159 protein-coding genes, 4 tRNA genes and 7 pseudogenes (1 of these 170 cut by a window edge) are annotated in these 193,131 nt (G+C 69.3%); 96 read left to right on the top strand and 74 right to left on the bottom strand.

The window, feature by feature from the left end:
• Positions 1-300 precede the first annotated feature (300 nt).
• The 3 genes from ACFY12_RS15330 to ACFY12_RS15320 all read right to left on the bottom strand — a co-directional run bounded on the left by ACFY12_RS15330 (position 301) and on the right by ACFY12_RS15320 (position 3,793).
• Positions 301-1,533 (bottom strand): MFS transporter, encoded by a 1,233-nt coding sequence (locus tag ACFY12_RS15330; RefSeq protein ID WP_390716251.1) that lies wholly within the window; start codon positions 1,531-1,533, stop codon positions 301-303.
• A 215-nt stretch (positions 1,534-1,748) separates the two neighbouring features.
• Positions 1,749-2,717 (bottom strand): dTDP-glucose 4,6-dehydratase, encoded by a 969-nt coding sequence (gene rfbB / locus ACFY12_RS15325; RefSeq protein WP_390716250.1) that lies wholly within the window; start codon positions 2,715-2,717, stop codon positions 1,749-1,751.
• On the bottom strand, positions 2,714-3,793 hold the full coding sequence (locus ACFY12_RS15320) for a glucose-1-phosphate thymidylyltransferase (protein ID WP_390716249.1): 1,080 nt from the start codon (positions 3,791-3,793) through the stop codon (positions 2,714-2,716). Before ACFY12_RS15320 ends, rfbB begins: the two co-directional genes overlap by 4 nt.
• Before the next feature lie 159 nt (positions 3,794-3,952).
• Between ACFY12_RS15320 and ACFY12_RS15315 the strand changes: the two genes are divergently transcribed.
• The 8 genes from ACFY12_RS15315 (at position 3,953) to ACFY12_RS15280 (ending at position 13,465) form a co-directional block, all read left to right on the top strand.
• Positions 3,953-4,813, top strand: coding sequence for an SAM-dependent methyltransferase (locus ACFY12_RS15315; RefSeq protein WP_390716248.1), 861 nt, complete (start codon positions 3,953-3,955; stop codon positions 4,811-4,813).
• Positions 4,814-4,902: 89 nt separating this feature from the next.
• Positions 4,903-6,042 (top strand): nucleotide disphospho-sugar-binding domain-containing protein, encoded by a 1,140-nt coding sequence (locus tag ACFY12_RS15310; RefSeq protein WP_390716247.1) that lies wholly within the window; start codon positions 4,903-4,905, stop codon positions 6,040-6,042.
• 34 nt (positions 6,043-6,076) lie between these two features.
• Positions 6,077-7,237 (top strand): DegT/DnrJ/EryC1/StrS family aminotransferase, encoded by a 1,161-nt coding sequence (locus tag ACFY12_RS15305; protein WP_390716246.1) that lies wholly within the window; start codon positions 6,077-6,079, stop codon positions 7,235-7,237.
• Positions 7,238-7,255: 18 nt separating this feature from the next.
• Positions 7,256-8,521: a DUF6365 family protein gene (locus tag ACFY12_RS15300; protein ID WP_390716245.1), complete on the top strand. Its 1,266-nt coding sequence runs from the start codon at positions 7,256-7,258 to the stop codon at positions 8,519-8,521.
• 101 nt (positions 8,522-8,622) lie between these two features.
• On the top strand, positions 8,623-9,933 hold the full coding sequence (locus ACFY12_RS15295) for an NDP-hexose 2,3-dehydratase family protein (protein WP_390716244.1): 1,311 nt from the start codon (positions 8,623-8,625) through the stop codon (positions 9,931-9,933).
• Complete coding sequence (locus tag ACFY12_RS15290; protein ID WP_390716243.1) at positions 9,930-10,970, top strand: Gfo/Idh/MocA family protein; 1,041 nt, start codon at positions 9,930-9,932, stop codon at positions 10,968-10,970. The genes ACFY12_RS15295 and ACFY12_RS15290 overlap by 4 nt, the downstream gene beginning before the upstream one ends.
• Before the next feature lie 10 nt (positions 10,971-10,980).
• Complete coding sequence (rfbH, locus tag ACFY12_RS15285; RefSeq protein ID WP_390716242.1) at positions 10,981-12,279, top strand: lipopolysaccharide biosynthesis protein RfbH; 1,299 nt, start codon at positions 10,981-10,983, stop codon at positions 12,277-12,279.
• A gap of 43 nt (positions 12,280-12,322) precedes the next feature.
• On the top strand, positions 12,323-13,465 hold the full coding sequence (locus ACFY12_RS15280) for an acyl-CoA dehydrogenase family protein (protein ID WP_390716241.1): 1,143 nt from the start codon (positions 12,323-12,325) through the stop codon (positions 13,463-13,465).
• A gap of 111 nt (positions 13,466-13,576) precedes the next feature.
• Here the strand turns inward: ACFY12_RS15280 and ACFY12_RS15275 are convergent, their stop codons facing one another.
• From ACFY12_RS15275 to ACFY12_RS15230, 10 genes are all read right to left on the bottom strand, one after another.
• Positions 13,577-14,413, bottom strand: a complete 837-nt coding sequence (locus ACFY12_RS15275) for a BTAD domain-containing putative transcriptional regulator (protein WP_390716240.1) — start codon at positions 14,411-14,413, stop codon at positions 13,577-13,579.
• Between the two features lie 166 nt (positions 14,414-14,579).
• On the bottom strand, positions 14,580-15,491 hold the full coding sequence (locus tag ACFY12_RS15270; RefSeq protein WP_390716239.1) for an MBL fold metallo-hydrolase: 912 nt from the start codon (positions 15,489-15,491) through the stop codon (positions 14,580-14,582).
• The gene (locus ACFY12_RS15265; protein WP_390716238.1) at positions 15,488-16,456 is read right to left on the bottom strand and encodes a 4'-phosphopantetheinyl transferase family protein; all 969 of its coding nucleotides are present in this window, start codon (positions 16,454-16,456) and stop codon (positions 15,488-15,490) included. The genes ACFY12_RS15270 and ACFY12_RS15265 overlap by 4 nt, the downstream gene beginning before the upstream one ends.
• Positions 16,453-18,246: an acyl-CoA dehydrogenase gene (locus ACFY12_RS15260; protein ID WP_390716237.1), complete on the bottom strand. Its 1,794-nt coding sequence runs from the start codon at positions 18,244-18,246 to the stop codon at positions 16,453-16,455. Before ACFY12_RS15260 ends, ACFY12_RS15265 begins: the two co-directional genes overlap by 4 nt.
• Positions 18,230-18,658 (bottom strand): nuclear transport factor 2 family protein, encoded by a 429-nt coding sequence (locus ACFY12_RS15255; RefSeq protein WP_390716236.1) that lies wholly within the window; start codon positions 18,656-18,658, stop codon positions 18,230-18,232. The genes ACFY12_RS15260 and ACFY12_RS15255 overlap by 17 nt, the downstream gene beginning before the upstream one ends.
• 40 nt (positions 18,659-18,698) lie before the next feature.
• Complete coding sequence (locus tag ACFY12_RS15250; RefSeq protein WP_390716235.1) at positions 18,699-19,667, bottom strand: aromatase/cyclase; 969 nt, start codon at positions 19,665-19,667, stop codon at positions 18,699-18,701.
• 99 nt (positions 19,668-19,766) lie between these two features.
• Complete coding sequence (locus ACFY12_RS15245; RefSeq protein WP_390716234.1) at positions 19,767-20,033, bottom strand: acyl carrier protein; 267 nt, start codon at positions 20,031-20,033, stop codon at positions 19,767-19,769.
• Positions 20,034-20,150: 117 nt separating this feature from the next.
• Complete coding sequence (locus ACFY12_RS15240) at positions 20,151-21,377, bottom strand: ketosynthase chain-length factor (RefSeq protein ID WP_390716233.1); 1,227 nt, start codon at positions 21,375-21,377, stop codon at positions 20,151-20,153.
• Positions 21,374-22,642 carry a beta-ketoacyl-[acyl-carrier-protein] synthase family protein gene (locus tag ACFY12_RS15235; protein WP_390716232.1) on the bottom strand — a complete coding sequence of 423 codons (1,269 nt, stop codon included), beginning with the start codon at positions 22,640-22,642 and terminating at the stop codon, positions 21,374-21,376. Before ACFY12_RS15235 ends, ACFY12_RS15240 begins: the two co-directional genes overlap by 4 nt.
• Positions 22,643-22,820: 178 nt before the next feature.
• Positions 22,821-23,309 (bottom strand): flavin reductase family protein, encoded by a 489-nt coding sequence (locus tag ACFY12_RS15230; RefSeq protein ID WP_390716231.1) that lies wholly within the window; start codon positions 23,307-23,309, stop codon positions 22,821-22,823.
• Between the two features lie 185 nt (positions 23,310-23,494).
• Between ACFY12_RS15230 and fabG the strand changes: the two genes are divergently transcribed.
• The 8 genes from fabG (at position 23,495) to ACFY12_RS15190 (ending at position 31,431) form a co-directional block, all read left to right on the top strand.
• Positions 23,495-24,280, top strand: a complete 786-nt coding sequence (gene fabG, locus ACFY12_RS15225) for a 3-oxoacyl-ACP reductase FabG (protein ID WP_390716230.1) — start codon at positions 23,495-23,497, stop codon at positions 24,278-24,280.
• 17 nt (positions 24,281-24,297) lie between these two features.
• A complete protein-coding gene (locus ACFY12_RS15220) occupies positions 24,298-25,305 on the top strand; it encodes a 3-hydroxyacyl-CoA dehydrogenase NAD-binding domain-containing protein (protein WP_390716229.1) in 1,008 nt (335 codons plus the stop codon).
• 165 nt (positions 25,306-25,470) lie between these two features.
• Positions 25,471-26,379 carry an NADP-dependent oxidoreductase gene (locus ACFY12_RS15215; protein WP_390716228.1) on the top strand — a complete coding sequence of 303 codons (909 nt, stop codon included), beginning with the start codon at positions 25,471-25,473 and terminating at the stop codon, positions 26,377-26,379.
• Between the two features lie 16 nt (positions 26,380-26,395).
• Positions 26,396-27,055, top strand: a complete 660-nt coding sequence (locus ACFY12_RS15210; RefSeq protein ID WP_390716227.1) for a DsbA family oxidoreductase — start codon at positions 26,396-26,398, stop codon at positions 27,053-27,055.
• Positions 27,056-27,219: 164 nt separating this feature from the next.
• The gene (locus tag ACFY12_RS15205) at positions 27,220-27,861 is read left to right on the top strand and encodes a hypothetical protein (RefSeq protein ID WP_390716226.1); all 642 of its coding nucleotides are present in this window, start codon (positions 27,220-27,222) and stop codon (positions 27,859-27,861) included.
• 123 nt (positions 27,862-27,984) lie between these two features.
• Positions 27,985-29,727, top strand: a complete 1,743-nt coding sequence (locus tag ACFY12_RS15200) for a 3-hydroxyacyl-CoA dehydrogenase NAD-binding domain-containing protein (protein WP_390716225.1) — start codon at positions 27,985-27,987, stop codon at positions 29,725-29,727.
• A 45-nt stretch (positions 29,728-29,772) separates the two neighbouring features.
• Positions 29,773-30,765: a zinc-binding alcohol dehydrogenase family protein gene (locus ACFY12_RS15195; protein WP_390716224.1), complete on the top strand. Its 993-nt coding sequence runs from the start codon at positions 29,773-29,775 to the stop codon at positions 30,763-30,765.
• A 57-nt stretch (positions 30,766-30,822) separates the two neighbouring features.
• Entirely contained in the window at positions 30,823-31,431 is a 609-nt protein-coding gene (locus ACFY12_RS15190) for an NADPH-dependent FMN reductase (RefSeq protein ID WP_390716223.1), read from the top strand.
• A gap of 195 nt (positions 31,432-31,626) precedes the next feature.
• Here ACFY12_RS15190 and ACFY12_RS15185 read toward each other — a convergent pair whose 3' ends face one another.
• On the bottom strand, positions 31,627-32,529 hold the full coding sequence (locus tag ACFY12_RS15185; protein ID WP_390716222.1) for an alpha/beta hydrolase: 903 nt from the start codon (positions 32,527-32,529) through the stop codon (positions 31,627-31,629).
• 810 nt (positions 32,530-33,339) lie between these two features.
• On the opposite strand from ACFY12_RS15185, the gene ACFY12_RS15180 reads away from it, so the two are divergent.
• A complete protein-coding gene (locus ACFY12_RS15180) occupies positions 33,340-33,729 on the top strand; it encodes a hypothetical protein (RefSeq protein ID WP_390716221.1) in 390 nt (129 codons plus the stop codon).
• A 231-nt stretch (positions 33,730-33,960) separates the two neighbouring features.
• A pseudogene (locus ACFY12_RS15175) lies at positions 33,961-34,548 on the top strand (transaldolase family protein); the annotation flags it as partial.
• A gap of 218 nt (positions 34,549-34,766) precedes the next feature.
• On the opposite strand, the gene pabB reads toward ACFY12_RS15175, so the two are convergent.
• Positions 34,767-36,971 carry an aminodeoxychorismate synthase component I gene (pabB, locus tag ACFY12_RS15170; protein ID WP_390716220.1) on the bottom strand — a complete coding sequence of 735 codons (2,205 nt, stop codon included), beginning with the start codon at positions 36,969-36,971 and terminating at the stop codon, positions 34,767-34,769.
• Between the two features lie 2 nt (positions 36,972-36,973).
• The gene (locus ACFY12_RS15165; RefSeq protein ID WP_390716219.1) at positions 36,974-37,717 is read right to left on the bottom strand and encodes a methyltransferase domain-containing protein; all 744 of its coding nucleotides are present in this window, start codon (positions 37,715-37,717) and stop codon (positions 36,974-36,976) included.
• A gap of 293 nt (positions 37,718-38,010) precedes the next feature.
• Here ACFY12_RS15165 and ACFY12_RS15160 point away from each other — a divergent pair, with 293 nt between their 5' ends.
• Positions 38,011-40,086, top strand: coding sequence for a helix-turn-helix domain-containing protein (locus ACFY12_RS15160; RefSeq protein WP_390716218.1), 2,076 nt, complete (start codon positions 38,011-38,013; stop codon positions 40,084-40,086).
• 130 nt (positions 40,087-40,216) lie between these two features.
• Here the strand turns inward: ACFY12_RS15160 and ACFY12_RS15155 are convergent, their stop codons facing one another.
• Both ACFY12_RS15155 and ACFY12_RS15150 read right to left on the bottom strand, forming a co-directional pair.
• Positions 40,217-41,437, bottom strand: coding sequence for an IS701 family transposase (locus ACFY12_RS15155; RefSeq protein ID WP_390716288.1), 1,221 nt, complete (start codon positions 41,435-41,437; stop codon positions 40,217-40,219).
• 680 nt (positions 41,438-42,117) lie between these two features.
• Entirely contained in the window at positions 42,118-42,594 is a 477-nt protein-coding gene (locus tag ACFY12_RS15150; protein ID WP_390716217.1) for a hypothetical protein, read from the bottom strand.
• Between the two features lie 577 nt (positions 42,595-43,171).
• On the opposite strand from ACFY12_RS15150, the gene ACFY12_RS15145 reads away from it, so the two are divergent.
• From ACFY12_RS15145 to ACFY12_RS15120, 6 genes are all read left to right on the top strand, one after another.
• Positions 43,172-43,336 (top strand): hypothetical protein, encoded by a 165-nt coding sequence (locus tag ACFY12_RS15145; RefSeq protein WP_390716216.1) that lies wholly within the window; start codon positions 43,172-43,174, stop codon positions 43,334-43,336.
• A 71-nt stretch (positions 43,337-43,407) separates the two neighbouring features.
• On the top strand, positions 43,408-43,701 hold the full coding sequence (locus ACFY12_RS15140) for a Dabb family protein (protein WP_390716215.1): 294 nt from the start codon (positions 43,408-43,410) through the stop codon (positions 43,699-43,701).
• A 447-nt stretch (positions 43,702-44,148) separates the two neighbouring features.
• Entirely contained in the window at positions 44,149-44,958 is an 810-nt protein-coding gene (locus ACFY12_RS15135; protein ID WP_066929614.1) for an RNA polymerase sigma factor SigF, read from the top strand.
• Between the two features lie 198 nt (positions 44,959-45,156).
• On the top strand, positions 45,157-46,005 hold the full coding sequence (locus ACFY12_RS15130; RefSeq protein ID WP_066929435.1) for an RNA polymerase sigma factor SigF: 849 nt from the start codon (positions 45,157-45,159) through the stop codon (positions 46,003-46,005).
• Positions 46,006-46,330: 325 nt separating this feature from the next.
• The gene (locus tag ACFY12_RS15125; RefSeq protein WP_390716214.1) at positions 46,331-47,206 is read left to right on the top strand and encodes a hypothetical protein; all 876 of its coding nucleotides are present in this window, start codon (positions 46,331-46,333) and stop codon (positions 47,204-47,206) included.
• Positions 47,207-47,372: 166 nt separating this feature from the next.
• Positions 47,373-47,846, top strand: coding sequence for a VOC family protein (locus ACFY12_RS15120; RefSeq protein WP_390716213.1), 474 nt, complete (start codon positions 47,373-47,375; stop codon positions 47,844-47,846).
• 603 nt (positions 47,847-48,449) lie between these two features.
• Here ACFY12_RS15120 and ACFY12_RS15115 read toward each other — a convergent pair.
• Positions 48,450-49,355: a LysR family transcriptional regulator gene (locus ACFY12_RS15115; protein WP_390716212.1), complete on the bottom strand. Its 906-nt coding sequence runs from the start codon at positions 49,353-49,355 to the stop codon at positions 48,450-48,452.
• Between the two features lie 244 nt (positions 49,356-49,599).
• Between ACFY12_RS15115 and ACFY12_RS15110 the strand changes: the two genes are divergently transcribed.
• On the top strand, positions 49,600-50,037 hold the full coding sequence (locus tag ACFY12_RS15110; RefSeq protein ID WP_390716211.1) for a 4-oxalocrotonate tautomerase family protein: 438 nt from the start codon (positions 49,600-49,602) through the stop codon (positions 50,035-50,037).
• Positions 50,038-50,070: 33 nt separating this feature from the next.
• Here ACFY12_RS15110 and ACFY12_RS15105 read toward each other — a convergent pair whose 3' ends face one another.
• Complete coding sequence (locus ACFY12_RS15105; RefSeq protein ID WP_390716210.1) at positions 50,071-50,931, bottom strand: NAD(P)H-binding protein; 861 nt, start codon at positions 50,929-50,931, stop codon at positions 50,071-50,073.
• A gap of 220 nt (positions 50,932-51,151) precedes the next feature.
• Complete coding sequence (locus ACFY12_RS15100) at positions 51,152-51,376, bottom strand: hypothetical protein (RefSeq protein WP_390716209.1); 225 nt, start codon at positions 51,374-51,376, stop codon at positions 51,152-51,154.
• Between the two features lie 278 nt (positions 51,377-51,654).
• On the opposite strand from ACFY12_RS15100, the pseudogene ACFY12_RS15095 reads away from it, so the two are divergent.
• The 3 genes and pseudogenes from ACFY12_RS15095 to ACFY12_RS15085 form a co-directional block, all read left to right on the top strand.
• Positions 51,655-52,101, top strand: a pseudogene (locus ACFY12_RS15095) (MarR family winged helix-turn-helix transcriptional regulator); the annotation flags it as partial.
• Between the two features lie 225 nt (positions 52,102-52,326).
• A complete protein-coding gene (locus ACFY12_RS15090; protein ID WP_390716208.1) occupies positions 52,327-55,020 on the top strand; it encodes an MFS transporter in 2,694 nt (897 codons plus the stop codon).
• Between the two features lie 176 nt (positions 55,021-55,196).
• Entirely contained in the window at positions 55,197-56,039 is an 843-nt protein-coding gene (locus ACFY12_RS15085; protein WP_390716207.1) for a YceI family protein, read from the top strand.
• Between the two features lie 28 nt (positions 56,040-56,067).
• On the opposite strand, the gene ACFY12_RS15080 is transcribed toward ACFY12_RS15085, so the two are convergent.
• Both ACFY12_RS15080 and ACFY12_RS15075 read right to left on the bottom strand, forming a co-directional pair.
• Positions 56,068-56,280, bottom strand: coding sequence for a DUF397 domain-containing protein (locus tag ACFY12_RS15080; RefSeq protein ID WP_390716206.1), 213 nt, complete (start codon positions 56,278-56,280; stop codon positions 56,068-56,070).
• Positions 56,277-57,092, bottom strand: a complete 816-nt coding sequence (locus ACFY12_RS15075; protein ID WP_390716205.1) for a Scr1 family TA system antitoxin-like transcriptional regulator — start codon at positions 57,090-57,092, stop codon at positions 56,277-56,279. Before ACFY12_RS15075 ends, ACFY12_RS15080 begins: the two co-directional genes overlap by 4 nt.
• Before the next feature lie 174 nt (positions 57,093-57,266).
• Between ACFY12_RS15075 and ACFY12_RS15070 the strand changes: the two genes are divergently transcribed.
• Together ACFY12_RS15070 and ACFY12_RS15065 are read left to right on the top strand one after the other, a co-directional pair.
• Positions 57,267-57,572 (top strand): hypothetical protein, encoded by a 306-nt coding sequence (locus ACFY12_RS15070; RefSeq protein WP_390716204.1) that lies wholly within the window; start codon positions 57,267-57,269, stop codon positions 57,570-57,572.
• 569 nt (positions 57,573-58,141) lie between these two features.
• Entirely contained in the window at positions 58,142-58,522 is a 381-nt protein-coding gene (locus tag ACFY12_RS15065) for a hypothetical protein (RefSeq protein ID WP_390716203.1), read from the top strand.
• A gap of 361 nt (positions 58,523-58,883) precedes the next feature.
• Here the strand turns inward: ACFY12_RS15065 and ACFY12_RS15060 are convergent, their stop codons facing one another.
• Entirely contained in the window at positions 58,884-59,723 is an 840-nt protein-coding gene (locus tag ACFY12_RS15060) for a TetR/AcrR family transcriptional regulator (protein ID WP_390716202.1), read from the bottom strand.
• Between the two features lie 103 nt (positions 59,724-59,826).
• The gene (locus ACFY12_RS15055; protein ID WP_390716201.1) at positions 59,827-61,434 is read right to left on the bottom strand and encodes an MFS transporter; all 1,608 of its coding nucleotides are present in this window, start codon (positions 61,432-61,434) and stop codon (positions 59,827-59,829) included.
• A gap of 256 nt (positions 61,435-61,690) precedes the next feature.
• Here ACFY12_RS15055 and ACFY12_RS15050 point away from each other — a divergent pair, with 256 nt between their 5' ends.
• From ACFY12_RS15050 to ACFY12_RS15040, 3 genes are all read left to right on the top strand, one after another.
• Positions 61,691-63,841, top strand: coding sequence for a LamG-like jellyroll fold domain-containing protein (locus ACFY12_RS15050; protein WP_390716200.1), 2,151 nt, complete (start codon positions 61,691-61,693; stop codon positions 63,839-63,841).
• A 1,300-nt stretch (positions 63,842-65,141) separates the two neighbouring features.
• Positions 65,142-65,384, top strand: a complete 243-nt coding sequence (locus tag ACFY12_RS15045) for a hypothetical protein (protein ID WP_390716199.1) — start codon at positions 65,142-65,144, stop codon at positions 65,382-65,384.
• A gap of 11 nt (positions 65,385-65,395) precedes the next feature.
• Complete coding sequence (locus tag ACFY12_RS15040; RefSeq protein WP_390716198.1) at positions 65,396-66,325, top strand: hypothetical protein; 930 nt, start codon at positions 65,396-65,398, stop codon at positions 66,323-66,325.
• 62 nt (positions 66,326-66,387) lie between these two features.
• Here ACFY12_RS15040 and ACFY12_RS15035 read toward each other — a convergent pair.
• From ACFY12_RS15035 to ACFY12_RS15025, 3 genes and pseudogenes are all read right to left on the bottom strand, one after another.
• A pseudogene (locus ACFY12_RS15035) lies at positions 66,388-66,717 on the bottom strand (winged helix-turn-helix domain-containing protein); the annotation flags it as partial.
• Positions 66,718-67,451: 734 nt separating this feature from the next.
• Positions 67,452-68,345: a DUF2797 domain-containing protein gene (locus ACFY12_RS15030; protein WP_390716287.1), complete on the bottom strand. Its 894-nt coding sequence runs from the start codon at positions 68,343-68,345 to the stop codon at positions 67,452-67,454.
• Positions 68,346-68,756: 411 nt separating this feature from the next.
• Positions 68,757-68,830, bottom strand: a tRNA-Met gene (locus tag ACFY12_RS15025).
• A gap of 251 nt (positions 68,831-69,081) precedes the next feature.
• Here ACFY12_RS15025 and ACFY12_RS15020 point away from each other — a divergent pair.
• Positions 69,082-69,759, top strand: a complete 678-nt coding sequence (locus ACFY12_RS15020) for a GNAT family N-acetyltransferase (protein ID WP_390716197.1) — start codon at positions 69,082-69,084, stop codon at positions 69,757-69,759.
• Positions 69,760-70,207: 448 nt separating this feature from the next.
• Here the strand turns inward: ACFY12_RS15020 and ACFY12_RS15015 are convergent, their stop codons facing one another.
• Complete coding sequence (locus ACFY12_RS15015) at positions 70,208-70,384, bottom strand: hypothetical protein (RefSeq protein ID WP_390716196.1); 177 nt, start codon at positions 70,382-70,384, stop codon at positions 70,208-70,210.
• Between the two features lie 561 nt (positions 70,385-70,945).
• Here ACFY12_RS15015 and ACFY12_RS15010 point away from each other — a divergent pair.
• Positions 70,946-71,569 carry a DUF4145 domain-containing protein gene (locus ACFY12_RS15010; protein ID WP_390716195.1) on the top strand — a complete coding sequence of 208 codons (624 nt, stop codon included), beginning with the start codon at positions 70,946-70,948 and terminating at the stop codon, positions 71,567-71,569.
• Positions 71,570-74,101: 2,532 nt separating this feature from the next.
• Here the strand turns inward: ACFY12_RS15010 and ACFY12_RS15005 are convergent.
• The 7 genes from ACFY12_RS15005 to ACFY12_RS14975 all read right to left on the bottom strand — a co-directional run bounded on the left by ACFY12_RS15005 (position 74,102) and on the right by ACFY12_RS14975 (position 79,483).
• A complete protein-coding gene (locus ACFY12_RS15005) occupies positions 74,102-74,296 on the bottom strand; it encodes a hypothetical protein (protein ID WP_390716194.1) in 195 nt (64 codons plus the stop codon).
• Positions 74,297-74,346: 50 nt separating this feature from the next.
• The gene (locus ACFY12_RS15000) at positions 74,347-74,631 is read right to left on the bottom strand and encodes a hypothetical protein (protein WP_390716193.1); all 285 of its coding nucleotides are present in this window, start codon (positions 74,629-74,631) and stop codon (positions 74,347-74,349) included.
• 245 nt (positions 74,632-74,876) lie between these two features.
• Positions 74,877-75,353: a hypothetical protein gene (locus ACFY12_RS14995; protein ID WP_390716192.1), complete on the bottom strand. Its 477-nt coding sequence runs from the start codon at positions 75,351-75,353 to the stop codon at positions 74,877-74,879.
• A gap of 83 nt (positions 75,354-75,436) precedes the next feature.
• Entirely contained in the window at positions 75,437-76,333 is an 897-nt protein-coding gene (locus tag ACFY12_RS14990; protein WP_390716191.1) for a hypothetical protein, read from the bottom strand.
• A complete protein-coding gene (locus ACFY12_RS14985; RefSeq protein WP_390716190.1) occupies positions 76,330-77,247 on the bottom strand; it encodes an ABC transporter ATP-binding protein in 918 nt (305 codons plus the stop codon). The genes ACFY12_RS14990 and ACFY12_RS14985 overlap by 4 nt, the downstream gene beginning before the upstream one ends.
• A gap of 400 nt (positions 77,248-77,647) precedes the next feature.
• Positions 77,648-78,127, bottom strand: a complete 480-nt coding sequence (locus ACFY12_RS14980; protein ID WP_390716189.1) for a hypothetical protein — start codon at positions 78,125-78,127, stop codon at positions 77,648-77,650.
• A 468-nt stretch (positions 78,128-78,595) separates the two neighbouring features.
• Positions 78,596-79,483, bottom strand: coding sequence for an NAD-dependent epimerase/dehydratase family protein (locus ACFY12_RS14975; RefSeq protein WP_390716188.1), 888 nt, complete (start codon positions 79,481-79,483; stop codon positions 78,596-78,598).
• 434 nt (positions 79,484-79,917) lie between these two features.
• Between ACFY12_RS14975 and ACFY12_RS14970 the strand changes: the two genes are divergently transcribed.
• From ACFY12_RS14970 to ACFY12_RS14950, 5 genes and pseudogenes are all read left to right on the top strand, one after another.
• Entirely contained in the window at positions 79,918-80,685 is a 768-nt protein-coding gene (locus ACFY12_RS14970; RefSeq protein WP_390716187.1) for a class I SAM-dependent methyltransferase, read from the top strand.
• Positions 80,686-81,137: 452 nt separating this feature from the next.
• Positions 81,138-81,446 carry a hypothetical protein gene (locus ACFY12_RS14965; protein ID WP_390716186.1) on the top strand — a complete coding sequence of 103 codons (309 nt, stop codon included), beginning with the start codon at positions 81,138-81,140 and terminating at the stop codon, positions 81,444-81,446.
• A 229-nt stretch (positions 81,447-81,675) separates the two neighbouring features.
• Positions 81,676-82,662, top strand: a pseudogene (locus ACFY12_RS14960) (bifunctional MaoC family dehydratase N-terminal/OB-fold nucleic acid binding domain-containing protein); the annotation flags it as partial.
• 581 nt (positions 82,663-83,243) lie between these two features.
• Positions 83,244-84,410: a lipid-transfer protein gene (locus ACFY12_RS14955; protein WP_390716185.1), complete on the top strand. Its 1,167-nt coding sequence runs from the start codon at positions 83,244-83,246 to the stop codon at positions 84,408-84,410.
• 308 nt (positions 84,411-84,718) lie between these two features.
• On the top strand, positions 84,719-85,252 hold the full coding sequence (locus ACFY12_RS14950; RefSeq protein WP_390716184.1) for a SigE family RNA polymerase sigma factor: 534 nt from the start codon (positions 84,719-84,721) through the stop codon (positions 85,250-85,252).
• A 43-nt stretch (positions 85,253-85,295) separates the two neighbouring features.
• Here ACFY12_RS14950 and ACFY12_RS14945 read toward each other — a convergent pair.
• Positions 85,296-86,338, bottom strand: a pseudogene (locus ACFY12_RS14945) (aldo/keto reductase).
• 141 nt (positions 86,339-86,479) lie between these two features.
• On the opposite strand from ACFY12_RS14945, the gene ACFY12_RS14940 reads away from it, so the two are divergent.
• Positions 86,480-87,109, top strand: a complete 630-nt coding sequence (locus ACFY12_RS14940) for a TetR/AcrR family transcriptional regulator C-terminal ligand-binding domain-containing protein (protein WP_390716183.1) — start codon at positions 86,480-86,482, stop codon at positions 87,107-87,109.
• A gap of 310 nt (positions 87,110-87,419) precedes the next feature.
• Positions 87,420-88,556: a methyltransferase domain-containing protein gene (locus ACFY12_RS14935; protein WP_390716182.1), complete on the top strand. Its 1,137-nt coding sequence runs from the start codon at positions 87,420-87,422 to the stop codon at positions 88,554-88,556.
• On the opposite strand, the gene ACFY12_RS14930 is transcribed toward ACFY12_RS14935, so the two are convergent.
• Together ACFY12_RS14930 and ACFY12_RS14925 are read right to left on the bottom strand one after the other, a co-directional pair.
• Positions 88,531-88,731, bottom strand: a complete 201-nt coding sequence (locus ACFY12_RS14930; protein ID WP_390716181.1) for a DUF397 domain-containing protein — start codon at positions 88,729-88,731, stop codon at positions 88,531-88,533. The genes ACFY12_RS14935 and ACFY12_RS14930 overlap by 26 nt on opposite strands.
• Positions 88,728-88,874, bottom strand: a pseudogene (locus ACFY12_RS14925) (transcriptional regulator); the annotation flags it as partial. The gene ACFY12_RS14930 and the pseudogene ACFY12_RS14925, both read right to left, overlap by 4 nt.
• Positions 88,875-89,433: 559 nt before the next feature.
• On the opposite strand from ACFY12_RS14925, the gene ACFY12_RS14920 reads away from it, so the two are divergent.
• Positions 89,434-90,264, top strand: coding sequence for a helix-turn-helix domain-containing protein (locus ACFY12_RS14920; RefSeq protein ID WP_390716180.1), 831 nt, complete (start codon positions 89,434-89,436; stop codon positions 90,262-90,264).
• Here the strand turns inward: ACFY12_RS14920 and ACFY12_RS14915 are convergent.
• Positions 90,261-90,704: an RICIN domain-containing protein gene (locus tag ACFY12_RS14915; RefSeq protein ID WP_390716179.1), complete on the bottom strand. Its 444-nt coding sequence runs from the start codon at positions 90,702-90,704 to the stop codon at positions 90,261-90,263. The genes ACFY12_RS14920 and ACFY12_RS14915 overlap by 4 nt on opposite strands.
• Before the next feature lie 285 nt (positions 90,705-90,989).
• On the opposite strand from ACFY12_RS14915, the gene ACFY12_RS14910 reads away from it, so the two are divergent.
• From ACFY12_RS14910 to ACFY12_RS14900, 3 genes are all read left to right on the top strand, one after another.
• On the top strand, positions 90,990-91,190 hold the full coding sequence (locus ACFY12_RS14910; RefSeq protein WP_390716178.1) for a YegP family protein: 201 nt from the start codon (positions 90,990-90,992) through the stop codon (positions 91,188-91,190).
• A gap of 58 nt (positions 91,191-91,248) precedes the next feature.
• The gene (locus tag ACFY12_RS14905; protein ID WP_390716177.1) at positions 91,249-91,377 is read left to right on the top strand and encodes a hypothetical protein; all 129 of its coding nucleotides are present in this window, start codon (positions 91,249-91,251) and stop codon (positions 91,375-91,377) included.
• Positions 91,378-91,489: 112 nt separating this feature from the next.
• Positions 91,490-93,148: a long-chain fatty acid--CoA ligase gene (locus tag ACFY12_RS14900; RefSeq protein WP_390716176.1), complete on the top strand. Its 1,659-nt coding sequence runs from the start codon at positions 91,490-91,492 to the stop codon at positions 93,146-93,148.
• Between the two features lie 194 nt (positions 93,149-93,342).
• Here ACFY12_RS14900 and ACFY12_RS14895 read toward each other — a convergent pair whose 3' ends face one another.
• Positions 93,343-98,322, bottom strand: coding sequence for a PAS domain-containing protein (locus ACFY12_RS14895; protein ID WP_390716175.1), 4,980 nt, complete (start codon positions 98,320-98,322; stop codon positions 93,343-93,345).
• A 327-nt stretch (positions 98,323-98,649) separates the two neighbouring features.
• Positions 98,650-99,666, bottom strand: a complete 1,017-nt coding sequence (locus ACFY12_RS14890; protein ID WP_390716174.1) for an SSI family serine proteinase inhibitor — start codon at positions 99,664-99,666, stop codon at positions 98,650-98,652.
• Positions 99,667-99,983: 317 nt separating this feature from the next.
• Between ACFY12_RS14890 and ACFY12_RS14885 the strand changes: the two genes are divergently transcribed.
• A tRNA-Ser gene (locus ACFY12_RS14885) sits at positions 99,984-100,074 on the top strand.
• A gap of 433 nt (positions 100,075-100,507) precedes the next feature.
• Positions 100,508-100,580: transfer RNA gene (locus tag ACFY12_RS14880), tRNA-Arg, on the top strand.
• Between the two features lie 459 nt (positions 100,581-101,039).
• Here ACFY12_RS14880 and ACFY12_RS14875 read toward each other — a convergent pair.
• The 3 genes from ACFY12_RS14875 to ACFY12_RS14865 form a co-directional block, all read right to left on the bottom strand.
• The gene (locus ACFY12_RS14875; protein WP_390716173.1) at positions 101,040-101,258 is read right to left on the bottom strand and encodes a helix-turn-helix domain-containing protein; all 219 of its coding nucleotides are present in this window, start codon (positions 101,256-101,258) and stop codon (positions 101,040-101,042) included.
• A 1,764-nt stretch (positions 101,259-103,022) separates the two neighbouring features.
• Positions 103,023-103,109: transfer RNA gene (locus ACFY12_RS14870), tRNA-Ser, on the bottom strand.
• A gap of 52 nt (positions 103,110-103,161) precedes the next feature.
• Positions 103,162-104,802, bottom strand: coding sequence for a S1C family serine protease (locus tag ACFY12_RS14865; protein WP_390716172.1), 1,641 nt, complete (start codon positions 104,800-104,802; stop codon positions 103,162-103,164).
• A 412-nt stretch (positions 104,803-105,214) separates the two neighbouring features.
• Between ACFY12_RS14865 and ACFY12_RS14860 the strand changes: the two genes are divergently transcribed.
• A complete protein-coding gene (locus ACFY12_RS14860; protein ID WP_390716171.1) occupies positions 105,215-106,087 on the top strand; it encodes a glycerophosphodiester phosphodiesterase in 873 nt (290 codons plus the stop codon).
• Positions 106,088-106,145: 58 nt separating this feature from the next.
• On the opposite strand, the gene ACFY12_RS14855 is transcribed toward ACFY12_RS14860, so the two are convergent.
• Positions 106,146-106,271, bottom strand: a complete 126-nt coding sequence (locus ACFY12_RS14855; protein ID WP_390716289.1) for a hypothetical protein — start codon at positions 106,269-106,271, stop codon at positions 106,146-106,148.
• 46 nt (positions 106,272-106,317) lie between these two features.
• Between ACFY12_RS14855 and ACFY12_RS14850 the strand changes: the two genes are divergently transcribed.
• Both ACFY12_RS14850 and ACFY12_RS14845 read left to right on the top strand, forming a co-directional pair.
• On the top strand, positions 106,318-107,073 hold the full coding sequence (locus tag ACFY12_RS14850) for an ATP-binding protein (protein WP_390716286.1): 756 nt from the start codon (positions 106,318-106,320) through the stop codon (positions 107,071-107,073).
• 357 nt (positions 107,074-107,430) lie between these two features.
• On the top strand, positions 107,431-108,399 hold the full coding sequence (locus ACFY12_RS14845) for a DUF5926 family protein (protein WP_390716170.1): 969 nt from the start codon (positions 107,431-107,433) through the stop codon (positions 108,397-108,399).
• Positions 108,400-108,838: 439 nt separating this feature from the next.
• Here the strand turns inward: ACFY12_RS14845 and ACFY12_RS14840 are convergent, their stop codons facing one another.
• Both ACFY12_RS14840 and ACFY12_RS14835 read right to left on the bottom strand, forming a co-directional pair.
• Positions 108,839-109,513: a hypothetical protein gene (locus ACFY12_RS14840; RefSeq protein WP_390716169.1), complete on the bottom strand. Its 675-nt coding sequence runs from the start codon at positions 109,511-109,513 to the stop codon at positions 108,839-108,841.
• A gap of 379 nt (positions 109,514-109,892) precedes the next feature.
• Positions 109,893-110,642: a bifunctional DNA primase/polymerase gene (locus ACFY12_RS14835; RefSeq protein WP_390716168.1), complete on the bottom strand. Its 750-nt coding sequence runs from the start codon at positions 110,640-110,642 to the stop codon at positions 109,893-109,895.
• Between the two features lie 894 nt (positions 110,643-111,536).
• Here ACFY12_RS14835 and ACFY12_RS14830 point away from each other — a divergent pair.
• Complete coding sequence (locus ACFY12_RS14830; RefSeq protein WP_390716167.1) at positions 111,537-113,357, top strand: PP2C family protein-serine/threonine phosphatase; 1,821 nt, start codon at positions 111,537-111,539, stop codon at positions 113,355-113,357.
• Positions 113,358-113,712: 355 nt separating this feature from the next.
• Positions 113,713-115,203: an aminopeptidase P family protein gene (locus ACFY12_RS14825; protein ID WP_390716285.1), complete on the top strand. Its 1,491-nt coding sequence runs from the start codon at positions 113,713-113,715 to the stop codon at positions 115,201-115,203.
• 90 nt (positions 115,204-115,293) lie between these two features.
• Here the strand turns inward: ACFY12_RS14825 and ACFY12_RS14820 are convergent, their stop codons facing one another.
• Both ACFY12_RS14820 and ACFY12_RS14815 read right to left on the bottom strand, forming a co-directional pair.
• Positions 115,294-116,037: a TetR/AcrR family transcriptional regulator C-terminal ligand-binding domain-containing protein gene (locus ACFY12_RS14820; protein ID WP_390716166.1), complete on the bottom strand. Its 744-nt coding sequence runs from the start codon at positions 116,035-116,037 to the stop codon at positions 115,294-115,296.
• Positions 116,038-116,392: 355 nt separating this feature from the next.
• A complete protein-coding gene (locus ACFY12_RS14815; RefSeq protein ID WP_390716165.1) occupies positions 116,393-117,586 on the bottom strand; it encodes an alpha/beta fold hydrolase in 1,194 nt (397 codons plus the stop codon).
• Between ACFY12_RS14815 and ACFY12_RS14810 the strand changes: the two are divergent.
• From ACFY12_RS14810 to ACFY12_RS14790, 5 genes and pseudogenes are all read left to right on the top strand, one after another.
• A pseudogene (locus tag ACFY12_RS14810) lies at positions 117,551-117,963 on the top strand (ATP-binding cassette domain-containing protein); the annotation flags it as partial. The gene ACFY12_RS14815 and the pseudogene ACFY12_RS14810 overlap by 36 nt on opposite strands.
• A gap of 61 nt (positions 117,964-118,024) precedes the next feature.
• The gene (locus ACFY12_RS14805) at positions 118,025-118,669 is read left to right on the top strand and encodes a TetR/AcrR family transcriptional regulator (RefSeq protein WP_390716164.1); all 645 of its coding nucleotides are present in this window, start codon (positions 118,025-118,027) and stop codon (positions 118,667-118,669) included.
• 120 nt (positions 118,670-118,789) lie between these two features.
• Positions 118,790-119,497 carry a VC0807 family protein gene (locus ACFY12_RS14800; RefSeq protein WP_390716163.1) on the top strand — a complete coding sequence of 236 codons (708 nt, stop codon included), beginning with the start codon at positions 118,790-118,792 and terminating at the stop codon, positions 119,495-119,497.
• Entirely contained in the window at positions 119,494-120,240 is a 747-nt protein-coding gene (locus ACFY12_RS14795) for an SDR family NAD(P)-dependent oxidoreductase (protein ID WP_390716162.1), read from the top strand. Before ACFY12_RS14800 ends, ACFY12_RS14795 begins: the two co-directional genes overlap by 4 nt.
• Before the next feature lie 38 nt (positions 120,241-120,278).
• Positions 120,279-120,818 (top strand): DinB family protein, encoded by a 540-nt coding sequence (locus ACFY12_RS14790; protein ID WP_390716161.1) that lies wholly within the window; start codon positions 120,279-120,281, stop codon positions 120,816-120,818.
• A gap of 198 nt (positions 120,819-121,016) precedes the next feature.
• On the opposite strand, the gene ACFY12_RS14785 is transcribed toward ACFY12_RS14790, so the two are convergent.
• On the bottom strand, positions 121,017-121,640 hold the full coding sequence (locus ACFY12_RS14785) for a TIGR03086 family metal-binding protein (protein ID WP_390716160.1): 624 nt from the start codon (positions 121,638-121,640) through the stop codon (positions 121,017-121,019).
• A 287-nt stretch (positions 121,641-121,927) separates the two neighbouring features.
• On the opposite strand from ACFY12_RS14785, the gene ACFY12_RS14780 reads away from it, so the two are divergent.
• From ACFY12_RS14780 to ACFY12_RS14765, 4 genes are all read left to right on the top strand, one after another.
• On the top strand, positions 121,928-123,112 hold the full coding sequence (locus ACFY12_RS14780; RefSeq protein ID WP_390716159.1) for a helix-turn-helix domain-containing protein: 1,185 nt from the start codon (positions 121,928-121,930) through the stop codon (positions 123,110-123,112).
• A 146-nt stretch (positions 123,113-123,258) separates the two neighbouring features.
• Positions 123,259-123,579 (top strand): hypothetical protein, encoded by a 321-nt coding sequence (locus ACFY12_RS14775; protein ID WP_390716158.1) that lies wholly within the window; start codon positions 123,259-123,261, stop codon positions 123,577-123,579.
• Positions 123,580-123,807: 228 nt separating this feature from the next.
• A complete protein-coding gene (locus ACFY12_RS14770; RefSeq protein ID WP_390716157.1) occupies positions 123,808-124,704 on the top strand; it encodes a radical SAM protein in 897 nt (298 codons plus the stop codon).
• A 161-nt stretch (positions 124,705-124,865) separates the two neighbouring features.
• The gene (locus ACFY12_RS14765) at positions 124,866-125,861 is read left to right on the top strand and encodes a methyltransferase domain-containing protein (RefSeq protein WP_390716156.1); all 996 of its coding nucleotides are present in this window, start codon (positions 124,866-124,868) and stop codon (positions 125,859-125,861) included.
• A gap of 45 nt (positions 125,862-125,906) precedes the next feature.
• Here the strand turns inward: ACFY12_RS14765 and ACFY12_RS14760 are convergent, their stop codons facing one another.
• Both ACFY12_RS14760 and ACFY12_RS14755 read right to left on the bottom strand, forming a co-directional pair.
• Positions 125,907-127,124 (bottom strand): serine hydrolase domain-containing protein, encoded by a 1,218-nt coding sequence (locus ACFY12_RS14760; RefSeq protein WP_390716155.1) that lies wholly within the window; start codon positions 127,122-127,124, stop codon positions 125,907-125,909.
• 180 nt (positions 127,125-127,304) lie between these two features.
• Positions 127,305-129,095, bottom strand: coding sequence for a serine/threonine-protein kinase (locus ACFY12_RS14755; RefSeq protein ID WP_390716154.1), 1,791 nt, complete (start codon positions 129,093-129,095; stop codon positions 127,305-127,307).
• 414 nt (positions 129,096-129,509) lie between these two features.
• On the opposite strand from ACFY12_RS14755, the gene ACFY12_RS14750 reads away from it, so the two are divergent.
• From ACFY12_RS14750 to ACFY12_RS14740, 3 genes are all read left to right on the top strand, one after another.
• The gene (locus tag ACFY12_RS14750) at positions 129,510-131,294 is read left to right on the top strand and encodes a sensor histidine kinase (RefSeq protein ID WP_390716153.1); all 1,785 of its coding nucleotides are present in this window, start codon (positions 129,510-129,512) and stop codon (positions 131,292-131,294) included.
• A 254-nt stretch (positions 131,295-131,548) separates the two neighbouring features.
• Positions 131,549-132,205 (top strand): response regulator, encoded by a 657-nt coding sequence (locus ACFY12_RS14745; protein ID WP_390716152.1) that lies wholly within the window; start codon positions 131,549-131,551, stop codon positions 132,203-132,205.
• Positions 132,206-132,307: 102 nt separating this feature from the next.
• Positions 132,308-133,906 carry an alpha/beta hydrolase gene (locus tag ACFY12_RS14740; protein ID WP_390716151.1) on the top strand — a complete coding sequence of 533 codons (1,599 nt, stop codon included), beginning with the start codon at positions 132,308-132,310 and terminating at the stop codon, positions 133,904-133,906.
• Positions 133,907-133,941: 35 nt separating this feature from the next.
• On the opposite strand, the gene ACFY12_RS14735 is transcribed toward ACFY12_RS14740, so the two are convergent.
• Positions 133,942-134,643, bottom strand: a complete 702-nt coding sequence (locus ACFY12_RS14735) for a hypothetical protein (RefSeq protein ID WP_390716150.1) — start codon at positions 134,641-134,643, stop codon at positions 133,942-133,944.
• 325 nt (positions 134,644-134,968) lie between these two features.
• On the opposite strand from ACFY12_RS14735, the gene ACFY12_RS14730 reads away from it, so the two are divergent.
• From ACFY12_RS14730 to ACFY12_RS14705, 6 genes are all read left to right on the top strand, one after another.
• Positions 134,969-136,429: a phytoene desaturase family protein gene (locus ACFY12_RS14730; RefSeq protein ID WP_390716149.1), complete on the top strand. Its 1,461-nt coding sequence runs from the start codon at positions 134,969-134,971 to the stop codon at positions 136,427-136,429.
• 370 nt (positions 136,430-136,799) lie between these two features.
• Positions 136,800-137,177: a hypothetical protein gene (locus ACFY12_RS14725; protein ID WP_390716148.1), complete on the top strand. Its 378-nt coding sequence runs from the start codon at positions 136,800-136,802 to the stop codon at positions 137,175-137,177.
• Positions 137,178-137,203: 26 nt separating this feature from the next.
• Positions 137,204-137,818, top strand: coding sequence for a DUF5819 family protein (locus ACFY12_RS14720; RefSeq protein WP_390716147.1), 615 nt, complete (start codon positions 137,204-137,206; stop codon positions 137,816-137,818).
• A complete protein-coding gene (locus ACFY12_RS14715) occupies positions 137,815-138,912 on the top strand; it encodes a hypothetical protein (RefSeq protein ID WP_390716146.1) in 1,098 nt (365 codons plus the stop codon). The genes ACFY12_RS14720 and ACFY12_RS14715 overlap by 4 nt, the downstream gene beginning before the upstream one ends.
• Before the next feature lie 22 nt (positions 138,913-138,934).
• The gene (locus tag ACFY12_RS14710; RefSeq protein ID WP_390716145.1) at positions 138,935-139,561 is read left to right on the top strand and encodes a hypothetical protein; all 627 of its coding nucleotides are present in this window, start codon (positions 138,935-138,937) and stop codon (positions 139,559-139,561) included.
• Positions 139,558-140,427: a serine hydrolase domain-containing protein gene (locus ACFY12_RS14705; RefSeq protein WP_390716144.1), complete on the top strand. Its 870-nt coding sequence runs from the start codon at positions 139,558-139,560 to the stop codon at positions 140,425-140,427. The genes ACFY12_RS14710 and ACFY12_RS14705 overlap by 4 nt, the downstream gene beginning before the upstream one ends.
• A 59-nt stretch (positions 140,428-140,486) precedes the next feature.
• On the opposite strand, the gene ACFY12_RS14700 is transcribed toward ACFY12_RS14705, so the two are convergent.
• Positions 140,487-141,473: a TrmB family transcriptional regulator gene (locus ACFY12_RS14700; RefSeq protein WP_390716143.1), complete on the bottom strand. Its 987-nt coding sequence runs from the start codon at positions 141,471-141,473 to the stop codon at positions 140,487-140,489.
• 373 nt (positions 141,474-141,846) lie between these two features.
• On the opposite strand from ACFY12_RS14700, the gene ACFY12_RS14695 reads away from it, so the two are divergent.
• Genes ACFY12_RS14695 through ACFY12_RS14685 form a run of 3 tightly spaced genes read left to right on the top strand, consistent with a single transcriptional unit; the run spans position 141,847 to position 143,832 of the window.
• On the top strand, positions 141,847-142,266 hold the full coding sequence (locus ACFY12_RS14695; protein WP_390716142.1) for an ArsR/SmtB family transcription factor: 420 nt from the start codon (positions 141,847-141,849) through the stop codon (positions 142,264-142,266).
• Entirely contained in the window at positions 142,263-143,432 is a 1,170-nt protein-coding gene (arsB, locus tag ACFY12_RS14690; RefSeq protein WP_390716141.1) for an ACR3 family arsenite efflux transporter, read from the top strand. Before ACFY12_RS14695 ends, arsB begins: the two co-directional genes overlap by 4 nt.
• Positions 143,425-143,832 (top strand): arsenate reductase ArsC, encoded by a 408-nt coding sequence (locus ACFY12_RS14685; protein ID WP_390716140.1) that lies wholly within the window; start codon positions 143,425-143,427, stop codon positions 143,830-143,832. The genes arsB and ACFY12_RS14685 overlap by 8 nt, the downstream gene beginning before the upstream one ends.
• A gap of 159 nt (positions 143,833-143,991) precedes the next feature.
• Here the strand turns inward: ACFY12_RS14685 and ACFY12_RS14680 are convergent, their stop codons facing one another.
• From ACFY12_RS14680 to ACFY12_RS14665, 4 genes are all read right to left on the bottom strand, one after another.
• Entirely contained in the window at positions 143,992-144,615 is a 624-nt protein-coding gene (locus ACFY12_RS14680; protein ID WP_390716284.1) for a DUF4291 domain-containing protein, read from the bottom strand.
• Between the two features lie 2 nt (positions 144,616-144,617).
• Positions 144,618-145,175, bottom strand: a complete 558-nt coding sequence (locus ACFY12_RS14675; RefSeq protein WP_390716139.1) for a hypothetical protein — start codon at positions 145,173-145,175, stop codon at positions 144,618-144,620.
• Positions 145,176-145,187: 12 nt separating this feature from the next.
• The gene (locus tag ACFY12_RS14670) at positions 145,188-149,909 is read right to left on the bottom strand and encodes an RHS repeat-associated core domain-containing protein (RefSeq protein WP_390716138.1); all 4,722 of its coding nucleotides are present in this window, start codon (positions 149,907-149,909) and stop codon (positions 145,188-145,190) included.
• 282 nt (positions 149,910-150,191) lie between these two features.
• Positions 150,192-150,404 (bottom strand): peptide deformylase, encoded by a 213-nt coding sequence (locus ACFY12_RS14665; protein ID WP_390716283.1) that lies wholly within the window; start codon positions 150,402-150,404, stop codon positions 150,192-150,194.
• Between the two features lie 116 nt (positions 150,405-150,520).
• Here ACFY12_RS14665 and ACFY12_RS14660 point away from each other — a divergent pair, with 116 nt between their 5' ends.
• Both ACFY12_RS14660 and ACFY12_RS14655 read left to right on the top strand, forming a co-directional pair.
• Positions 150,521-150,700, top strand: a complete 180-nt coding sequence (locus ACFY12_RS14660; protein WP_390716137.1) for a hypothetical protein — start codon at positions 150,521-150,523, stop codon at positions 150,698-150,700.
• Positions 150,701-151,105: 405 nt separating this feature from the next.
• Positions 151,106-151,516 (top strand): hypothetical protein, encoded by a 411-nt coding sequence (locus ACFY12_RS14655; protein ID WP_390716136.1) that lies wholly within the window; start codon positions 151,106-151,108, stop codon positions 151,514-151,516.
• Between the two features lie 257 nt (positions 151,517-151,773).
• Here the strand turns inward: ACFY12_RS14655 and ACFY12_RS14650 are convergent, their stop codons facing one another.
• Positions 151,774-152,268 (bottom strand): ATP-binding protein, encoded by a 495-nt coding sequence (locus ACFY12_RS14650; protein WP_390716135.1) that lies wholly within the window; start codon positions 152,266-152,268, stop codon positions 151,774-151,776.
• 267 nt (positions 152,269-152,535) lie between these two features.
• Here ACFY12_RS14650 and ACFY12_RS14645 point away from each other — a divergent pair, with 267 nt between their 5' ends.
• The 12 genes from ACFY12_RS14645 (at position 152,536) to mltG (ending at position 166,763) form a co-directional block, all read left to right on the top strand.
• Positions 152,536-153,462, top strand: coding sequence for a hypothetical protein (locus ACFY12_RS14645; RefSeq protein WP_390716134.1), 927 nt, complete (start codon positions 152,536-152,538; stop codon positions 153,460-153,462).
• Between the two features lie 225 nt (positions 153,463-153,687).
• On the top strand, positions 153,688-154,470 hold the full coding sequence (locus ACFY12_RS14640) for a YcnI family protein (protein WP_390716282.1): 783 nt from the start codon (positions 153,688-153,690) through the stop codon (positions 154,468-154,470).
• A 270-nt stretch (positions 154,471-154,740) separates the two neighbouring features.
• Complete coding sequence (locus ACFY12_RS14635) at positions 154,741-155,385, top strand: SCO family protein (RefSeq protein WP_390716133.1); 645 nt, start codon at positions 154,741-154,743, stop codon at positions 155,383-155,385.
• An 89-nt stretch (positions 155,386-155,474) separates the two neighbouring features.
• Positions 155,475-155,936, top strand: coding sequence for a copper chaperone PCu(A)C (locus ACFY12_RS14630; protein ID WP_390716281.1), 462 nt, complete (start codon positions 155,475-155,477; stop codon positions 155,934-155,936).
• 113 nt (positions 155,937-156,049) lie between these two features.
• A complete protein-coding gene (locus ACFY12_RS14625; RefSeq protein ID WP_390716132.1) occupies positions 156,050-158,104 on the top strand; it encodes a copper resistance CopC/CopD family protein in 2,055 nt (684 codons plus the stop codon).
• A complete protein-coding gene (gene efeB / locus ACFY12_RS14620) occupies positions 158,104-159,465 on the top strand; it encodes an iron uptake transporter deferrochelatase/peroxidase subunit (protein ID WP_390716131.1) in 1,362 nt (453 codons plus the stop codon). Before ACFY12_RS14625 ends, efeB begins: the two co-directional genes overlap by 1 nt.
• Before the next feature lie 257 nt (positions 159,466-159,722).
• Entirely contained in the window at positions 159,723-160,649 is a 927-nt protein-coding gene (gene pheA / locus ACFY12_RS14615; protein WP_390716130.1) for a prephenate dehydratase, read from the top strand.
• A 730-nt stretch (positions 160,650-161,379) separates the two neighbouring features.
• Entirely contained in the window at positions 161,380-162,669 is a 1,290-nt protein-coding gene (gene serS, locus ACFY12_RS14610; RefSeq protein ID WP_390716129.1) for a serine--tRNA ligase, read from the top strand.
• Entirely contained in the window at positions 162,666-163,508 is an 843-nt protein-coding gene (locus ACFY12_RS14605; protein WP_390716128.1) for an HAD family hydrolase, read from the top strand. The genes serS and ACFY12_RS14605 overlap by 4 nt, the downstream gene beginning before the upstream one ends.
• Positions 163,509-163,777: 269 nt before the next feature.
• A complete protein-coding gene (locus tag ACFY12_RS14600) occupies positions 163,778-164,110 on the top strand; it encodes an SAV_915 family protein (protein WP_390716127.1) in 333 nt (110 codons plus the stop codon).
• 16 nt (positions 164,111-164,126) lie between these two features.
• Positions 164,127-165,515, top strand: a complete 1,389-nt coding sequence (gene lysA / locus ACFY12_RS14595; protein WP_390716126.1) for a diaminopimelate decarboxylase — start codon at positions 164,127-164,129, stop codon at positions 165,513-165,515.
• A gap of 438 nt (positions 165,516-165,953) precedes the next feature.
• Positions 165,954-166,763, top strand: a complete 810-nt coding sequence (gene mltG, locus ACFY12_RS14590; protein ID WP_390716125.1) for an endolytic transglycosylase MltG — start codon at positions 165,954-165,956, stop codon at positions 166,761-166,763.
• Positions 166,764-166,799: 36 nt separating this feature from the next.
• Here the strand turns inward: mltG and ACFY12_RS14585 are convergent, their stop codons facing one another.
• The 4 genes from ACFY12_RS14585 to ACFY12_RS14570 form a co-directional block, all read right to left on the bottom strand.
• On the bottom strand, positions 166,800-167,519 hold the full coding sequence (locus tag ACFY12_RS14585) for an ABC transporter permease subunit (protein WP_390716280.1): 720 nt from the start codon (positions 167,517-167,519) through the stop codon (positions 166,800-166,802).
• 79 nt (positions 167,520-167,598) lie between these two features.
• Positions 167,599-168,510 (bottom strand): ABC transporter ATP-binding protein, encoded by a 912-nt coding sequence (locus ACFY12_RS14580; RefSeq protein WP_390716124.1) that lies wholly within the window; start codon positions 168,508-168,510, stop codon positions 167,599-167,601.
• On the bottom strand, positions 168,507-169,451 hold the full coding sequence (locus ACFY12_RS14575) for an ABC transporter permease subunit (RefSeq protein WP_390716123.1): 945 nt from the start codon (positions 169,449-169,451) through the stop codon (positions 168,507-168,509). Before ACFY12_RS14575 ends, ACFY12_RS14580 begins: the two co-directional genes overlap by 4 nt.
• The gene (locus ACFY12_RS14570; protein ID WP_390716122.1) at positions 169,441-170,517 is read right to left on the bottom strand and encodes an ABC transporter ATP-binding protein; all 1,077 of its coding nucleotides are present in this window, start codon (positions 170,515-170,517) and stop codon (positions 169,441-169,443) included. Before ACFY12_RS14570 ends, ACFY12_RS14575 begins: the two co-directional genes overlap by 11 nt.
• A 313-nt stretch (positions 170,518-170,830) precedes the next feature.
• Here ACFY12_RS14570 and ACFY12_RS14565 point away from each other — a divergent pair, with 313 nt between their 5' ends.
• The 4 genes from ACFY12_RS14565 (at position 170,831) to ACFY12_RS14550 (ending at position 175,975) form a co-directional block, all read left to right on the top strand.
• Positions 170,831-171,697: a M24 family metallopeptidase gene (locus ACFY12_RS14565; protein ID WP_390716121.1), complete on the top strand. Its 867-nt coding sequence runs from the start codon at positions 170,831-170,833 to the stop codon at positions 171,695-171,697.
• Positions 171,698-171,804: 107 nt separating this feature from the next.
• Entirely contained in the window at positions 171,805-173,535 is a 1,731-nt protein-coding gene (locus ACFY12_RS14560) for an SDR family oxidoreductase (RefSeq protein ID WP_390716279.1), read from the top strand.
• 135 nt (positions 173,536-173,670) lie between these two features.
• On the top strand, positions 173,671-174,627 hold the full coding sequence (locus ACFY12_RS14555) for a metal-dependent hydrolase (protein WP_390716120.1): 957 nt from the start codon (positions 173,671-173,673) through the stop codon (positions 174,625-174,627).
• Between the two features lie 229 nt (positions 174,628-174,856).
• Positions 174,857-175,975 carry a MerR family transcriptional regulator gene (locus ACFY12_RS14550; RefSeq protein ID WP_390716278.1) on the top strand — a complete coding sequence of 373 codons (1,119 nt, stop codon included), beginning with the start codon at positions 174,857-174,859 and terminating at the stop codon, positions 175,973-175,975.
• Here ACFY12_RS14550 and ACFY12_RS14545 read toward each other — a convergent pair whose 3' ends face one another.
• Entirely contained in the window at positions 175,976-177,367 is a 1,392-nt protein-coding gene (locus tag ACFY12_RS14545; RefSeq protein WP_390716119.1) for a carotenoid oxygenase family protein, read from the bottom strand.
• The gene (locus tag ACFY12_RS14540; protein WP_390716118.1) at positions 177,364-177,954 is read right to left on the bottom strand and encodes a hypothetical protein; all 591 of its coding nucleotides are present in this window, start codon (positions 177,952-177,954) and stop codon (positions 177,364-177,366) included. The genes ACFY12_RS14545 and ACFY12_RS14540 overlap by 4 nt, the downstream gene beginning before the upstream one ends.
• A 179-nt stretch (positions 177,955-178,133) precedes the next feature.
• On the opposite strand from ACFY12_RS14540, the gene ACFY12_RS14535 reads away from it, so the two are divergent.
• Positions 178,134-178,730 carry a PadR family transcriptional regulator gene (locus ACFY12_RS14535; RefSeq protein WP_390716117.1) on the top strand — a complete coding sequence of 199 codons (597 nt, stop codon included), beginning with the start codon at positions 178,134-178,136 and terminating at the stop codon, positions 178,728-178,730.
• A gap of 85 nt (positions 178,731-178,815) precedes the next feature.
• Here ACFY12_RS14535 and ACFY12_RS14530 read toward each other — a convergent pair whose 3' ends face one another.
• From ACFY12_RS14530 to ACFY12_RS14520, 3 genes are all read right to left on the bottom strand, one after another.
• On the bottom strand, positions 178,816-179,379 hold the full coding sequence (locus tag ACFY12_RS14530) for a hypothetical protein (RefSeq protein ID WP_390716116.1): 564 nt from the start codon (positions 179,377-179,379) through the stop codon (positions 178,816-178,818).
• Positions 179,380-179,495: 116 nt separating this feature from the next.
• Positions 179,496-180,395, bottom strand: coding sequence for a zinc metalloprotease HtpX (gene htpX / locus ACFY12_RS14525; protein ID WP_390716115.1), 900 nt, complete (start codon positions 180,393-180,395; stop codon positions 179,496-179,498).
• A gap of 314 nt (positions 180,396-180,709) precedes the next feature.
• Positions 180,710-181,609 carry an LLM class flavin-dependent oxidoreductase gene (locus ACFY12_RS14520; protein ID WP_390716114.1) on the bottom strand — a complete coding sequence of 300 codons (900 nt, stop codon included), beginning with the start codon at positions 181,607-181,609 and terminating at the stop codon, positions 180,710-180,712.
• 179 nt (positions 181,610-181,788) lie between these two features.
• Between ACFY12_RS14520 and ACFY12_RS14515 the strand changes: the two genes are divergently transcribed.
• Positions 181,789-182,721 (top strand): Cof-type HAD-IIB family hydrolase, encoded by a 933-nt coding sequence (locus ACFY12_RS14515; RefSeq protein ID WP_390716113.1) that lies wholly within the window; start codon positions 181,789-181,791, stop codon positions 182,719-182,721.
• A 237-nt stretch (positions 182,722-182,958) separates the two neighbouring features.
• Positions 182,959-184,143 (top strand): winged helix-turn-helix domain-containing protein, encoded by a 1,185-nt coding sequence (locus tag ACFY12_RS14510; RefSeq protein ID WP_390716112.1) that lies wholly within the window; start codon positions 182,959-182,961, stop codon positions 184,141-184,143.
• Between the two features lie 69 nt (positions 184,144-184,212).
• Here ACFY12_RS14510 and ACFY12_RS14505 read toward each other — a convergent pair whose 3' ends face one another.
• From ACFY12_RS14505 to hisC, 5 genes are all read right to left on the bottom strand, one after another.
• Positions 184,213-185,913, bottom strand: coding sequence for a GAF domain-containing sensor histidine kinase (locus ACFY12_RS14505; RefSeq protein ID WP_390716111.1), 1,701 nt, complete (start codon positions 185,911-185,913; stop codon positions 184,213-184,215).
• Between the two features lie 157 nt (positions 185,914-186,070).
• Positions 186,071-189,775 carry a thiol reductant ABC exporter subunit CydD gene (cydD, locus tag ACFY12_RS14500; RefSeq protein ID WP_390716110.1) on the bottom strand — a complete coding sequence of 1,235 codons (3,705 nt, stop codon included), beginning with the start codon at positions 189,773-189,775 and terminating at the stop codon, positions 186,071-186,073.
• 72 nt (positions 189,776-189,847) lie between these two features.
• Positions 189,848-190,849 (bottom strand): cytochrome d ubiquinol oxidase subunit II, encoded by a 1,002-nt coding sequence (cydB, locus tag ACFY12_RS14495; RefSeq protein ID WP_390716109.1) that lies wholly within the window; start codon positions 190,847-190,849, stop codon positions 189,848-189,850.
• Between the two features lie 9 nt (positions 190,850-190,858).
• Positions 190,859-192,367 (bottom strand): cytochrome ubiquinol oxidase subunit I, encoded by a 1,509-nt coding sequence (locus tag ACFY12_RS14490; RefSeq protein ID WP_390716108.1) that lies wholly within the window; start codon positions 192,365-192,367, stop codon positions 190,859-190,861.
• A 315-nt stretch (positions 192,368-192,682) separates the two neighbouring features.
• Positions 192,683-193,131 carry the 3' end of a histidinol-phosphate transaminase gene (gene hisC / locus ACFY12_RS14485; protein WP_390716107.1) on the bottom strand. It continues 631 nt past the right edge of the window, so the window shows 449 of its 1,080 coding nt (coding positions 632-1,080); the start codon falls outside the window, past its right edge; it ends in the stop codon at positions 192,683-192,685.

Genomic DNA, 193,131 nt, shown 5'->3' with positions numbered 1-193,131 from the left:
TCCCAACCCCTTGTCAATCAGCAGACCGCAGCCCACTCCCCTGGGACGCGTCCGCATAATGACACAAAGTGCCGACAACGCCGCAGGCCGGGCGGCCGATGTGAGTGCGTCACCCCATCTCAACCAGCCGGCTGAAGCGCTCGGTCACCACGTGTTCACCGCCGGCGGGACTGAGTAGCCAATGTGGCCCTTTGGCACGTGAGTTGCCCCAGTGATGTGGTGCTCGGTTCCCCCTCGTTCCAGCCCTGTGAAACCACGGCGGCGGACCCCGGGAGGCAGGATTCCGGGATCCGCCGGGGATCAGCGGGAGGCGGCTTCCTTCTCATCCGGGGACTGCGCCGGCCCGCGGGTAGCGGGTGCGGGAGCGGACGGCGAGCGCATGCAGAACAGGGCCAGAAGTGACACCAGGGCGATACCGCCGGCGACGCGGAAGCCGACCACGATCGAGGTCGCGCCGATCACCGGGCCGATGACCAGGGGCGCGGCGAACTGCCCGGCGAAGTTGGCCGTTCCCGACAGCGACGTGGCCTGGCCGCGCAGCGAGGGCGGCGCGGCCTCGCCGATCATCACCGCGAGCGCGGGTACGGACATCCCCATGCCGATGCCGAACAGCGCCGGCGCCAGGAACAGCAGTATGGACCCGGTCACGGTCCCGGCCACGACGAACGCCGCCAGCCACAGGATGACCGAGACCCGCAGTAGCCGGACATAGCCGAGGGCCGCCTTGATCTTCGCGTAGGCCAGGCCGACCAGGGTGCCGGCGACCGAGGTGATCGTGGTGTAAAGGGAGACGAGGAACGGCTGCTCGATGCCCAGTTGGCCCAGTCGCTGGGGCAGGAACACGGCCAGCACGTACAGCAGGAACGAACTCGTCAGCGACAGCGCGTAGAGACCGAGGAGCTTGGGCCGGGAACGCAGCAGGGTGAACGTTCCGCCGCCGCCGGGCCGTTTGGCGCTGAGACTCTTCGGCAGGATGAACATCATCGCGATGCCGACGGGCACACCGAGCAGGTAGATCGCAAACGGCCCGTGCCAGGAGATGCCGCCGAGCGCGCCGCCGAGCAGGGGCCAGATGACGCCGCCAACGCTGATGGCGGTCGCGCGCCAGCCCGCCACACGGTCGCGCTCCGGGCCCTCATAGAGCGCCAGCAGGGCCACCGTCGTCCCGGTGAACACTGCGGCGGCGCCGATACCGAACACGAACCGGCTGGCGATCAGCCCCGCGTACGAAGTGGTGACAAGGCCGGCGCCGCCCGCGACGCCGTACAGCAGCAGACCGGCGATGAGAGGCGTCTTCAGCCCCCACCGGTCCATCGTCCAGCCGACGAGCGGGCTGGCGACGGCCAGGGACAGACCATGTGCGGTGAGGATCAGGCCGGCACTCGTACCGCTGACGCCGAGCTCGCCACGGATGACTCCCACGACGGGCGTGAGGATCGTGCCCGCCATGACAGTGAGGGTCGACGCAAGAAGGAGTACGGCCAGTGCGGTCCTGCCACGGGATGCGGGGCGGGGTGGAGTGGGTGGTGTCATCGGCAGAACCTCGGATTAGGGGATCAATGCGGGAGGGGTGGATGACGATCGGACGGGGCTTCCCCGGCACGAACCGCACCACTCCTTCAGATGCTGCTCGAATCCCGCTCGAATCCGACTCGGGACCTCCCCGGACCGACGCCGGGAGTGGTGTGGGTGCCACGTGGCGGGGATGTTGCCACCGTGCTCGGCCGGGGTCGGTTCGTGACCGGTGGTCAGCGGTCAAGGAGCGGTTTCCACCACTCCGGATGCTCGACGTACCAGTCGACGACGTGCTTGAGGCCGTCGTCGAGGGACCAGCGAGGCGCGTAGCCGAGCTCAGTGCGGATCTTGCCGTCGTCGATGGCGTAGCGGAAGTCGTGGCCCTTGCGGTCCGGAACGTGCTCGACCATCGACCAGTCGTGGCCGGTGAGGGCGAGCAGCCGCTCGGTCATCAGGCGGTTGGTGAGGGGCGTGGCACCGCCGATGTTGTACGTCTCGCCCGCGTGACCGCCGGTGAGGACGAGCTGAATAGCCCGGCAGTGGTCGTCGACGTGCAGCCACTCGCGGACGTTGTCGCCGGTGCCGTAGAGCGGCACCTTACGGCCCTGGAGGAGCCGGGTGACGAACTGCGGGATCAGCTTCTCGACGTGCTGGTGGGTGCCGTAGTTGTTGGAGCACCGGGTGATGCGCACGTTGAGCCCGTGCGTGCGGTGGTAGGCACGGGCGAGCAGATCGCTGCCGGCTTTGGAAGCGGAGTACGGGGAGTTGGGCAGGAGCGGCGACTCCTCCGTCCAGGAGCCCGTCACGATGGAGCCGTAGACCTCGTCGGTCGACACGTGCACGACGTTGTCCACACCGGTGTACAGACAGGCGTCGAGGACGCTCTGCGTGCCGAGTACGTTGCTGTGGACGAAGGCGACCGCGCCGTCGACGGACCGGTCGACGTGGGACTCGGCCGCGAAGTGAACGACGGCGTCGTGACCGGGGAGCAGCTGGCGTAGCAGGTCCTGATTGCAGACGTCGCCGCCGACGAAAGTGAGTCGCGGGTCGCTCATCGGGAGGTTGTCGGTGTTACCGGCGTAGGTGAGCTTGTCGACGACAGTGAGCTGCGCGTTCTCGTAGCCCGCGTACTCGCCGGCGAGCATGCTGCGGACGTAGTGCGAGCCGATGAAGCCGGCGCCACCGGTGACCAGAACCTTCATGCCATGACCTCCGCGCGGGTGTGATCTCCGATGATGAGTTGTCGGCCGGTGTCGGGTGTGCCGGGGGTGCGGACCTCCGCCCAGCGGCCGATCACGCAGCCCCGCAGGTCACGGACGTTCTGGAGAGCTGCTCCCTCAAGGATGATCGAGTCCCGGACACCGGTGTCCTCCAGAACGCAATCGCGGCCGATGGCGGTGTACGGGCCGACGGTGCTGCCCATGAGGACACTGCCCGGGCCGATGACGAGCGGCCCGGTAAGTGTGGAGCGGACCACGCGGGCGCCCGGGCCGAGGACGACGGGGCCCACGATGACGCTCTCGGCGTCGATCTCGGCGCCGGCGCGCTGAGCTGGGCGGCCATCGATCCGGCTGAGGATCTCCCGGTTGCACTCCAGCAGATCGTCGATCTTGCCGGTGTCCTTCCAGTAGCCGTCATACTCGCGGGCCGTGACCCGCCGGCCCTGGTCGACCAAGTACTGGATGGCGTCGGTGATCTCCAGTTCGCCACGGGCGCTGGGCCGGATCGCGCGGGCGGCCGCGTGGACGGCAGAGGTGAAGAAGTACACACCGATGACCGCGAGGTCGCTGCGCGGCGTGCTGGGCTTCTCCACGAGGCGGAGCACGGACCCGTCTTGGTCGACCTCGGCGACCCCGTACTGGCGGGGATCGCTGACCTTGGTCACCAGGACCTGGGCGTCGGGGCGTGTGGCGCGGAAGACTTCGGCGGCCTCCGTAATGCCATCGGCCAGGATGTTGTCCCCCAGGTACATCACGAAGTCGTCGTCGCCGAGGAAGTCGGCGGCGAGAGCCACGCAGTGCGCAAGCCCGAGTGGGGCCTCCTGTCGGATATAGGTGAGGCGGAGCCCCATCTGGGATCCGTCCCCCACCGTGGCCTCGATCTGCGCGGCATGGCCGCCGACGATGACGCCCACGTCCTCGACGCCGATGTCCCGCAGGTTCTCCAGGCAATGCACCAGGACGGGCTTGTTGGCCACCGGGACAAGTTGTTTGGCCATCGAGTAGGTGAAGGGCCGCAGCCGCGTTCCTTCACCACCGGACAGGACCAGTGCTTTCATGGGTTCCCCAGAAACTCTCGCAAGGAGACAGGATCGGGGACAACGTGCTCGACCACGCTCGACTCCGATTCGAGCCGCCGTCGAACCGGAGTTGACACCTTCCTCCCATCGCCACCGCCGATGACGCGGGTGCGCACATGGACGAGGAGCTGAGGCGAGATGACGGAGCAACAGCAGACCCAGAGCCCGGTGACCCCGGACCTGACCCAGGCCCTGTCGCCGGACGAGGTGGGCGAGGTCTACGACGAGAAGGGCTGGCTCTGGGAGATTTTCATGGGCCAGAACCTCCACATCGGCTGGTGGGATGACGAGGCTCCAGATGTGGACCCCAAGGACCGGTTGACGGACGTCCTCATCGAGCAGGTCGGCCTGCGGCCCGGGCAGCGGCTGTTGGACGCCGGCTGTGGACAGGGGCGTCCGGCGCTGCGGTTGGCCAGGGCCAGTGGTGGCGACGTCACCGGCATCACGGTGAGCGCCGAGCAGGTCACCGCGGCCACGGCGGCGGCGCACGAGGCCGGACTGGTGGACCGGGTCCGGTTCGAACTCGGCGACGTCACGGAACTCCCCTATGGAGACGGGGAGTTCGACGCGGTATGGATGATGGAGTCGCTGATGTACCTGGGCGACCGGCAGGCGGCGCTGCGGGAGATCGCGCGGGTGCTGAAGCCGGGCGGGGTGTTCGTCCTGTCGGACTACGTCGAGTCCGCAGAGCTGACCGAGGAGTGGCGGAAGGTCCTGCTGGAGGGCTTCACCGTGGGCTCGCTGCCGACCGCGGATCAGTACGTGGAGATGATCGGCGCGGCGGGGCTGACGATCGAGCGCAACCATGATGCGACCAGGCATCTGCGCAGGTCGGCCGCGCGGATCGACCAGCTCGTCATGGACAACTACGACCGGGTCGTGGAGAAGGGCGGCCGGCAGTTCGCCGAGGAGTTCAAGGAGATGATCGGCAGGGTCTCCCGGCTGGAGCGGGACATGCTCGGCTACGCGGTCATCACCGTCCGCAAACCGGCCGCCTGACCCCCTTCGTGACCACGGGTCGCCATGCCTGACGAGGTCGTCAAGCCGCCGTCGAGCAGTGTTCGAGAGCCTCTCCTCATGATGGCCGCATGAAGATTCTCTTTGTTGCGGGAGGCACTTCCGGAGTGATCTTCGGCATCGTCCCGCTGGCCCAGGCCGCCCGCAACGCCGGGCACGAGGTGTTCATGGCCGCCCCCAGCACCATGATGGGGACGATTACCGGAGCCGGTATCCCCGGTGTTGCCGTGTCCGACCGCGCCATGCAGGAGCACCTCGTCGACCGGCGTGGCATCCGGGTGCCCATCCCTGAGGATCTCCACGAGCGGTACATCTTCAACGGGCGTACCTTCGGCCGTTACGCGGCGGCCTGCCTCGACGGGCTGCTGTCCCTGGTGGCGGACTGGCGCCCGGATGTCGTCGTCGGCGGGACGCTGGCCTTCGCCGCGCCGCTGATCGCCGGTCACCTCGGGGTGCCGTATGTGAAGCAGGCCATCGACATGGGTGAGCCACGCACGATCGACCTGGCGGCCGCCGCCGAACTCGGCCCGGAGCTGGAGCGGCTCGGCTTGTACGAGATGCCGCGAACGGATCTCTTCATCGACATCTGCCCGCCCAGCCTGCGGCCGTCCGACGCGCTCCCCGCGCACATGATGCGCTACGTGCCGTTCGCCACCCAGATGCCGGTCGAGCCCTGGATGTACACCAAGGGCGACCGGCCACGGGTGCTGGTATCGGCCGGCAGCCGGGTCACCCCCGAGTCCGACTTCGACATCCTCAGCGGCCTCGTCGACAAGGTTGGCGGACTGGACGTCGAGCTGCTCGTCGCGGCTCCCGAGGCAGTCGCGGAGAAGCTGCGCCCACTGCCGGACCACGTGCGGGCCGGCTGGATCCCGCTCCACCTGGTGGCACCCACCTGCGATCTCGTCGTCCACCACGCGGGCGGTAACACAACGATGGGCTACCTCGCCTACGGCGTCCCGCAGGTGCTGGTGCCGTATCTGCCGTACTGCGTCGACTATTCGGAGCGACTCAGCGCGTACGGCGCCGCAAAGATGATCGACCCCGCGGACGACAGCGCCGAGAACATCGCGCGCGTCTGCGCCGAGATGCTGTCCACTCCCTCCTACCGCGAGCGCGCCGCAGAGCTGGCCGCCGAAGTCGCGGCGCTGCCCACGCCCGCCGACGCGGTCGGGGCGATCGAGCGGCTGGTGGCCGCGGCAGCGGTCTGACAACTCCTCCGCCTTCGACTCTCAGGGTTCCCCAATGATCAATCTGTTCCAACCGCAGGTCGGTGATGCCGAGCTGGCCGCCGTGGCCGAGGTGTTCGCCGACAAGTGGCTCGGTCACGGGCCGCGGACCAAGGACTTCGAGGCGGCATTCGCCAAGCATCTCGGGGTCGAGCCCGAGCACGTCATCTTCATCAACTCGGGTACGGCAGGGCTGTTTCTGGCCATCGAGGCGCTCGGTCTGGGCGAGGGCGACGAGGTCGTCCTGCCGTCCATGAGCTTCCTCGCGGCGGCCAACGCCGTCGTCGCCTCCGGTGCGGCCCCGGCCTTCTGCGACGTGGACCCGCGCACCATGAACCCGACATGGGAACATGTGGCGGCCGCGCTCACGCCGCGAACCAGGGCGGTCGTGCTCCTCCACTACGGGGGCTGCCCCGGCGACGTCGTGGAGATCGCCGAGCGGTGCCGCGAACGGGGCATCGCGCTGATCGAGGACTCGGCCTGCTCGGTGGACTCGCGGGTCGACGGCAGGTCCGTAGGTACCTTCGGCGACCTGGCAATGTGGAGCTTCGACGCCGCGAAGGTGCTGGTCACGGGCGACGGCGGGATGCTCTATGTGCGGGATGCCGAGCGTGCACTGAGGGCCCGTCGGCTCGCGTACCACGGTCTGGTGCAGGCTACCGGCCTCGCCCATGCGAAAGTCTCGCACCGCTGGTGGGAGCTGGAGGTGCCGGAAGTGGGCCGACGGGTCATCGGTAACGACCTCACGGCCGCGATCGGCCTGGTCCAGCTGGGCCGGCTGCCGGAGTTCACCGGTCGCCGGCGGGAGATCGTCGCCCTCTATGACCGGGAACTGTCCGGGGCCGAAGGACTGAGAACGCCCCCGCCGCTGCCCGCCGGGCACGAGTCGACGCACTACTTCTACTGGGTGCAGATGGATGAGCTGATCCGTGACCAGGTCGCCTCCGACCTGCTGGCAGCCGACATCTACACCACCTTCCGGTACGCCCCTCTGCACAAGGTGCCCACGTACCGCTCCGATGCCCAACTGGCCGGCACGGAGCGGGCATCCGGCGAGACCCTGTGTCTGCCCATACACCCGGGCCTGAGCGACGACGATGTGCTCACTGTGGCCACCGAGCTGCGCAGGGCTGTCACCAAGCGCAGCCGGGAGCTTGCCCCGGCCGCCGCGCACTGAACGGGCGGAGATCCAGAGATGCGCCTCTTGTTCATGTCCCCGCTCGCCAAGACGCTCCATGAGACGACCATCGGCCTTGACCTCGTGGAGCAGCTCCGGGGCTCGGGTGTGGTCGCCCACTTCGTGATCGACGAGGACAACGAGGACCAGCTCAAAGCAGCCGGTCACCCGTACACCGTGATCAGGCCGGCCATGGGCGGCCGGGTACGTGAGGAGGTCGGCCGGGTCGTCCGGGAGTACCGCCCGGACGCCGTCGTCCTGAGCGACTACATGGCGCACTGGCTGACCCACCTCGTCAGCTATGACACCGACCCCTGGTACGTGCAGGACTTCGGGGTGCCGGTCATCCCCCTCGATCTGCACGACCTGACGAACACCACCCGTGAACTGGAGGTGCTCGGCCGGACGACCATCGTCGACGGGAACATCCTGGACATGCCGGCCCATCTGCATCCGGTGCCGGTGGGCCGCCCGGAGGCCCACCCGGACGGGCCGGGCCTTCCGTACCGCGTCACCACTTCCGTCCATCCGCTGTCGGACACGGAGCGGGCCGAGGTCCGTCGGTCGCTCGGGCTCGGACAGGCGGAACGGCTCCTGATGTTCCCGACGCTGCCGTGGCAGAAGACCATGCAGACCCGGGCCGGGCCTCGCACGCAGGAGCTCGCCGTCCGGGTGCCCCGTCTGATCGGGCACTGTCTGCGGCAGCTACCGGACGACACGCACTTCCTCGTCGTCGGCCCGTATCTCGGCGGGCTGGATCTGCCGCCGGAGCGTCTGCATGTCGAGTCGTCGTACACCGCACAGCGCTACCACGACCTCATCGGTGCCTCCGACGGCGTGATGTCCTCATTCCTGCCGTCCTACGCCCTCGAACGGGCCGTCCTGGCCGATGTGCCGGGGCTGTTCCTCATCAACACGCACGACTTCGGTGAGGCGACGAGCGGGGGGAAACGGCCCGGTGCTCCCGAGGGTCTCTCGTCGACCGTCCGGTCATGGCTGGCGGACTTCCCCGGCCCGGTCCCGCCGTTCCACATGTGGCCGCTGCAGTGGAACAAGATCCTCGGCCCACTGATGGCGGACAACCCGTTCGCAGGCACCGCCGTACGGAGCGAGCTGTTCGACGAGCGTGCGGTCGTCGACGGCCTGACGGGTGTGCTCCACGACCCACTGGTCCGGGGCCGGCTGGCAGAGGAACGGGCGGCCTACCGGGACACCATCGACCGGCTTCCCGACACCACCGAGGTCTTCGCGGAGGCGGCACGGCGCGTCGGACTCCCGTTCTGAGCACCGGACGCGGTGATGCGCCCGCGTTTCCGATCCCGCGCATCGAGTGGGGCTCTAACCGGACGTCGGATGCTGAAACCGGAGAAGTGAGGAGGGATGCCGTGTTCCGGCAGACAAGCGAATTCCACCAGTGGTTCGCCGAACAGCGCAGGGTGCAGCGGCACCGAGTGACGCCCACCGGCCTGGACCGGCTCGACGGCTGGTCGTTCGAGCCGGAGACCGGCAACATCCGCCACCGCAGCGGCCGGTTCTTCAGCATCGAAGGCGTCGAGGTCGAAACGGACAACCGGGAGACCCCGTCCTGGGCACAGCCGATCATCGTGCAGCCGGAGAACGGGATTCTGGGCCTCCTGGTCAAGGAGTTCGCAGGCGTCCCGCACATCCTGCTCCAGGCGAAGATGGAGCCGGGGAACGTCAACCTCCTGCAAATGTCGCCAACGGTCCAGGCGACGCGCAGCAACTTCACCCGGGTACACCAAGGTGGCGCCGTCCCCTACCTGGAGCACTTTGTCGCGCCGCGTACCGGGCGTGTCCTCTTCGACACGCTGCAGTCGGAGCAGGGCTCGTGGTTCCTCGGCAAGCGCAACCGCAACATGATCATCGAGGTGGACGGGGACGTCCCGGTCCGCGACGGCTTCTGCTGGCTCACCCTCGACCAGATCGGGGAGCTGCTGAACGTCGAGAACCTCATCAACATGGATACCCGCACCGTGCTGTCCGGGCTCCCCGACGGCTGGGCCGTGCAGGGTCGCGGCACCCAGGCCGAGGGCCGCACCCTGCACAGCGGTGCGGAAGTGCTCAGCTGGTTCACCGAGGCGAAGGCCACCCACCGGCTTGAACGCCGGCAGATCCCGCTGTCCCAGGTCAAGGGCTGGGCGGAGGGCGGCGGTGAGGTGGCCCACGAGAGCGGCCGCTACTTCCGGATCACCGGCGTGGACGTGGCGGCCGAGGGGCGGGAGGTCGCACGCTGGTCGCAGCCCGTGTTGGCGCCGGTCGGCCGGGGAGTGATCGCATTCCTCACCCGACGGATCGGGGGTACCCGGCACCTGCTCGTGCGGACCCGCACGGAAGCAGGCAGCTTCGATCTCCTCGAAATGGGCCCGACCGTGCAGGCCAACCCCGCCAACTACGAGGAGCTACCGGTCGGCAGCCGCCCTCGCTTCCTCGACGAGGTGCTGGCGGCCGCCCCTGCACGAGTGTTGCTGGACGTCGTCCACTCCGAGGAGGGCGGCCGCTTCTACCACGCGGAGAACCGCTACCTCGTGGTGGAGGCCGACGAGGATGTCCCCCTGGACGCCGGACCGGACTTCCTCTGGGTGACTCCCCATCAACTCGGCGTCCTGATACGTCACTCGAACCACGTCAACGTCGAGGCCCGCAACCTCCTCACCTGTGTGCGGTTCCTCCGGTGAGCGCCGCCGCCCGCGCCACGGCGCCCGCCGTCCGCCTCGGGTTGCTCGGCTGCGCCGACATTGCCCTGCGCAAGGTCCTGCCCGCCGTCGCCCGCACCCCCGGGATCACGCTCACCGCCGTGGCCAGCCGCAGCGCCGCCAAGGCCGCGCGCGTCGCAGCGGACACCGGTGCGGAACCGGTCCGCGACTACCCGGCATTGCTGGCGCGTCCCGACATCGACGCCGTCTACGTCCCGCTCCCGGCGGCCCTGCACACCGAGTGGACCGAGCGGGCGCTGCGGGCCGGGAAGCACGTCTTGGCGGAGAAGCCCCTCACCCCGGATGCCACGGAGACGGCCCGGCTCGTGGAGCTCGCCCGCTCCCGGGGCCTGGTGCTCGCCGAGAACTTCATGTTTGTCCACCACCCGCAGCACCGCTGCGTACAGGTCCTGCTGGCGGGCGGGGCGGTCGGCGAACCCCGGGTTCTGAACGCGACGTTCACCATCCCACCCCGGCCGGAGGGCGATATCCGCTACCGCCCGGACCTGGGGGGCGGTGCCCTCCTCGACGTCGGTGTCTACCCCCTCCGCGCGGCTCAGCTGCTGCTCGGCCCCGGCCTCGACGTGCTCGGCGCGGACCTGCGCACCGATCCGGAGCGGGGCGTGGACGTCGCGGGCAGCGCGCTGCTACGGGGGCCCGGCGGGGCAACCGCCCACCTGACGTTCGGCATGGATCACTACTACACCTCACGTTACGAAGTGCTCGGCAGCGCGGGCCGGCTCCGCCTTGACCACGCTTTCACACCCCCGGCCGATCACCGTCCGGTGATCACCATCGAGCGACAGGGCGGCGTCGAACGGCTGGAGTTGGAGCCCTTCGACCAGGTCACTGCCGCCGTACGAGCCTTCGTCACGAGCATCGGGTCCGGTGCCGGCCCCGATGCCGGTGCGGCGATCACCCGCCAGGCGGAGCTCGTCGCCGACGTCCGCCGGGCGGCGCGCGCTCCGCTGCCGCCGCACCGGGGCGATCCGACGACTCAACTGCTCAGTACGCCGTAGGAGACGAAGAATGAACGAAGCCAAAGCCCACATTCTGGAGCAGGTCCGCGCCTACCACGGCTCGGAAGAGAAGGAGTTTGTGCCCGGAGAGACCGGCGTCTGGCCGGCCGGCGCCGTGTTCGATGCCGACGACCGGGTAGCACTCGTGGAGGCCGCACTGGACATGCGCATCGCCGCCGGCGTCAGCTCCCGGCGCTTCGAGCGGCAGTTCGCGAAGTTCTTCCGGCTGCGCAAGGCCCACCTGACCAACTCGGGTTCGTCGGCCAACCTGCTCGCGCTGTCCGCGTTCACGTCACCCCAGCTGGAAGACCGTCGGCTGCAGCCCGGCGACGAAGTGATCACCGTTGCGGCCGGGTTCCCGACGACGGTCAACCCGATCATCCAGAACGGTCTGGTGCCCGTCTTCGTCGATGTGGAGCTGGGCACCTACAACACGACGCCGGAGCGGATCGCCGAAGCCATCGGCCCCCGGACCCGCGCCATCCTGATCGCTCACTCGCTGGGCAACCCGTTCGCCGTCGAGGAGGTCGCCCAACTCGCGGAAGAACATGATCTGTTCCTGATCGAGGACAACTGCGACGCCGTCGGCTCCCTTTACCACGGCAAGCTAACCGGCACCTTCGGTGACATCGCCACGGTCAGCTTCTACCCGGCTCACCATCTGGCAATGGGCGAGGGGGGCTGTGTGCTCACCGACAATCTCGTGCTCGCCCGCATCGTCGAGTCGATGCGGGACTGGGGCCGCGACTGCTGGTGCGAGCCCGGCGAAGACAACCGCTGCTTCAAGCGTTTCGACTACCAGCTCGGTGACCTGCCGCACGGCTACGACCACAAGTACATCTTCTCCCACGTGGGCTACAACCTGAAGGCGACCGACCTCCAGGCCGCCCTCGGTCTCAGTCAGCTCAGCAAGGTCGATGCATTCGGTGCGGCCCGCCGCGCCAACTGGAAGCGGCTGCGGGAAGGCCTCGACGGGGTAGCGGGGTTGCTCCTCCCGGAGGCCACGCCCGGCAGCGACCCCAGTTGGTTCGGCTTCGCCATCACCGTCCGGCCCGAGGCGGGCTACACCCGTAAGGAACTGGTGGACTTCCTGGAGAGCCGCAAGATCGGCACCCGCCGCTTCTTCGCCGGCAATCTCACCCGCCACCCGGCCTACCTCGACCGGCCCCGTCGTATCAGCGGCTCGCTCGCCAACAGCGACCTCGTGGCCGAGCACACCTTCTGGATCGGCGTCTACCCCGGTCTGCGCCCGGAGATGGTCGACTACGCCGTCGAATCCATCCGCGAGTTCGCCACGAAGCACGCGTGACCCCGCGCCCGAACGCCCCAGCACTTCACAGGAGCCCCTCTCGATGACCAGGGACGCAGACGCAGCAACACCGGCCATGCGGAATGCAGCGGCCGCGGCCGCCCCGCTCGCTGCCGCACACGCGGCCGCCGCGGAGGCGAACCGCCGGCTCTCCCAGCCCGTGGTGGACGCGATCGTGGCCGCCGGGTTCCCCGCCCACTTCGCCCCCGCGGACCTGGGCGGCGCGGCCGGCACCTTCGTGGAACTGCTCGCCGCCTCGGCAGCGCTCGGCGAGGGCTGCGCGTCGGCCGCCTGGTTCGCCTCGGTGACCGCCAGCGCGGGGCGGCTGACCGCCTATCTGCCCCGAGAAGGACGCGAGGGTGTGTGGGCCAAGGGCCCGCAGACCATCGTCGCTGCGGGTCTCGTCCCCTCGGGCACCGCCCAGCGTGTCTCCGGCGGCTGGCGGGTGACCGGGAGCTGGAACTATGTCAGCGCCGTCGACTTCTCCGACTGGACGCTCCTCGCCGCACGGGTGCCCGGCGAGGAGGGTACCGGGGTACGCGTCCTCGCCATCCCGCGCAGCGACTACGCAGTCAGCGATACATGGCAGGTGATCGGACTGCGCGGGACCGGGAGCAACACGGTGAAACTCGATGAGGCCCTGGTCCCGGACGCGTACTCGCTCCCGCTCGACGTCCTGCTCAAGGGTCTCGCCCCCGACGCAGCCGCCCCCTGCCACAACGTGCCGATGAAGGCCGCCAACGGTGTCACCCTCGCCGGCCCGCTGTTGGGCGCCACCCGCGGTGCGCTCCGGCGCTGGCGCGAGCTCATCGCGGCCAAGCTCACCGGCCCCGTCGGCGCCATCTCCGGCGGCTCCGACCACGGCACGTTCGAACAGCTGCTGGCCCGCGCGGAAGGCGAGACGGACGCCGCACAGCTGCTGCTGGAACGCGTCGCCCGGACCACGGACACGGGCGCCGTCGACACGCTCGGGATCGCCCGGCACGGGCGGGACTGCGCCCTCGCCGCGGACATGCTCGCCACGGTCTCCGACCGGTTGCTGCGCTCCGCCGGCACCCGTGCCCAGGCGGAGGGCGAGGAACTCCAGCGACGCTGGCGGGACGTGAACTGCGGCGCCGGCCACAGCGGTCTGCAGTTCCCCGCGGCCGCGGGAGCGTACGCGCGGCTGCTGAATGCCTCCGCCTGAACCCCTCCGATCACCGAATCCGGCGGATCCGGAGGGCGGTTCGGAACGCCGCTGCGGCCCGCACGCGCAAGGGGTGCGGGCCGCGGGTGTCTCGCGAGGCGGAACGGCGGTTCACACCGCGGCGGGGACCAGGCCGGCGTCCGCCGGGCGCCGGCCGGCGGACAAGCGCCGAGGTGCGGGCACACGGCCTGGCTCCGGGTTGAGGACGTCCAGCTGGAGACGCTGGAGCTCCGGCGACGGCTCCAGGCCCAGTTCCTCGTCGAGGATCCGGCGCAGGTCCTGGTATGCCTGAAGGGCCTCCGCGCGCCGCCCCGAGTGGTGCAGGGCCGAGATCAGCTGACCGTGGAACCACTCGTTGAGCGGGTAGTCGTTGACCAGTGCCCGCAGCAGCGGAAGGGACTCGCGCTGGCGGCCCAACTCCAGCTCCGCCTCGATCCGCAGCTCCAGGGCACGGATGCGCAGCTCCTCCAGGTGGACGATGCGACCGGTGAGCACGTCGCCCGCCGGGATATTGGACAGGGCGGGCCCCCGCCAGAGGGCCAGCGCCTCCTCCAGGTGCCGGCGGGCGGCCTCCGGCCGGCCGTTCTCCAGCTCCGTCTTCGCCTGCTGTACGAGGCATTCGAAAATCTTGATGTCGACCTCATGGTCCGCCACACGCATCAGATAGCCGGGCGGCTGGGTGATCAGCAGGGCCCGGTCCGGGGGCACCAGCCGCTCGGCCACGAACATCTTCCGCGAGTGGTAGACGTACGTCTGCAAGGTGGTCAGCGCGCTGCGCGGCGGCGAGTCACCCCACAGCTCCTGGATCAGCGACTCCGAGGTGACGATCTCGTTGGGCCGGGTCAGGAGCAGGGCCAATGTCTGGCACACCTTCGGGGTGCTGGGCAGGTGTGGTGATCGACCGTCCTCGGCAACTATCTCAAACGGGCCGATGAGATTGAAACGCACTGGACACTCCTATGCGGGGCGTGAGGCTCTATGTGTCGCATTGATCAAGATGCTGACAACCTAGGACTCTCCCGCACAGAACCCCATTCCCAGACGCTGAGTGTGTCAGGTTACGAGGGGTAATTCCTTTTCGTGAGGACGCAGGGGGACGTCGTGTGGACGGAGGTCAGGCATGGCACGTGGGCAGCCCCCCGTGGAACTCCACCATCTCGGAGAACAGCAGTCCCACATCGAGCGGTTGACCGGGCACCGCACCCTTCTCCTCGGCGTAAGCGCGGTGCAGATTCGGCACCAGGCGCTCCGCGTCGAGCAGCTCCGCGTACTCCCCGATATCCGCCTCGCGCGCCGCCTCCAAGGGGGAGAGCCCAGCTGCCAGGCCCGCTCGCGCTATCTCCTGCAGCCGCAGCAGATAGCCCTCCGTCGCCTCCAGCAACTCCGGTCCACCGACCGGGCCGTGACCCGGAACCACCGTCTCGGCGTCGAGCGCACGCAGCTGCGCCGTCACGGCCAGGGAGCCCGCGACCGAACCCATCAGGCAGAAAGGTGTGGTCCCCGACATCACAAGGTCGCCCGTGAACAGCACCCGCTGCTCCGGCAGCCAGACGACCGCGTCGTTGGTCGTATGTCCGACGCCCAGATGCCGCACCTCGGCCGTGGTGTCACCGAGGTGCAGAGTGAGCCGCTCCCGGAACGTGAGCGCGGGCAGCTCGACCCGCACGTCGCCCCAGTGCACGGCCGGCCACAAACCCGTGAGGTGCAGGCCCACCTCGGCCATCTCGGTGCGGGTGCGCTCATGGGAGACGATCAACGCGTCGTCGGCGAACAGGTAGTTGCCGAAGGTGTGGTCACCATGGGAGTGCGTGTTGACGACGAACTGCGGTGGCCGCCGGGTGACCGAGGAGACCGCCTCTTTGAGGGCACCGGCGCGCTGCTCGGTGGCGGCGGTGTCGACGAGGGCGGCACGCGAGCCGCCCAGGATGAGCCCGGCGTTGTTCAGGCACCAGCCGCCGTCGGGCTGGACGTAGGCGTGGACGTTCTCTGCCACCTCGCGGAGGTGGGGGGTGTCGAGGGCCGTCACGGGTTCCTCCTGGTGTCTCGGGGAGGGGAAACCCGTTCACTGTGCCGGCTGCCCATCGAGTGACGGTCGAGGGGACGACGGAGGCTTTCCTGGTCTCTCTCCTCGGACGGACGCGGCGTGTGGGCACCCTGCGCTTCGAGGACCGCCGCTGCCAGGCTCGCGTCCAGGGCCACCCTTGCCGTCGGCCGCTGCGTCGCGTCGAACACCGCCGGGGCCACCGCGGCGCTGACCGTGTAGCCCGCGTCCATGGTGTGGGACTCCAGGTGCCAGTCAACGCCGTCCGCCGGGGCGCCGTCTGCGCGGAGGAGGCGGGACGTGGCGCCGGAGACGGCCGGGATGGTGACGCCGAAGGAAGAGAAGGGCAGCCGCAGGCCCAGGCCGAGTGCCTTGCTGTAGGCCTCCTTGAGGGTCCACAACCGGATCACGGCCGCAGTGCGGTCCCGTTCCGGCAGCCAGCCGAGCGCGGCGCGCTCATAGGCAGTGAAGGACACCTCCGCGAGGCCCGTGCTCTCAACAGGCCGGGAGGAAGGCTCGGCGTCGACACCGATCGGGCCGACGTGGCTGAGGCCTACTGCCAGGAACGTCCCGGTGTGGCTGAGGCTGACCTCCAGCTGGTCACAGCCGCGCAGGTAGAGCCGCCCGTTGGGACTTCTGGTGAGTTCCAGGTCGGTGGGGTCGGCATCGAGGACCGCGCCCGCGGCATGCTTGAGGAGGAGCCGGGACGCGGCGAACCGGCGGCGCGTCTCCGCCCGCCGGATGCCCAGGTAGCGGCCGGCCTCCGGCCCGAGGACCCGGACCAGCCGGTCCTCGGGCAGACCGTGGTCGCCCCAGTCCTCCATCAGGCCGTACACGAGGGCGAAGCCGCGGTCGCCCATGGCAGTGTCCACCCTGGTCCAGGGGCCTTCAGGGCTCGTCGTCCGGATCGGTGCCGAGCCGGCCAGGCCCCGTGGGTCGGGAGTGTTCATGCTGTTTTCCCGTCGTCCCTTCCGTCACCCATCAGTGCGTGCGGGGCCCCCAGGACGACGTCGTACAGGTCGAGGCTGCGCCCTTGGACACAGCGCTCCACCACCTCCGCGAGCAGGGCCTCGCCGAGTCGTTCGCCGATGGTCGGCTCCGGCAGGCCGAGCCGGAGCTGAATCCTGCCGAGACAGGAGATCAGCCATGCGCGATCCGACCAGAACCCGGTGCCGTCGCCGAAGAGCCAGACGCCCAGGGCCGCAGCGGCCGCCGCGAGCAGGGTGTAGCGCTCGACGAGCGCGTAGCTGTGCGGAGTGGCTAGTGCGGTCAGGTCGCGTGCAGGCAGGGCACGGCAGCTCTCGCCGAAGGAGCGAAGCTCCGCCACCAGGGACCGCACCTGAGCACGGAGCACCTCCGCGTCCGGATCGCCGGCCGGCAGGGAGCCGAGCGCCTCCTCGGCGTGTGGGAGCACCGCCATCAAGGTGTCCCCGCCGGCCGCCAGGTCCAGGCGACCGGGATCGAGCGGGGGCAGGGACGCGGAGGCGGAGAACAGCCCTGGGGGTGGTGGGGAAGCGGTCCACGACGTCCGGGCCAGGAAGGGCAGTTGTGGAGCGAGGGTGGCGAGTGCGGCCGCGGCGCCGACCGGACCGGGCGGGAGCTCCGACAGGTCGCGCAGGTGTTTGCGGAATGTTCCGAAGGCGCCCTCTTCCTGTAGGGCGCCCGGGCCCAGGACCGGCGCGAGGTCACCGGTGCTCTGCCGCAGCAGACGCGGCACCAGGTACATGGCTGCAGCCGTCCACACGCTGGACTCCTCCGGCAGGAGATGCAGCGACCGGATGCTCGCCAGCAGGAGGCAGTCGCAGACCAGGGTGTCGGCGAACGCGGAGGTGATGGCGCGCCGCGCGTACCGGGAGGTCAGCGTGCGCACGCCCGGCGATCGGGCCTGGATCGCCGTGATCACCGCCCGCAACGCGGTGTCGGCGCATCCCACGGCCATGGACGGCACCAGGGGCCTGCTGACTTGCAGGGCTCGCAGTGCCACCGCGGTGCCGTCGCCCGCCGCGCCGAGCACGCTGCCGTCGGGCACGGGCCAGTCCGCGAACTCCAGCTGCCCCGCCGGCAGTCGGCGCACCGCGGTGGCCTCGTACGGAGAGAGCAGCCGGATTGCGCCGGGGGAGAGGGCGGCGCGTTCCAGGAGCAGCGCCGAGTGCGTGCCGTCGGCGTCCGCATGGCGGGCGAGAACGACGAACCCCGCGGCCCGCGGCGCGTTGGCCATGAGCGGGCTGCGGCCGTGGAGCCGGCCACCCTCGTGCGGCGGGCGGGTGAGAGTGAGGTCGCCGTCCGCGAACGCGGTGCCGTACGACATGTTCTGGAAGGCGACCGCGAGCCGGCCTCCGCTCAGCACCAGCCGTGCGGCGCGGGCCCGCTGCTCCGGGGTGCCGTCGCACCAGACGAAGAGCGCGGAGATGAGAGAAGCCGAGCCGTGGCCGCGGCCGAGGGCGAAGTCCCGCCGGAACACCGCGCGCAGGAGCTGGGCGGCCGTGTCCAGGCCGGTCAGCCGGCCGCCCAGGGCCAGCGGGACGATCTCCTCATGCAGGCCGAAGGCGTCGAGGAGGCGCTCGCCGCCCAGGGGCAGCTCGCCGCGCCGGTCGGCGGCCAGCACGGCCGCGTACCCCAGCGGATTGCCGGGGTCGCGGGGGTCGCCGAGATGACGCTCCAGCGCCGCCACACGGTCGGCGGTGCGGGGGACCGGAGAAGGGGCCGGCGGGACCTCGGATATCTCAGAAGACCTGGTCATGCGTGATCAGGCGGGACTTGAGCCGCAGCTCGTCCCCGTTCACCACCAGGGTGTCGTGCACGGTGCAGCTGGGGTTGATCTCGGGCTTCCCGCCGGGGCGGACGGTCACCACGAGCGCGTAGACGGTGGACGTGACGGTGCCGTCCTCCTTCGGCTCCAGGGCGATCTGGTTGAACCAGTGGCGGCGTCGCACCGGATCGCCGTCGAACTTCTTGTGGAAGTTCACGAGTTCCTCGACGATGGCGGCCGGGCCGACGGCGGGCTCGGCGCCCGGCGAGTGCTGGAAGACACCGTCCTCGGTGAACGTCGCCGCGTATTCCTCGAAGCGGCGGGCGTCGAGGTGGTGCATCTGGTGGGCGTAGAAGTGCTGGACCCGGGCGTGAAGTTCCGTCAGGGACTGGGTGGCTGTCATGGTGCCTCTCCGGCAAGGGGTGTGGGACGAGGGAGGGGGGTCAGTCGGCCTTCGGGCTCGCGGAGCGGCGTTCCTCGGAGTATGTGGCGGCGTGCGACATCGTGGCGAGGCTGTTGCGACCGAGAGCCTCGCGGAGGTACGCGCGAGCGTCGGCGAGCGTGGCGTCCGCGCCCAGGACCTCGGTGACCGCCTCGGGGTTCAGCGCAACGGTGTGGCGTGCGGTGGCCACGGCCGTGCCGTCAGGCTGCTCGGAGAACTCCCACAGGCCGCTGTGGCCGAGCAGCAGCTTCGGCATGGCGTGCTGCTTGTAGGCGATCCACTCGGGGCTCCGGCAAATGCGTGTGGAGCGCGTGGTGTGGGCGGAACCATCGGCGGTGACGGTGTCCATCTCCAGGGTCTGGACGCCGGGCACATCCTCCGTGAGCAACACTCGCTTGACATGCGGGAGGCGCTCTGCCCACTGGTCCGCACGGTCGACGAAGGCGAACGCGTCGGCGGCGGATCCGGGCAACTCGACGGTGTCGGTGAAGGAGAACACCACGTCAGAGGCGGTACCGCCGTACTCGGCGAGGCGAGCGAGGGCGGCGAGCTCCGCCGCGCTGTTGCGGTCGAGGGCCGCGTTGACGGCCGCCACGGTCTCCGGCGCATCGCCAACGGCCGTGAAGTCGTGCCGCAGGACGATGCGGGTGCCGCCGTCCGGCAGCTCCTCGAAGATCCACTCACCCCCCATGGAGGCGATAGGGGCCTGGCTGCGTTCCTGCCGGAAGGTGATACGCAGCGCGTCGCGGTCGAGCGTGCGGCGGGAGGTCCAGCTGCTGACCTTCCCGTTGACGGCGGCCCAGATCTCGAAGCGTTCCTCGCGGTCGCCGCGTTCCAGGTGCCGGACGTGGACGCTCGGCCCGAAGATCGCGGGCCAGGTCGTGACATCCTCGACCAGGCCGTAGAGCACCTCAGGGGGCGCGGAGCTCTCCAGGGTGTGCTCGGTGTGGCGCCGACGCGGTTCCGTCATGGTTCCTCTCCTCAGGGCGTATGGGCCGGGGCCGGGCGCGGTGATCCCGTGCCCGGCCCCACATTCGGTGTGCCTGACCAGCGTTGGGTGCCTGTCGGGTCAGGCGGCGGTGGCTCCGGCGGTGAGGAAGCCGTTGACGAGGTCGATGAGCGACTTCGGCGTCGCGGCTTCGACCAGTTCGTCGTCCGGGACAGCGACGCCGAACTCCTGGCTGATCTGAGCGGCGGACTCCATGAGGGCGAGCGAGTCGTAGCCGAGCTCCTCGAAGGGGACATCGGCGATGTCGCCGCTGATGTCGATGCTGTCGTCGGCGCCGGCGCACTCGACGAGGATGCGGCGGACGTCGTCAACGGTCATGAGAGGCATGTGAAGTACTCCAGAGACGTAGCGGTTCCGATGGAAGGGTTTCTCCCCGCCGCCGTGACGGGCGTCATGGCGGCGGGCGGCGGACGCCGGCGGGTCCGGGGAGTCCGCCGTCGGGCGTCACACGGCGCGGACGACCACGGCCGCGTTGAACCCGTGCCGCCCGCGTGCGAGCACAAGGGCGGTCCGTACCCGCTGGTCGCGTGGCGCGCCGGTGACCAGGTCGATGCCGTAGCCCTCCGGCACCGGAGAACCGGAGGGAGTCGGGGGGATGACACCGTCGCGGAAGGACAGCAGGGCGGCGGCGACATCGAGAGGTCCGCCGCCCGAGTACAGCCGCCCGGTGAGGGCCTTCGGCGCGGTGACGGGCACCGCGCCGGCACCGAACAGGCCGCTGAGGGCAGCGGCCTCGGCGGCGTCGAGCTCGGGCACGCCCGCGCCGTCGGCGAACACCACGTCGATATCGCCAGGGGCCACATCGGCGTCGGCCAGGGCGAGTTCGGCGGCCCGGCGCAGAGCCGGGGGCCGACCGGTGCCCGGTGCGGGGTCGAAGGTCGCGGCATGACCGGCGAGTTCGCCGTAGATCTGTTGCACACCGCGGTCGCGAGCGCTCTGCTCCCCCTCCAGAACGAGGATCGCGCCGCCCTCACCGGGCACGTAGCCGGAGGCGTCGGCGCTGAAGGGCAGGTAGGCCCGGCGCGGGTCGGTGGCAGTGGTGACGCGGCCGCCGGCCAGCTGGGAGACATAGCCCCACGGGTCGAGAGCGGAGTCAACGCCGCCGGCGACAACCAGCGGGGTGCCGCGGCGGACGGTGCGCCGGGCGTGGCCCAGCGCGTCGAGGCCACCGGCCTGCTCGCCGACGAGAGCGGCGCTGGGGCCGCGGAGCTTGTGGCGGATGGAGATCTGTCCCGTGTTCACCGCGTAGAACCACGCGAAGGACTCGTAGACGCTGACGAATTCGGGACCCTTGCTCCACAGCTTGTCGAACTCCCGGTGGGTGAAGTCGAATCCACCGAGAGCGTTGGAAGTGACCGTGCCCATGTCGTAGTCGGGAAGGGTGTCGGCGGAGACACCGGCGTCCGCGAGCGCCCAGTCGGCGGCGACGAGCGCGAGCCGGGTGGACAGGTCGGTCTGGGGCAGCAGCCGGCTGTTGAGGTGCTCAGCCGGGTCGAAGTCGTCGATCTGGCCGGCCAGGGAGGAGGCGTAGCGGGAGGGGTCGAACCGGGTGACGGGGCCGATGCCGGTGTGGCCGGCGAGCACTGCCTTCCAGAACGCCTCGGTGCCGAGACCGTTGGGGGCGGTGACGCCGATGCCGGTGATCACGGTCCTGTCGGCAGTACCGGTCATGCTTGAGCTCCTTCCGGGGCACGGAGGATCATCGCGCTCTGGAATCCACCGAAACCGCTGCCCACGGTGAGGGCGGTGTTCACGCGCTGCTCACGCGCGGTCAGCGGGACGTAGTCCAGGTCGCACTCGGGGTCGGGGGTGTGCAAGTTGGCCGTCGGCGGGACGACGTTGTGCCGGATGGCCAGGGCGCAGGCGGCGATCTCGATGGAGCCGATGGCGCCCAGGGAGTGGCCGACCATCGACTTGATGGAGCTGACCGGAACGTCGTACGCGTGCTGTCCGAGAGCCACCTTGAACGCGGCGGTCTCGTGACGGTCGTTCTGCTTGGTACCGGAGCCATGCGCATTGACGTAGTCCACGACGGCGGGGTCGATCCGGGACTCGTCGAGTGCCGCGCGGATGGCCTCGGCCATCTCCCGGCCGTCCTTCTTGAGACCGGTCATGTGGTACGCATTGCACCGGGTCGCATAGCCGGTGACCTCGGCGTAGATCTGGGCGCCGCGGGTGCGGGCCGCCTCGTACTCCTCAAGAACGAACATGGCGCTGCCCTCGGCGAGTACGAAGCCGTTGCGGGTGGCGTCGAACGGCCGGGAGGCGTGCTCGGGATCGTCGTTACGTGTGGTGGTGGCCTTGATCGCGTCGAAGCAGGCCATGACGATCGGGGAGATCGGGGTGTCCGACGCACCGGCGAGCATGACGTCGGCAGAGCCCTCGCGGATCAGCTGGACGGCGTATCCCACGGCATCGAGGCCGGATGTGCAGCCGTCGGAGAGCATCGTTACGGGACCCTCCGCGCCGGCGGCCCAGGCGACCTCGGCGGGCATGACCCCCGGGCTGAGGTAGTCGAACATGTGCGGCGACAGGTAGTCCGGGTCGACGACCCACTCCCGGCCCTTGTCAGCCATGACGAGGTACTCGTTCTCCAGGCTGGTGGCGGAGGCTACGGCGCTGCCCAGGCTCACCCCGATGCGGTGGGGAGCTATGCCGACGAACTCCAGGCCGCTGTCCGCCACGGCATCGCGGGTGCAGGCGACGGCGAACTGGGTAGCCCGGTCCATCCGCCGGATCTCCCGGGGGGAGAACCCCTCGGCCTCGGGGAAGAAGTCGGCCTCGGCTGCCACCTGGGACCGGAAGGCAGCCGCGTCGAAGAACGAGATCCTTCGGGTGGCCGTGCGGCCGGCGGTGAGCAGGTCCCAGAACTCCTTGGTGTCGGACCCGCCCGGGGCCCGGACCCCGATGCCGGTGATCACTACTCGTCGGGTCATCGCGTCGAGTCACGTTCCTTTCGGCTACACCCTGCGACGTCCGCCGTTGCCTGCGGGACGGCGCCATTGGCAGGAAGAACGGTGCAGCTCAGGGCTCGAACAGCGCTCGAAGACGAGTGAAAGGGCCGAGTGGCGCCGCTGTACGCCTGAGCCGCGAGGAAGGGGCGGCGGTCCGGCGTCAGGCGTCCGCGAGGCGGCGGAAGCCCTTCCGGTAGTAGAGGAGGGGCTCACCCTGCCTGGCCTCGGCGCGCTCCACCTCGCCGAACAGCACCAGATGGTCGCCGGCCGGTACACGCCGCTCGGTGCGGCACTCCAGCCGGGCCAGCGCACCCGGGAGCAGGGGGACCCCGCGCCGTGACCGGAGTGTGCCCGGCCGGGGGAACTTCTCCGCGCCTTTGAGTGCGAAGAGCGCGGCCAGCTCCTGCTGCTCGCGACCGAGCACATGCACGGCGAATCCATCCGCCCCGCCGAACGCGTCGAGGCAGTTCGCCCGTAGGTCCAGGCAGACGAGGACCAGCGGCGGTTGGAGGGAGACGGCCGTGAAGGAGCTGGCAGTGAAGCCGTGATCACGGCCCTCGGCATCCACGGTGGTCACGACCGTGACACCGCTCGCCCACCGGGCCAGTGTTGTCCGGAAGAGATCGGCGGTGATCGTCTCTGCGAGCATGCTCGCACTCTGCGCACCCCCGCTTGAGCCGGCGTCGAGGTACGGCGGAACTCCAGGGGACGAGACGCCTGAACGGGGTGCTCGACCCTTCCTCCACCGCCGGTCGAGGAAGCGGCGGCACCCTTCGCACGACCACGCCATTGTGCGCACAGCGCGTCATCACGTCACGGAGTCATGGAGGAACGATGGGCACGCAGCACCCCAAGGTCGCACTGGTAACCGGCGCAACCAGCGGTATCGGCCTGGCGATTGCCACGCATCTCGCCCGCAACGGCGCCCGGGTCTACCTGTGCGGCCGGGACGCCGATCGGCTCGCTCAGACGGTCAAGTCCCTCAAGGACCAAGGCCTCGAGGCCGACGGAACCACCTGTGACGTCACCGACCGCGAGGACGTCAAACGCTTCGTGGCCTCCGCCATCGACCGCTTCGGCACCGTCGACATCCTCGTCAACAACGCCGGCCGCAACGGCGGTGGTGCCGTCGCCGAGATGACCGACGAGCTCTGGTACGACGTCATCGACACCAACCTCAACAGCGTCTTCCTCATGACGCGCGAGGTGCTCAGCACCGGCGGCCTGCTCACCAACGGCTGGGGTCGCGTCATCAACATCGCCTCCACGGCAGGCAAGCAGGGCGCGGTTACCGCCGCCCCGTACTCCGCCTCCAAGCATGGTGTGGTCGGCTTCACCAAGGCCCTCGGCCTGGACCTCGCGAAGACCGGCATCACCGTCAACGCCGTCTGCCCGGGCTTCGTCGAGACACCCATGGCCGAGCGGGTGCGCGGCCACTACGCGGAGATGTACGGCATCTCCCTGGAGGAGGCGGCTGAGAAGGTCACCACGCGGGTGCCGATCGGTCGGTACGTGGATGTCGAGGAGGTCGCGGCCATGGTCGACTACCTGGTCAGCGACGGCGCCCAGTCCGTTACTGCGCAGGCGTTCAACGTCTGCGGCGGCCTCGGCAACTACTGAACGACAGGAGTACGCGGATGGCAACGGTGGCAGCGGCCGCGCGGGCGGCACAGAGCGCGGCAGCGGAGGCGCACAACAAGCCCAGGGGGCCGGGCGTCCGAACGGCCGCCGTGATCGGCGCGGGCACCATCGGGCTCGGCTGGACCGCGCTCTTCGCCTCCGCCGGCCTCACGGTCCGGGTCAACAGCCGCCGCGCGGACGCAGAGGCCCACGTCAGGAGGGCGTTCGAGCTGTACGCCGGGTCCCTGCCCGGCGGCCCCGCCGACCCGGAAGCGCTCTTCGCCCGGCTGGAGTTCGAACCCGACGTCGCCCGCGCCGTCGAGGGCGCGGACGTCGTTCAGGAGAACGCCCCCGAGAACCTCGCCCTGAAGCAGGAGCTCTTCGCCACCATTGGTGCCGCCGCACCCAGCCACGCCCTCCTGCTGTCGTCGACGTCCACCCTCCTCCCCGACGACCTCGGCGCGCGCATGACCGATCCCGGCCGACTGCTCGTCGCCCATCCGTTCAATCCGCCGCATATCGTGCCGCTGGTCGAGATCGTCACGGGCAGGCGAACCGGCCCGCGGGTGGTCGAGGAGGCCATGGCCTTCTACCGCGGCCTCGGCAAGACCCCGGTGGTGCTGCGCCGGGCGGTGCCCGGCTTCGTCGCCAACCGGCTCCAGTCCGCACTGCTCCGCGAGAGCATCCACCTCGTGCGCGAAGGCGTCGTCTCCGTCGCCGAGCTCGACGAGATCGTCATCTCCTCCATCGGCGGCCGCTGGGCGGCGGTCGGTCCCTTCCGGGCCTTCCACCTCGGCGGTGGCCCGGGCGGCCTACGCCACTGGTTCGAGCATCTCGGGGCTGGTCTGGAGAAGAGCTGGGAGGGGCTCGGTAATCCGCCGGTCGACGAGGAGACCGTCGCCACGATCCTCTCCCAGGCCGAGGAGGCGTTCGGCAACCGCGCGTATGAGGAGTTGGCGGCCGAGCGTGACGCGAAGCAGACCAGGGTCATCGGAGCGGTGAGCGGCCCGAAGGCAGAGGCTTGAGTTCCGCTCGGTCGAGGACTGATCGAAACCCCCTTGAGGCCCACTCGAAGCGCACTCGAAATCCACTCGAAACAGCGGGAATTTCCCGGAACCGCCGTTGACCTCAACCACAGTTGAGGTTGAACAGTAGTCGGCAGCAGCCCATCACAACGCAAGGGACGGACAATGAAGGCAGCAGTCATCCAGGAGTTCGGCGGCCCCGAAACCCTCAAGGTCGAGGAAATCGGGACCCCGGTTCCCGGTGCCGGTGAGATCCGTGTCAGGGTCAAGGCCGCCGGTGTCCAGGCGTACGACACCGCCGTCCGCAGCGGCTGGACCCCGCCGGGGATGACGATCTCCTTCCCGCAGGTCCTGGGCAACGACTTCGCAGGCATCGTCGACGCGGTCGGCGAAGGCGTCACCGAGTTCGCCGTGGGCGACGAGGTCCTGGGCTGGGCGCTCCTCTCCTGCTACGCCGAGTTCCTGGTTGTCTCCACCGAGCAGGTCGTGCCCAAGCCGGCCGCCATGCCGTGGGAGGTCGCCGGCGCGTTCTCCGCCTCGGCGCAGACCGCCCACACCGCGCTCAAGGCGCTGGAGGTCGGAGAGGGGGACACTCTGCTGGTGCACGCGGCGGCGGGCGGCGTCGGCACGATCGCCGTCCAGCTGGCTGCGATCTGGGGCGCTACGGCCATCGGCACCGCCAGTGAGCGGAACCACGAGTACCTGAAGTCCCTCGGCGCCACCCCCGTCACCTACGGGGAGGGCCTGGCCGACCGGGTCCGTGCACTCGCCCCCGGTGGCGTCACCGCGGCTCTGGACGGCATCGGCGGTCACGCCCTCGATGTGTCCGTCGAGTTGGTGAAGGACAAGAACCGCATCGCCACCCTCGTCGACTTCGGCCGCGTCGAGGAGCTCGGGGTCCGCGCCGTCTTCAGCCAGCGCGCCAAGGAACGCCTCGCCGAGCTCACCGCCCTGTATGCGGAGGGCAGGCTGCGCGTCGAGGTCTCCAAGACCTACCCGCTGGAGCGGGCCGCCGATGCGCACCGCGAGATGGAGACCGGCCATGCACGCGGAAAGATCGCCGTCACCGTCTGACCGAGGAGACTCCCCCATGAAGATCGAGATCTACTCCGATGTGCTGTGCCCCTGGTGCTACATAGGCCAGCGCCGGCTCGCCGCAGCCCTGGACGGCTTCGAGCACCGCGACGAGCTGGAGATCGTCTGGCGCAGCTTTGAGCTGGCTCCGGGCCAGGGCAGTGAGCCGGGCCCCACGGCCGCCGAGGCCATGGCCGAGTGGACGGACCCGGCCGCGTTGCCGGGCCGGATAGAGATGATCACGTCCCTGGGGCGGGAGGAGGGGCTGGAGATCAACCTGCACAAGTCCCGCCCGGTCGGGACGTTCGACGCGCACCGGCTGACCCACTTCGCGGCCGAGCGCGGCCGGCTGGAGGAGGTCATGGAGCGGCTCTTCCACGCGTACCACACGGAGGCCCGCAATATCGCCGACCGCACGGTGCTGGTCCGGCTGGCCGGCGCGGCCGGGCTGGACGAAGACGAGGTCCGCACGGTCCTGGAGGGCGACCGGTACGGGGACGCCGTGCGCGCCGACGAGAGCCGCGCACGCGAGTTCAACGTGACGAGCGTCCCCTCGCTCGTGATCGACGGACGCCCGCCGGTCTCCGGTGTACAGGACCCCGAGAAGCTCCTGACCTTCATCCGGCGTTCCTGGGACCGCGCGCAGAACCGGCAGACCACGGCGACCACCGGGTAGGACGCGGGCGCGGACGAGTGCGCGGGTACACGCCGGTTCCCCCCAGGCCGAAACCCCGCCGTCGCGGCTGGAATTCGACCCGCTCTCCATCGGGCCTCCAGCCGCGACGGCGACTCTTTTCCCGGCGCTGGAAGCCCTCCGCGCAGACTGAGAAAGGAAACACAGTGCAGCACAGGTGGAAGCTGACGGGTGGACTTGCTGCCTCGCTCGGGCTGGCTCTGACGGGGGTCATGTGCTCGGCCGGGCCGGCGAGCGCCGACACCGCGACGAAGACGCTCGACTACATCTGCCGGACCCGCGTGGACGGCAACTGGATTCCGGTCCCGTACTCGCGTGACTTCACCACCACGGCCCCGGCCAAGGTCACCCCGGGCCAGACCTTCAAGGTCACCTTCGACTCGGCCCCGATCAATGCCGTGGCGGACTTCAACAAGCTCCTCAACAACGTGAGCTTTGCGTACCGCACCCCGGCCAACGCCGAGGTCGTGGGTTACCGGCTTGTCGGTGGCAGCAACCTGGGCTCCGCCCGCCAGTGGGTCGAGCGCGACGGCGACACCTTCAAGGTCAAGTCCGACGGCGAGTGGGCGGGCGGTGTCGAGTTCGACTTCCCGAACCTGGAGGTCACCCTGAAGGCCCCGAGCACGAACGGTGCCACTCTCACCACCGGCGCCGGCGGCACCAGCTTCGAGGACACGTCCTTCGGCTGGACCCGGCTGCAGACCCAGCTGAACACCTGGGACCCGTTCCAGTGCTACGCCGACCCGGCCAAGCCGGTGGCGTTCTCGACCACCCAGGTCGGTTCCTGACCGATCAAGTGACCGTCCTCGGGCACGGCCGCCGGAGCACCTTCCCGCGGCCGTGCCCGAGCACCGACCACGTCCACGGGGGGCATTCGCCACGACGGGCCCCGCCGCACCAGAACGGGCACGATGAGCAGCGCAGCACAGCATCCGGAGAGAGCCCCGTGGGTTCCCTCCGCCTCCGGCCGGCCCACCGCGGCCGTCATCGGCACCGGCACGATCGGCCTGGGCTGGATCGCCCTTTTCCTGGACCAGGGCCTCAGGGTCCGGGTCGGCAGCCGGCGTCCTGACGCCGAGCTCGCGGTCCGCGAGGGCCTGAAGCTCTTCGCTCCCACTCTGCCGGGCGGGCCCGCTGACGTGGACGCACTCATGGAGCACGTGACGTTCGAGCCCGACACGGCCCGCGCCGTCGAGTGCGCGGATGTGGTCCAGGAGAACATCCCGGACGACCTCGCCCTCAAACAGGAGCTCTTCCATGCGGCCGAGCGCGCCGCTCCCCCACAGGCCCTACTGCTGTCTTCCACCTCCAAGCTGCTGCCCGACGCCATGGGGGCGCTGATGGCCGAGCCCGGCCGCGTCGTCGTCGGGCACCCCTTCAACCCGCCGCACCTCGTCCCTCTGGTCGAGGTCGTCGGCGGTCAGCACACGCCTCGTGCCCTGGTCGAGGCGGCCGCCGGCTTCTACCGGTCCGTGGGCAAGGTGCCCGTCGTCGTTCGCAAGCCCGTACCGCGCTTCGTCGCCAATCGGCTGCAGTCGGCGCTGCTGAGGGAGAGCATCCACCTGGTGCAGGAGGGGGTCGTGACGATGGCCGAGCTCGACACCGTCGTCACGCACTCGATCGGCCTGCGCTGGGCCGCAGTCGGACCGTTCGAGGCATTCCACCTCGGGGGTGGCGACGGCGGACTACGCCGCTGGCTCGGCGGTGTCGCGCCCGCCCTGGAGCGCAGTTGGCAGGCCCCCGCCACCCCGCGCCTGACCGAGGACGCCGTCGAGGCGCTCGGTGCCGAGGCCGACCACACCTTCGGCACCGACTACGCCGCCCTGTCGCGGGCCCGTGACGACAAGCAGAACGCCGTGCTCGACGCGCTGGCACACACCGCAGCCCTGGGGACCGGGAACAGCCGGGCCCCCGAGACAACAGACAGGAGAGACGAGATCATGCAGAGCCCCGCCGCCCAGGAGGTTCGCCCGGCCGGCGAGTCCACCGTCGACTTCTGGTTCGACCCGCTGTGCCCCTTCGCCTGGATCACCTCCCGGTGGATACGCGAAGTCTCCGAGCGCGCGCCGGTGACCGTCCGCTGGCACGTGATGAGCCTTGCCCTGCTCAACCACGGCACGGACATGCCCGAGGCACGGCGCACGATGTTCGACCTCTACTGGGGCCCCAGCCGGGTGCTGGCCGCCGCCCGCGCGGCCCATGGCGACGCCGTCACCGGCCCGCTCTACACGGCGATGGGCGAGCGCTTCCACGCACCGGGTGGCATCTTCGAGCCCGTCCACGCCGCCCCTGCCGAGGGGTTCCGCGCTGCCATGACCGAGGGGCTCAGCAAGATGCGCCCCGGCATCGAGGCAGCCCTCGCCGGGACCGGGCTCCCGGCGGAACTGATCGATGCGATGGACGACGCCGGCTGGGACGACGAACTGCGCGCCTCCCACGCCCGTGTGCCCTCCGGCAGCCTCGACCGGGAGCTGATCGGCGTACCGACCCTCTCGATCGACGGCGGCCCTGGCCAGTTCGGCCCCGTTCTGAGCGCGATACCGCGCGGCGAACGGGCGGTGCGGCTCTGGGAGGCCTTCCGGACGCTGGCCGGGGACCCGGCGTTCTTCGAACTGAAGCAGAGCACGAGCCGGGCCGAGCCCCTCACCCGCTGAACTCCCCGAGCAGTCCGAGCTTTGAGAGCACTGGAGGAATATCAGATGCGTGTGATCCGTATCCGCGAGTTCGGGGGTCCGGAGGTCATGCGGGTCGAGGAAGCCCCCGTACCGCGGCCAGGCCCGGGACAGGTACTGATCGCTGCCGAGGCGATCAGCGTGGGATTCGCGCAGACGCAGATGCGGCGCAACATCTTCCCAGCGCCCATGTGGCAGCCCGAGTTCCCCGTCGTGCTCGGCGGTGACGTCATCGGCCGCATCGCGGGCGTGGGCCCCGGAGTAACCGGCTTCCGCGAGGGCGACCGGGTCGGCGCGTACACCCTCCACGGGGCGTACGCGGACTACGTGGTCGTGGACGTGGCGACGGTGCTCTCCATACCGGAGGGCCTGGACGCCGCCCAGGCCACCGCCCTCCCCTCGTCCGGTCCCATCGCCACCGGCACTCTCGGCACGGCCGGCCTGCGCCCCGGCGAGAGCGTCCTGGTGCACGCCGCGTCCGGGGGCATCGGCCACCTGAGCGTCCAGTGGGCCAAGGCGCACGGTGCCGGCCCGGTTATCGCCACCGCGAGCTCGCCTGAGAAGCTCCACTTCGCCCGCGCCCTCGGTGCCGACGTCGTCGTCGACTACAGCCGCGACACCTGGGTGGACGAGGTCCGCGAGGCCACCGGCGGCACCGGTGTCGACATCATCCTCGACAGCGTCGGCGGTGACGTGCTTCGGCAGGGCGTAGACCTGCTGGCGTCCTTCGGCCGGCTCGTCTTCTACGGCTCGGCCGAGGGTGGCTTGCAGATCCCCCGGATCTCCCCCATGGAACTCATCAGAATGAAGTTCATCACCGGCTTCGCTCTGTCCACTTGGCGCACCGCCCGCCCGAAGGAGTACCTCGCTCACCACGAGGAACTTGCCGCAGGGCTCTTGGACGGCACCATCCGGCACGCCATTCACGCCACTTACCCACTTGAGGAGGTGAGCCGTGCCCACGCGGAGATCGAATCGCGGACTCACATCGGCCGCATCGTGCTCCTTCCGGGTGGCTAAGCCTGAGTCCCCTCAGCCCTGTCCCCGACCACATACGCACAGCGATTGGAACCCGTCTTGTCACCGAACACGAGCTCCCAGAACTCCGTCCGCCTGGCTGTCATAGTCGGCAGCACCCGCAAGGACCGCATCGCGCCGGTCGTCTCCGACTGGTTCACCGCACGAGCCCGTGAGCGCGCCGATTTCGACGTCGACGTGATCGACCTTGCCGACGCCGACCTGCCTCACATCCTGGAGAGCCCGGACGAGAACGGTGTCCACCCGTCGCAGGCGGTCCGCGACTTCGCGCAACGCGTCGACCGGGCCGACGTGTTCGCAGTGATCACGCCCGAGTACAACCGCGGCTACCCGGCCTCCCTCAAGCAGGCCATCGACTCCGTGTACACGGAGTTCCACGCCAAGCCGGTCGGCTTCATCAGCTACTCCGGAGGCGCTACCGGTGGCGTCCGCGCCGTCGAGCAGCTCCGCACGGTCTTCGCTGAACTGCACACCGTTACTCTGCGAGACGGCGTCATCCTCCCGTCCGTCTACGAGGCGTTCGACGAAGAGGGACAGCCGCGTGACGCGGAGGCCGTCAACGGCGCCGCGAAGCAGCTGCTCGACCAGATGCTGTGGTGGGCCGACGCGATGCGTGCCGCCCGGGCGAAGTCGCCGTACACCGCCTGACGTTCCGCAGCACTCCTCCGAGCCGGCGAGTGCCGGTGAGGTAGCCGGGCTCGGGCGGCGAGGCGCCGCCCGAGCCCGGCCGAGCGGGTGATGAGGGCCCGTTCCGGCCGGACATGAGTGACCGGCCGGAACGGGCGACGGGCTCAGCAGGGGCGTAGGGGGCAAGGGCCACGGCAAGGGCGTGGAGCCCGCAGGTCACGCAGCCCCAGGCGACAAGCTCTTCTGCCTCCACTCGTGCGCGAGAAGGCACTCCTCCAGGAATCCCAGAGCGCGGAGGTGGTAGGAGCGTGCCGCCCACCCCAGGCTGACGTTGTGCCCGGCGTGCGGAAGGCGGTCCACCACGGTCATCGGCGCGGCCAGCAGCCGTCTCATCGCCGAGACAGTCGCGTCGTCGTGGCGCCACCACCGCTCGTACTCGGCGAAGGTGAAGCGCATCGGCACGCGTGCGCGCGCGGCGACACCGGGGAAGACCGCAGGCCAACGTGGCGCTTCGTGTACCTCCCGTTCGGGCATGGGGGTCACCAGTGGCGCAGCGAGCCGGAAGGTTCCGGGCGGGTACAGCCGCAACGGCCCCCAGTGCAGGTGCCGGCTGCGGCGTGCGTCGAAGCCGGCGAACTCCTCGACGTCCACGGCGTAACGGTGTCCCAGTCCGGAAACGTCCAGGCCGATCAGACCGCTGCCGTACTCGTCCGCGGCCATGGTCAGCGCGAGCTTGCCGCCGTAGGAGTGGGCGAGCAGGAAGAAGCCCGCACCGATGGGGTGCTGCGCGGCGAAGCACGTCAGTGCGGTGTGCAGGCGCTGGGACTGGTCGGTGAGCACCATGCCCTTGGGCAGGCGGTGCTCCGACGCTCCGTAGCCGGGGCGGTCGAGGGCGAGCACGGTATATCCGAGCTGGGCCCCGAGGGTGAGCAGTGACAGGCTCGGGTGGGCCTGTCCGTGGAAGTAGCCCGCGCGCATGCCGCCTCCGTGGAGGGCCACGACCACGGCCCGGGGCAGCGCGTGGCGGGGTTCGGCGAGCAAGCCGGACAAGGGGAGGCCGTCGGCGTCGAGCACCACGTCCCGGACGCGGGGGGTGCCGTCATGGGGTGGTTGCGTCATGGCAGGAACAACTCCGGAGAAATGGCGGGGAGTCGTCGGCCCCCTCTTTCTGCTGCACCGTGCTGCTGGGGCGCATTGCGCTTGAGCAGCACCGTGGGGTGGTGCTGCATCGAGACGTCCCTTCGGTCGTGCCGATACAAACCGTGATCGACTTCAATCGCGACCAGAAGCTATGAACCGATGCTCAGGCATGTCAAACGCCAGCGGCCAACTATGTCAATCGCCAACGGAACCGCACACGGAATCCTCTCCGGGACATGGGGAGGACCTCCTCTCGAAGTCCTCGCCGCATCCCACAGTTCAGCACGGAAGAATGCAGCCCTGGTCCCTCGCCGGCCTATCGGTCTCAGCTCCTGTCCCTGACGGAATTCTGCTGCTTCTCCGTCAAGTCCTCCCGGAATCAGCACCATCAGCATTCAGACGTGGTTAAAATCTGGGACCTGTGTCACATATTCATTGACAAGCAATTTGCTCCGCTTGCTATTTTTCAGCTATTGCGGCGCGATCAGCTGCTTGCGGTGCGGGAAAAGCGACACCATTCGCCGCACCGTCTGTTCTCGGAGTCACCGGGTGACACTCGCGTGGCAGGGGAGGGACACATTGTTCAACTCGGCTACATGCGTGGGAAAGCCGTCCCTGGCGGTGCTGGAGGTCGCCATCGGGGCGGGGTTCACCGAAGCCCTGCAAGACGGACTACGCCGCTCGGCAGGGGGCGTTGACCGCACCCACCGTGGAGAACGCGGAGTCCGCTCCGCCGTCCGCCCTGCAGCGGCTCCCGACCATCCCGCGGACCCGTTGCGGGCCGGCGATGTGGCAGCCATCCTCGGCCGTTTCGAAGGGGCGTCGCGGCAGCATACGGATGCCGGTGACGGCCCCGCCGAACGTTCCGCGATGACCTGCTTCGCCCAGCGTGTTCTGGCGCGTGTCGACCGAAGCCGGTCTGCCGATCCGGCGGCGACGGCGAGCGGGCCTCCGCCGCCGGGCGTCACCCCACTCTCCGCCCGCCAGGCCACCGGTGCCTCGGTGTTGCTGCTGGAGTGCGCGTTCCTGCACATCCTGGAGAACGGCACCACTGACCAGAGAAGTGCAGGAAGCCCGGCGTCGCACGGTGCGGCGGTGATACATGCCTTGGGACAGGCCATCCTCCAGGAGGTGTCGCACGGTGGGCTCGTCACGCCGGCCGGCAATCCGCCGAGGTGACGAAGTAGCCGGCGCCGCCTCGTCGCCGCACGGGAACATCTGGCATCGTGGGGCCATGTCTGCCACCGCCCCGGGGGACGCCTCGGCAGCACTGTGACGGCCGGCAGGTGCAGTGACGGTCGGAGGTACCGGTATGAGCCATGCGGGAGGCGGTAGTTGGGGACGATCCCGCCCCCTGGCGAGGGTATCGACAGTGCCGGTGGCGTACTGCGGCAGCTGACCGCGGAGGGTATGTCCCTCTGGGTGGACGGCCTCACTCCGCGGCTCCTGGTCGACGGTGGGCTGGCGCGTTTGGTCTCCGAGCGGATGGTCAGGGGGGCGCTGGTGCCTCCTGACGGGCTGACTGCCGGCGAACTGCGCCGGGCCTGTGACACGTTGCACGAGGTGTTCGTCTCCGGGCATGGCAGGGACGGTCGGGTGGCGACCGACCTGGGCCGCTGCCTGGCGGATGACCGCCCGGCGCTGGTTGCAGCGGCCAGGGCGCTGGTCGGGGCGGTGGACCGGCCGAATGTGCTGGTGGGTATCGCGGCCACGGACGCGGGCCTGGCCGCCGTTGCGGACTGCCTCGCCCGGGGGATCGACGTCAGCGTGGGTCCGGTCCACTCCCCCCAGTGGTACGTGGAGGTGCTGCACACGTGCTTCGACGGTTATGAGCGGGCCGCGGCGCGGGGGCACGATCTGACCGCCCTGGCTCCGGTGATCTCCGTGGACCTCACCCGCCTCGGTGACCGTATCGACAACCGGCTGGCGGCGTCGGCCGACCCGGCGGCCGGCGCGCTGCGCGGCGCAGCGGCCCTGGCAGTGGCCCGGCTCGTGCACCGGGCCCATGACGAACTGCTCGGCACCGCCCGCTGGCGCGCCCTGGTGGACCGGGGCGCCCGCCCGCCCCGCCCGTTGTGGCTGGTCGACGCGGCTCGGGCGACGCGGTACGTGGCCTGGGAGACGGTCGCCGCCCTGTCCCCCGGCGCACTGGTGGAGCTGGACCGGTACGGCAGGTCGTACGGCGACACCCTCACCTGCCGGCACCGGGAGGCCGATCAGGTCATGGCCGAGCTGGCGCGGCTGGGCATCGGTGCGGACGAGAGCGTGGGCGCCGGGGCGTCCCGCCCGGGGAAGTCACCCCGCACGAGGGCCAGCAGGGGAGCCGCTTTCACTGCCGTCTCTTCGTACTCCTCCGCCGGGTCGGAGAGCGCGACGACGGCCCCGCCGATGCCGTAGCGCACCCGGCCCGGTGTCACTATGGCCGTGCGGATGACGATGCTCAGATCGACCGCGCCGGACAGGGAGAAGTAGCCGATGGCGCCGGAGTAGACGCCGCGGGGCCCTGCTTCGAGGCGGTCGATGATCTCCATCGTGCGGATCTTGGGGGCGCCGGTCATCGAGCCTCCGGGGAAGGCGGCGCGTACGCACTCCACGGCGCTCCGGCCGGCCGCCAGTCGCGCCCGGACCGTGCTGACGAGTTGGTGAACGGTCGCGTAGCTCTCGACGTCGAAGAGCTTGGTCACCTCCACCGAGCCGACCTCGGCGCATTGGCCCAGGTCGTTGCGTACGAGGTCGACGATCATCAGGTTCTCGGCGCGGTCTTTCTCGCTGGTGCGCAGTTCCGCCACGAGCGCGGCGTCGTGCCGCGGCCCGGTGCCACGCGGACGCGTGCCCTTGATCGGTTTGGACTCGACCGTACCGTCCCGCGAAATGCGGAGAAAGCGCTCGGGCGAGGCGCTCAGGACCGACAGGTCTCCGAAGTGGAGCAGCGCCCCGAACGGTGCGGGGCTGTTGCGGCGCAGGAACCGGTAGCCCTGCCAGGGATCGAGCTCTCCCTCTGCCTCGGCCATGTTTGTCAGACAGACCTCGTACGTCTCGCCCGCCGCGATCTCCTCCTGGCACCTGTCAATCAGGTCCAGATATGCCTCGCGGTCGTGGCGCAGCCGGAGGGGAGAGAGCGGGGCGGGTGGGGCCGGACAGGATGACTCGAGGCCGGCGATCGCGTTCAGGGTCGCGCCGGCGGCGTCGAGCCAGGACCGTGCGGCGGTGTCCGTCGCTTCGGCGCCCTCACGCTCACCGCTCCCCTCGCCGTCGTACTCGGCCTCCGCCAGCGTGAGCAGGTAGGTCGTCTCCGTCAGGTGGTCGAGGACCAGGGCCCGGTCGGTGAAGATCATTGCCGCGTCGGGTTCCTCGAAGCGGTACGCGCGGGCCCCGCCGCACTCGGCCTTCAGCTCGTAACCGAGGTAGCCGACCCAGCCCAGCGCGAACTCGAAGGGCAGGTCGGGGATGTCGGTACGAGTGCGGCGCAGATCCGCATCCAGCCAGTCCAGGAACTCACCGGATATGACCTGCGTTCCGGCCGCGGACCGTACGGTCACCGTGCGCCGATGTACATCGGCCGTGGCCACCCGGGCGAGCGGCCCCGCCGCGTCCCCCATGACGGAGAAGCGCCCCAGGGACGGGTCGCGGCGGCTGCTGTCGAGCCAGAAAGCGTGCTCACCGCCGCGGAACAGCGCGTCGAAGGCAGTCTCCTCGTCCCAGCGGGTGGGGAGTTCCTCGACCAGCACCCGCAGCCGCCGAGCCGGTACGGGCGGTACGGACGGTACGGACGGGGACGGCTCGGCGGGCACCGCTACCGCGCCGTCGCCCCCGAGCACCGGTAGCGGCCGATCCTGCGCCGCCCTCCGCATCAGACTCAGGTCCCGGAAGTTCGCCAGCAGTTCCTGCCCGTACTGGGTGGACACCGACTCGGGGTGGAACTGCACGCCCCACACAGGGCGCTCACGGTGCCGCAGCCCCATCAGGATCCCGTCGTGTGTCCAGGCCGTGGCCTCCAGCTCTGCCGGCAGTGCGGTGACCGCGAGCGAGTGGTAGCGCACCGCTTCGAACGGCATGGGCAGGCCCGCGAACAGTCCGGTCCCGTCGTGCAGCACCGGTGAGGTACGGCCATGCCGGGGCTCCGGGGCACGCCCCACGGTGGCACCGTGCTGGAGCGCGATGCCCTGGTAGCCGAGGCAGACCCCGAGCAGCGGCAGGTCACACCGGTCCACCAGTTCCCGGCAGATGCCGAAGTCGGCCGCGCGGGCGGGGGTACCCGGACCGGGAGAGAGCACAACGTTGTCGAATTCCGCGAGCCGGCCGAGCCGCCAGGTCGGGTCGTCGTTGCGGACCACCACCGGCTCCCGCCCATTCACCCGGGCAAGGAAGTGGAAGAGGTTGTAGGTGAAGGAGTCGTAGTTGTCGACGATCAGCGTGCGCACGGCTACTCCACAGCTCCCCGTGCCACGCCGCCGGACGTCCGGCCGTCGGACACCTCCCACAACATGTGCTCGACCAGGTCCCCGGCGTCGGGCACGGTTACGCTCCGCAGCAGCCGCAGCTCCCGTCCGGTCTCCCGTGCGAGGGACCGCAGCGCGGTGGAGTCACCACGGCTGGAGAAGTGCAGCAGAGCCCGGCCACCCTCGGCGAGCCGGTCCGGCGCCTGTGCCAGGTAGCGGCGGTGGGCCGCGTAGCCGGGGTCGACGTAGGCCCGTTCGTGGACCGAGCGGTAGCGGTAGTCCTGCGGGGCGAGCACGAAGTTGGAGTGCCAGTAGACCGTGTCGAAGCGCTCGTCCGCCGGAAGGCCGGCGAAGAGGTCGCTGTGGACGGCGCGGACGCGGTCGGTGACGCCGTGCCGGGCTGCGTTGAGCGCGGCATTCCGCACCGCGTACGGGTTGACGTCCGAGGCGACGACCCGTTCGCAGCCGGCCAGTGCGGCAGTGACCGCGATGATGCCCGTGCCGCACCCGATCTCCAGCATCGAGCCTGTCCATGGCCGCGACCGGGCCTCGGACAGCCCCAGCAGGTCCATGGCGACGCCGGTCGACGCGGTGTGCGGCGGGGCGAAGACCTGGTCCAGCAGGTCCCATTCGCGGCCGTTCATGGTGAAGACGCTCGGGCGGTCCTCCCGGGTGAGGGAATCCCAGCTGCGCTGGAGCGAACTTCGGTAACTGCGGACTGCCGACATCAGGTCCCCTGAGTCCCGGAGACATCAGGTCGTGTGCCCCGGGTCATCACATCGCTGGCCGGGCACCACCTCGGCGCCCGCTGTTGATCGTGACGGAAGGTAATGAGTTAGTAAAGGTGACCCCGTCACACATTCCCTCACTCGGTCCGGTGGTCCGGTCACCATCACCGCGCCGCTACCCCCGGTACACCACGCTCCCGTCGCCGCATGATGATGCGAAGGACTCGCCAATTTGTCCACTTCTAGTAGCCTGAGCCAACGATTCGAAGCCAATACGGGGGGTGAGCCTTTGCATGGGGAGTTTTCGTGACGACGGCCACGAGCGAAACCGTCCGGATGCCCTGGCAGTGCTCGAACTCCTGGCCCGGCGTGAGCCGCCACGGCGCTTTGAGGAACTGCTCCAGCGCACCCATCGGCACGCCACTTCCGTACACGAGAAGGACAAGCTCGACCGAGCCGTCCGCCTCGGCCTGAACATCCATGAGCTTTTCGGTCGGGCGCAGCAGCGGGAGGCCGGCCTCACCGCACTGGTGGACACCGCCCGCGAATTGACCCACTCACGCGACCCGGACGACCTGCTCAAGGAGGTGGCCCGGCGAGCCCAGCGACTGCTGCACGTCGACATGGCGTACATCGGCCTCCATGAGACCGACGACGGCACGATGACCATCCGCGCCTCGGAAGGCGACACCACCGCGCTCAACGTCGGACTCACGGTGCGCCGCAGCACCGGCCTGGGCACGGCGGTCCTGGCCGAACGCGCCCCGTTCTGGACCCCCGACTACCTCGCCGACGAGCGCATCGAGCACTCCGAGGAGATCGACGACGTGGTCGAGGCGGAGGGCATCCGCGCCATCGTGGCGGTCCCGCTGCACTGCTGCGGGACCGCCATCGGCACGCTCTACGGCGCCGACCGCGAGGTGCGGCGCTTCCGTCCGGACGAGATCAGTCTGATGTGCTCGCTGGCCGACCTCGCGACCGTCGCCTTCGAGCAGACCACGGAGCTGACCAAGGCCCGGGCCGAGGTCCGGGACCTGGAGCGGGATATCTCCCGGGCCCGGACCACCCTCGCCACCGAGCAACAGTTCGAATCCGTCCACAGCCGGCTGATCGGCCTCGTCCTGCGGGGCCATGCGCTGCAGACCATCGTCGAGGAGGCGGCCGGGGCGATGCGCGGCACCGTGGCGGTCCGCGACTCCGGCGGTCAGCTGCTGGCTGCCACTGGTGAACTGCCTTGTTTCGATCAGGCGGAGCTGGCCAAGTGCCGGTTGGACGCGCACGCCGGTGGTGAGCCGGTGCCGCTCGGCGAGGGGGTCTGGATCGCGCCGGTCGCCGCCGGCGGGGAGAGTCTCGGCACCATGATGCTGGTCTCCGAGGGGCCGTCGGCCGATCCGTTCGGCTCGTCTGATGCCCGGCTGCTCTCCCGGGCGGCTCAGGCGGTGGCACTTACCTTGCTGTTGGAGCGGAGTACGGCGGTTGCTGCTGGTCACATGCGGGACGAGTTCCTCGACGAACTGCTGGCCGGGCCACAGCGGCCGTGGCGGCAGGTCGAGGAGCGGGCCCGTCGGCTGAGCATCGACGTCGACGACCCGCATGTCGTCGTGGTGGCCCGTCCGGAAGGCGGATCCCAAGGCAGGGCGGTCGTCTGGGCCTCCTCGTACGCGCACCGCATGGAGGGTCTCAAGAGCGTCCACGACGGGTGCATCACTCTGCTGCTGCCGGGGGATGACGCGAACGCCGCCGCGCGTGCCGTCTGCGATGAACTCACGCCACTGCTCGGTCACCCTGTCACGGTCGGCGCGGCCGGCCCGACCTCCGGCCTCGACACCGTCCGTCAGATTCACCGCGAAGCCCAGCACTGCCTGCAGGCTCTCACCGACCTCGGTAGCACCGGCTGCACTGCGACGCCGCAGCAGATGGGCTTCCTCGGCGTTCTGCTCTCCGACACTTTCGACATCGCCGACTACGTCCGCTCCGTCGTCGGTGCCGTGCTCGACTACGACGCCCAGCGCTTCACCGATCTCACCCACACGCTGGATGCCTACTTCGCCGCCGGCAGCAGCCCTCGCTATGCGGCCAAGTCCTTGCACGTTCACCCCAATACTGTCTCTCGTCGGCTGGAGCGGATCACCGAACTGCTGGGGCCCGACTGGCAGCGGCCTGACCGTGCGCTGGAGATTCAGTTGGCTCTTCGCCTCCATCGCACGCGCCGGCTGCTCCGCGAGCGTCGCCGGACGATCCGTCGGACCGACGGGCCGGACAGTCTCCCCGGCGATACGTCCGGCACCGTGCCCGACCCCGCAACTCCTTCCTTTGGAGGATCGGATCAGCCGGCGATCAAGTGCGAGTCGAAGGTCACGCGTGGGTGAGCGGCCGCCGCGCCGGCACCAGCTGCATTCCCGTACGCGTCGGCGTCACCCGGCCATGGCCTCAGCGGGCAGTGGACCACAGTCGGCCTCCCGGCCTCATGGCCGCCCGTAGAAGCCCGCTTGGCGGGCGTCAGTGACCCTGGCAGGATCCCGCCAAAGCTCCGTTATTCGGCCTCCGCCGGTCGCGGCCACACGGCTTCCCCCGGGGCGGAACCCCGCCGCATACCTTCTCGGTGCCCTTCTCCAGCGTCGCCACCGTATGCGCCACCGAGGCGAGCGTCATATGCCGGTGCCAGCCGGGAAACGACCGCCCCTCGAAGTCCCGCAGCCCCACCCGGTCGCCCACCTGCTCCGCATCGTGTCCGACCCGCGCAGCCAGCTTCGTCAGCCGCAACAGGGACCCCGTCGAACTCGTCGAGACGCCACCCGTGGCCTCGTCCTCCGGCAGATCGGCCAGCCAGATCCGTGACGGCCCGCGGCGCAGATCGTGCCATTCGCCCAGCAGCAGCCCGCGCCGGCCGCGCCAGGGCAGCTGAGTGCCCGACCCGGACTCTGCGAGGCGTACCGGAACCGCCGCGGCGAGCGAGACCCGCCGCGCCCCTCCTGTGCTCGGATGCGTCCACTCCACCGGACGCGCCAGTCCCTTCACCGAGTCCAGGATGCGGCGCGCGGTGAGGCTCCCCCGCCCGGAACCGGGCAGCGCCGGATCGGCGAGTACCAACCGAGTCCGCTCCCCGACCCGCATCAGCACCGGCACCCCGGCCGGCGCGAACGACCGCACGACCACCGCTGGTTCACTCACTTCGGTGTCCAGCACCACTGGTCGTACCGGCACCCCCCACTCCTGCGCAGGTTCCAGCCCCGCCGCGATCGCACACTGCAGCGGTGTGGCTTCTCCCGTCCCCTCGGGAATCTCCGCCCGCGCCCGCTGCTTGGCGTCGTCGAGCCAGCTGCCCGGCAGGAACATTCGCCAGCCGACCGGAGCGGTGACGGTCTCGGAGGCGAACCATGCCCCGAACGTCAGCTGGCTGTTCATCACCTTCCCCAGATCGGGCACGAACTGCCGTGCCACTCCCACCGATTGCGTCCCCGCCTTGGTGATGGCCAGCGACTGCACCACCCAGGCATGCTGCGGAACCGCCTGTTCCATGAACCGTGCGAGTGCCTTCCGCATTGGTTGCCAGTCCCATGTGGAGCTCCCGATGAAGTGGTGCAGACTCTGTTCCGCCGCAGCATCCCCATGGAGCGTGGCGATGTTCCGTATCGACTTCCGCCCCTCCGTCGCCAGCAGCCCCCGCACATACGTTTCCGCCTTCTTCCGCTGATCACTGCGCCGCAACACGGAGAACAACGCGGCCCGCAACTCCGCTCCCGCACTTCCCTCGACCGGGCTCGGCCCTCGCCGCCCCTTCGGAAGTTTCCACGCACTCACCGCAGCTGCTTGATCCACAACACTCCCCCGTGGTCCAGACGCCCGACAACCGACCCCTCCACCGTCTCCGCACCGCACCCCCGGAGACGAGGTGCGGCGAGCACACAACGGCGGGACGGGAAGTGAGCGGGAGCACCAGGGAGGGGCGGAGACGATGACGCGGCGGATCAGACTCTGTTGATCACGAGCCGGTCTGGCGGTCGCCGGGTCAACGGCCGGGCGTCCAAGCCGGGCGAGCTGTTTCGCTCAGGCGTTAAGCAGGGGCCTTCTGGTCTCCCGGTGATGTCTACTGGCCAGGACCGACACTGCGGCCGGCCGGGAGCGACCCGAAGCTGCATCAGGTGGCTCGCCGAGCCGTCCCAGGACCACTCCTGCGCGACCCAGCGGGACGGCGCGTAGTTAAGGGCCGCCGCGCAGTTCAGGGCCGGTGAACGGTCCGGCGTCAGTGGGCAGTTCAGGGCCGCTGGTCAGCCCAGGGCCGGTAGTCAGTCCGCGGCCAGTAGTCAGTCCGGGGGCCGGTGGGTGTCGCAGTTCTCCGCGGAGCTGCGACACCCCCACCGGATGGCCGGGCACTGGCCAGAGGCTTGACCAGATGTCGGTCAGCTGTTGCGCCGGCCCCGCAGTGCGCGGCGGATGAAGTGGACGATCAGCCAGATCACCAGGATCACGACGACCAGGAAGACGACCAACAGCACGATCAGGAAGATGCCGAGCTTCTTGAAGAAGCCGCCCTTCTTTTTCTTCTTCGACGAGTCGTCCTTCGACTTCCACTTGGCCTGCTTGACCTTGTGCGCCCCATGGGCCGCGATGGTCACGTCGCCCGCGTTGGCCGCATTGGCGGCGTTGGCCGTGTTCGCCTTCGCGGACGTGACGGCGGTCTTGAGATGCGACGTGGCATGGTGCGAGCCGTGGTTGCCGTACACGGCGGCGGCCTGTGCAGGGGCGACGGCCGCGGCCAGCAGACCGGCCAGCAGCGCCAGGACAACGGCCGGCCGACGCGGCTTCCGGGGCCGCCGGGCGGGCGTGACACCGGACGGATCGGACTCGGGCCGTGTGGAGTTCGCGTTCATGGGCATGTCTTGGGTCCCCCCTCTGGTCATATGTCCAGTCCATTATGGGCCGCGGCGTTCCCCTCGGCTGAGTTCTTGACGCCCAGGACGACCGGGAACGTCGGACTTCCGCGACAACCCGGGGCGCCGAGGTGCGGGTGAACGACAAAGCCCCGCCTCCGGGCCTGGTCGGGGCGGCTCGGAGGCGGGGCTCGAAGTCGGTCGGGGGAAGCGGTCTCAGGGGGGCGTCAACCGCTCCCCCCGATGAGGACCGAACCCCAAAGTCCACGCCGCAGTCAGGGGGAAGCACGCGGCATGGACCCCGCAGAGGGGCCCTGGTCCCGGGGCCCGTGGATTCCTGCCAGATCCCCCGGGCCTCCTCCTCATGGTGCCTCCAGGGCCCGCCCCGGCAGGCCGCCGAAGGGCCTCCCTTGGCGGGTCTTTGGTCCATAAAGTCCGGATCAATGTCGGATCAACGCTCCGGCATTCTGCTCCCGTGATCGAACACGTGTGGTTACACTCGCCCGACTGCATCCAGCCGCCCGCACGCGGACGGGCGGTGCAGAGACTGCCGCAAGGTCTGCCACAGGGGAGAGACGGGACGATGGCGCAGGCGAAGAAGATCGCGTTGTACCTACTCATCGTCTTCGTGCTGTACACGATCATCACCTCCCCGCAGCGCGCCGCCCAGCTGGTCCAAGTAGGCTTCGAGGGCATCTCGTCCGCCGCTCAGGGCGTTGGCGAGTTCATGACCCAGCTGATCAGCTAGGGACGCCCGGAGCGTCGGCGGGCGCCGGCGGCCGACCGCCCCGATGATCGTCCGCCGCATGGGAGGCCCCAGTGATCCGCCACCTGGTCCTGTTCAAGCTCAACGACGGTGTCTCCCGTGACGAGGAGCGCGTCCAGGCCGCCGTCCGCGCCTTCGAAGCGCTCAAGGGCGACATCGCCGAGCTGGCGTTCTGGGAGTGCGCCTGGAACATCACCGAGCGCCCGATCGCGTACGACTTCGCGATCAACTCGGCCGTCGCCGACAAGGACGCCCTCCAGCGCTACCTGGAGCACCCGGCCCACCAAGCGGCCGCCGCCCAATGGCGCGAATTCGCCACCTGGGTGATCGCCGACTACGAGTTCTGAGCGGCAGTACGCCCGCGCCCTCAGCCTCTCGTCAGCCCCTCGCCCCACGGGCGGGGGGCTGAGCCATACCCCGGGCCGGTACGACCGTCCGGCCGCCCCGCGCGCCTCCGCCACAACACCCCTCCCGCAACCCAACTCTCTCTATCAACACGGCGTTATGGGTGCTTGCGCACAGTGCACATTAATTGTGATGCTATGACCGCTTTTGCCAGACCATTTACCGGTTCCGGCTCCTTTGCTGGTGCCGGTTCCCCCACCGGTCCCGTCGCCGGTGCCGGTCCCCTTGCCGGCACCGGCCCGGTCCCGTTGTCGGTGCCGGTTCCGGCGCCGGTCCCCTTACCGGTGCCGGTTCCGCTGTCGGCGCCGGCGCCGGTTCCGCTGTCGGATCCATGCACTGCGAGTCCATACCCCGCGAGTCCATGCACTGCGAGCACTGTGAAGGGTGGCGTGACCGTGACGGCCCGTACTGCGCCGAAGGCTCCGTCTCGCGAGAGCCGGAGCGCGGACACACGGGCGCTGACACAGGTGCTGTTCGCGGAGCTGGCGGATCTGGAGCCCGGCACCCCGGAGCACACCCGAGTCCGTGCCGCACTGATCGAAGCCAACCTGCCGCTGGTCCGCTACGCCGCGGCGCGCTTCCGCAGCCGCAACGAACCGATGGAGGACGTCATCCAGGTCGGCACCATCGGCCTGATCAACGCCATCGACCGGTTCGACCCCGACCGTGGCGTCCAGTTCCCCACCTTCGCCATGCCCACCGTTGTCGGTGAGATCAAACGCTACTTTCGAGACAATGTCCGCACGGTCCATGTGCCGCGCCGCCTCCACGAGCTGTGGGTGCAGGTCAACGGCGCGACCGAAGACCTGACGGTGCTGCACGGACGCACCCCCACCACCGCCGAGATCGCCGAACGCCTGAAGATCGGCGAGGACGAGGTGCTGGCCTGCCTGGAGGCCGGCCGCTCGTATCACGCCACATCCCTGGAGGCCGCCCAGGAGGGCGACGGCCTGCCGGGTCTGCTCGACCGCCTCGGTTACGAGGACCCCGAACTGGCCGGCGTCGAGCACCGTGACCTCGTACGGCACCTCCTCGTCCAGCTGCCCGAGCGCGAGCAACGGATCCTTCTGCTGCGTTACTACAGCAATCTGACGCAGTCACAGATCAGTGCCGAACTGGGGGTGTCGCAGATGCATGTGTCGCGGCTACTGTCGCGGAGCTTCGCCCGTCTGCGATCCGCAAACAGGATCGACGCCTAACCGGGACGGGCGACCGGCACCCGGCGCACCTGCGCAGATATGTCGACAAGGCGCTACAGCGTGTTGCCGACATGTGACATTCTGCAGGAACCGCGTTTGCCGTAGCGCTGCCTCCGGTATTCAGGTGGAGGTATACGTTCCCGGTCCGCCTCGGGCCGGGACGCCGCAGCGACCCGTCCGCGACCTCAAGGGGGTGGCATGTCCGTAGAACTGGGCAGCTCGAAGGTGCTTTCCGCGATTCCCGCGCCCGCACCGCACGTGCATGACAACATGCATGACGACGACGCCATCAACACCCGCACGCTCTCCCGCTCCCTGTTCCTGCGGCTGGCCTCGCTCGACAAGGACTGCGCGGAGCGGACATACGTCCGTGACACACTCATCGAACTCAACCTCCCCCTCGTGCGGTACGCGGCGGCCCGCTTCCGCAGCCGCAACGAACCGATGGAGGACATCGTCCAGGTCGGAACGATCGGCCTGATCAAGGCGATCGACCGTTTCGATTGCGAACGCGGGGTGGAATTCCCGACGTTCGCCATGCCGACCGTCGTCGGCGAGATCAAGCGCTTCTTCCGTGACACCTCGTGGTCGGTACGGGTCCCGCGCCGGCTCCAGGAGCTCCGGCTCGCCCTCACCAAGGCCAGCGACGAGCTCTCCCAGAAGCTGGACCGCTCCCCCACCGTCCCCGAACTCGCACTCTGCCTCGGGGTGTCGGAGGAGGACGTCGTCGACGGCCTGGCCGTCGGCAATGCGTACACAGCCTCCTCGCTCGACTCCCCCTCCCCCGAGGACGACGGCGGCGAGGGCTCCCTCGCGGACCGCCTCGGCTACGAGGACAGCGCCCTGGAGGGCGTGGAGTACCGCGAGTCCCTCAAGCCGCTGCTGGCCAAACTCCCGGCCCGTGAGCGCCAGATCATCATGCTGCGCTTCTTCGCCAACATGACCCAGTCGCAGATCGGCGAGGAGGTCGGCATCTCCCAGATGCACGTCTCCCGCCTGCTCACCCGCACCCTGGCGCAGCTGCGCGAGGGCCTGATCTCCGACTGAGGAACGGTCCGCCGAGGGGCGAGGCGACGGCCTGGGACCACGGAAGCCCGGAAACCCGGAATACCGGAACCCGGAATACCGGAACCCTGAGTACCGGAACCCTGAGTACCGGCATACCGCCGGAATCCCGTATTCACCGGATCCCACGGGTGCCACCTTCGCGCCGCTCGGCGGACAGTCGCGAAATCCCCGCGCTGCTGCGGAGTGCGCTGTCGCGGAGTGGACTTCTACGGAGCCCGCGTGCTCCCGGGCTCCCGTGCCTCCGTGCTCGCGTGCTCCCGCCCAATCCCTGTACGCCTGACGGGCCGTCAGCAACACTGTGCCGATGCGACGACGACCGACGACAACGACTCTCGGCGCCGCCTCGGCGGCCTTACTGTGTCTGGGTGTCCTGCTCACCGGCTGCGGCAGCGCGGCCGAAAAGGGCTATGTCGCGCTGGGCGCTGCGGGCCCCGGTGACGAGGACGCGCCGACGCGGCCCGTACCACCACGGGACGGTGTGCAGCTGACGCCTCTGGAGGACCAAGGCCGGAGTGACCAGGACGGCCGGGATGGCCAGGACGACGGCCGGGATGGCCAGAACGGTCAGAGCGGTCAGAGCAGTCAGGGCCAACGGAGTGCGCCTGGTGAGCATGGCGGAGGTGTAACGAGCCAAGGCCAAGGTGGCCGACCCGGTCCCTCCGCACCCCCAACCGGGGCCGACGGTGACGGCCATGCCCCACCGACGCCCTCCCCCTCACCCCCGGGCGCCTCACCCCCCGCACGCCCGTCCCCCACCCCCTCGCACCCCTCAACTCCCTCCAGCCCCTCAGATCCCTCTGCCCCCTCGGACCCCTCTGGTTCCCCCACCACCCCCGAGCCGCCCTTCCCCACCATCCCTGCCGGCCCGGACGCCCCCGACGGCCTCCTCATCAGCAAGCCCCGCCTCGCCGACACCGACGTCCGCTGGTGCGAGCGAGTCACCCTTGACCTCCTCAACACCGGCGACACGCCCGTCACGGCCGGTACGGTCACCTTCGGCACGCACATCATCGGCCCCCTCGGCATCGACTGGGCCACCACCACCTCCCGCCACAAGCTCCCGCTGCCCCTCACCCCCGGCGAGCGGAAAACCGGCACCTGGCGGGTGTGCGCAGCCGCCTGGCGAGTCCCTCTGGGCATGCACATCGACACCCAGGACGTGACCTTCACCTGGCAATAGGGCAGGCCCGACGCGGCAGGTCTTGCAGCAGGTCTTGCGGCAGGTCTTCTGGCTGGACTTCTGGCTGGACTTCCGAATGACGTTCCGCTCTTCCGGATGGCCTTCTGAATGAGCGATGCCTTCCGGCCGGTGTCACCGTCTAAAGAGAGACAGCAGGGAGAAGAACATGCCCAAGATCACCCCCAACCTCTGGTTCGACACCCAGGGCAAGGAAGCCGCCGAGTTCTACTGCTCGGTATTCCCGAACTCGAAGATCACGAATGTCACCTACTACAACGAGGCGGGCCCGCGCCCGTCCGGCACCGTACTGACCGTGGAGTTCGAGCTCGACGGCCAGCCGTACACCGCGATCAACGGCGGCCCCGAGTTCACCTTCAACGAAGCGCTCTCGCTGCTGATCAACTGCGCCGGCCAGGAGGAGATCGACTACTACTGGACCAAGCTCTCCGAAGGCGGCGAGGAGGGCCCCTGCGGCTGGCTCAAGGACAAGTACGGCCTGTCCTGGCAGGTCGCACCGGGCGATATGGCAGGCCTGCTGAACGACCCGGACCAGGAGCGGGCGGCCCGCGCCATGAAGGCCATGTTCGGAATGAAGAAGATCGACATCGCAGCCCTACAGGCCGCCGCGGACGCGGCATAGGCACTGGGCGCTGGTCACTCGTCACTGGGCACTGGGCACGCTGCCCACTGGCGGATCCGGGAAAGAACCTGATCACTGGGATGGGACCCACGGGGATAGGCTGACGCGCGGGACGGGCGTGCTCAACGGCCCGCCCCGCCGCGTACGTACTCGGGGTGCTGAGCTTCGGCCAGCTCGTCGCCGTATCGGTGGTCCTGGCGGCCGCGAACATCGTGTTCCGAGCGGCGAGCGGTCCTCGCCACGTACCGGCTCGAACACACCGCCCCCGACCGTGTCACCCGCACCCTCTCCGCCTGGACCATCACGAGCACCACCACCGCCGCCCTCACCGCCTGCGGGGGCCTCCTCGCCGACCTCACGACCCCCCGCGCCGCCGTCGCCCTCGCCGGTGCGCTCATGTGGTGCACCCCGCTGCTTCTCCTGCGGCTCCGTAACGACACCACGGGCACCACCAGCACCAGCACCAGCACCAGCACCAGCACCACTGAAGCCGCCGACACCACTGAAGCCGGCGGCCCCGCTCCCTCTGGTGCTCCTCAGGCCCCCTGCCCACCGGTCCTCCTCCTGAGGTTCTGCTGAGATCCCTCCTGAGGCCCCTGCTGCTCAACAGCCCAGCGCGGGCGGCGAATTCGGCCTTGGCGACGTCCGGGCCAGATGGCCGACGGCCGACTCGGCCAAAGTGCGGATCGCGGGATGCCAGGGGCGGGCCGGCGGCCCGGTGAGTACGAGGCGACGGGAGGTCCGAGGCTCCAGCGGCAGCAGGACCAGGTCGTCGGAGATCAGGGAGTGCGAGACCTCGGACAGGATCGTCACACCGAGGCCGGCCTGGACCATGCTGATCAGGGTCGCCAGGTCCCGTACCCGGTGCGTCGGCGTGAAGCGCAGCCCGGCCAGGTCATGGATCGCACGGATACGGGCTTCACAGCCGTTGGGCGAGATCAGGAACTGGTCGTCCTCCAAGTCGCGGATGTCGACGGACGGCTCACCCGCCAGGGGATGGTCCCGGGGCAGCAGGGCCCGGTAGTGGTCCAGGGCGAGCTGGATGCCGGGGCCGGGCGGCGGGTCGATGAGGATCGCGGCGTCGGCGGTCCCGTCCTCCAGCCACGACGAGACCTCCGCGCTGTCACCCTCGAAGACCCGCAAGGTGATCCGCGGTTGGTCCTCACACCAGTGCCGGAGCAGAACCGGGACCAGTCCCTGACAGACCGTTGGCGTGGCGGCCAGCCGCACGGTGCCGGTCAGGGTCTCGGTGGCCTCGGCCGCGATCTGCTCCACGGCCTGGGCCCCCGCGAGCGCGATGCGGGCGTGGGGCAGGACCTGTTCCCCGAGTGCCGTGGTCCGGGCCGGTGTGGTGCGTACCAGCAGTGGGGCGGCCAACTCCCTTTCCAGGGAGGCGACGGCGTGCGACACCGCCGACTGGCTCATGCCCAGCTCCACGGCGGCCGCGCTGAAGCCGCCCGCGTCAACGACGGCGAGAAAGGCCCTCAGCTGGGGCAGATTCACGGTCATGAGGCCGCCTCATATGCGTATGACAGCTATGCGTTGGATCTATGGTCGCAGCTCGGCGACGCTTTCTCCGTACCCGCCGGCCCCGGTGCTCCGTACCACCGGCCACACACACCCCGGTGCTCCGTATCACCAGCCGCGCACACCCCGGTACTCCGTACCGCCGGCCGCACGAGCAGGCCAAGCACACGCAGGCCGAACACACGCAGGCCGAACACGCGCAGATCAAGCCACGCAGAGGAGAGACATGCCGTACTTCCGCGTCACCGTCACCGACCCCGACCTGCCGGCCGACGCCCAGCGCGCCCTCGCCGAGGGCCTGACCCAGCTGGCCGTCTCGGTCCTCCGCAAGTCCGGCGCGCGCACCATCGTCCACCTCAACCTCGTCCCGGCCGACCGCTACTTCATCGACGGAAAACCCCTGACCGGCGACCGCGAACACGACCACGATCGCGACCGCGACGCGCACGTGGAGGCCAGCATCACCGCGGGGACGAACAGCGCGGCGGAGAAGGCCGACTTCATCGCCGCAGCCGGTGAACTGCTGACGAACGTCCTCGGCCCGCTCCCCCGGTCCGGCGTCGCACTGCACGAACTGCACCCCGAGAGCTACGGCTACAACGGGGTGACCCAGTTCGACTTCTACCGCCGGGCCGAGGACGCCCCCGAACCCACTGCCCGTTGACCACTGCCCGTTGACCCCTGCCCGCTGAACGACTCAGGAAGCGAAGTCCGTCCGGAAGTCCGTCCGGAAGTCCGCCCGATGGTCCCCGGCCCATGCAGCGAACGTACGCGCCGGGCGCCCGGTGATCTCCTCGACCGTGGACGTGATCTCGGGTTCGGTACCGACCATCTCCGCGAAGGACTTCAGCAAGGCCCGCACGAAGTCCCGCGGCACGTCCGGGAAGAACGTGGATTCCCCCTCCTCCGCCGGAACCTCGACGTAGGTCAGGTCCCGGCCGAGCGCCCGCCCGATGGCCGCGACCTGCCCCGCGTGGGTCACCGCCTCGGGCCCGGTGAGCCGGTGCGCCGCGCCGACGTGTCCGTCGTCGAGCAAGGCACGCTCGGCCACGGCGGCGATGTCGTCCTCGTGGATCGGCGCGCTGACGGCGCCCGCGACGGGGCCGCGTACGGTGTCACCCTCGCGGATCTGCGCGGCCCACTGGAGGGCGTTGGTGGAGAACGAGCCGGGGCGCAGGAAGGTCCACTCCAGACCGCTGTCCCGGACCAACTGCTCGGCCCGCGCATGCATGACGTAGATGGGGTGGGTCTCGTCGGCACCTTCGTCGGCACCTTCCCCGATGATTGACGAGGAGAGCATGACGACGTGTCGTACGCCGGCGGCGCGGGCCGCGTCGAGGACGGTGCCGATGCGCCCCTCGGTCCCCTGCACATGGAGGAAGAGCTTGGACGCCCCCTCGAAGAGCCCGGCCGATTCGAGAGGCGTCACCTCCACTCCCGGGGGCAGGGCGGCCCGCTCCGGATTGCGGCTCACCGCCCGCACGGGCCGCCCCGCGGCGGCGAGACGCCCGACAAGGGCACGGCCGACGTTGCCGGTGGCACCGGTCACTACGATCACTGGATCTCCTCCTGGGCTCGCGCTCGGGCCTCGGGCTGGTCGCCCCGGCTGTTCCCGAGCCTAGGAAGGTTGGTCGGCCCGCCACATCGGCGGAGAGGACCAGCCGCCCCTACATCCCCCGTCCTACGCCCTCAGCGCGGCGATGGCGACGATGGGGCAGCGATGTGGCGATGTGGCGACATGCCGACGACGGCGACGGCGACGGCGACTACGACGGCGACTACGACACCGCCAGCCACACCGCGCCCGCGACGGCCAGGACGGCGACGATGACGCCCAGGATGATGCCCACGCGCGGGCCGGCCGACTGCTGAGGGGCCGGTGCGCGGCGGCCGCCGGCGGCGGCCTGCGGGGTGCCGCCCTCGTCGACGAAGGCTCGGAACATCTGCGTGCTGCCCGCCGGGTCGTAGTTGCCCTCGGCCTGGTTCTGCGGGTTGGTCGCCATGGGGGAGGACCCTAGCGAACTGGGGGGCTGGGGGCACCCCTGGGGCCCTCGGGAGCTTCACGGGAGCGCCACGGGAGCACTCACGGGAGCGCCACGGGAGCACTCACGGGAGCTTCACGGGAGCGCCCTGTGAGCACCGCCGGGAGAGCACCCGGGCCCTTTGTCGGGTTTTTACCTGCACACCACACCAAATCGTTTGCCTTCAGCAACCAATCTTGCCTATAGTTGCTTCAAGCAACAAAGATCAAAGGCAGGGATGCCTGGACCTGGAGGACCCCGTGGCCGCCCACAGTCAGTACGAGGAGCTGGCCCGGCAACTCAGCGCCATCGGAGCCGTCAAGCGCGAGATGGGGCGGATCCTGCCGCAGGACTGCCCGCCCGCCTCGGCCGGCGTACTGACGCTCCTCGACCGGCACGGCGAGATGCGGATGAGTCAGCTGGCCGAGCTGCTGGCGATCGACATGTCCGTGACCAGCCGGCACGTCGCGCACGTATGTGAGCGCGGGTGGGTCGAGCGGAAAGCCGATCCCGAGGACCGGCGGTCGCGGCTGCTGCGGCTGACCCCGAGCGGACAGGAGCTCCTCGGCGAGCTCGCCGAGCGCTACACGGCCGCGCTGGCGCGGTACTTGAGGGACTGGACCGACGACGACATCGGGCGCCTCAACGAGCTGCTGGCACGGCTCCGTACGAGCTTCGGCGACTGCCGGACCCGAGGAGCGCACCACGGAGCCCACCACGGAGCGCACCACCACGGCTCCGACACCCGGCCGACGCACGACGCCCCGCCGACGCACGAAACCCGGGAGACGCACAACACCCGGGCGACGCACAACACCCGGGCGACGCACGACCCCCGGGCGACGCACGACCCCCGAACCGTCCTCGCTCCGACGGACTGAACCACCGAACCACCGAACCACCCGCACACCCGCGAAACGAAAAGGAACGACATGGCTACGACCACACCAGCCGGTGTGCGGGGCGGCCACGCCAAGCATGGAGGCGGCCACAGTGCCTCCAACGGGGCGCCCATGACGCATCGTCAGATCATGGAGGCGCTGTCCGGGCTGTTGCTCGGTATGTTCGTCGCCATCCTCTCGTCGACGATCGTGTCGAACGCGCTGCCGGAGATCATCCACGATCTGGAGGGCGGGCAGAGCGCGTACACATGGGTGGTCACGGCGTCGCTGCTGGCGATGACGGCTTCCACACCGCTGTGGGGCAAGCTCTCCGACCTCTTCAGCAAGAAGCTGCTGGTACAGGTCGCACTGATCATTTACGTCGCGGGCTCGGTGGTCGCCGGGCTGTCGCAGAACACCGGCATGCTGATCGCCTGCCGTGTGGTGCAGGGCATAGGCGTGGGCGGTCTGTCCGCCCTGGCCCAGATCGTCATGGCCGCGATGATCTCGCCGCGGGAGCGCGGCCGGTACAGCGGCTACCTCGGCGCGGTGTTCGCCGTCGCCACCGTCGGCGGTCCGCTGCTCGGCGGCGTGATCACCGACACCAGCTGGCTCGGCTGGCGCTGGTGCTTCTACGTCGGCGTACCGTTCGCCGTCATCGCGCTCATCGTGCTGCAGAAGACCCTGAAGCTGCCCGTCGTCAAGCGCGCGGGCGTCAAGGTCGACTGGGCGGGCGCGTTCTTCATCTCCGCGGCGGTCTCGCTGCTGCTGGTGTGGGTGACGCTGGCCGGCGACAAGTACGACTGGCTGTCCTGGCAGACGGCGGCGATGGTCGGCGGCGCGGTCGTCCTCGGCGCGGTCTTCGTCCTCGTCGAGGCCAGGGCCAAGGAGCCGATCATCCCGCTGCGGCTGTTCCGCAACCCGACGATCACCCTCGCCTCGGCTGCCTCACTCTTCGTCGGTATCGCGATGTTCACCGGCACCGTGTTCTTCAGCCAGTACTTCCAGCTGGCGCGCGACAAGTCGCCGACGATGTCCGGGATCATGACCATCCCGATGATCGGCGGACTGTTCATCTCCTCGACCGTCTCGGGCCAGATCATCACCAAGACCGGACGCTGGAAGGCGTGGCTGGTCTCCGGCGGCGCGCTGCTGACCGCCGGTCTGGGCCTGCTGGGCACCATCCGTTACGACACCGAGTACTGGCACATCGCGATCTTCATGGCGCTGATGGGCCTCGGCATCGGCATGATGATGCAGAACCTGGTCCTGGCCACCCAGAACCAGGTGGCCCCCGAGGACCTCGGCTCCGCCTCCTCCGTCGTGACCTTCTTCCGCTCCCTCGGTGGTGCGGTGGGCGTCTCGGCGCTCGGTGCGGTGCTCGCCAACCGCGTCACCCACTACGTCAAGGACGGGCTGGCCGAGCTCGGCCCCAAGGCCGCCCAGGCCGCCGCGCACGGCGGGGGCTCCAGCGGCGGCGGCATCCCGGACCTGGACGCCCTCCCGGCGCCGCTGCGCACCGTCATGGAGAGCGCCTACGGGCACGGCGTCGGCGATGTGTTCCTGTACGCGGCGCCCTGCGCGCTGCTCGCCTTCCTCCTCACCCTTTTCATCAAGGAGGTGGCGCTGAAGACGCGTGGCGGACTGGCGCAGAGCGGTGCCGCGCAGGGCAGTGCGGAGAGCGCGGGGGCCGGGGCTCCTGCCCGTGCCGCTGCCAGTGCCGCTGCCGCTACCAGTGCCAGTGCTTCTGCCGCTCATGCCGAGCCGGAGCCCGAGCCCGCCCTGGTGGGTGTCGGGGCCGGGGCCGGGACCGGCTCGGACGGCCCGGATCCGGAGCCGTACGGCGACGGGACGGGGACGAAGACACCGCCCTCCTGGGCACAGCCGGCCCGGCTCCCGTCCCAGTCGCTCAAGGCCTACGCCTCGACCGACACCGGAAACGGCACCCCGTCCGACCCTTCCGCCCCCTCCGGCCCATCGGTCCACGGCTTCGTCCGCAACGCGGACGGCAACCCCGTCCCGCGCTCCGCCGTCACACTGATCTCGCTCAACGGGCGTCAGCTGGCCCGCGTGACCGCCCAGGCCAACGGCTCGTACGCGCTCACCGCCCCCGGCGCCGGCTCGTACGTCCTGATCGCCGCGGCCGACGGGCACCAGCCGCAGGCCGCCACGGTCGTCGTCGGCGACCAGCCGCACAGCTACGACATCCTGCTCAGCGGCACCAGCGGCCTCGCCGGACAGGTCCGCAGCGCGGCCACCAGCGAGCCCGTCGACGGCGCGATGGTCGTGGTGACCGATGTCCGCGGAGAGGTACTGGCCACCGGGAAGACCAGCGCCGAGGGCTACTTCGCCTTCGACGAGCTGGCGCCCGGCACCTTCACCCTCGCGGTGAACGCCGCCGACCACCGCCCGGCGGCGCTGCCGATCGAGGTCGGCGGCCAGGGCACGACCCATATCGAGGTCGAGCTGCTGTCCGGCGCGCGGGTGCAGGGCACCGTACGGGCGGGCGGCCGCGACGGGGACCGGCAGCCGCTGGCCGATGCGCGGGTGACGCTGGTGGACGCGGCAGGCAATGTCGTGGCCACCTCCACGACCGGTGAGGACGGCGCGTACGCCTTCACCGACCTGGACGCGGGCGACTACACGGTCATCGCGAGCGGCTACCCGCCGGTCGCCACCGGCCTGGCGGTCGACGCGAGCGGGGTCGACGCCCACGACATCGACCTCACCCACCCCGGGGACTGACCCGGGAGGCTCCCCCTCAGGGAGCACCACAGCCCCGGGCCGGGGCGCGCGTCGAGCGGAGACGCGCCCCGGCCCGGCACCAGGGCTCCGGCGGCGGCGCGGCGCACAGGCAGGGGACGGCCTGCCCGCCGCCGCCCGGAGCCCGACATCTACCAAGCATCGAAACAGGAGACGGAATGCATTCGACGGGCGCGGGAACTGCGGGCGTAAGGGCGCAGGTCCGCACGCGGGACGGCTGGGCCGTACAGCACGCCGTACTGACCGTCACCGACATGACGGGCACGCAGGTGCTGCGCGCGACGGCGGACGAGGAGGGCACTCTCCGCACCGCGCAGCCGCTGCCCGCCGGCCCGTACACGGTCATCGTGACGGCCGTGGGCTATGCGCCGGCCGCGTCCAGCGCGATCGTGACGGCGAGCGGCCGAATGGACGTGGGCACCGTCGTACTGGCCCGCCAGGGCGGAGCCGAACTGCCGCCGCCCGGCACGTGGACGATCGACCCGATGCACTCGACGGTGGCCGCCGTCGCCCAGCACCTGGGCATCTCCAGCGTGCACGGCCGCTTCGCCGACTTCAGCGGCCGGATCGAGATCGCCGAGGACCTGTCGCAGTCGCGGGTCGACGCGACCATCGCCGCCGCCTCCATCGACACCGGCAACGGAATGCGCGATGCCCACCTCCGCAACGAGGACTTCCTCAACATCGAGGCGTACCCACACATCACCTACCGCAGCACGGGCATCTCCCCCGCCGGCCCGGACCGCTGGACGGTACACGGCGAACTGTCCCTGCGCGGCATCAGCCGCCCGGTGGACCTGAACCTGAGCTACCTCGGCACCGGCCCGGACCCCTGGGGCGGCGTCCGCGCCGCCTTCCGCGCCACGGCCGAACTGCGCCGCGAGGACTTCAAGATGAACTACAACCAGGTCGTAGCGGCCGGTATCGCCGCCATCGGCACGACCCTGAAGGTCGAACTGGACATACAGGCGGTACAGGGCGACAGCTTGCCGATGGGCTGAGCCACCCACCCCTGGGCTCGGGGCCGGGTCACGCGGCGGGGAACCCACCCCGCCGCACCCGACGGACGAAGTCCGCCCAGGCATCCGCCGAGAAGTAGATCTCCGGCCCGGGGTTCTTGGAGTCCCGTACGGGAACGGAACCGGCGGGGAGGGCGCCGGGGGCCCATTCGAGACAGTTGCCACCTTCTGGGTTGCTGTAGCTGGACTTGACCCATTGGTGAGAAGCAGGATTCACAGTCACGTCAGTTTCTCCATCTGATCTTTGATCAGGTACGCACTCTCCCGGGCCATAAGCGCTTCGCCCATGAGTCCATCGTATGTACGAACGGCCCTCCGGACCTGCTCAGGATCTTCGACGATGGCTGTTGTACGGAATGCGTCGGCGCATACCCGCGTCACGTTGTGCGGGTCTGTCAGGAGCGTGACCGCGCCGTCGATGAACAGATGCGCCTCCGCATCCAAGGGCAGAACCTGGATCCGCGTCGTCGCCTTGGCACCATGCTTGAGTAGCGCAGCCAGTTGCTCCCCCATGACTTCGCGACCGCCAACAAGCCGACGGATCACCGACTCGCACAGTACGACGTGCACGTCCGGGGGCACGTCGGCCTTCAAGATGCCCTGCCGCGCCATTCGGGCAGCAACGGACGCCGAGATTTCCCCCTCGCTCGCACGAGGATTACCGGCCCGGAAGAGCAGCCGAGCATAGTCCGGAGTTTGCAGCAGTCCGGGCACGACAGTCGGCGACCACTCCCGCACTGCAATGGCTTCCCGCTCCAGCGCCATCCGCCGCCGGTACAGGGCCGGATGAGACCGCGACACGATCTCCTCGTACAGCCGCTTGAACAGCCCATCAGTCGAGAACACCTGGTCCAAGAGCGGTGGCAGGTCTGGTGGAATCGGGCCACGGCACGTTTCCACTCGACTGACCGTGGACCGCGACGTCCGGAGCATACGGGCCAACTGGTCCTGATTCAGCTGTCGTTCCGGGTACAGCTCTCGCCCACTCCGGCACTCCTCGGCGAAGCGCCGCCGAGGATCCTCTTGTTCGTTCATCACTCCCCCTGACCACGTGGCTGATCACGTAAAGCGAGTCGGTGTTCCTGCAGGCCAGCCAGAAGGGCATATGCCTCCCTACTCAACCCACTGATCGAGCACCGAATACGCCCCACGGTACCTATCCCTACTGCACCCTTGTGACCAATCGATCACACCCAGTGAGGAGTTCGGATGGCCGAGCAGGAAGTGGGCGCCCCCGCATGCGCCGAATGCGCCCGTCTCAAGGTGGAGTTGGCGCTCGCCCTCCGCAGCGGCGATCACTCAGGGGCCGTGGACCACCGAGTGCTGCTGCGGCGTCACCCGTGCCACGACGACGTCCCCGCCTCGACATTCCAGCTGTGTGGAGCCACCCGCCCCGAAGAGTGCAACAATCCCCGTCCCTGCGTTCGTACCGAACACCGGGACGGGGACCACGTGGACTGGCAGGGCGTGGCCTGGCCCGCTCCCGAATTCCCCCGGCCCGGGCCTGTCGACTAGCACATCTCAAACACGTCCTAGCACCGCGCCATGACAGGGAGCCGGGCGGGCAAACCATCCAACGTTCAATCAATGACCACCCGCCGAGTCAGGCACACCCACTTCACCGCGGTGCCACCCGCACCCCAGGAGAAGACAAGGCATCGTGGCCGGGGCGGCCGAATTCCACGGCTTCACCCTCCAGTCGACCGCGATGCCAGGTGCAGGGTTTCACCGATTCCCCTGAAACTACTCTCCGCGGCTGGCGCCCGACACAAGGCTGATGAACGTTCAGGATGCATCCAAGTTGCTGCGCCCGCTATCGAGCAGCAACCACATCGAAGTCCCGCCCGTTTCCCCGAAGTTACATAACTGACGCCTCGCCACACGAGCACGCGAATCAACGGTGTGACCGCCTGGCCGCAATGTCCCGTATCTGCGCGCAAGGCACCACACGTCCCAGAAATTAAGCCTTTCTAAGACCCCTTTACAAGCACAGATGCCATTACTACAGTCACCCACGACCGTTTTGCCGCGCTGGTTGTTGACCACAACCACGCGTCTCCCATTTGCAATTCTCGGGGAATTAAGTGAACAAGTTGAGGCAGCGGGCCGTTACCTACGTGCTGGCGCCGGCGGTTATGGCTGGTGGCATCATGACCCTCGGCGCGGGTGTGGCATCCGCTGATGACGGGGCGCCAACCGCCCGTTCCACGCAGGCTCCCATGGTGAACCCCATCGAGGAAGAGCGGTCGATGTGCACCGCGTACAACGACGAGAACGCCTGCGCAGCGCTCATGACCAACACCAAGATGATGGATATCGTCAAGAACTGCTTGGTCAAGGCCGCAATAGGTGGAGCCACCGCGCTGGTGGTCGGCAAGTACGTCAGCAAGGACGCGGCAGAAAAGATCTCAGAGAAGGTGGTGTCGGGTGGCGTGACCGGATGCCTCACGTCACTCGGGACGTAAGAGGGAGTTCCGGTTATGGTCAGCCGAACATTGGCCACGATCGCGCTCATTGTCGCGCTCGTGGTGGCAAACAGGGTTATTGATCCCTTGTGGGGACAGCTTCTCGCCGTAAGCGTCTTGACAGGCATTTACACTCTGGCGATTTCGAAGATAGAACGCTCAGCCAGCCACAATGACAAGAATTCCTAGGTGAATTCGAGGGTCGCCTCATGAGAGGGAAGTGACGAGAACCGGCCGGACTCGTACAGCCCTGTGATGTCATGAACGCCCCCATCACGGACTGCCCATAACAAAGGTCTACGGCGCGTGCGGGCTACCATCACAGGCCCGTACGCGCCGCTCTTCTTTCCTCAAACACGTCCTAGCGCCCCGCGACGCGGGACCGCATCGCCTCGATGCCCGCGATCTGGAGGTCGAGGGCGAAGGTGAAGTCGCGGTCGCGCATCTCCTCGACGGTCCGGCCGCCGCGGGCCTCCATGACCTGCGTGGCGTTCTCCACCGTTTCGGCGAACTCCGGGCGGCCCCGGACCGCGGACATCACCTGCTGGTGGTACTCGTCGACCGACATCCCGGCCTCCGCGCAGCGGGCGTTGAACAGACCCTCGACGGTGGCGAAGCCGTAGACGAACTGGAAGACGGCGGACAGCCCACCGGTGATCTGCTCCATCGACAGCCCGCTCTCCCTCATCACCCCCACGCTGGCGTTGGAGAAGGCGAGGGAGTGCGGGCCGATGTTGATGTACGTGCCCATGAGCCGGGCCACCCAGGGGTGGCCGGTGAGCAGCGCCCGGTACTCGTGGGCCAGGGCCCGCAGATGGTCGCGCCAGTCCCGGGCCTCGCCGGTGCCGCCCCCGTCAGTGCCGTGCTCGCCGGTGCCGCCCCCGTCAGTGCCGTGCTCGCCGGTGCCGGACTCGTCCGGGAGCCGGACCTCGGCCATAACGCTGTCCAGGGCGAGTTCCAGCAGGTCGTCCTTGGTGTCGACGTACCAGTAGACGGACATCGCGGTGACGCCGAGCTCGGCGGCGAGCCGGCGCATCGAGAACTTCGCCAGGCCCTCGGCGTCCAGCAGCCGGACCGTTGCCGCGACAATCTTGTCGAGGTCGAGTCCGGCCGGCTGGTCCGCCTTCCGTTTCAGCGGGGGCCGTTCGGTCAGCCAGACGCTGTGCGGCCGCTTTCCGGCGCGGCCGTCCGTCGCTGCCATGGGGCCCCTTCCTGTCCGTACGGGTACGGGCTGCGCTGGTTTTCCGGTCCGTATCCGTACGGGTTGTTCTCGATGGCGTTCGCGATCACGTACACCGCCGATGCTATTCCGCCACGGCGACCGCCGGTTCCTGGCTCGTGCCCGTGCCTGTGCCCGTGCCTGTGCCTGTGCTCGTGCCCGTGCGCTCGGCCCGGCGCAGCAGTACGGCGGCGAGCAGCCCGCCGAGGAACACCGCGGCCGCACCGACCAGCTGGCTGGTGCCGATGCCGGAGGCGAAGGCGTCCTGTACGGCCGTCCGTTCGGCGTCCGTACGGGTCCTGGCGAGCGCCGCGGGGAGTGACCCGGCGCCCGCGGCGACCAGCGGAAGCAGTGCCACGAAGCGGGAGTTGAGGACCGCGCCGAGGACGGCGACGCCGAGGCCCTGGCCGAACTCCATCAGCGTGCCGTTGACGCCGGCGCCCACGCCCGCCTTGGCCGGCGGGATCGCGGACATGATGGCGTTGGCCATGGTCGGCATGGCGAGCGCGACGCCGACACCCATCACGATCAAGCCGAACAGCATGCCGCCGTAGCTGTGGCCACCGAGCAGCGATATCGCGGCGAGACCGCCCGCGAGCAGCGACATCCCCGAGACGATCATTCCCGGAGTGCCCAGCTTGGGCATCAGACGGACGCCCAGACCGGTGAAGTTGATCAGGATCACCGTCACCGCGAGCGGCGCCATCCGCAGACCGGCGTCCAGCGGGCCGTAACCGAGCACCAGCTGGAGGTGCTGGGTGAGCAGGAACATCGAGCCGCCCATCCCGAAGGCGACGAGGATGCCGCCGGAGACCGCGCCGATGAAGCGGCGGTTCCGGAAGAAGTGCATGTCCAGCATGGGGTGCGGGACGTACAGCTCCCAGCCCGCGAAGAGGGCGAGCGCGGCGATCCCGACGGCGGCGGAGATCACCACCTGTCCGGACCACCAGCCGGCGTGCGGTCCCGAGATGATCGCGAAGACCACCGAACCCATGCCGATCATGGAGAGCAGGGCGCCCAGGAGGTCGGGGCGCTCGCCCTCTCGGCTCTTGGACTCCGGGACGAGGGTGACGACGGACGCCAGTCCTATGGCGGCGACGGGGATGTTCACCAGGAACAGCGAGCCCCACCAGAAGTGGTCCAGCAGCGCGCCGCCGATCAGCGGTCCGGCAGCGAAGCCGAGCGAGTTGACCGAGCTCCAGATGGCAATGGCCCGGGGGCGCTCCGCGTCGTCGAAGATCTGCATGACGACGGCGAGGGTGGTGGTGACCAGCAGCGCACCGCCGATGCCCATACCGGCGCGGGCGGCAATCAGCTGACCGGGGGACTGCGCGAGGGCGGCACCGAGCGAGGCGAGGCCGAAGAGCACCAGACCGACGGCGAGCATCTTCTTACGGCCGTAACGGTCGGCGGAGTTTCCCGCGGTGAGCAGCAGACCGGACTGGACCAGCGAATAGGCGTTGATCATCCACTGGACGTCCGCGGTGGTCGCACCCAGCTCAGTGGTGAGGGAGGGGATGGCGACGTTGAGGACGGTGTTGTCGAGGACGACGGTCAGCTGCGCGACGCAGATGACGGCCAGGATCAGCCAGCGGGCGGCGTGCCGTCCCAGCGGCTGGAGGGTGGGGGTGGTGGAGGCAGGGGTGGTGGTGGAGGAGGGGGTGGGAGTGGCGCCGGAGGCCACGGAGGTCATACGGGCTCCCTGTACGGAACGAGCGGATGCCATACACCGTACAGCGGAGGCTATACGCCGTACAGCTGATTTATCCGCAGGGGTGACGGGGTGGGCCAGCGGAGGGACGGAGGACGGACCGGGGGAGCGACGGAGGACGAACCGGCGGAGGGACGGAGGGCGAACCGGGGACGGGCTAACGAACCGGCATCGAGGCCGACGAACCGACACCAAGATCGATGAAACGGCACCAAAGGCACAAAGAGACAATGTCGCGATGAAGATCATCCACCGGCGCATCCCTCCACGCCACCACTCCTCCTCCCTCCAGAGGAACACGAAGGGAATCCTGCGCGGCATATCAGTCACCGCCCTTACGGCATCCCTCTGCGCCGGCCTCCTCACTCTTCCGGCAGCCCCCGCTGTCGCACTTCCCGGACAGGCGGATTCCCACCAGTGGGAGCTCACCTGGGCCGACGAATTCAACGGCGCCCCGCACCAGCCCGGTGACGCATGGACCTATGAAGTCGGCAACGCGGGAAACTACAACTCCGGCAACAAAGAACTGCAGTACTACACCAAGGACGCGGACAACGCGCAGACCGACGGCGACAACCTCGTCATCACCGCCCGGCGCGGGTCCAAAGGCCTCAAGTGCGCCTACGTACGCGAGGACAACCCTGGTTGGGCGCAGGCCAACGTCTCGGATCCGGCGAAGCGCAAGGAAGCCGACTGCGACTACACCTCCGCCCGCATCACCACGCAGAACGCACCGTTCGCCCAGTCCCGGTACGGCCGTATCGAGTCGCGTATCAAACTGCCCGGCGGAAAGGGCCTGCTGCCGGCCTTCTGGGTACTGGGCACCAGTCAGGGGTGGCCCAACGGCGGCGAGATGGACATCCTGGAATCCGTCGCCAAGCCCGAATGCCTGGTATGCAGCGGACTGATCGGTCCCAACAGGCTTGTCGACCCGCAGTCCGGCGACGCTCGCTTCCGCCACCACTGGCGCAACGGCAGCAACGGCAGTTTCCAGAAGCTGAGCAACAAGCAGCTTTCCGAAGAATTCTACGTCTATGCGATGGACTGGTTCCCGGATCACGTCACCTTCTCCGTGGACGGCATTCCGATCCACGAACAGCACAAAACCGATGCGCCGCAGGGAAGTTGGGTCTTCGACCGGCCATTCTATGTGATCCTCAACCTCGCTGTCGGCGGCGGATGGCCCAAGGACCCGCCCGCGGAGACGGCTTTCCCGCAGAAGATGTACGTGGATTATGTGCGGCTCTACCAGCCCAAGCGGCCTCTGGTGGAGGCCACCGGCACCATTCGGAGCCCGTATGCGGGGGACAAGTGCATCGATGTCCTCGGGGCCTCCACGGCCAATGGCACCCCGTTGCAGACCCTCCACTGCAAGAACAATGCGGCGCAGCGCTGGAGCGTGAAGACGGACGGCACGGTGCGCAGTGCACTCGCGGCGGACAAATGCCTGGACGTTCGGACTTCGGGCACCACCGACGGCACGCCGGTGCAACTCTATGAGTGCAATGGCTCCGTCGCGCAGCAGTGGGTCGCCCAGCAGGACGGCAAACTGCGCAACCCCCACTCCGGCAAATGCCTGCACATCTCCCACGCCTCCACGGCAGAGTCGGCCCGCCTGGAGATCTACCAGTGCATCAACACTCCGGCCGAGGTCTGGACGCTTCCGATATCCGCCGAGTGGCCGCTGCACGACCGGCTCATGGACCCGGCCGATCTCGACAAACCCTCCACTGAACCGATGACCGCGCAGAACGCCAACGGCACGACCCACAAGCTGACTTGCTCCCGCGGCTCCAGCTGGGCGGATGACACCACCAGGGGCGTCTCCGCGCGCTTCGACGGCACCAGCGGTTCCTGCGCCGCGGGCGGGCCGGTGGTGAACACCTCCGACAACTTCACCGTGTCGGCGTGGGTGAAGCTGACCTCCGTCGACCAGCCCTGGAACCGGACCGTCGTCAGCCAGGACGGCCGGCAGACCAGCGGTTTCCACCTCCAGTATGACGCCCAGGCGAAGAAGTGGGCCCTCAAGCGGATGAGCGAGGACTCCGCCTCCCCGCAAGGAAACGCGGGCGTCCTCTCGACGGCACCCGCCGGCACCGAGTGGACGCACCTGACCGGTGTCTACAGCGCCGCCGCGAACACCATCAGCCTGTACGTCAACGGAAAGCCCCAAGGCGCCCCGGTCGGGCTGGCCCTGAAGCCCTGGGAGGCGAAGGGCGCCTTCGCCATCGGCCGAGGCAAGTGGGCCGGGGCCGAGGGTGACTACTTCCCCGGGCAGATCAGCTCCGTTCGCGCCTTGAGCGTCGACCTGTCGCCCGCCTCGGTCAGCGCCATGTACCGGGACGACGTCCACCGGATGAACCTGGCACTGCCCAAGCCCGGCAGCTGAGCGACAGCCTCCGGTGGCCCGCCCCCGTCTAAGGGAAGTGGCAGGCCACCGGAGGCCGAAGGCACAACCGCTGGTCGTGCTGTGGGCGGGCTTCGCTGCAACAAAGACCGCCCGATCCCCTGTTGTGTCGAGTGGCAACGGCCGGGGAGACCGCGATCATAGGCCGCGCCCGCGGGCAAGGCGCGGCAGCAGAAACGTTCCGGGATGCACCGCTGTGGGCCCCTGCAGCAGTCAGTTGTTGGCTGCGGCAATCAGTTGTTGGCTGCGGCAGTCAGTTGTTGGCCGCAAGCTGCAATCGATCTCGAATAAGCCCGACGCACAGGGGCCGGCGAGGGAGCTTTGCCACCTACTCCGCTTACCCCACTCGCTCCGCCTGCTCCACCTGCTCCGCCAGCTCCACCTGCTGATCGGTGGCGGGACAGGCGCACGAAGGGAGTCGGAGTCGGAGTCTGTGCAGGCCAGGGCACTGGGCAGACCAGTGGAAAAGCCGGGCTCGATCCACCCCGTGACATGCGGCCGGAGGGCATACGGGTGCCCAGCGTCGGCGTGCCGTCGAAACGGGGGAGCTCCGGCGCAGGGTGCGGCAGGAGACGCGCAGACGTCCTGCTGCGACGGACGGAGTCCCGGAGCAGGCCGGCGGCGGCCTGCACACACTCCCCCGCCGTGGTACCAACCCGTCTGCCCCGGCCCTGAGTGCCGCCGCGCACCAGCCGCAGCCACACCACGCCCCATGATGCCCGCCCAGCGCCAACAAAAGGGGTACCAGGCCGGCCGCAGAGGCAAGGACCAGGTCTTCTCGCATCATTCCCGCTACTGGTGCCATGTCAGCCGGTACCGCTACTGGTGCCATGTCAGGTCCCTCCCTCTCGCTCGACTGGAAATCTTCAGATGGAGATCTTGGAGATCTTGGAGATCACGGGGATCTCCGGCCGCGTTCCCCGGTCGCCCCTCGGTCGTCCCCCGGTCCCGCGGACAATCGGCACGGTGGCCTGGGTGTTGCTGTCCCCTGACTCTGGTTGTTTCATCCGTCCCAGACAAGGCTTCCCGGCGGGCGGAAGTGGGACCTCGCCAGTCACCGCGAAACACCCGGTGTCCGGCGCCCCTGATGGCCTGGGACTTCGTCCCGACGGCCGGTCACGACGAGGCGGGACACGATGAAACGGGGGAACCGGAACTGGCTTTACCGCGTGGGTGCGGGGCAGGAAGGTGTCCGATGAGGCTCTGGATCCTCCGGCTCTGCAAGGCCGGGGGATCCTCGTATACGGGCCTCGCGTCGAGTGGCAACGACCGAGGAGAACAAATGAACAAACGCGCGTCCGCGCACGCCTCGTGCGTGCAGCGTCCGGCCAGGAGTAGCAGCCCGCTGCTGCCGGCTCCGGCCGTGGTCATCATCGTGGTGGTCCTGGGCCTTACCGCTGGACTGGCGGCCTGGGGGCAGCACTTGGAGACCGTCATCGCGACGATCACCGTCGGCAGCCTGCTGTCGGTGGAGCTCATCCGCCGGACGGTCGCCGTGTTCGCCGCACACCGCGTACGCGTATAGGGGAGAGCGTCATGGGGTGCGACACCAGCGCCCTGGCGACGCACACCCCCGCAGCTGAGCTGGCGCAGTGGCTTCGGTCACTGCGCCGGCGCTCGGGGGTGAGCTATCGCCAGATGGCGCGTCTTGCGACTCTCCAACCTGACCAGCCGGTCCCTCACTTGCGGTTCTTCCAAGCCGACCGTGGCAACCGGCTGCCCGCCTGGGCGGTCGTCCAGGACTACGTCCGGGTGTGCGGCGGCGACGTACGGCACGCCGAGCGCCTGTGGAAGAAGGCACACACCGCTACCGCCACACCGGGCGCCCGGCCTCGGCGCCGCCGTACCGTGCTGCCACCGCAGTACATCTGCGAACCGATCGAACTGCTCGACGCCATGCGCGCTCTGCGGTTCGCCCACGGCAACAAGACGCTGCGGGAGCTGGAGCTGGCGGCCACCGAGAACGGCGTCAGCTTCCTGCCGCGCAGCTCTCTGGGCGCGGTCCTCAGCGGCAAACGGATGCCGTCCAAGGCCCTGCTGCTCACCTTCGTGAGGGTATGCGGAGGAGTGGAACCCGGAACTCCCCAGGCCCTGCTATGGGAGCAGGCACGCGAACGCGCCGACGCTCACCGGCGCGGGCGCCCCACACCCACCATCGGACAGAGAGCACAGACACAGACAGCACAGACAGCACGGACAGCACGAACAGCGCAGACAGCGATGACAACGAAGATCGAGCAGACAACACAGATGGAGCAGATCGAGCAGACAGCGCACGGACCAGAGACAGACCCACAACCGGCGGCACCGGGCGCCGTACCACGCCGCCCCAGGACGGTGACCGTGACCACCGCTCACCGGGCCGGCCGACCAGCCAGGTCGGCACAGTGGCGGCGATGGGCAGGCCGACTGCTGCATCAAGTCCTTCCGCCGGACCCACACCCAGTCGCCCCACACGGAAACTGACCCGCCCATGGGAGCGCCGTCCGTGCCGCACAGGCCGGGCGGTGCTCCTCCCGCCTGCCCACCTACTCCCCCGGCTTGATCAGGTAGCCCGCCCCCCGGCGGGTGTGAATCATCGGTGCCCGCCCCGCGTCGATCTTCCGCCGCAGATACGAGATGTACAACTCCACGACGTTCGCCTGCCCCCTGAAGCCATAGCTCCACACCCGGTCGAGGATCTGCGTCTTGCTCAGCACCCGGCGCGGATTGCGCATCAGGTAACGCAGCAACTCGAACTCGGTGGCCGTCAAATGAATCTCCTGGCCGTCCCGCCACACCTCATGACTGTCCTCGTCGAGCACCAGATCGCCCACCGTCAGCCGCGCATCGCTCCGTCCGGCCGTCGCTCCAGCCCGTAGCAACCGCTCCGACTGCTGCGTGGACGCACCCCTGGACGACGCGGCCGAGCCCGGCACACGGATGGACGCTGAGGACAAAGAGGTCACGGTCATACCGCTGACCTTGGCTCACCCCCGTGAGAACTCCCTTGCACCTTCCTGTGAATCTCCTGAGAACGCCCCTCCTGCCCCCTCCCGAAAATCCCCCTACAGAAACCCTCAGAAACCCTCCATAGCCTGGCTCCTCCAGCTCCCGAACCCCCCTTAGTTCTCCCCCGATCCCACCTGCACGGCCCCCGAATTCCTGTCCGCGACCGGCCTGGGCCGCCCCCCCCCGCGCGGTCCAGGTCGATCACCACTCCCCAAGCATGGCACCCACCACTGACAATCACCCCGACCTGCGCTTTCTCTCCCTCTACACCTGATCACCCCCGGAGCCGGAAGCCTCCTCCAACCCCGAACAACCGCGCCGCATTTCCGTAACACACGCCTCGTATCTCGTAGCCACTCCTCCCCCATCCCCATCCGCGTCAGCGCCTCCAGCACATGGGCGTACCCGTAGGGGATGTGACTACTCCCCCTCGTAAACGAGGGGACTTAAGTGCATATGCACATCGATCAGCCCCGGCAGCCCCAACTCCTGCCAGAACGCCGCGACCTGCTCATCCCCCTCCGCCACCCCGTCCCCCGTCTCCTCGCCCCGTCTCCTCGCCCCCTCGCCGTGCCGCTGTCCCTCACCCTCCCCCAGGCCGTCAGAACAGCCCCTCCTGCCTACCTTCCCGTCGAGCTTCCCCCCTCCCGCCCTGACTCCCCTGCCGATACCCCTGCCGATCGTGCCGAGGGGCCTGCCGCTCCCCCACCCCACGCACTGCATCCCGCACCGGGACAGTCGTCGTCCGCCCCGTAGCCGCCCCCAGCGCCCACCCCGACAACATCCACGTATCCAGCACCGCAACCGCCCCGCCGGCGCCCTCCGTCCCCGCCAGCCGCAGATACACATCCGACCCCACCCCGGTCAGCACCTCCCCCACGATCTCCGCACCCGCTGTCAGTCCGCCCAACTCCACCGCCTCGCACGGAATCCGGTCGAGGCCGAACAACTCCGTATGGTCCGTGCAGGCGAACTCCACGGGCGTCAGCGTCTCGGGCCAGCCCACCAACCCTCGTGCCGCATCATGCAGTTGGGCGAGCTCGGCGATCCGCTCGGACACCGGCGGCAGCCCCCCGCGCGCCGCCCGCTTCGCCGCCTTCCCGAACCGGTCGGGCACCGCCAGCGCGCTCCCCAGCAGCGCCTCCGTCCGCCGCGCCGCCATCAGGGGCCCGCGCCCCAGCCACGCGTACGCCACCGCCCCCTGCTCCACCAGGCGCGCCGGCCCGCGCTCGACCGCCGTGATCCCCACCTTGAGCAGACCGGGGCCGAAGTACGCGAGGTAGACGCCGTACGGACGCGGATCGTCGGCCATCGTGTCGGCGGCCACCGACCGCGAACGGTCCAGCTGGGCACAGCGCGCACACTGATCCTTGGCGCTCGCCCCGTCGAGCACCGCCGCATACGGGCACACGATCCAACGACCGGCCCGCCGCACCCCCAAGCACCGCCGCTCCCCCAGCGCGGCGAACGCCAGCCGCTTGCCCACGGGCAGCATGCTGACGCGCGCCTCCCCGCGCTCGACGCAGTACCAGCCGAGCCGCTGCGCGAAGCGCCCCTCCGGCCCCGACTCCGACTCCGGCCCCGGCCCCGGCCCCGGCACCGGTCCCATCACCGCCACCGGCCTCGGCACGGCCTTCACTCCCGCCGCGGCCTCGGCACCTGACCTGTCCGCCGACCTATCACCTGACCAGCGCGGCCCCGTACATCGCCACACCTCGCCAGCGTACGACCCCCCACTGACACAGAGACCGCAGAGCCCACAGAGAGCCGCAGAGAGCCGCAGAGAGCCAGAGAAAGTCGCAGGGAGCCAGAGAGAGCCCAGAAAGCCCAGAAAGCATAGGCAGCATAGGCAGCGCAAAAAGCCGTAGGCCCAGCGGACATCAGTCCACTGGGCCTACGGCATCAGTAGCGGGGACAGGATTTGAACCTGCGACCTCTGGGTTATGAGCCCAGCGAGCTACCGAGCTGCTCCACCCCGCGTCGGTAGCCCTCACCTTACGCGACTGCCACCCATACGCCTAATCGTTTCTCCCGCCCAGAGGGACGGGCTCTGAGAACAGCGTCACGTAGCGGGGGGGGAGGGGCGGGCCGGGTCACCGGACCCGACCGGCAGTGGCGCATTCTCTCCACCTCACAGCCGCACATCCCGGAAGTGGCCCTACTGTCCCATAACAGCCCAACATCGCAATCCCGACGCGTACATCCCGCACGTCACGGAGCGGAGGCCACCCATGACCGGGAACCACCACGCCACCCCAGAAGCCGGCCCCGAAACCAGCCCCGAAGCCACGACGCCCGCCGAGATCATCGTCCGGCCGGCCACCCTCGAAGACGTCCCCCGCGCCGTCCGGACACTGGGCCAGGCCTTCGCCAACTACCCATGGACCCGGCACACCGTGGACGCCGCCGACCACATACACCGCATGGAGCGCTTCCAGGAGCTCTTCCTGACCCGTGTCGGCCTGGCGCACGGCCGCGTCTGGGTCGCCGACGACGGTGATGCGGTAGCCGTCTGGACGACCCCGAAAACGGTGGACACCGACGCCGTATTCGCCGAACTCGCACCGGAATTCGCCGTATTGGCGGGCGACCGCCTCAAGGCATACGAGGAGGCAGAGGCAGCCCTCCTGCCGCACCGGCCGACCGAACCGGCATGGTTCCTCGGCACCATAGGCGTCACCCCGGACCGCCAGGGGAGCGGCCTGGGCCGAGCGGTCATCCGGCCGGGCATCACCGCGGCGGAACAGGAGGGCGTACCGGCCTACCTCGAAACCTCCGACGAAGGCAACGTCCGCTTCTACGAACGCCTCGGCTTCCAGATCACCGCCGCCCTCCACCTCCCCGGCAACGGCCCCCGCACCTGGTCCATGCTCCGCCTCCCCACAAACCCCACACCTCCACAGCCATGAGCCATGAGCCATGAGCCATGAGCCATCACCCATGATCCAGTGATCCAGTGGACGGCTGCGGCCATGCATGTGGGGACGGTGCAGATTCGGGGGGCGGGTCGTTGAGTGATCTCACGGTGAAGGTGCCCAAGCCTCGCCGTCGCCGGATCAAGCCTTGGCCGGCGGCTGACCCGGTTGCTGCATTTCACTGCTGCACGGCACGCAACGGCATGAACGGCACGACAAAGCCCCCTCCGGACGATCCCGGTGGGGGCTTTGACCTGCTGTGCGCTCGGCAGGATTCGAACCTGCAACCTTCTGATCCGTAGCTCTATATAAATCGGCCGTTTTTACGGTCATTGAGGCTGCTGCCCGGGCTTTGAGGGCCACTGCAGGGCGTAAGCGGTTGCTGCGGTTGCTGTACTTCGCTGCTGTACAGCTCATCTCGCAGGCTGTGCCACTAGGACCATCACTTGCCCAGCGAGTCACGCAACGAGCTGATCACTCGCCCCAGCCGTTCGTTAGCCTCGGTAGGCAGATCCGGGATGGGAGCGCCGGCGGCAATGTGCTCACTTACAAGCCACAGCACCTCGTGCAGATCCTCGGCGCTGGCGCGGTCGAGGCGCAGAACAATGTCATCCGGCATGCCAGCAAGCTATCCGACGCGCCACCGTGCGGGTCCACTGTCGAGGGAGCCAGCTACTGGGAACCGGGCCGTGTGGGCTGACCACCGCTTTAGGAGCGAGGTTGGCCAGATGCTCGGGTAACCAGCGGCTTTGCGGTCTCGGGCGCGTCTGGCGCTGAGTGCCGTACCGTACCGCGGTTCCCCGTGAGACCCCGCCCGTTCTGGCACGAGAGTGGCACGGCCCGCAGACCGTGCCACAGGCCCTCGTTGCGAACTACATGCGGAAAGGTTGGTGGGGCCATCCCGGCTGATCACCCGGCCTATAAGGGGCAACGACAGTCGCCGGAAGTCGTCACGGTTGCTGCACTTCACTGCTGTACAGCTAGATGCCGAGCTGGGCCCCCGGGGAGGCGTATACCGAAACCACATGACGGATGAGGGGCCATAAGCTACCGTCCAACTGTGCGTGCGCTATCTGATCAGCTCACCGAGCTTGAGCTCCCAGCCGATAACACATCTACGTTTAGGACTTTTAAACGTCAGGTCTACCTCTGCTGCCCACACTGCGCAATGAATACGTCGATGGACATATCTCAACGCAAAGAGCTTCAAGCCCTGACTCAGACAATGTCAGATGGTGCAAAACGGAACCTCACTCTGTTTACCGTCACTTTGGCCTGTGACTATTGTTCGGGTAACTCCCTCTTCTTATGGAAGGTGATCAATCCCGCAATCATTGATTCCAATGCCCGTTATGAGACTGCTGACCTCACACGCGTGTATCCGGCGTCGGATCTGCAACCGCGACAGGTATCTTCAGACGCGCCACCGTTGGTGCGTGAGGTGTTCAGGGAGGCCGCGCTGGCAGAAGCGGCAGGGGCTTACCGACTAGCGGGGGCGGGTTATCGGGCAGTTGTGGAACAGATCGCCAAGGAGCAGGGAGCCACCGGGGGAAACTTGCATGCTCGCATCACTTCCTTGGCAACTCAGGGGGTTCCACAGAATATCGTGGAAGCGTTCCATGAGGCACGAGCAGTCGGAAATGATGCCGTTCATGACGGATTGGCATATTCGGCAGAAGAGATCGCAGATGTAGCCGAGTTGATTAACGAAGCTGTCTTCGTTCTTTACGTGCAACCCGCACAGCGGCAACGCATGGCGGCGGCGCGGGCTGCCAGGCGCCAAGCAGCAAAGACTTCCCCGTGAGGCGCTCGCCGGGCTCCTGCTTCACAGGCTCAAGGTGTTAGTCAATTAACGCGGAGAAGCCACTCGTGCTACTTGGCTGCAGCCTCTCATCTCACGGTGCGAATGGGTGCCGAAGTTCGGGCCTGCGTATCTCCACGCTGGTGGTGTGGAGAGAGTTTGAGGTCTGGTCCTTGGGGTGAGAGAAGGGGTCCCTTACGCTGGTCTGCGAATCGGGCAGGCTCCTGACCTGCCCACAATAGCCCGATGTGGACCCCCTTCTTCTTAGAGGCTCGCCCCAAGGGTCAGACCTTAAAATCTCGGAGCGCCGCCAGTCCCCGCCCCCACCTGCCTCCTCACCACGTCCCACTCGCACTTTTCTCGCCGCCATCGGGGATCCTCGCCTGGCCCGCCCTTGAGCCACGTACGCCGGCGGCCTGGATCGCTGGTCTAGCGGTAGGTGACTGGTGGCCGGTTTGGTGGAGGGTGGCGGTGATGGTGCCGGCCTGCGGGGTTTCTGCTCGGTCCGGCGCTGCTTTGGGGCGGGACAAAGCGTCGAGCGGATTACCCCGTGGCAGCTGCCGGGGCTCAGTCGTGGGCATGCATGGGGAGTCCTGGAGAACTTCGCATTCCGCGATTGGCCCGGCGAATCCAGGCTGCTGCTGAAGCTCGGGAATATGGGCAGACGGTCTATCTGGAGCAGGGGCGCGACGTTGAGGTCGGCCATGTGACTATCTGGCGAGAAGCCGTCCGAATCCCATGGTCTGATGAGTCGGTGGTGCGATGTTGTGTGACAGGCGACGAAAATTCAGAGGCGGCGTAGTGGGAAGCGATGTGTCGCCTTCGTCATATGGATATGCAGCCGTACCCTAAATTGGCATGAGTCGACATGCCCCAGTTCAAGCTGCCATCAGACAGGTTCTTGAGCAGGCTACTACCGTTGAGCCGTATCCCGCGTCTGTGAGTTGGCGAAAAATCGCAAGAGAAGTATACGGGCATCGTTATCTTCGGGAAGGGGATGTTCGTAACGTGCAGCGGGTGGCCGATCGGATGCATGACGTAGTTTGCTCTACGTACTTTAAAACCAATCGCCGTGCGGGTGCGTTCCTGCGGCCCGACCGAGAGCAGTGGTGGATCAAGGGTCTAATTTGGGAGTCGCGTGGCCCCGTTACCTATCTGTCCGACGATAGTAACTATCGCCCTCCGTCGCCCCATGAAATCTTGGAGGCATTTGTTCGAGGGTGTCACGAAGAAGTAGTCAACGCAGATTTGTCGCGCGTTGTTAAGATTGTCAATAAGCATTGCGGTACTTATTTCGATCCCGCAGGAGTGGTCTGGTGGAGAGTCGGCCTAGAGAACCAAAGGAAGTTGGAGCGTGAAGACCTGATTAAAGAGTTTCACGGGGCTTTGTGCCTGTTTGTTGCTGCTAAGGAGCGACGAATGGTCAGAGTAGGTCCTTTCGAGTATGACCCAGCGGGCACTTTTAAGTGTCCGTGCTGCGGGCAGCCCTGGGAGCCCGGTGAATTCCCAGCGCAGCGGTCTTACTCTCCACGCCAAACTATGCGTTCTCAGTAGGCGTGCGAATACGGTTGTGTGAATCTCAGGCGCCGGTCTCTCCGCAGGGCCTGGTGGAGATCGGGCGACTTCTCGCGATGGACTGGGACTCCTAGCCCTGCGGAGGGCCACAAGGTTGTCTAGATCTTCGACGGTGGTGTCCTGTCGCTGGATCTTCATCCGCGAAGTGTGGAGGCAGCCGTGCTGAGCGTCGCGGCTCGCGTCGGCCATGCGAAGGAGCGCGCGGCCAACCTCCGGCCAAGCACGGCCGTCCCGTAGCTGCTCGCGCCGCTCCGCCCCAGGCAGACTCGGGTTTCCCATGGGAGACCCAGCAGCCTTCCCGCCTGTTAACCCCTGTTGACCTGCAGCGATGCGAGGCATGCTGGGAAGGCCAGTGGGTGGACCTATCGCCGGGCGGTGGCCTGTGAACACAGGACTTCGGAGCGCGCGAACGGCGCGTGGCTCGTCTCAGGAGCGACTGGTGCGCGAAATCGAGCAGTACGCCTGACGGTAGGTCACCGACGTCTCCTCAACCGCGAGTCTGCATATGTACGTGTCCGAGTGGGCGAACGGCAAGAGCACCATCTCGGACCGCTACGCGGCAATCCTGCGCCAGCTTCTCGGCGTCACAGACAGGGAGTTGAGGGGTGGCCCGCTCGCGGTAGCACCATCGATGGCCGACGGGTACGACGAGCTGTTGAGCTGTATCGACTCAGCCGGCAGCGTCAGCGAATCCATGGTGAAGGCGTTCAATGACCAGACCGAGCTACTTCACACAGCCTCCGGGCGTGTATGCCTTCTCACGGCGGTGCGAGCGTGGGCCCCTCAGGGGGCCCTGTGGACCGCCCGTGGACCAGTGCCCTAAACGGCTTGCGCACCGCGTCCTACCTCGGCTGACGACTGGCCGCCCCTGCGGCGCTGAGCCGCTACTCGGTCCGATGACCGGCCGCGTGGATCTCGGGGACGGCTCGCTGGGGCCTCGGGGACAATGTTCCGTCTCAGTCAGCCCGCATAGCTCAGCTGTAACACCGTAATGACCTTGGTTTGGTGCCCGATCAAGAGGACGGCGATCGCGTGCTCGGTCGTAAGGGAACGGACGACGCCGTCGTCCTCTCCGTACGGTTCGGTCGCCGCGAAGAGGTCGTCGCAGACGGCAGCGAGGGCGTAGGAGAGCCGGACACTGGCGTCCGGCGGCATGGCGTTGTGGACGGCTTCTGTGTCAGGGCCGTACTTGAGACGGAAGACGATCAGGCGACGCCACGCGTTCGAGCAGATGCGGCTTCGTCGCGGATGCGATCGGTTACGTCGATCCACTCACCGGGCATCTCTCCGGTCTGAGCCTCGACGCGAGCCAGCTCCCTGCCGCGCTCGGCCGCTGCCGCCATGCCGGCCGCGATGGCCTGCCACTTTGCGAACACCGTCACGATCTCGTGCACCGAGGCCCGATTGATCTCGCTGAGGAACCGCTGCTTCGCCGACGGGCTGCCGAGCGCCTCACAGATAGATTCGATGGTCCAGGTCTGGTCACTCACGGCCTGAGCCTCCCGCGATCGTCGCGTTCCTTCCCGCTTACCGTACGCGTGGGTGCTCGCCCGCGTCAGCCTCTCGTCTTCCTCTGCCCGCTGTGCCGAGGGCTGATCGAATCCCTCTCGGGCTGGCTTCGGGCATCCGACCTCCTCTTGGCCCACTTGTGCCGTACCGGAAAAGGGTTGCATGTGGGGGTGCTGGCGTCGGTGCCACGACTTTCTCGGCGACTGGCCTCAGAGGCTTTCTGCCATCAGTCCCACGCGTTGAAGAGCACTCCGCCCAGCGTGGTGATGCCGTAGTAACGAATCTCGCGCCATTGCACATCGTCCAGTACTGAGGTGTCCACATCAGAGAGGGGTGTGGAGAGCTGGTCGTCATCGAGGACCACGAACCCTGCGTGGACGAAGGCCTGAGCCCACGGTGGTGGAGTGAGAAACTCTGGGCTGCACCAAGCCGGGCATTCCCGGACGAAGGCGATCCAGGGGTGATAGGCGTGACACAGGACGATGGTCTCGTCCGTGTCACCGATGACCGATGCGGTGTGGAACGTGCGCGGGTACGCCTGTTCTTCCACCTCACCCACCCTGCCTCCGGCGGAGCGGGCAGCACCGTACAGAGCGGTACGGAAGGCCCGCAGGTCGGTTTCGGGAAGCGGGCCTTCCTTGGGCCGGAAGAAGCCTGTCGCTCCCCGCGGCAGCGTGAAGCGGGCGTTCTCTTCATTGGCCATGCGCTCATCATGCCTCGTGCCGTGCGAGAGCCGGACTGCTGGCCTGGCCTGAGACGTCACACAGAGTCGTGCTTTTCACGCCATTACGGGGCCTCCCGGCGCTGGTAGACCAGCCACCCGCACCCTGCGATAACAAGGGTGTATGTGCAGAAAACCGACAGGGCTACTCCGGGTGACAGGTCGCTTCCGATGAGCGCCATGGTGAAATCGTCGGCTGTCCCAGCGCCGTTCATCGCCGCTCGGGCTGCTGCGAAGGGGAGCCAGCTCGATACGTCGCCTGCGCCCGGGATCCGTTCAAGGGCGAAGCCGACGATCCGTTCGACGAAGAGCGGCCACAGGCTGAGAGCCAGGGCTGACGCTACGCGGCCACGCACCAGCGCGGCCAGGCCTGCGGCCAGTACGGGAAGACATGCCATGACCAGCAGGTATCGCAACAGCGGTGCCAGCGCGGCCGCCCAATCAGGTGGAGTCACCCCTACCACGGCCAGAGATACAGCGCCCGTTGCGGCACTCAGAGCGAGGCTGAGTCCCGTTGCCACAAGAGCTCCGGTCGCTCCGACGATGAGCTTCGCCACGTACGCGTCTCTGCGGCTTCCAACGGTCAGCCACGTTGTCCGTGCCAGCCGGTACCCGAATTCGGAGGTGACTGATCCGGTCCCGAGAGTGAAGACCAACAGCCAGGCAGTCATGGGGAGTTGCATTGCCGTCGGGTTGAACTCAAGGGTGTCCACAAGACGGGCAACTTCGAGGAATTTCCTGCCCCCGCCCTCCGGGGAAGTCGATTCCGTCGGCAGCAGCACACCGTTCAGGAGACTGAAACCCGCCAGAACCGCCAGGACGATCCAGGTGGACCGTAGCCCCCTGAGCTTCAGGTACTCGAATCTCAGTGCCCGGCTGAGCGCCCTCCCGGCAGGGGGCATCTCCGGGACTACCGGCTCGCGGGTGATGGTAGGTGTTTCGGCGGACTCAATCGGTCTCATTGCACCTTGAACTCCTGCTCGGCAACGGACAGGTAGAAATCTTCCAACGTGGGCTGGCTCTCTCCCAGCCAGTGCAGAGGCAAAGAGTGTTCAGCTGCCAGGTCCCCGACCTGGAACCGTGTGAGTCCGGTGACCTCTGCATTTCCCTCGGATACGAGACGAAGAGTCCCGCCCTTCCCTTCTACGAGGGGTTGCAGGCGGTCCAAGGCCGGGCTTTGCACCGTGACTCGGCTGTGCACTGCGCTGCCGAGATCCTCGATGGTTTTCCTGGCTATCACTTGACCACGTGCAAGCACGACGATGTCATCAACCAACTGGCCCAGCTCAGCCAGTTGATGGCTGGATATGAGTACAGCCCGTCCGTCGTCGGCAAACGACCGAAGCAGGTTCCTCAGCCAATGAATGGAGTGTGGGTCGAGTCCGTTGGCAGGTTCGTCAAGGATCAGTATGCGCGGGTCTCCGAGGAGCGCCTGCGCGATTCCTATGCGCTGTGCCATTCCCAAAGACAGCCGTCCGAGATGCAGTGCTTCGGCTTCTCGCATCCCGACCCGGTCCAGCACTTCATCCACGCGCACATGGGGAACACCCATGCCGGCAGCCACCATGCGAAGGTGTGACCGCACGGTGTGTTTGGGGTGGCCGGCAATGCCCCCCAGGGCCGCTCCGACGATCCGGGCCGGGTCGCGCCATGCCGTGAGTGGCCGACCCATGAAGAAGGTTTCACCGGCTCCCGGCAACAAGCCGAGCATCATACGGATAGCCGTGGTCTTGCCTGCCCCATTCGCGCCCAGAAAGCCGGTGACCATTCCTGGGGTCAGTTCCAAGGAGACCCCGGAGAGCACACGACGCCCCCGGAAGTCCTTCGTCAGATCGCGGGCACTCAGCAATTTCGGCCTATGGTTCGGCTCACCCATGTGTCAACCAGGACAGCAACCCGAACACCGTGAGGAGACTGAGCGCGAACACCCCGCCGACACCAGGGGACTTACGCCGTGCCGCACACCATACGGCCATGCAGGCCGAGGGCACCCATCCGCAGCAGTACAGAATCCATCCAACTTGCACAGCAGACTCGGTGCGAACAAGGACGAACGCTATAAAGGCAGCCATGCAGAAAAGCGCCGAAGAGCCCCACATGTTGTCAGAAACGATCTGCTCGCGAGTCTTTTTCATTTTCACCTCTATGCTAAATGAGCTCCTCCCGGAGTTCCCGGGAGGAGCTTTTTTCGATGGTGGTCCAAAACTCGGAGTATCGCCTGGGAGGGCAAGCGGCGCCCGTTGGCAGGGGCTTAGAGTTTCAGACCATGCATCTGATTAAAGGTGGGCGAGATAGTCAATGAGCTGGAACATGATGTACTCGGGAGTGGCCTTGATGGCCCACTTGACCGGGTTCCAGTTGGACAGGCTGTTCACCCAGCCCTCGAAGGAGCGAGCGCCCTTCTTCGCCGCGTTCACCGCTGCCTTCATCAGCCCCGGCGACTTCTTCAGCAGGGCGATAAGGCTGCCGAGCTTGCCGCCCGCAGCCCTCTTGACCCGGTGCTGATCGCCGCTCTCCGACTCGGCGGCCTTTGCGAGCGCAGTCATTTCGGTGAGCTGCTGCGGGGTGATCTCGGCTTCGCCGTTGGTGGCAGACGCCGGGTTCGCGGCCTTCAGCGTTGCGAGTTCCGCCGCGGAAACGGGAGCCGAAGCGGCGACACGGTGCGATTCGGCGGCGCCGGCCGCAGGAGCGGCGATGCCGAAGGCGACACCGGCCATAGCGGTAGCGGCAGCTATGCGGATGTAGTTGTGCTTCACGTACACTTCCCCTGTAGTCGGGGGGAGAGGGCATACGGATACGCCGCTTGGCGTGGAAACTGAACGGCCCCCGTTCCTTCTCCCCCTGGTTCTTCACCTCGGCCACTTGGCTGGTCAGGCCGGGCGAGCTGCCGCAACGTTAAGTCACTCCGTGTGCCAGATCCAAAATGCACTGCGGTGAGCTGGATCACTTACTGGGCAGTATTTAAGGGTGCGCCCGATTTGGCGCTTTAATCCCCGTCAAAACGCCCATACCTCCTGGCAATTGGGGTCGGATTTCGATTGAAGGTGAGTTAAATGGTCCCGCCATCTTTTATTGCTCGGCCATCCAGGCAACCTTGACGGTGTGTATGGCGTCCACGGCCGCTCCAGGCGAGAGAAACGAATCCGACCGCGTCTGAGATCAGTGCTTCAGCCATGCGCTCTGCGGCGGTCGCCTCGCGCCAGGCGGGGCTGCGGTCGGATCACTCATGAGTTCTGCCCGTCAGCGCCGTCAGTGCCGTCAGTGCCGTCAGTGCCGGCAGAGCCGACGGTGCCGTCAGCGGCAGCGCTCAGGAGTTGCCGGATTCCGCGAACAGGGCGGTATCCGAAGGCGTTCGCGGCGGCGGTCGAGTCGTACACCCGGTCCAGGCGATCGGGCACTGGCCACCCCCGGTCGCGGAATGCCTCGGAGACGCCCGGAGCTCGACGGGCGAGGAGCGCGCCTGCGTCGCGGTGAAGGGCAACGCAGTCCTCGCGGTGAAACGGGTGCGGCCCGGAAATGTTGAACCTGCCGGTCACCCTGGTGTGCTGTGCGGCGAGGACCCCCGCCGCCGCGACGTCGGCCACGTCGACCGCCCGGTGCAGCAGGTGGCGGGCCAGCACAGGCAGGGGCTCCGGAAAGCATCGCGCTATGCGCAGCGTGACCGAGGAGATGCCGCAGGCGGCGACCAGGTCCTCGGCGGCCAGTTTGGTCTCGTCGTAGATGTCCCGGGGGAGCGGCGTGAGCTGCTCGTCCACCCAGACCGCGCGGTCGGTGGGCACCAGGGCGTGTCCGTAGACGCTCGTACTGCTGATGTAGAGAACACGCCGGACGCCGAAGTGGGCAGCGTCGTCGAGCAGTTCCGCGGTCACGCCGACGTTCACGGTGCGGAACTCTTCATCGGCCAGGCGTCCGACGTGCGGGGCGTGCAGCGCGGCGGCGTGGATCAGGACATCGGCCGACTCCAAGGCGGCCCGCCGCACACGCCGGTCTCGCAGGTCTCCGGTGGCACTCGTCCAGCGGCCGGGCACCCGGTCCACGCCGCGGACCACCCAGCCGGCCGCGTCGAAAGCCGCCGCCAGGGCCGATCCGACCCGGCCCGAACTCCCCGTCACCACAACCACCCCAGCAGGGGCTCTGCTCCGCCGCTCGGTGCGCACATCCTGATTCTGCCATCCCCTCGAGGAACCGATCAGAGGAAGCCGCGCACCATCGGACCGGACTGGACCGGGCCATGCCCTGAAGGGGCGGGGCCAGTCCCAGTACCTGTCCCAGTCCCAGCCCTCGTCCCTGTCCCTGTCTGTCCCTGTCCCAGTACCTGTGCCCGCCTCCCCCAGTCTCTGTCCCTGCCTCTCCCAGGGGCATTGACGCCCGAATCGGCAGCTCTCCACAGGTGTCGACGAGGTCGGGGCAGGTGAGGCGCTCGGAGGGGGACCAGAGGCACTCAGAGAGGCTCATGGGAATGCCGGAGCGTCATCGTGATGATGATGGGTGATCGTTGGGGGGAAATTCGCTGGCGGGGTGGTGGTGTTGCGGCGACTGTGGAGGTATGACGCGATCGTTTGAGGAATTGGTGGCCGAGGCGGAGGCCGTGTCCGTCGAGGGGTGGGACTTCTCGTGGCTGGAGGGGCGGGCCACGGAGGAGCGGCCCTCGTGGGGGTATCAGCGGGCGATGGCGGAGCGGCTGGCGCAGGTGTCGGCGGCACTGGACATCCAGACGGGCGGCGGGGAGGTGCTCGCCGGGGCGGCGAAGCTGCCGCCGGTGATGGTTGCCACCGAGTCCTGGCCGCCGAACGTCGCCAAGGCCACTGCGCTGTTGCATCCGCTCGGCGCGGTGGTGGTGGCCGATGCGGATGAGCCGCCACTGCCGTTCGGTGACGCGGCCTTCGATCTGGTGACGAGTCGTCATCCGGTGACGGTGTGGTGGGAGGAGATCGCTCGCGTGCTGCGGCCGGGCGGTACGTACTCCTCCCAACAGGTCGGCCCGGCGAGTGTGTTCGAGCTGGTGGAGTTCTTCTTGGGGCCGCAGCCGGAGGAGGTGCGGCGGGCCCGGCATCCTGACGATGCGCGCCGGGCGGCGGAGGCGGCCGGGCTGGAGGTCGTCGATCTGCGTGCCGAGTCGCTGCGGACCGAGTTCTTCGATATCGGGGCGGTCATCTACTTTCTGCGGAAGGTGGTGTGGATGGTTCCGGGGTTCACCGTGGAGGAATACCGGGATCGGTTGCGGGAGTTGGATGCGTTGATCCGGAGGGACGGGTCGTTCGTGGCGCATACGACGCGGTTCTTGATCGAGGCTCGGAAGCCTGGCGGTGTGTGAGCTCGGTGGTGTGAGGTCGGCGGTGTGAGGCTGGCGGTGTGTGAGGCCGGCGGTGCGTGGTTCCGGCGGTGCGTGGTGCCCAGTTGGGTGCGAGGCTCGCTTGTGTTTGATGCCCGGTTGCGCTTGGTCATGGCTTTATTTTCGTACCGATGTTCGATCACGGGAAGGGGGAGCGGGAAGGGGAGTGGGGGCGTGGGGGATGGTGTGCACGCCGGGGGGCGTGGGTGAGGGGGCGCCTGCGGGGGGCGTGATGCGGTAGGGGTTTAGCTCGGGGTCCTCATGCTTGCGGGGGAATCACCCCTGTGTGGCGGATTCGCCGGGGATTCGGTGGGCAATCCTGGGGTCGCGACGTCGCGACGTCACGGCGAACATCGCGGTAGCCGGCCGGCCAACTGCGCGATGGTCATGTGGAGTTCAGTGGAGTTCATGCGTGTTCCGTGGGAGGAATAGACATGGCAAGTACTCGTACCGCTCGCGCCATTGCCGTGGCCGCAGCGCTGCCCTTCGCGGTTTCGCTGCTTTCCGGTGTGGCGCAGGCCGATAACGGCGGATTTGCGGATCATGGGTCGAACTCGCTGGTCACGAGCCAGGGCGGGACCGATATCAGTGGCACCAACAACGGCAATTCGACCGCCGGCCAGCTGGTCGCCAACGGTGCCGGTTCCACCACTCCGAACAGCACCGCGAGCGTGAGCGGCGACGGATTCACCCACGTCGACCAGACCAACGCCACCCTCAACTTCGGCGGCGACAAGGACTGACCCGGCGCCGCCAAGGGGAGAGCGGCTGACTGAAGGGTGATGTATCGGGGTCGGCGCGAAGGGCGATGGGGTCGCTCTGGGGTTCATGGTGTCGGCCTTGACAGTGAGCGGGTTTCTGACGGACAGTCAGGAACCCGCTCGCTTGTTTGTTTGGCGGCATGCGGGCGGGGGGCGGTTGGGGGACGGAGGGGCGTAGGGACGGAGAGCGGAGGATGGAGGGGGCGACCGTATGGCGAAGTCGGGAGGTCCTCGTGTTCCGAGTGGTCCCCGTGTTTCGGGTGGTCCCCGTGTTCCGGGTGGTCTTTATGAGCGGTTGAAGGCGTACGAGGGTGTGTCGGCCGCCACCACGGGCGTCGGCAAGGATCCGGTGAACGCCCCGATGATCCGGCACTGGTGCGAGGCGATGGGCGATGCCAACCCGGCGTACGAAGGTCCGGACGCCATCGCCCCGCCGACGATGCTCCAGGCCTGGACGATGGGCGGCCTCTCCGGGCACACCGACCGCTCGGCCGCGTACGGCGGGCTGTTCGGGCTGCTCGATGGCGCGGGCTACACCTCGGTGGTCGCGACGGACTGTGAGCAGGAGTATCTGCGGCCGCTGCGTCCGGGCGACCGGATCACCTTCGACGTGGTGATCGAGTCGGTGTCGGAACGCAAGGCGACCAAGCTGGGGGCGGGGCACTTCGTCACGACGCGGATGAATGTCCGGGCGAACGGGGAGCTGGCGGGGACGCACCGCTTCCGCATCCTCAAGTACGTACCCGGGCAAAGGAAATCGGACGTCCAGGAGGTGGGGCATCTCGAAGTGTCTCGACGCCCCCGACGGCCCCGCCCCGTGATCAACCGGGACAATGCCGGCTTCTGGGAGGGCGTGTCCCGGCACCGGCTGCTGATCCAGCGGTGCGGCGGCTGCGGCACACTGCGCTTCCCTTGGCTGCCCGGCTGCCATGCCTGCGGGTCGCAGCACTGGGACACGGTTCAGTCATGCGGGGACGGCACCGTCTACTCGTACGTTGTCATGCACCACCCGCCCTTCCCGGCCTTCGACCCGCCCTACGCGGTGGGGCTGATCGAGCTCGCCGAGGGCGTGCGGATGGTCAGCGACGTGGTGGGGGTGCCGTACGGGGAGGTGCGGATCGGTATGCCGGTGCGGCTCGAATTCCGGCGGGTGGATGAGGAGTTGGAGCTTCCGGTCTTCAGGGTCCTCGGTGAGGGCGACGAGGATGTTGAGTGCGGCGAGGGCGTTGAGTGCGACGAGGGCGTTGAGGGCGTTGAGGAGGAGAGGGACCTTGAGGGGGGAAGCGTGAACATCGGTGACGCTCTGCCGCCGCTGGAGATTCCCGTCACCCGCACGCTGATCGTGGCGGGTGCCATCGCCTCGCGGGACTACCAGGACGTACACCATGACGCCGAGCTCGCGCGCGCGAAAGGGGCGCCGGACATCTTCATGAACATCCTGACGACCAACGGGCTCGTCGGGCGGTACGTCACCGACTGCCTCGGGCCGGCCACCGTCCTGCGCAAGGTCGCGATCCGTCTCGGCGCGCCCAACTATCCCGGGGGCACCATGACCCTGACCGGCACCGTCGTCGCCCGTGACGGGGACGTCATCGACATCCGCGTCGTCGGTACGAACGGCATCGGCCGACACGTCACCGGCACGGTCACGGCGCAGACAGCGGCGGCGAGGACCGCAGAGGCGCGGACAGCGGCGGCGAAGACGGCAGAGGCGGATGGGGCGCAGGGGACGCAGGGGGCGCAGGAAGCGCCGATGGAGCGGATGCCTGGGGCGACAGCGTGAGCCTTCGCCGCGCCGACACCCTCTCCGGCCGCGCCGCCATCGCCGGTATCGGCGCGACCGAGTTCTCCAAGGACTCCGCCCGCAGCGAACTGAAGCTCGCCGTGGAGGCCGTACACGCCGCCCTCGACGATGCCGGTCTCGCCCCGGCCGACGTCGACGGCCTCGTCACCTTCACCATGGACACCACCCCCGAGATCACCCTTGCGCAAGCAGCCGGCATTGGCGAGCTCTCCTTCTTCTCCCGCGTCCACTACGGCGGCGGCGCGGCCTGCGCCACCGTCCAGCAGGCGGCGCTGGCCGTGGCCACCGGAATCGCAGAAGTCGTCGTCTGCTACCGCGCGTTCAATGAACGTTCGGGCCGCCGATTCGGTTCCGGCGTCCAGCACCGCGAGCCGACCGCCGAAGGCGCGGCGCTCGGCTGGTACCTCCCCTTCGGCCTGCTCACCCCCGCCTCCTGGGTCGCGATGGCGGCCCAGCGTTACCTCCACACCTACCGCCTGTCGTCCGAGGCGTTCGGCCGGGTCGCCGTCACCGGCCGCCGCCACGCCGCCCGCAACCCGGCCGCGTACTTCCACGGCAGGCCCATCACCCTCGCCGACCATGCCGCCTCGCGTTGGATCGTCGAGCCGCTGCGCCTGCTGGACTGCTGCCAGGAGACGGATGGCGGCCAGGCGCTCGTCGTGACGACCTCCGAGCGCGCCCGGGATCTCCGCCGTCCGCCCGCCCTGATCACCGCCGCGGCCCAGGGCGCCGGCCGCGCCCAGGAGCAGATGACCAGCTTCTACCGTGACGACCTGACCGGCCTGCCGGAGATGAACGTGGTCGCCCGCCAGCTCTGGCGCACCTCCCGCCTCACCCCTGCCGATATCGACGTCGCCATCCTCTATGACCACTTCACCCCGTTCGTCCTGATGCAGTTGGAAGAATTCGGCTTCTGTGCTCCCGGGGAGGCCGCCGACCTCGTCGCCGCGGACACCCTCCCCCTCAACACCCACGGCGGCCAGCTCGGCGAGGCCTACCTCCACGGCATGAATGGCATCGCCGAGGCCGTACGCCAACTCCGCGGGACGTCCGTGAACCAGTCTCCGGACGCCGCCCATGTCCTGGTCACGGCGGGGACGGGAGTCCCGACCTCGGGACTGATCCTCACCGCGAGCCGGTGACGCGAGCCGGTGACAGGGGCGGTGACGCGAGCCGGTGACGGGGGCGGTGATGCGAGCCGGTGACGCGCGAGCCGGTGATGGGGGCGGTGATGCGGGGCGGGCACTCACCGCGAGTTCTCACCGCAAGTTCTCGCTGCCAGCCGGTGACCCACAGCCTCCCCAGGCATTCCCCCACCCTGAGATACCCCGCCCCCGACCATCCCCCCAAAGGAGGTGGGGTCACCCCTACCTGTACGTCTTGAGACGGAGGCGGCTTCGGCACCTGGGGCCGATCCGTTGGGACCCCCCTCGCTTCTAGCGTGGAATCCATGACCACGCCTGTGTGCACCAGCGCTTCGACCGCCGCTGTGTTCCCGTCGTTCTCGTCCTACGTACGGGCCCGGGGGCCGGTTCTGCTGCGTGCCGCGCGGTCCCTGTCCGCCAACCCGAACGACGCCGAGGACCTCCTCCAGACCGCCCTGGCCAAGACCTTTGTCGCCTGGGAACGCATCGAGGACCACCGCGCCCTGGACGGCTATGTCCGCCGCGCGCTGATCAACACCCGTACCTCCCAGTGGCGCAAACGGAAGGTCGAGGAGTACGCCGTCGACGAGCTCCCCGAGCCGGACCCGCTGCCCGCTCCGGACCCGGCCGAGCTGGCGGGACTGCGTGATGCGATGTGGCGAGCGGTGATGCGGCTGCCCGCCCGTCAGCGGGCCATGGTCGTCCTCAGGTATTACGAGGACCTCAGCGAGGCCCAGACCGCCGAGATCATGGAGGTCTCGATCGGCACGGTCAAGAGCGCCGTCTCCCGCGCCCTGGCCAAACTCCGGGAGGACCCGGAGCTGGCCATGATCGCCTAGGTCCTGTCGTCACGACAGGGCCCAGGGCCTGCGGGGAGAGGGCCTAACGGGTCTGCACGGCCGGGGGATTGAGGCGGGCGAAGCCCTCCTGGCGCTCGTAGGGGAAGTGAGGGTACGGGGCGTTCTTGGCGCTCGCGGCGTCAAGCCTCGCCACATGGTCGTCGGCCAGGGTCCATCCGACCGCACCGAGGTTCTGCCGCAGCTGCGCCTCGTTGCGGGCTCCGATGATGACGGACGAGACGGTCGGGCGCCGCAGCAGCCAGTTGAGGGCGATCTGGGGCACGGTCTTCCCGGTCTCCTGCGCGATCTCATCCAGTACGTCCACCACCCGGAACAGCAGCTCGTCCGCCACCGGGGGGCCGTATTCCGCGGTCTGGTGCAGTCGGCTTTCGGCCGGCAGCGGCTGCCCGCGGCGGATCTTGCCGGTCAGCCGTCCCCACCCCAGCGGGCTCCATACGACAGCCCCGACGCCCTGGTCGAGTGCGAGCGGCAGCAGATCCCACTCGTAGTCGCGGCCGACGAGGGAGTAGTAGACCTGGTGCGCCACGTAACGCGGATAGCCGTGCCGGTCCGCCGTGGCGAGGGATTTCATCAGCTGCCAGCCCGCGAAGTTCGAGACCCCGGTGTAGCGGAGCTTCCCGCTCCGAACGAGGTCATCGAGCGTGGAAAGTACCTCCTCGACCGGCGTCCCCGCGTCGAAGGCGTGCAACTGGAAGAGGTCTATGTAGTCCGTGCCGAGGCGGCGCAGGGCATCGTCGATCGCTCTGATGAGGCGCGAGCGGGACGTCCCCGCGTCGCTCGGCCCGTCCCCGATCGGCAGGCCGGCCTTCGTGGAGATGATGACCTGGTCGCGGCGGCCCTTGATGGCGGCGCCGAGTACTTCCTCGGAGGTACCGGCGGAGTAGACGTCCGCGGTGTCGAACATGGTGACCCCGGCTTCCAGGCAGATGTCCACCAGGCGGCGCGCTTCCGCGCCGTCGACGGTGCCCAGGCGCTGAAGAGCTCGCCCTGCCCGCCGAACGTGCCGGCACCGAAGCTCAACGCCGGAACCATCAGTCCTGACGCGCCCAGCCTTCTGTACTCCATGGCCGATCCTTTCCGCACGCCTCCTCTGAAGGCGTGAGACGACGACTCCACTAACAGGATGGTTAACGGGATGATGTTCCCGTTAACGTGGGGGGTTCAAGGTAGCAGAGTCGACACTCTTAATGGAATAGGATTCCCGTTATGGAGTCGGGGAGTCTAGAAAGTCCAGATCCAGGGACCGTACGCCCGGGCGGACGCACGGCCCGCGTGCGCGCAGCCGTGCTGCGAGCCGCCGGAGACGCGCTCGCGGAGGGCGGCCTCGCCCAGCTCGACCTCGCAGAGGTGGCACGCCGCGCCGAGGTGGGGAGGACGACGGTCTACCGCCGTTGGGGAACGCCGGCCAACCTGATCGCGGACTTGCTGGCGGACATGGCCGAGCAATCGCTCCCGCGCACCGAAACGGGGACGCTCCTCGGCGACCTGCGCGCGAACGCCCGCCTCGTGCAGCGCACACTCGCGGACCCGCGCCAAGGTGCACTCTTCAAGGCCGTGATCGCCGCCGCAACCTGCAACGACCAGACGGCCGCCGCCCTCCACCGCTTCTACGAGACCCGCGTCGAGGAGTGGGAACCCTGCGCCCAACAAGCCGTTGAGCGCGGCGAACTGCCCGTGGGGACCGATACGTGCGAGGTGATCCGCGCCGTCTCCGCCCCCCTCTACTACCGCCTGCTGACCACTGGCGAACCACTCGACGAAGCGAGCGCGGACCGTGCCGCCGAAGCCGCGGCCGCAGCGGCACGGGTAGGAGCCTTCGTCAGCCCGACGGCTTGACGAAGGCTCCCGAAAGCCCGCGCCGCGACATCGGCTTCCATCTGCCTCAATAGGCCTCAATTGGCTGCATTCGGCTGCGTCGTCGGCCCCCGCCGCTCCAGTTCGACGCCTGCCATCCGGCAACGTGCCCTATCGGCCCTCGCGCCGGCGGCCCTACACTCCGGTGCTCTTGACGTCCGACGAAGGAGGCGTACGTGGGTAAGCACCGCTCCCCGATCGGAGACGACGGACAGCAGCCCGGCAGGCCGATCCCGCCTCCGGAGCCGACTCCGCCACCGCAGCCGAAGTAGGCCCGTTGATTGCCTATCCCGTGCCCGAGGCAGCTATCGGCGGTCTGCTGGAGCAGATCGCCGACCAGTTGGGCTCGCCCGTCCCCGCCCACCTACAGGCGGCCCTACGCGCCGTGCCTCGCCACCTCTTCCTCCCCTCCACGCTGTGGTTGCGCGACGGAGCGGGAGGCTACGAGCCATGCGACCGCGAGCGGGACCCCGACCGCTGGTGGCGTGCGGCCTACAGCGACATCCCCCTCGTCACGCAGTTCGCGCAGCTTCCCGACGGAGACCGCGTTCCCTCGTCCTCCGCCTCGATGCCCAGCATGGTCGTCCGTATGCTGATGGCCCTCAACGGCCGGCGGGGGCAACGTGTGCTGGAGATCGGCACCGGTACCGGATTCAACGCGGCCCTGCTCTCGTACCTCTTCGGTGCCGGGAACGTGACCTCGCTCGACGTCGATCCAGGGCTGACCCGCGAGGCCCAGCGGGCTCTGAAGGCGAGCGGGCAGCAGCCGGAGGTGTTCTGCGCGGACGGCGCGGGTGGCTGGCCGCCCGCCGCCCCGTACGACGCGGTCATCTCCACCTGCTCTGTCCGGACCGTGCCTCCCTCCTGGCTGGAACAGACCGCATCGGGCGGCCGTATCGTCACGCCCTGGGACACCTCGTGGTGCAACTACGGCACTCTCATCGCCACCAAACAGGCAGACGGCACCGCCGAGGGCTCGCTCGCTCCCTACGGCTCGTTCATGCTGATGCGGGCCCAACAGGTCGACGTCGAGCTGCGCCGCGACGTACTGCGCGACGGCCAGACCCCCGAGCGGTCCACGACAGACCTCTCCCCCTGGTCAGTGGCCGGAAACGACCTCGATGCGCAGTTGTTTGTAGGCCTCCATATGCCGGGAGCATGGCACTCCTGGGACACGGAGGCGGAAGGCACCCATACGCGGCTGTGGTTGGCCGACGACCAGGCGACGAGCTGGGCCAGCGTGGACTACGACGGCCGACAGATGTCGACATTCGCGGTGGCCCAGTACGGCGCCAGGAAGTTGTGGGACGAGGTCGTCGAGGCGTACGAGCAGTACGTGGCCGCCGGCCGCCCCCGAATTGACCGGCTGCGGCTGTCTGTCTCCGCCGACGGCCGGACGACCGTCAGCGCTCGGCAGCGGCGTACGTGACGAAGTCCGTCCAGGTGGCCGGCTGGATGTGGAGTTGGGGGCCGTAGAGGTACTTGGAGTCGCGGATGTGGATGGTGGAGGGGGTGGTGGCGGTGGTGGCGGTGGTGGCTACTTCGATGCAGTCGTCGCGCTCGTTGCTATCGCTGTAGCTGCTCTTGGTCCACGTGAGCTTCATGTCCCTCCCCGCAGTTTCTCGATGAAGGCAAGTGACTCCCGTGGCGTGAGAACCTGCGCCCAAATGATCCCATAACGCAGTTCAAGGATCCGGATCTCCTTCGGATGGGAGACAGCACGGCTGCCGAACTGGCCCCGTGACGCGGACACGCTCCGTATTCAGGTCACCGATGCCCGGCGCGACCAGCTCCCGGTCCAACAGGGTCCGGGCGTACGGGAATCCGGGCACGGGCTGATCCTGGTGGACGCGCTCGCCGATCGGTGGGGGGCTTCGGGCGGGCCGATCCTCGGCAAGACGGTCTGGGCGGAGTTCGACCTGGCGCTGTGGGTGTGAAGGGTGGCGTCAACCAGAGCCCGGAAACCTGGCTTTCGTCGCCGCTGGCTCGTAAAAGACCAAATAACCACAGGAAGAAAGAACCAACCCACCAAACCCAACCGAGGCCAACCGGCGCTGATGGGTTCGGGTCACTCGCTCGGGTGATCGATTGCCGGAGGGCTCGCCTCCGCTCGCCTCGCCGTTGCACGCTCGGCAACAGCAACCGCGAACACCGCAGACATGCGACGGCCCCCGGACGGGAGTGGCTTCCCGATCGAGGGCCTGACCACCGAGGAAGAGGAAAGCTTCCTGATGGCTGAGCAGCAGCTTAACGCGCCCTCGCGCGCCCAGTACGTCGTTCGACGATCTCCGTCTGGAGTCCACAAGGTGACGGAATTCCAAGAACCAGGCTTCACCATCATCGGCAACCATCTGGCTCAGCACAGCGAGCTGTCATTCCTCGCCAGAGGGCTTGCGACGTACATCCAGTCGCTTCCTGAGGGAGCGCCCGTTGATATCCGGACGCTCGCCCAGCAGTCCCGCGAAGGACGGGATCGGATTGCCGCCGCCCTGCGGGAGTTGGAGGCGTATGGCTACCTGGAACGCGTCCGGCAGCGTATGCCGGACGGCAGGATCATCACTGTCACGAACTACTACAACAACCCCAAGGCCACCCGCGCCCGCCGCGCTCGGGAAGGTGCTCGTCCGGCCCGCCGTAAGGCAGTTGCACCGGTCTCTGAGGAGCCTGCCCCAGCCGTCCCCAAGGCCAAGCCTCAGCCCAAGCCCGCCCCGGCTTCCCCTCCGGCCGTCGCCCTGCTCGCCAACCTTCGCCGCCACGACCCCCGCCTCCTGCTCTCCGTACGCGACGTCCACCGCCTGGCGCCTGACGTGGCCGCCTGGTTGGAGCGCGGCGCTTCCCCGGACGACGTACGCAGGGCTCTGATGACCAAGCTGCCGGAACCCATCCATCAGCCGGCCGCCCTGATCGCCCACCGCCTCCGTGAACTTCTCCCGCCGCCACTCGCGGAACCGTCAGCGGCCACCCGCCCCCACCCCTGGCAGACCTGCGACGGCTGTGAACGGGCCTTTCGGGCTCTGGTGCCCGGCCGTTGCCGCGACTGTCGGGCATCGGAGGCATCGGAGGCATCGGCCGCATCGGAGGCGTCGGAGGCGTCGGCCGGGCACTCAGGGCGGAGTAGTCCGCTCGCTACCTGCTAGCCGGCCGGCTGAATTCGCCACTTCTGGTTGTCGTCGCCGTTGGTCTGCCATTGGATGACATTGCCGCCGTTGTCCTTGCTGCCCCAGGCGACGTCCAGGACCTTGCCGCTGTGGACGTTGGTGAGTGTGTAGACGTCATCGCCCAGCGAGGTGAGCCGCCACAGCTGGCTGGGAGAGTTCTCGTCAGCTGTCCATTGGTGGATGTTGGCGCCGTCGTGGCGGGCGTTGCCCTCGACGTCCAGGACTTTGCCGCTGCATCGAGCGCGCAGCGAGTACACGGCCTCCTCGCCTGCGGGAAGGAACTCCCATATCTGGGCGTCGGTGCCGTTGGCCTCCCACTGGTACACGTTGGCGCCGTCCTTGGTTCCGGCACCGGCGACGTCCAGCAGGCGGCCGCTGTTCACGGAGGTGAGAGTGTGGAAGCCCTTGATCACGGTCATGCGCGTCCTCTCTGAGGGGGCTGCATCCGCCCCGGAGGCGGAACGTAACCGCACCCGGCAGAGATCGTCCACAACTCCTCACCTCTACGCATCGATTCCCGCCACCTCACGGGGGGGGGACGGCAAGACCCGTCACCTCACGGGGACGGCAAGGACGGCGCCGGCTCCCAGGTCGGCCCACCCGCACCGCTGCGCCGGCTCACCCGCACGGCGCATTCGAAGCTGCCCCTTCGCCTGCGGGGTGAGTTCCTGGAAGCGCAAGTTTCTTCGATTTATGGAGGCAGTATGGCTGGCACGTTCGAGCTGTACCAGGACAAGGCGGGCAAGCACCGCTTCCGGCTGAAGGCGGGCAACGGCGAGATCATCGCCGTCGGCGAGGCGTACAACTCAAAGGCCGCCTGCGAGAAGGGCATCCAGTCCGTGAAGAACAATGCGCCGACTGCACCGATCAAGGAGGTCTCCAGCCCCGCGCTGCACCGCGCCTGAGCGCTGCCCAGTTCCCGGTCGGGTCGGCCCCTTGGTGCCGGCCCGCCTGGAGGACGCGGTGGCGCCGATGCTCTGCAAGCCGTCCGTGGTGAACCGGGCCTTCGAGGCCACGGAGGTTGTCCGGCTGGGCGACACGCAAGACGTGACCGGACAGCGGGAAGAAACCAGCCTCGTGCTTGTCGACTAGTGACATACCACCGGATACGCCAGCAGAATCACCAGGCAGTTACGCCTGCTACCTCCGCGTAACGGCCGGGATCCGTTCCGGCTCCATCTCTGGGAATCTCTGGGAGGCCCTGGTGTACAGCACGATGCAGGACGTACCGCTCCTGATCTCGCGGATTCTGGACCACGGATCGACGGTCCACGGCCGGTCCCAGGTGATCACCTGGACGGGCGACGACGATGGTGGACCGCACCGCCGCAGCTTCGCCGAGATCGGCGCCCGCGCCGCCCAGCTCGCGCACGCCCTGCGCGATGACCTCGGAGTGGGGGAGGGGCAGGCCGTCGGGACGCTGATGTGGAACAACGCCGAGCACATGGAGGCGTACCTCGGCATCCCCTCCATGGGTGCGGTGCTGCACACCCTCAATCTGCGGCTGCCGGCCGAGCAGCTGGTGTGGATCATCAACCACGCCGAGGACCGGGTCGTACTGGTCAACGGGAGTCTGCTGCCGCTGCTGGCGCCCCTGCTGCCGCAGCTGCCGAAGATCGAGCACCTCGTGATCGTCGGCCCGGGGGACAGGTCCGTACTGGAGGGCGCGCGGGCGCGGGTGCACGACTACGAGGAGCTGATCGCCGGGCGGCCGGAGAGCTATGCCTGGCCGGACCTCGACGAGCGGGAGGCCGCGGCGCTCTGTTACACCTCCGGGACCACCGGCGACCCCAAGGGCGTGCTCTACAGCCACCGTTCGCTCTATCTGCACTCGCTCCAGGTCAACACCGCCGAGGCGTTCGCGCTCACCGCACGCGACATCACCCTGCCCGTAGTGCCCATGTTTCATGTGAATGCGTGGGGTCTGCCGCACGCCGCGTTCATGGCCGGGGCTTCGCTGCTGATGCCGGACCGTTTCCTGCAGCCCGCCCCGCTCGCCGAGATGATCGAGACCGTACGCCCCACCGTCGGCGCCGCAGTGCCCACCATCTGGCAGGGCCTGCTCGTCGAACTGGACGCCAAGCGGCGCGATGTCGCCTGTCTGCGTACGGTCGTCATCGGTGGCTCGGCCTGCCCGCCGGCCCTGATGCGTGGCTTCGAGGAGCGGCACGGCATCCGCGTCGTACACGCCTGGGGGATGACCGAGACCTCTCCGCTGGGTACGGTCTCGCATCCGCCGGCGGGCGTCGGTGAGGACGAGGAGTGGGGCTACCGGGCCACCCAGGGACGTTTCCCCGCCTCTGTCGAGGCGCGGCTGATCGGGCCGGGCGGGGAGGAACTCCCCAAGGACGGCGCGTCGGCCGGTGAGCTGGAGGTACGGGGGCCGTGGATCGCGGGCGCGTACTACGGGGGTGCGAACGGCGAACCGCTCCGCCCCGAGGACAAGTTCAGCCCGGACGGCTGGCTGCGCACCGGCGATGTCGGCACCATCACCCCCAACGGCTATCTGACCCTCACCGACCGCGCCAAGGACGTCATCAAGTCGGGCGGGGAGTGGATCTCCTCGGTCGAGCTGGAGAACCATCTGATGGCGCATCCGCATGTCGCGGAGGCCGCGGTGGTCGCCGTACCGGATGACAAGTGGGGCGAGCGGCCGCTGGCGACCGTGGTGCTGAACCAGGGGGCCACGATCGGATACGAGGAGCTGAGGGCGTTCCTCGGCGAGCGGATCGCGCGGTGGCAGCTGCCGGAGCGGTGGGCGGTGATTCCGGCGGTGCCGAAGACGAGCGTGGGGAAGTTCGACAAGAAGGTGTTGCGGAAGCAGTACGCAGAGGGGGAGTTGGATGTGACGCTGTTGGCGTGAGGGGGCGGTCGGTGAGGGGCAGATAGCCGTTGGGGTGCTGCGTGCTGCGTGCTGCGTGCTGGGTGGCGGGTGCTTGTGCGTTGGGGGTGGGGGTTGGAGGTTGGGGGTTGGGGGGTTTCGGTGGGGCCTTGGCTGTCGGCCTGGGCCCCACCGCCGTTCGTTCGTGACCGACGTGAATGCGTGCCGATCAGGCGCTAGTTCGTGCCGATCTTGGCGAGTAGGTCGACGATGCGGGACTGCACCTCGGTGCTCGTCGAGCGTTCCGCGAGGAAGAGCACCGTCTCGCCGGATGCCAGGCGCGGCAGCTGCGCCGGGTCCATGTCGGCGGACGTGTAGACGACCAGCGGAGTGTGGTCCAGCCGCCCATTGGCACGCAGCCAGTCGACGATGCCGGCCCGTCGACGGCGTACCTGCATCAGGTCCATGACGACGAGATGGGGCCGCATCTGTGCCGCGAGGGTGACCGCTTCGGTGTCCGTGCCGGCCCGTGCGACCTGCATGCCGCGCCGCTCCAGCGAGGTGGTCAGCGCGCCCGCGATGGCGTCGTTCTGCTCGATCAGCAGGACGCGCGGCGGGTGCCCGTCGGTGTCGGGCGGGGCCAGCGCCTTGAGCAGGACGGCCGGGTCCGCACCGTACGCGGCCTCCAGGGTGGCCTGCCCCAGGCCGGCGGTCACCAGTACGGGCACCTCGGCCGCGCCCGCTGCCTGGCGCAGCGACTGCAGCGCGGTACGGGTGATCGGCCCGGTCAGCGGGTCGACGAAGAGCGCCGCCGGGTATGCGGCGATCTGCGCGTCCACCTCCTCGCGGGAGTTGACGATCACCGGGCGGTAGCCGCGGTCGCTCAGCGCCTGCTGGGTGGCGACATCGGGTGCCGGCCAGACCAGCAGCCGACGCGGATTGTCCAGTGGCTCCGGCGGCAGCTCGTCGTCCATCGGCGGCGGCTGACGGTCCATCACCTCTACGGCGCCGTTCGGGCCGTCGAGCGGCTCGGGGCCCTCACTGCCCTCGTCGGGCGCGGAGATCGCGAAGGCTCGGCCCTCGGTGGCGTCCATCAGATGCGGCTGATGCGGCTGATGCGGCTGACGTGACTGAGGCGACTGGTGTGGCTGATGTGGCTGATGTGGGTGGCGCTGCTGGGGTGGTGAGGGCTTCCGGTCCGGCTGCGGGGGCTGCGGGGGCTGAGACGGCTGCGAGCCGGCTGGGTGCGGGCGCGCCTCGGACTGCGCGGGGTCGGTGGCGGCCCTCCGCTCACCGTCCTGCGGCGGCGTGGCGAGCTTCCGGCGGCGGCCCGAACCGGCGGACGTCCCTCCGGGCGGGGTGCTGCCGGGCAGCGTCCCTCCGGCCTGGGTGGGGCTGCTGCCGGGCGGCGGCACCGGCGGGCGCTGCTGGTCGCCGAGCGGGCGTCGCTGGTCCGTCAGCGGGCGCTGCTGGTTGGTGGGGCGCTGTTGGCTGGTGGGGCGTTGCTGGTCGGCGAGTTGGTCGGCGAACGGTACGCCCTGGCCGAGCGTGCGCACGCTGAACGCCCGCCCGCCGGGGGCGTGCCCGTCGGGGGAGCGCCCGTCGTCCTCCGCGGTGGGCGGCAGCGGCTGCTGGTGCGGGGCCACCGGTCGGCCTGGTGCGGGTACGGGGGCCTGGCCCGTGGCCTCTTCGGCGGGGCTGGGACGACCGCGGCGGCGGCCGGTGGGGGCGGGGGCCTGCGCGGGTGTCTGCGTGGGGGGCTGTGCGGGTGTCTGTGCGGGTGTCTGCGTGGGGGGCGTGCCGCCGGTGGAACGTGCGTCTGTAGCGGGGGGCGCGGCGATGCCGGGGGTTGTCCCGGTGGCCGTGTCGGTCGCCTGAGCTGGAACGTTGGGGTCGGCAGGCCCCGTCTGCCCCGCAGGCCCAGCAGGACCGGTCAGTTCCGCAGGTCCGGTCGGTGCGGCAGGCCCGGTCGGTGCGGCAGGTCCGTCCGGCTGTGCCTCCAGCCCGTCCGGGCCCGCGACGAAGGTGCCGGACGACTCCGAGTCGGCCATCGCGGCCGCCGCCCGCTCTTCGGCGGCGGCACGCCTGGCCCGCCGACGGCCGGTCGGCTCGTCGCCCCAATTCCCTTGCGGAGCAGGAGCAGTGCGGTCGGCACTGGGGCCGGGACCTGTGGTGGGGCTGAGGCCGGTGATGGCGTCCTGCTGGGATCCCGACGGTCCGGTGGACGCGGTGGCCTCCGGACCCGCGGCCACCGGCCGACGCGCACGGCGGCGCCCCGTTCCGGCACCGACCTGCGGATCGGGCGCCTGTGCCGGTACCTGCTCGGCGGCTGCGGGCAGCGCTGGGAGCCCCGACCGCGCCGGCTCCGGCGTCTGATCCGCGGCGGCGGGCGGCAGCGCAAAGGCGGTACGTGCACCGGCCGGCGACTGGGCCGCGGCGGCCGCCTGTGCGGAATGCTCGCCCTGGGCGGCGGAGCGATGGTCGCCCTGTGCGGAACGCTGGGATGCTTCGGCCAGCGCCCGGCGCGCTCGACGGCCGGTCGGCTGTACGGGCCCGAGCCCCTCCGGCCCGCCCGGAACCTGCGTCTGACCGGGAACCTGCGTCTGACCGGGGACGTGCGCCTGGCCGTGGATATGTGCCTGGTCGTGGGCGTGTGCCGCCTGGCCTGGAATCTGCGCCTGCCCCGGGACATGCGCCTGCTGCGCCGCCCCTGAGGCTTGACCCGCAGCCGGGGCCTGACCCGTTGCCGGAGCCTGGGCCGGGATATGCGGGCGTGCCGGAACGGCGGCCGAAGCCGCCCCGGACCCCTGCCCCTGCCTCTGCCCCTGCTGTTCGGGCGCTTGGTCGGATACCGGGGACGCCTGACCTGCCTGGCCCGCCCGGGCTGCTCCGGTGGGCGGTTCCGGCGGCCCACCGCCCTCTGTCACACTCTGCCGGGCCCGACGCCGCCCGGTCGGCGGTACGGCTTCGGCCCCCGCAACGCCCGACGGCAGCCCCGTACCGTCCGCACCCTGCCGCCTGCCCGAGTCACCGCCCTGGCCACCGCCTTGGCCACCGCCTGGGCCGGCGTCCCCCTCCCGCGAGCCGCCCACCGCTGTCCGGTCGCCCTCGGCTCCGGCCCCCTGCGGCCCCTCGGCACCCTGCTCCGCGACCGGCCGACGGGCCCGCCGCCCGCTCGGCCGCGCCGTACCGTCCGCGCTTCCCGCACCGCCCGAGCCACCGCCCGTACGGCCCTGGATACCCCGAGCACCCTGGTCTCCCCGGACATCCTGGGCGCCCTGCGTCCCCCGAGCCCCGGCGGCCGATACAGCCGCTCCCGACGCCCCCGTCGCGCCCGTCGCCCCCGCCGTCTCCGGGGACTCCGCCTTCTCATCCTCCCCGGCCTGTGCGCCGGCCCGAGTGGCTCCCACGTCCCCCTGGCCCACCGAGCCCATACCCGCAGAGCCCATGCCCACCGAGCCCGTACCGATCGCTCCCGTCGCACCGACCGAGCCCGTACCGATCGCTCCCGTCGCACCGACCGAGCCCGTACCGACCGATCCCGTCGCACCGACCGAGCCCGCCTCCGCCGCATCCGGAGCATCCGGCATCGCCGCGCCGTCCGCCGCGACCGGCAGTTCCAGCACGTACGCGCTGCCACCCGTGCCCGGGCCGCCCTGGCTGCCGCCCGGCACCTCATGCGTCTGCATCAGCCCGCCGTGCCGCCGTACGATCCCGCGCACGATCGGCTCATGGACCGGGTCGCCGCCGCCGAACGGCCCGCGCACCTCGATCCGTACGACATCGCCGCGCTGGGCCGCCGCCACCACGATCGTCGAGTCCCCGGGGACCGCAACCGTCCCACTGCCCGAAGCTGCCGAACCTGCCGGGCCCCCCGGCCCGCCGGCGCCTCCCGCACCACCGTGACGGACCTGACCGCCCCGACCGCCCCGAGCGCCCCGACCGCCCGGCCCGACCGGCATCCGTCCCGTCGAATCCACGCCCGCGACGTCCGCGATCAGATGCGACAGCGCCTGCGCGAGCCGCTCCGCGTCCACCGTCGCCTCTATCGGCGGCGCATGCACCGCGAACTGCGCCCGGTCGGGGCCGATCAGCTCGATCGCGCCCTCCACGCCCGCCGCGACCACGGCATCCAGCGAAACCTTCGTGCGGTGGAGCTTCTCCTTGCCGGAGTCCAGCCGCTGGTAGCTCAGGACGTTGTCCACCAGCGTCGTCATCCGGGCGTGACCGGCCGCGAGGTGGTGCAGGATCTGGTTCGCCTCCGGCCACAGCTGGCCGGCCGGGTCGGCCGCGAGCGCGCCCAGCTCGCCCTTCAGCTCCTCCAGCGGCCCGCGCAGCGCCTGATCCAGTACGGCCAGGAGCTGCGCGTGGCGCGCCGCCAGCGCGTCGTACGGGCGCCGGTCGGTGAACGTCATCACCGCGCCGACGAGCTGATCACCGTCCCGTACCGGCGCCGTCGTCAGATCGACGGCCACCGCACGCCCGTCCTTCGACCACAGCACCTGCCCGCGCACCCGGTGCTTGCGCCCGGATTTGAGCGTGTCGGAAAGCGGGGTGTCCTCCCACGACAGCGCCGTACCGTCCGCCCGTGAGTGGTGGATGAGCGGATGCAGCACCTTGCCGCCCAGCTCGCTCGCCCGGTAGCCGAGGATCTGCGCCGCGGACGGGTTGACGAGGACGACCCTGCCCTCGGCGTCGACCCCGACCACGCCCTCGGCCGCGGCCCGCAGGATCATCTCGGTCTGCCGCTGCTGGCGGGCCAGCTCGGTCTCGGTGTCCAGGGTGCCGGTCAGATCGCGTACGACGAGCATCAGCAGCTCATCGCCCGTATAGCCGTTGCGGTGGTCGGCGTACGCGGCCTCGAAGGCGGACTCGTACGGCGTCCGCCCGTCTTCCAGGTTGGCGCTGGTGACCTCGACCAGCAGCTCGGTTCCGTCCGTACGCCGCGCCACCATCCGCGTCGGCTTCGTCCGGCCGCCTTCGCTCTCCTCGTCGTGACGCCGCATCGAGCCCGGAATGCGCTTGGAGTCGAACGACGGCAGCAGATCCAGCAGACCGCGCCCCACCAGGGCCGTGCCCGGCGCCTCGAAGGTCTCCAGCGCGATGGCGTTGGCGTTGACGACCGTTCCGTTGCAGTTGACGAGCAACAGGGCGTCGGGAAGGGCGTCGAGTATGGCTGCGAGGCGAGCAGCGCCTCGGGATGGCCTGCTGCTCACGAGACGCTTTCCTCCCTCTTACCGCACCGTGCCGGCCCGCCGGGGCGGACCGCTGGGATGGAGTCTACGGGCACTTGCCCGCGACGCGGAGGCGGATGACGGGGCGGTGACGCGGTGGAGATGTGGTGAGGATGCGGTGGCGACGCGGCGGCCGGGTGCGACTCACCGCACGCCCGACATGTGCCCCTCATATGCCCTTCGTCCTGACCTTCCGCGCCACTCCCACACGAAACGGACCGCGAATTCGGCCATGGCACAGACCACGACGCCGACCACCGGTCACGGGGCGGGTCACGGGGCGGGCCATGGGACGAGCCATGGGGCAGGTCACGGCACGGGGTTCGAACCGGTCGTCGCGGGGAGCAAGGGCTCGAAGTCGTTCCAGCGGCTGACCTCGCAGCCATTGGTGCGCTTGAACTGGGCGTTGACGCGTCGGCCGGCCCAGGTCCCGGTGACCTGCGCGGTGGCCGGGCCGCCATAGATCATCGTGCACTGCGCACTCTGCGGTGCGGGGGCGAACGGATCCTTGCCCCACTTCGTCATGCGGTCCAGCTTGGCGCAGGCGCCTTTGGGGTCGCGGTGGGTGCTGCCGCTGCTGGGGTGGCAGTACAGCTCGAAGGTCCCGTTCGTGCTCGCCGAACCGGAGTGGTGGACGGTGACGGTGAGGTGGTCGACGGGGGCGTGTGGCACGAGTACGTCGTGGTGGAAGGGCAGACGGCTGTCACTGGCCACTCCGGTCCAGGCGGGCACGTCGGGCGGTACGGGCGAGCCCTGAGCCCCGCGCGAACCTCGACCGCCGGGACCACCGGGACCGCCGGGACTGCTGTGCGTGCCGACACCACTGTGCTTGCCGCTACCGCCGTGCTTGACCGTGCTGCTGTTCTTGGCAGCACCACCGTGCTTGCCCTGCCTGCTGTACCCGCCGTGTCCGCCATGCGCGCTATGCCCACCGCGCCCGCTGTTCTCGCCGCGCCCGCCGTTCGCGCCGCGCCCGCTGTTCTCGCGGTGATCATCCAAGCCGTAGAGGAAGCCGAGCACCCCGCGATCAAGATGCACGGCCTCCCCCTGACCGTCCGCACCCACCTGCCCTGCCTGACCGGCCTGCCCTGCCTGACGCGCCTGACCTGCGTCTGCGCTATCACCATGATCGCCGAGTCGGTAGCGGTCGATGGGTGCCGGGTGGCCGGCAGGGACGGTCACGGCCCTGTGGTGGCCCGCGCCCGTGACCCCGTCCTCGGACACGTAGCGCGGCAGCGGGATCGGGGCGGCCGACACGGTGGCCGATGCGGTGGGTGCCGCCAGGCCCAGCACGGCGGTGGCGGCGGCCGTGGCGACGATGGGCAAGATCCGGTGGGATGTCCGCCGGTACGTCCGTCTGTACGTCCGGCCGTGCGTTCGGTGGTGCGTCCACTGGTACGGCATCACAGTCTCCAAAGAGGCGAGTGCGGTCGGTACGCGGTCCATACGCGCCGGGGGCGCGCGACACAAAGGTCGACACGGCCCCACACTCCTAACGCGCTGCCGCGCCCGACGTTTCGCCGCAGGAACGTCTTTGCCGGGTGGGCCGCGCGCCTAGTACCGTAGGGGGCGATTGGTGACAGCCCTTGGGACTGTGCCATCATCTGGACACACCACAGCGTGCGTGCGCGCGTGGGGTGTGTGGAGGCGTCGCCTAGTCCGGTCTATGGCGCCGCACTGCTAATGCGGTTTGGGGCTTACCCCCCATCGAGGGTTCAAATCCCTCCGCCTCCGCTCTCCTTAATTCAGGCCCTGGTCACTCCGACCGGGGCCTGAATGCTTTCCGTCCACGGCACGCTCACCACGCACAGCGCCTCTCCTGGCCTCGCCTGATTCCCCGCTGGCCTCGCCTGATTCCCCGCTGGCCTCGCCTGATCCGCCGCGCAACAGCCACCGCTGATTCGCCGCGCACAGCGCCTGCCCTGATCTTCCCCTCGCCGCCGCCCCACCGGACGGCCACCACCTCACGTGGCCCCCGTCACAATCGCCACTATTTCCCACGAGGTCACCCGCGCCCCGGGCGCCTGCCGACCCTCACCCCAATCGCGCCCGAATCGTATTTCCGCAGGTCAGTGGGGGTGAGGTGAACGGATTTCGCCTCACGGCGCAGGTCATGTAATGTTGTTCCCGCAACGCCGACCGGCAAGAAAAACCGCCGGAAAGCCAAGCGCTCGTAGCTTAACGGATAGAGCATCTGACTACGGATCAGAAGGTTGCAGGTTCGAATCCTGCCGAGCGCACAGCAGATCAAAGCCCCCACCGGGATCATCCGGAGGGGGCTTTGTCGTGCCGTACAGCAGCGAAGTACAGCAACGGCGTCAGCCAGAGCTGCCCATCACTTCGGAGAGCTTGCCCGAAGGGTCAGTCGCGACGGTCCTCACCGATGACCGCGTTCATCCACAGTCGTGCGCTTTGGCCTGCTGAGCAGTAGCACGGTGCGTCGGTGGTGCTCTCAGGATCGGGTCCCCAAGTTGTGATCCATCCGGTGCCCTCACACGGGCAGGGGGCAGTACAGTCGCACGGGATCTCTGCTCCCTGGTGGCCGGTTACTGACCCGTCATCTGATACGCGTTCCGAGCCGCCACAGTCCATACAAAGAGTCTGGGGCATAGTGGTGACAACCTGATTCGTCATGGCTTCGACTCCTTCGAATCGGGTGGGCCGTGTCCGTACGGATGCGGCCCGTTGTCTAACTTTCCCTACTCCCCACCCTTGCCCCAGCGGGCGACGGTTGCGCGGGAGATTCCTGTCAACTCGGCAACGCGGCGATAGGGCACGCCGGCCTCGATGGCTTCGAGGATCAACGGGCGGAGTTTGGCATCCAGCCGTTCCAGCTCGGCAGAGAGTCGAACGCGCTCCTCGCCCGGCTCCATGAGCTGTCGCACTGCCTGGGCGCGGGCATCCTCAGGAGTGCTCACGCTGACTGCTGGTGCAGCGGCTGTGGCCGTACGCAGTGGTCGCGGTTGCTGAGCATTCTTCGAACGCTGACGGTTTCGACGGGTGGACATGTACCCATGCTGCCGGTCCGTCTCAACTGAGACAAGCTGTTGCAGGAAAGACGAATATGCCAATCTGGGACGCATGTAAAGCCCCAGCTCAGCGATGTACTGACATCGTGAACAGAGCTAGAAACCATGGGAGTTGTTATAAGTTTCTCTACCTCATCAAGCCCCTCCCTCCGGTCGGGGAAGGGGGTGGGGGTCCACTTCGAGAGCTCTCGCGGAGGGGGCCGTTCCCTTGACGGGCCTCCAAGGCCGATCGTGTGGCGTTCGCCCGTTGATCCCATGCCGTGCCGATCAAGGCACCAGTAACCGTCATGAACCTCGTTGGTCAGCGTCTCGCAGCTTCGCCCCGGCGGGAGGTCTTTCGGCTTGTGGCTCTGGCCCTGCAGGTGCTCTTGCCTTCGGCACCCGGCGCGCAGGGCAACGGCTGTACCAGCCGCCGCTACGGATCACACCCCACCGGCCCGCCACGCGGGCCGGCGCGGGCTCGGGGACTGGGGGCGACGCTCCTGCCTCCGGCCCGCTCCGCCCCCGCCCCCGGCCCCGCGCCACCACAGATGCCACGGGGTAATCCGCTCGACGCTTTGTCCCGCCCAAAAGCAGCGCCGGACCGAGCAGACAGCCCACAGGCCGACACCACACCGCCACCCTCCACCAGACCGGCTACAGTCACCCACCACCAGGACCAGCGATGCAGGCCTCCGTCGCCCGTAGCCCAGGGGCAGAGCCAGGCGAGGATCCCCGAGGACGGCGAGGAAGGTGCGAGTGGAGGGATGGAGGTAGGTGGTGGCCGGGGCTGGCGGCGCTCCGAGACTTTAAGGTCTGACCCTTGGGGCGAGCCTCTAAGAAGGGGGCCCACATCGGGCTATTGCGGGCAGGTCAGGAGCCTGCCCGATTCGCGGACCAGCGTAAGGGCTCCCTTCTCTCACCCCAAGGGCCAGACCTCAAACTCTCTCCACACCACCAGCGCGGGCATGTGCCCCTTCGATGCCCCTCACGTACCTGAAGTGACTAGGTCGGCGTGGCTCCAGGTGCTCTGTCGCTCAGCGCCGCCGGATGGGACCCTCAACGTCATGTCAGAGCCAGACTGGAATTTCACAAGCTTCTCCGCAGCTCCAAGCGGATGGCGTGTCGCCATTGCTGACGACAAGGACCAAGAGCTGTTGATCGCTCACATTGTCGGTTGGGCTCGGTTAACCAGTGGCGAGCCATACGTGCACACGGGGGACGGCGACCTTGATCCACTCGTTCTTTGGAACAACGTCGGTGACCCGTTCGTGAGTCTCCTCAGCCGAACACTTTCGGACTGGAACACGGGAAGTGACAAGGGACGTCACCATGTCCACGAGATCTTGGTTCCGGGGTGCGAGCCACGCGTTCCTGAAGGCTGGAGCGTTCAGATCCATGAGTAGTGGCCGCTGCGGGGTTGGTGATGGTGCAGTACAGCAGCGAAGTACAGCAACTACAGCAACCGCTCCAGCCCGGCAGCGTCCCTCAGGGACCTGGGAGCGGTTGCTATGACCGCGTCCGACCGATCCACATAGAGCTACGGATCAGAAGGCCACCGTGCCCCTTCCGTGCCCGATCCGCCGAGGAATCACGGGGAAAGCCGGGTGGTCGCAGTGCGCGGGTAAGGCGCGAGCCCCTGACCAATCTTCCTGGTCAGGGGCCGTCTGCCTGCGGAGGCTGTGGGATTTGAACCCACGGTGGCGTTGCCGCCACGACAGTTTTCAAGACTGTTCCCTTAGGCCGCTCGGGCAAGCCTCCCCGCGGCACCGGTGCGCCGTGGCGCGGGTGCCGCGGGGATCAGACTAGCGCGTCACTTGTCGCCCGTGCGCTGGCCCAGGGTTACCTGGGTGGTGTGCTCCTTGCCAGCGCGCTCGTAGGTGAGGGTGACCGTGTCGCCGGGCTTGTGCCGCCAGATCTCGCTGATCAAGGTGGGGCCGCTGTCGATCACGGTGCTGTCGAGCTTGGTGATGGTGTCACCGGGCTTGAGGCCCGCCTTGGCGGCCGGGCCGTTCGGGGCGACCGCCTCGGAGCCGTTGTTGCCGGTCTGGGCGATGGTCGCGCCGCCGCCGGTGTCCCGCATGGCGACCTGGACACCGATCTGCGGGTAGACCGGCTTGCCGGTCTTGATCAGGTCCTGGGCGACCCGCTGGGCCTGGTCGATGGGGATGGCGAAACCGAGGCCGATGCTGCCGGACTGGCCGGACTCGGGGCCCATTCCGCCGTTGCCGGCCGACTGGATAGCGGAGTTGATGCCGATGACGTTACCGGCGGCGTCCAGCAGCGGACCGCCCGAGTTGCCGGGGTTTATCGACGCGTCCGTCTGCAGGGCGCTCATGTACGAGGCGCTGGTGCCGCCGCCGTCGCTGGAAGCCACCGGGCGGTCCTTGGCGCTGATGATGCCGGTGGTGACCGTGCCGGACAGGCCGAAGGGCGCGCCGATCGCGATCGTGGCGTCGCCGACCTGGACGGCGGAGGACTTGCCGAGCGGGAGGGGGTTGAGGGTGGCGTCGGAGGCGTTCTTGAGCTTGATCACGGCGACGTCGTAGCCCTGGGCGCGGCCGATGACCTCGACGTCGTACTTCTTGCCGTTGGAGAACGTGGCGGTGAGCCGCCCGCCGTCGGCCGCGGAGGCGACGACGTGGTTGTTGGTGAGGATGTGGCCCTGCTTGTCGTAGACGAATCCGGTGCCCGTACCGCCCTCACCGGTGGCCCCCTGCGCCTCGATGGTCACGACGCTGGGCAGTGCCTTCTGCGCTATTCCCGCGACCGAGGTGGGCTTGCGGTTGAGGGCGCCGGCGTCGCCGGGGGCGGAGACCGTCGTCGAGGCGCCGCCGTCGCGGCCCGCGGCCCAGTAGCCGATGCCGCCGCCGACCCCGCCGGCGATCAGTGCGGCCGCGAGGACGGCGGCGATCAGGCCGCCGTTGCGCTTCTTGGGGGCGGGCGCGGAGGGGGCACCGGGGACGGCCCACGGATTGCCGCCACCGCCACCGCCACCACCACTGCCGCCGCTGCCGTACGGGGGCTGGCCCCAGCCGCCGCCGGTGGAGCCGTGGCCGGTCATGGCGTACGCCGGGAACTGGGCGGTGTGGTCGGCAGGCGCGATGTGCTCGGGGTGCGGGGTGGGCTCGGTGTGCGCGGTGGGCTCGGTCGGGGGGAAGTCCGGGGGCGGGGGAGCCGTGGGGGGCGTGGCGGGCGCGGGCGGGACGTCGGAGGTACGGGCCCCAGACATCTCAGACGTCTGGGCCTCAGACGTCCGGGCCTCAGACGTCCGGGCCCCGGAAGTCTGGGCGGCGGGAGCCTGGGAGGCAGGTGGCTGGGCGCCGGGAGGCGGGGCGTCGGAGGTGGAGGCGGGCGCCGGTGCGGGGGTGGACGCGGGGGCGCTGTCCGGCTGCGGTCCGGTCGGCGGCTTGGCCTCCGACGGGACGGCGGCTCCCTCGTTCTCGGTGCTCACGACTCTCTCCTCAGCTTTGCTTCATATTCGCGTCCACGGCGTCGGCGCGCCACGGCGGACCGGTGGGGACTCTGCCCAGGTTTGGTGCGACCCAGGCCCAGAACCAGGCCCAAGTCCAGAACTAGGCCCAGGACCGGATCTTGCCCGGTCTGTCGGGCTTGTCGGGGCTTGTCATGGCACTCCGGGGGTCGTCACTCCAGGATCCAGGCATTCCGGGTAATCCAGGATTCAGGATCCAAACGATATGGGCGAGTCTTCCTCCCAGCTTTTCCCACCGCGCGTCAGAGCGCCGTAAGCCGAGGCTGTGACTGCGCCTCCCATCCTTTATGCCGGACAAATGCCGCGCATCCGCAGTTCCGCCCTCGGGGTGGGCGCCAGACGGCCCGGCGACAGCGGATGGCACGATAACGCGGTGAGCACTGCACACCCCGCCCAGGACCGTCGTCCGGGTCGCCACCCGATCTCCGTCGTCGCCCATCGCGGCGCCTCCGAGGACGCCCCGGAGCACACCCTGGCCGCCTACCGCAAGGCGATCGAGGACGGCGCGGACGCCCTGGAGTGCGATGTGCGGCTGACCGCGGACGGGCATCTGGTGTGCGTCCACGACCGTCGGGTGAACCGCACCTCCAACGGGCGGGGCGCGGTCTCCGCCCTGGAGCTCGCCGACCTCGCCACGCTCGACTTCGGGTCGTGGAAAGAGCCCGGGTCCGCGAACGGGACCCCCGGCCTGCGGTACGCGAACGAGGCTCCGGACCTGCGGTACGAGGACCCGGAGCGGACGTCCGTACTGACGCTGGAGCGGCTGCTGGAGCTGGTCGCCGACGCGGACCGCCGGGTCGAGCTGGCCATCGAGACCAAACACCCGACGCGCTGGGCCGGTCAGGTGGAGGAGCGGCTGGTCGAGCTGCTCGGACGGTTCGGGTATACAAAACCGGCCATGAGCGCCGACTCGACGCCCCCGGTCCGGGTCATGAGCTTCTCGGCGCGCTCGCTGCACCGCCTACGGGCCGCCGCGCCGGGCATCCCGGGCGTCTACCTGATGCAATTCCTCAGGCCTCGGTACCGGGACGGCCGACTGCCGGTCGGCGTCGGCATCGCGGGCCCCGGCATCCGGATCCTCCGCTCGCACCCCGAGTACGTCGCCAAGGCCCATCAGGCGGGCCACCAGGTCCATGTGTGGACGGTCAACGAGCCAGCCGATGTCGAGCTGTGCCAGGCGCTGGGCGTGGATGCGGTGATCACAAATCGCCCCAAACAGGTACGGATGCAGCTCGGCCTTGGCTAGAGCTCATCACAGGGTGTGCACCGGCGCATTCGGCTCGTATTCGATCGTGTCCAGTGCGTCACTGCGTGCCGTCTGGCCGGTTTCCGGTCCAGTCCATTGGGGCATCCATCCCCTGGCGTGGGGCAAAGGAGGTCTCGGGGGTGGCGTTGGTGGTGGCACAAGAGGTGCCGGCGTCGTCGATCATGGCCGTACCCCATGGTCCAGCGGGCGTGGGCATGGCCAGGCGGCGCATGCGGGAAGAGCTGCTGGCAAGTGGTGTTCAAGACAGCGTTATCGATGACGCGGTCCTTATCCTTTCGGAGCTGTTGAGTAATTCGTGTCGCCATGCGCGTCCGATATACGACAACGGGGGCCCGGAATCGCACGAACTGCAGCAGGAACTACCACAGGAACTGCCACAGGAACTGCAGACGCTGCAGGGGCCTCTGGGATCTGCAGCGCCTCTGGGGTCCGCGCGCTCCGCGGGATCTCTGAGTTCTCCGGTCGTACGGGATAAATCTTCGGACGTGCGGAGCAGTTCACCGGACCTCCCGAAGGACGGCCGCGCCTCGGCCGCCTCACGCGGCGCTCCGCGGGCGTCCGTCCGGGCGTCCTGGCGCATCGACGCCCAGGGCCGGCTGACCGTCGCGGTCACCGACGGCGGCGGCCCGACCCGGCCCCTTCCGGCCACTCCCTCGGTCACCGCGCACGGCGGACGTGGCCTGGCGATCATCCGGTCGCTCGCCAAGGACTGGGGCGTACGGGACACCGCCACCGGTGAGGTGACGGTCTGGGCTGTTCTCTCCCTTCAAGGCGCCTTTGCTACGCGCGTGGACCTGGCGTCCGCCGAGCTGCCGCCGTCGCTCACGCGGCGCACGGGAACAGGACGCACAGGAACGGGACGCACGGGAACAGGACGCACGGGAACAGGCAGCACAGGAACGGGCAGCGGCGGCCGGCCATTGGGTCCGGGCCCGGCCCTCGTGGACTTCGACGAGCTTCCCTAGGCCGCGGCCAAAGGTGCCCACGGTGGCGGGTCGCAGCACCGCGGCGGTGACGCTTTTCGACATGCCGTTTCGCTATGCCGTTTTGCTATGCCGTCATGACGCGTTTCGACATGCCGTCATGACGCGTTTCGACGCGCCGTCATGGGAACAGCGGGGCCGCGTACGTGGATCCGATGGGGCGGGATCGGGGCGGGATCGGGGCGCGGTCGGAGCGGGACACGGCCTATCCACAGGCGGGCGCGGCCTCGTACGCGATCCTCTAGGCTCGCGCCGAAGAGCATGCAGAGCGTGCAGAGCATGAAGAGAGCGTCAGGCAAAGCGTCCGAAGCTCAGGATCGACCGGGAGACACCGCCGCCATGGCAAAGAAGCGCCGCCCCCAGCCCCGCGCCGCAGCGCCCCAGATCAAGGATGGCGAGGTGCCGGTCGTCGGCGCTCGTGAGCCCTGCCCGTGCGGTTCCGGCCGCCGGTACAAGGCGTGTCACGGGCGGCAGGCGGCCCACGCCGTCACCGAGCTGGTGCAGCGCCCGTTCGAAGGCCTGCCCGGAGAGTGCGACTGGGTGGCGCTGCGGGAGCTGGTGCCCGCCGCCACCGCCGAGTTGACGCTGAAGGGCGGGCTGCCCGAGGGCGTGCCCTCCGTCACGCTCGCGACCGTCCTGCCGATGGCCTGGCCCGCACTGCGCCGCGACAACGGTGCGGTCCTGCTCGGCCTGCAGAACGACACCGCCTCCGGCGACATCAGCCGCGACCTCGCGGACACCCTCCAGCGCGCGCTGGCCGCCGAACCGGGCAGTCCGGTCGCCGCCGGCCGGCCCACCGCCGACGGCCCGCGACTGCAGGACCTGCTCGACCTGGACGCTCCTTTTGAGCCGACCGTCCACACCGGTTTCGAGTTCTGGGTGGAGAACGCCGAGAACGCCACGGGTGAGGTCGCCGCCTCCCTGGAGCGGGCCAATGCGGCGGCCATTCCGACCGCCCGGATTCCCGGCCTGGAGGGCGCGTACTGGTGCGAGGCCCCGGAGAAGAACCATCTGCGCTGGGTCACCGCACACCCGGAGGAGCAGCTGCTGGACGCGCTGGCCCGGCTGCACGCCGCAGGCACGTCCTCGCTCGGTGAAGACACCCGCCTGGTGGGCTCGTTCCGCGCCCATGGGCTGGTCGTTCCGGTCTGGGACCTGCCCTCGTCGATGGGTGCCGACGAGGTCGCCAAGCCGGCCACGGCGTTCGCCGAGCGGCTGGCCGAGGCGCTGGCGACGGATGTCCCGCTGACCGCCGACGAGCGCCGGGCGCGCGGCGGGCTCACCAACCGTCAGATCACCTTGAGCTGAACGGCGACGGCCGAGGGCGAGGGCAGGGGCGGGTGGGCCTGCCCTCGGCCGGCGTTCCGTACCGGGTGGGCCGTAGCGGGTAGCCCGTACTGGGGGCTCCATACCTGTTGAGCCACACCGGGTACCCATACCTGTTGAGCCGTACTGGGTGCTCCAGACCTGCTGGTCCGTACCGGGATCCGTACCGGGATCCGTACCGGGGTCCGTACACCTCCCGGGCGGCCGCGTGACGCCGGTCACAACTCCCCGTACCTGCCGGTAAATAGGCGTCCGGAAATCCACGATCGAATTTGCTAACCGCCGATCTCTTGTTACGGTTCTAAAAGCCCGGTCGCTGGTGCATCCCCCGTCGCCAGCGACCGGGCGCTTCCATGTCCGGAAGCAGGTATTCCGATCGGACCTTCTGCCCGGGCCCACCGGAACGCGCGTCGCAAGGCCGTCAGAGGAGCGAACCTCTGCCGCCCTTCTTCACGTTGCTGCCGGAGCGCAGCAGCAACTGCTCCCCCGCCACATCGGAGATCTCCGCCACCGCGTCGTACGCCACCCGAGCCTTTCGCACCGTCGGCGCGATCGGGGTCTCGCACAGGCCCGGCCGGGCGGTCCGTGAGATGTCGCAGTTCACCTGGACGGTCCTGCCGTCCGGCCGCAGCAGCGTCAGCACGGCGTGCAGCGGGCTGCCCGTGATGTTCCGGTAGTACGTACGCGCCCAGGTGCGGCCGCGCTCGGCGAGCACGCAGGTCTGGACCTCGATACCCCGGGCGGAGCGGAGTTCGGGACCGCAGCGAGACGTACGGCCGGAGAGCAGCGGGAGGCCGAGGTCGTCCAGCGGGCCAGTGAGGCCCCCGCCCGCACGGGCGGCACCAGCGGACGCATTGCCCACCTTGCCACCCATTTCCCCCTTGGTGCCCTTTTTCGCCGAATGGCCATTTTCAGCCATGGACGCTGCTCCGGACGTACCCGACATAGGGGTACGCGGCATACGGGCCCTCGGCACGGGGGCGCTCGGCGCGGCGATATCCGCCGGGCCGGCGATCGCGGCGCCGAGCGGTACGGCGATGGCGAGCGCCGCCACGCCGGCGAGCCCGATCATGCGGAGTTTCTGCGCGCGTTGCATGGGCCCCACCTGCGATTGAGATGCCGCCGAACGACGGCTTGACGGTGCGCCGAACCTCGTCGCCCCGGCAGGCAGCATCTGCCTGCCGGGGCACCAGGACCTGTCTCTCCAGGCCCCCAGTGGCCGGTTACGCCGAACCTATCGGCCGACAAGGGGGACCCCGGCCGCCCGGACACCCATTTCCCGTAGTGATCCGGGCCGGTCACACCCGGACGGGTGAACCGACCGCGCCTCGCCGGTCCGAGCCGGTCCGTACGGGAGACGCGAGCCGTTCAGCGCGAGCCGTTCCGTGCGCGAGCCCGCAGCCGCTCAGTACGCGGAGCCGCCCAGTACGGGAGCCGCAAGTCGCTCAGTACGGGAGCCGCGAGCCGCAAGTCGCTCAGTACGCGAGCCGGCTGCCGCCGTCGGGGGCGCTGGTGCTCGCCATGACCAGGGCATCGACGATCGTGGCCACCTTCGGCAGCCAGGGCGCGGCCGAAGGTGAGGGGCCCCCTTGCTCGAACAAAGTGGAGAGCTTGGGGGATGCCGGCGGACGTTCCCAGCGCACCCGGCCGGCGCCGGTCTGGGACGGCGGGAGAACGACATAGCCGCCCTCCCCGTGGAACCGCAGCGAGCTGGGTACCCAGTCCTGGGAATACAGCAGCTCACCCAACTCCGCGAGGCCGTACGGCGATACGAGCAGCGACCAGCGGGTCGGGGTGGCCACGACGGGGCCGACGCGGACGCCGAAGTGGTCCAGCGCCGCCATGGCACGGGCGCCGGCGACGGCGGGCAGGCTCACCGCGCAGGGCGCCCGGCCGCCGGTGGCCAGGATGACCGGGGCGTCCGGCCGGTTGGTCCACCACCAACGCACCATCCGGGCATCGGTGGTGGCGGCCAGCAGGCCCGGGTCGAAGGGGTGCGCGCCGGGCACCACGCACTCGGGGTCGGGGCAGTTGCACCGACGGGTGGGCCGCCCTCCGAGGCCGAGCCGGGCGCCGGCCGGCGGCCGCCCGGCGGACCTGAGTCCCACACCGGGAAGCACCGGCCACTGCCACTCGGTGGCGCAGTGGAGCGCCGCGCCGAGCTGCGCCGACCGTCCGCCGCGCCGGAACAGGAGCTTGCGTCGCCTTCCGAGGATCTCGCGCATGAGCGCTCGTTCCTTTCCGTTAACGCCGAGGGCTTCGTCCATCGCACTACTGGGCACTACTGCACTACTGGAACTACCGCACTGCTGGGAACTACCGCACTGCTGCATCTGCTGCACTGCACTTGCATCTGCTGCACTGCACTGCCGCACTACTGACTACTGAGCTCTGCTTCGCTACCACGCACTACCGCACACCCCGTGGCGCCACCGCGCACCGCGTGGCACTACCGGGCACGGCACGACACTGCTCGCCGGTTCACCTGCGCTTCGCCCGTGCCGCTCGATGCCGTCGTGTGGCGTCTTTCGCGGCCCGGCAGCCGTGCGATCCGGGTCAGGGTCGCTCGCACATCGATCACGCCGCGTGGATCTTTGGTCACCGCACGTACGAGGCAGCGCATCACGCCATACGCCGAGCGTGGAACATGGCGGGGGGTGGCGCGCGCATGGCGCTTGCGCTTCCGTTTGTGCAGTCCCCGCCACTCGGGGTGCGTCACGGTCGTCGTCGTGTGAGACGCCGGTGCCCGCCGGAGAGTTCCGGTGCGGCCCCAACTGACCGCGCACCTTCCCGAGTACGTACCCGCCACTGTGGTGATGACGCGCTGTCGATCGGCGCCAGTCGACCTCAAATTGACGCTCAGGGGGCCGTTTTCAGGCCAATCCACAGACCTCGCTGACACCACAAACCCCATGGGGACAATGCTGGACATCCCCTCGTTGGTGCGTGTACATGTGGAGGCATTGATAGCGGAGCAGCATGACATGGGGGTTTGCGATGCTATTGAGGAAATTGCGCGGCCAAAAGTCCCGCACAACATCACTCAACAAAATGCCGCACTCCCTAGCTAACAGCGGCCTGACCTGGTGTAACGCCCTGCGTGACGACGGTCGTCAGCCATGACCGCCCCACACGTACCAAAAGTGGCTGGAATCGAACCAGCTCTCCCCACTCCCACGCACACTGTCGGCCCGCATCCGGAGAACACCTCTGCGGACCGCACCGCCGACTCCTCGTCCGGCACCTCCGACGGCTCAGCGGACGGGTCGGTCGGCGGCTCGGTCAGCGGCTCGGCCGACAGCACGGCCGACGGCCCGGCGGGCGCCTCCGCCGGTGGTCGCGAAGGCGCCCCCGACCCCGCGTCGGGTCTCCCCTCCGACCCTTCCGGTACTCCCGGCTCTTCCGGCCCTTCCAGCTCTTCCGGCTCTTCCGGCTCCTCCGACATCTCCGCCCTCGACCAACTCGCCGCGGTCCAGGACCGGCTGGCCGGCTGGATCTCCGACCTCAGCACCCTGCACGACCTGACCGAACAACTCGCCCGTACCCGCACGTTGGAGGAGGCCCTCCACGAGTTGTTGCGGGCCGGCGCCGCCCTGGTCGGCGCGCGCCGCGGGCTGGTCGTCCTGGCCCCCGCCGACGGACTCGGCCCGGAGACCACCGTCGGCCTGGGCCTCGGCCACGCCGAGATCGGGCACATCGAGACCGTCCCACGCCGCGCCCTGTCGTACGCGCGGATACTGGACGGCCTCCCCGAGCCCGGCACCACCGGCGACGACACCAGCACCGGCGACGGCACCAGCACCAGCGCCGCTTGCGACACCTGCGACGCCCTCGGGACCCACGAGTCCCGCGAGTCCCGCGAGTCCCGCGAGAGCTACGGAAACCGCAAGACGACCTGCGATATCCGCGAGATCAGCGAGCCCGACATCCTTGGTGAGAAGGACCTCGACCCCCGCCTGCGCGAGGTCGCCGCCCGCCTCGGATACGCCGCCAGCTACGCCGTCCCGCTCACCGCCGACCCGGTCGGCCGCACCGGCGCCGCGGTCTGGCTCTACGACGAACCCGCCGCGCCCACCGAGCGCCAGCGCCATCTCATCGGCCTCTACCGCGCACACGCCGCCGAGCACCTCGCCCGCCTTCTCGAACTCCACCGCAGCCGACAGGCCGCCGCCACCCTGCGCGAGGAGCTGCTCCCGCACCGGCTGCCGCGGGTCCCCGGCGTACGCCTGGCGATCCGGCACAGCACCGGCCCGCGCGGCGGCGGCGACTGGTACGACGCGCTGCCGCTGCCCGAAGGGGCGCTGGGCCTGGCCGTCGGTTCGGTCACCGGATCCGGGCCGAGCGCGGTGGCCGCCATGGGGCGGCTGCGGGCGTCGCTCCGCGCGTACGCGGTCATGGAGGGTGAGGATCCGGTCGCGGTCCTCTCCGACCTGGAGCTGCTGCTCCGGCTGACCGAGCCGGCCCGCAGTGCCACCGCGCTGTTCGCCTTCACCGAGCCGCCGCTCGGTCAGCCGGACGGTGCACAAGGCGAGGCGCCGGATGGTGCGCCTGGCGCCCTCGCGCCCCGCAAGCTGGTGCTGGCCGGGGCCGGGCACTGCCCGCCGCTGATCCTCGGCGATCTACGGACCGAGTTCGTCGAGACCTCGCTGTCCGCGCCGCTGGGCATGCTGGCCTGCTGGGAAGCGCCGAGCGTGGAGATCGAGCCGGCCGCCGGCGAGACCCTGCTGCTCTACAGCGACGGACTGCTCCACCGGACGGGCGAGCCCATGGACCGCGCCTTCGCCCGGTTGCACACGGCCGCCGCGAGCGTCCCCAGGTCGAGCCGCCATGATCCGGAAGCGGTGGTGGATCACGTGGTGCGCACGATGCTGCCGCAGGGGCTGGACGATCCCTCGTCGGAAGAGGACGTGGTTCTGCTGGCGGCCTACTTCGAGGAGTAGGAGACATCCGAGGAGTAGGAAATGTCTGAGGAGTAGGAGACATCTGAGGAGTAGAGGGAGAGCAGGCCGCAGGCCTCGGTGAAGACGGGATTGCACGGAGGCGAAGTCGGGATTACACGGAGTAGCGGAAAGCAGCAGAAGGTAACGGGGACGGCGCACGAGGCCCGCCCGACCGTGCCCCACTCCCGCACTTTCCCTGCCCGCACCTTCTACGCCCGCACCCTCTACGCCTGCGCCTTCTCCGCCCGCCATGCGCCCTATGACCGTAATGACTGAGAGGTCACACGTTCCGGCCCCTGGACCGCGTTCCCTGCACACATACGATGGAATGCGTTCACTCTTACGAGGAGGCATGGTGACCGACGAGCTGACGCCGGAGACCCCGGAATCGGACGAGCAGCCGATCAAGCAGCGCAAGAACGGCCTTTACCCGGGCGTCTCGGATGAGCTCGCGGAGAACATGAAGAGCGGCTGGGCCGACACCGAGCTGCGGGATCTGCAGCCGATCGAGCAGGCCCCCCAAGCCGCCCGCCGCCGTGCCGCGCTCTCCGCGCGCTTCCCCGGTGAGCGCCTGGTGATCCCCGCGGGCAACCTGAAGACCCGCTCCAACGACACCGAGTACTCCTTCCGCGCCTCGACGGAGTACGTCTACCTCACCGGCGACCAGACCGACGACAGCGTCCTCGTCCTGGAGCCCGCCAAGGACGGAGCCGGGGCCAAGGACGGGGCCGGAGAGGGCCACACGGCGACGATCTACCGGCTGCCCCGCTCCAACCGTGAGAACGGCGAGTTCTGGCTGAACGGCATGGGCGAGCTGTGGGTCGGCCGCCGCCACAGCCTGACCGAGTCCGAGGCGCTGCTCGGCGTCCCCTGCAAGGACGTGCGCGAGCTGGCCGACGCTCTCAAGGAGGCCACCGGCCCGGTCCGCGTCGTACGCGGCCACGACGCCGGCATCGAAGCCGCGCTGACCGACAAGGTCACCGCCGAGCGCGACGAGGAGCTGCGGGTCTACCTCTCCGAGGCCCGGGCGGTCAAGGACGAATTCGAGATCGGCGAGCTGCAGAAGGCCGTCGACTCGACAGTGCGCGGCTTCGAGGACGTCGTGAAGGTCCTGGACAAGGCGGAGGCCACGTCCGAGCGCTACATCGAGGGAACCTTCTTCCTGCGTGCCCGCGTCGAGGGCAACGACGTCGGCTACGGCTCGATCTGCGCCGCCGGCCCGCACGCCACCACGCTGCACTGGGTCCGCAACGACGGCCAGGTCCGCTCCGGCGACCTGCTGCTTCTGGACGCCGGTGTGGAGACCACCACCCTCTACACCGCCGACGTCACCCGCACCCTGCCGATCAACGGCCGCTACACCGACTTCCAGCGCAAGATCTACGACGCGGTCTACGAAGCCCAGGAGGCGGGCATCGCGGCGGTCAAGCCGGGCGCCGCCTTCCGCGACTTCCACGATGCGTCGCAGCGCGTCCTCGCCACCAAGCTCGTCGAGTGGGGCCTGATCGAGGGCCCGGTCGAGCGGGTGCTGGAGCTGGGCCTGCAGCGCCGCTGGACCCTGCACGGCACCGGCCACATGCTCGGCCTGGACGTCCATGACTGCGCCGCGGCCCGCACCGAGGCGTATGTCAACGGCACGCTGGAGCCGGGCATGGTGCTGACCGTCGAGCCCGGTCTGTACTTCCAGGCGGACGACCTGACGGTGCCCGAGGAGTACCGCGGCATCGGCGTACGGATCGAGGACGACATCCTCGTCACCGACGACGGCAACCGGAACCTGTCGGCCGCCCTGCCGCGGCGGGCCGACGAGGTCGAGGCGTGGATGGCGGGGCTGCTGAAGAAGTAGGCCCTCTGAGGAAGCAGGCCTCGCCTGAAGAAGCAGCCTCGCTTGAGGAAGCAGCCTCGCTTGAGGAAGCAGGCCTCGCCTCACCGGCCCTCACTCCGGCAGCACAGGCCCAGTGCGCGGGCCGGCGGCATCGTCCGCCGGCCCGCCGCCGTTTTTCCCCCTGCCATCTTCCCCTCCGCCGTCCTTCCCGCCGCCATCCATCCCTCCGCCGTCCTTCCTGGCGTACGCGCCCGCGCGGGCCGCCGCCCATACGGCGGTGGCGGCGGACTCGGCGAGAGGGGCATCGACGGGACGGCGGACGATCAGCATCCGGTAGTAGAAGGGCGCGCCGAGGGCCGACATCACCTCCACCGGGTCGGTGTCCGGGGGCACTTCACCGCGTTCCGCGGCCCGCTCCACCATCCGGCCGGACAGCGGCAGTCGCTCCTCGAAGAACGACCGCAGGACCGTGGCCGCCTCCGGGTGGCGCGCCGCGGCGGAGACCACCGCTTCGATCAGCCGGCGCATCCGCGGCTCCTCGTAGAAAGCGGCCAGCGAGCGGGACATCGCCCGCAGATCGCCGTACAGCGTGCCGGTGTCCGGCAGGGGTACGCCGTCGCTCAGATCCGTCAGCAACGCGCAGACCAGGCCCTCCACGCAGCGCCAGCGCCGGTAGAGCGTGGCCACGTGGATTCCCGACCGCTGCGCGGCCTTCTCCATGGTGAGCTCGGCGAAGCCGCCCTCGCCCAACTCCTCGAAGACGGCAGCCAGTACGGCCTGACGGGTGCGGGCCGTACGCCCGCCGGGCCGGGTCTCGCCCGGGGCCCGCAGGCGCGCAGGGTGCGCTGTGGTCACGGGGTGCACTGTGGTCACGTGGTGCGCTGTGGTCACGGCGGCTCCGTATTGCAGTGCGGGTTCTCGCCAAGTATTGTCCGAGAAGATTAACGCGAAGCTGTTCGCGTTTGTCCTGGTGTGCGTTGGTCTCGCTGGGAAAGGGGACGCCGCGGGGGAGGTCCTCCCTCCGCGAGACCGCGCTACCCATCTCCCCCAAGGGCGATTTCCGGCCACTCTGGCCATTCGACGAGGTTCCGATGGTCGCCCGTCGTACTCCCGTTGTGCTATGGCGACTTCGGGAGCCCGTTTTCCTCTCTCCAGTAGGCCGTTACAACCTCTCTCCACTAAGCCGTTACGGCTTCTCTCCAGTAAGCCGTTACGGCGCTTTCGGAAGCCCGGGTCCCGCGCAGCGGACGTCCGACGTCGGCATCACCCCGTCCACGAGGTACGCGGCCGCCGTGGTGTCCACGCAGGCGTTGCCCCGGCTGGCGAACACCCCGTGGGAGTAGTCGTTGTCGAGGGTGACCAGGCGGGAGCCGGGCAGCAGTGTGCGCAGTCGGCGGGCGCCTTGGATGGGCGTGACGGGATCGTGCGCGGAGGCGACCAGCAGGACGGGCGGGGCCTCGGGGCTGCCGAGCGGAGTGCGGTGGCCGGGGTGGTGGTGCCAGGAGGCGCAGACGGAGGCCTCCATACCGGTGAGGACCGGCTGGGGGTCGAGGCGGCGGGTGCGGCGGATGTCCATGGCTGTCGCACGCGGGGTGGGCGCGGGGCCGTCGGCGCACTTGACGATGCGGTTGGCCGCTTCGTAGTTACGGGAGTCGGGGCCGTCGAAGGCGGACTCCGGGCGCATTCCGTCGACGCCGCCGCTGGTGAGGTACGTGCGTATGCCGTCGGCGAGGCCCGCCCAGCGTTCGGTGCGGCCCAGCGCGCGGTACACGGCGCGGTCGAACTCCGCCGGGCCGAAGCCGTCCACAGGCCGCGCGGCGAGCCCTTGTCGTACCCGCAGATAGGAACGGCGTACGGCGGTCGCGTTCGCGCCCGCACCGAAGCGCTGCGCATGCGCGGCGGTCCAGGCGAAGAAGGTGTCACGCTGGCGCAGCAGCGCCCGGCTCTGGATCACGTCGAAGTCGTACCAGCCCCAAGGGCCGACCACGCTGTCCAGCACCATGCGTCCCACCCGGTCCGGGAACCGGGCGGCGTACGCCGCACCGAGGTAGCTGCCGTAGGAAACGCCGAGAAAGCCGGCCTTCGGTTCGCCGAGCGCGGCGCGGATCGCGTCCATGTCGTGGGCCGTCTGCTCGGTGGACAGGTAGGGCAGCAGGCCGGCCGCGCCCTTGGCGCAGTCGTCGGCCATGGCGTGGAGTGACGCGAGGTAGGCCCGTTCGGCCGCGGCGTTCGTCGGTACGGGATCCACGCCCGGGGCGTCGAAGAGACCGCCCATCGAGCCGCAGCCGGCGGGGGTGCTCCGGCCGACGCCGCCTGGGCGGAGGCCTGGGCGGGCTGAACGGGCCGGACGGGGCTCAGTGTGGTGGCGGCCGTGAGGGCACTCAGCAGCCTCGGCCTCCCTCACGACCTGGCCCACCGCCACCCCGCCCAGCTCTCCGGCGGCGAACTCCAGCGCGCCGCCCTCGCCCGCGCCCTACTCGCCCACCCCCGCGTCCTGATCTGCGACGAGATCACCTCCGGCCTCGACACCGTCACCCGCCGGAGCATCCTGAACCTCCTCGCGGCCCTGCTCCGCGACCGCAACGACCTGTTCCTGGTCCTCATCACCCACGACCTGGACACCGCCGCCGCCCTCGCCCACCACATCGCCGTACTCGACGCCGGCGAACTCCTCGAACAGGGCCCGGCCCACCGCGTCCTGCCCCCCCCCAACACCCCTTCACCGCCTCCCTCCTCCACGCAACCCTCCACACAACGGCCCGCCCGGAGACACAAACCTGATTCAGCTGGGGTACTGTTTATCCAGTCAAATAAACGCTACCGGGGAAGGTCGGGGAAGGACATGGCACGAACCGAGCAGACAGGGCGAACAGAGCTGACCGAGCAGACAGAGCGCCGCACGTTCACCAATGCGGCGCGCAGGGCGCAGATCGTGGCGGCGGCGATCGACACGATCGCGGAACTCGGCTACGTCAAGGCGTCGTTCGTCAAGATCACCGAGCGGGCCGGACTGAGCAGCCCGCGGATGATCTCGTATCACTTCGCCGACAAGGACGATCTGATGCACCAGATCGTGCGGGAGGTCTTCACGGCCGGGGCGGAGTTCATCGGTGCCCGCATGGCGGGGCAGGAGACGGTGGCGGGCAAGCTGCGCGCCTACCTGGAGGCCAACCTGCGGTTCCTGCGCGAGCACCCACGGGCGATGCTGGCGCTCGCCGAAATCGGACCGCATGTGCGCGAGCCGGGCGGACGGCCGTACACGTCGCAGAGCGCGCAGGAACCGAGCGTGCGCGGGCTGGAGGAACTGCTGTCGGCAGGGCAGCGCAGCGGCGAGTTCCGCGATTTCGATGTCCATGCGATGGCGGTGATGATCCGCGGTGCCGTCGACGCCGCCGCCCAGCGACTGCGCGGGGAGCCGGGGCTGGACTTCGACGCGTACACCCACGAACTGGTCACCGCGTTCGCACGCGCCACCCGGTCCGACTGACCCCTCCGCCCGGGCAGCACACGGTGCGCACGGTGCGCCCCCACCTCAAGACCAGCCCCGGGCACCCCCTCAGAAATCGATGCTATCGATGCTATCGACGCTCAGAAAGGCTGTGTGGTGGTGACAGAGAACCTGGACGCGCAACGTCCCGCACGGGCCGGTGGCGGCTCACGCCACGTACTGCTGGTCCATGTCGTCATTCCGCTCGCCCTCTTCTACGGTCTGCGCTGGCTGGGGGTGAACCAGTTCCTCGCGCTGCTGGCCGGTGCCGTGATCCCGGCAGTCGGAGCGGTCCGCGGCCTCGTCACCGAACGCCGGATCGGCGGATTGCAGCTCTTCCTGCTCGGCACGATCGCCCTGACCGTCGCGATGTCATTCGTCACCGGCAGCCCCCGCCTCCTACTGATCCGCAACGGCTGGGGCCTGGCCGCGATCGGCGTGTGGATCCTGTGCACGTTGCTCTCCCAGCGACCGTTTCTCTACGAGGCGACCCGGGTCGTCGTGGACAAGGGCAAGCAGCGAACGCTCGCGGGCAACTGGGACCGATATCCAGCCTTCCGCCGGATGCTGTGGATCTCCAGCGCGTTCTGGGGCGTCGCCTGCCTGATCGACAGCACCGCACGGATCGTCATGGCGATGACCCTCCCGATCGACCTGGTGCCGGTCCTCGACGATGTGCTGCTGGGGGTGACCGTGCTGGCGATCCTGGCCTTCCAGCGTTTCTTCGGACGTGCCTACCTGCGCTGCAACGGGCTGCGCAGCCGCGGCCTGACGATCACCCCCATCAACCCCGTCAACCCCATCACCTCCGCCGGAAAGTCGACATGATGGGACGTCAGGCTGCCGACGGTCCGGTAGCACTGATCACCGGCGGCGCCTCAGGCATAGGAGCCGCCACTTCACGACGGCTGGCCGGCCACGGGTGGCGCGTGGCCATCGCCGACATCGACACCGCCCGCGCCACCGCTGTCGCCGACGACTGCGGCGGACTCTTCGTCGCCACCGACGTCGCCTCGGCCGATGACAACGAACACGTAGTGGCGTGCACCGTCGAGGAGTTCGGCCGTCTGGACGCGGTCGTGCTCAACGCCGCGATCGCCGGCCGCTGCGGACTGGACGACTTCTCGCCACAGCGCTACCGGGACACCATGCGCACAGACCTGGACGGCGTCGTATACGGCCTGCACGCCGCGCTGCCCCAGCTGCGACGGCAGGGCGGCGGGCACCTCCTCATCACGGGCAGTATTGCCGGACTGACCGGCTCGCCCGACGTGTTCTACGCCACCGCCAAGCACGCCCTCATCGGCCTGGTCCGCTCGGCCGCCCCGCTGCTGGAACGAGACCACATCCGTCTCAACACCATCTGCCCCGGCCTGGTGAACACACCCGCCCTCGCCTCGCTGCGCACCACCCTGCTCGCCCACGGACTGCTGCTCGCCGAACCGGACGAGGTCGCCGCCGCGATCGAGACCATCCTCGCCGACGACCGCACCGGCCAGGTCTGGTCTCTCCAGGCCGGCCGCCCTGCTGCGCCCGTCGAGTTGCCTGAGGTCCACCTCATCCCACGATAACGATCACCGTTTGCCCCGCAGTGAGGGCCGGCCCGCCTATGATTTCGGCCGCTGGAGATAATCGACCGGTGAGCATCGAACGCCCTCTGCCGCCCCTGAACGCCGACGAGCGCACCACGCTCGAAAGCTGGCTCGACTTTCACCGCACCACACTCGCCATGAAGTGCGAGGGGCTGGACGATGAGCAAGCCGCCGTCACGTCTGTGCCACCGTCCGGCTTCACTCTGATCGGCCTCGTCCAGCACATGGCGGAGGTGGAGCGGAACTGGTTCCGTCGAGTGTTCGCCGGCGAACAGGTCCCGCCCATCTACGACCCGCAGGCCGACCCGGATGGCCCCGACGGCGGCTTCGAGCTGGCCGAGGGCGCCACCCTGCACGACGCTCTCACCACCTGGCACGCGGAGATCTCCTACGCCCGCGAGCACTGCGCCGACCGCGCTCTGACAGACACCGGCCGCTTCATGGACCAGGACGTCAGCCTCCGCTGGATCTACGTCCACATGATCGAGGAGTACGCCCGCCACAACGGCCACGCCGACCTGCTCCGGGAACGCATCGACGGCGCCACCGGCGTATAGCACCGTTCAGACGGTGTCACTCCGGTCGATGACGGCACTGCCCCCATTGGAGCTGCTGTACGAGGACTTACCCCACTGAGCGGCGGTGAGGTCGATGTCTGTTCTCATGAAGTGAACTCCTTGTGCCATTCCTTGACCAGGGCAAGGGAATCATCCGGGCGGCACGCCTGGAGGCGGGTCCTGCCGTACGGTAACCAGTCAGGCACCTGGGGTGCCCCCACGCACCTCCCGCCCCAACCAGCCCGCCAGCCGCCCGTACGCGTCCGCCCCCTCGGGCGCGGACCGCACCGGTTCGAAGGGCACGGGGGCCCCGCGCCGCTCCGCCGGCAGCGTCTCCTGGGCATACGCCAATGCGAAGCCGCCCACTTCGGGATCGAGTTCTCGGGCACCCATGGATTCCGGGGAGTAACCCAACGCCTCACACAGATCCCACGTGTGCGCAGCCAGCTCCATGGTGATCGCGCCCAACGCGGCACGCATCGGCATCTTCGCGAAGCCAAGGTCGACCACGTGGTCGAGGCCCCCATCGGTCAACCCCCGGGAAGCGGCGACCAGCCGGTCCCCGGCCACCGCATACGCCGCCGCCCAGTCGTCACCCGGGACTTCCTTGATATCCCCCGGCTCGTCCGCGATCGTGCCGCCTTCGGCGATGTACGCGTAGGCAAGCGTGTTGCCCAGCACATGGCCTATCAAAGCGCGGATATCGAACTCCGGACACGGCGTACGGTCGTTGAGTCGCCCGGGCTCGACGGCGGCAACCAGGGCGGCGAACTGGCCGGTCGCGCGCTCCAGCAGCGGCCGGGGATCAATGGTGGTGTCCATCAGGGCAGGCTCCCGTTCCTACAGACCTACAGAGACAAAAGACATGTGGCACAGACACGTGATGCCGCGCAGGAGGAAACGTCCCACCATAACTTGACACCTACCGTCAGGTTTTCGACCCGACTTCCCGAGTCACAGCTACAACGGCCTGACTGGAGACAGGAACCCACCGCTGACCGCCCTCTGATCACAGCAAACGGCCCCCGCCGGGCGACGAGGGCCGATCACCGTTCCCCTGTGACTGGCCAGGAGTACCGTTCTGGTGTCGATGCAGAACGGAGACCAGTATGCCCCCGCACATTGACGAGCACACGGGCGCGCGCATCGCGCACGTGCGCAAAGTCCGTCGGTTGACGCAACGCGAGTTGGCCGATCTCTCGCATGTCTCGTACAGCACCCTCACCAAGGTCGAGCAGGGCGTCTTGCCCGCCAGCCCGTCAGTGATCGGCGCCCTCGCCCGCGCCCTGTCGGCCCAGGTCATCGAACTGACCGGTCAGCCCTACCTCGAAGAGCTGCGCCAGGACCAACTAGACGTCCTGATCAACCCGATTCGCGAGGCGCTGAATGTCTACGACCTCGGTCCTGATCCGGACGTGACACCACGGCCGGTAGAGGAACTGGAGGCGCATGCCGACAAGCTGTGCGCACTGGTCCGCGCAACGAACATCAAGCAGGTTGCCGCTGACCTTCCCGGCCTGATCCTTGAGGCCACAACGACGGCGCACACAGCCCCCATCGACCGCAACTGGCGGTTGCTCGCGAGTACGTACCGCACGGCGTACGACGTGACGACGAAGCTCGGGTTCCCCGACTTGTGCACGGTGGCGCTGGATCGCTTGGACTGGGCAGCGCAACGCGCCTCAGATCCAGTTCTGAGTGGGCTACGCCAGTACCTGCGGGCGCTTGCCTATCTCAGGGCAAGTGACTACCGGACGGGCAAGCGACTGGTCCGATTGGGCATGTCCACCTTGGAGCAGGCGGAGCCGGGGCACGTGCTCGATGCCGTTACCGGACAGATCCACCTCGGGGCCGCCGTGCTGGCGGGCCGCGACAAGGACAAGGACACCGCAGAGGGCCATCTCAGCGAAGCTGAGCGGATCGCGAAGCGGACTGGACCGGCCGAGAAGATCCACTGGCTGTCGTTCGGTCCCACCAATGTCGGCGTGCATCGGGTGAGTGTTCTGGCAGAACTCGACCTGTATCAAGAAGCCGTGGACTCCGCCCACAGGATCTCGATTCCGGACGGGTGGCCCCCGTCGCGCCTCGCTCACCACCACACCGAGGTGGCGCGAGCGCAGATGTGGACGGGCCGCACCGACTCGGCGTTCAAGAGCCTGCTGAAGGCGCGCAAGCTTGCACCCCAACAGACGCGGTACCACCCCACGGTGCGCGAGACATACGCGGGGCTGGAGGCGGCCAAGCGCAGGATGCCGGACACCTTCAGTAACTATGGTGCGTGGCTAGGAATGTGACCTACCGTCATGCAGTGGCCGGGGCTATCAGCGATGCCTGATAGTTCCGGCCTTTGACTGTCGGCACGATGCATACGTCAGAAGACCCCCGCAACCGCGCTGCGAGCGGCCCGGGGGCATGGCCAACCTGACGGAAGCAGGTCAACATGCCGAACTGTATCGCCCGACTCTTCGAGCCGCTGTTGCGGCTACTACTGCCCGCACGGGGGCGCCACCGGTCCACCGCCGCACTGCCCGTTGCGCTGTGTGAGGACGCGGCGACGTTCGCGCTTCCCCGCGTAACCAGGCAACCGGTCGAGGTACCGCTGCGCGGCGAGGACACTCCCCTCATCCGCCCGTACGTTCTTACCCCCGAGGAACGCCGGGAGCGCCGTTTGCAGCGTGGGCGTCGGCGGGCGCTGTGGCTGGCCGAGCTGGGCTACGACGCGGGGCCGCGCTGGATCCACGGGGTGGAGGTGGCGGGCTGATGCCCCGTAGGTGCCGACCCTGCTGGAACCGGTGTCAGATCCCGCGCCTGTCGCCGGGTGCGACGTGTGCGGGGCCCTCGCTAAACAGCGCGAGGCAGCCTACGCCTCAGGAGACGGGTCGAAGGCGACCGACTTCAGCGTGGAGATCCGCCGCCACCCCCATCGGACGGCGGCACGGGCATGAGCACAGGCAGGCATGGCACACACGGCACAAAGGAGTGCGCGACCATGACTACCATCATGGACAACCCCGCCAACGCCCCGGCAGGGCTTCTCAGTTCGCTTGAACTGGAGATCACGGCAGGGTGCCAACTCACCTGTACGCACTGCCTGTCCGAGTCGAGCCCGCAGGGCACACACGGCACCATGACGCCCGCAGACTGGAAGCAGGTGATCAACGACGCGGCGACGCTCGCGATCCCGCACCTTCAACTCATCGGTGGCGAGCCGACGCTGTATCCGCACTGGATCGAGCTGGTCGACCTCAGCCTGAGCCTTGGGCTGAGCGTCGAGGTGTACAGCAACCTGTTTCACGTCCGGCCCGCGTGGTGGGACGTGTTCGCCCGGGACGGCGTGACGCTCGCCACGAGCTACTACAGCGACAATCCCGACGAACACGACCGCATCACCACCCGCACCGGCAGCTACCTGCGCACCCTCGCCAACATCACCGAGGCACGCCGCCGGGGCATCCCCGTACGGGTTGGCATCGTGGAAGTCTTCGACGGACAGCGCGTACAGGAAGCACGCGCGGAGATCGAAGCCCTGGGCATCACGAACGTGACCATGGACCGGGTACGTGCGGTCGGTCGCGCGGGCGGCACCGCTGCGCCGGGCGTCGACGCGCTGTGCGGGCGCTGCGGGCGGGGCCGGGCAGCAATCCTGCCCAACGGCGATCTCGCCCTGTGCGTCCTGTCGCGATTCATGCCGTGCGGCAACGTCCGCGAGCAGCGGCTCGGTGACCTCATCGGGTCCGAGCAGTGGTGGCGGACCGTCGAGCAGGTACCGGCTGCGAGCGCGGGCGGGTGTGCGCCCGATGACTCCGCCTGCCAGCCCGGACAGCCCGCGTGCCTGCCCAAGTTCCCCAGCGCCCTGCCGCTCGTCTCCCCCGGCGGTGCACAGTGACCGCTAGCTGGCAGGAACGCGCCGCTGCGCTCGCAGAAGCGGTGACGCACCCGCAGTCCCGGTGGCGCGAGGCCGTGCGCGCCACGCCCCGTCACCTCTTCGTGCCCCGCTGGTGGGAGCACGAGGCGAACGGGCCGGGGTCAGCGGACGGGCCGAGGCTGGTGGACGGGCCGAGCGATCCGGCGGCATGGACGCGTGCGGCGTACAACGACACCTCGCTCGTGACCCAGCTCGGGACGCTGCACGCCGACCGTGCCAAGCCCGACGACCGGCCGGAGGGGACGCCATCGTCCTCGGCGACTCTGCCCTCGTTGGTGGTGCAGATGTTCCGGCACGTGCGCCCCGACCAAGGCATGGACGTGCTCGACGTGGGCACCGGGTCGGGGTATTCCTCGGCGTTGCTGTGCCATCGCTTCGGCGATCGTCACGTGACAAGCATGGACGTGGATCCGTACTTGACCGAGGCGGCGCGCGAACGGCTCGCCGATGTCGGGCACCGGCCCGAGGTGGTCACCCTGGACGCTACGGGGAAGCTGCCCGCCACCTATGACCGGATCGTGGCCATGGTGTCGGTCCCACGCATCCCCGCATCCTGGCTTACCGCGCTGCGGCCAGGGGGGCGGCTGGTGTGCACGATCAGCGGCACGGGCATGGTGATCGGCGCGGATAAGACCGCCGACGGTGGTGCTGCCGGGCGCGTCGAGCCGCACCAGGCCGGTTTCATGGGCATCCGCCACGGGGCCGACTACCCGCCCCGGCTCATGGCCCAATTCCCCCACACCCGTAGCCAAGACGGGGAAGAGGTCACCGTCGGCCGATATCCGGTACTCAACGTCGATAGCGCCTGGGAGGTCAAAACGCAGCTGTTCCTGGCCGTGCCCGGAGTCGAGACGCACTACGAGGAAGAGGAACAGGGCGAGCAGCACACGGCATGGCTGCTGCACGCGGACGGCTCATGGGCACGCGCCGAGGGGCACCGGGACAATCCCCCGACTGTGCACCAGGGCGGCCCCCGCCGCCTGTGGACTACGTTGGAACGCATCCGCCACCTCTTCAACACGCAGGGCAGTCTGGGTGTTTACGGGTTCCCGGTCCGTATCGAGCCGGACGGCGTGTGCCGCATCACCTGGGGCGACTGGGTAGTCACCATCGAATAGCCGGCCGGCCCGAATAGGCAGAGCGGTGCGGTCACGGCTCCGGAGTTATGCGATCGCGGCCTCGTAGACCGCCTTTGACAGGCGGGCGTTCTCGGGGGCGACGCCGCCCGGGAAGGCGCAGCGGCGGCGTGTGTAGCCGTATGCGAGGCCCGAGCGTGCGTCGCCGAAGGCGAGTGAGCCGGCTGCGCCGCTGTGCCCGAAGGCGTTGGCACCGAGCGCGGGGAAGAGCACGCTGACTGCTTCGAAGCCCAGGGCGAACGGGTTCGGGAAGTTGACGACCAAGTCGGTACCGTGCGAGTGGATGCGGGAGAACTCGGCGATCGTCTCCGGCTTGAGCAGTGGGCCCAGGCCGTTGAAGCCGCCGATGGTCGCGGCGTACATCCCGGCGATGCCACGGGCGTTGCCCGCGCCGCCGACCGAGGCCTGGCTCTTCGTCAGCGAGACGTCGGAGTTGACGAACGCGGTCAGGTCGAAGGACGGGTCGGCGCTGATGTTGAAGGCGATGGCGAGCCGGCTGTAGCGGCCGCCCGCGTTGGCGGTCAGCTCGGCGTGCTGCTCGGGCGTGGGCAGCATCGGCAGCGCGTCGCGGTGGCGGGCCCGCTCGGACTCGGGCAGGCCCAGGAAGAAGTCGAGGTCGTACGGTGCCCGGACCCGCTCCTCGTAGATTTCCTGGATGGAGCGGCCGGTGACCCGCCGTACCACCTCGCCGGTGAGCGCGCCGATCACCAGGGCGTGATAGCCATAACCGACGCCCGGCTGCCAGAACGGCCGCTGCCCGGCGAGCCGTTCGGCGATCACGCGGTCGTCGGCGAGCTCCTCGGGCGTGAAACCGTCGTCCGCGCCGATGACACCGGAGCGGTGCGCGAGCAGTTCGCGCAGCGTCAGCGCGCCCTTGCCTTCGGCGGCGAACTCCGGCCAGTAGTCGGCGACCTTGCGGTCGAGCTCCAGGACCCCGTCCTGTACGAGCAGCGCGACCACCAGGTGGGCGGCGCCCTTGGTGACGGAGAAGACCCCGGTCAGCGAGTCCCCGGTGACGTCTCCCGCCCATAGGTCGACGACCAGCTTCCCGTCCTTGTACGCGGCGAGCTGGGCACCCGGGTCGTTCTCCTCCCCTGCGACGAAGGCGGCGAACTCCTCGCGCACGCCCTCGTATCCCTTGTCGACGGTGCCGTGGACCGCGGTAGCAGCCGTGGCGACAGTGGGGGTGGCCGTGGCGGCAGTGGGGGTGGCGTTCGCGTCCGCGGTGATGGTGTCCGTCGGCATGGTTGCTTCCCCCCGTTCAGTGCAGCGTCTCGCTGCGTACGAAGAGGTCAACCGGCGGTCAGCGCTCGTCATTCCCGCACCGCGACAAAAAGTTTCGGACACCCCTGCGCCCTGCGCCCTGCGCGCGGAGGACGGGCAGGGCGCAGGGCGGGCAGGGCGACGGCTGTTTCGCCTGTTCGCCTACCCGCCCGTGCGGATTCCGTTGACGGCGGTGTCGAAGTCCGGGCGGTATTTGTGCCATTGCTCGTCCGGCGCGGACAGATAGACCACGTACTGGGTGCCGTCCTCTCCGCTGAACGCCACCTCCACCGCCCGGTAGTCCCGTACCCGGCCCTTGAACGTGAACTCCCAGTACCCGGCGGGCCTTCCCCGGAAGGTCATGTTGTGCATCCGCACCCGCTCGTAGCCCGGGCAGTCCCGACGTGTCTGCTCCTCTTCGGTCTCACGCCAGTGGCGGACCGGATCGTCCCCGCCGAACTCGACGACGTTGACGCGCAGACTCACCCGTCCGGTCGGGTCGATGTAGGCGATCTCGCCTCCGCGCATCTTCTTGGGCTTCCAGTCGTCCCGGACGGGGACGGAGCCGCTCTGGCCGGCCTTCTTGAGCTGGTACCCGGCGGGGACCGGCGGCGGCGCGAAGCTGGGGGTGGACGGGGCGGGCTTCGAGGGGCTGCTGGAGGAACGGGCCTCGGGCGGGTAGGTGCGCACCGCGCCCGTACCGTCCCACGGCCACAGCAGTACACCGCCCGTCGCGGCGGCGACGGTCACCGCCGTCGCGGCCAGCCAGAGCGCGGTACGGCGGCCGCGCTTGCGCCCTCGTACGGAGGCTGGAGCCGCAGTGCTTCTCGCCCCTCCCGGCCCTCTCGCCCCTCCCTGCCCGGGCATCCGCTCCGCCCGGGTGGCCGCATCGGCGGGGGCGGCCACTGTTCCCTCAGTGGGGTCGGCACCTGATCCGGCAGTGGGGTGAGCCCCTGATCCGGCAGTGGGGTAGGTACCTGATCCGGCAGTGGTGTCGGCCTCTGCCCCAGCACGAGCAACCGTCCCAGCGCGAGCGACGGTCTCCGTACCGGTATCAGCGTCCGTACCGGTATCCGTCCCAGCACCTGCCCCGGCACCAGCACCAGCCCCTGTACCCGTCCCGGTGCTCGCTCCCGCCGCCGCGCGGCTCAGGAGGCGTTCGGTCTCGCGTACGTCCAGCCGCTGGCCGGGGTCCTTCGCGAGCAGCCCCTGGATCACCGGGGTCAGGTCCCCGGCGTGGCGTGGGGGATCGTGGGTCTCGGTGGCGATGGCGTACGCCGTCTCGATCGCGGTGTCCCGCTCGAAGGGGTAGCGCCCCTCGACCGCCTGGTAGAGCGTCGTTCCGAGGGACCACAGGTCGCTGGCGGGGCCGGGCTCTGCGACGTTGCTGCGCAGGCGCTCCGGCGCGAGGTAGTGGATCGAGCCGACCAACTCGCCGGTCTTGGTCAGGGACGGCGTTCCGGGCTGTACGGCGATCCCGAAGTCGGTGAGGACGATGCGCCCGTCGTGGCCGAGCAGCACGTTGGCGGGCTTGATGTCCCGGTGCAGTACTCCGGCGTCGTGTGCGGCGCGCAGTGCGGCGGCCATGCTGGCACCGATCCGTGCCACGTCGCGGGGCGGCAGCGTGCCCTGCCGCTTCAGGACGTCGCTCAGGGTGACCGAGGGTATGTACTCCATGACGATGCACGGCAGGCCCTCGTCGTCGACGACGTCGTGCACCACGATCACGCTGGGGTGGGTGATCCGGGCGGCGCTGCGGGCCTCGCGGCGGGTGCGTTCGTGGAGGCGCCGGATCTCGTCGTCGTGCAGGTGCGGCTGGACGTGCAGCTTCTTCACGGCGACCTGGCGGCCGAGCACCTCGTCCTCGGCCCGCCACACGGTGCCCATACCACCGCGGCCCACGTGCTCTACCAGCCGGTAACGGCCGGCTACGAGTCGCCCCGCCTCAGACACCGTGAGATCTTCTCCCCTGTTCGCACACCAGCACCGGCCCGGGGCACGATAGCCCGTTCGATGCCTTGATCACGACGATCGCTCCCCTGGTGAGAACGAGCGGCGGGCTCGAACACGGTGGGTAGCGGTGGCCGACACTGCGGGTGGCGGACGTCGGCACTGCGGGTAGCGCGTGCGGGCACCGCGGGTAGCGGGACTTTGGTCGCTCCCGCCTCGCGACGAAAGGCGCTGTCCTGAACGCGGCGGGTTGCTTACCTTTGCCAGGTGACACGTGTGGAACGTACGGACCCTGCGATACCGGGTCGCCCTTCGCCGGATCGCCCTTCGATACCGGCCCGCCAGGCAGTGGCGGTGTGGCTGCGTTCGGCGCCCCGGCGGCTGACCGGCCCCCTCAGGGCGCTCCGCGATCCCGGGATGTGGCCCACCAGGCGCATCGTGGGCGAATCGCTGCTGGGCGTGTGGCTGGCGCTGCTGGCTGCGGGGATCGAGGCCCTGCAGGGGCAGAGCCTCGTACGGATCGTCGCCGTCGCTCTCGCTGCCGGAGCGCTGACGCTGCTGCGCCGGGTACTGCCGGCCGCCGTACTGCTGGTGGTCGCCGTCGGTTCTGCCGGGCTGGTCGGCCTTGCGCCGCTGTTCCCCCTCGTCGCCTGGTCGGCCGGGCGGCGGGTCTCCCAGGTCGCCAAGGCGCTCGGCACCTTCACCGCCGCGTACGTCCTCAGCCTCGGCCTGAGCTTCCTGGAGGTCGGCTTCTCACTGTCGGGCCTCCTCATCACCGCCCCGTTGTTGCTGGTCGTGCTCGTCGTGCCCGGCCTCGCCGGCCGTTACTGGTCACAGCGCCGGACACTGCTGGACACCCTCCGGGCGTACAACGCCCACCTGCTGCGCGAGCGCGCGATGATCGCCGGACAGGCCCGGCTGCGGGAGCGCCAGCGCATTGCGCAGGACATGCACGACAGCCTCGGCCATCAGCTCGCGCTGATCTCCGTGCACACCGGTGCGCTGGAGGTGGACCGCGAGCTGACCGGACGGCAGCGTGAGGCCGTGGGAGTACTGCGCGAGGCGTCGGTGGCCGCGATGCACGAGCTGCGCGAGGTGGTGGGACTCCTGCGGGACGGCACCCACGCCCCTGATCACGGGGACTCCGCCCCGGGTCCCGGTTCCCCGGGCGTTGCGGCCGTGGGAGCGGGGGACACCACGTCGCCGTCGCGCGGGGTGGCCGGTATCGAGGGCCTGGTGGCGGCGTCGCGGAATGCGGGGACGGACGTCGAGCTGCGGCGCTCCGGCGAGCCGCGCCCGCTCCCCCCGGCCGCGGATCACGCGGCGTACCGCATCTCCCAGGAGGGCCTGACCAACGCCCATAAGCACGCCCCGGGCGCCTCGATCACCATCGAGCTGCGGTACGAGCCGGACTCGCTGGTCGTGGAGGTCGCGAACGGCCCCGTACCGGCGACGGCGGCGGACCGTGCCCGGAAGGCGGTGAGCGGTGGTCAGGGGCTGACCGGGCTCGGTGAGCGGACCCGGCTCATCGGCGGCATGGTGCACGCGGGCCCCACGGCGGACGGCGGCTTCCGGCTGGCGGGCGTACTGCCGTACACCTCCCCGGAGGGCGGTGCCCCGGGCCCCTCTCCGCAGGACCCGTTCGCGGCTCCCACGGGCGACACGTTCGGCGCTCCCGCGGGCAGCACGTTCGCCGCTCCCGCGGAGAACCCGTTCGTTGTTCCGACGGACGACTTTCGGCGGCAGATTTCGGCGGGCTCCCCGGGCGAGAGTGATCCGGTCATCTACCGGGACGGTCTGCCGAAGGAGCTGGCCAACGCAATGAGCAGCAACAACAGGAGTAGCGGCATAGCCATCGGCTGTGGGGTGGCGGCAGGCCTCGGCCTGCTGGTGGTGGCCGCCCTGGTCGTCGGGGGGATCCTCCTCGTCGGCGAGACGAACAAGGCCCTGATCGAACCGAAGGTGTACGACTCGGTGACGGTGGGCCAGTCCGAGGCCGAGGTGCGCAATCAGCTGCCCGAGGGGGACTCGTTCCTGACCGACGGACTGGACAAGGGTGCGCCGCCCGTACCCGCGGGAGCGAAGTGCCTGAGCCTGAATTCCACGGAGGTCGGCAGCAGCTTGGACAAATCTCCGGTCTTCCGGTTCTGCTTCAAGGACGGCAAGCTGATCGAGAAGAAGTCCTTCGAGGTCAAGCAGTAAGCGGGAACCGTCAAGCCGTAGGCCGGGAACCGTCAAGCAGGAAGCGAGGAGCCTCTGCGTGGCGTCCGGGCGGGTGGTTCTCGGGATGGGTCACCGGCTCGGGGATGATGTCACGGTGACCAGGCAGCCCGACCCGTGGTGACCAGGCAGCCCGGCCCGTTCGGAACAGCCTGACCGCTGGGAACGGCCCGACCTGTTCGGAACGGCCTGACCGCTCGGAACGGCCCAGAAGACCGGCAGCGCACAGGAGAGTCGTGATCAGAGTTCTCGTCACGGACGACGAGCCGCTCATTCGGGCGGGCATCAGGATGATTCTGAGCTCGGCCGACGACATCGACGTCGTCGCGGAGGCCGAGAACGGCCGCGAGGCGGTCGACCTGGCCCGGGCCCAGCGCGTGGACGTCGTACTCCTGGACATCCAGATGCCGGTCATGGACGGGCTGACCGCCCTGGCCGAGCTGCGCCGGACCGTCCCCGATACACGGGTGCTGATCCTGACGACCTTCGGGGAGCAGCAGAACGTGCTCCGCGCCCTGGCGGACGGGAGCGCGGGCTTCCTCCTCAAGGACTCGGCGCCCGCGGAGCTCCTGCGCGCGGTACGGGCGGCCGCGGCCGGCGACGCGTACCTCTCGCCGGGCGCCACCCGCCACGTCGTGGACTCCCTGGCCTCCGGCCAGACCGCACGGCGCGCCGAGCAGGCCCGGCGCCGCCTGGAGACGCTGACGGAGCGCGAACGGGAGGTCCTGGCACTGCTGGGCGAGGGCCTCTCCAACGCGGATGCCGGGCAGCGCATCCATATGAGTGAGGCCACGGTCAAGACGTACGTGAGCCGCATCCTGGCCAAGCTGGGCTGTGAGAACCGCGTCCAGGCCGCCCTCCTGGCCCGCGACGCCGGGCTGGGCGGCGCCTGACCACGGCGCCCGGCGCTCCCGCTCCCCCTCCACCCACCACCCATCAGCCGTCAGCCGTCAGCCGTCAGCCGTCAGCCATCAGCCATCGCCCAAAGGACCGAAATGCCCAGCTTTCTCACCGCGAGAACCACCACAGTCCTCTCCGCCTCCCTCCTCCTCGCCCTCGGCGCCACCGCCTGCACCGGAACCAAGGGCGAGGACGAGAACAAGGACAACGGCGGCCGCGAGAAGTCCTCTTCTGCCGCCGCCCTGCCCGCCTCGCTCACCTCCCAGAAGCTCGACTGGCAGCCCTGCCCGGCGCCGTCCGCCGCCCAGGGTGGCGAAGGCAAGGCACCCGGCAAGCTCCCGGACGGCACGGCATGGGAGTGCGCGACCCTGAAGGCCCCCCTCGATTACGCCAAGCCCACCGGCGACACCATCGACCTCGCGATGATCCGCGCCACGGCCCAGGCCAAGGGCCAGGGCAAGGGCAGGGAAGGCGCCAAGCGGCTCGGCTCGCTGGTCTTCAACTTCGGCGGCCCGGGCGCGTCGGGCGTGGCCATGCTGCCGGGTTACGACGCGGCCCAGCCCCTCCGCTCGCGCTACGACCTGGTCAGTTTCGACCCGCGAGGCGTCGGCAACAGCGCGGCCGTGAAGTGCCTGAGCGACAAGGAGACGGACGAGCAGCGCGCCCAGAACCTCGACCTCGCCGGCACGGCCGAGCAGAACAAGAAGAACGCGGCGGCCTGCGCGAAGAACTCCGGGAAGGTTCTCTCGCACGTCGACACCGAGAGCGCGGCCCGCGACATGGACCTGATGCGCGAGGTCCTGGGAGACGCCAAGCTCAACTACTTCGGGATCTCCTATGGGACTGAACTGGGCGGTGTCTACGCCCACTTGTTCCCGAAGAAGGTGGGCCGTACGGTCCTGGACGCCGTGGTCGACCCGACCCAGGACCCGGTGCAGGAGTCCCTGGGGCAGGCGAAGGGCTTCCAGCGGGCGCTGGACAACTACCTCGCCGACTGCGCCAAGAAGGGCGGCGACTGCCCGTACCGGAGCGCCGAGGAAGGGCGCCGGCGGATCGCCGAACTGCTGGCGAGGACCGGCAAGCAGCCGCTGCCGACCGAGGGCGGACGGAAGGTCACCCAGGAGCAGGCGGTCGTCGGCATCGCCTCGGCGCTCTACTCCAAGGAGGCCTGGCCGGTCCTGACGGCCGCGCTCTCCGCCGCGGAGCAGGGCAGCGGCGACGGCCTCATGCTGCTGGCCGACATTCTCAGCGGCCGGGACGACAAGGGGCGTTACAGCAACATGCAGGTCGCCAACGCCGCGATCAACTGCGCCGACACCAGGCAGCGCAGCACCCCCGAGGAAGTGCAGGCCAGGATGCCGGAGTTCCGCAAGGCGTCGCCGGTCTTCGGTGAGATGACCGCGAAGGGGCTGCTGGGCTGCACCGGCTGGCCGGTCACCGGCAAGAGCGACACCCCGGAGGTCTCGGCGCCGGGCGCCGCCCCCATCGTCGTCATCGGGAACGCGGGCGATCCGGCAACGCCCGTCGAGGGCGCCCGGAAGATGGCCGACAAGCTCGGCAAGGGGGTGGGCGTCCTGCTCACCGTCGAGGGTGAGGGCCATGGCACGTACGGCACCAATCAGTGCGCCACCAAGGCCGTGAACGGACACCTGCTGGACGGCCAGGTCCCGGCGAACGGCACCGTCTGCTCCTGATCAGGCCGTCATATGGGCGTCATATGGGCGTCGGTTCAGGACAGCCGGGCGAGGTCGACGCTCTGTCCGGCCGCCGGAGCAGACGCCCGGACGGGCTTCTCCCAGTCCGTGAACGTCGCCGTGACGGTGTGTTCGTTCTTCTGGACGATCCTGATCAGTTCCGGCGCGCCAGAGCCGACCACGCTGATCAGCACGGCTCCGTTCTTACCGCTGACCGTCTCGGCCCGCCGGCCGTCGACGGTGACCGGTGCACTCTTGGTGAAGGGCCCGGCGCCGACTTCCCCGGCGAGCGTCTTGTGAATTCCCGCCAGGTCGCACATGGCCGCGATGTCGCGTATCTGCTCGTCCTGTGTGCTGCCGTGCAGGTAGCGGCCCTTGACGAGTGCGGTGGCCTCGCTGCCGCCGCCGAACTGCGCCTTCCAGAACTTGTCGTCCGGTTTGAGCCAGAACTCCTTGCCCACCTTGATGACGTGGGCGGTTCCTTCGCCGGAGACGATCCGGCCCGCGCACTTGCCGCCGCGGCTCATGGTCAGGTCGATGTCCATCGCCTCGGGGCCGGTCTGTGCCATCCGCACCCGCACCGAGGATGCGGCCCGGATGCTGTTCACGGCCTTGGCGGACAGCTCGTCCGGCGTCGCGTCCCGCTGCGGCGGGGCGGCACAGGCCGACGTTCCCAGGAGCGCCGCCATGACCGCCGCCGCAGCACTGCCGTAGTTGCGTGCGAACTTCCGTGCCATGGCTCCATACCCGTCTGCGTACTCGTCTGCGTACTCGTGCGGTGCCGGCTCACCCGCCGCCGTGCGCCCGTCTTCCGTCCCCGTGGTACGGCAGCGGAACAGCGACACGGGCCGCCGGTCCGCTGCCGGTCCTTCTCGGGAGCCTCATCCTGCGGGCGCGGGAGAAGCCAAGGCAATGGCCGGCGGGCGAATGACACGATGCTGCACGCCGGCATCCGCTTGCTGACGCGGCCCCGGGCCCGGGCCCTGTTGTGCGCTGGCATCGTTTCGTACGAGTTTGCGCAATCGAGCCGGGCACGAGACGGACGGGTGCCGAAGGAGACGCATGAGGAACGATCCGGATGTGGCGATCGTCGGTACCGGTCCCAACGGTCTGGCCGCGGCGGTGACGATGGCACGGTCCGGGCTGCGGGTCGCCCTCTACGAGCAGGATGAGGAGATCGGCGGCGGGCTGCGCACCAAGGCGCTCTTCGACGACGACGTCGTCCACGACATCTGCGCCGCCGTGCACCCCATGGCCGGGGCCTCGCCCTTCTTCCGTGCCTTCGATCTCGCGGCCCGCGGCGTCGAGTTGCGGCATCCCGCCATCAGCTACGCCCACCCACTCGACCACGGGCGGGCCGCGCTGGCCCATCGTGACCTGGAGGAGACGTGCGCCGGTCTGGGCCCGGACGGGCCCCGCTGGCGGCGCCTGATGGAGCCGCTGCTGGAGCACAGCGCCGGGGTGGTCGACATCATCCTGTCGGACCAGCGTGCCCTGCCGCGCGATGTCAGAGCCGCGTCCGTGCTGGCCCGGCACACCCTCGTGCACGGCACCCGGCTGGCCTCGCGCGGTTTCCGCACCGAGGAGGCCCGTGCCCTGCTGACCGGGGTGGCGGCGCACGCCGTGGGGCGGCTGCCGAGCCTGGCCTCGGGGGCGGTGGCGATGCTGCTCGGCCACCTCGCCCACAGCAGCGGGTGGCCGCTTCCCCGCGGCGGCAGCGCCCGGATCGCCGAGGCACTGGCCGCTGACGTCCGCGCGCACGGCGGGGTGTTCCACACCGGGCAGCGCATCGACGACCTGCGCGAACTGGGCAGGCCCAAGGCGGTGTTGCTGGACATCGGCCCGAAGGCCTTCCGCCGCCTCGCGCAGGGGCGGCTGCCGGCCGGTTACGCGCGCTCCCTGGCCCGTTTCCGTTACGGGCCGGGCGCCGCCAAGGCCGACTTCCTGGTGAGCGACCCCATCCCGTGGGCGAACCCCGATGTCGGCAGGGCAGGCACCGTGCACCTGGGTGGCAGCCAAGCGCAGATGTGGCATCAGGAGACCCGCACGGCCCGGGGCATCGCCACCGACGAGCCGTTCGTCCTCGTCGTCGATCCGGCCGTCGCCGATCCCGGACGGGCTCGGCCCGGTAAGCGCCCGGTGTGGGCGTATGCCCATGTGCCGAACGGTGATCCCACCGACCCTCTGGAGCTGGTGCGTTCGCGCATCGAGCGGTACGCGCCCGGCTTCACCGACACCGTCATCGCGCAGCGCGGTATCAGCGCCCGCGATTACGAGCGGTACAACCCCAACTACGTGGGCGGCGACATCAGTGCCGGTGCGATGACGCTCACCCAGAGCGTGTTGCGCCCCACTCCGCGCCTCGACCCCTACCGCACTCCGCTCCGCGGCGTGTACCTGTGTTCCGCGTCCACGCCGCCCGGCCCCGGTGTACACGGAATGACGGGCTATCTGGCGGCACGCTCCGCGCTGCGCCGCGAGTTCGGCATCCGTACGCCGGCACCCCTGGCACCGCACGACTGATCCCTCAGCTGCCCCGCGATGACAAGAAGTTGACCTCAGGGTTCAACATGCTGCCGTGATCCACTCTGGAGTCCGGCCCGTGCCGCTGGCATTGTTTTCCGCACCGGGGACGGTCCACCGAATCCGGTGGTTGCGGAGGTTAGGTATGCCCTTCTCAAGGGCGTGACGCAGCGCACCGCGACGGCGTAATTGCGCGCCCGTCGGTACAGCTGGAGCGCCCGATTCTGAACTTTCCGTCACAAGGCTTCAACGGGGGTGCACGAAAAATGGCGCAGGCTGTTTCGGTCAGACGTCCGACCATTCATCGCAGAGGTCGGAACGTCAATGGATGGCAGTAACCGGAACGTGGAAACGGAATAGGAGAAAGAATATGAAGAAGGCTATCGCGGCGACCGGTCTCGCCCTGGGTGCCGCCGCCATGGTGGTGACCACCCAGGTGTCGGCCCAGGCCGCCGAGCCGGTCAAGCCGGTGACGCAGCAGGTTGCCACCGTCAAGAGCAGCCAGCCCGCGCCGTTCGCCATCGGCGGTCTGGTGAAGGTCGCCACCAAGGCCGGCAAGTACGCCACCAAGGCCGGCAAGGCCGCCAAGAGCGCCGCCGAGAAGGGGTACGTCCACGCCAAGGCGGCGGCCGGCACCAAGGCCATCCGTGAGGCCGTGGGCAACATGACGCGGATCTCCAGCATTGGCGGCTTCGCCAAGCCGGGCACCTCGGAAGCCGCCTCCGTCGAATCGATCTTCGACAAGTGACGGGTCACCACATAGCCAGGAGGGCAGTGCTGCTGGTCGGCGCTGCCCTTCTGGGCGTCTACTTCTTCCTTGCCGCCTTCTCACAGGCCCCGCTGAGCCCGGCCAAGATCCGGTACGCCGACAAGGTCAACGGGCTCCTCAGCCCGTACCTCACGCAGGACTGGATGCTGTTCGCCCCGGAGCCGGTGGCCGATGACCGCGGCATTCTCGCCCGGGCTTCCTGCGCCAATGGAGAGACCACCTCCTTCTACGATGTGACCACCCCATACATTCAGCGCGTGCAGCGGGACCGCTTCTTCCCCTCACGCATTTCCCGGATCATCTCCAGCGGACTCCAGGCCCTGCACAATGACGACCCGGTTCTGAACAGGGTGCGCCAGGAGGAAGCGAAGCACAAGAAACCCGTGCTACCTCCGCTGCCTTTCGAGGAGCGCAGCCGCAAGGACACCATTCGCCTCCTTTCACGTTTCTCGCTCTCGCAGATGCCGGACGCGTGCGGCGGAAAGCCGGAGAAGATCCAAGTGCGGCTGTACGTACACGAATTCCGTCCGTGGTCGAAGCGCAACGACCCCGAGGCGAAGGAAAAGGAACCGGTCCGCGCGGAGGACCTGAACTGGCTGAAGGTGGGTGACCTGCGATGAAGAAGAGGCTCAGAGCCATCGCCGCACTGCTGGACCGGCTGAGCGGATCGCCCGCCGCCGTGACCGGTGCCTCCGGCACACGGGCGCTGCTCGGCTTCGTCGGCTTCATGTTCTACGCCAGCCAATACGGCGAGCGGAGCTACCTTTTCGGCCCCGACGCCGTCTACCCGTGGCAGGACTTCATCGAAGGGCTGCACGCGAACGACACGTTCAGCCTCTATGCGTGGAGCACGTCCGGAACCTGGTTCGAAGTCCTCTTCCACCTGGGGATGTTCGCCGCGCTGGCGGTGACCTTCGGCGTCGGCGGCCGGCTGGTGCTCGCCCTGCACTGGGTGCTCCTGTGGTCGGTGTACCAGCGCCAGCCACTGATCCTGGACGGCGGCGACAACCTCGCCTGGATCATCCTGCCCATGCTGCTGCTGACCCACTGCTACGCCCGGTTCTCCTTCCCGCTGGGACTCGTACGCCGCTGGGCCGGACGCGTACCCGGTGCGATCCGCGCGGTGTCGCCCACACTGCACAACCTGGGTGTCGCGGCCATCGGCGTACAGATCTGCCTGCTCTACGTCGTCAGCGGCCTCGCCAAGGTCCAGGGCCAGATGTGGCAGGACGGAACGGCGCTCTTCTACGTTCTGCGCATCCCCGAGTTCGAATGGCCCGGCGTCTCCCGGCTGTTGTACGAGAACGACATGCTGGTCGTCGTCGGCACCTATGCCGCCACTCTGTTCATGGTCTACTTCCCGCTCGGCGTCCTCGTGCCGCGCCTCCGTCCGTGGGCGGCGCTGGGCTCCATCGGACTGCACGTCTCCATCGCCCTGCTCATGGGGCTCACCAGCTTCGCGCTGACCATGGTGGCCTGCGATCTGATCTTCCTCAGCAGGGGAGTCGACGACGCGCTACGCCTCGCCCGCCGCGCCGGGCAGCGGATCGGTCGCGTGCTGCATGACCGATGTGGCTGGCCGAAAAAGGCAATTGAGCCGATCATGGAAGACAGCGCAGTGAACGCTGCGGTCCGTACGCACGACGTCGAGAAGATGGGTTCGATCAGTGGCAGCAGCGAGCAGGCCGACCGCTCCCCCGCCCGGACGGCCTGAGGCGCCGGGAGGCCAGGGCGCGATGGTCGGCCTCTTCTGGGTCGACCGCGACGGGTGCTGGCTCGGTTCCCCGCCCGGCGAGGAAGGGGTGGGCATCCGGCTGACGGCCGAAGGCCTGGAGATGGTCGGGGACCTGGAGACGGCCGGAGGCGTGGAGACGGCCGGAGGCGTGGAGACGGTCAGAGGCCTGGAGACGGTCGTAGAATCGGCAGTTGTCCGGAAATGGACGCAGATCGAGCAGGTCGCCGTGCCCGACGCTCCCGCCCGCTCCACGTTCCGGCGCGGCCTGAGCATGGCGATCGATCTCGCGACCACCATGGCGGGCTTCGGCGGGCCCGAAGGTGCGCCGCTGATGACGGTGCGCATCACGCGCGCCGCCGGTGAGAGCGAGCACACCGCGGGTGAGAGCGAGCACACCGCGGGTGAGAGCGAGCACGCCGCCGGTGAGAGCGAGCACGCCGTCTCCGCGGCCGCCGGGCCGGCCTATACGGAACGCGAAGTGGAGCTCTCGCACCGCCTGTTGGCACGCTTCGTGGCCGGCGAGCTGAGCCCGTCGCTGCTCAGCGACTGGTGGCGGTCGGCCGGCTGCCCCGGCACTCCGAAGCCGGCGGAGCGCGAGGCGCTGCTGGAACAGTGGTGCGGCCAGTGAGCCCCCTGCCGTTCCGCCGGCCCGTACCGTCGTGCGTGTTCCGCTCAGGGCACGAACCTCAGGCCGAGCACGGCCACGCCCCGGACCGCTTCGTCGAGATGGGGTCGCTCACCAAGGTGCTCACCGGTACGGCACTGGTCCGCATGGCCGCGGCGGACCTGCTGGAGCTGGACGACCCGGTGGAGCGCTGGCTGCCGGCCGCGGCGCCATCCGGCATCACCCTGCGGCACCTGATGGAACACACCTCCGGCCTGCCCCGGCTGCCCCCCGGGCTCTCGGGTCCGCGCCGCGACCCGTACGCGTCCTTCACCACGCAGGCCCTCGGGCGGTTGCTCGGCCGGCTCGACCAGGTCGCGGTGCGCCCCGCGGGGCAGTCGGAGGAGTACTCCAACTTCGGGTACGCGGTGCTCGGCGCGGCCCTCGCCGCTGCCGCGCAGCAGCCGTACGCCGAGCTCCTACGCGCCCACGTCCTGGAACCGCTGGGCGTGGCCGACGAGGTGACCCAGGCTCCGCCGGCCGACCGCACCCTGCGCACGAAGGGCCGCTTCGGCGGCGAGCGCGCGCCGTGGACCATGGACGGGCCCATTCTGTCCGCGGGCGGCATGTGGGCGACGCCCCGTGCCCTGGCCGCCGTGGTCACCGGTCTGCTCGTGGACCACAGGCTCGGCGCCCCCGCGCCGGCCTGGCAGACGGCCGGCCACCTCCGGTGGCACAACGGCGCGACGCGGGACGCCTCGACCTTCGCCGGAGCGTTCGCCGACACCGGGGAGTGGGTACTGATCCACCGCCTCGGCGGTTCCCCTGACGGCACGGACCAGATCGGGGTCCGGCTGCTCAAAGAGGCGCGGCAGCGGAGCGCGCGGTAGGCGGGGGCGCGCGGTAGGCCGGGGCGGCCGTCCCCGCGCCCGCTCAGCAGCGGTCCGGCTCAGATCCAGCCCCGTTCACGTGCGATCAGCGCCGCATGTGCCCGATTGGCCGCGCCGAGCGCCGCCAGCAGGTCCGCGATGTACCTGCGGTACGTGCGTACCGAGACGCCCAGACTCCGTGCGCCGACCTCGTCCTTGCTGACCCGGCACATCAGCTCCAGAACCCGCTTGTCGCTGTCCGCGGGAGCCGAAGCGGTGGGGGGCCGGTCGGGGTCCGCCAGGATTTCGGCCTCGTTCCAGATCTTCTCGAACAGGGCGAGAACGGTCGCGATCAGCCCGCTCTCGTGCACCACGAGCGCACCGCGCGACGAGTCCGCGGCACCGGCGGGCACCAGGGCGATATTGCCGTCGTACACGAGGATGCGCTCCGCGCACCGGTCCGCGACCCGGATCTCGGCGCCCTGCTTCGCCAGGTTCTTCAAATAGGCCAGCGTCGGCGGGTGTTGCAGCGCCTCCTTCCGCACCACGTTGCGGATGCGTACCCCGCGGCGCAGCGCACGCACGTCGAGGGGATGTGCATGGGCGATGTTCTCCGCGGCGAGCGCCGTGTACGGCTCCACGGAGAGGATTTCCCGACGGGCGAAGAACGCCAGGCTGTCGATGCGGTTGCGCACGTCCGCGACGTCCCGCAACCGTTCGATGCCCTGCGCCGGGAGAGCGGCCCGCCCCTGCTCCGCGCGCAGTTCGCTCACCAGGCGGCGGGACTGGGTGATGCCTTGAAGCTCCTGGTGCAGTTCCTGGAGACGGAGGTCGGCGAGCCGGTCGATGGCGGCCTCGGGCTCGACCGCGAAGAGCTCGCCCCGGTCGGTGGCACTCAGTATGCCGAGCGCGCGTAGCCGCTCCACTGCCGCTTCCGCCTCTGCGCAGGAAATATCCAAGGAGACATCGAATTCGATACGGGAAACTCCCGGGTTTCGCAAGACATATCGGTAAATATCGCTCTCGCAGGCCGATACTCCAAGAATGGACATATCACCCTTGAACACATTCCCCCCAATTCAACACGAATGGTCGCGAGTTGACACCAGCTGGTCAGGCAGGCAGGTAGGCAAGAAGGCAGGTGTCGATCTTACCCGCCATCCATGGAGAAATTTGTCCAAGAACTAACTCAACCCATGCTGAAATTTTATCCCTTTGCGGTGGAGTTGCGGGGCAGGCCCCGGCAAGACGCAGGGGCTACACCCGGCAGCGAGCGGCCGCCCGCCGTCAAGACAACCGAGCGAGTACGGATGAAATCCGGCCACACCGCAACACCCAGGAGACGGGTGGCGGCTGAGCCGACCTGCGACCCGACAGGGCTTGCATCGAAGCCCGCCGATGCAGGTTGCGCCTTGCATCGAAGAACATCAACATAGACGCATGTCGAATCAAGAGCTTGAGGTGTTCGGCCAAGACGGCGCGAGCGATGCCTGCCGCCCAGGCCTGCTGACGGCCCCCCTCGACGAGCCGCAGGCCGTGGAGCTGGCGAAGGTGTTCAAGGCGCTGGGCGACCCGGTCCGGCTGCGGCTGCTGTCGATGATCGCCTCCCGGGCCGGCGGCGAGGTCTGCGTCTGCGACCTCACCCCCGCCTTCGACCTCTCCCAGCCGACGATCTCCCATCACCTCAAGCTGCTGCGGCAGGCCGGCCTGATCGACTGCGAGCGGCGCGGCACATGGGTCTACTACTGGCTGCTGCCGGAGATGACCGACCGCCTCGCCGACATCCTCACCAGCCCCGCAGGCGAACCCCTACCCACTCGCGCCGAAGCCGCAGCCGCAGCCGCAGGGCGCTGCTCGTGAGCGGCACCGCACCCGCGTCGGGGGTGGCCGGCCGGCTGTCGTTCCTCGACCGGTACCTCGCCGTGTGGATCGCGGCCGCGATGGCGGTCGGGCTGGGCCTGGGCCGCTTGGTGCCCGGACTGGGAGACGCACTGGCCGAGGTCACCGTCACCGGCGTCTCACTGCCGATCGCGCTCGGCCTGCTGGTCATGATGTACCCGGTCCTGGCCAAGGTCCGCTACGACCAACTCGGCACCGTCACCCGTCCCCGAGCTCCCCACCATGTTCGAGCAGGGGAGTCCCCCATTCGGGCAGGGAAGCCCCCCATCCGCCGTCTGCTCCTCCCGTCCCTCGTGCTCAACTGGATCGTCGGCCCGGCCGTCATGTTCGCGCTGGCCTGGCTGTTCCTGCCGGACCTGCCCGAGTACCGCACCGGACTGATCATCGTGGGCCTGGCCCGCTGCATCGCCATGGTCCTCGTCTGGAACGACCTGGCCTGCGGCGACCGTGAAGCCGCCGCCGTCCTGGTCGCGCTGAACTCGGTCTTCCAGGTGCTCGCCTTCTCCGCCCTCGGCTGGTTCTACCTGTCCGTCCTCCCCGGCCTGCTCGGCCTGGAACAGGTCGGCCACGACGTCCCCGTACTCGACGTCCCCGTATGGGAGATCGCCCGCAGCGTCCTGATCTTCCTCGGCATCCCCCTCGCCGCCGGCTACCTCACCCGCCGCCTGGGCGAACGCGCCAAGGGCCGCACCTGGTACGAGTCCACGCTCCTGCCGAAGATCGGCCCGTTCGCCCTCTACGGGCTGCTGTTCACGATCGTCGTCCTCTTCGCCCTGCAAGGCGACGCCATCACCTCCCGCCCCCTCGACGTCGCCCGCATCGCCGTGCCGCTGCTGGTCTACTTCGCCGTCATGTGGGCCGGATCCATGGCGCTCGGGCGGGCGGTCGGCCTGGACCACCCGCGGGCGACGACGCTGGCGTTCACCGCCGCGGGCAACAACTTCGAGCTGGCCATCGCCGTCGCCATCACCACCTTCGGCGCCTCCTCCGGACAAGCCCTCGCCGGTGTCGTCGGCCCCCTCATCGAGGTGCCGGTCCTGATCGGCCTCGTCCACGTCGCCCTGTGGGCCCGCCGCTTCTACACCTCCCCCCTCGCCGTACCGCAAGAGGAGTCCACCCATGCCTGACACCGCCGCCCCGCCGTCCGTCCTCTTCGTCTGCGTCCACAACGCCGGCCGTTCCCAGATGGCCGCGGCCTTCCTCACCCACCTCGCGGGCGACCGCATCGAAGTGCGCTCGGCCGGCTCCGCCCCCGCCGACGCCGTCAACCCCGCCGTCGTGCAGGCGATGTCCGAAGTAGACATCGACATCTCCGCGGAAGTGCCCAAGACGCTCACCACGGAGGCCGTCCAGGCATCCGACGTCGTCATCACGATGGGCTGCGGGGACGCCTGCCCCCTCTTCCCCGGAAAGCGCTACCTCGACTGGCAGTTGCCCGACCCCGCCGGCCAGGGAGTCGACGCCGTCCGCCCCATCCGCGACGAGATCGAGCAGCGCATCCGCGGACTGATCGACCAGATCACCTGACGGGGCAAGAGCCTCGCCCGTGGGCTGGACGCTCGAACGAAGTGCACAGCGCTCGTCTTGCCACACAGCCGTACGCCCCAGCGGGCCCCACGCTGCCTCCGGCGGCTGCCAGTTGAGTACCGGGCCCAGCAAGGCCGCCGCACTGCCCTGCCGCGCCCCTCATCCAGAGGCGCCCAATCGCCTGCGGATCTCCGCAGGAAGGGGGTAGTGCTCTTCCGTAGGAATGGCGGCATCGGCTCTGTCCCACCTGCCTGCTCGGACATCCTCATGGATGGCACGCACGAGAGGCGTGATGTCATGGAGTTCAGTGATCCACTCATTGACGTACAGATCGACGGCCTCACCGGACAGACCGATCTGAATCGCACGGTCGTGCAGAGCCGAGAGATCGGTGGCACGCTCGGGGTCCCACTGCACGCGAACAGGGCTGGTCGACTTCAGGTCCTGCCACGCGGACTTCGTGTCGTAGACGCCTCGCTCGAAATGGCTCAGACAAGCATGCCGCAGGGCCCACTCGAAGCCCGTTCGGGAGATGCGAATCGCCAGCACTCGTTCCTGGCCGGGTTTCGTTGCCCAACCGGACCGGTACATCATCCACCGGAACGACGGCTTGATCCAGGTCATACGGTCGCGTTTGAACGGGGCAACGAACGTACCGGCAGCGACTGCCGGCTCCGCGATCTGCGGGGAGTACGCCTGGTACACGGTGATCGTCTCATCGGTGTACTGAGCCCGAATCAAGCGGCGGGCGACGGCCTTGCCAGGCTCCTCCGTCGACTCCACCTTCACGGCCCTGCGACTTCTCGAACCCACTCTGACGCATCTGTCAGAAACGGACCGGACACTTCGTCCGCACCAGCCGTGTGAAGCAGCCAGCGCAATTCGTTACAGGCGAAGAACGACTCCCCCCAGCTATCGGTCCAGATGCGAACCTTCCGGTCATCAACCTGCGTGACATCCCACCACGCCCACCCCCTTGTCTCGCTCTCCGGGTCGAACTCGAACAGCCACCACTGCAGATCCCAGGGTTTCTCCCCGAATTCCTCGTGGTAGCGCTCCTTACCGCGTCGGGCAAACTCGGTAATTTCTCCCCCGGAGGCGCTGCTCACCTCCGAGAACCATTGCGGAATTCCCTCGGTCGGGAGATCCTCGTCATCGAACGACTCGGTGACGGCAAGGTCGAGCGCAACGGACATGACGTCTCGCACGCGGCGTATGTATTCCCGGGAGTCAACTGACAACACAGCATCGAACACGGCGAGCACCGGCGGCACCTCCCCGGTCGGCGGCCGGACGTCCACTCGATTCCGCTCTTGACGCAGGTCGTCAATTTCGTGAAGCATTTACCACTCCCGTTACATAGTCTTGATCATCCTACCAGAGCCCGGCTTAATATTGGAGTGGAATTCATCGAGCAACTTGGCAGGGATACCGTAAAGATCATTCCCCTTGGTCGGGTCGGATATCTCCGGCTTATCGCTCTTATACTTCTTCCAGTCCTGCTTGGTCCCTTCCCAGTTATCCGGCGCCCCCTGATCGACGGCAGTGGCCCGCACTTTCTCAAGATAGGATTTGGGCATATCGAATGCGACGATCTCGAATTCCCCTGACTGTCCACCCCGGTATTCAAGCGTGTGCCGAATGTCATTGCTCATATTCACATACAAAGACCCCTTCCCCTTGATGCCCACCTCACCGTTCGGACCAATCTTGATTCGCTGACTCAAGGGGTGATCGCTCTGCTTCCGGTAAACCGTGATGTAGTCCGGCGAAAGCCCAAGAGGGTCGGCCCAGGTGTGCGGATTGTGGACATACGTGGCTGGGTTGAGCGCCGGCGCCAGGCCGAGAGGGTCGGGCGTGGTGTAGCGCGCAGTCTCCGGGTCGTAATAGCGATGCAGGTTGTAGTGCAGTTGAGTCTCTGCATCGAAGTACTGGCCGGGGAAACGCAATGGTGTGTAGGCCGTGTCTCCATTGCGCCATGTGGTAGCCCCCCAGAGGGTTGACCGAGCACGCCAAGCAATATCCCCGGTCTCGTCGACGAGTTCACGCGGCGCGCCGATCAGGTCGGTGACGATGGCATAGAACCGCTGATCGATCTCACTTTGGTGCGGAGCGTCTGCCAGGGCCTTCCGTTCGCGCTGCGCCATCGGGCGCTGTCCGTCATAATCCCAGGTCAGGATGGTGTGCTCGGGCCGACCAGATCCCCGTCGCGTCTCCTCCACCAGCGTGGAGCCATCCCAGGCGAAATCCGTTTTCTCAAGTACGGTGCAGCCGTCAACACCCAGTCGTTCTTTGGCAATTCGGCGTCCCAGGGGGTCGTAACGGTAGCGCCATCGCGTGCCGTCAGGAGTGACTACCGCGACGAGCCGGTCCTGGGCGTCCCACTCATAGGCCCAGACGTCAGGCTTGCACGACAGCCGTTTCTTGACGCGCGTGGTCACGCGCCCTTGGCCGTCGTACGTGTAACGCACACGCCCAGCCGCGGTCAGCCGATTCCTGTCGTAAGAGCGTTCGCCCTGTGCTTCCCTGCCGGGGTGCCTGTCAGGCCACTGTGCGTCGGTCTGGTTGCCTGCTTCGTCATAGACGTAGCGCTCCGACCATCCCTCAGCACGTACGGACACCACTCGGCCACCGGGGTCCAGTCCGTAGGCGCGGTCCCCGTTCAGCTGGTCGGTAACCGCGATGAGATGGTCATCAGGGCGATAGGTGTAGGCGCGTTGTTGCAGCTGCCGACCACCTCCCGTGAGGATCTGGGAGGTGAGTCTGCCTCGGGGGTCCCACGCGTGGCTGAGGGTGACCGCATCCCCAAAGTGCCGTCCGGTCTCCTGACCAGCAGAGTCGAAGTCGAAGGTGAAAGCGTGGTCGGCGGCGGCCATCGCAGTCCGGTTGCCAGCCGCGTCGTACGCCCAGGTGCTGACTGCGCCCGACGGTGTGGTCCGCTGGATCCGGCGCCCCAGAACGTCGTACACCGACGAAACGGGGCGACCGTCGCAGTCCTCCGACACGACGCGGCCCAGCGGGTCCCGCCGGTACGTCACCGTCGAGTCCCGGCCGATCGCACTGAGCAGGTGGCCGACCGGGTCATACAGGAACTGGACGGTGTCATCCGCCGTGCGCTTCTCGGTGATCCGGCCGAGAGCATCACGTGTGTAGTGCACCGTCTGGCCCAGACCGTTGGTGCGCGCGACCAGCCTTCCTGCGGCGTCATGGGCGTAGCGCAGGGTACGTCCGTCGAAATCGGTCTCCGCGACGGTCCGCCCGGCCGGGTCGTACTCGTACGTCCAGCGCAGTCCGCGTGGGTCGGTGACTTCCGTCAGACGCAGGTGCGAGTCGTGGGTGTACTCGTAGCGCGCTCCGTCGGGGGTGATGCGGGCGGCCAGCAGGTCGAAGTGGGTCCACTCGTACCGGGTGGTGTGGCCTACCTGATCGGTGTAGCTGGTGCAGTTGCCCTCGCCGTCATAGGTCCACGTCTCCTCAGACCCGTCCGGGTGGGTACGTGCCGCAAGCCGTCCGTCCACCGTCCATGTCATGCGTGTGGTGGCCCCAAGGGGGTTGGCCACGGCGAGGACACGGCCAAACGGGTCGCGCTGATAGCTGGTCTCAGCTCCCAGCGGGTCAGTGACACTGAGAACCCGGCCTGCTTCGTCACAGGTCATCCGAGTGACGTGACCCAACGCATCGGCGACCGAGACGAGGTGGCCGCGGCCGTCGTAGGCGTAGCGCGTGGTGGCACCGGTGGGGTCGACGACAGCAGTGAGATTGCCGCACCCGTCGTACTCCTGCCGCCACACCGCGCCGTCCGGGGCGCATACCTCTACAGGGAGATGGAGGTCGGAGTAGGTGACCCTGGTCTGTGTGCCGTCCGGTCGGTGTATGGCTTTCGTGCGTCCATGCTCATCGTGGTCGAAAGAGGTCCTGTGGCCGAGGGCGTCGGTAACCGCGATGATCCGGTCGTGTGCGTCATGCTCCGTGCGGATGGTGTTGCCGAGCGGATCTGTCTCAGCAACGATCTGCAGTCGGTCGTTGACCGCGTAGCTCGTGGTGTTTCCGTGAGCGTCGGTGGCTGTGGTGATGCTCAGCCCGGTGTCGTGGTCGAGGGCACTGTAGGTGAAGCGGAGGCTGACGTGGCCGTCCTCACCGCCTTCGGCGATGCATCGGTCCTGATCGTCGTACTGGTAGTCATAGCGGCGATGGTTGCTGTCCGTCCACGACGTGACACGTCCCCGTGTGTCGTAGGTGAAGGTCAGCGGCTGTCCGTCCGCATTGGTGACAGTGGTGAGCTGACCGTCGGTGTATCGGTACTGCCGTATCAGTTGGTCACTGCCGTCGGAGGCGGCTCCGGCGAGGTGAAGAGCCGTGATCCGGTCGCCCTCTGTGGTGAGGATGAGGTGATGGCCGGCCCCATGCCGTATGGCGAGAGGAGCCCCGGTCCGCTCGTCGTAGTCGAACGTGATCCGGTTTCCGTTGCGGTCACTGATCTCGTCGAGCAGCGCAAGCCGGGCGTCGTGGAGGGCCGGGGTGAAGTACCTCGTATGTCCGGTGTCGGGCCGGTGCAGTTCCCAGTCACCTTGCTCGGTGTGCCTCAGGGGCCATTGCGGCCCTCGGACGGGCAGTACCGACTCGTCGGCTTCCGGGCGGGGGTAGGACAGGACAAGGCCGTCCTCGGCAACGAAGACGATTCCCCGATCATCGATCTCCAGACGCTGGTCTGCTGTCGATGACCAAGAAGGCCCGAACCAACGGCCCGCCCGATATCCCGACTCGACGCGACGTGTGAAGTCCAGCGGAAGGCTGCCCTCCAGAGCGATATCGCTTTGCGGGAGGAACATTCTGCCGCTCGCCATGTCCACCGGGTCGCTGCCACCGGAGTTGACCGTGTCGGCCGGGCGGGTGTGGCTGTTGGGGTGGCTGCTGTCCAGCTGGTCACGGCCCTTCCCCTTACCCGGTTTGCCCCCAAGGGAGTTCAGGGACGTGCCAGGGCCGCTGTTGGGTGCCTTCGGATCCTTGCTGCCGCCCTTGCCAAGGCTGCCGAAATGATCAGACAGCGCACGGTCGTTTTCGTGGTGGTTCTTCGCCATCTGCTTGATGCCGCGGGTCATGTTGTCATCAAGGTGCTTGGCGGTCTTCTTGACGCCGTCCTCGATCCCCTCAATGACCTTGTCAAGCATCGTGTTGGCGGCATCCGCGATGGCGTCCTTGCCACGGGTACGGCCGTGGTGGCCCTTTGCCCGGCCGATCTTGCCGCCGGCCTTGTTGCGGAACGTGCCGCCCGCGCTCTGCAGACCGGTTACCGCCCGGTCATGCTCGTCCGGGTCGAAGCTGAACCCGCCGCTGCCGCCGGCGCCGCCTCCTCCACCACCACTGCTGCCACCCGCGCTGAGGAGTTCCATCGGGCTGTTGGCGGCGGACTTCGCAGCATCCTTGGCATCCTTGACGCCCTGCTGGAAGCCCTGCTTGCCCGCCTGGGCGGCATGGCCCAGGTCGATGCCGTTCTGCATGCCCAGGGCGTTGGCGCCGAGCTGGACGACCAGATCTCCCACCATCGCCCCCAACGCCTCCTCGACGGGAGTGAGGGCGATGCTGATGACCTGCTCGGCAACCTGCTGACAGACCTCCTTGAAGATCCGGCGCACCGCGAGCCGCGTGGCCTGGGTCCCGGCCAGCGCGCCGAGCTCGGACAGACCAAAGGTGAAGGGCGCAGCAGCCTGGGCAGCAATCACCTCCGCGGCCAGGATGCCGAGCTGGACGATGGCCCCTATTTTGGCGCCCTCGATGAGTACGGCGACGCCGTCCATAGCGGTAGCCGCCAGGCGGCCGCACTCGGCCAGGTTCTTCAGGTGGGTGCCGTTGATTTTTCCCCAGTGGGCGTTGAGTGCCTCTACCGCTAGCGAGCCACCCGCCGACCCCACCAACCCCTGGATAGCCTGATGGGCTTCATTCGCACCGCCGTCGATGTCGTCGGCGAATTCCCGCATGGCGTCGGCCATGTCCCGGTAGTCGTCCTCGTCGACATTGGGCCATGACACACCGATGATGTCGAGAATCTCGTCCGCCCACCCAGGCAGCACTACACCCACGAGAAATACCCCCCGTTGATCAACCCACGCCAGAGGGGATGCTTTCAGCGGGCAATCGGTTCCTCAAGGCACAGATGAGCCGTCTTGAGCGTCCACGCCTGGTAGCCGCTCGTGAACGCCTTAAGCCACTTGCTTCCCTGGGACGTGTAGCGAGAGCCGGGTCGAAGGAGTCCATCGCTGCTTCCCGTCGCATAAACGGTTTGCCCGAAGTGGCCTACTCGTACGCCCAGGCTCGGCCGGTCTGCCGGTACTCCTCCACGGGGATCGGGGCGACACCAGTCCTCATCCGGGTCGTGTAAGCAGCCCGTCGAGGTGGTCGATCTCGTGGTGGATGAGGCGAGCGAGGCCGCGTTCGTACGCGGTGGCCACGGTTTCGCCGGTCAGGGCCACGGTCTCCACCGTGATCTTCAAGGGGCGGGGAACGAGACCCCGCACGTCGAAGAGCGAAAGGCAGCCCTCGTACTGCTCATCCGTCTCGCCGGAGCCGGTGGTGATCCGAGGGTTGAGCAGGATGATGGCGGGGTGTCGCCAGGCGGCTGGACGACGGCCGCGGCGCGGCCGATGCCGATCTATGGGGCGGCTAGACCCATGCCCTTGGCCAAGGGATGGACTTGGCCGATCCGTTCCATGGCGGCGAACAGCTCATCCACGATGCGCTCGGCTTCGTCGCGTTCGGCCGGCAGGTCAAAGGCGCGGACCGGTTCGGTGAGGATGCCCGCGCCTTGCTGGACGACCCCGAGGTCGCGCATCTGCTGGCTGGGCCGCACGTCAATCACCTGAACTCCCTTTGATCTGTTTTGCGTTCGGGCCGTTCTCGGTAGTCGGGTAGCCGGAGCGCATCGCTGCGCTCCGGCCCCCTCAGAACCGTGCGTGCCACTCGTCGCAGCACACGGCTCAAGCAAGCCGTGAGGGCTTCGCTGAAGCCATGGTGCCTCTGCCGACCTGCTCAGTGGCGTGGAGGCGCCGGTGGCAGTGACTCTGAACGAGGCGGAGGTTGGTTCGTTCCTCACCGCCGCCGTGCCGTTTGAAGATGAGGAAGTGGTGCGTGTGTAACGTCTTCCTCATTGCGTCGAACCAGGCGATCCACTCTCGGACGTTGCCAGGTTCGTACTCAGTCCCTCCGATGAGGGGCTGATCGCACAGAGGGCATAGGCCCTTCTGCCTCGCCGCAAATGTCAGCTCGCTCCGGTTGAGCGGTGGCAGCGGCTTGCGCCTTCGGCTTCGACGAGGACGAGCTCGACTTCGACCGCGGGGTGGTCCACATCAACCAGCAGATCAAGCTGGTCCGTTCGACGATGGTGTTCGCCCCGCCCAAGGGCAACCGGCTCCGCACTGTGCCAATGGCCGACCAGCTCGCTGCCGCGATCAAGACCCATATGAAGGAGTACCCACCGGTCCTCGTGACGCTGCCGTGGATCGAACCCGACGGCGAGCCGCGCACGTACCGGCTGCTCTTCACTGACGAGCAGGGGCGCGCATACCACCGCAGCGTGTTCAACCAGTACATCTGGAAGGGCGCTCTCGCCGACGCCGGAGTCGTCCCGCCCCGTCCGAGTACCTCGGCCACTCGGACGCCGGCTTCACGCTGCGCACGTACACGCACCTGATGCCGAACAACGAGTCCCGGACGCGGCGGGCGATGGATGCGGCGTTCGCTCAAGCGGGCGCAGACGCTCCGACCGCAGCGCCCGCGAACTCCGAGGGCACGTCAGCAGAGGCTCCCTCTTACGGCATGTGCCCTGCGTGTGCCCTGGCCGCCTGAGCACGGGTACCAGGACGCGGCGCTGGCGGCCCTCGATTCTCGCCGGGTGAGTCGTTTCAGCAGGTCAGAGCCCATACCCTGCCTTGCTCCCCTTACGAAGCCTCACGACGCCATGGGGAGGGCAGCCCCCTCGCGCCACTTGAGGATCTTGTCGAAGCTGACGACGGCGCCGGGGCGGCCCGTGCGGTTGCGGTAGCGGACGTGGTCGGTGAGGGCCTCGATCAGAAAGAGCCCCCGGCCTTCTTCCGCGAACGCGGGAGCCTGCGCGGGGGTGGGCACGGGGGCCGGCGGGAGAGCGCGGTCCGCGGCGGTATGAGGTGGGGCCGGGGGCGGGCAGGCGCCGAAGCCCGGTCCCGAGTCCGTGACCTCGATACGGCAGGTGTCGCCGTCGATGAAGACCGTGACGCGGTAGTCCTCGCTGGCCGCGTCGCCGCCGTGCTCGACGGCGTTCGCGCAGGCTTCGGAGAGGGCGACCGACAGGTCGTAACAGATGTCCGGGTCCACGCCCGCTGTCTCCATCGTGCCCAGCAGCAGGCGACGGGCGAGCGGCACGCTCGCAGCCTCACGCCGCAAATGGAGTGACCACCAGATGCTCATCGCTCCAGCCTCCTGGCCGCGGCTCGACATATCGTTACCTATTGCCGTGCCCCAAGGTCCGTAAGCATGTCCGGACCGTGATACCGCTCGTTCGGCGGATGCGAAGACTGAGCGCACGGTGTAGAAGACTGAGCGCACGGTGTGGGTGAAGCGCTGTATGTGCGCCGCCGCGCGCCCCGCCGACCGCCCTTGACACCCTTGCACGCGCCCCCTGGACGCCGCCCTGCCGTAGGCAGGCGACAGGGCCAGTGGGATGATGGCGCGGCCATGCCTACCCCGCCCGTCTCCACGGCACGCGCCGCTGCCGACCTGCGGCTGCTGAGGGCCGCGGTCTTCACCGCGGTCTGCGTTGTGCTGTCCGCGGCCGGGCACATGATCGCGTCGTGTGCGGCCGTCCCGCTGTGGACGCTGGGTGTGGCCGCCGTTGTCGTGTTCGCGGTCGCGGCTCCGCTGGCAGGGCGGGAACGTTCACTGCCGGGGATCGCCGCCGGACTCGCCGTGGGCCAGCTCGCTCTGCACTCGCTGTTCGCCTGGGGGCAGCAGCCGACGATGCCTATGTCGATGCCAGTGTCGGCGTCGGCTTCCGGTGGGGCGGGGAATGGTGGGCCGGCGGGCGGGCTGTCCGAGGGAGCTGTGGTCTCGCTCGCCCGGCATCTGACGTGCGGGCTCGGCGCGGGGCAGATGGACGGAACCGAAGCACGGCGCGTTCTCGGGCTGAGCGGTCTCGATGTGGCGTCCGCTGCCGGCCTGAGCGCACCGGCCGGAGCGGCCGGAGTGGCTGGGACGGCTGGGGCGGCGACGGCGGGAGCCGGAGCGGCCGGCGCTGGACCGGGGACGGGCGGTGTGGAACTGGGGGCGGCGCACTGCATGGTGCCGTCGCTGCCCATGCTGCTGATGCATCTGCTGGCCGCGCTCGCCGTGGGCTGGCTGCTGCGCCGCGGTGAGGCAGCGCTGTGGCGGCTGGTACGGCTGTCGGGCCCGGCGGCGTATGAGATCGCGGTGGCATCGGTGGTCGGCGCCGTGCGCGGGGCGCTCGCGCTGGTCCGCGCCCTGCTCGTGGGCCTCCACCCGGCGCAGGATGACGCACTGCGCGCCCCCGTTTCGTACGGGGATGACAAACCCGGTCCCAGGACCGTCGAGCTCCACCACAGTGTCATCAGGCGAGGGCCGCCCGCCCTGGCCCTCGCGGCCTGACGTCACGCGAAGCACGCTCCCACCGGACAGGACAGAACGGGTACGGGCTCGCGCGGTGCCGCCGCACGCGTGCCATCCATCACCGTTCACGGTGCTCAGCGGTAGCTAGCGGTAGTGATAGCGATAGCGATAGCGGTAGCTGCTGAGTGCTCTCTCTCCTTTTCTGTGGAGTGTTCTCGGATGCCGGAGTTGTCGAAGATGACAGAAATGAATGAGATGCCCGAGATGCGCGAGACGCCGAAGACGTTTGCGTCGGCGAAGCCCGTGTCGAAGAGGTCCGCGCGGGCGGCGGTCTCGCGGCTGCCGCTCGTGGCCGGTATCGCGGCCGGCGGTGTGCTGCTGCTCGCGGGCCCGGCCTTCGCGCACGTCAGCGTGCAGCCCGGCGAGGCCGCGAAGGGCGGCTTCGCGGTCGTCAACTTCAAGGTGCCCAACGAGCGGGACAACGCCTCGACGGTGAAGCTCGAGGTCTCCCTGCCGGCCGACCACCCGCTGGCGTCGGTCATGCCGCAGCCGGTGCCCGGCTGGAAGATCGAGGTCACCAAGTCCAAGCTCGACAAGCCGATCGAGAAGCACGGCAAGAAGATCAACGAGGCGCCCTCGAAGATCACTTGGACCGCCGAGGACGAGGGCAAGGGCGTCCAGCCCGGACAGTTCCAGCAGTTCCCGGTCTCCGTCGGCAAGCTGCCCGAGGACACCGACCAGCTCGTCTTCAAGGCCCTTCAGACGTACGACAACAAGGAGGTCGTGCGCTGGATCGAGCCGGTGAAGGAGGGCGCCCCGGAGCCGGAGAACCCGGCGCCGGTGCTCAAGCTGATCGCCGCCAAGGACGACGGCCACGGCACCTCCGGCGCGGGCACCTCGGGCGACAAGAGCGGCACCGAGAACGCGGCGGCCACGGCGGCATCCGCCAGTGACACCACGGCTCGCGTCCTGGGCGTCGTCGGTATCGTCGTCGGCGTCCTTGGAGTCGGCTTCGGCGTCTTCGCCGGCCGCCGCCGCAACGCCTGACCATCGCAGGGCCGGCGCCCGACCGCGCCGGCCCGGCACCAGCCTCCCGGCAGGGGACGGACAGCGAGGGCGAGGGGAAACCTTTCGTCTCGTCTCTGCGCTCCGTCCGTCTTCGGTCCGCGCTCCGTCCGGGGTCGTGCCCGTGTCCACAGAGGCCATAGGGCCGTAAACAGAGGCCATAGGGCGTAAAAGGACCCCAGGGCCCCAAGACCCCAGGACCCCCAGGACCCCGTGAGCCGGGATTTTCGAAATGTATGGGATATATCTGCAATGCGTAGAAGGACCCTGATCGCGTCCGCCCTCACGGCGGCCGCCGCACTCAGCCTGACCGCCTGTGGCGGCGACGAGAACAAGCCCGCCGCCGTGGTCTCCGGAGGGACGACGGCCAAGCCGATCGTCACGCTCGACAAGCCGTTGGAGAAGCCGGACCTGGAGCTCACGGACACCAACGGCGAGAAGTACGACCTGCTGGAGAAGACCAAGGGCCATCCGACGCTGATCTACTTCGGCTACACCAACTGCCCGGACGTCTGCCCGATGACGATGGGCAACATCGCGGTCGCGGTGAAGCAGCTGCCCGAAGCCCAGCAGAAGGATCTCCGGGTCGTCTTCATCACCTCCGACCCGGAGCGTGACACTCCGGCCGCCCTGAAGAAGTGGCTGGCCGGTATCAACAAGGACTTCATCGGGCTGTCCGGAAAGTTCGACACCATCCAGACCGGTGCGCGCAGCGTGAACATCGGGATCGAGAAGCCGGTCAAGAAGAAGAACGGCGAAGTGGTCTCCACCCATGGCGCGCAGGTTCTGCTGAGCTCCCCCAAGGACGACAAGATCCACTGGATGGGGATGCAGGACGCCAACGCCGACAACTACACCGCGGCGCTTCCCAAGGTCGTCAAGGGGCAGAACCCGTGAACCACCGCACCACCAACCACCCCACCGTCACCGTGAACCACCAGACCCTCACCACCAGGAACCACCGCACCATGAACCACCGCAGCACCATGAACCGCCGTACGACCCTCGCCGCCGCCACCGCCCTCGCGGTCACCGCCGGACTCGCGCTCGCGGGCTGCGGCAACGGAGAGACCGCCGAGCAGCTCAAGGTCTCCGACGCGTACATGCCGCAGCCGGTCACCCAGAAGATGGCCGGCGCGTTCTTCACGATCAAGAACAGCGGCGGCGCCGACAAGCTCACCTCGGTCACCAGCGACCTGTCCAAGGACGTCTCCCTCCACACCACGTCCGGCAACAAGATGCAGCACACCGACTCGCTGGAGATACCGGCGAACGGCGAGCTCAAGCTCGCCCGCGGCGGCAACCACGTGATGTTCATGGGCCTGAAGAACAAGCCGGTCGAGGGCGACAAGGTCACCATCGAGCTGCACTTCGCCACCGCGAAGCCGATCACGGTCGAGGTCCCGGTCAAGGCCGTCAATTACAAGCCGGGGGACGAGAAGAAGTAGCGGACGAGAAGAAGTAGCGGAAGCGGACACAGCGGAAGCGGAAACAGAAGCGGGGGGCGCGACCGGCGGCAACGAAGCGGCCGGCGTCAACAGGAGTGAGAGGAGCGATCACCTTGGTCACCATCGGGCTACGGCCGCGACGGTCCGCCGTGCTGCGCCTTCTGGTCGTCGCGGTGGCCCTGGCCGGCGCGCTGTTCGGCACCGCCGCCCCGGCCTCGGCACATGCCGCCCTGACCGGCAGCACGCCGGCGCAGGGCTCGGTGGTGGACCGGGCGCCCGAGCAGGTGTCGCTCACCTTCTCCGAAGGCGTCGCGATGGGCGACGACTCCATCCGGGTCCTCGATCCGGAGGGCAAGCGGGTGGACCGCGGCAAGCTGCGCGATCTGTGCAGCGGCAGCACCGTCAAGTTCGGCACGGGGCTGATGCCGGGGCTGCGCGACGGTACGTACACCGTCGCCTGGCAGGCGGTCTCCGCCGACAGCCACCCGGTCTCGGGCGCCTTCACCTTCTCGGTCGGCGCACCCTCCAAGACCGCCGCCGCCGTACCCCAACAGGAGGCGGGCGGCGGCCTGGTGGGTGCGCTGTACGGCGTCGCCCGCTGGCTGGCCTACGCCGGATTCGTGCTGCTGGCCGGCGGCTCCGCCTTCGTGGTGGCCTGCCGTCCGGCCGCGGCGCGCGTACGGTCCGTACAGCGGCTGGTCGTCCACGGCTGGACGGTGCTGACCGCCACCACCGTCGTGATGCTGCTGCTGCGCGGCCCGTACACCGGATCCGGCGATCTCGCCGATGTCTTCGACCTCGGCGGGCTACGGGAGGTCCTGATCACCAGGCCGGGTGCCGCACTGGTCTCCCGGCTGCTGCTGCTCGCCGCCGCGGCACTGTTCGTGGCGGTGCTCTTCGGGGCGTACGCGCGCACGGGAGACGAGGCCGCCGAGGACGCCGACGACGCGGGGCAGGGCAGGCGGCGCCGGGATCTCACCCTGGGACTCGGCATCGGCGGGGTGATCGTCGCGACCGGCCTCGCCGCGACCTGGGCGATGGCCGAACACGCCTCGACCGGGCTGCAGCCGGCCGTCGCCATCCCGGTCGATGTGCTGCATCTGCTCGCGGTGGCCGGCTGGCTGGGCGGGCTGGCGGCGCTGGTGGTGTCTCTGTATTGGGGGCCGCCGGTGGAGCGGACCGCCGTACGCCGCTTCTCCCGGCTCGCCTTCGGCTCCGTGGTGGTGCTGGTCGCCACCGGCGTCTATCAGTCCTGGCGGCAGGTCGGCAGCTGGCGCGCGCTGACCGACACCGCGTACGGGCGGCTGCTGCTGCTCAAGGTGGCACTGGTGGTGGTCATGGTGGGGTTCGCCTGGCTGTCGCGGCGGTGGACGGCGCGGCTGGGGGAGGTACGAGCGACCGCGGTAGTAGAGGTACCGGCGACGGTGACGGTGGGGGCACGGGCAACCGCGGGGCAGGCGGACGCCGGGGCGGATACGGCGGACACCGGATCGGACACCGCAGACGCCGGAGCAGGTACGGCAGACACCGGATCGGACACCGCAGACGCCGGAGCGGGTACGGCAGACACCGAGGCAGGAGCGGCGGCGGACCCCGCCCGCGCCGCCCAACTCGCCCGCCAGCAGGCCGCGTTGCGTACCGCCCGCGTCAAACGGCTGCGCGACGCGGACCCGGAGCGGCTGGGGCTGCGCCGGTCGGTCCTCGCCGAGGCGTCGGTCGCCGTCGTCCTGCTGACGGTGACCACGGTGCTGACCTCCACCGAGCCGGCCCGTACGGAAGAGGCGGTCAGGGCCGCCTCGGGCGGGAATTCCGTGGCGGCCAATCAGCCGCAGGTCCTGACCGTCCCGTTCGACACCGGCGGCCCGGGCGGCAAGGGCACCGCCCGCCTCGACCTCGACCCCGGGCGCAGCGGAAACGCCAATGAGCTGCGGCTCCGGATCTCCGACCCGTCGGGCAAGGCCATGGACGTACCCGAGGTCAAGGTGTCCTTCACCCAGAAGGACAAGCAGCTCGGGCCGCTGCCGGTCGTCCCCCGGCATATGAGCCGGGGCCACTGGCGCGCGAGCGACGTCCGGCTTCCGGTGCCCGGGGAATGGCAGCTCTCGCTGCTGGTACGGACCTCCGACATCGACCAGGTGACCGAGATCAAGAACGTGAAGATCGGCTGATGAGCAAGCGAACCGAGTCCACAGGCACCGAGCCCACAGGCAAGCAGACCGAGCAAGCCTCCCCGGCTTCCGAAGCCTCCCCGGCGTCTCAGAAGTCTCAGACGTCCCAGGCCTCCCCGGCCCCCGAGGCCGCCATAGAGCTCTCCCGCCGTCGGCTGCTCGGCACCGTCGGCGCGGCCGGCGCGGCCGGGCTGGTGGTCGGCGGGGCGGGCGCCGCCATCGCGGGCTCCGCCGCCGACGACTCCCCCACGGCCCTGAGCACGATCGGCTCGACCGAGGTGGCCTTCCGCCCGGACCGCGCCAAGCACCAGGCCGGGATCACCACCCCCCTCCAGGCGAGCGGGCATCTCATCGCCTTCGACCTGGCGCCGGGCGCGGACCGCAAGGCCGCCGCCGCACTGCTGCGCCGCTGGTCGCGTACGGCCGAGGAGCTGATGGCCGGGCGCGCCCCGGACGCCGACACGGGCGTCGCCCTCGACGCCGGCCCGTCCTCGCTGACCGTCACCTTCGGCCTCGGCCACAGCTTCTTCGACCGTACGGGCCTGGCGAAGCGCCGCCCCGCAGCGCTCGACCCGCTGCCCGACTTCTCCGCCGACGCGTTGGACCCCCGGCGCAGCAACGGAGATCTGTGGATCCAGATCGGCGCCGACGACGCGCTGGTCGCCTTCCATGCGCTGCGGACGCTCCAGAAGGAGGCCGCGGGCACCGCCCGGCCGCGCTGGCAGATGAACGGTTTCAACCGCACGCCGGGCGCCACCGCGCACCCGATGACGGCTCGCAATCTGATGGGGCAGGTCGACGGGACCAACAACCCCAAGCCGTCCGACAAGGACTTCGACCAGCGGATCTTCGTGGGTCGGGACGCCGAGCAGGAGTGGATGCGCGGCGGGTCGTACGCCGTCGTCCGGCGGATCCGGATGCTGCTGGACGACTGGGAGAAGCGTTCCCGGCACGAGCAGGAGCGGGTCATCGGCCGCCGCAAGGACAACGGTGCCCCCCTGACCGGCGGCTCCGAGACCACCCCGATGCAGCTGGACGCGAGCGGCCCGGACGGGCTGCCGGTCATCCCGGCCAACGCACACGCCCGGATCGCGGCGCCGGAGGCCAACCAGGGCGCGGCCATGCTGCGCCGCCCGTTCTCCTACCACGACGGGTTCCGCGAGGACGGCGCCCCGGACGCCGGGCTGCTGTTCGTCTGCTGGCAGGCCGACCCGCTGCGTGCCTTCACCCAGATCCAGCGGAAGCTGGACCGCGGGGACGCGCTGTCGCCGTTCCTGCGCCACGAGGCGAGCGGACTGTTCGCGGTCCCGCCGGCCGCGGAAGCAGGCGGCTACGTGGGACAGCCCCTCCTGGAGGGATAGCGCCTGCAGGAGGCACAGCACCTCCAGGAGGGACAGCCGCTCCGACACGGTCAGCCGTTCCGACGGGGTCAGCCGCTCCAGCAGAGACAGCTGCTCCAGCAGAGACAGCTGCTCCAGCGGAGACACCGCTCCAGCAGCTGGAAGTCCGGCCACCGGAAGTCCCGCCCGGGCGTCCGAGCGGCTGGGTATCGTGGCAATCAGGAAGCAGGAAGAAGATCGGCGGGGTGCCCCCGCAGCAACGCGAGGGAGTGCTCACGATGACGGCCAGCCGCTATACGTATCTCGGCCCCGCCGGCACGTTCACCGAGGCCGCGCTCCGCAGCCTGCCCGAAGCGGCGACCCGTGAGCTGGTGCCGATGGTGTCGGTGCCGGCCGCGCTGGACGCGGTACGGGCCGGTGAGGCGGCGGCCGCCCTGGTGCCGATCGAGAACTCCGTCGAGGGCGGGGTGACCACCACCCTCGACGAACTCGCCGCCGGCGAACCGCTGATGATCTACCGCGAGGTGCTGCTGCCGATCGCCTTCGCGCTGCTGGTGCGCCCCGGTACGCCGCTCGACGACGTCAAAACGGTGACCGGACACCCGGTCGCACAGCCGCAGGTGCGCAAGTGGCTGGCGTCCCAACTCCCCGAGGCCGTATGGGAGTCGGCGGCCTCGAACGCCGATGGCGCGCGGCTGGTGCAGGAGGGCCGCTACGACGGCGCGTTCGCGGGGGAGTTCGCGGCGGCGACGTACGGGCTGACGCCGCTGGTCACCGACATCCATGACGCGGAGAACGCGACCACCCGGTTCGTCCTGGTGGGCCGCCCGGCCCGGCCCGCGGCACGGACCGGTGCGGACAAGACCTCGGTCGTGCTGTGGCTGGCCGAGGACCACCCCGGTGCACTGCTGGAGCTGCTGCAGGAGTACGCGGTACGCGGCGTCAGCATGATGCGGATCGAGTCGCGGCCGACCGGTGAGGGCATCGGCCGCTACTGCTTCTCGGTCGACTGCGAGGGGCATATCACCGACCGCCGGGTCAGCGAGGTCCTGATGGGCCTCAAGCGGGTCTGCCGCGAGGTGCGGTTCCTCGGCTCGTATCCGCGGGCGGACAAGACGACGCCGTCCGTGCGCCGGCAGGTGACCGACTCGGCGTTCACCGAGGCGTCGGACTGGCTGGCGCGCTGTCTGGACGGACGGGCCTGAGCCGCCGCGGCGGCACGGGGACGGCGGACGGCGACGGGACGCCAACGGGGTACGGGGACGGCGTGACCTGTGGCTTCAGGAAGGCTGTGGGTTGTCCACAAAGTTATCCACAGGCTCGGTTCTCGACCTGTGGGTAAGTCGACACGAGGGCCGGACAGAGTCGACAAATCTCCCTACTGACACCCCACCGCTCCGCGCCACTCCACACCCTCCACCCCAACCCCGCGTCAGCACAATTTACGCAATCAATCCTTTAGAGCGAGGTAATCCCACACGAAAGAGTGCGGGAACGGGGTTTAGGCGGAGAATCCTTAGTCGAGCATTTCGAGAGCGGAATGATCGCCTCCGACTTCCACAGATCCCACACACAGCCTGTGGATAAGAATCCGAGAACCCTCAGCGCCTGTGGACAACCAGGAGTTCGCCGGGGGCGACCAGGGCTCCCACCGCCGCCGCAACCGCCGCAACCACCCCCGCAACTACCCCCCACCCGGCCCCGCAAAAGCCCCATTCCCCGGATGCCACGAAACCCCCATCACGGACATCGCGAATTCCCCCGGACCTCCCCCTGAACCTCCTCCGCAGCCCCGCCCCCTCCCCTTCCTCCTCCCCTCGGCCATTAGCCACCCCCTCCCACTCGCAAAGGAATAAACTGCACAAACCGGACAAAAGGCCGCCCCAGCGAATATCACGTCGAGTGGCAGGGCACGGCCCCGGTAGCCTGGTGGATGTGATTGACCTTCGCCTGCTCCGTGAGGACCCCGACCGTGTGCGCGCGTCCCAGCGCGCCCGTGGAGAGGACGTCGACCTCGTCGACGCGCTCCTCTCCGCCGACGAGCGGCGCAGGTCGTCCAGCGTCCGCTTCGATGAGCTGCGTGCCGAACAGAAGGCACTCGGCAAGCTCATCCCCAAGGCCTCCGGCGACGAGAAGGCCGAGCTGCTGAAGAAGGCCGGTGAGCTGGCCGCCGCCGTCAAGGCCGCCGACGCCGCCCAGGACGAGGCCAAGGAAGAGACCCAGCAGCTGCTGCGGAAGCTCGGCAACCTCGTCCACCCCGACGTACCGGTCGGCGGCGAAGAGGACTTCCGCGTCCTGGAGACGCACGGCACGATCCGCGACTTCACCGCCGAGGGCTTCGCGCCCAAGGACCACCTGGAGATCGGCGAACTGCTCGGCGCGATCGATGTCGAGCGCGGCGCCAAGGTCTCCGGCTCGCGCTTCTACTACCTGACGGGCGTCGGCGCGCTGCTGGAGCTCGCCCTCGTCAACGCCGCCATCGCCCAGGCCACCGCGGCCGGCTTCACCCCGATGCTGACCCCCGCGCTGGTCCGCCCGCGCGCCATGGAGGGCACCGGCTTCCTCGGCCAGGCCGCCGAGAACGTCTACCACCTGGAGAAGGACGACTACTACCTGGTCGGCACCTCCGAGGTCCCGCTCGCCGCGTACCACATGGACGAGATCGTCGACGCGGCCAAGCTGCCGCTGCGCTACGCCGGCTTCTCCCCGTGCTTCCGCCGTGAGGCCGGTACGTACGGCAAGGACACCCGGGGCATCTTCCGGGTCCACCAGTTCGACAAGGTGGAGATGTTCTCCTACGTCGCTCCGGACGACGCCGAGAACGAGCACCAGCGCCTCCTGGACTGGGAGAAGCAGTGGCTGACCTCTCTTGAACTGCCGTTCCAGGTCATCGATGTCGCCACCGGCGACCTCGGCGCCTCGGCCTCCCGTAAGTTCGACTGCGAGGCCTGGATCCCCACCCAGGGCAAGTACCGCGAGCTGACCTCCGCCTCGAACTGCAACGAGTTCCAGGCGCGTCGGCTCTCGGTCCGGATGCGGGAGACCGTCGACGGCAAGCCGAAGGTCCAGCCGCTGGCGACGCTCAACGGCACGCTCTGCGCCATCCCCCGCACGATCGTGGCGCTCTTCGAGAACCACCAGCGGGCGGACGGCTCCGTACACGTCCCCGAGGTGCTCCGCCCCTACCTGGGCGGCCGCGAAGTCCTCGAACCCGTCGCCAAGTGAGCGGGTCAGCTCCGGCGGCGGCCGGCCGGCCCGCCGTCCCGCCGCTGCCGTACAAGCTCATCGCGACGGACCTCGACGGCACGCTGCTGCGCCCGGACGACACCGTCTCCGAGCGCACGCGCCGGGCGCTCGCCACGGCCACCGCGGCGGGCGCGGCGCACATCGTCGTCACCGGCCGTGCGGTGCCCTGGACCCGGCACATCCTCGACGCCCTGGACTACCAGGGCCTCGCGGTCTGCGGCCAGGGCGCCCAGGTCTACCACGCCGGTGAGCACCGCCTCCTGACCTCGGTCACCCTCGACCGCCAGCTGGCCGGCCTCGCCCTGTCCAAGATCGAGGCGGAGGTCGGACCGCTGTTCCTGGCGGCGAGCCGGGACGGCCTGGACGGCGAGGTACTGGTCGGCCCCGGCTACCGCGTCCAGGAAGGCCCGCTTCCGAACGTCATGATCGACGACCCCGGCGAGCTGTGGACGGCCCCGCTCAACAAGGTCTACCTCCAGCACCCGACGCTCGACGACGACGCGCTGGCGGCCGCCGCGCGCCAGGTCGCCGGTGATCTGGTGGGCGTGACGATGGCCGGCGAGGGCATCGTCGAACTGCTGCCGCTGGGCCTGACGAAGGCGACGGGGCTGTCGCTGGCCGCCCGCCGCCTGGGCCTCACCGCCAAGGAGACGGTGGCCTTCGGCGATATGCCCAATGACATACCGATGTTCGCCTGGGCCGCACACGGCGTGGCGATGGCCAATGCCCATGACGAGCTGAAGGCCGTCGCCGACGAGCTCACCGTGTCCAACGAGGAGGACGGCATCGCGGTCGTCCTGGAGCGCCTGTTCGGCTGACCTGACACGTCGCCGACGACTACCTACCGCCGTCAACCCGCTACCCACCGCTGCTCCTTCACATCCTGAGGACGGGGAAGTCAGCCAGACGCAGCGAATGCGTCAAGTAGGGGCCACAACCCGTCAATAACGCGTAAACGCCCCGCAGGCGCCCCCTCCTCCCGGGCATAGCGTCGGCGAGGCCGGCATCGCGTCGGCCAGAGCCGAGCCCCGGCGTATGCGTCATCCACCGGTCCGGGGCGGCTCGTGTGCTTTCGAGGAGCAACGCCGTGTTCCACCCTCTCTACGCGGAAGATCCCGAGCCTTCTGAACGCGTCCCGGCCGGGCCTCTCTTCGTCCCCGTCCGGTCGGGCCCCGCGGGCTGTACGGCCCGCCTGTTCCGCACTCCGCTCGGCGCCCGTACCGCCGTCGGCTTCACCTCGGTCCACCGGCTCGCCACGGCCCTCGGCAGCGGCCAGCGCTGGATCAGACTCTCCGAGTCCGCGCTGCGTGCGCTGGCCGAACCGGTCGGGGCACTGCTGACCGTCGATCCCCGGCTCGTCCTCGAGGCCGCGGATACGTCGCGTACGCCCTGTGTTCCCCCACGCCTCCAGGCCGTCTGAGGAAGAGGCGACGATCATGAGTCACCGCACTCTGCCCCGGACCACCCAGGCCACCACCCCGGCGACGGCCACCGCTCAGGCCGCCGCCGTGACGCCCGCGCCGCGTACCGCCACCGGGTCCGTCTGGCCGGCTTCCGCCGCGCCGCTCCCGCACGGCGAGGTGGCCGTGGGCGGTGTCCCGCTCACCGAGCTGGCCGACCGCTTCGGCACCCCGGCCTACGTCCTGGACGAGGACGAGGTACGCGACCGCTGCCGCGCCTACCTGCGGGCCTTCCCCGGCGCCGACGTCTACTACGCGGCCAAGGCGTTCCTGTGCCGCGCCATGCTCCACTGGGTACGGGACGAGGGCCTGGGCCTGGACGTCTGCTCCGCCGGTGAGCTGGAGCTGGCCGTCACGACCGGATTCCCGCCCGAGCGGATGGTGCTGCACGGCAATGCCAAGAGCCCGGACGATCTGCGGGCCGCACTCCGGCTCGGGGTCGGGCGGATCGTCATCGACTCCACCTCGGAGATAGCCCGGCTGGCCGCCGCGGTGCCGGCGGGCAGCCGGCAGAAGGTGCTGATCAGGGTCGTGCCGGGGATCGCCGCCGGCGGCCACGCCAAGATCCGTACCGGGACCGACGACCAGAAGTTCGGGCTGTCGATCGCCGATGGTTCCGCGCAGCACGCCGTCACCCGGGTGCTCAGCCAGCCGCGCCTCGAACTGGTCGGCCTGCACTGCCACTTGGGCTCGCAGATCACCACCGTCAAGCCGTACCTGTCGGCGATACGACGGCTGATCGGGCTGCTCGCCCGGATCCATGACCAGCACGGCATCGCCCTTCCCGAACTGGATCTCGGCGGCGGCCATGGCGTCGCCTACCGCCCCGGTGAGCCCGCGCTCGATATCGCCACCCTCGGCGTCAAGATCCGCGCGGAGCTGGCGGGCGGCTGTGCGGCGGCCGGTCTTCCGGTGCCACGACTCGCCGTCGAACCGGGCCGTGCCATCGCGGGTCCGGCCGGTGTGGTCCTCTACCGGGTACTGGCCGTCAAACGGACCGGTGCGCACACGTTCGTGGCGGTGGACGGCGGGATGAGCGACAACCCGCGGCCGGCGCTGTACGGCGTGCGCTACGCGCCCCGGCTGATCGGCCGCGCCTCACCCGCCGCGCCGGAGCCCGTCACCGTCGTCGGGCGGCACTGCGAGGCCGGTGATGTGCTCGCCGCCGACGTCCGGCTTCCCGGCGACATCCGGCCCGGCGACCTGCTGGCCGTGCCGGTCGCCGGTGCGTACCACCTCTCCATGGCCTCCGGGTACAACCTCGTCGGCCGCCCACCGGTGGTCGCGGTCACCGAAGGCCATGCCCGGGTGCTGGTGCGACGGGAGTCGCTGGCGGACATTCAGGAACGGGACATCGGCCTGTAGCCGGTCCGCTGCGCTTGGCTGGCTTCCCACGTTGTCGGCTGCGGCGCCGTACCTCCGTTTCGCCGTTGCGCCTGCGGCGGGCGTGGTTGGTCGGGTGCGGGTCCGCTCCTCCGGACTGGCGTCCTGCGGAGCGGCCCCTCCCGGGAGTGGGAGGAAAAACGGTGAGTGGGGGTGTACGCAAGTGATCCACTGCCCGCAGACGATCGCTTACGTACACCCCCACCGCTCTTTTCCCACCCACCCACGGGAGGGGGCGCACCGCAGAACGAAGTTCGGAGGGGCGCACCCGTGACGTACAGCCCCGCGCAGCGGCAAACAGCCCGCCGCCAGGCGACACGGCGGGAAAGCCAAAAACGTGGGAAGTCAGCCAAGCGCAGCGGACAGGCGCAGCGGACAGGCGCAGCGGACAGGCGCAGCGGACGGTGCAACGATACGGCCATGAGCGATGTTCCCCACACCGTTCGCCGGCCAGGCCCCCGGCTCTCTCCCATCGGCCGGCTCATCGTCGTTGCCGTCCTGGCCGTTCTGGTCGTCCTCGCGGTGCTGCTCCTGCCGCGGCTGCTGCACGGGCCGGAGCGGGCGAAGCTGACCGTCCCGGAAGGGCAGCGGGCCACACAGGTCTACGCCGCCGTCGACCGGGCCCTGCATCTGCCCGGCGGCTCCACCGCGAAGGCGGCCGGAGCCGCGCGCCTTCCGCTGCCGGCGGAGGCTCACGGCAATCCGGAGGGGTACCTCTTTCCGGCGACGTATCCGATCGATTCGGACGCCACCCCGGCCGCACTCCTCTCGTACATGGTCAAGACCGCCAACCAGCGGCTCGCAGACGACCGCATCACCGCCTACCGGACCGTGGTGATCGCCAGCATCGTGCAGGCCGAGGCGGACCACTCGGCCGATATGGGCAAGGTCGCGCGGGTCATCGAGAACCGGCTGGCCCGGCAGATGCCGCTGCAGATGGATTCGACCATCAACTACGCGCTGGGCCGCAGCACCCTCCACACCAGCCACGCCGACACCGAGCGCCAGAGCCCGTACAACACCTACCGGCACCAGGGCCTGCCGCCCACCCCGATCGACAACCCGGGGGCGGACGCACTGAAGGCAGCGGGGGCACCGCCCGCGGGGGACTGGCTGTACTTCGTCACCGTCAAGCCGGGCGACACCCGCTTCACCGCCGACTACCAGGAGCATCTGCGGAATGTGAAGGAGTTCAACGACCGGCAGAAGAGCAGCGGCGCGGGAGCGTAGGCGCGTAGCCCGTCCGCCCCCACGCCATGTGCTCCGTTACTCCTCGCCCGCCAGGGTGAGCGCCTTGAGCCGGCGGCCGGCGTACCAGGTCGCGCCTACCGTGAGGGCCGTCAGCAGGCATATGGCGAGCGGGAGTTGGACATCGGAACTGATCGCCCCGTCGCCGGCGGCCCGCTGGCCTATGGCGAGTGCCCACTGCTGGATGCTGAGGGTCCGCGCACCGGGGACGAGGTTTCCGACGAACGCCTCCCAGACCAGCGCGTAGACCAGGCCGAAGACCACTGCGTGCCGGCTGATCGTGCCGAAGAGGAGGAAGAGCGCGCTGTAGGCGACCGAGGCGATCGCCGCCGCCACCGCGTAACCCACCGCGATCTGCTGGCTGTTGCCGTTCAGGAGATAGCCGGCGAGCAGCACGGGGACGGCGGAGAAGGCGACCGTGACGCCTATCGAGACGAGGAGCTTGGTGAGGATGATCGTCGGCCGGGAAACCGGCTTGGACAGCAGATAGACCACCGAGCCGTCGTCGATCTCCGGCCCGATCGCGCCCGTACCGGCGATGACGCCGATCAGCGGCACCATCGTGCCCAGCGCGAAGCCGCCCAGGATGCCGCCGGCGGTGGCGTCGTCGGCGCCAGCCAGTGCCCGGACGGCCACCGCGAGGGCAACCAGGAGGGCCGGCAGGACGAAGAGGATCAGGGCCCGCCGCCGTCCGAGCAGGGCTCGGTAGGTCAGCCGGGCGACGGTCGGGTGGAACAGCGAGGCCTTGGGCGCGGCGGTGGACGCCGGCGAGGCCGTCGGAGTGGTCGTGGACATACGTCAGGGCTCCTTTCAGGCCTCAGGCCGCGACGAGGTAGGAGAAGACGGATTCCAGCGATTCATCGGAGGGGGAGACCGTCAGCAGGCGGATGCCGTGGTCGCGGGCGACCCGTGGCAGGAGTTCGGTGAAGCGGCCGAAGTCGACCGCCTGTACGCGCAGCGCGCCCTCGACGAGGTCCACTTCGATGCCGGAGGTGGACGGGTCGGCGATCAGCGCCCCGGCCAGCGCGCGGTCGTTGTCGGACCGGACGAGGTAGCGGTGCGGGCGGTCGGTCATCAGCCGGCGGATCTTGCGGAAGTCGCCTGACGCGGCGTGCCGGCCGGCCACCACCACTTCGATGTGCGAGGCGAGTTGCTCGACCTCTTCGAGGATGTGCGAGGAGAAGAGGACCGTACGGCCCTGGTCGCCCATCTGCCGCAGCAGCTCCATCAACTGCATCCGTTGGCGCGGGTCCATACCGTTGAAGGGCTCGTCGAGCAACAGCACCGATGGATCGTGGACCAGCGCGGAGGCCATCTTCACCCGCTGCCGCATGCCCTTGCTGTACGTCGAGACCTTGCGGTCCTGGGCGTACTCCATCTCGACGGTGGCCAGCGCCCGGGCCGCCTCCCGCCGGCCGAGGCCGTGCAACTCCGCGTTGGCCAGCACGAATTCGCGCCCGGTGAGGAAGTCGTACATCGCCTCACGCTCGGGCACGATGCCGATGTGACGGTAGATGGCGGCGTTCCGCCAGATCGTCGTCCCGTCGAGGGTGACGGAGCCGTTGGAGGGGGCGAGGAAGCCGCCCATCATGTTGATCAGGGTGGACTTGCCGGCGCCGTTGGGGCCGAGCAGGCCGGTGACGCCGGGGCCGATGGTCATGGTGATGTCGTTGACGGCGACGACATTGCCGAACCAGCGGGAGACGTGGTCGATGTGGAGCGTGGTCACAGTCCGGCCTTCCGGTAGCGGCGCATCAGCAGGGCATAGCTGCCGGCGATGACGGTCAGCGTGACGAGGAGGTAGACGAATCCGGCGCCGGTCGACGGCGCCAGGCCGTTGGGGAAGGAGCTGACGCCTCCGAGGAAGACCGACTGCACCCCGTCGATGAGCGTGATGGGGGAGAACAGCCCGAGCCAGCCGACGGCGGATTCGTTGCCCTGGACGAAGGCGATGCCCTGCACCGCGGTCACCGCGCCGTAGGGAATGGTCAGTGCGGCGATCACGGCGGCGACGCCGAAGCCGCGGCGCGGGGTGAGGGCGGCGATGACCAGGCCCACCCCGGCGAACAGCAGCGACAGCAGCGTCACGGTCACCAGCCCCTGGGCCAGGCCCTTGGTCTGGTCGAGGAAGTCCAGCTTCGCCAGCAGTGCCCCGACGTAGAGGATCATCAGCGGCGCCGCGGTGAGGAGGAACAGGGCGCTCGCCATGGCCGCGAACTTCGCCGCCACGTAGTCGCCGCGCTCGATGGGGCGGGAGAAGTACAGCGGTATGGACTTGAACCGCAGATCGCGGGAGACCAACTGCGGTGCCTGGGCGGCCAGGTAGAGGCCGATGACGGCCTGGAGAAAGATCGCGTAGCGGGTGTAGCCGACCGGGAGGCTGCCGGACTTGGTGAACACCGTCACCGCGACCATGATCGCGGCGGGCAGGCACATCACCGCGAAGAGCAGCATCGGCAGCACCTTGCTCTTGGCCGAGCGGCCCAGGCCGTAGGCGCCGCGCAGGCTCTGCGAGAAGAGCGACCGGCGGGCGTAGCCGCGGCCCAGGCGGGGGCCGTCGTAGTGGCGGTAACCGATGTTGTGGATGTACGCCCCGCCCGGCGTGGCCGGTACGGCCGATGCCGGTGCCGGTGCCGGGTTCGGTGCGGAGGTCGTGGGGTCAGACGGCATCGTGGGCGCCTCCGTCCTGGGTGGCGTACGGGGCAGCGGCGCCGGGGGCGCCTGCGGGGGCAAGGGGGGTGGGGCCGGTGGCCGACGTGACCGGGCCGGCCGCCGGGTCGGTGTGCGCCTCGTCGGCGTCACGGAAGACCTCGGCGATCCGGTGGCGGCGCTGTTCCATCCGGACCAGGCCGAGCCCGAGTCCGGCGACAGTGTCCCGCACCAGGTCGTAGGTCTCCTCGTCGGCCGCGTCGATGAACAGCAGATGGCCGGGCGTGGCGAGGCCGTCGGAGCCGGCGCTGCCGGTGGTCACCGCGACCCCGGCGCCGGTCAGGGCCCGGCGGAGCGCTTCGGCGCCGTCCGGATGGGCGTCCGTATCGGTGACCTCGACCGCCAGTGAGGCCGTGACCTGCGTGAACTCGTCGGTGGAGGAGGAGCGCAACAGCTTGCCGCCGTCGATGACGACGACATGGTCGCAGGTGCGCTCCAGCTCACCGAGGAGGTGGGAGGTGACCAGGACGGAGATGCCGAAGTCGGTGTGGACGCGCCGGATCAGGCCGAGCATCTCGTCCCGGCCGGCCGGGTCGAGGCCGTTGGTGGGCTCGTCGAGGAGCACCAGCTGTGGGTCGTGGACCAGCGCCTGGGCGAGCTTCACCCGCTGCTTCATACCCGTGGAGTAGCCGCCGATGGGGCGGTAGCGCTCCTCGTAGAGGCCGACGTGGCGCAGGGTGTCGGCGGTGCGCTCACGGGCGGCGGTCGGCGGCAGGCCGGACATCCGTGCCATGTGCACGACGAATTCCGTGGCCGAGACATCCGGCGGCAGGCAGTCGTGCTCGGGCATATAGCCGACCCGCTCGCGGATGGCGCTGCCGTCCTTCGCCACGTCCAGGCCGAGCACACGCGCGGTCCCTTCGGTGGCCGGGGCCAGGCCGAGAAGGATCTTGATCAGGGTGGACTTGCCGGCGCCGTTGGCGCCCACCAGGCCGGTTACGCCGGGGGCGATGTCAACGGTGAGCCGGTCCAAGGCGGTCACCCGCGGGAACCGCTTGCTCAGGCTTTCGGTCACGATCACAGTCACGTCATCGACGGTAGGCGTGCCCGGCGCGCCGGTCGTCAACCCAGGCGGTGGGATCTGCCTCCCCCTGCGGTATTACGGCCCCTAGGGGTTCTCCTGCTTCGAGCGGTACGGCGTCAGGGTCGGCGTCGGGGATGGACATCAGGGATGGACGCCAGGGATGGACGCCAGGGTCGGACATCGCCGCAGGCAGCAGGCCGGCGTCGGAAGCCGGGCATGCACACCTCTTGACGCAGTCGCCGGGCATTGTCACATTCATCAATGTCAAGTTACGGGCGCGTACCGCGATGGACTGCTCACGGACGGACGGTTGGCGATGGCCTCAGTCACCACAGCGACCTCAGCAGGAGCCGGAGAACGCACCGCCGAGCTGGCGGGCTTCAGAGAGGTCCAGCGGCTCGCCTACGCCTGCGCGGAAGCGGTGGCCGCCCAGCTCAGGCCCGGGATCACCGAGCGCGCGGCGGCACGGATGCAGCGCGAGTGGCTGCACGAGCGCGGGGTGCGGGACTGGTTCCATCTGCCGTTCGCCTGGTTCGGCGACCGCACCGCCTTCGTCGGCTTCCGGATTCCGCTGCAGTTCTTCCCCACCAACCGGCAGCTGGAGCCGGGGATGGCCTTCATCCTCGACATGGCACCGGTCCACAACGGCTTCACCGCCGACATCGGCTACTCCGGCTGCCTGGGCCTCAACCCCGTGCACGACCGGCTGCTCGCCGACCTCGAAGCGCACCGGGAGCTGATCCTGCGCGAGGTGCGCGAGCGGCGCCCGCTGCGGGAGATCTACGAAGACGTCGACCGGCTCATGGTGCGGCAGGGCTACGCCAACCGCCACCGCGCCTACCCCTTCGGCGTCATCGCCCACAAGGTCGACCGGGTCAGGCAGCGCCGCTGGTCCCCCACCCTGTTCGGATTCGGCACCCAGTCCCTCAAGGGCCTCGCCTCCGACGCACTGCACGGCCATCGCGAGGGCTGGTCCCCGCTGTGGAGCCCGTACTCCTTCTCCGACCACCCACCGACACCCGGGCTATGGGCGGTCGAACCCCACCTCGGTTTCCGGGGCACCGGCGCGAAGTTCGAGGAGATCCTCGTCGTCACGGACTCCAAGGACCCGCAGGAGAGCGCCTTTTGGCTGGATGACGATCTGCCGCACGTGCGGCGCCGGCAGGAGGAGCAGGCCGCGTGAAGACGGGACGGAACAAGAAGCCGGGACGGAACGAAGGGGACAAGGGGAGGGAGCACGGTAGGGGAGAGGACCGGGTTCCGGGCCTTGCGGGGGCGACGGAGCGCTGGGTGCGCACCGGTGGCATCGAGCTGTGCGTCGCGGAGCTCGGCGACCCGGCCCGGCCCACAGTGCTGCTGGTGCACGGCTACCCGGACAGCAAGGAGGTCTGGTCCGAGGTCGCCCGCGGCCTGGCCGACCGCTTCCACGTCGTGCTCTACGACGTCCGTGGCTGCGGCCGCTCCACCGCCCCGCAGCCGCTGCGCGGCGGCTTCACCCTGGAGAAACTGACGGATGACTTCCTGGCCGTCGCCGACGCCGTCAGCCCCGGCCGCCCGGTGCACCTCGTGGGCCACGACTGGGGATCCGTGCAGTCCTGGGAGTTCGCCACGGTGCCACGGACGGAGGGCCGGATCGCCTCCTTCACCTCCCTGTCGGGACCGTCCCTGGACCACTTCGGCCACTGGATCAAGCAGCGGATGGCGCGGCCCACCCCGCGCCGCGCCGCCCAACTCCTGAACCAGAGCGCCAAATCCTGGTACGTCTACCTCCTGCACACCCCCGCGCTGCCCGAACTGGCGTGGCGGGGACCGCTCGGCAAGCGCTGGCCGAAGATCCTTCGCCGGGTGGAGAGGGTGCCGGGCGGCGACTACCCGACCGCCTCACTGCCCACCGACGCGGTCCACGGCGCCTGGCTCTACCGTGACAACGTCCTCCCCCGGCTCCGCCACCCGCGCGCCGACGCCTATGCGCACTGCCCCGTGCAGCTCATCACCCCCACCGGTGACGCCTTCCTCTCCCCTCGGCTCTATGACGACCTGGAGCAGTGGGCACCCCAGCTGGTACGCCGCACCCTCCCTGCCCGGCACTGGGTGCCCCGCACCCGGCCCGACCAACTCGTCTCCTGGATCACCGAGTTCGTCACTGCCAGGGAGGAGGGTGACCCCGCCAAGCGGGTCGCGGCGTCCGGCCCGCACGCCGACCGGTTCGGCGGACAGCTGGTGCTGGTGACCGGAGCCGCCAGCGGCATCGGCCGGGCCACCGTATTCGCCTTCGCGGAGGCCGGTGCGCGGATCATCGCCGTCGACCGGGACGCCGAGGGCGCGGCCCGGACCGCCGACCTGGCCCGTCTGATCGGTGCACCGCAGGCCTGGGCGGAGACCGTCGACGTCACGGACGAGGCAGCGATGGAGAAGCTCGCCGACAAGGTCGACGCCGAGTACGGCACCGTCGACGTGCTGGTGAACAACGCCGGCATCGGTCTGTCCGGCCCCTTCCTCCAGACCAGCACCGAGGACTGGAAGAAGGTCCTGGACGTCAACCTGTGGGGCGTCATCCATGGCTGCCGGATCTTCGGCAAGCGGATGGCGGACCGCGGACAGGGCGGCCATATCGTCAACACCGCCTCGGCCGCCGCCTTCCAGCCGTCGAAGATGCTGCCCGCCTACTGCACCTCCAAGGCGGCGGTCCTGATGCTCAGCGAGTGTCTGCGCGCCGAACTGGCCGGCCAGGGCATCGGCGTCTCGGCCATCTGCCCCGGACTGGTCAACACCGGCATCACCACCACCGCCCGTTTCGCCGGCGTCTCCGCCGAAGAGGAGAAGCGCCGCCAGGCCAAGGCCGCGCGGATGTACGGGCTGCGCAACTACCCGCCGGAGAAGGTCGCCGATGCCGTCCTCGGCGCGGTGGCCGGCAACCGGGCCGTGGTCCCGGTCACGCCCGAGGCCCGCGGAGCCCATCTGCTGTCCCGCTTCGCCCCACGCGCCCTGCGCGCCCTCGCCCGCATCGAGCCAAGGCTGTAGGCCACCGGGGCGGCCTCGGACGGCCACGGACGGCCGTCCCACGAGGCCCGGGCGGGCCTGCCCTGCCCAGACACGACGCCTGCCCGGACACGACGCCTGCCCAGACACGACACCTGCGCATGTCAGGAGCCGCGCATGAGTACTCCACCTCCTCAGGAGCAGCCGCACCGAGCGCGGAAGCCCTACGCGATCGCGCCCCGTCGGGTCTCGTTCGACTGGCGTGAGACACCACTGCTCTGGATACCCGACGAACCCACCGCCACCCACGTCATCAACGTCCTGCATCTGCTGCTGCCGGCCGGCGAGCGCTGGTTCGTGAAGGTCTTCAAGGAGGCCCTCCCACTGGTCCGGGACGGGCAACTCCACACGGAAGTCAAGGGCTTCATGGGCCAGGAGGCCACCCACAGCGTCCAGCACTCCTACGTGCTCGACCACTTGGCCCACCAGGGCCTGGACACCAGCCCCTACACCCGGCACGTCGACTTCCTCTTCGACTACCTCCTGGGCGACCAGCCGCCGTTGGGCGTCCCCGTACCCCAGCGGGAGTGGTTGCGTTTCCGGCTCTCCCTGATCGCCGCCATCGAGCAGTTCACCGCGGTGCTCGGCAACTGGGTACTGGCCGCCGACGGCCTGGACCGCGCCCAGCCCGACCCGGTCATGCTCGACCTGCTGCGCTGGCACGGCGCGGAAGAGGTCGAGCACCGCGCGGTCGCCTTCGACATGTACCAGCACACCGGCGGACCGGATCCGGCCCGCTACGCCCGCCGGATCCTGGGGATGGCCGTAACAGCCCCCGTCCTGCTCTACCTCTGGAGCCGGGGCGCCACCTACCTCCTACGCCACGACCCCCAACTCGCCACCCGATCCCGCTACTCACTACGCCAGCACCACCGCGCCATCCGCAAGGGGCTGCTGCCCACCTGGCGTGAGCTGGGAACGGCGATCCCGCGATATCTGCGGCGGTCGTACCATCCCTCACAGGAAGGGTCGCTGCGCAGAGCGGTCACCTATCTGGCCTCCTCCCCGGCCGCACGGGCCGCGGCGGACTCGGCGGACTCGGCGGACTCGGCGGGCCGCGCGGCCCTCTCCTAGCGCGCGGAACACGTTCCCGCGGCCATCTCATGAGGAGCAGCGAGTGACCGAGCAGCCGCCGTCGGCCGAACCACACCGCACGGCCGGACCCCACACGACCGGACACGGCACAGCCGGGCACTGCCCAGCCGGACGACAGATCGCCGGACCCCACACGACCGGACACCAGACGGCCGAACCCCAGACGGCCGGACACCAGACGGCCGGACACCAGACGGCCGGAGACCGCATAGCCGGACACCGGGCGTCCGAATACCGCATCGAGGACCTGGCCCATCTCAGCGGCGCCACGGTCCGTACGATCCGCGCCTACCAGGACCGCGGACTGCTCCCCCGTCCCGAACGCCGCGGCCGGGCGAACCTCTACGGCGATGCTCACCTGGCCCGTCTGCGCCAGATCGCCGACCTGCTCGACCGTGGCTACACCCTCGCCAGCATCAAGGAACTCCTGGAGGCCTGGGATGCCGGCCGCGACCTCGGCGGGGTCCTGGGCCTGGTCGCCGAAGTCGACGGGCCCTGGAGCGACGAGCAGGCGTCCCGGATCAGCCGCGCGGAGCTGGCCGCCGCCTTCGGTGGCGTCTCCGACGAAGCCGCGGTCGCCGAGGCCGTGGAGCTGGGCGTCCTGGAACGTGTCCCCGGCCGGGACGACGAGTTCCTCGTGCCCAGCCCCCAGGAACTCGCCGTCGCCGCCGAACTGCACTCGGCCGGCGTCCCGCTGCCGGCGATCTCCGGTCATCTGCGGGAGCTGCGCGGCCAGGTGGAGCACATCGCCTCCCGCTTTCTGGACTTCACCTCCGAACATGTCTTCCGGCCGTTCCTGGATCATCCGCCCACCGAGGACGAGGCCGCGGAGGCCGCCACCCTCGTGCGTCGGCTCCGCCCACTGGCCCAGCAAACCATCGACGCTGAACTCGCCCGCGCCATGCGCGCCCTGGCCACCCGCTACCTCCGACACCACCTCGGCGAGGCCCTCCCACCGGCAGAGGCGGACAAGTCCGACGGGGGCCGTGCCCAGGAGGCCGGCGAGGTCGACAGGGCCCGCCTCCGGCGGACGGCCGCCGGGCCCTCGGCCGCGCCCGCCCCCTCGGTCGCCCCCGTCCTTCCACCGGCCGCCGAGCCGGTCGCGGACCCCCGTACCGCAATCGACTCGACGACCGGAGCCCCGAACAGCGACACCGCGGAGGCGGTGGCGCTCCCCGCTGAGGCCGTGCAGGCCGTACGGGCCCTGGTGGGCGCGGAGAACACCGCCGCATTCATCACCGCCGCCGCCCTGCGGGAGGTGCAGGCCCGCACGATGGACGCACTGGCATCGCGCAGGCCCGGCGCCGGAGGCCTGTCCCGGCGGTGATCAACTCACGGGATCCGGCAGCCAGTTGCCGTGAAACCCGTACGGCACCCGCTGCGGGAGATGGACCGTGGCCACCGGGTCGGCGGATATGTCCTCGGCGTCGAGCACGACCAGATCGCTGGTGTCGGTGGTCGCGTCATAGACGTAGGTGATCAGCCAGCCCGGCCCGCCCGGGCGGTCGTCCGCCGGGGCGAAGACCGCCTCGCCCGGAGTGCGCCCAGGACCGAAGTCGTGCCGGACGGCCTCGCCGGTTTGCAGGTCGTAGCGGAGCAGGGCGCCGGGTATCGGCCCGCCCCCGGGGGGCTCGGCGGCAATGCCATGGCCATAGCGGGCCGGCAGCCCGGCGAGGCGGTCGTCCACCCGCGGGAACTCGCACAGCTGGTCGTCCAGCTGTTCCTCGGTGACCGTGCCGGCGGCGAGATCGATCGTCCAGCGCCACAGGCAGGGCGCGGTCCCCTCGGTCGGCTCGGTCAACTCGGTCATCTTCCCGAAGTCGGCATAGCGGGAGACATAGAGGACGATGCGCTGGTCGCCGTCGTCGTAAGCGTTCAGCGCATGGAAGACATAGCAGGGGTCGACAGGCAGCCAGCGGACCTCGCCGTAGGGATCGTCTCGACGCAGTACGCCCAGCCGGGCGCCGTACTCCGGATCCCAGCGGTACGGCATACCGGGATGGCCACGGTCGAAGACGAGGGGAAGGTCCATGAAGACGACATGGCCGGCGGTCAGATGGAAGTCATGCATCATCGTGTGCCCCGGCACGTCGATGGGCCGACTGATCACCAACTCCCCTGCTGCGTCCGCGCGGTGGTAGGTGAGGTAGGGCGGGGCGGAACCTCCGTAGCCGAAGAAATGCAGCTCGCCGGTGGTGGGACAGGTCTTGGGATGGGCGGTCATGGCGGTGGTGAGCCGGCCGGCGAAGTCATGGGCGCCGATGGTCTCCAGCTCGTGACCGGGACGGCAGTCGATCTCGTAGGGGAACGACGACTCGACCAGTGCGAGGGTGCGGCCCGCGTGCCGGACGATGTGCGTATTCGCCACACCCGCCGCCAGGTTACGGCGGCCCTCCGCGTCCCGAGTGGATTCGTCACCGGTGAAAGTGGAGGTGCGGACCCAGCGGTTGCGGTACGACACCGCCTTCCCGCCTTCCAGGCGCAGGCCGTGGACCATGCCGTCGCCGAAGAACCAGTGCGGGGTGTCGGCTTCCCGCGGATTGGGGCCATTGCGCAGGAACCAGCCGGTGAGCTCGGGCGGGATCGCACCCGTGACCGGGAGGTCGTAGGCAGTCAGCTCCTCCTTGACCGGCGCGAAGTTGCCGGCCAGGTGCGGTGCGGGGGCGGTGGATTCGGATGCGGTACTCGGCGATGCGGGATGGGGAGATACGGGGTTCATGAGGCCAGGCCTCCCTGGATGTCGGTCCGCACGCCGGACTGGCCCAGGAATCGGGCCTTGGCGCGCTCCGGATAGGCGGAGGTGAAACGGACGGGCAGGACGAATCCGGCGATCTGGATGACGATCGTGAAGACAGCGTTCAACTCGTAGGCCGAGACGATGGCCTGGGCGGTCGCGGTAAGGGTGAAGGACAGCGCCCACGCGGCCGTGAGCACGACGTTGATGTGGCGGAACACTGGGGTCTGCCAGACCTCCGGTGGGGCCATCCGGCGGGCGATCCCCATCGTGAAGGGGCGCCGTACGGCTATCGACACCCAGGCGATGACCGCCAGCCAGCCCATGGAGAGCGAGCTGGCGTACAGCTTGAGCCCACTGTCGGGCCGGGCAAAGGCCAGCACGGCGAGGCCCGCGAAGTACACGATCGTTCCGTACTCCAGCAGACGGTAGTCCAGCTTCAGACCTGCGGCGCGGTCGGCGATGAGCAGCCCGACGGATACCACCAGGCCGGCCGACGCGCCCCACTGCCAGCCGAACGACCCCACCACCGCGAAGACCAGCCATGGAACGAAGCCCCGCAGGTAGTTCATGATTCCCCCCTTTTTCCGCCGCGCTCTTTCGATCGCGTTCTTTCGATGGCGCTCCGGTCGTGGCCGCGCGCTTGCGGCCGACCGGCCGTCGCAGCCGCAACGAGACATTCCAACTTCGACATGTCGAAGCTAGAAGCTTCACCTTTGACATGTCAAGAGTGGAAGGTAAAGTGAGAGTCATGAGCTTGAGACACGCGGTACTGGGCCTGCTGTCCGAATCCCCGGCGAGCGGCTACGACCTGATGAAGCTGTTCAACGCCACGCTCACGAACGTCTGGCCGGCTACCCAGAGCCAGGTCTACGGCGAGCTCAACAAGCTCACGACGGCCGGCCTGGTCGAGGTCGCCGCCCAGGGCCCCCGCGGCCGCAAGGAGTACGCGATCACCGAGGACGGCCTGACGGAGCTGCGTCACTGGCTCACCGATATCAAGCCGGGCGGCAGCACACGCGACGACAGCCTGCTGCGCGTCTTCTTCCTCGGCATCGTCACACCGCTCGAAGCGCAGACTTACCTGCTGCAACAGGCCCAGCGCGCGGCCCGCTTGCACAGCGTGTACGAGCAAATCGACCAGACTGCCAACTGGGACGAGGAAATGATTTCGGTACACGGCCGGATCGCGCTGGAGTACGGCCTCCGGATGACGGCCGCCCTGGAGGACTGGGCCCTCTGGGCGGCCGACGAGGTGACCCACGCCAAGGCGAGGAAGGCGAGCGAGCTCGCACGGAGCAGGCACAAGGGGAAGCTGCGCGAGGAGGACGCCGACGAGGAGGGATGAGGGGGCGAGAACCGGGCTCCGCCCGCCCCGGGCCCGCGGGCCCCGTCCCCAGCACCCGGCCCCGTCGGCTCACCGCCCCATCAGCTCACAGCCCTGGTGCACCCCACACCGGGAACCACCGCGCCAGATCCTTCTCCACCGTCAGGTCGTCCCCGAGCATCGCCCGTACCTGCAGTTCGAGCGAGTTGTCACGCCTCTCGTCACCGCCCGGCTGCGGCGCGAACGGGTAGAACGTCCCGCGCTTGTAGAGGTAGACCAGCGCCAGCGACCGCTCCCGCTCATCGCGGAAACCGAGCAGGGAGCACAGCAGCTGCGGACCGAAACCCGCCTCCTCCAGTGAGGTGTTGACCGCGTGCAGGTCGTTGACCAGGCCCGCCACATCGTCCGGTGAGTGCCGAACGAGCAGCCATGTATACCCGTACGCGTCCTGGGTGAACTCCACCGAACCGTCCAGCAGGGACCGCGCCTCCTCCTGAATACGCGAGAACGCCCCGCCCTCGACACTCGCAAAGCACACCGAACCGACGCCGGTGGCGGTGAAACCCGCCGCTACTTGGAGAGTCACCGCGGCGGAGGGCAGCGCGAAGAGCTGGTCGAGATCGGGGCGGACCGGCTTGCTGCGACCGAGGATGGCGTCCAGAAATCCCATGCGCGGCTTACTCCTTGCTCATCACTGCCCGACTTTGCCCTGTCCCTGTCCCTGCCCCTGCCCCTGCCTCTGCCCCTGCCCGGCCACCGACTGCGCTTCGCTTCGCTTGCACCGCGTCACGGCCGCCCCAGCTCCGCCGCTATCCGCCCCAGCTGGTCCAACCGCTGCTCCAGCGTCGGGTGCGAGGACAGCAGCTGGTTGAAGCTCTCCTTGTTGAACGCCGGGACGAAGTAAAAGGCGTTGAACGGCTGGGCCTTGCGCAGATCCTCGGTCGGGATCCGCGCCATCTGGCCAGTGATCTTCGTCAGCGCGGCGGCCAGCGCCGAAGGGCGGCCGGTCAGCAGTGCGGCGGCCCGGTCGGCGGACAGCTCGCGGTAACGGGACAGCAGCCGGGTCAGCAGGAAGCTGATCGCGTAGACGACCACGCTGACGGCGGTGACGATGAGCACGGCGATGGCCGCGTTCTGGTCCCGGTTGTTGCGCCCGACACCGCTCCACAGCGCGGCCCGGGTGATGATCCCGGCCAGGACGCCGAGGAACGACGCGATGGTCATCACCGCGACGTCGCGGTGCGCGACATGCGAGAGCTCGTGGGCCAGTACACCCTCCAGCTCCGCCGGCTCCAGCCGTCGCAGCAGCCCGGTCGTGGCGCACACCATCGAGTTCTTCTGATTACGGCCGGTGGCGAAGGCGTTCGGCACATCCGACTGGGCGATCGCGACCCGTGGCTTGGGCATATCGGCCAGCGCGCAGAGCCGGTCGACCGCGCCGTGGAGTTCGGGCGCCTGCTCCGGGGTGACCTCGTGCGCGCCCATGCTGAACGCCGCGATCCGGTCGCTGTACCAGAACTGCGCGACGAACATCGCCCCCGCGATCAGCAGCACCACCACCCAGGCGCCCTTGAGCAGCACCACCAGCGCGCTGACGACCACGACGTACAGCAACCCGATGAAGAACATCGTCGTCACCATGCGCGAGGTCAGTCCGCGGTCCGGGGCGAATCGGGTCTGTGCCATGGCTCCTCCACAAACGCCGCATTCCCAAACGCCGCATTCCGACACAGAGCACCAGTCCGCTCGCACGGTGACGCGCACCGCGCGCCGCGTCCACCACACTGCGCCGCTGCCCCAATTCTCCCCCTTCACGGCTATATGCGGAGTAAAGCGGAGGCCGGGGCGTGGCCGGGCGCGTCGGAGCCGGGTCAGGGACGAGTCAGGGGCGGAGCCGGGTACGCGTCAGGGGCTGAGCCGGGTACCGTGCCAAGGGCTGAGCCAGGCCCGGTCCCCCGGGTCAGGGGCTGGCTGGGCAAGGAGCCGGCCTCAGCTCGCCCCTACCGAGCGCCCAGCTGCGCCAGCCCCTCCGTGGCGATGCGCTCGAAGACCGTGACATCGGCGTCGAAGACCGAATCCGCGATCGGCCAGTGGACGACCAGCTCGTCGATGCCCAGCTCGCCATGGCGTCCCGCGAAGTCGACAAAGGCGTCCAGGGAGTCCAGCGGACGATCCGGGGTGAAGCCGGTCAGCATGATCTTCCGGAGTTCGCCGAAGTCCCGGCCCTGGTCGGCGCAGGCCTTGGCGAGCTTCTCGACCTGTCCGCCAACCGCCTCCAGCGACTCGGTCGGCGTACCGCCTCCGTTCGAGACCTTGGGATCACCGGTGGTCACCCACGCCTGCCCGTACCGGGCGGCCAGCTGCATGCCGCGCGGCCCGGTGGCCGCCACTGCGAACGGCAGCCGCGGCCGCTGCACACAACCGGGGATGTTGCGCACCTCCTCGGCGGAGTAGAACGTGCCCTCGGAGGAGACGGCGTCCTCGGTCAGCAGCCGGTCCAGCAGCGCCACGAACTCGGCGAAACGGTCCGCCCGTTCCCGCGGTGACCAGGGCTCCTGGCTGAGGGCGGTGGCGTCGAAGCCGTTCCCGCCGGCGCCGATTCCCAGGGTGAGACGGCCATCGCTGATGTCGTCGAGCGAGATCAGCTCCTTGGCGAGGGTGACCGGGTGCCGGAAGTTCGGCGAGGTGACGAGGGTGCCCAGGCGGATCCGTGAGGTCGCGGCCGCGGCCGCGGTCAGCGTCGGCAGGGCACCGAACCAGGTCTGCTCACGGAAGCTCCGCCACGAGAGGTGGTCGTAGGTGTACGCGGCGTGGAACCCCAGCTCCTCGGCGCGCTGCCACACCTCCCGCCCGCCGTCGGACCAGCGTCGTACGGGGAGGATCACGGTGCTCAGTCGCATGCCCCCGAGCGTACGGCCGTGCGGCCGGCAGCCCTACGGAGGGGCCTGCCGCTCGACTCGGGCTCCGCCCGGCCTCACCCCGGCCTCGTTCCCACCTTGCCCGGCTCGGCCCTGCCCGGCCCGGCTCATACGCGCAACCTGCTGCACGCCTGTGCGCAGCGGTACGGGAAGATGGCCCCGTGACTGATGCCTCCCCCACGCCGCCCCGGGCGCCCGAAGCGGCCGTCGCACCCCGGCTGATCGCGACCGACCTCGACGGCACGCTGCTGCACGACGACAAGACGGTCTCCGACCGGACGATCGCCGCCCTCGCCGCCGCCGAGCGGGCCGGCATCGAGGTGTTCTTCGTCACCGGGCGCCCGGCCCGTTGGATGGGCGTGGTCAGCGATCATGTGCACGGTCACGGTCTGGCGATCTGCGCGAACGGCGCGGCCGTCGTCGACCTGCACCACGGCGGCCGGATCGTCGAGGTCAGCCCCCTGGAACGGACCGCCGCGCTGGACGTCGTGGCGGCGCTGCGCGGTGCCGCGCCCGGCACTTCGTTCGCCGTCGAGCGCACCAGCGGCATTCATTACGAGCCGGAGTACCCGCCGCTCCTCCTGGACCCGGCCGCGGTCGTCGCGCCGGCGGAGAAGCTGCTGGCCGAGGACTTCGTGGCACCGACGGACCCCGCCGACTGCGTCGAGAGCGCCGGTCCCGCTTTCCCCGACCAGCCCGTCATCAAACTGCTCGCACACCACCCCGACCTGGAGCCTGACGCGTTCCTCGCGCTGGCCCGTACGGCCGCGGGCGGTCTCGCGTCCTTCACCCGGTCCAGCCCCACCGCGCTGCTGGAAATCAGCGGCCCCGGTGTCAGCAAGGCCGGCACCCTCGCCCACTGCTGTGCGGAGCGCGGTATCTCACCGGACGAGGTCGTCGCCTTCGGGGACATGCCGAACGACATCGAGATGCTGACCTGGGCCGGCACCTCGTACGCCATGGCCAACGCCCATCCGGAGGTGCTGGCGGCCACCACGCGCCGTACCGAGTCCAACAACGACGACGGCGTCGCGGTCGTCATCGAGGAGATCCTTCAGCGCCGCGGAGAACAGGGCGGCGGCCTGCCGCGCTGACGGTTCCGGCGGCCTTACGGCACTGCTCCTACAACACCTCCGACAACGGCACCTCCCACGCCTACGTACCTACGCGTAGGGCCCCTGCGCAAATGTGGCTACGCGTACGCGCGGTCACGTCGGTCAATCCCGAAAGTCGTGTGTGCACGGAGTGGCTGCTTTTAGCATGTGCGCGTCATTGGTGCGACTCGGGGGGACATGTCCGAGGGGCATGTCGGGGGCATATCGGGGGAAACCTTGATCGACATCGCGGTGAGCACGGATGCGTTGGCGGCCATACGCTTCGCGGTATCACCGCTGATGCAGGCCGGTGCGGTGCTGCACCCGCACCGGCCGCGCGCGGTGAGCAGGATGCGCATGAACGGACAGCAGGTCGACGCCGCGCTACAGGAACGCGGTCTGCATCTGCTCTCCGCACTGCGCCGGGAGATCCACGGTTACGCGCCGGACTTCCTGACCCCCGGGCCGGGCAGCGACCTCGCACCCGATGTCGACAGGGAGTTGCATCAGGTCGCCACGACGCCGTCGCCCATAGTCGCCCGCCAGATGAACAGGGTGCTCCAGACGAGCAGGGTGCTCCGGATGAACAGAGTGCTCCGGTCCGCATCACCGCCCGAGCGGGCCTCCGCATCCGGGCGGCCCGGTGGGTTCCCCGGCGGCCTCCCCGATGTCAGGGACTTCCTGGAACTCGGCGAGCAGGCCTTCGCACAGCAGGCCGCCGACGAGCTGGCCTCGTTCTGGCAACGGAGCCTTGCGCCCATGTGGCCCGCCATCTCCGCCCGGGCGAAGGCGGATATCGACCACCGGGCACGCCTCATCGCGCGCAGCGGTCTGCACACCGCGCTCAACTCCCTGCACCGGGACATCGCCTACGACTGCGGCGCGCTCCGCCTGGAGAACGAACAGCAGCTACAGGTGTCCGGGACCGCGGACGTCACGCTCTTCCCTTCGACGCTTGCACACAGCTGGCTCATCAGCGTGGATCCTTGGCATGAACGCGGCATCTACCTCGTCTACCCGGTGCGCCCGGTCCACCCAGGCCGCCCGCTCCGCCCGGCCCACCATCCACCGGGGACGGACCGGACCGCCGGGGGAACCGACCCCTCCCTCGGCAACGTCATCGGCCACTCCCGTTCCCTCGTGCTGACCGACCTCGACGTGCCCCGCACCACCACACAGCTCGCCGCCCGCCACCACCTGAGCTCGTCGACCGTCTCCTACCACCTCAGCCACCTCCTCCGCGCGGGGCTGGTAACCCGCGTACGGGACGGAAACCGGGTGTACTACCAGCGCACCACAGACGCCGACTGTCTGTGCGACCGGCCGAAATGCCCTGACGGTGCCCGGGGGCCGCGCCGCGAGGGGACGTTCCGTACCGTGCCGGATGCGGAGGCCGACCACGAGGGCGTCATATCGACGTAGCACCTCGCGTCCCACGCAACACGCCCAGCGGCCTCGCTTCCGGCGCCTCACCATCCGGCGCGGCATCTCCTACAGCGGCGCTTCCCACGTCACCGTCGTCCCCCTGCCGCCTTCGCCCAGGCCCGGGCCGTGGCTGCTGGAGCCGCCCAGGGACTCGGCCCGTTTGGCGAGGTTCTTCAGACCGCTGCGGCGGCCGCCGTCCGGGATGCCGATGCCGTCGTCGGCGACGGTCAGGCGGACGCCGTCGGTGCCGTCCGGCAGGCGGATCGTCGCGTCGACGACCACTTCGATCCGGGAGGCCTGGGCGTGCCGGAAGGCGTTGGACAGTGCCTCGCGCAGCGCGGCGATCAGGTTCTTGCCGGTCAGCTCGCCGACCCGGGAGTCGACCGGGCCGACGAAGCCGGCCGACGGCTGGAAACCGAGCGGTACGGCGGCGGTGCCGATCTCGCGCAGGACCCGGGTCCGCAGCCCGGACGGCGCCTCGGCCGGGCCCTGTTGGAGAGCGAAGATCGCCGTCCGGATTTCCTGGATGGTGGTGTCCAGCTCGTCGACGGCCTTGCCGACGCCGTGCGTCACCTCCGGAACGCCCGACCTGCGCTGTGCGCTCTCCAGCATCATGCCGGTGGCGAACAACCGCTGGATCACGAGATCGTGCAGGTCACGGGCGATCCGGTCGCGGTCTTCGTAGACCGCGAGGCGCTCCCGGTCGCGTTGGGCCTCGGCCAGCACCAGCGCCAGCGCGGCCTGCGCGGCGAACTGGGTGGCCAGCGTCCGCTCGGCGGCGGTGAAGGGGCGGGCGCCCCGGGACCGCGGTGTGGCCAGGGTGCCGAGCACCCGCCCGCCGCTCTTGAGCGGCAGCATCATGCTCGGCCCGAAGCGGGGCGCGATGGCCGTCACCATACGCGGATCGGTGGCCGAGTCGTCCACGAACACCGGCTCCCCGGCGAGGAGTTGCTCGGCCACCGGACTGTCCGGCGGAATCTGCGTCCCCAGGATCCCGGTGGGGTCGTCCGCCGACACCGCGACGATCTCCAGACCGCCCTCGTCGTCGGGCAGCAGGACGATGCCGGCCGCCGAGTCCGCCAGCCTGCGGGCCTGCTCGGCGACCACCGCGAGGGCGTCGTCGACGTCACTGCCGGCGAGGAGTTCGGTGGTCACCGCCACCGAGCCGTCGATCCACCGCTCCCGCTGGCGGGTCGCCGCATGCAGCCGGGCGTTGCCGATGGCGATACCGGCCTCGGTCGCGAGCACCCGCACCATGTGCAGGTCCTCCTCGCTGAACTCCCCGCCGCCGCGCTTCTCCGTCAAATAGAGATTGCCGAAGATCTCGCCCTGGACGCGGATCGGCACCCCCAGGAACGTCCGCATCGGCGGGTGCCCCGGTGGGAATCCGGCCGAGCGGGGGTCCTGCGTGAGGTCGGCCAGGCGCAGCGGCCGGGGGTTTTCGATCAGTGCGCCGAGCAGGCCCTTGTGGCCGTCGGGCAGGGCGCCGATCCGTTCGTGCTGCTGCCCGGTCACGCCGTACGTGACGAAGTCCGACAGCCCCTCACGGGCGTCGTCGATGATCCCGATGGCGGCGTAGCGGGCGTCGGCGAGCTCGGCGGCGGTCTCCACGATCCGGTCGAGGGTGATGTGCAGATCGAGGCCCGCGCCGACGGTACGCATCGCCTCCAGCAGCTGTGGCACGCGGGCGGTCAGCTCGGAGGACAGGCCCTGCAGGCTGCGGGTGGCCGCGGTGGCGGCATCCATGGGGTCCGGGGCGGTGTCCATGCCCATGAGAGTAATAAGTGGGCATTTGCAAGGAAAGTGCGGTTATGGGGCAGCGGGGAGGGTTCGGCTCCCTGGCGGGGAGGCTTCGGCTCCCTGGCGGGGAGGCTTCGGCTCCCTTGCCCCCTGCTCTCTGCCGTCCCCGTCGGCTCCTACCGCTCTACGCGCCGGCCCGGACGCCCGCTGCCTCGCCGTACGCCGTGTCCACCGCACGCTCGCGCTCCAGCATCCGCCGGAACGGGCCGTCGGCCGCCGCCAGCTCCGCGTATCCGCCACGCTGGACGGCCCGGCCGTGCTCCAGCACCAGCACTTCATCGACCGCGTCCAGGCCGGTGAGCCGGTGGGTGATCAGGACCGTGGTACGGCCCTCGGTCGCGGCCAGCAGATCGGCGGTCAGCGCATCGGCGGTGGCCAGGTCGAGGTGCTCGGCGGGCTCGTCCAGGACGAGCACCGGGAAGTCCGCCAGCAGCGCACGGGCCAGGGCCAGCCGCTGCCGCTGACCACCGGACAGCCGGGCGCCGTGCTCCCCGACCATGGTGTCCAGACCGTCCGGCAGGCTCCGCACCCAGTCGGCGAGCCGTGCCCGCTCGAGCGCCGCCCAGAGGTCACGGTCGTCGCCCTCCGCGTCGGCGCTCCGGTCGCGGCGGGCGAGCCGGAGGTTCTCCCGCAACGAGCTGTCGAAGAGGTGGGCGTCCTGCGCGCACAGCCCCACCAGCCGCCGGACCGCATCGCCGTCCACCGCCTGGGCGTCCGTGCCGCCCAGCGTGTACGTCCCCGACTCCCGGTCCAGGAAGCGCAGCAGCACCTGCGCCAGCGTGGACTTGCCGGCGCCGGACGAGCCGACGACGGCGAGCCGGTGACCGGCCGTCAGGGTGAAGCCGATCCCGTCCAGTGCCGGCCGGCCCTGACCGGGGTGGTGCGCTCCCAGATCCCGTACGACCAGGGGGAACGGCGTCTCGGGCGGCTCGGCGGGCGCGGCCGGCTCGCGCACCGGCTCGGGCGCGTCCAGCACCTCGAAGACCCGCTCGGCGGCGCGCCGGGTGCGCTGCCGGTACTGCACGGCCAGCGGCAGACCGGTCACCGCCTCGAACGCGGCGAGCGGGGTCAGTACGACGACCGCCAGCGCCACCCCCTCCAGCCGCCCCGCGTGTACCGCCTGGACACCTGCCACCGTCGCCGCGGCGACGGTCAGCCCGCACAGCAGTGCCGAGAGCCCTGCTCCGGCCCCGGCCACGGCGGCCGACCGGGCGGCGATCCGGGTCAGTTCGCGGTCCGCACGCCGCACCGATTCCGTACGGGCGGGAAGGGCACCGGCCACCGTCAACTCGGCGGTACCGGTGAGCACATCGACCACTCGCGTGGCGAGACAGCCGCGGGCAGGCGCCAGTTGACGCTCCGTCCGCCGGGCCAGCGCGCCCGAGAGGACCGGCACGCCCACGCCCGTGAGCAGCAGTCCGACGGCGAGGATCACACCGGCCTCCGGCAGCAGCCAGCCGGTGAAACCGACGGTGCCCGCCCCGACCAGCGCCGCCGCGCCGACGGGCAGCAGCCAGCGCAGGAAGTAGTCCTGCACCGCATCGACATCGGCGACCAGTCGCGACAGCAGATCGCCGCGGCGACGCTCCCTGAGCCCGGCCGGCGCCAGCCGCTCCAGGCGGCGGAAGACCGCGACCCGTACATCGGCGAGCATCCGGAACACCGCGTCATGGGCGACCAGCCGCTCGGCGTACCGGAAGACCGCGCGGCCGATGCCGAACGCCCTGGTCGCGGTGACCGCCACCATCAGGTACAGCACCGGCGGCTGCTGCGCGGCCCGCGAGATCAGCCAGCCGGAGGTCGCCATCAGGCCCACCGCGCTGCCCAGGGCGAGGCTCCCGAGCAGCAGCGCCAGTGCGAACCGCGCCCGACGGGCCCGGGCCGTCCGCCGTAGCCGGGCGAGTGCCGGACCACGGACGGGGCCGGAGGCGGGGGCTGGGCCGGAGGCCAGGGGGATCTCGCCATCGGGCGCCTCGACTGCCGGGAGCGGCACGGGAGTTGTGGATGCCGCCCTGCCCGCTGTTTCACGTGAAACCGGCGCCTGCCCCGGCACCGCCGTGGGCCCCGGCACCGCGGTAGGCCCCGGCACCGCCATCGGGTCCGGCCCCACCGTCGGGCCCGGCAGCCGTACCACCCGGTCCGCCACCGCGAGCAGCGCCGGCCGGTGGACGACGAGCAGGACCGTACGGCCGACCGCGAGCCGGCGGACCGCGGCCACGATCGCCTCCTCGGTCTCGCCGTCCAGGTTCGCGGTGGGCTCGTCCAGCAGCAGGATCGGCCGGTCGGCGAGGAAGGCACGGGCCAGTGCCAGGCGCTGGCGCTGGCCGGCCGACAAGCCGGCGCCGGACTCGCCGAGCTGAGTCGCCATACCGTCGGGGAGCGCGTCGATGAAGTCCAGCGCCCCGGCGTCGGCCAGCGCGGTGCGTACGGCGGCGTCGTCCGCGTCCGGCCGTACCAGCCGTACGTTCTCGGCGATGGAGCCGGCGAACAGCTGCGGCTGCTGCGGCACCCAGGCGATCCGCTGCCGCCAGCTGTCCGGGGCGAGGGAGGCGATGTCCCGGCCGTCGACGAGGGCCCGGCCCTCGGACGGCGCGGTGAAGCCGAGCAGCACGCTCAGCAGCGTGGACTTGCCGGCTCCGGAGGGCCCGACCAGCGCGACGGTCTCGCCGGCTCGGACCTCGAACGAGGTCGCGGGGAGCGAGTCGGCGGCCCGGCCGGGGTGGCGGACCACCAGATTCTCGACGGCCAGCGCGGTGCCCTGGGGCGCGGGCGCGGTGCCGAGCGTGGGGAGCGGCGTCTCCAGCACCGCGAAGATCTCCTCGGCGGCCGCCAGCCCCTCGGCCGCGGCGTGGTACTGCGCGCCCACCTGCCGCAGCGGTAGATACGCCTCGGGCGCCAGTATCAGCACCATCAGGCCGGTGTAGAGGTCCAGTTCGCCATGGACCAGCCGCATCCCGATGCCGACCGCGACCAGCGCGACGGAGATGGTGGCGAGCAGTTCCAGTGCGAACGAGGAGAGGAAGGCGATCCGCAGGGTGCGCAGGGTCGCGCGGCGGTAGTCGCTGGTGATGCTGCGAATGGCGCGGGCCTGGGCCTTGGCCCGACCGAAGACCTTCAGGGTGGGCAGCCCCTCGACGACGTCGAGGAAGTGGCCGGACAGCCGGGCGAGCAGCCGCCACTGGCGGTCCATCCGCGCCTGGGTGGCCCAGCCGATCAGGACCATGAAGAGCGGGATCAGCGGGAGGGTGAGAACGATCGTCAGCGCCGAGATCCAGTCGCCGGTGACGATCCGGGCGAGCACCGCGACGGGGACGACGACCGCCAGCCCCAACTGCGGCAGATAGCGGGAGAAGTAGTCGTCCAGGGCGTCGATACCGCGGGTGGCGAGCGTGGTCAGCTCGCCGGTACGGATCTCCGCGCCTCGGTCGTCGACCGCGGTGTCGGTGGCTGCCCCCGCCCGTGTCGACCCCTCGCCCGCCCCCGGCCGCGCCACCCGTCCGCCGGGCCCCAGCCGCGCCACCCGCTCGATCAGCCGCATCCGCAGCTCGGACTTCACCGCCGCGCCGGCACGGTGTGCGGCCAGCTCGGTGAGCCAGGAGACCAGACCGCGCCCGACGGAGACCATGGCGAGCAGCACCAGCGGGGTGGTCAGACCGCCGGGACCGAGGCCGTGCTGGAAGGCACCGACCACGATCTCGGCGATCAGCATCGCCTGGCCGACGACCAGGCCAGCCCCGGCCAGGCCGAGCAGCACCACCGCGATGAGGAAGCCGCGCGTGGCGTGAGCGTAGCGGAGCAGACGCGGGTCAACGGGTTTCACGTGAAACATTCCATCCTGTGAAACATTCACTGCCGAGGTCGCGGCTGAGGCCGCCTCGACGGGAAGCGGCCTCAGCGCGGCCTAGTGGGATTCGGCGATGTGCTGCGTACCGATGCGCTTGCGGAACACCCAGTACGTCCACCCCTGGTAGAGCATCACCAGAGGGGCGGCGATCCCCGCACACCAGGTCATGATCTTCAGGGTGTACGGGCTGGACGAGGCGTTGCTGACGGTGAGGCTCCAGCTCTCGTTCAGCGTGGACGGCATGACGTTCGGGAAGAGCGTCAGGAACAGCATCGCGACCGCCGCCACGATGGTGATGCCGGAGAAGGCGAACGCCCAGCCCTCACGCCCGAGCCGGTTGGCACCGAGCGCCGCGACCAGCGCCACCACCGCGACGATCATGGCGATCAGGGTGGTGCCGTCGCCCTTGTCGGCCTGGGTCCAGCTCAGGAAGCCGACCGCCAGCACGGCGGTGATCAGTCCGAGGACGGTCGCCAGCTTGCGCGCCCGTTCCCGGATGTCGCCCACCGTCTTGAGCGAGGCGAACACCGCGCCGTGAAAGGTGAACAGCGCCAGCGTGACCAGTCCACCGAGGAGCGCGTACGGGTTGAGCAGGTCGAGCAGGCTGCCGACGTACTCCTTGTGCGCATCGATCCGCACCCCGCGCACGATGTTGCCGAACGCCACACCCCACAGCACCGCGGGCAGCAGCGAGGTCCAGAAGATCGCCTGTTCCCAGTTGCGCTGCCAGCGCTCCTCGGTCCGCTTGGCGCGGTACTCGAAGGCCACACCGCGCACGATCAGGCAGACGAGGATGAGCAGCAGCGGCAGGTAGAAGCCGGAGAACAGGGTGGCGTACCACTCGGGGAAGGCCGCGAAGGTCGCGCCGCCCGCGCTGAGCAGCCAGACCTCGTTGCCGTCCCAGACCGGCCCGATGGTGTTGATCAGTACGCGCTTCTCGCGCCGGTCGCGGGCGAGCAGCTTGGTGAGGACGCCGATCCCGAAGTCGAATCCTTCGAGGAAGAAGTATCCGGTCCAGAGGAAGGCGATAAGGACGAACCAGACGTCGTGGAGTTCCACAGTCGCCTCCTAGTACGAGAAGGCCATCGGCCGGTCGGCGTCCGTGCTGTCGCCGCCGATCCTGGTGGGCGGGTTGCGGTCGGAGTCGGTGAGCTCCGGGGGACCGGCCTTGACGTACTTCACCAGCAGCTTGACCTCGATCACCGCGAGGATCGCGTAGAGCGTGGTGAAGACGATCATCGAGGTGAGCACCTCGCCCTGCGAGACGCCCGGGGAGACCGCGTCCGAGGTGCGCAGTACGCCGTAGACGACCCAGGGCTGGCGGCCCATCTCGGTGAAGATCCAGCCCCAGGAGTTCGCGAGGAGGGGGAAGCCGAGGGTGACGAAGGCCAGCGACCAGTACCACTTGCTCAGCCGGGCGCCGAGCACCTTGTTCTTGGTGAGCACGAGGTGCGGTGGTTCCTCGTCCCCCGTCCGCAGCCCCGGCGACAGCCAGAACTTCTTACGGGTGAGCCAGAGACCGGCGATCCCGATGGCGAACGACGTCATCCCGAAGCCGATCATCCAGCGGAAGCCCCAGTAGGCGACCGGGATGTTGGGCCGGTAGTCGCCGGCCCCGAACTTCTCCTGCTCGGCCTTGTTCACATCGTTGATGCCGGGGACCGGTGAGGAGAAGTCGTTGTGCGCGAGGAAGGAGAGCAGGCCGGGCACCTCGATGGCGACCTTGTTGTGACCCTTGTCGACATCGCCGTAGGCGAAGACCGAGAACGGGGCCGGCTGTTCGGTGTCCCACAGCGCCTCGGCCGCGGCCATCTTCATGGGCTGCTGCCGGAACATGACCTTGCCGAGCTCGTCACCGCTGATCGCGGTGAGAGCGCCGGCTATGACGAGCGTGATCAGACCGAGGCGCAGCGAGGTCCGCATAACCTTGATGTGCTTCTTGCGCATCAAGTGGTACGCGGCGATGCCGACCATGAACGCGGCGCCGGTCAGGAAGGCGGCGGTCAGCGTGTGGAAGACGACGACCAGGGTGGTGTCCTGGGTCAGCACCTTCCAGAAGTCGGTGAGCTCGGCCCGTCCGTTGGCGGCGTTGTACTTGTAGCCGACCGGGTGCTGCATCCAGGAGTTCGCGGCCAGGATGAAGTACGCGGAGAGGATTGTGCCGATCGAGACCATCCACATGCAGAAGCAGTGGATCTTCTTGGGCAACTTGTCCCAGCCGAAGATCCACAGACCGATGAAGGTGGACTCGAAGAAGAAGGCGATGAGCGCCTCGAAGGCCAGCGGGGCGCCGAAGACGTCGCCGACGAACCGCGAGTAGTCGGACCAGTTCATCCCGAACTGGAACTCCTGGACGATGCCGGTGACGACACCCATCGCGATATTGATCAGAAAGAGCTTGCCCCAGAACTTGGTGGCCTGGAGGTACTTCTCCTTGCCCGTTCGCACCCATGCGGTCTCAAGTCCGGCCACCAGAGCGGCAAGGGAGATCGTCAGGGGGACGAACAGGAAGTGGTAGACGGTCGTGATGCCGAATTGCCATCGCGCCAGTGTCTCTGGCGCCAACGCCAGCTCCACCCTTTCTCTCCTTACGTCGCCATTGCCCAGGGCAATGTCCCGTGCGCGTCACAAAAAACGGCACATACCAGGATGGAACGACCGAGCTTGTGAACGCGTTCACATTCACAAGCAATTATCTCCCATGGCTTCGCAACCTTCGCTTCCGGGGGTGCGTGACTGCGGTCACGCACCTTTACACCACCCGTACAAAGACGCCGGAGGCCGTGGGCGGCGGACCCACGGCCTCGATACGGCAAAGCCTTGCCACGCTTTACACGCCCCGGCTTCACACGCCTTGCAGCGCCCCCAAGCGGCTACCTGGCCGGCAACGGCTTACAGCGCCTTGCGAAAGTCCTCCGCGGCCTGGAGGAACAGGTCCATCGCCGCGGTCTCGCCGATCGTCACCCGTACCCCGTCGCCGGGGAACGGCCGTACGACCACGCCGGCCCGCTCACAGGCCGCCGCGAAGTCGACCGTCCGGTCCCCCAGCCGCAGCCAGACGAAGTTCGCCTGCGTCTCGGGGACGGTCCAGCCCTGACCGCGCAGCGCCTCGACCACCCGAGCGCGCTCCCCCACCAGCGCATCGACCCGCTCCAGCAGCGCCGGCTCACTGCGCAGCGACGCCACCGCCGCCTCCTGCGCGAGCTGGCTCACTCCGAACGGCACCGCCGTCTTGCGCAGCGCCGCGGCCACCGGCGCGTGCGCCACCGCGAAGCCGACCCGCAGCCCAGCCAGGCCGTACGCCTTGGAGAAGGTGCGCAGCACACAGACATTGGGGCGGT

Origin of the sequence: Streptomyces sp. NPDC001339 (assembly GCF_042895955.1) — a bacterium.
Taxonomy (GTDB): domain Bacteria; phylum Actinomycetota; class Actinomycetes; order Streptomycetales; family Streptomycetaceae; genus Streptomyces.
This window is presented reverse-complemented; position numbering and strand designations above follow the sequence as displayed.

What these genes read in the sequence shown, in the direction of transcription:
- ACFY12_RS15330 (WP_390716251.1), bottom strand. Translation starts at nt 1,533, where the DNA reads ATGACACCACCCACTCCACCCCGCCCCGCATCCCGTGGCAGGACCGCA.
- rfbB (WP_390716250.1), bottom strand. Translation starts at nt 2,717, where the DNA reads ATGAAGGTTCTGGTCACCGGTGGCGCCGGCTTCATCGGCTCGCACTAC.
- ACFY12_RS15320 (WP_390716249.1), bottom strand. Translation starts at nt 3,793, where the DNA reads ATGAAAGCACTGGTCCTGTCCGGTGGTGAAGGAACGCGGCTGCGGCCC.
- ACFY12_RS15315 (WP_390716248.1), top strand. Translation starts at nt 3,953, where the DNA reads ATGACGGAGCAACAGCAGACCCAGAGCCCGGTGACCCCGGACCTGACC.
- ACFY12_RS15310 (WP_390716247.1), top strand. Translation starts at nt 4,903, where the DNA reads ATGAAGATTCTCTTTGTTGCGGGAGGCACTTCCGGAGTGATCTTCGGC.
- ACFY12_RS15305 (WP_390716246.1), top strand. Translation starts at nt 6,077, where the DNA reads ATGATCAATCTGTTCCAACCGCAGGTCGGTGATGCCGAGCTGGCCGCC.
- ACFY12_RS15300 (WP_390716245.1), top strand. Translation starts at nt 7,256, where the DNA reads ATGCGCCTCTTGTTCATGTCCCCGCTCGCCAAGACGCTCCATGAGACG.
- rfbH (WP_390716242.1), top strand. Translation starts at nt 10,981, where the DNA reads ATGAACGAAGCCAAAGCCCACATTCTGGAGCAGGTCCGCGCCTACCAC.
- ACFY12_RS15280 (WP_390716241.1), top strand. Translation starts at nt 12,323, where the DNA reads ATGACCAGGGACGCAGACGCAGCAACACCGGCCATGCGGAATGCAGCG.
- ACFY12_RS15265 (WP_390716238.1), bottom strand. Translation starts at nt 16,456, where the DNA reads ATGAACACTCCCGACCCACGGGGCCTGGCCGGCTCGGCACCGATCCGG.
- ACFY12_RS15260 (WP_390716237.1), bottom strand. Translation starts at nt 18,246, where the DNA reads ATGACCAGGTCTTCTGAGATATCCGAGGTCCCGCCGGCCCCTTCTCCG.
- ACFY12_RS15255 (WP_390716236.1), bottom strand. Translation starts at nt 18,658, where the DNA reads ATGACAGCCACCCAGTCCCTGACGGAACTTCACGCCCGGGTCCAGCAC.
- ACFY12_RS15250 (WP_390716235.1), bottom strand. Translation starts at nt 19,667, where the DNA reads ATGACGGAACCGCGTCGGCGCCACACCGAGCACACCCTGGAGAGCTCC.
- ACFY12_RS15245 (WP_390716234.1), bottom strand. Translation starts at nt 20,033, where the DNA reads ATGCCTCTCATGACCGTTGACGACGTCCGCCGCATCCTCGTCGAGTGC.
- ACFY12_RS15240 (WP_390716233.1), bottom strand. Translation starts at nt 21,377, where the DNA reads ATGACCGGTACTGCCGACAGGACCGTGATCACCGGCATCGGCGTCACC.
- ACFY12_RS15235 (WP_390716232.1), bottom strand. Translation starts at nt 22,642, where the DNA reads ATGACCCGACGAGTAGTGATCACCGGCATCGGGGTCCGGGCCCCGGGC.
- ACFY12_RS15230 (WP_390716231.1), bottom strand. Translation starts at nt 23,309, where the DNA reads ATGCTCGCAGAGACGATCACCGCCGATCTCTTCCGGACAACACTGGCC.
- fabG (WP_390716230.1), top strand. Translation starts at nt 23,495, where the DNA reads ATGGGCACGCAGCACCCCAAGGTCGCACTGGTAACCGGCGCAACCAGC.
- ACFY12_RS15220 (WP_390716229.1), top strand. Translation starts at nt 24,298, where the DNA reads ATGGCAACGGTGGCAGCGGCCGCGCGGGCGGCACAGAGCGCGGCAGCG.
- ACFY12_RS15215 (WP_390716228.1), top strand. Translation starts at nt 25,471, where the DNA reads ATGAAGGCAGCAGTCATCCAGGAGTTCGGCGGCCCCGAAACCCTCAAG.
- ACFY12_RS15210 (WP_390716227.1), top strand. Translation starts at nt 26,396, where the DNA reads ATGAAGATCGAGATCTACTCCGATGTGCTGTGCCCCTGGTGCTACATA.
- ACFY12_RS15200 (WP_390716225.1), top strand. Translation starts at nt 27,985, where the DNA reads ATGAGCAGCGCAGCACAGCATCCGGAGAGAGCCCCGTGGGTTCCCTCC.
- ACFY12_RS15195 (WP_390716224.1), top strand. Translation starts at nt 29,773, where the DNA reads ATGCGTGTGATCCGTATCCGCGAGTTCGGGGGTCCGGAGGTCATGCGG.
- ACFY12_RS15185 (WP_390716222.1), bottom strand. Translation starts at nt 32,529, where the DNA reads ATGACGCAACCACCCCATGACGGCACCCCCCGCGTCCGGGACGTGGTG.
- ACFY12_RS15165 (WP_390716219.1), bottom strand. Translation starts at nt 37,717, where the DNA reads ATGTCGGCAGTCCGCAGTTACCGAAGTTCGCTCCAGCGCAGCTGGGAT.
- ACFY12_RS15160 (WP_390716218.1), top strand. Translation starts at nt 38,011, where the DNA reads ATGGGGAGTTTTCGTGACGACGGCCACGAGCGAAACCGTCCGGATGCC.
- ACFY12_RS15150 (WP_390716217.1), bottom strand. Translation starts at nt 42,594, where the DNA reads ATGCCCATGAACGCGAACTCCACACGGCCCGAGTCCGATCCGTCCGGT.
- ACFY12_RS15145 (WP_390716216.1), top strand. Translation starts at nt 43,172, where the DNA reads ATGGCGCAGGCGAAGAAGATCGCGTTGTACCTACTCATCGTCTTCGTG.
- ACFY12_RS15130 (WP_066929435.1), top strand. Translation starts at nt 45,157, where the DNA reads ATGTCCGTAGAACTGGGCAGCTCGAAGGTGCTTTCCGCGATTCCCGCG.
- ACFY12_RS15125 (WP_390716214.1), top strand. Translation starts at nt 46,331, where the DNA reads ATGCGACGACGACCGACGACAACGACTCTCGGCGCCGCCTCGGCGGCC.
- ACFY12_RS15120 (WP_390716213.1), top strand. Translation starts at nt 47,373, where the DNA reads ATGCCCAAGATCACCCCCAACCTCTGGTTCGACACCCAGGGCAAGGAA.
- ACFY12_RS15115 (WP_390716212.1), bottom strand. Translation starts at nt 49,355, where the DNA reads ATGACCGTGAATCTGCCCCAGCTGAGGGCCTTTCTCGCCGTCGTTGAC.
- ACFY12_RS15110 (WP_390716211.1), top strand. Translation starts at nt 49,600, where the DNA reads ATGCCGTACTTCCGCGTCACCGTCACCGACCCCGACCTGCCGGCCGAC.
- ACFY12_RS15100 (WP_390716209.1), bottom strand. Translation starts at nt 51,376, where the DNA reads ATGGCGACCAACCCGCAGAACCAGGCCGAGGGCAACTACGACCCGGCG.
- ACFY12_RS15090 (WP_390716208.1), top strand. Translation starts at nt 52,327, where the DNA reads ATGGCTACGACCACACCAGCCGGTGTGCGGGGCGGCCACGCCAAGCAT.
- ACFY12_RS15085 (WP_390716207.1), top strand. Translation starts at nt 55,197, where the DNA reads ATGCATTCGACGGGCGCGGGAACTGCGGGCGTAAGGGCGCAGGTCCGC.
- ACFY12_RS15075 (WP_390716205.1), bottom strand. Translation starts at nt 57,092, where the DNA reads ATGAACGAACAAGAGGATCCTCGGCGGCGCTTCGCCGAGGAGTGCCGG.
- ACFY12_RS15070 (WP_390716204.1), top strand. Translation starts at nt 57,267, where the DNA reads ATGGCCGAGCAGGAAGTGGGCGCCCCCGCATGCGCCGAATGCGCCCGT.
- ACFY12_RS15060 (WP_390716202.1), bottom strand. Translation starts at nt 59,723, where the DNA reads ATGGCAGCGACGGACGGCCGCGCCGGAAAGCGGCCGCACAGCGTCTGG.
- ACFY12_RS15055 (WP_390716201.1), bottom strand. Translation starts at nt 61,434, where the DNA reads ATGACCTCCGTGGCCTCCGGCGCCACTCCCACCCCCTCCTCCACCACC.
- ACFY12_RS15050 (WP_390716200.1), top strand. Translation starts at nt 61,691, where the DNA reads ATGAAGATCATCCACCGGCGCATCCCTCCACGCCACCACTCCTCCTCC.
- ACFY12_RS15045 (WP_390716199.1), top strand. Translation starts at nt 65,142, where the DNA reads ATGAACAAACGCGCGTCCGCGCACGCCTCGTGCGTGCAGCGTCCGGCC.
- ACFY12_RS15040 (WP_390716198.1), top strand. Translation starts at nt 65,396, where the DNA reads ATGGGGTGCGACACCAGCGCCCTGGCGACGCACACCCCCGCAGCTGAG.
- ACFY12_RS15030 (WP_390716287.1), bottom strand. Translation starts at nt 68,345, where the DNA reads ATGCTGCCCGTGGGCAAGCGGCTGGCGTTCGCCGCGCTGGGGGAGCGG.
- ACFY12_RS15020 (WP_390716197.1), top strand. Translation starts at nt 69,082, where the DNA reads ATGACCGGGAACCACCACGCCACCCCAGAAGCCGGCCCCGAAACCAGC.
- ACFY12_RS15015 (WP_390716196.1), bottom strand. Translation starts at nt 70,384, where the DNA reads ATGCCGGATGACATTGTTCTGCGCCTCGACCGCGCCAGCGCCGAGGAT.
- ACFY12_RS15010 (WP_390716195.1), top strand. Translation starts at nt 70,946, where the DNA reads ATGGACATATCTCAACGCAAAGAGCTTCAAGCCCTGACTCAGACAATG.
- ACFY12_RS15005 (WP_390716194.1), bottom strand. Translation starts at nt 74,296, where the DNA reads ATGCCGCCGGACGCCAGTGTCCGGCTCTCCTACGCCCTCGCTGCCGTC.
- ACFY12_RS14995 (WP_390716192.1), bottom strand. Translation starts at nt 75,353, where the DNA reads ATGGCCAATGAAGAGAACGCCCGCTTCACGCTGCCGCGGGGAGCGACA.
- ACFY12_RS14990 (WP_390716191.1), bottom strand. Translation starts at nt 76,333, where the DNA reads ATGAGACCGATTGAGTCCGCCGAAACACCTACCATCACCCGCGAGCCG.
- ACFY12_RS14985 (WP_390716190.1), bottom strand. Translation starts at nt 77,247, where the DNA reads ATGGGTGAGCCGAACCATAGGCCGAAATTGCTGAGTGCCCGCGATCTG.
- ACFY12_RS14970 (WP_390716187.1), top strand. Translation starts at nt 79,918, where the DNA reads ATGACGCGATCGTTTGAGGAATTGGTGGCCGAGGCGGAGGCCGTGTCC.
- ACFY12_RS14965 (WP_390716186.1), top strand. Translation starts at nt 81,138, where the DNA reads ATGGCAAGTACTCGTACCGCTCGCGCCATTGCCGTGGCCGCAGCGCTG.
- ACFY12_RS14950 (WP_390716184.1), top strand. Translation starts at nt 84,719, where the DNA reads ATGACCACGCCTGTGTGCACCAGCGCTTCGACCGCCGCTGTGTTCCCG.
- ACFY12_RS14940 (WP_390716183.1), top strand. Translation starts at nt 86,480, where the DNA reads ATGGAGTCGGGGAGTCTAGAAAGTCCAGATCCAGGGACCGTACGCCCG.
- ACFY12_RS14930 (WP_390716181.1), bottom strand. Translation starts at nt 88,731, where the DNA reads ATGAAGCTCACGTGGACCAAGAGCAGCTACAGCGATAGCAACGAGCGC.
- ACFY12_RS14915 (WP_390716179.1), bottom strand. Translation starts at nt 90,704, where the DNA reads ATGACCGTGATCAAGGGCTTCCACACTCTCACCTCCGTGAACAGCGGC.
- ACFY12_RS14910 (WP_390716178.1), top strand. Translation starts at nt 90,990, where the DNA reads ATGGCTGGCACGTTCGAGCTGTACCAGGACAAGGCGGGCAAGCACCGC.
- ACFY12_RS14855 (WP_390716289.1), bottom strand. Translation starts at nt 106,271, where the DNA reads ATGATCGACGACGCCGGCACCTCTTGTGCCACCACCAACGCCACCCCC.
- ACFY12_RS14850 (WP_390716286.1), top strand. Translation starts at nt 106,318, where the DNA reads ATGCGGGAAGAGCTGCTGGCAAGTGGTGTTCAAGACAGCGTTATCGAT.
- ACFY12_RS14845 (WP_390716170.1), top strand. Translation starts at nt 107,431, where the DNA reads ATGGCAAAGAAGCGCCGCCCCCAGCCCCGCGCCGCAGCGCCCCAGATC.
- ACFY12_RS14840 (WP_390716169.1), bottom strand. Translation starts at nt 109,513, where the DNA reads ATGCAACGCGCGCAGAAACTCCGCATGATCGGGCTCGCCGGCGTGGCG.
- ACFY12_RS14835 (WP_390716168.1), bottom strand. Translation starts at nt 110,642, where the DNA reads ATGCGCGAGATCCTCGGAAGGCGACGCAAGCTCCTGTTCCGGCGCGGC.
- ACFY12_RS14830 (WP_390716167.1), top strand. Translation starts at nt 111,537, where the DNA reads ATGACCGCCCCACACGTACCAAAAGTGGCTGGAATCGAACCAGCTCTC.
- ACFY12_RS14805 (WP_390716164.1), top strand. Translation starts at nt 118,025, where the DNA reads ATGGCACGAACCGAGCAGACAGGGCGAACAGAGCTGACCGAGCAGACA.
- ACFY12_RS14795 (WP_390716162.1), top strand. Translation starts at nt 119,494, where the DNA reads ATGATGGGACGTCAGGCTGCCGACGGTCCGGTAGCACTGATCACCGGC.
- ACFY12_RS14790 (WP_390716161.1), top strand. Translation starts at nt 120,279, where the DNA reads ATGATTTCGGCCGCTGGAGATAATCGACCGGTGAGCATCGAACGCCCT.
- ACFY12_RS14785 (WP_390716160.1), bottom strand. Translation starts at nt 121,640, where the DNA reads ATGGACACCACCATTGATCCCCGGCCGCTGCTGGAGCGCGCGACCGGC.
- ACFY12_RS14780 (WP_390716159.1), top strand. Translation starts at nt 121,928, where the DNA reads ATGCCCCCGCACATTGACGAGCACACGGGCGCGCGCATCGCGCACGTG.
- ACFY12_RS14775 (WP_390716158.1), top strand. Translation starts at nt 123,259, where the DNA reads ATGCCGAACTGTATCGCCCGACTCTTCGAGCCGCTGTTGCGGCTACTA.
- ACFY12_RS14770 (WP_390716157.1), top strand. Translation starts at nt 123,808, where the DNA reads ATGACTACCATCATGGACAACCCCGCCAACGCCCCGGCAGGGCTTCTC.
- ACFY12_RS14760 (WP_390716155.1), bottom strand. Translation starts at nt 127,124, where the DNA reads ATGCCGACGGACACCATCACCGCGGACGCGAACGCCACCCCCACTGCC.
- ACFY12_RS14750 (WP_390716153.1), top strand. Translation starts at nt 129,510, where the DNA reads ATGTGGCCCACCAGGCGCATCGTGGGCGAATCGCTGCTGGGCGTGTGG.
- ACFY12_RS14740 (WP_390716151.1), top strand. Translation starts at nt 132,308, where the DNA reads ATGCCCAGCTTTCTCACCGCGAGAACCACCACAGTCCTCTCCGCCTCC.
- ACFY12_RS14735 (WP_390716150.1), bottom strand. Translation starts at nt 134,643, where the DNA reads ATGGCACGGAAGTTCGCACGCAACTACGGCAGTGCTGCGGCGGCGGTC.
- ACFY12_RS14730 (WP_390716149.1), top strand. Translation starts at nt 134,969, where the DNA reads ATGAGGAACGATCCGGATGTGGCGATCGTCGGTACCGGTCCCAACGGT.
- ACFY12_RS14725 (WP_390716148.1), top strand. Translation starts at nt 136,800, where the DNA reads ATGAAGAAGGCTATCGCGGCGACCGGTCTCGCCCTGGGTGCCGCCGCC.
- ACFY12_RS14715 (WP_390716146.1), top strand. Translation starts at nt 137,815, where the DNA reads ATGAAGAAGAGGCTCAGAGCCATCGCCGCACTGCTGGACCGGCTGAGC.
- ACFY12_RS14710 (WP_390716145.1), top strand. Translation starts at nt 138,935, where the DNA reads ATGGTCGGCCTCTTCTGGGTCGACCGCGACGGGTGCTGGCTCGGTTCC.
- ACFY12_RS14695 (WP_390716142.1), top strand. Translation starts at nt 141,847, where the DNA reads ATGTCGAATCAAGAGCTTGAGGTGTTCGGCCAAGACGGCGCGAGCGAT.
- ACFY12_RS14685 (WP_390716140.1), top strand. Translation starts at nt 143,425, where the DNA reads ATGCCTGACACCGCCGCCCCGCCGTCCGTCCTCTTCGTCTGCGTCCAC.
- ACFY12_RS14675 (WP_390716139.1), bottom strand. Translation starts at nt 145,175, where the DNA reads ATGCTTCACGAAATTGACGACCTGCGTCAAGAGCGGAATCGAGTGGAC.
- ACFY12_RS14650 (WP_390716135.1), bottom strand. Translation starts at nt 152,268, where the DNA reads ATGAGCATCTGGTGGTCACTCCATTTGCGGCGTGAGGCTGCGAGCGTG.
- ACFY12_RS14645 (WP_390716134.1), top strand. Translation starts at nt 152,536, where the DNA reads ATGCCTACCCCGCCCGTCTCCACGGCACGCGCCGCTGCCGACCTGCGG.
- ACFY12_RS14640 (WP_390716282.1), top strand. Translation starts at nt 153,688, where the DNA reads ATGCGCGAGACGCCGAAGACGTTTGCGTCGGCGAAGCCCGTGTCGAAG.
- ACFY12_RS14635 (WP_390716133.1), top strand. Translation starts at nt 154,741, where the DNA reads ATGCGTAGAAGGACCCTGATCGCGTCCGCCCTCACGGCGGCCGCCGCA.
- ACFY12_RS14630 (WP_390716281.1), top strand. Translation starts at nt 155,475, where the DNA reads ATGAACCGCCGTACGACCCTCGCCGCCGCCACCGCCCTCGCGGTCACC.
- efeB (WP_390716131.1), top strand. Translation starts at nt 158,104, where the DNA reads ATGAGCAAGCGAACCGAGTCCACAGGCACCGAGCCCACAGGCAAGCAG.
- pheA (WP_390716130.1), top strand. Translation starts at nt 159,723, where the DNA reads ATGACGGCCAGCCGCTATACGTATCTCGGCCCCGCCGGCACGTTCACC.
- lysA (WP_390716126.1), top strand. Translation starts at nt 164,127, where the DNA reads ATGAGTCACCGCACTCTGCCCCGGACCACCCAGGCCACCACCCCGGCG.
- mltG (WP_390716125.1), top strand. Translation starts at nt 165,954, where the DNA reads ATGAGCGATGTTCCCCACACCGTTCGCCGGCCAGGCCCCCGGCTCTCT.
- ACFY12_RS14575 (WP_390716123.1), bottom strand. Translation starts at nt 169,451, where the DNA reads ATGCCGTCTGACCCCACGACCTCCGCACCGAACCCGGCACCGGCACCG.
- ACFY12_RS14565 (WP_390716121.1), top strand. Translation starts at nt 170,831, where the DNA reads ATGGCCTCAGTCACCACAGCGACCTCAGCAGGAGCCGGAGAACGCACC.
- ACFY12_RS14555 (WP_390716120.1), top strand. Translation starts at nt 173,671, where the DNA reads ATGAGTACTCCACCTCCTCAGGAGCAGCCGCACCGAGCGCGGAAGCCC.
- ACFY12_RS14545 (WP_390716119.1), bottom strand. Translation starts at nt 177,367, where the DNA reads ATGAACCCCGTATCTCCCCATCCCGCATCGCCGAGTACCGCATCCGAA.
- ACFY12_RS14540 (WP_390716118.1), bottom strand. Translation starts at nt 177,954, where the DNA reads ATGAACTACCTGCGGGGCTTCGTTCCATGGCTGGTCTTCGCGGTGGTG.
- ACFY12_RS14535 (WP_390716117.1), top strand. Translation starts at nt 178,134, where the DNA reads ATGAGCTTGAGACACGCGGTACTGGGCCTGCTGTCCGAATCCCCGGCG.
- ACFY12_RS14530 (WP_390716116.1), bottom strand. Translation starts at nt 179,379, where the DNA reads ATGGGATTTCTGGACGCCATCCTCGGTCGCAGCAAGCCGGTCCGCCCC.
- htpX (WP_390716115.1), bottom strand. Translation starts at nt 180,395, where the DNA reads ATGGCACAGACCCGATTCGCCCCGGACCGCGGACTGACCTCGCGCATG.
- ACFY12_RS14520 (WP_390716114.1), bottom strand. Translation starts at nt 181,609, where the DNA reads ATGCGACTGAGCACCGTGATCCTCCCCGTACGACGCTGGTCCGACGGC.
- ACFY12_RS14505 (WP_390716111.1), bottom strand. Translation starts at nt 185,913, where the DNA reads ATGGACACCGCCCCGGACCCCATGGATGCCGCCACCGCGGCCACCCGC.
- cydD (WP_390716110.1), bottom strand. Translation starts at nt 189,775, where the DNA reads ATGTTTCACGTGAAACCCGTTGACCCGCGTCTGCTCCGCTACGCTCAC.